201 protein-coding genes and 2 tRNA genes (2 of these 203 only partly in view) are annotated in these 230686 nt (G+C 37.4%); 73 read left to right on the forward strand and 130 right to left on the reverse strand.

Annotated features, from left to right (window positions below):
- Positions 1-867, reverse strand: the beginning of a protein-coding gene (locus Q0947_RS05710; RefSeq protein WP_299393335.1) for a M1 family aminopeptidase. 1065 nt of this gene lie to the left of the window's left edge; 867 of the gene's 1932 nt are visible here — the first part of the coding sequence; the start codon lies at positions 865-867; its stop codon lies off the left edge, out of view.
- A 95-nt stretch (positions 868-962) separates the two neighbouring features.
- Between Q0947_RS05710 and Q0947_RS05715 the strand changes: the two genes are divergently transcribed.
- The 4 genes from Q0947_RS05715 (at position 963) to Q0947_RS05730 (ending at position 4279) form a co-directional block, all read left to right on the forward strand.
- Positions 963-1634 (forward strand): SCO family protein, encoded by a 672-nt coding sequence (locus tag Q0947_RS05715; protein WP_299393338.1) that lies wholly within the window; start codon positions 963-965, stop codon positions 1632-1634.
- 118 nt (positions 1635-1752) lie between these two features.
- Positions 1753-1980, forward strand: a complete 228-nt coding sequence (locus Q0947_RS05720) for a FeoA family protein (RefSeq protein WP_299393343.1) — start codon at positions 1753-1755, stop codon at positions 1978-1980.
- On the forward strand, positions 1981-4080 hold the full coding sequence (gene feoB, locus Q0947_RS05725; protein WP_299393347.1) for a ferrous iron transport protein B: 2100 nt from the start codon (positions 1981-1983) through the stop codon (positions 4078-4080).
- Positions 4081-4138: 58 nt separating this feature from the next.
- Positions 4139-4279 (forward strand): FeoB-associated Cys-rich membrane protein, encoded by a 141-nt coding sequence (locus Q0947_RS05730; RefSeq protein ID WP_299393352.1) that lies wholly within the window; start codon positions 4139-4141, stop codon positions 4277-4279.
- 310 nt (positions 4280-4589) lie between these two features.
- Here Q0947_RS05730 and Q0947_RS05735 read toward each other — a convergent pair whose 3' ends face one another.
- Positions 4590-6614, reverse strand: a complete 2025-nt coding sequence (locus Q0947_RS05735) for a S9 family peptidase (protein ID WP_299394968.1) — start codon at positions 6612-6614, stop codon at positions 4590-4592.
- Positions 6615-6741: 127 nt separating this feature from the next.
- Here Q0947_RS05735 and Q0947_RS05740 point away from each other — a divergent pair, with 127 nt between their 5' ends.
- From Q0947_RS05740 to Q0947_RS05775, 8 genes are all read left to right on the forward strand, one after another.
- Entirely contained in the window at positions 6742-7401 is a 660-nt protein-coding gene (locus Q0947_RS05740) for a metal-dependent transcriptional regulator (RefSeq protein WP_299393357.1), read from the forward strand.
- Positions 7388-8200: a transporter gene (locus Q0947_RS05745; RefSeq protein ID WP_299393360.1), complete on the forward strand. Its 813-nt coding sequence runs from the start codon at positions 7388-7390 to the stop codon at positions 8198-8200. The genes Q0947_RS05740 and Q0947_RS05745 overlap by 14 nt, the downstream gene beginning before the upstream one ends.
- Positions 8197-9108, forward strand: a complete 912-nt coding sequence (locus Q0947_RS05750; RefSeq protein WP_299393365.1) for a zinc ABC transporter substrate-binding protein — start codon at positions 8197-8199, stop codon at positions 9106-9108. The genes Q0947_RS05745 and Q0947_RS05750 overlap by 4 nt, the downstream gene beginning before the upstream one ends.
- A 56-nt stretch (positions 9109-9164) precedes the next feature.
- Entirely contained in the window at positions 9165-9932 is a 768-nt protein-coding gene (locus tag Q0947_RS05755) for a metal ABC transporter ATP-binding protein (protein WP_299394972.1), read from the forward strand.
- A 127-nt stretch (positions 9933-10059) separates the two neighbouring features.
- Positions 10060-11187 carry a metal ABC transporter permease gene (locus Q0947_RS05760; RefSeq protein WP_299393371.1) on the forward strand — a complete coding sequence of 376 codons (1128 nt, stop codon included), beginning with the start codon at positions 10060-10062 and terminating at the stop codon, positions 11185-11187.
- Entirely contained in the window at positions 11180-12340 is a 1161-nt protein-coding gene (locus tag Q0947_RS05765; RefSeq protein ID WP_299393375.1) for a metal ABC transporter permease, read from the forward strand. The genes Q0947_RS05760 and Q0947_RS05765 overlap by 8 nt, the downstream gene beginning before the upstream one ends.
- Before the next feature lie 62 nt (positions 12341-12402).
- The gene (locus Q0947_RS05770) at positions 12403-13062 is read left to right on the forward strand and encodes a peptidoglycan recognition family protein (protein ID WP_299393380.1); all 660 of its coding nucleotides are present in this window, start codon (positions 12403-12405) and stop codon (positions 13060-13062) included.
- A gap of 5 nt (positions 13063-13067) precedes the next feature.
- Positions 13068-14534, forward strand: coding sequence for a M14 metallopeptidase family protein (locus Q0947_RS05775; protein WP_299393384.1), 1467 nt, complete (start codon positions 13068-13070; stop codon positions 14532-14534).
- 9 nt (positions 14535-14543) lie between these two features.
- Here the strand turns inward: Q0947_RS05775 and Q0947_RS05780 are convergent, their stop codons facing one another.
- The 4 genes from Q0947_RS05780 to Q0947_RS05795 all read right to left on the reverse strand — a co-directional run bounded on the left by Q0947_RS05780 (position 14544) and on the right by Q0947_RS05795 (position 18996).
- A complete protein-coding gene (locus Q0947_RS05780) occupies positions 14544-15845 on the reverse strand; it encodes a D-alanyl-D-alanine carboxypeptidase (protein WP_299393388.1) in 1302 nt (433 codons plus the stop codon).
- A 159-nt stretch (positions 15846-16004) separates the two neighbouring features.
- Positions 16005-17036 carry an aminotransferase class I/II-fold pyridoxal phosphate-dependent enzyme gene (locus Q0947_RS05785; RefSeq protein WP_299393393.1) on the reverse strand — a complete coding sequence of 344 codons (1032 nt, stop codon included), beginning with the start codon at positions 17034-17036 and terminating at the stop codon, positions 16005-16007.
- Positions 17037-17040: 4 nt separating this feature from the next.
- Positions 17041-18054 carry a dipeptide epimerase gene (locus Q0947_RS05790; protein ID WP_299393398.1) on the reverse strand — a complete coding sequence of 338 codons (1014 nt, stop codon included), beginning with the start codon at positions 18052-18054 and terminating at the stop codon, positions 17041-17043.
- Between the two features lie 168 nt (positions 18055-18222).
- The gene (locus Q0947_RS05795; protein WP_299393404.1) at positions 18223-18996 is read right to left on the reverse strand and encodes a DnaJ domain-containing protein; all 774 of its coding nucleotides are present in this window, start codon (positions 18994-18996) and stop codon (positions 18223-18225) included.
- Positions 18997-19196: 200 nt separating this feature from the next.
- Here Q0947_RS05795 and Q0947_RS05800 point away from each other — a divergent pair, with 200 nt between their 5' ends.
- The 6 genes from Q0947_RS05800 (at position 19197) to Q0947_RS05825 (ending at position 23360) form a co-directional block, all read left to right on the forward strand.
- Positions 19197-19607: a BrxA/BrxB family bacilliredoxin gene (locus tag Q0947_RS05800; protein WP_299393408.1), complete on the forward strand. Its 411-nt coding sequence runs from the start codon at positions 19197-19199 to the stop codon at positions 19605-19607.
- Between the two features lie 124 nt (positions 19608-19731).
- A complete protein-coding gene (locus Q0947_RS05805; RefSeq protein WP_299393412.1) occupies positions 19732-20127 on the forward strand; it encodes a hypothetical protein in 396 nt (131 codons plus the stop codon).
- Between the two features lie 36 nt (positions 20128-20163).
- Positions 20164-20901 (forward strand): lysophospholipid acyltransferase family protein, encoded by a 738-nt coding sequence (locus Q0947_RS05810; RefSeq protein ID WP_299393415.1) that lies wholly within the window; start codon positions 20164-20166, stop codon positions 20899-20901.
- A gap of 11 nt (positions 20902-20912) precedes the next feature.
- Positions 20913-21902 carry an acyl-ACP desaturase gene (locus Q0947_RS05815; RefSeq protein WP_299393419.1) on the forward strand — a complete coding sequence of 330 codons (990 nt, stop codon included), beginning with the start codon at positions 20913-20915 and terminating at the stop codon, positions 21900-21902.
- A 63-nt stretch (positions 21903-21965) separates the two neighbouring features.
- Positions 21966-22346, forward strand: coding sequence for a GxxExxY protein (locus tag Q0947_RS05820; RefSeq protein ID WP_299393423.1), 381 nt, complete (start codon positions 21966-21968; stop codon positions 22344-22346).
- 357 nt (positions 22347-22703) lie between these two features.
- Positions 22704-23360, forward strand: coding sequence for an HD domain-containing protein (locus Q0947_RS05825; protein ID WP_299393427.1), 657 nt, complete (start codon positions 22704-22706; stop codon positions 23358-23360).
- Here the strand turns inward: Q0947_RS05825 and Q0947_RS05830 are convergent, their stop codons facing one another.
- Positions 23361-24434 (reverse strand): PA0069 family radical SAM protein, encoded by a 1074-nt coding sequence (locus Q0947_RS05830; protein ID WP_299393431.1) that lies wholly within the window; start codon positions 24432-24434, stop codon positions 23361-23363. It lies immediately after the preceding gene.
- A gap of 224 nt (positions 24435-24658) precedes the next feature.
- On the opposite strand from Q0947_RS05830, the gene Q0947_RS05835 reads away from it, so the two are divergent.
- Positions 24659-26815: a S46 family peptidase gene (locus Q0947_RS05835; protein ID WP_299393435.1), complete on the forward strand. Its 2157-nt coding sequence runs from the start codon at positions 24659-24661 to the stop codon at positions 26813-26815.
- 168 nt (positions 26816-26983) lie between these two features.
- Here Q0947_RS05835 and Q0947_RS05840 read toward each other — a convergent pair whose 3' ends face one another.
- The 6 genes from Q0947_RS05840 to Q0947_RS05865 all read right to left on the reverse strand — a co-directional run bounded on the left by Q0947_RS05840 (position 26984) and on the right by Q0947_RS05865 (position 33367).
- Positions 26984-27766, reverse strand: coding sequence for an enoyl-CoA hydratase-related protein (locus tag Q0947_RS05840; RefSeq protein ID WP_299393438.1), 783 nt, complete (start codon positions 27764-27766; stop codon positions 26984-26986).
- Between the two features lie 139 nt (positions 27767-27905).
- Complete coding sequence (locus tag Q0947_RS05845) at positions 27906-29357, reverse strand: ATP-binding protein (RefSeq protein WP_299393442.1); 1452 nt, start codon at positions 29355-29357, stop codon at positions 27906-27908.
- Positions 29358-29450: 93 nt separating this feature from the next.
- Entirely contained in the window at positions 29451-29999 is a 549-nt protein-coding gene (locus Q0947_RS05850; RefSeq protein ID WP_299393446.1) for a CopD family protein, read from the reverse strand.
- 13 nt (positions 30000-30012) lie between these two features.
- The gene (locus Q0947_RS05855) at positions 30013-31365 is read right to left on the reverse strand and encodes an MATE family efflux transporter (RefSeq protein WP_299393449.1); all 1353 of its coding nucleotides are present in this window, start codon (positions 31363-31365) and stop codon (positions 30013-30015) included.
- Positions 31365-32399, reverse strand: coding sequence for a ferrochelatase (hemH, locus tag Q0947_RS05860; protein ID WP_299393452.1), 1035 nt, complete (start codon positions 32397-32399; stop codon positions 31365-31367). Before hemH ends, Q0947_RS05855 begins: the two co-directional genes overlap by 1 nt.
- Before the next feature lie 80 nt (positions 32400-32479).
- Entirely contained in the window at positions 32480-33367 is an 888-nt protein-coding gene (locus tag Q0947_RS05865) for an AraC family transcriptional regulator (protein WP_299393454.1), read from the reverse strand.
- Positions 33368-33571: 204 nt separating this feature from the next.
- On the opposite strand from Q0947_RS05865, the gene hemA reads away from it, so the two are divergent.
- The 13 genes from hemA (at position 33572) to Q0947_RS05930 (ending at position 46071) form a co-directional block, all read left to right on the forward strand.
- Complete coding sequence (gene hemA / locus Q0947_RS05870) at positions 33572-34831, forward strand: glutamyl-tRNA reductase (protein ID WP_299393457.1); 1260 nt, start codon at positions 33572-33574, stop codon at positions 34829-34831.
- Positions 34824-36401 carry a hydroxymethylbilane synthase gene (gene hemC / locus Q0947_RS05875; RefSeq protein ID WP_299393461.1) on the forward strand — a complete coding sequence of 526 codons (1578 nt, stop codon included), beginning with the start codon at positions 34824-34826 and terminating at the stop codon, positions 36399-36401. Before hemA ends, hemC begins: the two co-directional genes overlap by 8 nt.
- A gap of 131 nt (positions 36402-36532) precedes the next feature.
- On the forward strand, positions 36533-37564 hold the full coding sequence (gene hemE, locus Q0947_RS05880) for a uroporphyrinogen decarboxylase (protein ID WP_299393463.1): 1032 nt from the start codon (positions 36533-36535) through the stop codon (positions 37562-37564).
- A 65-nt stretch (positions 37565-37629) separates the two neighbouring features.
- Complete coding sequence (locus tag Q0947_RS05885) at positions 37630-38385, forward strand: EI24 domain-containing protein (protein WP_299393466.1); 756 nt, start codon at positions 37630-37632, stop codon at positions 38383-38385.
- Entirely contained in the window at positions 38382-38915 is a 534-nt protein-coding gene (locus Q0947_RS05890) for a GNAT family N-acetyltransferase (RefSeq protein WP_299393469.1), read from the forward strand. The genes Q0947_RS05885 and Q0947_RS05890 overlap by 4 nt, the downstream gene beginning before the upstream one ends.
- Positions 38912-39823 carry an oxygen-dependent coproporphyrinogen oxidase gene (gene hemF, locus Q0947_RS05895; RefSeq protein ID WP_299393471.1) on the forward strand — a complete coding sequence of 304 codons (912 nt, stop codon included), beginning with the start codon at positions 38912-38914 and terminating at the stop codon, positions 39821-39823. Before Q0947_RS05890 ends, hemF begins: the two co-directional genes overlap by 4 nt.
- A 72-nt stretch (positions 39824-39895) precedes the next feature.
- Complete coding sequence (hemB, locus tag Q0947_RS05900; RefSeq protein WP_299393473.1) at positions 39896-40888, forward strand: porphobilinogen synthase; 993 nt, start codon at positions 39896-39898, stop codon at positions 40886-40888.
- Positions 40889-41040: 152 nt separating this feature from the next.
- Positions 41041-41448 (forward strand): Lrp/AsnC family transcriptional regulator, encoded by a 408-nt coding sequence (locus Q0947_RS05905; RefSeq protein WP_299393476.1) that lies wholly within the window; start codon positions 41041-41043, stop codon positions 41446-41448.
- 69 nt (positions 41449-41517) lie between these two features.
- A complete protein-coding gene (locus Q0947_RS05910) occupies positions 41518-42636 on the forward strand; it encodes a hemolysin family protein (RefSeq protein ID WP_299393479.1) in 1119 nt (372 codons plus the stop codon).
- Positions 42636-43109, forward strand: coding sequence for a methylated-DNA--[protein]-cysteine S-methyltransferase (locus Q0947_RS05915; RefSeq protein ID WP_299393482.1), 474 nt, complete (start codon positions 42636-42638; stop codon positions 43107-43109). The genes Q0947_RS05910 and Q0947_RS05915 overlap by 1 nt, the downstream gene beginning before the upstream one ends.
- Before the next feature lie 293 nt (positions 43110-43402).
- Entirely contained in the window at positions 43403-43720 is a 318-nt protein-coding gene (locus Q0947_RS05920; RefSeq protein WP_299393484.1) for a GIY-YIG nuclease family protein, read from the forward strand.
- Positions 43721-44196: 476 nt separating this feature from the next.
- Entirely contained in the window at positions 44197-45354 is a 1158-nt protein-coding gene (locus Q0947_RS05925) for a serine hydrolase (RefSeq protein WP_299393486.1), read from the forward strand.
- 6 nt (positions 45355-45360) lie between these two features.
- The gene (locus Q0947_RS05930) at positions 45361-46071 is read left to right on the forward strand and encodes a 3'-5' exonuclease (RefSeq protein WP_299393488.1); all 711 of its coding nucleotides are present in this window, start codon (positions 45361-45363) and stop codon (positions 46069-46071) included.
- A gap of 601 nt (positions 46072-46672) precedes the next feature.
- On the opposite strand, the gene Q0947_RS05935 is transcribed toward Q0947_RS05930, so the two are convergent.
- The 7 genes from Q0947_RS05935 to Q0947_RS05965 form a co-directional block, all read right to left on the reverse strand.
- Positions 46673-47326, reverse strand: coding sequence for a CoA transferase subunit B (locus Q0947_RS05935; RefSeq protein WP_299393491.1), 654 nt, complete (start codon positions 47324-47326; stop codon positions 46673-46675).
- Positions 47327-47367: 41 nt separating this feature from the next.
- Complete coding sequence (locus tag Q0947_RS05940; protein ID WP_299393494.1) at positions 47368-47721, reverse strand: four helix bundle protein; 354 nt, start codon at positions 47719-47721, stop codon at positions 47368-47370.
- Between the two features lie 23 nt (positions 47722-47744).
- Positions 47745-48443: a CoA transferase subunit A gene (locus tag Q0947_RS05945; protein WP_299393495.1), complete on the reverse strand. Its 699-nt coding sequence runs from the start codon at positions 48441-48443 to the stop codon at positions 47745-47747.
- A gap of 183 nt (positions 48444-48626) precedes the next feature.
- A complete protein-coding gene (locus Q0947_RS05950) occupies positions 48627-50939 on the reverse strand; it encodes a transglycosylase domain-containing protein (RefSeq protein ID WP_299393497.1) in 2313 nt (770 codons plus the stop codon).
- Positions 50940-50947: 8 nt separating this feature from the next.
- Positions 50948-51436, reverse strand: coding sequence for a gliding motility lipoprotein GldH (locus Q0947_RS05955; protein ID WP_299393500.1), 489 nt, complete (start codon positions 51434-51436; stop codon positions 50948-50950).
- Complete coding sequence (ricT, locus tag Q0947_RS05960) at positions 51426-52724, reverse strand: regulatory iron-sulfur-containing complex subunit RicT (protein WP_299393502.1); 1299 nt, start codon at positions 52722-52724, stop codon at positions 51426-51428. Before ricT ends, Q0947_RS05955 begins: the two co-directional genes overlap by 11 nt.
- Before the next feature lie 396 nt (positions 52725-53120).
- Entirely contained in the window at positions 53121-54185 is a 1065-nt protein-coding gene (locus Q0947_RS05965) for a rhodanese-related sulfurtransferase (RefSeq protein WP_299393504.1), read from the reverse strand.
- Positions 54186-54767: 582 nt separating this feature from the next.
- Here Q0947_RS05965 and recA point away from each other — a divergent pair.
- The 4 genes from recA to Q0947_RS05985 all read left to right on the forward strand — a co-directional run bounded on the left by recA (position 54768) and on the right by Q0947_RS05985 (position 58404).
- The gene (recA, locus tag Q0947_RS05970; RefSeq protein WP_299393507.1) at positions 54768-55781 is read left to right on the forward strand and encodes a recombinase RecA; all 1014 of its coding nucleotides are present in this window, start codon (positions 54768-54770) and stop codon (positions 55779-55781) included.
- 139 nt (positions 55782-55920) lie between these two features.
- On the forward strand, positions 55921-56337 hold the full coding sequence (locus tag Q0947_RS05975; RefSeq protein ID WP_299393509.1) for a hypothetical protein: 417 nt from the start codon (positions 55921-55923) through the stop codon (positions 56335-56337).
- A gap of 21 nt (positions 56338-56358) precedes the next feature.
- Positions 56359-56901, forward strand: coding sequence for an RNA polymerase sigma factor (locus Q0947_RS05980; RefSeq protein WP_299393512.1), 543 nt, complete (start codon positions 56359-56361; stop codon positions 56899-56901).
- Complete coding sequence (locus Q0947_RS05985) at positions 56902-58404, forward strand: hypothetical protein (RefSeq protein WP_299393513.1); 1503 nt, start codon at positions 56902-56904, stop codon at positions 58402-58404.
- Between the two features lie 75 nt (positions 58405-58479).
- Here the strand turns inward: Q0947_RS05985 and Q0947_RS05990 are convergent, their stop codons facing one another.
- On the reverse strand, positions 58480-59220 hold the full coding sequence (locus Q0947_RS05990; RefSeq protein WP_299393514.1) for a lysophospholipid acyltransferase family protein: 741 nt from the start codon (positions 59218-59220) through the stop codon (positions 58480-58482).
- A gap of 102 nt (positions 59221-59322) precedes the next feature.
- On the opposite strand from Q0947_RS05990, the gene trpS reads away from it, so the two are divergent.
- On the forward strand, positions 59323-60291 hold the full coding sequence (trpS, locus tag Q0947_RS05995; protein WP_299393515.1) for a tryptophan--tRNA ligase: 969 nt from the start codon (positions 59323-59325) through the stop codon (positions 60289-60291).
- A 23-nt stretch (positions 60292-60314) separates the two neighbouring features.
- Here trpS and dprA read toward each other — a convergent pair whose 3' ends face one another.
- Positions 60315-61418 (reverse strand): DNA-processing protein DprA, encoded by a 1104-nt coding sequence (gene dprA, locus Q0947_RS06000; protein ID WP_299393516.1) that lies wholly within the window; start codon positions 61416-61418, stop codon positions 60315-60317.
- 103 nt (positions 61419-61521) lie between these two features.
- On the opposite strand from dprA, the gene Q0947_RS06005 reads away from it, so the two are divergent.
- Together Q0947_RS06005 and Q0947_RS06010 are read left to right on the forward strand one after the other, a co-directional pair.
- Positions 61522-62463: an SPOR domain-containing protein gene (locus Q0947_RS06005; RefSeq protein WP_299393517.1), complete on the forward strand. Its 942-nt coding sequence runs from the start codon at positions 61522-61524 to the stop codon at positions 62461-62463.
- 278 nt (positions 62464-62741) lie between these two features.
- On the forward strand, positions 62742-63251 hold the full coding sequence (locus tag Q0947_RS06010; protein ID WP_299393518.1) for an acyl-CoA thioesterase: 510 nt from the start codon (positions 62742-62744) through the stop codon (positions 63249-63251).
- A 206-nt stretch (positions 63252-63457) separates the two neighbouring features.
- On the opposite strand, the gene Q0947_RS06015 is transcribed toward Q0947_RS06010, so the two are convergent.
- The 19 genes from Q0947_RS06015 to Q0947_RS06105 form a co-directional block, all read right to left on the reverse strand.
- Positions 63458-64621 (reverse strand): peptidoglycan DD-metalloendopeptidase family protein, encoded by a 1164-nt coding sequence (locus Q0947_RS06015; protein WP_299393519.1) that lies wholly within the window; start codon positions 64619-64621, stop codon positions 63458-63460.
- A 62-nt stretch (positions 64622-64683) separates the two neighbouring features.
- Positions 64684-65457 (reverse strand): DUF4292 domain-containing protein, encoded by a 774-nt coding sequence (locus tag Q0947_RS06020; RefSeq protein WP_299393520.1) that lies wholly within the window; start codon positions 65455-65457, stop codon positions 64684-64686.
- Positions 65457-66815: a tetratricopeptide repeat protein gene (locus Q0947_RS06025; protein WP_299393521.1), complete on the reverse strand. Its 1359-nt coding sequence runs from the start codon at positions 66813-66815 to the stop codon at positions 65457-65459. Before Q0947_RS06025 ends, Q0947_RS06020 begins: the two co-directional genes overlap by 1 nt.
- A 72-nt stretch (positions 66816-66887) precedes the next feature.
- The gene (locus Q0947_RS06030; protein WP_299393522.1) at positions 66888-67907 is read right to left on the reverse strand and encodes a sugar nucleotidyltransferase; all 1020 of its coding nucleotides are present in this window, start codon (positions 67905-67907) and stop codon (positions 66888-66890) included.
- Positions 67908-68172: 265 nt separating this feature from the next.
- Positions 68173-68607 (reverse strand): dUTP diphosphatase, encoded by a 435-nt coding sequence (gene dut, locus Q0947_RS06035; protein ID WP_299393523.1) that lies wholly within the window; start codon positions 68605-68607, stop codon positions 68173-68175.
- 63 nt (positions 68608-68670) lie between these two features.
- On the reverse strand, positions 68671-70134 hold the full coding sequence (locus tag Q0947_RS06040) for an oligosaccharide flippase family protein (protein WP_299393524.1): 1464 nt from the start codon (positions 70132-70134) through the stop codon (positions 68671-68673).
- 118 nt (positions 70135-70252) lie between these two features.
- Positions 70253-70735 carry a hypothetical protein gene (locus Q0947_RS06045; RefSeq protein ID WP_299393525.1) on the reverse strand — a complete coding sequence of 161 codons (483 nt, stop codon included), beginning with the start codon at positions 70733-70735 and terminating at the stop codon, positions 70253-70255.
- A gap of 176 nt (positions 70736-70911) precedes the next feature.
- Positions 70912-71772, reverse strand: a complete 861-nt coding sequence (gene atpG / locus Q0947_RS06050) for an ATP synthase F1 subunit gamma (RefSeq protein ID WP_299393526.1) — start codon at positions 71770-71772, stop codon at positions 70912-70914.
- 120 nt (positions 71773-71892) lie between these two features.
- On the reverse strand, positions 71893-73473 hold the full coding sequence (gene atpA / locus Q0947_RS06055; protein ID WP_299393527.1) for a F0F1 ATP synthase subunit alpha: 1581 nt from the start codon (positions 73471-73473) through the stop codon (positions 71893-71895).
- Positions 73474-73548: 75 nt separating this feature from the next.
- The gene (gene atpH, locus Q0947_RS06060; RefSeq protein ID WP_299393528.1) at positions 73549-74085 is read right to left on the reverse strand and encodes an ATP synthase F1 subunit delta; all 537 of its coding nucleotides are present in this window, start codon (positions 74083-74085) and stop codon (positions 73549-73551) included.
- Positions 74086-74162: 77 nt separating this feature from the next.
- Positions 74163-74657: a F0F1 ATP synthase subunit B gene (locus Q0947_RS06065; protein ID WP_299393530.1), complete on the reverse strand. Its 495-nt coding sequence runs from the start codon at positions 74655-74657 to the stop codon at positions 74163-74165.
- Positions 74658-74739: 82 nt separating this feature from the next.
- A complete protein-coding gene (gene atpE / locus Q0947_RS06070; RefSeq protein WP_027126213.1) occupies positions 74740-74946 on the reverse strand; it encodes an ATP synthase F0 subunit C in 207 nt (68 codons plus the stop codon).
- Positions 74947-74965: 19 nt separating this feature from the next.
- Positions 74966-76048, reverse strand: coding sequence for a F0F1 ATP synthase subunit A (atpB, locus tag Q0947_RS06075; RefSeq protein ID WP_299393564.1), 1083 nt, complete (start codon positions 76046-76048; stop codon positions 74966-74968).
- 100 nt (positions 76049-76148) lie between these two features.
- On the reverse strand, positions 76149-76550 hold the full coding sequence (locus tag Q0947_RS06080; protein WP_299393568.1) for a hypothetical protein: 402 nt from the start codon (positions 76548-76550) through the stop codon (positions 76149-76151).
- 79 nt (positions 76551-76629) lie between these two features.
- Positions 76630-76866, reverse strand: coding sequence for an AtpZ/AtpI family protein (locus Q0947_RS06085; protein ID WP_299393571.1), 237 nt, complete (start codon positions 76864-76866; stop codon positions 76630-76632).
- Positions 76838-77272, reverse strand: coding sequence for a polymer-forming cytoskeletal protein (locus tag Q0947_RS06090; protein ID WP_299393575.1), 435 nt, complete (start codon positions 77270-77272; stop codon positions 76838-76840). Before Q0947_RS06090 ends, Q0947_RS06085 begins: the two co-directional genes overlap by 29 nt.
- 12 nt (positions 77273-77284) lie before the next feature.
- The gene (locus Q0947_RS06095; protein WP_299393579.1) at positions 77285-79729 is read right to left on the reverse strand and encodes a hypothetical protein; all 2445 of its coding nucleotides are present in this window, start codon (positions 79727-79729) and stop codon (positions 77285-77287) included.
- 321 nt (positions 79730-80050) lie between these two features.
- Positions 80051-80746 carry an ABC transporter ATP-binding protein gene (locus tag Q0947_RS06100; protein WP_299393583.1) on the reverse strand — a complete coding sequence of 232 codons (696 nt, stop codon included), beginning with the start codon at positions 80744-80746 and terminating at the stop codon, positions 80051-80053.
- A gap of 2 nt (positions 80747-80748) precedes the next feature.
- A complete protein-coding gene (locus Q0947_RS06105; RefSeq protein WP_299393586.1) occupies positions 80749-82221 on the reverse strand; it encodes a DUF5687 family protein in 1473 nt (490 codons plus the stop codon).
- Positions 82222-82402: 181 nt separating this feature from the next.
- Between Q0947_RS06105 and Q0947_RS06110 the strand changes: the two genes are divergently transcribed.
- Positions 82403-83458 (forward strand): ferredoxin--NADP reductase, encoded by a 1056-nt coding sequence (locus tag Q0947_RS06110; RefSeq protein WP_299393589.1) that lies wholly within the window; start codon positions 82403-82405, stop codon positions 83456-83458.
- A gap of 182 nt (positions 83459-83640) precedes the next feature.
- Here Q0947_RS06110 and Q0947_RS06115 read toward each other — a convergent pair whose 3' ends face one another.
- Positions 83641-84666 carry a glycosyltransferase family 9 protein gene (locus tag Q0947_RS06115; RefSeq protein ID WP_299393594.1) on the reverse strand — a complete coding sequence of 342 codons (1026 nt, stop codon included), beginning with the start codon at positions 84664-84666 and terminating at the stop codon, positions 83641-83643.
- Positions 84667-84762: 96 nt separating this feature from the next.
- The gene (locus tag Q0947_RS06120) at positions 84763-85371 is read right to left on the reverse strand and encodes a DUF4254 domain-containing protein (RefSeq protein ID WP_299393597.1); all 609 of its coding nucleotides are present in this window, start codon (positions 85369-85371) and stop codon (positions 84763-84765) included.
- 74 nt (positions 85372-85445) lie between these two features.
- Between Q0947_RS06120 and upp the strand changes: the two genes are divergently transcribed.
- Positions 85446-86105: a uracil phosphoribosyltransferase gene (upp, locus tag Q0947_RS06125; RefSeq protein ID WP_299393601.1), complete on the forward strand. Its 660-nt coding sequence runs from the start codon at positions 85446-85448 to the stop codon at positions 86103-86105.
- On the opposite strand, the gene Q0947_RS06130 is transcribed toward upp, so the two are convergent.
- Positions 86094-87017, reverse strand: coding sequence for a DUF6427 family protein (locus Q0947_RS06130; protein WP_299393606.1), 924 nt, complete (start codon positions 87015-87017; stop codon positions 86094-86096). The genes upp and Q0947_RS06130 overlap by 12 nt on opposite strands.
- A 127-nt stretch (positions 87018-87144) precedes the next feature.
- On the opposite strand from Q0947_RS06130, the gene Q0947_RS06135 reads away from it, so the two are divergent.
- Positions 87145-87372, forward strand: coding sequence for a uracil phosphoribosyltransferase (locus Q0947_RS06135; RefSeq protein ID WP_299393610.1), 228 nt, complete (start codon positions 87145-87147; stop codon positions 87370-87372).
- Here Q0947_RS06135 and purD read toward each other — a convergent pair.
- Complete coding sequence (gene purD, locus Q0947_RS06140) at positions 87367-88638, reverse strand: phosphoribosylamine--glycine ligase (protein WP_299393614.1); 1272 nt, start codon at positions 88636-88638, stop codon at positions 87367-87369. The genes Q0947_RS06135 and purD overlap by 6 nt on opposite strands.
- Before the next feature lie 237 nt (positions 88639-88875).
- Between purD and Q0947_RS06145 the strand changes: the two genes are divergently transcribed.
- The 3 genes from Q0947_RS06145 to Q0947_RS06155 are packed head-to-tail and all read left to right on the forward strand — an operon-like array spanning position 88876 to position 92446.
- The gene (locus Q0947_RS06145) at positions 88876-90192 is read left to right on the forward strand and encodes a phenylacetate--CoA ligase family protein (protein ID WP_299393617.1); all 1317 of its coding nucleotides are present in this window, start codon (positions 88876-88878) and stop codon (positions 90190-90192) included.
- On the forward strand, positions 90189-91286 hold the full coding sequence (wecB, locus tag Q0947_RS06150; RefSeq protein WP_299393621.1) for a non-hydrolyzing UDP-N-acetylglucosamine 2-epimerase: 1098 nt from the start codon (positions 90189-90191) through the stop codon (positions 91284-91286). Before Q0947_RS06145 ends, wecB begins: the two co-directional genes overlap by 4 nt.
- Complete coding sequence (locus tag Q0947_RS06155; protein ID WP_299393625.1) at positions 91283-92446, forward strand: glycosyltransferase family 4 protein; 1164 nt, start codon at positions 91283-91285, stop codon at positions 92444-92446. Before wecB ends, Q0947_RS06155 begins: the two co-directional genes overlap by 4 nt.
- On the opposite strand, the gene Q0947_RS06160 is transcribed toward Q0947_RS06155, so the two are convergent.
- The 14 genes from Q0947_RS06160 to Q0947_RS06225 all read right to left on the reverse strand — a co-directional run bounded on the left by Q0947_RS06160 (position 92443) and on the right by Q0947_RS06225 (position 109212).
- A complete protein-coding gene (locus Q0947_RS06160; protein WP_299393628.1) occupies positions 92443-93801 on the reverse strand; it encodes an undecaprenyl-phosphate glucose phosphotransferase in 1359 nt (452 codons plus the stop codon). The two genes, Q0947_RS06155 and Q0947_RS06160, sit on opposite strands and share 4 nt — an antisense overlap.
- Before the next feature lies 1 nt (position 93802).
- A complete protein-coding gene (locus tag Q0947_RS06165; protein ID WP_299393632.1) occupies positions 93803-94792 on the reverse strand; it encodes a UDP-glucuronic acid decarboxylase family protein in 990 nt (329 codons plus the stop codon).
- A 156-nt stretch (positions 94793-94948) separates the two neighbouring features.
- Complete coding sequence (locus Q0947_RS06170) at positions 94949-96073, reverse strand: glycosyltransferase family 4 protein (protein ID WP_299393635.1); 1125 nt, start codon at positions 96071-96073, stop codon at positions 94949-94951.
- On the reverse strand, positions 96070-97401 hold the full coding sequence (locus tag Q0947_RS06175; RefSeq protein WP_299393637.1) for an O-antigen ligase family protein: 1332 nt from the start codon (positions 97399-97401) through the stop codon (positions 96070-96072). Before Q0947_RS06175 ends, Q0947_RS06170 begins: the two co-directional genes overlap by 4 nt.
- Positions 97367-98425, reverse strand: a complete 1059-nt coding sequence (locus tag Q0947_RS06180) for a hypothetical protein (protein ID WP_299393639.1) — start codon at positions 98423-98425, stop codon at positions 97367-97369. The genes Q0947_RS06175 and Q0947_RS06180 overlap by 35 nt, the downstream gene beginning before the upstream one ends.
- On the reverse strand, positions 98403-99701 hold the full coding sequence (locus Q0947_RS06185) for a glycosyltransferase (protein WP_299393641.1): 1299 nt from the start codon (positions 99699-99701) through the stop codon (positions 98403-98405). Before Q0947_RS06185 ends, Q0947_RS06180 begins: the two co-directional genes overlap by 23 nt.
- A complete protein-coding gene (locus tag Q0947_RS06190) occupies positions 99676-100944 on the reverse strand; it encodes an O-antigen ligase family protein (protein ID WP_299393644.1) in 1269 nt (422 codons plus the stop codon). Before Q0947_RS06190 ends, Q0947_RS06185 begins: the two co-directional genes overlap by 26 nt.
- A gap of 78 nt (positions 100945-101022) precedes the next feature.
- Positions 101023-102348 carry an MATE family efflux transporter gene (locus tag Q0947_RS06195; protein ID WP_299393647.1) on the reverse strand — a complete coding sequence of 442 codons (1326 nt, stop codon included), beginning with the start codon at positions 102346-102348 and terminating at the stop codon, positions 101023-101025.
- A 163-nt stretch (positions 102349-102511) separates the two neighbouring features.
- Positions 102512-103405 (reverse strand): dTDP-4-dehydrorhamnose reductase, encoded by an 894-nt coding sequence (rfbD, locus tag Q0947_RS06200; protein ID WP_299393652.1) that lies wholly within the window; start codon positions 103403-103405, stop codon positions 102512-102514.
- On the reverse strand, positions 103402-103947 hold the full coding sequence (rfbC, locus tag Q0947_RS06205) for a dTDP-4-dehydrorhamnose 3,5-epimerase (protein ID WP_299393655.1): 546 nt from the start codon (positions 103945-103947) through the stop codon (positions 103402-103404). Before rfbC ends, rfbD begins: the two co-directional genes overlap by 4 nt.
- Before the next feature lie 111 nt (positions 103948-104058).
- Entirely contained in the window at positions 104059-105117 is a 1059-nt protein-coding gene (locus Q0947_RS06210) for a hypothetical protein (RefSeq protein WP_299393660.1), read from the reverse strand.
- A gap of 9 nt (positions 105118-105126) precedes the next feature.
- Positions 105127-106815: a hypothetical protein gene (locus tag Q0947_RS06215; protein ID WP_299393663.1), complete on the reverse strand. Its 1689-nt coding sequence runs from the start codon at positions 106813-106815 to the stop codon at positions 105127-105129.
- Positions 106816-106843: 28 nt separating this feature from the next.
- Positions 106844-108346 (reverse strand): GH3 auxin-responsive promoter family protein, encoded by a 1503-nt coding sequence (locus Q0947_RS06220; RefSeq protein WP_299393668.1) that lies wholly within the window; start codon positions 108344-108346, stop codon positions 106844-106846.
- Positions 108346-109212 (reverse strand): M23 family metallopeptidase, encoded by an 867-nt coding sequence (locus tag Q0947_RS06225; RefSeq protein WP_299393673.1) that lies wholly within the window; start codon positions 109210-109212, stop codon positions 108346-108348. Before Q0947_RS06225 ends, Q0947_RS06220 begins: the two co-directional genes overlap by 1 nt.
- Before the next feature lie 113 nt (positions 109213-109325).
- Between Q0947_RS06225 and tatA the strand changes: the two genes are divergently transcribed.
- The gene (tatA, locus tag Q0947_RS06230) at positions 109326-109520 is read left to right on the forward strand and encodes a twin-arginine translocase TatA/TatE family subunit (protein ID WP_299393677.1); all 195 of its coding nucleotides are present in this window, start codon (positions 109326-109328) and stop codon (positions 109518-109520) included.
- Between the two features lie 60 nt (positions 109521-109580).
- Here the strand turns inward: tatA and Q0947_RS06235 are convergent, their stop codons facing one another.
- From Q0947_RS06235 to Q0947_RS06245, 3 genes are all read right to left on the reverse strand, one after another.
- Positions 109581-110552: a DUF4837 family protein gene (locus Q0947_RS06235; RefSeq protein ID WP_299393682.1), complete on the reverse strand. Its 972-nt coding sequence runs from the start codon at positions 110550-110552 to the stop codon at positions 109581-109583.
- Between the two features lie 26 nt (positions 110553-110578).
- On the reverse strand, positions 110579-112165 hold the full coding sequence (locus Q0947_RS06240) for a lytic transglycosylase domain-containing protein (RefSeq protein ID WP_299393685.1): 1587 nt from the start codon (positions 112163-112165) through the stop codon (positions 110579-110581).
- Positions 112166-112340: 175 nt separating this feature from the next.
- Positions 112341-113528 (reverse strand): phosphoglycerate kinase, encoded by a 1188-nt coding sequence (locus Q0947_RS06245; RefSeq protein WP_299393690.1) that lies wholly within the window; start codon positions 113526-113528, stop codon positions 112341-112343.
- A gap of 121 nt (positions 113529-113649) precedes the next feature.
- Here Q0947_RS06245 and Q0947_RS06250 point away from each other — a divergent pair, with 121 nt between their 5' ends.
- On the forward strand, positions 113650-114804 hold the full coding sequence (locus Q0947_RS06250) for a DNA polymerase III subunit delta' (RefSeq protein WP_299393693.1): 1155 nt from the start codon (positions 113650-113652) through the stop codon (positions 114802-114804).
- A gap of 78 nt (positions 114805-114882) precedes the next feature.
- Here Q0947_RS06250 and Q0947_RS06255 read toward each other — a convergent pair whose 3' ends face one another.
- The 5 genes from Q0947_RS06255 to Q0947_RS06275 form a co-directional block, all read right to left on the reverse strand.
- Positions 114883-115398 (reverse strand): OmpH family outer membrane protein, encoded by a 516-nt coding sequence (locus tag Q0947_RS06255; protein WP_299393697.1) that lies wholly within the window; start codon positions 115396-115398, stop codon positions 114883-114885.
- Positions 115399-115614: 216 nt separating this feature from the next.
- Positions 115615-116481, reverse strand: a complete 867-nt coding sequence (locus Q0947_RS06260; protein WP_299394976.1) for a class I SAM-dependent methyltransferase — start codon at positions 116479-116481, stop codon at positions 115615-115617.
- Between the two features lie 522 nt (positions 116482-117003).
- Complete coding sequence (gene mnmG, locus Q0947_RS06265; RefSeq protein WP_299393702.1) at positions 117004-118875, reverse strand: tRNA uridine-5-carboxymethylaminomethyl(34) synthesis enzyme MnmG; 1872 nt, start codon at positions 118873-118875, stop codon at positions 117004-117006.
- A 148-nt stretch (positions 118876-119023) separates the two neighbouring features.
- Positions 119024-119434 carry an rRNA maturation RNase YbeY gene (gene ybeY / locus Q0947_RS06270; RefSeq protein ID WP_299393706.1) on the reverse strand — a complete coding sequence of 137 codons (411 nt, stop codon included), beginning with the start codon at positions 119432-119434 and terminating at the stop codon, positions 119024-119026.
- Complete coding sequence (locus Q0947_RS06275) at positions 119421-122849, reverse strand: DUF4175 family protein (RefSeq protein WP_299393711.1); 3429 nt, start codon at positions 122847-122849, stop codon at positions 119421-119423. Before Q0947_RS06275 ends, ybeY begins: the two co-directional genes overlap by 14 nt.
- Positions 122850-123134: 285 nt before the next feature.
- On the opposite strand from Q0947_RS06275, the gene gltX reads away from it, so the two are divergent.
- Positions 123135-124646 carry a glutamate--tRNA ligase gene (gene gltX / locus Q0947_RS06280; protein WP_299393716.1) on the forward strand — a complete coding sequence of 504 codons (1512 nt, stop codon included), beginning with the start codon at positions 123135-123137 and terminating at the stop codon, positions 124644-124646.
- 92 nt (positions 124647-124738) lie between these two features.
- Here the strand turns inward: gltX and Q0947_RS06285 are convergent, their stop codons facing one another.
- Complete coding sequence (locus Q0947_RS06285) at positions 124739-125416, reverse strand: hypothetical protein (RefSeq protein WP_299393720.1); 678 nt, start codon at positions 125414-125416, stop codon at positions 124739-124741.
- Between the two features lie 169 nt (positions 125417-125585).
- Between Q0947_RS06285 and Q0947_RS06290 the strand changes: the two genes are divergently transcribed.
- Both Q0947_RS06290 and Q0947_RS06295 read left to right on the forward strand, forming a co-directional pair.
- A complete protein-coding gene (locus Q0947_RS06290; RefSeq protein WP_299393723.1) occupies positions 125586-126521 on the forward strand; it encodes an SPFH domain-containing protein in 936 nt (311 codons plus the stop codon).
- 142 nt (positions 126522-126663) lie between these two features.
- Positions 126664-127206 carry a DUF4377 domain-containing protein gene (locus Q0947_RS06295; protein WP_299393726.1) on the forward strand — a complete coding sequence of 181 codons (543 nt, stop codon included), beginning with the start codon at positions 126664-126666 and terminating at the stop codon, positions 127204-127206.
- Between the two features lie 199 nt (positions 127207-127405).
- Here the strand turns inward: Q0947_RS06295 and Q0947_RS06300 are convergent, their stop codons facing one another.
- Positions 127406-129415: a glutamine--tRNA ligase/YqeY domain fusion protein gene (locus Q0947_RS06300; protein WP_299393729.1), complete on the reverse strand. Its 2010-nt coding sequence runs from the start codon at positions 129413-129415 to the stop codon at positions 127406-127408.
- Between the two features lie 120 nt (positions 129416-129535).
- Here Q0947_RS06300 and folB point away from each other — a divergent pair, with 120 nt between their 5' ends.
- Complete coding sequence (folB, locus tag Q0947_RS06305) at positions 129536-129898, forward strand: dihydroneopterin aldolase (RefSeq protein ID WP_299393731.1); 363 nt, start codon at positions 129536-129538, stop codon at positions 129896-129898.
- A 51-nt stretch (positions 129899-129949) separates the two neighbouring features.
- Positions 129950-130020: transfer RNA gene (locus Q0947_RS06310), tRNA-Cys, on the forward strand.
- Positions 130021-130551: 531 nt separating this feature from the next.
- Here Q0947_RS06310 and Q0947_RS06315 read toward each other — a convergent pair.
- The 5 genes from Q0947_RS06315 to rnr form a co-directional block, all read right to left on the reverse strand.
- A complete protein-coding gene (locus Q0947_RS06315; protein WP_299393734.1) occupies positions 130552-131019 on the reverse strand; it encodes a hypothetical protein in 468 nt (155 codons plus the stop codon).
- Between the two features lie 56 nt (positions 131020-131075).
- Positions 131076-131762 (reverse strand): LysE family transporter, encoded by a 687-nt coding sequence (locus tag Q0947_RS06320; RefSeq protein WP_299393737.1) that lies wholly within the window; start codon positions 131760-131762, stop codon positions 131076-131078.
- 123 nt (positions 131763-131885) lie between these two features.
- On the reverse strand, positions 131886-132560 hold the full coding sequence (locus tag Q0947_RS06325) for a head GIN domain-containing protein (protein WP_299393741.1): 675 nt from the start codon (positions 132558-132560) through the stop codon (positions 131886-131888).
- A 102-nt stretch (positions 132561-132662) separates the two neighbouring features.
- The gene (locus Q0947_RS06330) at positions 132663-132959 is read right to left on the reverse strand and encodes a heavy metal-binding domain-containing protein (protein ID WP_299393745.1); all 297 of its coding nucleotides are present in this window, start codon (positions 132957-132959) and stop codon (positions 132663-132665) included.
- A gap of 42 nt (positions 132960-133001) precedes the next feature.
- Entirely contained in the window at positions 133002-135200 is a 2199-nt protein-coding gene (gene rnr, locus Q0947_RS06335) for a ribonuclease R (protein WP_299393749.1), read from the reverse strand.
- A gap of 730 nt (positions 135201-135930) precedes the next feature.
- On the opposite strand from rnr, the gene rpiB reads away from it, so the two are divergent.
- The 3 genes from rpiB to Q0947_RS06350 are packed head-to-tail and all read left to right on the forward strand — an operon-like array spanning position 135931 to position 137741.
- Entirely contained in the window at positions 135931-136365 is a 435-nt protein-coding gene (gene rpiB / locus Q0947_RS06340; protein WP_299393754.1) for a ribose 5-phosphate isomerase B, read from the forward strand.
- Positions 136366-136368: 3 nt separating this feature from the next.
- The gene (locus tag Q0947_RS06345) at positions 136369-137268 is read left to right on the forward strand and encodes a cation diffusion facilitator family transporter (protein ID WP_299393759.1); all 900 of its coding nucleotides are present in this window, start codon (positions 136369-136371) and stop codon (positions 137266-137268) included.
- Positions 137269-137297: 29 nt separating this feature from the next.
- Complete coding sequence (locus Q0947_RS06350) at positions 137298-137741, forward strand: GNAT family N-acetyltransferase (protein ID WP_299393763.1); 444 nt, start codon at positions 137298-137300, stop codon at positions 137739-137741.
- Here Q0947_RS06350 and Q0947_RS06355 read toward each other — a convergent pair.
- The 6 genes from Q0947_RS06355 to Q0947_RS06380 all read right to left on the reverse strand — a co-directional run bounded on the left by Q0947_RS06355 (position 137738) and on the right by Q0947_RS06380 (position 145157).
- Complete coding sequence (locus Q0947_RS06355) at positions 137738-138571, reverse strand: OmpA family protein (RefSeq protein ID WP_299393767.1); 834 nt, start codon at positions 138569-138571, stop codon at positions 137738-137740. The genes Q0947_RS06350 and Q0947_RS06355 overlap by 4 nt on opposite strands.
- 71 nt (positions 138572-138642) lie before the next feature.
- Positions 138643-140277 carry a S41 family peptidase gene (locus tag Q0947_RS06360; protein ID WP_299393772.1) on the reverse strand — a complete coding sequence of 545 codons (1635 nt, stop codon included), beginning with the start codon at positions 140275-140277 and terminating at the stop codon, positions 138643-138645.
- Positions 140278-140296: 19 nt separating this feature from the next.
- Complete coding sequence (rnpA, locus tag Q0947_RS06365; RefSeq protein ID WP_299393777.1) at positions 140297-140680, reverse strand: ribonuclease P protein component; 384 nt, start codon at positions 140678-140680, stop codon at positions 140297-140299.
- A gap of 76 nt (positions 140681-140756) precedes the next feature.
- Positions 140757-142610, reverse strand: a complete 1854-nt coding sequence (locus Q0947_RS06370; protein WP_299394979.1) for a M1 family metallopeptidase — start codon at positions 142608-142610, stop codon at positions 140757-140759.
- 54 nt (positions 142611-142664) lie between these two features.
- Positions 142665-144281: a S8 family peptidase gene (locus Q0947_RS06375; RefSeq protein WP_299393782.1), complete on the reverse strand. Its 1617-nt coding sequence runs from the start codon at positions 144279-144281 to the stop codon at positions 142665-142667.
- 12 nt (positions 144282-144293) lie between these two features.
- Positions 144294-145157, reverse strand: a complete 864-nt coding sequence (locus tag Q0947_RS06380) for an MBL fold metallo-hydrolase (protein WP_299393786.1) — start codon at positions 145155-145157, stop codon at positions 144294-144296.
- Positions 145158-145360: 203 nt separating this feature from the next.
- On the opposite strand from Q0947_RS06380, the gene Q0947_RS06385 reads away from it, so the two are divergent.
- Both Q0947_RS06385 and Q0947_RS06390 read left to right on the forward strand, forming a co-directional pair.
- Positions 145361-145675 carry a DUF202 domain-containing protein gene (locus Q0947_RS06385; protein ID WP_299394983.1) on the forward strand — a complete coding sequence of 105 codons (315 nt, stop codon included), beginning with the start codon at positions 145361-145363 and terminating at the stop codon, positions 145673-145675.
- A gap of 131 nt (positions 145676-145806) precedes the next feature.
- Entirely contained in the window at positions 145807-147687 is a 1881-nt protein-coding gene (locus Q0947_RS06390; RefSeq protein WP_299393791.1) for a sodium:proton antiporter, read from the forward strand.
- A 62-nt stretch (positions 147688-147749) separates the two neighbouring features.
- Here Q0947_RS06390 and Q0947_RS06395 read toward each other — a convergent pair whose 3' ends face one another.
- The 3 genes from Q0947_RS06395 to lepA all read right to left on the reverse strand — a co-directional run bounded on the left by Q0947_RS06395 (position 147750) and on the right by lepA (position 152415).
- Positions 147750-149009 carry a glucose-1-phosphate adenylyltransferase gene (locus tag Q0947_RS06395; protein ID WP_299393796.1) on the reverse strand — a complete coding sequence of 420 codons (1260 nt, stop codon included), beginning with the start codon at positions 149007-149009 and terminating at the stop codon, positions 147750-147752.
- 2 nt (positions 149010-149011) lie between these two features.
- Positions 149012-150415: a glycogen/starch synthase gene (locus Q0947_RS06400; protein ID WP_299393799.1), complete on the reverse strand. Its 1404-nt coding sequence runs from the start codon at positions 150413-150415 to the stop codon at positions 149012-149014.
- Between the two features lie 203 nt (positions 150416-150618).
- The gene (gene lepA, locus Q0947_RS06405) at positions 150619-152415 is read right to left on the reverse strand and encodes a translation elongation factor 4 (protein WP_299393803.1); all 1797 of its coding nucleotides are present in this window, start codon (positions 152413-152415) and stop codon (positions 150619-150621) included.
- Positions 152416-152561: 146 nt separating this feature from the next.
- Here lepA and Q0947_RS06410 point away from each other — a divergent pair, with 146 nt between their 5' ends.
- Both Q0947_RS06410 and dusB read left to right on the forward strand, forming a co-directional pair.
- A complete protein-coding gene (locus tag Q0947_RS06410; protein ID WP_299393810.1) occupies positions 152562-154988 on the forward strand; it encodes an outer membrane beta-barrel family protein in 2427 nt (808 codons plus the stop codon).
- Positions 154989-155107: 119 nt separating this feature from the next.
- Entirely contained in the window at positions 155108-156100 is a 993-nt protein-coding gene (gene dusB / locus Q0947_RS06415) for a tRNA dihydrouridine synthase DusB (protein ID WP_299394987.1), read from the forward strand.
- 17 nt (positions 156101-156117) lie between these two features.
- Here dusB and Q0947_RS06420 read toward each other — a convergent pair whose 3' ends face one another.
- Positions 156118-157320, reverse strand: coding sequence for an FtsX-like permease family protein (locus tag Q0947_RS06420; RefSeq protein WP_299393816.1), 1203 nt, complete (start codon positions 157318-157320; stop codon positions 156118-156120).
- The gene (gene rbfA / locus Q0947_RS06425) at positions 157321-157716 is read right to left on the reverse strand and encodes a 30S ribosome-binding factor RbfA (protein ID WP_133756954.1); all 396 of its coding nucleotides are present in this window, start codon (positions 157714-157716) and stop codon (positions 157321-157323) included.
- Between the two features lie 232 nt (positions 157717-157948).
- On the opposite strand from rbfA, the gene mce reads away from it, so the two are divergent.
- The 7 genes from mce to Q0947_RS06460 all read left to right on the forward strand — a co-directional run bounded on the left by mce (position 157949) and on the right by Q0947_RS06460 (position 163558).
- Positions 157949-158353 (forward strand): methylmalonyl-CoA epimerase, encoded by a 405-nt coding sequence (gene mce, locus Q0947_RS06430; RefSeq protein ID WP_299393826.1) that lies wholly within the window; start codon positions 157949-157951, stop codon positions 158351-158353.
- A gap of 49 nt (positions 158354-158402) precedes the next feature.
- Positions 158403-158476 (forward strand) — tRNA-Ile (locus tag Q0947_RS06435).
- A 310-nt stretch (positions 158477-158786) separates the two neighbouring features.
- Positions 158787-159386, forward strand: a complete 600-nt coding sequence (locus Q0947_RS06440; RefSeq protein ID WP_299393830.1) for a hypothetical protein — start codon at positions 158787-158789, stop codon at positions 159384-159386.
- A gap of 481 nt (positions 159387-159867) precedes the next feature.
- Positions 159868-160767: a DUF1963 domain-containing protein gene (locus Q0947_RS06445; protein WP_299393835.1), complete on the forward strand. Its 900-nt coding sequence runs from the start codon at positions 159868-159870 to the stop codon at positions 160765-160767.
- 151 nt (positions 160768-160918) lie between these two features.
- Positions 160919-162004 (forward strand): hypothetical protein, encoded by a 1086-nt coding sequence (locus Q0947_RS06450; RefSeq protein ID WP_299393840.1) that lies wholly within the window; start codon positions 160919-160921, stop codon positions 162002-162004.
- A 249-nt stretch (positions 162005-162253) separates the two neighbouring features.
- Entirely contained in the window at positions 162254-162763 is a 510-nt protein-coding gene (locus tag Q0947_RS06455) for a hypothetical protein (protein WP_299393845.1), read from the forward strand.
- Between the two features lie 18 nt (positions 162764-162781).
- Positions 162782-163558 carry an SOS response-associated peptidase gene (locus tag Q0947_RS06460; RefSeq protein WP_299393850.1) on the forward strand — a complete coding sequence of 259 codons (777 nt, stop codon included), beginning with the start codon at positions 162782-162784 and terminating at the stop codon, positions 163556-163558.
- Positions 163559-163708: 150 nt separating this feature from the next.
- Here Q0947_RS06460 and Q0947_RS06465 read toward each other — a convergent pair whose 3' ends face one another.
- The 3 genes from Q0947_RS06465 to Q0947_RS06475 form a co-directional block, all read right to left on the reverse strand.
- A complete protein-coding gene (locus Q0947_RS06465) occupies positions 163709-166675 on the reverse strand; it encodes a glycoside hydrolase family 3 N-terminal domain-containing protein (RefSeq protein WP_299393855.1) in 2967 nt (988 codons plus the stop codon).
- A 197-nt stretch (positions 166676-166872) separates the two neighbouring features.
- A complete protein-coding gene (locus Q0947_RS06470; RefSeq protein ID WP_299393860.1) occupies positions 166873-167775 on the reverse strand; it encodes a phospholipase A in 903 nt (300 codons plus the stop codon).
- A gap of 25 nt (positions 167776-167800) precedes the next feature.
- Positions 167801-169348 carry a hypothetical protein gene (locus Q0947_RS06475; RefSeq protein WP_299394991.1) on the reverse strand — a complete coding sequence of 516 codons (1548 nt, stop codon included), beginning with the start codon at positions 169346-169348 and terminating at the stop codon, positions 167801-167803.
- 147 nt (positions 169349-169495) lie between these two features.
- Between Q0947_RS06475 and Q0947_RS06480 the strand changes: the two genes are divergently transcribed.
- From Q0947_RS06480 to leuB, 4 genes are all read left to right on the forward strand, one after another.
- Entirely contained in the window at positions 169496-170671 is a 1176-nt protein-coding gene (locus Q0947_RS06480) for a 2-isopropylmalate synthase (RefSeq protein WP_299393865.1), read from the forward strand.
- A 1-nt stretch (position 170672) separates the two neighbouring features.
- Positions 170673-172085 carry a 3-isopropylmalate dehydratase large subunit gene (gene leuC, locus Q0947_RS06485; protein ID WP_299393869.1) on the forward strand — a complete coding sequence of 471 codons (1413 nt, stop codon included), beginning with the start codon at positions 170673-170675 and terminating at the stop codon, positions 172083-172085.
- 114 nt (positions 172086-172199) lie between these two features.
- The gene (gene leuD / locus Q0947_RS06490; RefSeq protein WP_299393873.1) at positions 172200-172787 is read left to right on the forward strand and encodes a 3-isopropylmalate dehydratase small subunit; all 588 of its coding nucleotides are present in this window, start codon (positions 172200-172202) and stop codon (positions 172785-172787) included.
- A 52-nt stretch (positions 172788-172839) separates the two neighbouring features.
- A complete protein-coding gene (gene leuB, locus Q0947_RS06495) occupies positions 172840-173958 on the forward strand; it encodes a 3-isopropylmalate dehydrogenase (RefSeq protein ID WP_133756933.1) in 1119 nt (372 codons plus the stop codon).
- Positions 173959-174079: 121 nt separating this feature from the next.
- Here leuB and argH read toward each other — a convergent pair whose 3' ends face one another.
- From argH to Q0947_RS06700, 41 genes are all read right to left on the reverse strand, one after another.
- Positions 174080-175357, reverse strand: a complete 1278-nt coding sequence (argH, locus tag Q0947_RS06500) for an argininosuccinate lyase (protein WP_299393879.1) — start codon at positions 175355-175357, stop codon at positions 174080-174082.
- Positions 175358-175516: 159 nt separating this feature from the next.
- Positions 175517-176578, reverse strand: a complete 1062-nt coding sequence (locus tag Q0947_RS06505) for a M20 family metallo-hydrolase (RefSeq protein WP_299393883.1) — start codon at positions 176576-176578, stop codon at positions 175517-175519.
- Positions 176575-177351, reverse strand: coding sequence for an acetylglutamate kinase (gene argB, locus Q0947_RS06510; protein WP_299393887.1), 777 nt, complete (start codon positions 177349-177351; stop codon positions 176575-176577). The genes Q0947_RS06505 and argB overlap by 4 nt, the downstream gene beginning before the upstream one ends.
- A gap of 98 nt (positions 177352-177449) precedes the next feature.
- A complete protein-coding gene (locus tag Q0947_RS06515; RefSeq protein WP_299393891.1) occupies positions 177450-178385 on the reverse strand; it encodes an N-acetylornithine carbamoyltransferase in 936 nt (311 codons plus the stop codon).
- A gap of 67 nt (positions 178386-178452) precedes the next feature.
- The gene (locus Q0947_RS06520; protein WP_299393895.1) at positions 178453-179598 is read right to left on the reverse strand and encodes an aminotransferase class III-fold pyridoxal phosphate-dependent enzyme; all 1146 of its coding nucleotides are present in this window, start codon (positions 179596-179598) and stop codon (positions 178453-178455) included.
- Positions 179595-180395: a pyrroline-5-carboxylate reductase gene (gene proC, locus Q0947_RS06525; protein WP_299393898.1), complete on the reverse strand. Its 801-nt coding sequence runs from the start codon at positions 180393-180395 to the stop codon at positions 179595-179597. Before proC ends, Q0947_RS06520 begins: the two co-directional genes overlap by 4 nt.
- 145 nt (positions 180396-180540) lie before the next feature.
- Positions 180541-181518, reverse strand: coding sequence for an N-acetyl-gamma-glutamyl-phosphate reductase (argC, locus tag Q0947_RS06530; RefSeq protein ID WP_299393901.1), 978 nt, complete (start codon positions 181516-181518; stop codon positions 180541-180543).
- A complete protein-coding gene (locus Q0947_RS06535) occupies positions 181515-182705 on the reverse strand; it encodes an argininosuccinate synthase domain-containing protein (RefSeq protein ID WP_299393906.1) in 1191 nt (396 codons plus the stop codon). The genes argC and Q0947_RS06535 overlap by 4 nt, the downstream gene beginning before the upstream one ends.
- Positions 182702-183319, reverse strand: a complete 618-nt coding sequence (locus Q0947_RS06540; protein WP_299393911.1) for a GNAT family N-acetyltransferase — start codon at positions 183317-183319, stop codon at positions 182702-182704. Before Q0947_RS06540 ends, Q0947_RS06535 begins: the two co-directional genes overlap by 4 nt.
- A 347-nt stretch (positions 183320-183666) precedes the next feature.
- Complete coding sequence (locus Q0947_RS06545; protein WP_299393916.1) at positions 183667-185244, reverse strand: NADP-dependent glyceraldehyde-3-phosphate dehydrogenase; 1578 nt, start codon at positions 185242-185244, stop codon at positions 183667-183669.
- A gap of 10 nt (positions 185245-185254) precedes the next feature.
- Complete coding sequence (gene ilvA, locus Q0947_RS06550; protein WP_299393921.1) at positions 185255-186520, reverse strand: threonine ammonia-lyase IlvA; 1266 nt, start codon at positions 186518-186520, stop codon at positions 185255-185257.
- Between the two features lie 57 nt (positions 186521-186577).
- Positions 186578-188080: a ketol-acid reductoisomerase gene (ilvC, locus tag Q0947_RS06555; protein ID WP_299393925.1), complete on the reverse strand. Its 1503-nt coding sequence runs from the start codon at positions 188078-188080 to the stop codon at positions 186578-186580.
- A 12-nt stretch (positions 188081-188092) separates the two neighbouring features.
- Complete coding sequence (ilvN, locus tag Q0947_RS06560; protein ID WP_299393930.1) at positions 188093-188623, reverse strand: acetolactate synthase small subunit; 531 nt, start codon at positions 188621-188623, stop codon at positions 188093-188095.
- Positions 188624-188704: 81 nt separating this feature from the next.
- Positions 188705-190441 carry a biosynthetic-type acetolactate synthase large subunit gene (ilvB, locus tag Q0947_RS06565; protein WP_299393934.1) on the reverse strand — a complete coding sequence of 579 codons (1737 nt, stop codon included), beginning with the start codon at positions 190439-190441 and terminating at the stop codon, positions 188705-188707.
- A gap of 78 nt (positions 190442-190519) precedes the next feature.
- Complete coding sequence (ilvD, locus tag Q0947_RS06570) at positions 190520-192199, reverse strand: dihydroxy-acid dehydratase (RefSeq protein WP_299393938.1); 1680 nt, start codon at positions 192197-192199, stop codon at positions 190520-190522.
- Positions 192196-193095, reverse strand: a complete 900-nt coding sequence (locus tag Q0947_RS06575; RefSeq protein ID WP_299393943.1) for a branched-chain amino acid transaminase — start codon at positions 193093-193095, stop codon at positions 192196-192198. The genes ilvD and Q0947_RS06575 overlap by 4 nt, the downstream gene beginning before the upstream one ends.
- Positions 193096-193593: 498 nt before the next feature.
- Positions 193594-195060, reverse strand: a complete 1467-nt coding sequence (locus tag Q0947_RS06580; RefSeq protein ID WP_299393946.1) for a glutamate synthase subunit beta — start codon at positions 195058-195060, stop codon at positions 193594-193596.
- A 34-nt stretch (positions 195061-195094) separates the two neighbouring features.
- The gene (gltB, locus tag Q0947_RS06585; protein ID WP_299393950.1) at positions 195095-199600 is read right to left on the reverse strand and encodes a glutamate synthase large subunit; all 4506 of its coding nucleotides are present in this window, start codon (positions 199598-199600) and stop codon (positions 195095-195097) included.
- 415 nt (positions 199601-200015) lie between these two features.
- Entirely contained in the window at positions 200016-202595 is a 2580-nt protein-coding gene (locus Q0947_RS06590) for a phosphoenolpyruvate carboxylase (RefSeq protein WP_299393955.1), read from the reverse strand.
- Between the two features lie 172 nt (positions 202596-202767).
- Complete coding sequence (locus Q0947_RS06595; protein WP_299393958.1) at positions 202768-204579, reverse strand: SLC13 family permease; 1812 nt, start codon at positions 204577-204579, stop codon at positions 202768-202770.
- A gap of 25 nt (positions 204580-204604) precedes the next feature.
- Positions 204605-208312: a hypothetical protein gene (locus tag Q0947_RS06600; RefSeq protein WP_299393963.1), complete on the reverse strand. Its 3708-nt coding sequence runs from the start codon at positions 208310-208312 to the stop codon at positions 204605-204607.
- Positions 208313-208445: 133 nt separating this feature from the next.
- Complete coding sequence (locus Q0947_RS06605) at positions 208446-209288, reverse strand: alpha/beta fold hydrolase (protein WP_299393968.1); 843 nt, start codon at positions 209286-209288, stop codon at positions 208446-208448.
- A gap of 21 nt (positions 209289-209309) precedes the next feature.
- Positions 209310-210599 (reverse strand): AMP-binding protein, encoded by a 1290-nt coding sequence (locus tag Q0947_RS06610; protein ID WP_299393972.1) that lies wholly within the window; start codon positions 210597-210599, stop codon positions 209310-209312.
- Positions 210596-212272 (reverse strand): C45 family autoproteolytic acyltransferase/hydolase, encoded by a 1677-nt coding sequence (locus Q0947_RS06615; protein WP_299393977.1) that lies wholly within the window; start codon positions 212270-212272, stop codon positions 210596-210598. The genes Q0947_RS06610 and Q0947_RS06615 overlap by 4 nt, the downstream gene beginning before the upstream one ends.
- Positions 212265-213149, reverse strand: coding sequence for a cupin-like domain-containing protein (locus tag Q0947_RS06620; protein WP_299393981.1), 885 nt, complete (start codon positions 213147-213149; stop codon positions 212265-212267). Before Q0947_RS06620 ends, Q0947_RS06615 begins: the two co-directional genes overlap by 8 nt.
- On the reverse strand, positions 213136-215562 hold the full coding sequence (locus tag Q0947_RS06625) for an MMPL family transporter (protein WP_299393986.1): 2427 nt from the start codon (positions 215560-215562) through the stop codon (positions 213136-213138). Before Q0947_RS06625 ends, Q0947_RS06620 begins: the two co-directional genes overlap by 14 nt.
- Positions 215555-216754, reverse strand: a complete 1200-nt coding sequence (locus Q0947_RS06630) for a DUF2062 domain-containing protein (RefSeq protein WP_299393990.1) — start codon at positions 216752-216754, stop codon at positions 215555-215557. The genes Q0947_RS06625 and Q0947_RS06630 overlap by 8 nt, the downstream gene beginning before the upstream one ends.
- Positions 216755-216769: 15 nt before the next feature.
- Positions 216770-217141 (reverse strand): 3-hydroxyacyl-ACP dehydratase, encoded by a 372-nt coding sequence (locus Q0947_RS06635; protein WP_299393994.1) that lies wholly within the window; start codon positions 217139-217141, stop codon positions 216770-216772.
- A gap of 27 nt (positions 217142-217168) precedes the next feature.
- Positions 217169-217804: an outer membrane lipoprotein carrier protein LolA gene (locus Q0947_RS06640; RefSeq protein WP_299393998.1), complete on the reverse strand. Its 636-nt coding sequence runs from the start codon at positions 217802-217804 to the stop codon at positions 217169-217171.
- Complete coding sequence (locus tag Q0947_RS06645; RefSeq protein ID WP_299394002.1) at positions 217794-218561, reverse strand: polysaccharide deacetylase family protein; 768 nt, start codon at positions 218559-218561, stop codon at positions 217794-217796. Before Q0947_RS06645 ends, Q0947_RS06640 begins: the two co-directional genes overlap by 11 nt.
- Positions 218558-219577 carry a beta-ketoacyl synthase chain length factor gene (locus Q0947_RS06650; RefSeq protein ID WP_299394006.1) on the reverse strand — a complete coding sequence of 340 codons (1020 nt, stop codon included), beginning with the start codon at positions 219575-219577 and terminating at the stop codon, positions 218558-218560. The genes Q0947_RS06645 and Q0947_RS06650 overlap by 4 nt, the downstream gene beginning before the upstream one ends.
- Positions 219574-220764 carry a beta-ketoacyl-[acyl-carrier-protein] synthase family protein gene (locus Q0947_RS06655; protein ID WP_299394010.1) on the reverse strand — a complete coding sequence of 397 codons (1191 nt, stop codon included), beginning with the start codon at positions 220762-220764 and terminating at the stop codon, positions 219574-219576. Before Q0947_RS06655 ends, Q0947_RS06650 begins: the two co-directional genes overlap by 4 nt.
- A 10-nt stretch (positions 220765-220774) precedes the next feature.
- Positions 220775-221032, reverse strand: a complete 258-nt coding sequence (locus Q0947_RS06660) for a phosphopantetheine-binding protein (RefSeq protein WP_133756901.1) — start codon at positions 221030-221032, stop codon at positions 220775-220777.
- Positions 221029-221646, reverse strand: coding sequence for a 3-oxoacyl-ACP synthase (locus tag Q0947_RS06665; RefSeq protein WP_299394016.1), 618 nt, complete (start codon positions 221644-221646; stop codon positions 221029-221031). Before Q0947_RS06665 ends, Q0947_RS06660 begins: the two co-directional genes overlap by 4 nt.
- A 6-nt stretch (positions 221647-221652) precedes the next feature.
- Positions 221653-222714, reverse strand: a complete 1062-nt coding sequence (locus Q0947_RS06670; RefSeq protein ID WP_299394021.1) for a methyltransferase — start codon at positions 222712-222714, stop codon at positions 221653-221655.
- A 7-nt stretch (positions 222715-222721) separates the two neighbouring features.
- Positions 222722-223852: a beta-ketoacyl synthase N-terminal-like domain-containing protein gene (locus Q0947_RS06675; protein WP_366915493.1), complete on the reverse strand. Its 1131-nt coding sequence runs from the start codon at positions 223850-223852 to the stop codon at positions 222722-222724.
- A gap of 7 nt (positions 223853-223859) precedes the next feature.
- The gene (locus Q0947_RS06680) at positions 223860-224309 is read right to left on the reverse strand and encodes an acyl-CoA thioesterase (RefSeq protein ID WP_299394031.1); all 450 of its coding nucleotides are present in this window, start codon (positions 224307-224309) and stop codon (positions 223860-223862) included.
- 2 nt (positions 224310-224311) lie between these two features.
- Positions 224312-224749, reverse strand: coding sequence for a hypothetical protein (locus tag Q0947_RS06685; RefSeq protein WP_299394035.1), 438 nt, complete (start codon positions 224747-224749; stop codon positions 224312-224314).
- Complete coding sequence (locus Q0947_RS06690; RefSeq protein WP_299394040.1) at positions 224736-225620, reverse strand: lipid A biosynthesis acyltransferase; 885 nt, start codon at positions 225618-225620, stop codon at positions 224736-224738. Before Q0947_RS06690 ends, Q0947_RS06685 begins: the two co-directional genes overlap by 14 nt.
- Positions 225621-225708: 88 nt before the next feature.
- A complete protein-coding gene (gene fabG / locus Q0947_RS06695; RefSeq protein ID WP_299394045.1) occupies positions 225709-226449 on the reverse strand; it encodes a 3-oxoacyl-ACP reductase FabG in 741 nt (246 codons plus the stop codon).
- A gap of 42 nt (positions 226450-226491) precedes the next feature.
- Entirely contained in the window at positions 226492-228018 is a 1527-nt protein-coding gene (locus tag Q0947_RS06700) for a histidine ammonia-lyase (RefSeq protein WP_299394049.1), read from the reverse strand.
- A gap of 107 nt (positions 228019-228125) precedes the next feature.
- Here Q0947_RS06700 and Q0947_RS06705 point away from each other — a divergent pair, with 107 nt between their 5' ends.
- Complete coding sequence (locus Q0947_RS06705; RefSeq protein WP_299394051.1) at positions 228126-229373, forward strand: NAD(P)/FAD-dependent oxidoreductase; 1248 nt, start codon at positions 228126-228128, stop codon at positions 229371-229373.
- A 301-nt stretch (positions 229374-229674) separates the two neighbouring features.
- On the forward strand, positions 229675-229905 hold the full coding sequence (locus Q0947_RS06710; protein WP_299394055.1) for a hypothetical protein: 231 nt from the start codon (positions 229675-229677) through the stop codon (positions 229903-229905).
- Positions 229906-229907: 2 nt separating this feature from the next.
- Here the strand turns inward: Q0947_RS06710 and Q0947_RS06715 are convergent, their stop codons facing one another.
- Positions 229908-230498: a riboflavin synthase gene (locus Q0947_RS06715; RefSeq protein WP_299394059.1), complete on the reverse strand. Its 591-nt coding sequence runs from the start codon at positions 230496-230498 to the stop codon at positions 229908-229910.
- Between the two features lie 137 nt (positions 230499-230635).
- On the opposite strand from Q0947_RS06715, the gene pdxA reads away from it, so the two are divergent.
- On the forward strand, positions 230636-230686 hold the start of the coding sequence (gene pdxA / locus Q0947_RS06720; protein ID WP_299394064.1) for a 4-hydroxythreonine-4-phosphate dehydrogenase PdxA. 996 nt of this gene lie beyond the right edge of the window; the window shows 51 of its 1047 coding nt (coding positions 1-51); the start codon lies at positions 230636-230638; its stop codon lies beyond the right edge, outside the window.

Genomic DNA, 230686 nt, shown 5'->3' on the forward strand with positions numbered 1-230686 from the left:
AGGATATTCCCCAAAAAGAGCACTGAAAAGATTCATAATATCCAGTGTGACTGGTGTTTGTGTTTTGACTTTTGCCAGTTGTTCCGGATAGATATAATTGACAATCTCAAACGGATTTCCATTATTAGAAACGGTATCTGAATACACCGCATAGTTAGTGACAGCAATAGCTATCAAATACGCAGGAATGGGATAGTTGTGTTTAAAATGCGTCGTTTTTTTCGTACCATTAATGGATTGGGAATGCTCCATCCCGTTAGCCACAGCAACATAGTCATCTCCGCTAGGATTCGTTTTAGGTGCTGTGATATGCACATCAATACTATCAATTTTATCAATCAAATCTTGTTTGCAGGGCCACCATCCTTTAGCACCATAAGGTTCTGAAAGCGTCCACAATACTGGTTTTCCATTGTGTGTACTCACTTCAAACGAGCCGAATCCTGAGCTTACAGGATTTCCTGAATATCGTATCGTCAGAGAATCTAAAACTCCAATTTGTTGAGTTTTAGGCAAGGTAATCACCAACTCATCGGTAGTATTATGTGAAAATACTAAAGGCGTTCCACGTTGCAATACCTGAGAAACCGTCATATTGGTTGCCAAATCAAAAGTGATCTGGCTTAAAGGTGCTTTTGCCTCAAAATAGGTAGTTACCTCACCTTGAATATGGGCGACTGCAGGGTCTACATCAAGCTCCAAACGGTGGTATTTTACATCGTAGTTGCCGGTATTAGGACTGGCGCGGAATTCCATACGTTTAAGTGCAGATTTCAATTCTGCTTCTCTTAAAGTTTTGAGTTGATCCTCTTGAGCATTTACAAACGAAAAAACAAACAAAAACAGAAGCGATACGATGTTTTTCATGAAAGCAGATTTTAGCACTAAAAATACCTTTTTTGACGGTTATCTATCGTATTTTTGCATCCAAATCTTATGAATCACCTCAAAATTCATTAAAAATGCTCTCATTTTTTAAGGACTACAAATATTTCGGAATCGTATTATTAATCCTATCTATTATCATTGTTACGATAATGTACAATATCCTAACCCCTAAAAAAGTACTACCCATTTACCAACCGTCCATGGTGAATTTTGAAATGGTGGATAGCACCGTTCAATACCAAAGTAAATATCATAAGATTGCTGATTTTAGTATGCTCAATCAAAACGGCGATACCATCACCCAAGATGATTATAATGATAAAATCTATGTAGCAGATTTCTTTTTCACGACTTGCCAAACCATTTGCCCGATTATGACCGATCATATGGTTCAAATTCAAGAAAAAATAAAGAATGATGATGAGGTTATGCTACTCTCCTATTCCGTTACTCCAGGGATTGACAGCGTGGCACAATTGAAACGCTATGCGCTTGAAAAAGGTGTTATCGATGCAAAGTGGAATTTGGTTACTGGTGATAAAAAACAAATTTATGAGCTTGCCAGAAAAAGCTATTTGGCGGTTAAAACCGATGGCAATGGTGACGCTTATGACATGATCCACACTGAAAACTTCATGCTGATTGATAAAAAGCGTCAGATTAGAGGCTATTATGACGGCACAAATCCTGACGACATCGAGCAATTGTTGGAAGATATCAAGGTTTTAAAAAAACATGACAAGTAAGCGCTGCATTTCCATTCTTTTCATTGACAATGCAGAAAATTAAAACTTTAATCTTTTAACGTTGACCCTCTAAATTTTTATATTTACTTTTGCTTCTTTAAAATCAATCTAAATAAGCTTGCAAGTAACAGTCGCACATTTAAAAAGAGGGCAACGCGGTATCATTACTGACGTATCGTCTATTCATATCCCATTAAAACTCTTGGAAATGGGCTGTTTACCTGGCAATTATGTAGAGTTGGTGCAAGTGGCGCACTTTTCTGATCCTATGTATCTTAACATAAATGGCACCCATTTGGCCATCAGAAAAGAAACCGCACTTCACATTTTAATAGAGATCTTATAAATGAGTAAACAAATCAATGTTGCCTTAATAGGAAATCCCAATACAGGTAAAACTTCAGTTTTTAACGCACTTACAGGGATGAACCAAAAGGTGGGAAACTACCCTGGTATTACTGTTGAAAAAAAGGAAGGTATTTGTAAACTTCCACGTGGTGTAAAAGCGCACATCATTGATTTACCCGGAACTTATAGTTTAAACGCCTCTTCCTTAGATGAGAATGTGGTGATTGAATTGTTACTCAATAAAAACGATAAAGACTTTCCTGATGTTGCCGTAGTAGTGAGCGATGTGGAAAATCTAAAACGTAATTTACTTCTTTTTACACAGATAAAAGATTTAGAAATCCCCACTATTTTGGTCATTAATATGGCCGATCGAATGAGTTATAAGGGCATTTCATTAGATATTCCATATTTAGAGCAACAACTCAACACAAAGATTGCCTTAGTGAGTACGCGTAAAAAAAATGGGATTGATGAATTAAAAGAGTTGATTACAAATTACAAGGACCTCTCAATAGAGCCTTGTATGAATGCTTCTGAAATTGATAAAGAGTATTTCGCGAATTTGCAGAAAGCCTTCCCTAATCAGTTGCTATACAAACTTTGGCTGGTCATCACGCAAGATGTTAATTTTGGTAAGACCGACAGAAACGTCATTGACGACGTTGCTAATTTCAAAACCAAAACCAAAGCCGATTTAAAACGACTACAGCAAAAGGAAACCATAAAGCGGTACCAGTTTATAAACAATACGCTTAAAAAGGGACAAACTATCGATCTTAATTCAGCCAAGGATCTGCGAATTAAATTGGACCGTATTTTAACCCACAAAATATGGGGTTACGTGATATTTTTCCTGATTTTGCTGACCATATTTCAAGCCATCTACGACTGGTCTAGCGTACCAATGGACTTTATTGATGCATCCTTCGCCTCTTTGAGTGAATGGACAAAAAACACGCTCCCATCCGGTGCTTTTACAAGTTTATTATCAGAAGGTATCATTCCTGGATTGGGTGGTATTGTAATTTTCATTCCGCAAATCGCATTCTTATTCCTCTTTATTTCAGTGCTTGAAGAAAGTGGTTATATGAGTCGCGTAGTGTTTTTAATGGATAGAGGCATGCGACGTTTCGGCTTAAGTGGAAAAAGTGTGGTACCTCTAATTTCAGGAACCGCATGTGCCATTCCTGCAATTATGGCTACAAGAAATATTGAAAGTTGGAAGGAACGCTTAATTACTATTTTAGTTACGCCTTTTACCACCTGCTCTGCCCGATTACCAGTCTATTTGATCATTATTTCTTTAGTCATTCCTGATGGTCGATTTTTCGGATTAGGCTATCAAGCCATGACCTTAATGCTTTTATATTTGATTGGTTTTGGAGCGGCGTTAGTATCGGCCATGATTTTAAATAAAATTCTGAGGTTTAAAAGCAAGACCTTTTTTGTGGTAGAGATGCCAAATTACAAGATGCCTTTATTCAAAAATGTGCTGCTAACGGTTATTGAAAAAACAAAATCGTTTGTATTTGGCGCCGGTAAAATCATTCTCGCTATTTCTATTATTCTTTGGTTTTTGGCGTCTTATGGCCCTGGCGAAGAGTTTAATAATGCTGAAGAAATCATTAAAACTGAATACGCTGGTCAAAATCTGACGGACGACGAATTACACGAACATGTGGCTTCCCAAAAATTAGAACATTCATTTTTAGGAATTACCGGTCACGCTATTGAGCCAGCCATTAGACCATTAGGTTACGATTGGAAAATTGGAATTGCCTTAGTCAGTTCCTTTGCTGCGCGTGAAGTTTTTGTAGGCACTTTGGCCACCATTTATAGTGTTGGAAGTGATGATGAAGAAACCATTAAAAACCGAATGGCTGGGGAAGTGAATCCTATTTTAGGTGGCCCTCTATTTACATTCGCATCAGGCATTTCCTTACTCCTATTTTACGCTTTTGCAATGCAATGCATGAGTACGTTAGCCATTGTGCAACGTGAAACAAATTCGTGGAAATGGCCCATCCTACAACTTGTAATTATGAGCGGTTTTGCGTATATTATAGCATTGATTGCCTTTCAACTTTTGAAATAGCTCCAAGCTAAGCTATGGCAGATGTACAGTGCGATTGATTGATTAAATAAGAAACAAAATGAACGATACAATTCAAACCATATTAGCGCTTACAGCTCTTGGACTTGCATTAAGTTTCTTGATTAAGAAATTCTTTTGGAAAAAAACCAAAGCAAAAAAAGCCTTTAGTGACGCTCATGATTGTGATAAGTGTCATTAATAGGTCATTAGGCGTTGTGTGATTCCTCTTGCGTTGGGATGATGATTTCAAAACATTGCGAATAGTTACTCTTATGTGATTCCTCCTTCGTCGGAATGACAATTCATAAGCATTGCGGATTCTGGATTATGCGATTCCTCCTTACGTCGGAATGACAAATTACAAACATTGCGAATAGTTATTCCTGATTATGTGATTCCTCCTTCGTCGGAATGACAATTCATAAGCATTGCGGATTCTGGCGTTATAAGATTCCTCCTTCGTCGGAATGACAAACTGCATAAATTTATTCCTTTTAGGTTTTCTTAAATCACTGATACTTTTCAAACCAGGCCAAGATGTGCGCCACCTTGCTGATTAAATTACTTGGTTTATTGGCTATACCGTGAGCAGCATCAGGAATCTCCACCAAAACCGTTTCAATTTTTCTCAGTTTTAAGGCGTGATACAACTGCTTCGCTTCACTTGGCGGCGTTCTTAAATCATTCATTCCCACCATCACCATGGTTGGGGTTTCAATATTTCCGACCAGTGAAATAGGTGAAAATTTCCAATACGTTTCAAAATTCTCCCAAGGCTGCCCCTCATAACGTGTGTGGGCATAACCGTAATAATTATCGGCCACCAAGGTTTTACTGATCCAATTGATGACAGGTTTAACCACCGCAGCGGCTTTAAATCGGTTGTTATTCCCAATCATCCATGTGGTCATAATGCCACCTGCACTTCCGCCGGTTACATATAATTTATCATTATCAACAATCCTTTTTTCAACCAAATAATCCACACCATCCATCACATCATTGTAATCCTGTCCTGGATAATTATTCTTCAATAAATTCCCGAATTCTTCACCATAACTGGTACTTCCACGCGGATTAGGATAAAACACCACATATCCTGCAGCAGCAAATAGTTGAATTTCCGCCGTAAATCGGTCGCCATAATTCAAAATTGGTCCACCATGATTTTCTACCAATAGCGGATATTTTTTAGACGCGTCATAAAATGGAGGTTTTACAATCCAGCCTTGAATATCCCTACCATCAAAAGTCGATTTATACCACACTTCTTCCGTTTGGCCTAATTCCCTATAAGCAAGCACATCACTGTTCAAATTGGTGATTAAACGCGCATCTTTCTTATTCTCTACAACCGCCAATTCTGCCGGATATTCCGGACGTGATTGCGTGTATACTAACGTCCCATTCTGAGACACGCTATAAGAGCCCGAAGCATACGGTCTTCCTATAGTTGTTCCTCCAACATTATCTGCAAGTTTTGATATTTTTCCTGAAGTCGTAATGTATCCAATTTTGGAATTTCCTTTTTCATCATACATAAAGTACAAGCCTTTACCATGAGCATCCCATGTAATATTAGAAACGCTATTATCGAAATCGGAAGAAATTATACGCTTGTTGCTGCCATCAGCATTCATCAGCCGCAATACCGTATTTTGATGGTCTTGCACACGATCTTCATAGCCTAAATAAGCAATGGTTTTCCCGTCAGGAGATACTGTTGGCGAATGGTCAGGTCCATCTTGTGTGGTTAATTGGGTAATCTGTTTCGTGTCAATATTCACTTTATAAACTTCGCTATTTCGAAATCTGTATTGCCAATCTTCAAAGCGGTTAGCGGAAAAATAAATATCTTTTCCGTTAGGTGAGAAAGACAAACTACCACCATGATTGTAATTGTCAGTGGTTAATTGGCGTGGAGTACCTCCGTCAGCAGGAATGATAAAAACATGGGTAAAGCCAGGTTCCATATAGCCGCTACCATCGGCTTCATGTTTTAATCGGTCAGTGATACGCGCTGGTTCAGCCCACTTCGCTCCTTTCGGTTTTTCCGGTAACTTGGCAATCACCGGTGGCTTTTGGGACACAAACATGTTAAAAGCAATCCATTTCCCATCAGGAGACCAAGTTAAAGTACTCGGCGATTTTGGTAATTGTGAAATTTTAGCAATCTGTCCTGTTTGCGTCCAATACATGTAGATTTCCGAACCTTCTTCCGTGCTACTTGCAAATACAATGCGATCTCCCGTAGGCGACCAACTTGCTTGTGATTCGCTCACCTCCCTTGAGGTCAATTTACGATGCGAAGTCCCGTCTGAATTGATAATCCAAAGATTCCCATCAGCCTTATCATTCATGATATCAAACCCGTTTCTTTTATAGACAATCTGTTTGCCGTCAGGAGAAATTTGAGGGTCTGATGCCCATTCCAATTCGAACACATCCAATGGTTGGAAAGGTAATTTTTGTTGTTGCCCGTAGCTGCTTTGTAACGTTATAAAACATACAAAAAGAAAAAGAGATAATCGCATCATCAGTAAATAGTGTTTAAAAATGGAAAGTTACAAAATATAAAAAACGTTTTGATACTCTAAAATTTACGCTATATTTGAATAATTATTTAAGCATACTTAAATTTTAATTAAACCTTACAATACAATGTCAGTCGCTATTGAAAATTTCGTTAAAGCTATTTACAGCAATAACCTTCAGGATCACAACAATACCAAACCTGGAAACATTGCTAAAAAGTTGGGAATCTCTAATGCCGCGGCAACTGATATGGCCAAAAAGTTAGCGGCTAAAAATTTATTGCATTACGAAAAATATCAGGCACTACAACTCACAGACAAAGGCACAAAACTCGCGTTAAACGTCGTTCGGAAACATCGTTTATGGGAATCACTATTGTTTAAGATGTTTGATATGTCTTTACATGAAATCCATCGTGAAGCCGAATTCCTAGAACATGAAACATCAGATTTTTTAGCAGATAAAATAAGCGAATATTTAGGTCATCCAAAGTTCGACCCTCATGGAGATCCGATTCCAAATGCGAACGGAGAAATCACTACTGAAGACACTTCAATTTCATTAGCGCAGGCAGTTGAAGGCAAAGCTTATGTCATTTCGCGATTAATCAGTGATGATGAAGAGTTTTTCGATTTCTGCCAACATAACGGACTGAAATTTGGAAACACCGTTTTTATCAAGAAACAATTTAGTAAAACAAAGATGACGCAAGTCACGGTCTTTAACAACACGCTTTTACTCAATGAAGATTTCACAAATATCATTTATGTCAATGAAATCGAATAAAAAACATATCGCCGTCATCAATTTTATCGTGGGCTCCTGTTCCCTATTTGCACAAGAGGACACAACATTGACAGTACCACTGATTACTGACCGTCCTGATGCTAGGGAGTCTCCAACAGCAATGCCAAAAGGAATTCTTCAAATTGAAACAGGTTCCTTTTATGAATCGTATGAAAAAAACAGCATAAAAAAGGAAGCTTTCACCTACAACACAACCTTACTCCGATACGGATTACTCAATAATTTAGAACTACGTGTAGGTTGGAATTTTGAGGAACAAACCGTCCATATCAATGGAAACAAGCTAAAAGATGTGAACAGTGGCTTCCACCCTTTGTTATTAGGTTTTAAAACCACAATTGCACAAGCAAACGGATGGTTGCCGGAAATAGGATTTTTAAGCCACTTGTATCTTCCTTTTATGGCAAGTACTGATTACAAACCAGAAACCACTGGTGCTAATTTTCTATTTGCATTTAATCACACGCTAAGCGAAAAGTCGAATTTAGGCTACAATATCGGCGCGGCATGGAATAATGACTCTCCTGAAATTGCCTATACATATGCGATAGCCTATGGATATGGAATTACGGATAAACTAGGGATGTATACTGAACTGTATGGCAATTTTCCTGAAAACAGCACCGCTAACCATTTTTGGGATGCAGGATTAACCTATTTAATTTCTTACAATGTCCAACTCGATGCGTCAGTGGGCACTAGCATCACCAACGGACAGGATCTCCTTGTTAGTGCAGGTGCGAGTTTTAGAACCCCAACACAAAAACAAATCAGATGAAACATATTTTAGCAATAGCATGTCTTTTTACACTTCTTTTCAGTTGTAAAAACGATCAGAACAACAATGGCAACCTCAACATTGTAACCACCACAACGCTGATTACAGATTTAGTCACACAAATTGGTGGCGATAAGCTCAACATTCAAGGCTTGATGGGAACTGGTGTGGATCCGCATTTATATAAAGCCAGTGAAGGTGATGTGTCTAAATTGGTGAATGCTGATTTGATTTTTTACGGAGGATTGCACTTAGAAGGCAAACTCGTAGAGGTTTTTGAAAAAATGCAAAGCCAAAATTTGCAGACCATTGCTGTATCGGATGCCTTAGACCCTAAAACATTGATTGGCTCAGAATATTTTGCGTCAAATTACGATCCGCATATTTGGTTTGATGTACACAATTGGGAACTCATCACCGCTTTTGTCGTTAAAAAATTGTCGGAAGCAGACCCGAAAAACAAAGCATTTTATGAAGAAAATGGCAAAAACTATCTCGAAGAATTAAAAGTTTTAAACGCTGAAGTTAAATCAACCATTAGTACACTTCCAGCAGAGAAACGAATTTTGGTGACGGCACATGACGCCTTTAATTATTTTGGAAAAGCCTACGGATTTGACGTAGTTGGATTACAAGGCCTCTCCACCGCAACTGAAGCTGGCGTTCAGGACGTTCAAAATTTAGCTAACTTTATTATTGAAAAAAACGTAAAAGCCATTTTTGTAGAAAGCTCCGTTCCTAGGCGGACCATTGAAGCGCTTCAGGCCGCTGTGAATTCCAAAAATCATAAGGTCGAAATTGGCGGCACGTTATATTCTGATGCCTTGGGAAATGCAGGAACTCCTGAAGGCACCTATATCGGGATGTTCAAGTATAATGTAAACACGATTGTGAATGCTCTTCGCTAGAAACTAGCATGTCGTAACAGATGAACGAATTAGCAAAAGAATTAAAAGCCATAAGTATGGATGATCATATAAAAGAAACATCGCCCTCCAAAACCGTGTTAGCAGTCAAGGTTGATGATTTAACCGTGGCTTACAATTACAAACCAGTTCTTTGGGATATTGATCTTGAAATCCCAGAAGGAGTGTTGATGGCTATTGTTGGCCCAAATGGCGCTGGAAAATCTACCTTAATTAAAGCTATTTTGGGAATTCTAAAACCACTTGCCGGTAGTGTGACTATTTACGGCAAACCGTATCACAAACAGCGGTCGCTCGTGGCTTATGTGCCCCAAAAAGGAAGTGTCGATTGGGATTTCCCCACCACAGCGCTCGATGTTGTCATGATGGGAACTTATGGCAGTTTAGGATGGATTAAACGCCCGGGAGTTAAAGAAAAAAAAGCCGCCTTGGAAGCTTTAGAAAAAGTAGGCATGCTTCCTTTTAAAAACCGCCAAATTAGCCAGCTCTCTGGCGGACAGCAGCAGCGTATCTTTTTGGCGAGAGCCTTGGTACAGGATGCGTCTATTTATTTTATGGATGAGCCATTCCAAGGGGTTGATGCCACTACTGAAATTGCAATTATCAATATTTTAAAGGAATTACGTAAAGCAGGAAAAACAGTAATAGTCGTCCATCACGATTTACAAACAGTTCCAGAATACTTTGATTGGGTAACCTTTCTAAACGTGAAAAAAATTGCCACAGGTCCCGTCATGGATATTTTTAATGACGATAATTTAACCAAAACCTACGGTATTAATTATAAAGTAAGTGTGCAGAAATAAGTTGGCAGTGAGGAGTTGGCAGTTGGCAGTCATGAAAGACTGAAGCCGGAAGGGTTGCTACAAACTCTAAAGCAATAAACCATTAAAAATCAATGCTAAACACTCCTAAATAAGTTAAGAACAGATTATGAACTTACAAGAGTATTTTTCTTTAGTGTTCAGTGATTACACACTACGGACCATCACGCTAGGCACCGCCATTTTAGGCGCTGTTACTGGCATGCTCGGTAGTTTTGCAGTATTACGGAAACAAAGTTTGCTTGGTGATGCCATTTCTCATGCTGCACTCCCAGGAATTGCTTTGGCGTTTTTGATAACTGGCGCGAAAGACAGCAATACCTTGTTGATTGGCGCTTTAGTCAGCGGACTCCTCGGCACCTTTTGGATTAGAGGCATTATCAGTAAAACCCATTTAAAATCGGACACTGCTTTAGGATTGATTCTCTCCTTATTTTTCGGCTTTGGAATGCTCCTACTCACATTCATCCAAAAGCAACCCAACGCGAACCAGGCCGGATTGGATAAATACTTATTTGGACAAGCCGCCACATTAGTAGAAAGCGATGTGTGGCTTATGGCGATAATTACCGGAATCTGTGTTTTGGTGATGTTGTTATTTTGGAAGGAATTCAAACTCCTACTATTTGATGCTGATTACACCAAAACGCTGGGTTTCAACACCAAATTTATTGATATTCTCATCACTACTTTTATCGTATTAGCGATCGTTTTAGGCTTACAGACTGTAGGGGTAGTACTTATGAGTGCTATGTTATTAGCGCCTGCAGCAGCCGCACGGCAATGGACCAATAGCTTAAGTAAAATGGTGTTATTGGCTGCAATTTTTGGAGCATTTTCCGGGGTTTTTGGAACCGCCATTAGCGCAAGTCAAGACAATCTCTCAACGGGCCCAGTAATTGTATTGGTAGCTTCTGTATTTGTGATCTTTTCATTTATTTTTTCACCGAGTCGCGGCTTGTTATTTCGTCAAATCAGATTTATCAAAAACCGAAGCGATTTACAATTACAGAAAACGCTTTCTTTTATGTACCATATTGCCGAAACGCACGAAAACATTTCACATCCGCATACCATCAAAATACTAAACAACTTTCAAGGATTTACACGAAAATCGCTTCAAAAATTAGTAGATAAGAATTATGTCACCATCGATGGTACCATGTGGAGTTTGACGAAGGAAGGTTTTGAAACCGCCGCAAACTTATATAACCAAAACATCAAAAAAGATGAATAGCGCACAGTTTGAAATACAGCTCATTGCAAGTTTGGTAGCAATTGCCTGTGCTATTCCGGGAACTTTTTTAGTGCTTCGGAAAATGGCCATGATTAGTGACGCCATTAGCCATTCCATTTTACCGGGAATTGTTGTTGGTTTTTTTATTACCCAAGATCTTAATTCGCCGTGGCTAATTCTACTTGCTGCGCTAACGGGTGTAATTACGGTAGCTTTGGTAGAACGCATTCAAAAAACGGGCTTAGTTAAGGAAGATACCGCCATCGGACTCGTTTTCCCCGCCCTATTCAGTATTGGCGTTATTATGATTGCCAAGAATGCAAATGATGTGCATTTAGACGTCGATGCCGTTTTATTAGGAGAATTGGCCTTTGCCCCTTTTGACCGACTTACAATTGGCGGAACAGATATTGGTCCAAAATCGCTTTGGGTAATTGGCACGATTTTAATGGTGACCGTCGGACTTTTAATCGCATTTTTTAAAGAATTAAAAGTAAGCACTTTTGATCCTGGATTGTCCGCATCCTTAGGGTTTTCGCCATTAATTATTCACTACGGACTTATGACCGTTTCCTCTGTGACTACGGTTGGAGCCTTTGATGCCGTTGGTGCTATTTTGGTAGTTGCTTTAATGATTGCCCCTGCAGCCTGTGCCTATTTATTGACAACAGATTTGAAGAAAATGCTCGGACTCGCCGTATTATTTGGTGTGTTTAGTGCCATTTCAGGATATTGGCTGGCCCACTGGATTGATGCATCTATTGCTGGTTCTATTACAACAATGCTTGGCGTTGTATTTTTATTCATCTACCTATTTGCCCCAAGCAAAGGACTCATCGCGGTAATCTATCGCGACAAGCAACAACGTATTGAGGTCTCACTTTTAACTTTTTTACTACATCTTAAAAATCATACTGAAGAACGAGAACGTCACGTAAACCATCTCTGTGAACATATCAATTGGCAAAAAGTACGAAGCCAAACGGTATTGGATTTAGCACTAAAAAACAACATGATTCACATCAATAAAAACATTGTTACGCTAACTGAAAAAGGTGATGATTTTACCTCACAAGCCATTGATTACATTATCACCAATGAAGATGCGCAAATTGAAGATATGAAGGACGATTTCTTTTTATTTAGAGGCTAGCTAAGCAATTGGTTTTGTAAGAAATAATTTCGTTAACTTTGATTTCCATCAAATGGTTAACAATGAAATATACCTTCTTTTACATCAGTCTACTTTTCCTTTGCGCTTGTGGCACTTCAAAAACAATAGTTGACAAACCCATTACTTTTAATGACGAACGCATTGAACTCACAAAAGAGTACCTCGCTTCGCGTTATGGCTTAGAACAGGACGAACCGACCATTGTTCCTAAAATGATCGTGTTGCATTGGACGGCAATTCCAACACTCGAAAAATCTTTTAATGCATTCTATGCAACAACATTGCCGAGCAGACCCGATTTGGTAAACGCAAGCAACTTGAATGTGTCATCACAATTTTTAGTGGATTTAGATGGCACTATTTACCGATTAATGCCAGAAACTACCATGGCAAGACACGTTATTGGTTTAAATCATACGGCCATTGGGGTTGAAAATGTAGGTGGCACAGAAGGCGCTCCCTTAACCAAGGCACAAATAAAATCAAACATTTGGTTGGTCAAATATTTGAGCGAAAAATACCCAATTGAATATCTGATTGGCCATTATGAATATACTAATTTTGAAGGTCATGAGTTATGGTTGGAAGTAGATGAAGGCTACAGAACTCAAAAGACCGATCCGGGAGAAGATTTCATGGAAGCCGTTAAAAAAGGCACTAGAAAACTAAATTTAAAATCGGCACCCGCTAAAAACATTTAATAATTATGAAATACATTCTTTCCTTAATAATTGCGATAGTGTCCTTTTCGGTAACGGCGCAAGTTAATGATATGACCACGAGTCTTTACGATAGTTACTCAAAATACAAAGAACCAAGCTTGGATAAACGCCGGATTAAACATGATGATATCCAACCGCTGATCAACAAATTAAAAAGCAATCCTGCGTACACCGTTCAAAAAGTAGGTGAAAGTATTAAAGGCAAAAGCATCAGTTTAATCAGTGTAGGAACTGGAGAGACCAGCGTCTTTTTATGGTCACAGATGCATGGTGATGAACCAACAGCAACGCAAGCCATTTTCGATATTTTTAATTTTTTGAATAGTCCTGACTTCAAGTCTGAAAAAGAAGCATTGTTGAGCAAATTAACGCTTCATTTTATACCAATGCTCAACCCAGATGGGGCTGAAGTTTTTGCGAGACGAAATGCTCTAGGAATTGATGTTAATAGAGATGCGCTCATGCTACAATCTCCGGAAGGTCAAATTTTAAAACGTATTAGAGACAGTTTAGATGCCGATTTCGGATTCAATCTACACGATCAAAGCACCTATTATAATGCGGAACGCACACCTAAACCAGCTACAATATCCTATTTGGCACCCGCTTACAATTATGAAAAAGACATCAATGAGGTTCGTGGGAATGCCATGAAAGTAATTGTGTTTATGAACAACATCATTCAAAAATATGCACCAGGTCAAGTAGGGCGTTACAATGACGACTTTGAACCTAGAGCGTTTGGTGATAATATTCAAAAATGGGGAACAAGTGCTATTTTAATCGAGTCTGGCGGATATAAAAATGATGTTGAAAAACAGGAAATTAGAAAGCTCAATTATGTGTCTATTTTATCTGCTTGTTACACGATAGCCAATGGAGACTACAAAACGATTCCTATTGAAGACTACGAGAAAATTCCACAAAACGATCGCAAATTATTCGATTTAAAAATTGAACGATTTACCCATAAACTTTTAGGAAAGGATTACATTTTAGATATCGGAATCAACCGCTTAGAAGTTGAAGATAAAAACCACGAGAACTTTTACAATGTAGGTAGTATTGTAGAAAAAGGTGATCTTTCAACGTTTTATGGCTACGAAACTGTAGATGCTACCGGATACCGATTGGTTGAAGGAAAAGTGTACCCTGACATCATTCCATCATTAAAGGAACTCCAAAAAATGGATATTTACAGTCTTTTAAAATCGGGTTACACTTACGTGCGATTGTCAGAGATTTCACAACAGGATAAAGATGTGTCCTTACCTATCAATATTTTGGATAAAGATCAAAAAGTTCCTGGGTTTTATGTGAATATTGGCAACAATCCGAATTTTACATTACAAAAAGACGGCAGCGTAGACTATGCTGTAGTCAACGGATTTTTAATCAACTTAAAGACTAAAGAAAGTAATTTTAGAAACGCTATTTTCTATGGAAAATAGAGGAAATCGTTAATAATTATCCCGCAAATACTCAAGCACGCCCTGCATCTGCTCCTTAATTTTGGAAGTTGATGTGCGGTAATTGTTATTCATAAAACTAAAAATCAAAACTTCACCGGAATTGGTTACGAGATAGCCACTTAAACAATGAACGTTACCCACGGTGCCAGTTTTAGCATAGACATAAGGGGCGTTTTCGCCAGCATACCAGCTCTTAATAGTGCCACTTTTACCTCCCACTGGGAAGAAATTGAACAAGCGCTCACGTGGAATGTCAGCATAGAGTTTATCCAAAACCTGCACGAACGATAAAGGCGTGAAAAGATTATAACGACTCAAGCCGGAGCCATCAACCCAATATGGTTTTTGTTTCAAATCTTTTAATTGATTGTCTAAGATTGACTTTCTGATAACATCGGCATCTAAGGTGTCAGAAACTGTGGACGAAGCTAATATCAGCAGTTGTTCTGCTAAAAAATTATCGCTCACTTGCATCATTCGTTTATACACACTGTCCGACGCCTCACTATAAAGCGTTTGGTCTGTTTTCAATTTGGAATTCGGAATGATCCTAACCTTCCCCGGAAGCAAATCATCCCAAAGTTGCTTAACCAGCATTGAATCTAACACAAATGGGACTTCAATGGTGTCCTTTCTCGTAACCTTATAATAGAAATTATTGGTATTGAAATCTCGACGGCTATTCAATTCAGACAACGAAGTTTTGCCTTTTAAAAACTTAGGATAAGTGTTTAATTCGCCAGTTTTCGAAATAGTGGCCACATTCCCATACAGTGGAAATGCACTGCGCTCAGGACTATAATACATATCATAATCTTCCCAAGCCCAACCTGGAGCGAACTTGTCATTGTTGTAATTATCGGTTACAAGCTTCACTGCTTTAAACGACTTCAAAAAATTAAGCGCTGTACTATCTTTAAAATACGGATGCAAAAAACTAGGATCTCCGGTTCCCTTCACAATCAAAGTATCCTGATCGATCGCATATTTCAAAGCTGGAATTTTCTCAGGCAGATATTGTAATGCTGTGTATAAGGTGAAAATTTTAGTGTTGCTCGCAGGTGTAAAATAGCGTTCAGCATTATAGTTATAAATCGTATCCTTAGTTCTCGGATTGTAGACCATAACCCCCGTAAACTGATTATCGTAAAAACTGGATTCTAAAGTTGTATCGAGATGTTTAGAAATTTTAGAAGACTTACAGTTGACTAGGGTTAACGAGAGTAGTGTGAGAAGACTAAAACGCCCAATAATGTTTTTTGTTTTTAAATACTTAGTAGCGGTGATCATATGGCAATACAATGAATGATTTATGAATTTTAAAGTTAGATTATATATTTACAAACCCATAATCAAATCTTGAAAAAATTAGAATTGCTAGACATACATTAGATATTTGGGCATTTTCGATTTTTATAACTCTGACTTTCCTCCTCACTTGAGAAGTGATTACTGTGGAAAATCAAACAATGCGGACTTCAAATGCTCCAAATCTTCTTTGGTATGATTTGCCGTAATCACAATCCGATTCATCAGCGTGTCATAATTAGGATACTTAAAATTGGTGATGATGATCCCTTTCGATTTTAAATACTCGAAGATGCCATCGCTGTGGGAATAGATAACAGGATAATCAATATCGTAAATAAAATTTGCCGGTAGGTCATTATCTCCGAATAGAAACTGAAGATTTGCTCGTAATTTCTTGAGTTGATTTTGCACTAATTCTTGAGCATCAAGAAAGGTTTGCAGAAAAATAGGATTCATCCCTGCCGCAGAAACAAACACAGCTTCATTCTTTATTGTTTCAATAAACTGACTTTTCCCGGCAATCACTCCTCCTGAACAACCATAAGCCTTGGTTAGTGAGCTTATCATAATTTTTTGGACAATCCGTGGGTGTTCAACAGTTTTAAAAACACCATCGCCATGTGGCCCAACAATACCCAGACTATGAGATTCGTCGAGCAATAATGTGATGCGCTTACTTGATGAAATAGCATTCAAGAAATCAAAATTGGTAGGTTTTACAGCCAAGGACAACAAGGCATCAGCAGTTATCACAACCGATTCTTCCACATCATCTAATAAACCAGGATGCAATGCTCCTTCCACGAATAAAGGTAAACTTGTACTTTTAAGAATAGCTGGGTGGGTTTTTGGATAATGATAAAACTTCTCATGATCTTTAGACAAGTAATCAATCACTATTTTTCCAGCCAAAGTACCTGAAGACACTGTGAGTGCTGCATCAGCACCAATAATTTCGGCCAATACAGCTTCCGCTTTTTGGTAAATGCTCAATTTGACATTCGCATTCCGTGAACTTCCATAAGCAGAACCCCATACTTTTATGCTTTCACAAAGTAGGTTTTGAAATTTTGCATTTGTGGCCAATCCCAAGTAGGAAGTACCACCAAAATATAGAAAGGTTTTACCCGAAATGGTGACGGTTCTATCCGGAAAGTGTTCAATCGTCATTAGATTATGCGATTAAAGTAACTCCGGTACCATTCAATTCATTATAATAAACCTCACCATTTTCAATTCGCACGCCTGTAGCAATATCTTCAGCCAACAAAAGGGCACCATCCATATCTACATAATCCAATAACGGCAGTAAATGCGCAATTGCTGAAATACCAACCGTAGATTCGGTCATACAACCCACCATCGTTTTCATTCCTAATGCTCGCGCTTTTACCAACATACGTCTTGCCGGTGTTAATCCGCCACATTTGGTCAATTTAACATTCACACCATGAAAATGCTGGTAACATTTTTGGACATCAGCTTCAACCTGACAGCTTTCATCAGCAATAATTGGTAAAACTGAATTTTCAAATACTTTCTTATGACCATCCCAATCATCTGCAGGTAGGGGCTGCTCTATAAACTCAACGCCTAATTCTTTCAAGGCGATGGCATTGGAAATCGTTTCATCAGCCGACCATCCGCAATTGGCATCAACTCTAAAAACAGCATCACTATGCTTACGCAGTTCTTTTACAATAGCAATATCCTGATGTGAGCCGAGCTTTATTTTATAGATAGGCCACGGCATTTCTTTCATTTTTGACACCATCTTTTCAATGGTATCAATCCCAATGGTATAATCTGTTAACGGATTATTATTGATATCATACTCCCATAGCTCATATAATTTTTTACCCTGTTTTCTTGCGTATAAATCGTTATAAGCCAAATCTAAAGCACACAACGCAAATTTATTGTTAGGCATAAGCGCTTCCATTTTTGCCCAAAATGCCTCAGGATTCATTCCTGAAGATTCTGCAATATGCGGCTCCAACGCCTTCAAATCTCGCATCATATCTGACACTCCAATTTTGTAATAAGGGTTGGAAGTCGCTTCACCGAATCCGGAAAAACCATCTTCTTTGAGTTCAACAATGAGAGAAGGCTGCTCGTCATGAGACTCTCTTGAAATTGTAAAGGTGTGTCTTAATTTTAAAGTATATGGTCTGAGAATAAGTTGCATCCTTTGAATTTTTTTAAACATTCTACCGATTCCTTATAACCGTCCGAATGCTGTGATTTTCTATAAAACTAAATTAATCAATAATATATAAATTTCTAACAAAAGGTAATTAAAACCCTTGGGCGAACTACATCTAAATTTAGAAATTAGGCAATTTGATATATTTTCTTAAAAACGGCGTTCCTTCTGCAGCTTTTCATAAGCTTCTTGCACCTGACGGAATTTATCTTCTGCACCTTTTTGATGTTCTTCACCCAAATGAATCACACGGTCTGGATGGTATTTCTTCGCCATTTTTCTATAAGCAGCCTTGATTTCATCATTAGTAGCATCTTTGGTGATTTCAAGGATTTTGTAAGCATTGTCACTGCTGTTATAAAACATCGCTTTAATACTTTCAAAGTCACGAGAACTGATGCCAAGATACCCTGAGATGGTATAAATTTGACGCACTTCGCTATCTGTAACCATGCCATCGGCCTTGGCAATTCCAAAAAGGAAATGCAACAATTGTAGGCGCGCCGCATGATCCATCATACGCTGAATTTGCATACATACTTCGCGCACCGGAATTTGTTGCTGATTAATGCCCTTAAACAATTTAAAGGCATGGTTGGCGCGTTCCTGGCCGTACATTCCAACAAATTGCTGACGCACATAATCCAATTCGCGCTTATCCTGATGTCCGTCAGCTTTTATAACGACTGAAGCTAATATGAGTAAGCTGACTTCAAAGTCGCCAGGCTGCGTTTGTGGTCGCGCCTGTGTTTGCCCTCTATACGGTGGATTTTGTTTCTGATTGGTCTGCCAATCGCCTAAAAGTGGAGCCCCGTTACCTGATATAGAATCGACAATACTCCCCAATACCATTCCAATAATAGCACCAATAGGACCTCCAAAAGACCATCCTAAACCTGCACCTATCCATTTTGAAAAATTCATCTCTAATTTTTAATTAATTGAACTTCAAATATAATATAGTTAGTGTCTTATAAATGAAATTTATGGTCGAAATTTGTATTGAAAACACAAATAGTAGCATTCAATCTCACTACTAAGAACTGCTTCCCAAAGAGGATTTTTCCGTATCTTTGCACTCTCGAAGTGTCGAGGTTTAATAATAATTTAAAAACTTAAAATATATGTATCCAGCAGAATTAGTAAAACCAATGCGTGAAGATTTGACGAAAGTTGGATTTGAAGAATTATATACCGCTCAAGATGTTGATTCAGCCTTGGCTAAGGAAGGAACAACCCTTATTGTTGTAAATTCAGTATGTGGATGTGCTGCAGCAAATGCACGCCCTGGTGCACGCATGAGTTTACAAAACGCAAAACGCCCTGACCATATTGTCACTGTTTTTGCAGGTGTAGATAAGGAAGCAGTAGATAAAGCAAGAGAGCATATGGTGCCTTTTCCTCCAAGTTCTCCATGTATGGCTTTGTTTAAAGATGGCGAATTAGTGCACATGTTAGAGCGTCATCATATTGAAGGCAGACCAGCAGAATTAATTGCAGAAAATCTTGTAGATGCTTATAATGAGCATTGCTAAAAAACATCTCTTTTGAGGTTATATTCTCAAAACGTTATTAAACCACAGTAAATTTACTGTGGTTTTTTTTTGCTGATACGCAACCAATTATAGAAATTAGCATCTACATTAAAAGATACTCCTTATGAAAACCTCAACATTCCTTATACCTTTAACCTGCCTCTTTATTCTTCTAACTGCTTTTAAATGCAATGACGTAGAAAACATGAGCTGTGAAGAGAAACGTTCAAAATTGAACGAGATGAAAATCACCATCGAGAATTTGGCAGAAACCTCCGTTTGTAATGAAAATTTTGAATGCCGTTACCTAGCCTTAGGCAGCAAACCTTGTGGCGGTCCTTGGGAATATTTGGTGTACTCCACTTCTATTGACACGCTTAAGTTGACTAAATTAGCAGAAAACTACAATCAGTTAGAAAAAATGATGAATACTGATTGTGGCCTCATGTCTGACTGTTCCATGGTAATGCCACCGCAACAGCTAACCTGCGAAAACAATAAGTGCATTGCCATTTATTAGTAGGTTATTAGACGGAGTTTTTATTAATTTTGCAGGATGCGAAAAATATTAGCTTACCCCCTAACGGTTTTATATTTGATATGTTTTGGAATCACCTTAGTAGTGTTCCATCCTATCCAATGGATTTGCTTTAATGTGTTTGGATACAAGGCACATAAGATCAGTGTTGATTGGTTACAGTTCTTTTTAATCCGCTGCTTAAATGTATTGGGCACCCGATTTACATTTACCAATCCTTATGATATCCCTACTGATGAGCCGCTCATCATTGTAGCCAACCATCAAAGTATGTACGACATTTCTCCAATTATGTGGTACATGCGTAAGCATCATCCTAAATTTATCGCTAAACAAGAGCTTGGAAAAGGGATTCCTAGCGTTTCATATAACCTGCGTCATGGCGGTTCAGTTTTGATTGATCGTAAAAACCCGAGACAATCCATTCCTGCAATTATGAAATTTGGGGAGTACATCGAAAACACCAAGCGCGCAGCCGTTATTTTCCCTGAAGGTACACGAAGTAAAAACGGAACTCCAAAGCCATTCCAAACCAAGGGATTGGAAATATTGATGAAAAAAGCGCCTTCAGCTACCATCGTTCCTATCAGTATCAATAATTCCTGGAAAATGTTACGCTATGGTAATTTTCCAATGGGAATAGGAAATCATTTAAAATTCACGGTACATCAACCTCTCAAAATTGCTACCTTTGTAGATAAGGAAGAATTAATCAGGACTGTTGAACAGACGATTTCTTCGAATATTCATCCCTAAATTACACTATTATGTCATTAAAAAATGTAAGATTAGAAGTGATGCAACATCTGGAAAAAGACGTCGAATCACTTATTCAAAAATATTTAATCCCTGTCGAACAAATTTGGCAGCCAACTGATTTTTTACCGAATTCAGAAGGTGACAACTTTTTTGAAGAGGTAAAGGAAATTCGTGAATTATCGAAAGAATTACCTTACGATTTTTGGGTTGTTTTAGTTGGAGATATGATCACCGAAGAAGCATTACCAACCTATGAATCCTGGTTAATGGATGTGGAAGGTGTAAGCCAGGTAGAACGTAATCCATGGGGCAAATGGGTACGCCACTGGACTTCTGAAGAAAACCGACACGGCGATGTGCTTAATAAATACCTTTACTTATCAGGTCGCGTCAATATGAAAGAAATTGAAAAAACCACACAGCATCTCATCGCTGATGGTTTTGATATTGGTACCGATAGAGATCCTTATAAAAACTTTATATATACCAGTTTCCAAGAATTAGCTACGTATATTTCCCACAACCGTGTTGGTAAAATAGCTAAGGAGAAAGGTAATAAGTCGCTCTTTAAGATGTGTAATATTATTGCTGGAGATGAAATGCGTCACCACCATGCGTATGCAGAATTTGTAGAACGCATTTTTGAGGTGGATCCAAATCAGATGATGATGGCGTTTCAAACCATGATGAAGCAAAAAATCACCATGCCTGCGCATTTCTTGAGAGAATCAGGAAACCAGATAGGCACTGCTTTTGAAGAGTTTTCAAATACGGCTCAGCGTATTGGGGTTTACACTTCAGCAGATTATATAGATATTTTGGAAAAATTAATCAAGCGTTGGGAAATAGGCAATATCAAAAATTTATCTGATGATGCTGAAAAAGCGAGAGACTATCTCATGAAACTTCCAGACCGTATGAAGCGTTTGGCCGACCGTATGAAAATCCCAGAAAACTCGTATCAGTTTAAATGGGTGGAACCGGCGACTCTTAAGTAGTATGGAACGCTGATAACACAGATTTAGCAGATTTTAACTGATTTTTCCTAGTATGGCTTATTAATGGATAATTATAAACATTCAGAAACTACAGATCTCATTTTGAAAGGTTTCTACAATGTATATAATCAATTAGGCTATGGTTTTTTGGAGAAAGTCTATGAAAAAGCAATGTTCATTGAATTAAAAAGTTTGGGTCTTTTTGTAGAAAGACAAAAACAAATCAATGTCCATTACAAGCACCAAATAGTTGGGGAATATTATGCTGATCTAATTGTTTCGGAAGCCGTAATTATTGAAATTAAAGCTGCTGAATCTTTGTGTGAAGAGCATGAATTTCAACTTATAAACTATCTCAAAGCTACAGATATTGAAGTCGGATTGCTGCTGAATTTTGGCAAAACGCCTCAGATAAAAAGGAAAATATTTTCGAATAAATTTTAGATATATTATAGAACGCAGATGACGCGGATTTAGCTGATTTTAACTGATTATTTAATTCTCTATAATGCTAATTGACAAACAGTTATAAGCATTCAAAAACTGCCGATTATAGAAATTAAATCAGATGGGTTACTTTGCGAAACATACGAGTTTCAACTCATCCATTATCTAATGCTTAACCCAAAGCATCTCATATCAATAATTTAAAAGAATCTGCGTCAATCATAAAAAATCCGCGTCATCAGCGTTCTCCTATCCCACATGAAAATCCAACAAAATCATATAATTATCAATGCAGTGAATAACATTCTGCGTCAATCATAAAAAATCCGCGTCATCTGCGTTCTCCTATTCCACATGAAAATCCAACAAAATCAAATTGAACAAACTATCGCATTTGTAAAATCACAACTCGAAAACGCAGAAGGCGGACACGATTGGTTTCACATTCAAAGAGTATTGAACAATGCATTGCTGATAGCCAAAACGGAACAGGTTGATGTATTTATTGTTCAACTCGGAGCGCTACTCCACGATATTGCCGATAGTAAATTCCATAATGGTGATGAAACGGTTGGCCCAAATGTAGCACGCGAGTTTTTAACGGAGATTAATGTGGACGCAGCGGTCATTGATCATGTGGTAAACATCATAGAAAACATCTCCTTTAAAGGCGGAAATGAACTTCAAAAATTCAGGTCGCCTGAGCTTGATGTCATTCAGGATGCAGACCGGTTAGATGCGCTAGGCGCTATTGGCATTGCCAGAACCTTCAATTATGGCGGATTTAAAAATCGCGCGTTATATGATCCGGAGATTAAGCCAAACTTATCAATGTCTAAAGAGGAATATAAAGCATCAAACGCTCCTACTATCAATCATTTTTACGAAAAATTATTGCTTTTAAAGGATAAAATGAACACTGAAACCGGCCGACAAATTGCTACGGAAAGACACCATTTTATGGAATATTTTCTAGAGCAGTTTTATGCAGAATGGGATGGATTAAAATAATTAAAACAATTTCAATTGCCGATCTTTAAACGCCTCATGGAGGTCTGTATTAAGTGTAGGCATAGATTTCCCTTTAAAATATTTAAGCTTGGCCAGTTTCACCATGTCGTTGATTTGTTTGGCTATTTCACCTTCGCCTCTCATGCGCGTTCCGTAACGTGAATCGTTTAAATTGCCACCGTGGCAGCTTTCAATTTGATGCAAAACTTTCTCGGCGCGATCAGGCATCGTTTTATGAATCCAATCCGTAAAGATTTCTGCAATAGCGCCGTTGAGTCGCACTATGGTATGTCCCATACTCAAAGCACCCATTTCGGACACTTTTTTCGCCAATGGCAAGACTTCATGACTGTTGATAGAAGGAATAATTGGAGCCATCATCACATTTACTGGAATCCCGTTTTCAGATAAAGTCTTTACAGTTTCCAATCGTTTTTTGATGGTTGCCGTTCTTGGTTCCAAGACACGACGAGTCTCTTCCGAAAGTGAGGTAATGGACAGGTTCACCGCAATTAGATTGTCTTTAGCAAGTTCTTTGAGAAGATCAAGATCCCTAAGAATTAACGCGTTTTTTGTAATGATACCGACTGGATGTTTGTACTTTAAAAAAACTTCCAAACATTGACGCGTTAGCTTGAATTCCTGTTCGGCAGGTTGGTAACAATCGGTATTTCCAGACATTACAATAGGAAACGCTTGCCAACTTTTCCTTTTTATAAACTGTTCCAACAATTTTGGCGCATCTTTCTTAACCAAAATCCGACGTTCAAAGTCGAGCCCGGCACTATATCCCCAAAATTCATGGCTATTCCTTGCATAACAATAAATACAGCCGTGCTCACAACCTTGGTACATATTCATGGAATAGCCCATTCCCACATCAGGACTGTCCACTTTGTTGACAATGGTCTTTGGAAACACTTCCAAATAGAGCGTTCTATTTTTATCAGCGTCCTCCCCTTCTTTCGCGCAATATTCTAAAAAATCATCGCGCATTTCATGACTTAATTGGAAGAATTTATTGGGGACGTTAATTTGTGCTCCGCGACCTTTTATGGTAGGATTAGGGTCCATTTTATGACTTTTCGATGATTGTTAATGCCTAGATGAGACCTTAAAGATAGCAAGACACCTATGCTGGTGATGGCTACAATTTGTAGAAAGCACCATTAACAACTCAGGATGAATCGATTACAAAGAAAGCCTTCTGTTAAAAAATAACATCCTTTTAACATAGACAATCTTACATAAACCCCTAAAAATTCAATAATTTTAGCCCTCACAAATATTCCTAAAACATGAAAAAATTATTGCTTTCCCTCACCATTTTTATGATGACGTTTTCATCGGCAATTAAAGCAGATGAAGGCATGTGGTTTTTGATGCATATTGAGCGTCTTAACCATAGAGACATGCAAAAAATGGGACTTCAATTGACTGCTGAAGAAATTTACAGCGTCAACAACAGAAGCTTAAAAGATGCTATTGTTCAATTTAATGGTGGGTGTACCGCTAGTATTGTTTCTGATAGCGGATTGGTGTTAACTAACCATCACTGTGGTTATGATGCTATTGCAGAATTATCTTCTGCTGATAGAAACCACCTTAAAAATGGTTATTGGGCAAAATCTTTAAATGCCGAATTAAAGCCAGAAAGCTTATACGTTAGATTCTTCGTTAGAATGGACGATGTATCAAAACGTATTTTATCACAAGTAAATGAAACGATGTCTGAAAAAGACCGTGAAGCTGCCATCAACAGAGAAATTGCCAAAATTGAGCAAGAAAATAATGAAGGCGGAAAATATACCGTTTCTGTACGTTCTTTCTACCAAGGCAATGAATTCTACTACTTTGTATATGAAGATTACAAAGATGTCCGTTTGGTAGGAACACCTCCAGAAAGTGTTGGAAAATATGGTGGTGACACTGATAACTGGGAGTGGCCAAGACATACAGGCGACTTTGCTCTATTCAGAGTTTACGCTGATAAAGAAGGAAATCCTGCAGAATATTCTACTGAAAATGTGCCTTTAAAATCAAAATACCACCTTCCTGTAAGTCTTGATGGCGTTAAGGAAAATGATTTTGCAATGATTTTAGGTTACCCAGGTAGAACCAACCGTTGGATGCCTGCACAAGGTGTTGAGCAAAACGTGAAGTTTGCTTATCCTGCATGGGTTGAAGGTTCTAAATTGAGCATGGACGTGATGAAAAAGTATATGGATAGTGATGAAGCTATCAACTTAATGTACGCTTCTTCTTACGCAAGCATCGCTAACTATTGGAAAAACCGTGGTGGAATGATTACTGCTTTAACAGATCATAAAACTGTAGCTACCAAAACAAAAGTGGAGGACGCTTTCAATAAATGGGCGAATAAAAAAGAAAACAAAGCTAAATATGGCAATGTAATTTCTGATATCAATGCTTACTATAAATTGACTAATGACAAGGCGCAACACGACAACTATTTAACAGGAATGTTACGTGGTAGCAAGTTTGCGGTGTTACCATCAAGAATTGGTAGCGCTTTAAAACAATACGCAGAATCTAATGAAGCTGCACGTGAAAACATGCTTTCCAGATTACAGCCTTTTATTGACGCGTCGTTTAAAGATTTCCACTTGCCTTTAGAAAAAGAAATCCTTGCAAAACAATTAAGCTTATATGCGACTAAAACCAACTATCCACTTCCAGTGATGGTTAAAGAAATCGCTGATAAAAACACTAACGATTTTACAGCTTTTGTTGATTCTGCTTTTGATGCAAGCATCTTCTCTTCTAAAGAAAATGTACAGGCGTTCTTAGAAAATCCTGATCTTTCAAAATTAGAAAATGATCAATTGTACAAATTATCTGGAGAGTTATTAGCAAAATACAGAGAGCAACCAGAGCATTTGGTGAAACCTGAGAACGATTATCAAGCGGCTTTCAGAAAGTTGGTTGCTGGATTACGTGAGTCTAAATTGAGCAACATTCAATATCCTGACGCTAACTCTACGTTGCGTTTAAGCTACGGAAAAGTGAGAGCTTTACCTGCTGATAAAAGAAATGATGCTGCAGTAAATAACTACACTACATTAAAAGGAATGGTTGCAAAATACATTCCTAATGATGATGAGTTTGATTTGCCACAAGACATGTTAGACATTTATGAGAAAAAGGATTACGGACGTTACGCCAATGAAAAAGGTGAGCTTTCAGTAAACTTCCTATCTGATAATGATATTACTGGTGGTAATTCAGGATCTCCAGTGATTAACGGTAAAGGCGAATTGATTGGTTTAGCTTTTGATGGTAATATAGAAGCGATGGCTGGCGATGTTATTTTTGATAGCAACCTACAACGTACCATCAATGTTGATATCCGTTACGTACTTTGGTTGATTGACAAATATTCTAACGCTAAACATATTGTTGACGAATTGACAATTGTTGGTGGGAAATTATAGTTAGAATTAAGACCGCTTCGCTTTAGAAGTGAGTATTAAGACTTTTTTTAATGAAAAATGCGAACTATTATGTAGTTCGCATTTTTTTGTTTTTATAAATCTCAATGGATCAGCGTAAATCAGCCGAATCTGCGTGACCTGCCCTGCCGACTAAGGCGGGTCCGTGTTCTATTTTCCCGGAAACTCAGCCTTACGCTTTTCTAAAAACGCCGTAGTGCCTTCCGTGAAATCTTCAGTTCCAAAGCATTTTCCAAATTGCTTGATCTCTACTTTATAACCATCAACACCGTCTTTATAATTAGCGTTAATCGCTTTTATAGCGCCTTTAATGGCCACTGTAGAGTTACGCATGATCTTGCCTGCTATTTTCTCACATAAAGGCATTAAGTCCTCCTGAGTGGTTACATGATTTACCAATCCGTAAGCTTTAGCAGTTTCAGCATCAATCATACCTGCCGTCATTACCATTTCCATAGCGCGACCTTTGCCCACCAATTGTGGCAAACGTTGAGTACCTCCATATCCTGGAATAACTCCTAATGAAGTTTCTGGTAAGCCCATTTTGGCATTATCACTCGCCACCCTAAAGTGACACGCCATTGCCAATTCGAGTCCACCACCAAGCGCAAATCCGTTGACCGCGGCAATAACAGGTGTGGATAAATTCTCTACATAATCAAATAGCAATTCTTGACCTTTAGCTGCTAGTTTTCCACCTTTTTCAACATCAAAATCGGCAAATTCGCTAATATCAGCGCCCGCCACAAAAGCTTTTTCGCCACTTCCAGTAATGATGATCACCTTCGTTTTTTTATCCTTATTTGCCACTTTAAAAGCTTGGTTAAGCTCGTTTATGGTTGCTTTGTTTAAGGCGTTTAACTTATTTGGACGGTTAATTGTAATGGTTGTGATGCCGTCTTTAGTGTTGGATAGAATGTTTTCGTAAGACATAATTATATTTTTAAAATAGTACAGCTGACTTTCGCAAATTGGATTTATAGCGATATGGACTTGCATATCGAGACCCACCGAAACGACAGAAATTGAAAATTAAGAATTATTTTATAAGATTCCTGCCTTTCCAGACATCTTATTGTTTTGGAAAAGTAACGGTAAAAGTGGTTCCTTTCCCTTTCTGAGAAGTAAAGGTAATAGTTCCGTGGTAAGTTTCCACTATATTTTTAACCATCGCCAACCCAAGACCCATGCCGCTCGATTTTGTAGTGAACTTAGGCTCAAAAATTCTTGGAATGTTTTCTTCCGAAATCCCCTTACCATTATCAGCTACGGAGATTTTTACCAAATTATCTTCAGACATGACACTTACCACAACTTTCGGATCTTTATCGTCCGCAATTGCCTGCGTCGCATTTTTCACCAAATTAGTGACCACACGAATCAGTTGTGTGCGGTCCCATTGGGCAATGATTTCCTTTTCATCTGCTATAAAAATAATATAGTCTTCACTAAAAATATCTAAGGCCAGCTTTACAATATGCACCACATTAAGGGTTTCATTCTGCTGTGCCGGCATCTTTGCAAAATTTGAAAATGCTGAGGCTATAGAACTCATCGTATCAATTTGCTGAATGAGAGTTTGGCTGTATTCATCCACTTTCTGATGGATATCAGGATCTTCAGGATTAAACTTACGTTGGAAACTTTGTACGCTCAAACGCATTGGTGTCAGCGGATTTTTAATTTCGTGCGCTACTTGTTTCGCCATTTCTCGCCATGCTTGCTCACGTTCTGAAGTGGCTAATTTGACAGCACTTTCTTGAAGCTGGTCAATCATACTATTGTAAGAATTCACCAAAGTGGCAATTTCCTCACTGGACGATTCAATTTCAATTCGCTTATTCTGTTTTTCGAGGCGCGTCGCATTGATTTTATCACTAATGGTTTTAAGCGATTTTGTAATGTATTTTGATAGGAAATATGCCAAAAGAATCGCCAATAAAAGCATTACAAAATAGGCATAACCAAGACGTTCCAAAAACTCGCGCAATTCCTTATTTAGAAATTCATCGTTTTCCAAATAGGGTAAATTCAGAATTGCTATGGGTTTAAATTGTTTGTCGGTGATGTAGGTATAAGACGATTGAAATGTTTGATTATTAAGTGTTGTTTTCTCAACATAGCGATGTTCCGCAGTATTGGAAAGGCCGTTTAAAATATTAGCGTTTAGACATTTTGCGATGGTATCGCCTTCAATACTCGCCTTTGAAGATTTCATCAATCCGCCTTCAAGATCAAAAATATTTACTTGTAATTGGTGGATATCAGCAATTTTATAAATCTCTTCCTTGAAGATTAAAGGCACTTTTTCAGTCTTTACTTCCCAATAAGTTTCTCGGATTACAAAATCGATGTGACGTCTAATATTCTCTTCCTTCCGCTCCAAACGATCACGATGATAATCTCGTGCTTCTTCGTTATATTGATAAATGGTAACGCTAGCAATAAGAATGGACGCGATAAGCACCAACAAAATCATTGCAAAAAAGATACGTACGCGTAAGGAAAGCCGTCTGAGTTTCATTTAAAAATTTGTAGCACGATAAATATAACAATAATCACACCAAAACCGGCCTTGGAATAATTTCAAAATTAGAACAGATTTGAAGTGGCACTATTATGCGTTTGGATTCTTGTCCCGTATATTCTTGTAGATCTTAAAGCCCAGCATCAATAGCACTCCTAAAACAAGGATGCCTACCACACCAAAAATCCAATTTATTGAACTTTTAAGAATTACCAGAAAGACAACTGAAAACAGAATAAACGTAGCTCCTTCGTTCCATAATCGCATAAAATTAGAAGTCTTAGTCACTTCACCACGTTGCAATTGATTGTAATATTGATGGGTTTTTAGATGATAAATAATCAATAACACAACGAACACCAATTTTACATGCATCCAGCCTTGTTGCAACCAATATGGATTTAAAATAAGCAGCCAAATTGCAAAAATAATAGCGAGAATAGCTGAAGGCCATGTGATGATATTCCAAAGACGCTTCGCCATCAATTTTAATTGTTCGCCTAGAATCTCCTTATCTGGCGATGGTTTATGGGAAGCTTCAATTTGATACACAAATAATCGAGGAATGTAGAAAAGCCCAGCAAACCAGGTGATTACAAAGATGAGATGTAAGGATTTTATGTAGTTATAGTATTCCATGACGCAAAATTAATTAAACATCTTTAGGGATTAAATTCTTCTTGATTTCCCGATTCAAAAAATAGGCCGTCACAATCGTCGCCAAGATATCTGAAATTGGAAAAGAAATCCACACACCGAATTCGCCATAAAATCGAGGTAAAATCAAGATGAGCGGAATAAAGAAAAATCCTTGCCTACATAGTGTCAATAATAACGCTGGTATTGCTTTGCCAATGGCTTGAAAATAAGCTGCTCCTATTAATTGCCATGCAATAATTGGTGTGGCAGCAAAAACCCATCGCATATCGTTTGGCGCTTGTCGCAATACCTCAACTTCTGAAGTAAACATGCGCGTAATATTTTCAGGAAACACCATCAACACAATAAACACGATAGAGGCTAAAATGGCCGCATATTTAATAGCGATATTGAGTGTTTCGCGCACCCTATGGTAGTTTTTGGCACCGTAATTAAACCCTGCAATAGGCAAAAATCCTTGGGTAACGCCCAACACAGGAAACATCGCGAACATTAACATCCTACCCGCAATGGCATAAGACGTCACCGAGGTCTCGCCCCCCAAATCAAACAGAATATTATTCATGAACAAATAAGTGATACTTACCACTGCTTGTCGCGCTAAAGTGACAAATCCTAAGGAAGTAATTTCTTTGACAATCGGGAAATTCAATCCTAAATGGGAAAAATTGATTTTTAACTCCGATCTGTTTGAGGCATAAAACCAAAGAATAAACAAGAAACAAAACCCGTAAGACAATGTCGTAGCCCAAGCAGCGCCTGCCATACCGTAATCCAGCACATAAATAAAAATATAATCCATCAACAAGTTACTCACTGAAGGAATCATCATGGCGTACATGGCAAATTTCGGTTTTCCTTCCGCACGAATCACGGTATTGGCCATCATACAAAGCGCTAAAATAGGCACCCCGTAAAGTACAATCTCGTAATACGTTTTTGCCGGTGCAAAAATAGCCCCTCGCCCACCAAAAGAATCGATAATGGAATCCGCAAAAAACAGCCCAATAAACACCAACGTTAAGGTTAGTAACAAGGTCAACGTAATTTGATTGCCGAAGGTTTTTAGTGCTTTTTTATAATTCTCCCCGCCAAGCGCTCGGGAGATAATGGAAGATCCGCCAATACCAATTGACATTCCCAATGCCGCAATAAAGAATGACACTGGCAATACGACATTTATAGCAGCAATTGCCGTTGAACCAATCCAATTCCCCACAAAGATAGTATCCACCAGAATATTCAGTGACATCACCAAAATCCCGATAGACGCCGGTAGCGCTTGCTTTATGATAAGCTTGCTAATGGGCTTTGTGCCCAAGTCTTGTGAAGAATTATTTGCCATTATGCAGTGACAGATTCAGTAGTGGCCCACTCGTTGATCCAATTTGAAAGTAAGTTAACAAATTCGTCGTCATCATTCAAACAAGGGACCGTTGTAAATTCCTTACCGCCCATTTCATGGAAAATCTCTTCGCCTTCCATGGCAATTTCTTCCAAAGTTTCAAGACAATCACTCACAAATGCAGGTGTAACAACCGCCATTTTTTTGACGCCTTGTTTACCAAATCGCTCAATAGTCAAATCTGTAGGTGGTTGCAACCAAGGATCAAATCCTAATCGCGATTGGAACGAACTTGAATAGGTTCCTGGCGCTAAATTCAGTTTTTCAGCTACTAATCTTGTCACTTCCAAACATTGGTGACGGTAGCAAAATTCATGTGCTGGTGACGGTGTAATACAGCAGCTTTTATCGATTTTACAATGCGATTTTGTAATGTCCCGTTTGCGGATATGACGTTCTGGTACTCCATGATACGAAAACAATAAATGCTCGTACGGATTATCTTTTAAATGTCTGCCAATAGAATTGGAAAGCACCTCAATATAATCTTCGCGATTGTAAAAGGCTTTTAAATCGGTTATTTTAAGGTTTGGAAAATGTTCTTTTCGAAGCTCTTCTGCCAATACCAAAATAGTTTCGGTGGTTGCCATGGCAAATTGCGGATACAAAGGCATTAAAAACACCTCTTCCACACCTTTATCAACAAGTTCCTGAAGCCCTTTTTTAATGGTCATGCTACCATAACGCATCCCTAAGGCAACAGGCAAGGTCGTGTTTTTCTGAATTTTATTTTTAAGACGCTCAGAAATGACGATTAGAGGCGAACCTTCTTCCCACCATATTTTTTTATACGCTTCCGCAGATGCTTTAGGTCGTGTGTTTAAAATAATGCCTTTTACAATAAGCGTTCGTGCCCATAATGGAACATCAATGACACGTTCGTCCATTAAAAACTCACTTAAATAAGGCTTAACATCTTCTGGTGTTGGGCTATCTGGCGAACCGAGATTAACGAGTAGTACTCCTTTTTTCATTGAACTGTTTTTATCATTCCCTCTAAAATGGGACTCTTTTTAACCTGTCAGCATTGGAAACTGAGCAGATAATTAATAATTTACGAAGATAAGGACATTAAGTATTTTTTGGGTGTGATGCCAAACTTCTTTTTGAATCCTGCTATAAAGTGACTCGATGCACTATAACCCACTTTTAAGCCCACTTCATTGACGTTATGTTCTCCGGATTCCAACAGCTTTCTGGCCACTTCCATCTTATAATCAAACAAAAAGCTATACACGGTATCGCCATAAATTTGCTTAAAGCCTTCTTTAAGTTTCTTTAAATTTAGTCCAATTTCATCAGACAATTCCTGCAAAGTTGGTGGTTCTGCCATTCTGGAAATGATGATGTCTTTGGCTTTCCTAATTTTGATAACATTGGTCTCATCTACCAAAAAAGGACATTGTTCAATATTTGCATCCTCATTCCTATTAAAGTATAGGCTCAACAATTCGTAAGCCTTGCCTTTAAAATATAGGTTTTTGATTGACGCGTTTAAATTGTAATGAATCAATTGCGTCAACACAATGGCAGACGAAGGTGATATTTTACCATCCTTATAATATTTCTTATCCTTATTATCATCGCTCAAAAACGTAATATAATCCGCTTCTTGCGAAAACAATCCGTGAAACTTTTTAATGGAGATCAGAATGGAAACCGACCATGAATTAGGCTGCATTTCCAAATGGATAGGCAAATCGCGCTGGGGATTATAGAGTAACAGTGAATTTTCTTCTAAAATATCCAAAGCATAGCGCCCTTCATTAAATATAAACTTGCTTGAACCCTTTAAACAGAAGTGAAACTGAATAAAATTACTATCAATTTCACGCTGGGCAACCTCAACAACAGTACTTTCATTTTGACAGGTCAACACGAAAAATCCGTCTTCGACCTGAGTTTCTTCAAAAGAACCTTTAGCGACATTTTTTAAATCCATAATCTTCTTAATTAGATGGCAGTTATTTAGATTCATTCTAAACAAAAGCCTGATAAAGCACTGATATGACTGCAAAAATATGACATTTATCATAGTTTTTTAAATTAAACCCCTAAAAAACCACAAGCGACACTAATAGTTCCTCGAGCGGTGTTTTTATTCGATTCTCATTTCTATTTTTGCTCTCAAATTTCCAAATCAGGTATGGAGCATTACCACATGACAAGAGGCACATATTTTTATGCCATTGGTTTAAGCTATAAAAAGGCTGACGCCGATGTTAGAGGGCATTTTAGTTTGGATGACACATCCAAAGAAACCCTTCTAAATCAAGCAAAAACAGAAGGTATTGAGAGTTTAATTGTAACCTCAACCTGCAACAGAACCGAAATCTACGGTTTTGCAGAACACCCATACCAACTCATCAAATTACTTTGTGATAATACAAAAGGCACCGTTGAAGAATTTCAAGAAGTGGCTTACATTTATAAAAACAAAGAGGCTATTTCCCATATGTTTCGTGTAGGTTCTGGCCTTGATAGTCAAATTTTGGGTGATTTTGAAATCATAAGTCAACTTAAAAAAAGCGCTAGAGAATCTAAAAAACTGAGTTTGCTTAACGCTTTTACAGAACGTTTGACCAATGCTGTCATTCAAGCAAGCAAACGCATCAAAACTGAAACTGAAATCTCATCTGGAGCTACTTCAGTCTCTTTCGCGTCCGTTCATTATATTTTAAATACGGTAGAAGACGTTTCAAGTAAAAATATTCTTCTTTTTGGTACAGGGAAAATCGGTAGAAATACCTGTGAAAATCTTGTAAAACACACCAAAAACGATCATATCACCCTTATTAACAGAACTAAGACCAAAGCTGAGGAAGTTGCTGGTAAATTTAATCTGTTAGTAAAGGATTACGCAAATCTTCAAGAAGAAATCAACGCCTCTGACATTTTAATTGTGGCTACTGGAGCTCAAAATCCGACGGTAGACAAACATTGCATCCAATCTAAAAAACCATTATTGATTTTAGATTTATCAATTCCGAGAAACGTAAATCAAAACGTAACGGAATTGGAAAATGTCACATTAGTACATTTGGATGATTTATCGCAAATGACTGATGATACCTTAGAGCGCAGAAAAGCCTTTATTCCGGTTGCTGAGGAAATTATCGAAGAAGTTAAATTAGACTTTAACAGCTGGTTGGCAACGCGAAAATTCGCACCTACAATCAATGCATTAAAACTTAAGTTGCTCGATTTCAAAAATGCGGAATTAGAAACGCAACGTAAAAAACATGCTGATTTTAATGAAGCACAAGCAGAATTGATCAGTAATAATATCATCCAAAAAATAACGAACCACTTTGCATACCATCTGAAAAATGATGATATGTCTACTGACGACAGTATTGAACTTATCAAAAAAGTGTTCCAGTTAGAATCTCCAACACATGTCTAAAATTATAAGAATTGGTACCCGCGATAGCGAACTTGCGCTATGGCAAGCCAAAACTGTACAACAACAACTCGAACATTTGGGTCATAAAACCGTATTGGTTCCCGTAAAGTCAACTGGCGATATGCTGCTTGACAAACCCATTTATGAATTAGGCATTACCGGTGTCTTTACCAGAATTTTGGATGTTGCAATGCTCAATAATGAAATTGACATTGCCGTACATTCCCTAAAAGACGTTCCAACAGTGTTGCCGCAAGGCATTGTTCAGGCCGCGGTTATAAAACGTGGAAACGTAAGAGACACCTTGGTTTTTAAGGATAACGAAGAGTTTTTATCGCAACGCGAAGCTGTGATAGCAACTGGAAGTTTAAGACGAAAAGCACAGTGGCTTAACCGCTATCCAACCCATACCATTGTTGGCTTACGTGGCAACGTCAACACGAGATTGCAAAAACTTGAAGACAATGAAGATTGGAATGGCGCTATTTTTGCCGCAGCTGGAATTGGCAGAATTGGTGTTCGGCCTGAAGAGGCCATCAATTTAGAATGGATGGTTCCTGCTCCTGGACAAGGTGCTATTATGATCACCGCTCGTGAAAACGATACCGATTTACTTGCTATTTGCAACGAAATCAATCACGAAGAAACACAAATTTGTACCACTATAGAACGTCAGTTTTTAAACCTTTTAGAAGGTGGCTGTTCGGCTCCAATTGGTGCTTTGGCATTCATAAAAGACGAAGAAGTTTCCTTTCAAGGTGTCTTGTTGAGTTTAGATGGCAGCAAAAAAATTGAAGTCACTCGTAAAGAAAAACTTGGCAACCATCATAATATCGCACAATATGCTGCTGACTATGTGTTAGAACGTGGCGGAAGCAGAATTATGAATGAACTGGAAGACCCCGACAAAAACATTCAAATATTTTCTACCAAGAATTTATCTGAAATGCAACGCCAACGTTTTCAAAATGTCAACGTAGAAAGTACCGACTTTTTAAAAATAAGCTTAAACAGAATTCCGAAGCCATTATTAAAGTCGCCAATACAAAATGTGATCATTACGAGCCAAAACGCTGTAGAAGCTATTACCGCTATCGTTCCTAAAGAAGAATTACAATTTAAGAACATCTATTGCGTAGGCCGACGCACTAAAAAACTGATTGAGACTAAAATCGGTAAAGTGAAGCATTCTGAAAACTACGCCAAATCACTTGCTGACTATTTAGTGGAGTACATTGATGGCACTGAGGTGACTCATTTTTGCAGTGATATTAGGTTGGATGAAATTTCAAACACCTTACAGGCAAACAACATTAAGGTGAATGAGGTAGAAGCATACAAAACTATTTTGGATTCAACAGAAATTAATCCAAAAGTTGAAGGTATTATGTTCTATAGCCCTTCCACAGTAGCTGCGTATCTTGAAAACAATGAAGCAGGTAACCGAGTAGCTTACTGTATTGGAGAAACAACGGCTACAGAAGCTAAAAAACACTTTAACGATGTGCGTGTTGCAAAAATACCTACGGTAGAAAGTGTGATTGATTTGGTAAACGAAAACTACGCTTAAGGGTTAAAACCTAATGGAATTAACCCGTAATTGTCAGATTTGGTAGGCTGAAATCTACACAAGCATATTTGTATTTAAAAGCAGAATTATAACTTAATAATGGGATTCTTGCGATCGCAGGAATGTGGGATATGATAAAAAACGATTTATACTTAAGAGCATTAAAAGGTGAAATAGTTGATCGTCCACCAGTTTGGATGATGCGTCAAGCAGGACGTTATTTACCTGAATTTCAAGAAATAAAGGCCAAATACGATTTCTTTACACGTTGTCGCACACCAGAATTAGCGAGCGAAATTACTGTGCAGCCTATCCGACGTTACGGCATGGACGCGGCTATTTTGTTTAGTGATATTTTGGTTATTCCTCAAGCCATGAATATTGAGGTGCAAATGAAACCTGACTTTGGGCCTTATTTGCCAAACCCTATTCGCTCTCAAAAAGATGTGGATAATGTGATTGTTCCTGATGTTCATGTAGAATTGGATTATGTGATGCAAGCCATTAAACTCACAAAGGAGATGTTGAATGACGAAATACCGCTAATTGGTTTTGCAGGCTCTCCTTGGACTATTTTATGTTATTGCGTACAAGGTCAAGGAAGTAAAAACTTTGACAAAGCGAAAGAATTTTGTTTTACGAATCCTATTGCGGCGCATCAATTATTACAGAAAATTACAGATACTACAATCACTTATTTAAAAGCAAAAGTTGCTGCTGGGTGTGACGCTGTTCAAATTTTCGATTCTTGGGGAGGTATGTTATCTCCTACCGATTATACCGAATTTTCATGGCAATACATCAACCAAATTATTGAAGCATTAAAAGATGATGCTCCTGTAATTGCGTTTGGTAAAGGGTGCTGGTTTGCGTTGCATGATATGGCAAATTCAAATGCATCGGCTTTAGGTATTGACTGGACGTGTTCTGCACAAAATGCACGTTATTTAACTGGAGGAAAGATCACTTTACAAGGTAATTTTGATCCAACCAGATTGTTTTCACCACCTGCTGAAATCAAAAAGATGGTAAACCAAATGATTAACGAGTTTGGAAAAGACAGATATATCGTAAATTTAGGTCACGGAATTTTACCTAATATCCCGTTAGATAATGCTAAGGCATTTATTGACGCCGTTAAGGAATATAAAAGTCCAAACTAATACATAAAAAACCTCATAGATTTTGAGTCCGGAAGTTCCTGAACTATGAGGTTTTATCTCAATCTATGGTGCGCAACATTTTTAAAGGCATTAAAGCCTATGCCGGAACCTTCAAATTGATTTCCAAACTTAAACTTTGGAAGTATTTTGGTGTACCCGTGCTCATCAGTATCATTGTTGCCACTACCATCATCCTTTCTGCTTATGCCCTATCTGACGATTTTGGGTATTACATTTCGAAGCTCTGGATTTGGGATTGGGGAAAAGAAACCTTTTTCTTAATTAGTGAAATTTTAAGCGGCCTTTTAATCCTGATCTTAGGATTTATACTTTACAAGCATATTGTTATGGCACTATCGGCGCCATTTATGAGTCCCGTATCTGAGAAAATTGAAGCACATTTATTAGGTATAGAACGGCACTCCCATCGCGATACGTCATTTACAGAACAACTGTGGAGAGGCACACGAATTAACGTGAGGAATTTGTTGCTGGAATTACTATTTACAATTCCCATTATATTGATTGGTTTTATTCCGCTTGTGGGCATAGTGTCTACTATTTTACTGTTTTTAGTACAAGCTTATTATGCCGGATTTGGAAATATGGATTACACTTTGGAGCGTCATTTTAAGTACGACGAAAGCATAAAGTTTGTAAAAGAACATCGCGGATTAGCTATTGGAAACGGTATTGTGTTTATGTTATTTCTGTTGATTCCGGTGATAGGAATTATTTTGGTTTTACCATTATCAGTAACCGCAGCTTCAACAGAAACTGTAAAAGCAATCAAAGCACAAAACAGACTAAAAATTTCATGATATATAGTTCAGCCACGCTTAGCATTTCTTTATTAAAGCCCGCTGATGCTTTGCAGCTGAACAAACTTTTAGTCTCAAATACGGAACGTTTTATTCGCTTTTTGCCATTAACATTAGCGGACAATAGAACATTAGAAAGCACGCACAATTATATCAAAAGAAAGATTGAAGCGGCTGAAAATAGAGAAGAATTTGTATTTGTTATCAAAGATAAATATCAGATTCAGATTATAGGTTTGATCATTTTAAAACAGATTCAATGGGATATTAAGCAAGCAGAATTTGCTTACTGTATTGGAAGCCGCCATAAAGGGAAAGGGTTGATGATAGAAGCGATAAAAGCTTTAACATCCTATGCGAACCAAGAAATGGGATTGAAAACATTTCAAATAATCACCCATAAATCAAACGAATCGAGCGTTAACGTCGCTTTAAAATCTGGTTTTAAGTGGAAAAAAACCTTGGTCAATGAATTTACTCCATTAAATGAAGCTCCAATGGATATGGAACTTTTTGAATTAAAGACATGAAAGATAAATTTTACAACTACATACTCGAATTACAAGATACCATCACATCAAAACTTGAGGAAATAGACGGCAAAGCAACCTTCCAACAAGATATTTGGGAACGTCCAGAAGGTGGTGGCGGAAGAACACGCGTTATAGAAAATGGAAACGTTTTCGAAAAAGGGGGTGTTAATATTTCTGCTGTTCATGGGGAATTACCTGAAAGTATGCGCCAATATTTTGGTGTTACTGATGCCAATTTCTTTGCCTGTGGTTTGAGTTTGGTGTTACATCCAAAAAACCCGATGGTTCCAACAGTCCATGCCAACTGGCGCTATTTTGAATTGTATGATCAAAATGGAAATATTGTGGATTCTTGGTTTGGTGGCGGACAAGATTTAACACCGTATTACCTGTTTGAAGAGGACGCCATTCATTTTCATCAAGTGTGCAAAACAGCCTGCGATAAACATCACCCAGAATATTATGATTTCTATAAAAAGAAATGCGACAGCTATTTTTGGAACGCGCACCGCAATGAAGCACGTGGTGTAGGTGGTTTGTTTTTCGATTATTGCAAATCAACCGACACGTTTTCTATGGAAGATTGGTATGCTTTTGTCACTGAAGTAGGTAATAGCTTCCTTGAATCTTATGTGCCAATTGTCGAAAAACGCAAAGAGTTAACCTATACGGAAGCTCAGAGAACGTGGCAGGAAATTCGTCGTGGACGCTATGTAGAATTCAATTTGGTACACGATAAAGGCACCTTATTCGGATTAAAAACCAACGGCCGAATAGAAAGTATTTTGATGAGTTTACCGCCACATGTACAGTGGGTTTATGACCATCATCCAGAAGAAGGTAGCGAAGAAGAAAAATTATTAAACGTATTAAAAGATCCAGTGGATTGGATCAATTTCTCATAAACAACGGCGTGTTATAAGCGCTATTTAAATAATAACTGCAGACCGAATTCTGCAAATTGAAGATTCAAAATTATGTACCCATTAAGAAGAAATAGAAGATTGAGAGCTAACGAAGCTATTCGTTCATTGGTCAGAGAAACAATCATATCTCCAGATGATTTTTTGGTCCCACTTTTTGTTGTTGAAGGCAAAAACGTAAAGGAAGAAATCGCATCTATGCCAAATTACTACCGCTATAGTTTAGACTTACTTGAAAAAGAAGTAAAAGAACTATGGAACATGGGCTTAAAATCGGTATTGCTTTTTGTAAAAGTTCCAGACAATCTTAAAGATAATAGAGGTGCTGAAGCACTTAATGATAATGGCTTGATGCAACGTGCGATAAAAACCGTTAAAAATGCTTTTCCTGGCATGCTAGTGATGACTGACGTTGCCTTTGATCCGTATTCTGCTTATGGACATGACGGGATTATTGAAAATGGCATCATTTTAAATGATGAGAGTGTTGATATGCTTGCCCAAATGAGTGTTTCGCATGCGAATGCTGGCGCTGATTTTGTTGCCCCAAGTGATATGATGGATGGCCGAATTTTAGCTATTAGAGAAGCCTTGGAAGATGAAGGCTTTACAGATACTGGCATTATGAGCTATTCTGCTAAATATGCATCTGCATTTTACGGACCATTCCGTGACGCTTTAGATTCTGCTCCTGTGGATATGAAAAACATTCCAAAAGACAAGAAAACCTACCAAATGGATTATGCCAATAGGTTTGAAGCCATCAGAGAAACGGAAATGGATATTGATGAAGGAGCCGATATTGTTATGGTAAAACCAGGATTATGCTATTTGGATATCGTACGTGAAATTAAAAATGCCGTTGATGTTCCAGTTGCCGTTTATCAAGTGTCAGGCGAATACGCCATGCTAAAAGCTGCGGCTGAAAAAGGGTGGCTTGATCATGACGCCGTTATGATGGAGCAAATTACCGCAATTAAACGTGCAGGAGCTGATGTGATTGCATCGTACTTTGCTAAAGATGTGGTAAGACTTTTGAATAAATAGTAGTACTAAAATCACAATTAAATTGGGCGCTTTATAGAGATTTTCGGATATCGAAATCTTCATAAAGCGCTCATTTTGTTACATAACCAAAGATATTTTTGTATATTCAGTTTCGATTAAATCCTTAATCGTGATAAACACCTTTGATTCCAATGGATGATATCGATACAAAAATTCTTCAGATTCTGCGCAGAAACTCCCGCGAATCCTTCGCAACTATAGGAAAATCAGTGGAACTTTCGGCTCCCGCGGTTGGAAAACGTGTTAAGCAATTAGAAGAAAAAGGCATTATTTTAGGCTATTCGCTAAAAATCAATCACGAAAAGCTCGGCATTACTACAAAGGCCATCATCCATTTAAAAATCCACCAGTCGAGCACCATAAGAACCGCTTACAACCAAATTATCAATCAGGAGGAAGTACAGCGTTGCGACCGAATTACGGGTGAAGATCGGCTTGCCATCCTTGGCTATTTTCCATCCAACAAAGATTTGGTAACCTTTATTGAACGCATTTCACAATACGGCGTTCCTGATACCAGTATCATTTTAGAGAGCTAAAAATTTATCGTTATGAGGAAACATAGACTCTAATAATATCCTTAAATTAGCATTTAAACTTCAAGATTAATGACTCTACTTATCCTTTATGCATTTGTTTCAATCTTTTTCTCCTTTCTATGCTCCATTTTAGAAGCGGTTTTATTGAGTGTTACCCCAACCTTTATCAATATTAAAAAGAAGGAAAATAAAAGTTACGCGGAGTCTCTAGAGGCCTTAAAAAAGGACGTTGATAAACCTCTTATTGCCATTTTAACCTTGAATACCATTGCACATACTGTAGGGGCAATTTTAGTTGGTGTTCAGGCGGAACAAGTGTTTGGAAATGGCGACAACTCCATCATGATCGTTTCAGCAGTGATGACATTTTTAATTTTGGTGCTGTCTGAAATCATCCCAAAAACCATTGGCGCTACCTATTGGAAAAAGCTGGTAGGTTTTACTACCGTTGCATTAAACATTTTAATTTTCCCTTTAAAATATACCGGAATCCTTTGGGTTCTGCAATTGACCACAAAATTAATTGGCGGTAAAAATGCACATGTCAGTACCGTAAGTAGAGACAGTTTTTTAGCGATGGCTGACATTGCTCAGGACGAAGGCGTTTTTAAGGAATCAGAGAGTAAGGTGATTAAAAACCTACTCAACTTTAGAAAGATTTTGGCCAAAGATATTATGACGCCACGTACCATAATGGTGTCTGAAGATGAAACGACATCGGTTAAACCGTTTTTTGAAGAAAACCAAGAACTGCGCGTATCAAGGATTCCTGTGTATTCTGGAAACCCAGATAACATTACAGGATTGGTCTTAAAAGATGACATTTATAAAGAAATGGCTCTTGATAACGATTCAAAATCATTGGCAGACATAAGAAGGGAAATTATCATCATTGAACGCAACTTACCTATTCCCACGTTATTTGAGAAATTAGTGGAAAGTAAAAATCATATGGCTTTAGTGGTTGATGAATACGGTACGGTTACAGGCTTGGTCACCATGGAAGATGTGATTGAAACCTTGTTGGGGCTCGAAATTATGGATGAAAGTGATAATATTGCCGACCTGCAAGAGCAAGCGCGAAAAAGCTGGGAAGCTCGTGCGAAAAGTTTAGGGATGCTCAATGACGAGGTAACAACTAAAGATGTCATCACGCCGGAAAAAGGGAATCCTAAAAAAGAAAATTAGTGGAACATTGCATCATTTCATCACCATTGGGTTTTACTAAAATTGAAGGTGATGAACAGGGCATATCCTCGATTTCTATATTGAATTCAGAAGAAAAAGTTACAGATATAATTCCTGTGACGCTTGAAGACTGCACTCGTCAACTTTTCGAATATTTTGAGGGGAAACGCACCCAATTCGACCTTATCTTAAATCCTGAAGGTACCGATTTTCAAAAGAGGGTTTGGAATGCACTTCAGGAGATACCATTCGGGAAAACACTTTCTTATTTACAACTATCACAACAATTAGGTGACGTTAAAGCCATACGAGCCGTGGCCAGCGCCAATGGCAAAAATCCGCTATGGATTGTTGTGCCCTGCCATCGTGTTATAGGAAGCGACGGCAGCCTCATAGGTTACGCCGGCGGACTGGCACGCAAACAATGGCTTTTGGAACATGAAAGCCCTTATAAGCAGCAAAGTTTGTTTTAGCACACTACTGTAATTACGACCCTGTTTATATTTGTCATTCCGACGTTAGGAGGAATCACATAAAACAACACCTCATGAAAAAAGCATACTATAAAACCAAAACCACTTCATTTAAGGCATATCATTCCGACTCTGTCTAAACTTGTCATTCCGACGCAGGAGGAATCACATAAAACAACATTGAAACCCCCTCTTAACAGACACATTATTAAGCCCTTAACCACCCCACAACCAGCCAACTTTTACCTAACTTAGATCACTCCCTCGCTGGGAATATATAACACCTTAGAGAAATGATTGAATTCGCGCAAGGAAGCCACACTTACTATGTGTATATCATTACGAACACGTACAGAAGCACATTCTATATCGGAGTCACGAATAGATTACAACACCGACTCCAACAACACCAAGAAAACCTCCTACTTAAAAAGAAAACATTTGCTGCAAAATATAACTTACAGTACTTAGTGTATTATGAAAAATTCAGCTGGATTCAATTGGCTATTGCCAGGGAGAAAGAATTAAAAGGTTGGAGAAGGGAAAAGAAACTGAGCTTAATTCGTGAGTACAATGAGGGTTTTGAATTTTTGAATCATTTGTTTCAGTAATTGTGGATGATTGGGTGTTTGGAAGGGTTTGATTGGTTAGTGGGATGATTGCATGCTTCATTATGTGATTCCTCCTTCGTCGGAATGACAAACCAAGAAGAGTGGAATGACAAATTAGACATTGTTGCTGGTTGTGGGCTTGATTGGTAGGCGAGGTGATTGCATGCTTCATTATGGGATTCCTCGTTACGTCGGAATGACAAAAATAAAAAGGGTGGAATGACAAACCCGACATCGTTGCTGGATATGGGCTTGATTAGTTAGCGGCGTGATTGCATGCTTCATTATGGGATTCCTCCTTACGTCGGAATGACAAACCAAGAAGAGTGGAATGACAAATTAGACATTGTTGCTGGTTGTGGGCTTGATTAGTTAGCGGCGTGATTGCATGCTTCATTATGGGATTCCTCTTTACGTCGGAATGACAAAATAAGATGCGCAAATTTCCCTATATTTATTCCCCTTAACACCAACTTATGAAAATGCTTAAAACTTCCCTGAAATGGATCCTTGCTTTACTTGTGCTCACTGTGGCCATTTTGTATATCACAGATACTGATTATTTGTTAAAAGCGGTGCGCACTATTTATCTTAAAGGACATTCAACCGCTTATCTTGAAGACTATAAACAATTCGATAACCAAGTCGTGTCCAATGGTAATTCCCAACCTTGGCCTAAACACGCTGATTATAACTCAGTAAAAGAAACTGAAGCCCTTCAGAAATTAAATAAAGATCTGGGCACAGTCGCTTATGTGATCATCAAAAATGATAGCATTTGGTTTGAAAACTATTATGACGGGTATGGCGAAAACTCAAAATCCAACTCCTTTTCCATGGCTAAAAGCTATGTATCCGGATTGATGCAAAAAGCAATAGAACAAGGACATATTAAAAGTTTAGAGCAATCCGTTGGCGATTTCTTCCCTGAGTTTAGTGAAGGTTTAGCCTCCAAAATGACCGTTGGAGATTTATCATCCATGAGTTCTGGTACCAATTGGGATGAAGCCTATTATTCGCCATTATCCATTACCACGCGCGCTTATTTTGATGATAATTTAGAAAAGGTCATCCTAGGTTTAAAGGTAGTGGACGAACCTGGACAAGCTTTCAAATATGCTAGCGGCGACACCCAACTTTTAGCGATGGTGATTGAGAAAGCAACGGGTAAAAAACTGTACGATTATTTAGCAGAATCATTTTGGAAACCTTTAGGGTCAGAAAATGAAACCTTATGGCAAGTAGATAGTGAAGCCAATGATTTGGTGAAAGCCTACTGTTGTATTGCCAGTAATGCGAAGGATTTTGCACGTTACGGCAAACTTTTTAAAGATCATGGCAAATGGAATGGAAAGCAAATTTTAGACTCCGCGTTCGTTGCCAAATCAGTAACCCCACGTTTTCCGAAAAGCCCAGAATACGGCTACGGATGGTGGTTAATTCAAAATCATAACGGCAAAGATTTCTTTATGATGCGTGGCCATTTAGGTCAATATGTGATTGTTCAGCCTGATGATAATGTCATTATTGTGCGCTTGGGTCATGCGTCCTTAAAAGTTGATGAATCTGAAGATCCGTTTAACGAAGATATTTATTCGTATATTGATGAAGGCTATCAAATGATGGCTGAATAAGGACTTATGATAAGCAAACTCAATCTTGAAGACATCTTATTTCTGGATATTGAAACCGTTCCTGAAACACATCATTTTTCGGAATTGGACAAAACAAAACAGGAGTTATGGGAATTAAAGTCTAAGTACCAACGCGCCGAAGTTTCAGCAGAGGAATTTTATGAGCGCGCAGGAATCTGGGCAGAGTTTGGAAAAATTATTTGTATTTCTGTTGGCTATTTTAAGTTCCAGGGAGAACAGAGGAGCTTCCGAGTGACGTCATTTTTTGGCGATGAAGTAACGATTTTAAAGGATTTCAAAAATTTATTAGCCTCACATTTTAGTCAAGCAAAACATTTGTTATGTGCACATAACGGGAAGGAATTTGATTTCCCATATATCGCAAGACGCATGATCATCCATAATATAGAACTGCCTTATAAATTAAACCTCTTCGGTAAAAAACCCTGGGAAGTGCCTCATTTGGACACTTTAGAGCTATGGAAATTTGGCGATTATAAAAATTATACGTCTTTAAAGTTACTTACTAATGTTCTCGGCATACCATCTCCAAAAGATGATATTGATGGAAGTGAAGTTGGTCGCGTATATTATGAGGAAAATGATATTGACCGCATCGTTATTTATTGTGAAAAGGACACCATTGCTGTTGCGCAAATCTTCTTAAGATTACGAGGTGATGCGATATTGGATATAAGCGAAATCAAACATATTTGAAATCGAATTCAATTCTTTAAGTAAGTTTAAGTTTTTCGGAATTTCTGTTCTGAAGGATAACATACAGCTACAAAAGAGATACGCTGTAATTGCTTAGGTCTACTACCTTAATGAAGACTATACCCAAAAAATTAAAAAAAAATTCATGCTCTTTCCGGGGCGTGGATTAAAGCATGAATAATTTTTTTGTAAGTCTCAAAATTCCTTTCAATAAACTTACTGTTTCATGAAAGGCCTCAAATGAATTTCTTTGAGACGAGGTAGGTTTAGATAGATTTGGGGCGGTATTCATAAGTTTAAAATTATGGTAGATTTGGGGCTAAACATAAATTAAGTTTATGGTAAATTTGGGTGTTAGGTTAATTAGATTTGGTTTTGTAAATATATAAGGACTTTTAAATAAATCAGTTTAAATACGTTATTATTCGATGAAATGCATTTAATTTTAACATTTTTGATCCATAACAAAGATTATTCCTACAAATAATCTCTATATCATTCAAACGGTTCCAACAAAATAAAAAAATAGCCACTACGCTCTGAATCAATTTTATACAAATTAATTCGTGAAGTAGTGGCTAAAAAACTTAATCGGTAATTGTTATAAAACCATTTCCGGAATATCGCCTTCAACAATCAATGTTCCTTCTGTAGCTTTAACAATATCTTCAACAGAAATTCCCGGGGCACGTTCCAACAATTTAAATCCTTTAGGAGTGACCTCCAAAACGGCCAAATTTGTCACAATTTTCTTTACACAACCAACCCCAGTGAGTGGCAAGCTGCATTTCTTTAACAATTTTGATTCGCCTGCCTTATTAGTATGCATCATAGCGACGATAATATTTTCAGCACTGGCTACCAAATCCATGGCACCTCCCATTCCTTTCACCATTTTACCTGGTATTTTCCAATTGGCGATGTCGCCTTCTTCAGAGACCTCCATAGCGCCCAAAATGGTAAGATCCACATGTTGCCCTCTAATCATAGAGAAACTCATTGCTGAGTCGAAAAAACTAGCGCCAGGCAAGGTCGTAATGGTTTGCTTACCTGCATTTATCAAATCAGCATCTTCTTCACCTTCAAAAGGGAATGGTCCCATGCCCAATACCCCATTTTCACTCTGAAATTCAACTTCTATATCGTCGGGCACATAATTGGCTACGAGCGTTGGAATACCTATCCCAAGATTGACATAATAGCCATCCTTGACTTCTTTTGCAATGCGTTTTGCGATTCCTATTTTATCTAACATAATAAATGATTTGAAAATTTTATGATTTGAAAATTTGATAATTAACCTTTCTTACTTGATGAAATGATTTTGGACATAATTAAACTAATTGATCTTAATTCCGAATGAAGTTCTTTGCTCGGATTTGGATAAAATTCTGATGCTTCACACAACTTCAACCAGTAATTTAATTCATCTGCTTCTTTTGCTGAGATCTTAAACTTGTGAATAAAATCGGCTTTACTTTCAGCGTTCTGAGCCTCCATGATATTGGCACCAATTGATGTTCCACTTCTGAAAATTTGTGAAGCCATTTCATACTTATGAATTGCTCTTAATTCTTCCGAAAATGAAATGATTTTCAATGAAAATTCAAAAGTCAATCTTACAATCAAATTTTCCTTGTCATCTCTCATTTTCAAATTTTCAAATTGAATAATTATTTACTGATTACTGTCCGTTGTTCAATCCTCTTTTCATAATCCTTTCCTTCAAAAATCCGTTGTACAAATATTCCTGGAATATGAATTTGATTCGGATCTAAACTTCCAACCGGCACCAGCTCTTCCACCTCAGCTACCGTAATTTTTGCAGCGCCACACATGGCTGGATTAAAGTTTCTCGCGGTTCCTTTGAAGATTAAATTACCTGCAGCATCCCCTTTCCAAGCTTTCACAAAGGCAAAATCCGCTTTAAACGCGTGTTCCAAAACATACATTTTACCGTCAAATTCTCGAACTTCCTTGCCTTCGGCTACTTCTGTGCCGTATCCCGCGGGCGTAAAAAAGGCTGGAAACCCTGATTGGGCGGCTCTACAGCGTTCTACTAATGTGCCTTGAGGAACCAATTCTACATCTAATTCGCCACTAAGCATTTGACGCTCAAATTCGTCATTCTCACCTACATAAGAAGAAATCATTTTTTTGATTTGTCGCTTGTGCAATAACAAACCCAAACCAAAATCGTCTACACCGGCATTATTAGAGATACAGGTCAGCCCTTTAACGTTCATCTTTACTAAATAATTGATAGCATTTTCAGGAATACCACAAAGTCCGAAACCACCTAACATCAAGGTCATATCGTCCTTTACACCTTCCATAGCTTCCGTAACGTTGGCTACTTTTTTATTAATCATGAGTATTATTTTTTAGGAGTTTGAAAATTACGAAACAATATAGCCATAAAAAATTATTTGAGTCGATTGAGGGTGTGACTTTTCAAAGTATGATAAGTATCGCTTGTTAGTAATTAAAAAATCCCATTTAAAATGAACTATCATTCTAAATGGGATTTTAACTTTTAAATTATTTTTCGAATACTAAAAATCTAGGCTATCATCGAAACCATCAATATCAGATGAAGAATTCATATTATGTCGGCTACAATCTACATTTATAGAAAGATTTGCAGGACGTTCAAATTCACCTGTCGACACATCAAGATCTTTATCAGCATAACATTTTTTCATATAGAGACCCCAAATTGGCAACGCCATTGAGGCACCTTGTCCGTAAGCGATACTCTTAAAATGCGTAGCACGCTCTTCGCCTCCTACCCATACACCGGTCACCAAATTAGGCACCATCCCCATAAACCAACCATCACTCTGATTCTGTGTGGTTCCTGTTTTACCAGCAATTGGGTTTGTAAATGCATAAGGATATCCGGTAATGATTTCTTTATATAATTGTGATGGCGGACCAGTTCTTCTTAAACGTGTTCCAGAACCACCTTCCGTAACGCCTTGCATCAAATTAGTGGTCACATAAGCAACTTCTTCACTCAATACATCTTTAGATTCTGGCGTAAACTGATACAATACCGTTCCGTTTTTATCTTCAATACGCATCACCATTACAGGCTTGTTATAAACACCTTTATTCGCAAAGGTTGCATAGGCAGCTACCATTTCATAAACACTTAAATCTGGTGTCCCAAGCGCAATTGCAGGAACTGCAGGAATATCGGATTCAATCCCTAAATTCTTTGCCATATCAATAACGGGCTGCGGACCAACTTTATCCATCAAACGTGCAGTAATGGTATTGATCGAGTTTGCCAAAGCACTCTTTAAGGTTCTAAAACCACCATAAGAACGATCAGCATTATCCGGACTCCATGGCAATGGATTGCCAAATTTACCCGCTTCAATGGTTATTTTAGTATTAGGGAAGGTATCACAAGGTGATAAATGCAATTGGTCAATAGCCGTTGCATAAACGAAAGGTTTAAAGGTAGAACCAACTTGACGCTTTCCTTGTTTTACGTGATCATATTGAAAATGTCTGTAATTGATACCGCCAACCCAAGCTTTTACATGGCCGGTTTGTGGATCCATAGACATCATTCCTGCATGTAAAAACGATTTGTAATAACGCATGGAATCTGCAGGTTTCATGATGGTATCAATCTCACCTTTCCAAGAAAATACGGTCATTGGTGTTGGTTTATCGAAGGATGCAATAATTTCCTTGTCACTTCTACCATTGGCTTTCATTTTTCTCCAACGCTCGGATTGACGCATACTTCTATTAAGTAAGGTCGTGATTTCCTCAGGTTTCAAATCTAAAAATGGTGCCGTTTTATTGCGTTCTGGAGTGTTTTGATTAAAAAACTCCTTCTGTAACCGTGCCATATGTTCAGAAGTAGCTTCTTCTGCATATTGCTGCATACGCGAATCGATTGTCGTATAAATTTTCAATCCGTCATCATATAAATTATAGAGACCCGTTCCGTCAGATTTTGGATTATTTTTGATCCAATCCTTCATAAAATCAGTAAGGTAAGCTCTGAAATAGGTCGCTAAACCTTCACGATGCGATTCTGGCGAATAACGCAATCCTAAATCTAATTTACTAAGGGAATCTTTAACCGTTTCTGGAATATATCCGTATTTCTCCATTTGATACAAGACCACATTTCTACGGTTTTTAGTACCTTCAGGATTACGCGTTGGCCTTGGATTGTATAGCGATGAATTTTTAAACATCCCTACTAACATAGCAGACTCTTTAATGTCTAAATTTTTAGGCTCTTTTCCGAAATAAATTCGCGCCGCACTTCTAATTCCATCGGCATTATTACCAAAATCATAGATATTGAAGTACATGGCAATAATTTCTTCCTTGGTATATTGGCGTTCCAAACGGATCGCAATGATCCACTCTTTTACTTTTTGAGTGATTCTCCCTAAAATATCCTTTGCGCCTTCCCCATGAAACAATTGTTTTGCTAACTGCTGAGAAATAGTACTCGCACCACCACCTTTACCTAAGGTGAAAATAGCTCTTAAGGTTCCTCTAGCATCAATACCAGAATGCGTTCTAAAACGCGCATCTTCCGTAGCAATCAATGCCTCAACCAAATGGTCAGGAAGTTCAGTATAATCTACTGGTGTACGGTTGTCGTTATCGTAAATTTTAGCTAACAGCTCGCCATCAGAAGAAATGATTTCAGTAGCCAAATTGGTACTTGGGTTTTCCAAACGTGTATGATCTGGCATTTCCCCAAACACGCCCCAAGAGGCCAATAAAAACATCAGGACGATCAGTAATAAACCTCCTATAATGGTTATCCAAAACCATTTTATATATGCGGTAAAATTTTGAGTTTCTACTTTCTTTTTTGCCATAATCTAAATTAATTCGTTGCAGGTTCAATTCTGAATCCCACATCTGTAATACCTTCTAAGTTATCAACGCCCTCAACCTCACCATTATTTCGCATGACGTGTTGAATTGTAATGGTATAAGGGCCGATTTCATCAAATTTGACCGCTTCCTTATACCACAATTTATTCTCTTTAATATCAGAAAAACCCTCGCCCAGCAAGGTTCCGTCAGGTTTAGCCATTTGATACTCTAAGGTATCCTTGACTGTTTTACCATTAGGAAAATTGATTTCAGCTATTAAAAATAAATTGCTGTATTTATAATCATTTGTATTTCTGATGTTGATGAACAAATTGTAAAGATTTGTTGAGTCAGGTGGCGTTACGGTAAAAGAAATCAGGGAATCTTTGTTCCATTGGTTTGGCACCGATTTATACTCGTCAAAAATTTGATTGGAATCACAACTGAACACCAAAAGCCCAATTGATAAAACTATCCAAGAAAATTTATTTGGCATCGTTAGGATTAATTTTTTTCGGGTTTGGTTTTCTTCGTTTCTTTTGACCTGCTTTTTGAGGTGGCCTTTGTTGCGATTTATCTTGAGCTTTATCCGGAGCCTTGTCCTGAGCTTTATTCTGATCAGTTTGAGGCTTAGAATCTCTTGGTCGTTTTGCTTTACTCTTGTTAGGCTTACGTTTTGTTTTACGTTTTGGAGTATCAAAACGCGTTAAACTATCCTGACCAACAACGTTTTCAAAATCAGCTTTGACTTCCTCAATAAGCTCTGAAGCATATTCTTCAAGACTTGCAACCTTTTGTTTTTTCTTGTTTAAACCAATAATTTCATTGGCTTGTTCAGTGGTTAATTTATGCCAGTTCATCCATTCACCTTCATAAGCATACCACATAAACCCTCTAAAAATATCGGTTTTTTGACATACTGCCGTACCTTTTTCAGTGTAAAGCTTGATCTCTGTTTTTGGAAAACTTTTAAGGGCGTCCAAATAGGAATCTAATTCATAGTTCAGACAGCATTTTAACTTACCACATTGTCCTGCTAATTTTAACGGATTCAACGATAATTGCTGGTAACGCGCAGCAGAAGTACTAACGGATCTAAAATCGGTCAACCACGTTGAACAGCACAATTCACGTCCGCAAGATCCAATACCACCAAGACGTGCAGCTTCCTGACGGAAACCAACTTGCTTCATCTCAATACGCGTACGGAATTCTTTAGCAAACAATTTTATCAATTCACGGAAATCGACACGCTCTTCAGCGGTATAATAAAACGTCGCTTTACTGGCATCTCCTTGATATTCAATGTCAGAAATCTTCATTTGCAATTTTAAATCTATCGCAAATTGACGCGCCTTAACCTTCATTGGCTCTTCTTTATCTCGAGCTTCAGACCAAATATCAATATCGCGCTGTGACGCTTTACGGTAGATTTTCAAAACGTTTTCTTCATCATCAATTTTGATGTGTTTCCGTTTCATTTGAATCCTTACCAATTCTCCAGTAAGGGTAACCATACCAATATCATGGCCAGATTGTGCTTGTGTAGCAACAATATCGCCAATACTTAAGGTTAAATTTTCTGTATTTCTATAATATTCTTTACGTCCATTTTTAAAACGTACTTCAACTCCAATAAAAGGCTCTTCTCCTTCTGGAAGAGACATATTTGCCAACCAATCAAAAACAGTCAACTTATTACAGCTATCGGTGCCGCAAGTCCCATTGTTTTTGCATCCTTTTGGTTGTCCATCCTTCCCGGTTGAGCAACTGTTACAACTCATGTTATGTTATATATATGATTCGTCTGGTAACGAATGAGGATTAATAATTACGGCTTACACTCCAAAAAATTTCCACCAAAATGGAACCGGTAATGCCATATAATTTTAAAACGTAAAGATAAGATTATTTATTTCAGTTATATAATTCAAGATCATGATACTGAATATAATCGTTTAAAAAATTATAACTCCTTATTTTTCAGTTAAATAGAATCATATTGCAATGTGAAAACGCTCATTAAAGCAGATGATAAAACGATATCAAATAGACTCGAAAATGCTGTAAAATGACCTCTGAATTTTAATTTTTAAGTGAAAATATAATGTGAAGATGATTCTATAAATCCATAATATTCCAAAACAAAAAAGGCTTCCGTTATCGGGAAGCCTTATATTTTATTTTTTTAGAACCTCAAAAATGTTCCGTAAATCTTTTTTATAAGGAAGATGGTCCGCACGTCCTTTTTTGAAGATATCGTTACTATTGCCTTGTCCTTTTCGAAGTGCTTTTTGCTCTTCATAAGGCAATCGATTCACTTCCATACACGTTGTTGAACAGCAATTTTCCATTTTTTCTTTACAGTCATCACATTGAATAAACAATAAATGACATGCTTCATTCGCACAATTGGTATGTAAATCGGCTGGATTTCCACATTGGTGGCAATGCGCAATGACATCGTCAGAAATACGTTCTGATCGACGTTGGTCAAAAACGAAATTCTTACCAATAAACTTGTTTTCTAAACCTTTTTCATTGACTTGTCTCACATAATTGATGATTCCACCATCTAACTGATACACGTTTTTAAATCCTTTGTGCTTATAATAGGCACTTGCTTTTTCACAACGGATACCGCCTGTGCAATACATCACAAGATTTTTATCCTCCTTATGATCTTTTAAATCTGCTTCAATAATATCCAAAGATTCTCTAAACGTATCCACATCAGGAGTGACCGCATTTTTAAAATGGCCAATTTCACTTTCATAGTGGTTTCTCATATCCACTAAAACAGTGTTCTCATCTTCAATAAGGGCATTGAATTTTTCAGCGTCCACGTGAACACCAATGTTGGTCACATCAAACGTATTGTCATTTAATCCGTCAGCCACAATTTTATCGCGCACTTTCACTTTCAGCTTTAAGAACGCAAAATTGTCATGCTCAATAGCGATATTGAGTCGTACGTTTTCTAAAAATGAAATACTGTCCAAATGGGCCTTAAAAGCTTCAAAATGATCAGCCGGAACTGATAATTGCGCGTTAATTCCCTCGTGGGCAACATATATTCTGCCAAGAACATCAAGCTCGTTCCAAGCAATAAACATATGGTTTCTAAAAATTTCTGGATTGCCAATTTTGGCGTAGGCATAGAAAGAGATGGTCAAACGTTCTTTTCCCGCTTGCTCAATAAGATCTGCTCTTTCTTTAGCGCTTAAGTTATTGTACAGTTGCATGCTATACTAATTATTTTAAGGTTAAAGTGGTGCAAAGATAGAAAAAAAATGTTTCTCAGTCTTCAGTATTCAGTCTTCAGTTCTCAGTATTCAGTTGGCAGTTTTCAGTCTTCAGTCTTCAGTCGTCAGTGTTCAGTGTTCAGAATTCAGAATTCAGTATTCAGTATTCAGTTCTCAGTATTCAGTTGGCAGTCTTCAGTCTTCAATATTCGAGTTCAGTTTTCATCTAAAATAGAAAAAGCACCAAAGATTTATCTATGGTGCTTTTTATGAGGACTAACTCGTTATTAAATATTACTTAATTTAAATACACAAATTTACATAACGAGCTAACCGCCATCGGATTTACAATTCCCATTTAAAGTCACGGAAATTGAAAGGCCCAATGCCTTGTTAAAAATAATTTTGTTAAAAATTTTCATCTGTAGGAGTTAATAATTCAGATAAAAAATGGTCATTTCATAGCATAATTTCCCATTCTTAATAGGTAGATGGGGAAATTTAAAAAGGTTGCGTGATAAAATTTTTAAGAGGAAAAAATGTCGTAATTTAGCTTCGATAAAATTTAGAAAAAGACAACAAATGAGTAGTGAAAAAGAAGCAAAACTAAAAGCCCTAAAACTAACGTTAGATAAGTTAGACAAAGCCTACGGCAAAGGGACTGTTATGAAAATGAGTGACAAAGCGGTGGTAGATGTTGATGCCATTTCTTCTGGGTCTCTAGGATTGGATATCGCTTTAGGTGTAGGTGGTTACCCACGTGGAAGGGTTATTGAAATATATGGTCCAGAATCTTCTGGTAAAACAACCTTAACCTTACACGCTATAGCGGAAGCACAAAAATCTGGCGGTATTGCCGCATTTATTGATGCTGAGCATGCTTTTGATAGAACATACGCAGAAAAATTAGGGGTTGATTTAGAAAACCTAATTATTTCTCAACCTGATAATGGTGAACAAGCCTTAGAAATTGCCGATAATTTGATCCGTTCGGGTGCTATTGATATCGTAGTCATCGATTCAGTTGCAGCATTAACTCCAAAAAGTGAAATTGAAGGAGAAATGGGCGATTCGAAGATGGGATTACATGCACGATTGATGTCTCAAGCCTTAAGAAAACTTACAGGTTCTATAAGCAAAACCAATTGTACGGTGATTTTCATTAACCAATTGCGTGAAAAAATTGGTGTCATGTTCGGAAATCCTGAAACAACAACGGGTGGTAATGCCTTGAAGTTTTATGCCTCAGTAAGATTGGATATCAGACGTTCAACGCAAATTAAAGAAACGGATGGTAATGTGTCTGGTAATAAAACACGCGTAAAAGTGGTGAAGAACAAAGTTGCGCCACCATTTAAAATGGCTGAATTCGATATTATGTATGGTGAAGGAATTTCTAAAGTTGGTGAAATTTTAGATATCGCTGTAGAGCATGAAATCGTTAAGAAAAGTGGTTCATGGTTTAGCTATGAAGACACAAAATTAGGCCAAGGTAGAGATGCCGTTAAAGCTTTGATTAAAGACAATCCGGAGTTGATGGATGAGTTGGAAGCTAAAGTCAGAAAGATTGCTAAAGCTGCAACTGCTGAGGAATAAATCGCACTATTCTGTCAGCAAAAACTTAAAAATTATAAAAAATCCCTTTCTCGAGGGATTTTTTTTGTTTGCGACGCAACCTTTCTGAAGGTACAGCATCTTACTAATGAAAAAAAGATCGTATTTAAACTAAATTTCTATGAAAAAGTTAATTTTTATCTGTGTTTTAATGTTGTCTTTAACGTCTTGTAGCGTAGATGACACCAATGATTATTACAATGAAATTTTACCTATAGTAAGTGTTGACATTCCAGACGAATTTGTAATGGGAGGAGTTTACCCCATAACTGTCACCTATTCAAGGCCGGCTGGATGTTACGCTTTTTATAACTTTTATTATACCCGTAATTTAAATGAGCGTACCGTAGCCGTTATAAACACTGCGTACCCAAATAAAGACTGTGGCATGGACGCCCCATCTGAAGTTGAAGCCACATTTAACTTTAAAGTGACCAATAATGGCACTTACGTCTTTAAGTTTTGGCAGGGCAAAGATGACAGCGGAACAGATTTGTATTATATTGTAGAAGTGCCTGTAGTAGAACAAGCTGAATAATGAATCATTAAAACCACAACCTTGGGTTTAGATCAACTCATCATCAAGTGTAAAAAAAATGATGCTCAAGCACAAAGCCAGATATACAAGCTCTTCTCGAGTAAATTATTTTCGCTATGTCTTAAGTATTCAAAAAATTACGCAGAGGCTCAAGACAATCTGCAGGATGCCTTCGTGACCATTTTTCAAAAAATGGATCAGTTTAGTCATAAAGGTTCTTTGGAAGGCTGGATGAAGCGTATTACCATCAATACAGCGCTTCAACGTTACAGAAGTGTGGGTGTTTTTGATATTGTCCACGAAGATCAAATTGAAGATGCTGAAGTTGAAATTGATGATGATGAAGTAAGTCTCGATTTTTTATTGGGAATTATTCAGGAGTTGCCAGACCGATACAGATTGGTGTTCAATCTTTATGTACTCGATGATTATTCGCATCAGGAAATTGCTGAAATGCTCGATATTTCCACCGGAACATCAAAATCGAATCTTGCAAGAGCGCGCATGATTTTAAAAGATAAAATTGAACATCATAAAATGCGAGTTAATTCGCAAAGTTTATAAATGAATGAGAAAAAACATATAGACCGTCTGTTTCAGGAGAAGTTTAAACACTTTGAACCCACTCCTGATGACGCTGTTTGGGAAAACATCCAAAAGACGCTCCACAACGATAAACGCAAACGTCGCGTGATTCCTTTGTGGTGGAAAATTGGTGGCGTTGCCGCTATTTTGGCCTTGTTATTCACGGTAGGAAACACTGTTTTTAACACCGGTACTGATTTTGGGACCCCAGTAAATTCGGTGGTTGGCACGGAAAAAACCGATGGCACTTTAGATGCAAACAAAACCGATACTATTGATGAGCAATCAAGCGCATCTGAAAGTACAAGCGTTATTGCAAAATCTGATGTCACCGAAGATTCGGATGCAAATCGCACTAAAACTGGCAACGTTCAAAATAGCACGAATAATCAAATTGCGGGTGAAAATTCCGTCGGACAAAATAACCAGACGACTTCAAATACAGCTCAAGAAGGAACTACAATTATTAGCAATTCAAAAAATAATGCCGTCGTTAGAAACACACCAAATCTACCACAACTTAATCCTAAGAAAGAAGTAGCAAACGAGGACAATGAAAGCGTCAAAACCATTCAAGAAATACAAAAAGAACACTCTCAAATAGCACAGTCAGGTAATAATTACGTAATAAAAGAGAACAAAACCCTTATAGAAGTAGAACAAAAAGATGTTATCGCTTCAAATAAAGAAGGTGAAACTATTGAGGATGCTATTGCCAAAGCTAATCCTACAAATGAAGAAGAAAAAGTAGCGCAACCAAACAGGTGGAACATCTCCCCAAATGTGGCACCTGTTTATTTTAACACTTTGGGCAAAGGCTCTTCCATTGACGGGCAATTTGTAAATAATGATAAAAATAGTGAGACCAATATGAGTTATGGTATTAGCGGGAGTTATGCCATAAATGACAAGATAAAAGTGCGAGCGGGCATCAATAAAGTCAATTTGGGTTACAGTACAAATGGTGTTGTTGCGTTTAATGAAATCAATAGTTTTGATGCCAATTCTAAAAGCAACCAATTGCGAAATATCGATTTTAAAAATCGTGAGGGTTCCAATAGTTTTATGAGCACATCCAATATCCAAAATGATGCAGCTCCGCAAGCCTTAGTTTCCACTACGAAGGGATCATTAGAACAGCAGTTCGGGTATATTGAAATTCCTTTAGAAATGGAATACAGTATTGTTGCCAGTAAGTTTGGATTGAATGTTATTGGCGGATTCAGTACGCTGTTTCTAAATAACAACGACGTGTTTTCGGTCTTGGAAAATGAAAAATTGCTAATTGGTGAAGCCAATAACATTAATAGCACAAGTTATAGTGCCAACTTCGGATTAGGGTTGAATTATAACGTTTCAAACACATTAAAGCTTAATCTTGAGCCTATGTTCAAGTATCAAATAAATACGTTCACCAATACTTCAGGCGATTTCAGACCTTATTATATTGGTGTATACACCGGTTTTAGTTTTAAATTTTAGATTTTTTAGTTGGTTAATTGGTTATTGCAAATCCGTAATAACACCTAAAAGCTACTCTGCACCAAGAGTAGCTTTTTATTTTTTATGATAGGCTATCAGTTGTTGAAGAATACCCGACCTCGCCTCCTGATTCAATTGTTTAGCGTCTTTTGAAATGAGACCTTCCGTGGATAAGAATTTATGGATTTTAACACGCATCTTCCCAGGACCACCACTAAAAAATACAAACGGAAAGCGCTCTTTATTATCAGCAAAGGTCATCGGAACTATAGGAATTTGGTGGTTAATCGCCAGTCTGAACGCACCATCTTTAAACTCGTCTAAAATAATCTGTTCGTCAGGAACGCCTCCTTCGGGGAAAATACAAATGCTGAGGCCTTGTTTTAATCGTTTTTGAGCTCTTAAAAACACGGCTTTCCTACTTCTTTCTGAACTTCGGTCTACCAAAATACAGGTTCGTTTGTAGAAGAACCCGAACAGTGGAATTTTCGCCAATTCCACCTTTCCAACAAATACAAACGGATTTTTGACACTTACCAACATCAGCATGATATCCGCCATAGAGGTATGGTTGGCAATAAACATGTAACTTTTATCAGGCTCTGGTGTTTGCTCCCTTTTAATAATCCATCTAAAACCCATACCTACAAGTATGAATTTTGCCCAAACCTGCGCCAATTTAAAGAAATATGGATACCATTCTTCCTTTAATATGGAGATGATTAAAAATGGTAACAACACTATAATTGGTATAGCCACCAATACATGAAACCAAATGCGGTAAAGAATCCAAAATGGGTATTTCAAAATATTCATCGGGTCCAAAACTAATTAAATTAATTGAGCTATTCCTTCAAAAAAATTACCTTTGTAGCTCGTTTAACATTTAAAAGATTCCCGATTTCGCGGGAAGTGATCATGGCAAGAATACTTACAGGCATACAAAGCACAGGCACCCCACATTTAGGAAATATTTTAGGTGCCATCCTCCCAGCAATAGACATGGCGAATGACACTAAAAACAATTCATTCCTATTTATTGCAGACATGCATTCCCTAACCCAAATTAAAGATGCGGAAACTTTAAGACACAACACCTACAGTGTTGCAGCAACTTGGCTGGCCTTTGGTTTAGATATTGAAAAAGTAGTATTCTACCGTCAGAGTGATGTGATTCAAACTACTGAATTAACGTGGTATTTAAGCTGTTTCTTTCCATACCAACGTTTGACTTTAGCACATGGTTTTAAAGATAAAGCAGGCCGCTTGGAAGATGTGAACGCAGGGTTATTTACCTACCCAATGTTGATGGCTGCAGACATTTTGTTATATGATGCTGAAATTATTCCTGTTGGGAAAGATCAGTTGCAACATATTGAAATGACCCGTGATGTAGCCTCGCGTTTTCATGCTAAAATGGGTGAAACATTTGTGCTTCCAGAAGGTAAGATTCAGGAAAATACGATGCTTATTCCAGGAACTGATGGCGCCAAAATGAGCAAAAGCAAGAATAACTATATCAATATATTTCTACCGGAAAAACAATTGCGCAAGCAAATCATGTCGATCGAAACTGACAGCACGCCTTTAGAAGATCCTAAAGATTGGAGCACTTGTAACTGTTTTGCTATATACAGTTTATTGGCTTCTGATGAAGAGGTGAAGAACATGAAACAGAACTATGAACAAGGCAATTATGGCTATGGACATGCCAAACAAGCCTTATTCGAATTGATTCTTGCTAAATTTGAAACGCCACGTGAGCGCTACAATTACTACATGAACAATCTCGATGAAATCGAAAAAGCATTGGCTGTTGGCGCTGAAAAAGCTAAAGTTGTAGCAGATGAAGTGTTGGCTCGTGTACGTAAGAAATTGGGGTATTAACCAAGTCCCTGCGCTGGAATTTGTTAAATAACTTCAAACAATTTTCCAGGAAGCGGCCTAATTACCCCTTTCAATTCCATATTTAGAAGCACACCGGCTACTTTAAAAATAGGCATACTACATTCTAGAGCAATGCTATCCAATAGTTGTTGCTCTTTTGTTTTTAGATAGTTATAAATGATTTTTTCATCCGCTTCCAACTCTACAAATAGCTGTTTCTGAATGGCAGGCTTCTTATCATTTTCAAGTTCCCAATTTAAAATATAAGGCACATCCATCGGACTGGACAAAAGATGTGCTTTTTGATATTTAATCAGATTATTGCAACCTGTACTTTGAGAATCTGTGGTTCTTCCCGGAACTGCAAACACATCCCGATTATACGAATTAGCAATATCTGCAGTCACCAAGCTTCCGCCCCTTTCGGCAGATTCAATAACAATAGTAGCTTCACTTATTCCGGCAATAATCCGATTTCGCTTTAAAAAATTCTCTCGCTCCGGATTTGAAGTACTCCAAAATTCAGTTAAAAACCCACCGTTTTTTTCAATCTCAGCCACATAGCGTTTATGAACTTTCGGATACACCTGATTGAGTCCATGTGCCAAGCAGCCTACCGTTTGCAAATTGTGCTTTAATGCCGATTTTTGCGCGGTAATATCCGTACCATAAGCGAACCCAGAAATGATAACAGGGCTAAAAACCGCCAACTGCTCAATGAGCTGTTCACAGAAAGCCACACCTGAAGAGGTGATTTTCCGTGTGCCCACAATACTGATAAGACGCTTCTTTTTCAAATCTATAGTCCCAGATTGGAATAACAGAATAGGGCCATCAATACAATGTTTTAATTTTTCAGGATAATTCGGATCCATAAAATACAGCGGCAAAACATCATTCTCCCTTATAAATTTCAATTCAGCTTCTGCGGCAAGCAAATGACTTTTGTTATTAAGGTCTTGTAGCATCTGACTCCCAATACCATCAATTTTTAATAAATGCTGCTTCTTTTCCTGAAATATTGCTTGGGCTGATCCGCAGTGACTAATTAATTTTTTAGCAGTGATATCCCCTATTTTCGGCACATTTTGAAGTGCAAGAAGAAAAATTAAGTCCTGATCTGACATTTATTATATTGATTAAGAGGGAAAACTGTTTAAATTTAAGCAATGTTAATAAATAGTGGCGCTTTAATTTCGGCGAAAATCAAAATTTCCTAACTTTGTTTCAATGCATATAGAAACTTACATAAGCGATTTACTGTACCGTTACGACTGCGTAACGATTCCAGAATTTGGTGCCTTTTTGACCAAACGTGTGTCGGCAAGAATTGATGAAAGTAATCATACATTTTTCCCGCCTAAAAAAGTCATTTCGTTCAATGAGCAATTACAGCATAATGACGGGTTGTTAGCAAGCTACATCTCTGATGCTGAAAAGATTCCTTATGAAGTTGCTGTTCAAAAAATTAGCAAGCAAGTTAAGTCTATCAAATCTTTCTTGATTGAAGGGGAAACCTTGAATTTTAGTAACATTGGTGATTTAATTCTAAATGCTGATGGAAAAATTGTTTTTGAACCATCTAATAACAGCAATTACTTAACGGATGCCTTTGGACTGTCAGAATTAAAAGCATCTAATGTTAATCGTGAAGTTTATAAAGAAAACGTTGAAACTCTTGAAGAAGCAATTCCTACAATTGCCATCACTCAAGAAAGACGCGAAAAACGTTCTTATCTTAAATATGCAGCGGTTGCACTTATCGCTTTAACTGTAGGCGGATTTGCAGCATCTTCTTTTTATAATAATCAGGTAGAAACTCACAATCAATTGGCGCAAGAAGCTGCCAATGAGCAATTGGATGCCAAAGTTCAACAAGCCACTTTTGTGATTGAAAACCCATTACCTGCTGCGACTTTAAATGTTGAAAAGCAACAAGGTAAATACCACATTATTGCTGGCGCTTTTAGAGTTGAAGAAAACTCTGATAAAAAAGTAGAGGAACTACAAGCCCTCGGATTTAAAGCCAGAACCATTGGCGTTAATAAATACGGGTTGCACGAAGTTGTGTATTCTAGTTATGAGACGAGTAATGAGGCTTTAGCGGCACTACGCAACATTCGCCAAAACTTCAACCAAGATGCGTGGTTGTTGGTGAGAGAGCTCAAATAATAGGCGCCATCCAGCATTTATAAATCAACTTTTCTTTACGAGTTTGTGTTAAGATATACGCTTTACCTACGGATGTATATTTCAACATGAATACTATTTAATGCTTTGCATTTAAAAAATGAATAGGGACACTAGGAACTAACACTTCTTAGACAGTCTTCAACTGTATTCTGAAACCCTTCTCTATTTAGCATATTCTTCCGTTTCTGTCAACTAAGGGCTGACTGAAAATTCACAAATTCAACCTATCTTTGCACTTTAATTTTAAAAAATTCCCAATGCAAGCCAAACATCCAAGTGATTCCATCTGTATAATGACTGATTTAGTGCTCCCAAGTGAGACCAATCCACTTAATAATTTATTTGGAGGTGAACTTTTAGCACGTATGGACCGCGCAGCAAGTATTGCAGCAAGACGTCATAGCCGACGTATTGTGGTAACAGCATCAGTGAACCACGTGGCGTTTAACAGAACAATTCCTTTAGGAAGTGTTGTGACTATTGAAGCAAAAGTTTCTAGAGCGTTTAGAACCTCTATGGAAGTGTTTATGGATGTTTGGATTGAAGATCGCGAATCAGGGGTTAGAGCAAAGGCTAATGAGGCTATTTACACTTTTGTTGCTGTGGATGAAACGGGGCGTCCAACCGAAATTCCTGAAATAACACCTGAAACTGAATTGGAGAAATCAAGGTTTGAAGCGGCTTTAAGACGCAAACAATTAAGTTTAGTGTTGGCAGGTAAGATGAAAGCGCAAGATGCTACTGAGCTGAAAGCCTTGTTTGAGTAAGCATAAATAATTCTAAAAATTGATATCCCATTATTGGTAGAAAACACCAATTATGGGATATTTTAGTTTATACAGATGGGGTCAGTTCGAGTGTTTTCAAGTATTCTGTTTTTTTAGAATACTTGAAAATGTCTCGAGAACCGTCTTAAATTATAGAAAACTTAGAATGAATCTCCACCCTACTAAGGTGAAAAATACAGCAGCATCTATCTCACAATCCAAACTGCTGGATCCTGAAATTTCGCGTCTTTATAAATGGCAAAACTTAACATGCTTTCGCCATTTGAAGGATCTGTGAAGACTTCACCAATATCTTGATTGGTGGTCACACGATTTCCTTTTGAAACATACACTTTCGATAAGTTTTTATACACTGTAATGTAGTTACCGTGTTGGATTAAAATCCAAGGATTTCCATTTTTGGTGCTTTGAACCGCCAAAACTTCCCCGTTAAAAACCGAACGTACTTTGGCGTTTTTATCTGTAGCAATACGGATACCATTACTATTAATCGAGATGGTATTGTCTATAAGCGAGCGCTGTGTCCCGTATTTCACTTTAATAACTCCAGTACGTACTGGCCAAGGTAATCTTCCTTTATTAGACTCAAATTTAGCCTCTAACGCCTTCGCTTCTGGCGTTAATGAGAATCCTTTTGAAGCAGTTTCAGATTTACCCGCTTTTTTATTGGATGCGGCAATGGCTTCCCTAATTAATTTTTCAATTTCACGGTCAATTCTGTCCGCTTCCTGTTGCTTACTCTTAATTTGTGAAGCATAAGAACTCATATTCTTTCTTACAGATTCCATCAGTTTTTGATGTTCTTTCACATCTTCCTCCAACTTCTGCTTTGCGATACGATTTTCCTCTATCAGTTTGTCCTTATCCTTTTTTTGCTGCAACAAGGTCGTATTTAATTGCTGCAATTTCTCAGTTTTAAGCCTTATTTCCTCGCCTTGCTCCTTTTGGTAGTCTGTATACTGCCTGATGTACTGAAGTCGCTTGTAAGCCTGTTTAAAATTCTCAGAAGACAACAAAAACATCACCCGACTTTGCTCGGATTTACTTTTATAGGATTTGACCACCATCGCAGCGTAATCCTCTTTTAAATGTTTCAACTGATCTCTCAGAGTACTAATTTCCTTCTGATTGGTATTAATTTCCCTCGTCAATAAATTGGCTTGATCATTGGTGATTTTTATAAGGTTTTTACGCACATTCACCTTGTAATTTAAATCTTCAACAGTAGAAATAATTGTTTTCTCCTCCTTCTTTTTGGTGAAGAGTAAATTATTGATTTGCTGGATTTCCTTAAGAATAGCTTGACGCTTGGCTTCCAACTCCTGTTGCTTTTGGCTTTGCGCATTCATAGCGAAGGTGCAGCACAAGCTAAAAAGTAAGATTAATCTGTAAATGTTAGGTTGGTAACGCATTATTCAAGTTCAATTTCTTTATATCCTGACGGAATGTTGAATGGAAAACGGACTTCGCCATTCAAAGTGATGGCTTTAAAATCGAGATCTATGATGATTTCATCATTCTTTTCCAATGCAATAATACGAATGTTTTCAGGAAATATTTGCTTGCTCACCACTTGATATTTCTTATAATCTATCTGCAGCATACGCTTCTCAGCAGGTTGATATAACTGTTGGGAATCCAATTTAAAAGATGCAGGATTAATCAAAAAGAACAATTCGAACAAGGCACGTTGTTCCTTCGGTGTCAACACATAGGATTCATCATTTGGAGCAGTCACATACGTGTCATCTTTCAAATCAAAAATAGGCTCTCCAAGAAAAATGTTCTGGATTTTTTTAAAATCGATATCTGTTCCCAATAACCTTGTTAACAAAGAGAAATCGCCATCAAAATACTGGTTGTTGAGCTTGTCATAAAACTTGACGCTGTCTTGTGTAATCATCACACGAGCCACAGCAAACGGAGCGCTCATCCAAATAACTTTATCCTTTTCCATGCGTAAAGTCACCGTTGTACCGTTACTTTTATCGCCTTCGGTATAGTCAATACTCACTTTAGCCTGTAAGGTTTTAAACCGAACATCCTGTCTAGTATTCTCCCGGATAATTTGTTTTGCGGTCATGCTTTTGTCAATTTCCGCAGTAGACGTTAAGGTTTTAGCAGATTTACAACCTACACCTAAAACCAATAGCAGTATAAAAAAACTGAATTTGTAAAGTCTCATTAATTTTGATTTTTTAAAGCGGCTGCCTTCTTTGCAAACGATTGGGATTTGGAAATATTATTACTGAGTTTATAGGCAAGGCTGAGTTGCGTATAAAAATCAGCTTCCATTTTTGGGTCTTCAATAACGTAATCCAAACCTGTTTCTAAACTTGTAATCGCTTTTTTAGCCTGTTTCAAGTTATTATGAGCCACGCCATTTATTAGATATAAAATAGGTTGCGCTGGGAATAATTCTAAAGCATTTTGACTTCTGACAACGGCTTGCTCGTCTAAATTCAAGTCAATTTGTAATAAAAGCGCATCTTTAATCAGCGAAAAATTAGTAGGCTCCAATTTTAAAGCATCGTCAAAATACATCAACGCTTTTGGTTTATCATCAAGCTTTAGATAGTACTGTCCCAATTCCACCAATGTTTGAAAACTTTTAGTGTCATCAATCATAGCCGTAACATCAACAAGATCTTTTTCGTGCTCTGGATGTTTCGCAACAAAATTTATAAAATCGTTCAGCACTTTCGTTTTAGCATCAGGATTAATTTCAGGCGCGGTCAATACAATTTCCATTGAGCCAATAGCCTCTTCCCTCTGATTTTTATCCAAATAAAACTTATATAAAGCCAAATGCACCAACTTGGACTGCGGATGCACTTCCAGCAACTTTTGTGCTGTTTTAAAAGCCTTCTCCGTTTCTCCTGTTTCGCTATAGCGATAAATTAGAGCGAGGTAATTGGTTTCGTTTTCTGGATTTTTATCTAAACGCTCTTGAAGATTTTCAATCCTATCTTCATCACGTCCCGTAATATTATAAACCTGATTTCTCAAATAATCCCGGTCAGCATTGATTCCAAACTCCTTATCCAACTCATCCAACAACTTCAAAGCATCCTTGTATTCCTTGTTTTTGATGTATAAAGACGCCAAATCCTGACGGTAATCAGGATGGTATTTAACCAATTGTTTGACCGTTTTAATGGCTTTTTTGGTATCGCCTTGTTGATTGTACACATCATAAAGTTCATCTAAAAACCATTCGTTTTCAGGTTCCTTTGAGATAGCTCTTTTTAAGGCATCTTCAGCGGCTCCAAAATTTTTAAGCTTGTTATAATTTTTTCCTAATTGAAAGTACACCACGGGTGCGTCATTCAATTGTTTACATTTTAACAATGCATCAATAGCGCGCTGGTAGTTCTCAATACCATGTTGTTTTAAAGCTTCAAAAAAATATTCTTGAAATCGGTCCTCCACATTACCAAGATCATCTGTCGGTTTTTGGTTGAAATCAACTTGGGCATGAGTCGTCTGGGGAATAAAAAATATTCCCAATAGAAGCACTAATATGTAGTGTTTATAATTCATTTGAATTTACAACTCGTGTTAAGCCCTTTTCCAACGTTATGATTGATTACAGCGGGTATTTGCAATTAAAGTTTACTCTAAAACAGAATAATCACCGATACTTACGGTTTTAAAATTGCCATCATACTGCACATGATTTCCTATCATAGCTTCATCTAAATTAGCATTTTTAATAGTGCTATTCGTTTGAATTAAGCTGTTTTTAATGGTTGCATCTGTAATGGTACAATTATTTCCAATAGACACATTTGGACCAACAATCGCATTTTTTAAAATGACATTTTCACCAATATAACACGGCTCAATAATCTTAGAATTATCCAAACTTACTGATGGCGCAATCATTTGTTCATCGCCATCGTCTTTAATAAAACCTAACATTCTAGTGTTGGTTTCCACAGTTACGGGTTTATTGCCGCAGTCCATCCACTCCTTAACCTCACCTGTTTTAAAGATTTTGCCTTTGGCCATCATGCCTTTAATTCCATCATTAATTTGGTATTCACCACCATTGATAATGTTGTTATCCAAAACATGCTGTAACTCTTGTTTAAGAACGCCAACATCCTTAAAGTAGTATATGCCGATGACGGCTAAATCGCTCACGAAATCTTTTGGTTTTTCAACGAGCTCAACAATTTCCTTTTTATCATTCAATTTTACCACACCAAAAGCTTCTGGTTGGTCTACTTGTTTCACCCAAATAACGGCATCAGCATTAGGATCCAAATCAAAATCGGCTCTAATTAACGTGTCAGCATAGGCAATAACCGCAGGGCCCGATAAAGACTCTTTAGCGCACATAATGGCATGACCGGTACCAAGAGGTTGGTCTTGACGATAAATGGCCGCTTTAGCACCTAAACTCGTTGCCAATTCTTTTAAACTTTCAATGACGTCATCGCCAAAAAATGCAGGGTCACCTAAAATAAAGGCAATTTCTTCAATAGGTTGATCCAATACTTTGACAATATCTTTTACTAAGCGATGAACAATAGGCTGTCCCGCTACAGGAATTAATGGTTTTGGGACTGTTAATGTGTGAGGGCGCAAACGTGAACCACGTCCTGCCATTGGTACAATTATTTTCATAGTAATGCCTGCGAAGGCAGGTAACTTTTAATGGTTAAACTTATTGATGCCTGCGGAGGCAGGTTTCTATTCTTTTTTTTTATGGATGCCTGCGGATGCAGGTATCTACTCCTATTTATCCTTTGTTAATACGAAGTCGTGCCTTTGCATGTTGTCGGCTTAGGTTTCGACTGCGCTCAACCAGACATTATAATTTTAAAAAACTCTTCTTTGATATTCTAGCAGACGGCATCAGAATATATGTCACATATCAAAGAAGTGATATTTACTTAGTTCCAGTGGAACCAAACCCACCTTCTCCACGTTGGGTTTCAGAGAGCTCTTCAACTTCGGTCCATTCAGCACGTTCATGTTTGGCAATGACCAATTGCGCAATACGTTCGCCATTGGAAATTTCAAAATCTTCATTAGAGAGATTAACCAAAATCACTCCTATTTCACCTCTGTAATCGGCGTCAATAGTTCCTGGAGCATTCAGCACTGTTATTCCTTTTTTGGCTGCGAGTCCGCTACGAGGTCGCACTTGGGCTTCGAATCCAATTGGGAGTTCAATAAATAATCCTGTACCTACGATGCTTCTTTCTAGAGGTTTTAAAACTCTCGATTCTGATAAATTTGCGCGTAAATCCATCCCTGCTGATGCTATGGTTTCATAGCTTGGCAAAGCGTGATTGGATTTATTAATGATTTTAATGTTCATATATGATGTTTTATGGCATACTTCTCTAAACTTTACGTAAACCGTAGAATAGAGAAACGTATGTTATTTACTTTTTATGATTTGTAAAATTCTATTTTTTTCGAGCATGGCTACCATCAACACAAACCCGAGTAATAAACTGATTCCCACGATATAATTTTCACGGAAAGCATAAAACGAAATTACCGAAAATGCAGATGAAACCAATAAATACAATCCCATTTTTTTCAAGTCGTACGGAATTGGATAATATTTTTGTCCGTAGTAATAGGAGGCTACCATCATACTGGTATAGGCTACTAATGTGGCAATTGCGGAGCCTCTATATTCCATTATTGGTATCAACCAAAAATTAAGAGCCAAGGTTATTAAAGCTCCAAAAACTGAAATATAGGCACCAAACTTCGTTCTATCTGTCACCTTATACCACACTGAAAGATTATGATAAATACCTAAACACAGGTTGGCAATCAAGATTAACGGCACAATCCACATGGCTTCCCAATATTCTTCGCTTCTAACAATATAAGGCTTTAAAACATCGGCGAAGACAACAATACTCAACAACATTACGGAACCAAAAGCAACAAAGAATTCTAGAATTAGCGCATAGTTTTTCTGCGGATTTTCACTTTTAGCGTGGCTGAAAAAGTAAGGCTCAATACCTAAGCGGTAAGCAGTAGCGAACAAGGTCATAAAAACTGCTATTTTGTAACACGCTGAATACATCCCGATCTTAGTGTCTGCAATATCTTCAGGTAGTAAATAATCCAATAGAATACGATCAAAGGTTTCATTGACCGAAAACGCAATTCCAGCGATTAATACCGGCATGGCATAACGCATCATTTTCTTGAAAAGCGCATTATCAAATCGGTACTGGATCTTAAAATAAAAACTTAGCATCAACACCAATGTCACTGCACTCGCAACTAAATTGGAGATGAAAATATAGTTGATTTCAAAATTAGGAATGTATACGGATTCAAAGAATGCACTGTTTTCAGCCCATTTCTTTAAGTAGATTAAAAAGAAAATGTTCAACCCTAAGTTAACGGCCACACTCGCGATTTTTAACAGCGCAAAGCGCATCGATTTTCCTTTCGCCCTGAGCCATGCAAACGGAATTATGACCAAAGCATCCAATAAGAGAATCCAAATGACTAATGAAATGTATTCTTGTTTAATATCTGTCAGGGCTGAAATCTGCGTCTTGAATAAGAACGCCAAAGCAAAAAAGCCAAGCGATGAAACAATCAAGGATATTGCCGAAGTGCCAACCACTTTCTCTTGATCGTCTTCTTTATTAAAAAACCTGAAAAATGCAGTTTCCATTCCATAGGAAAGGATGACATTAAAAATTACAAACCAGGAAAAAATAATGGAAACTTTTCCATATTCACCAACCGATGAAAGCACGCCTTTTGTAGTGTACAAAGGCACCAACAGGAAACTTAACATGCGCGGCAGCACTGTGGCTAACCCATAAATGAAAGTCTGCTTAAATAGAGATTTGAATCCGCTCAAGGTGGTTTTTAATTATTGGTTAAAAGTAGGGATTCTGGCACGATTAAACAATTATGAATATTTGCCCAATACAAAGCCTGAAAAGAGGTCTTTTCAGGCGATTTAAAGGCTTTAAAATTTACTTAGAAGGTTTCTCCTGGATATTTTCAATTTTAAAATACAAGGTCTCACCATTTGCTTTATAGCTCACCATGGCCTCTGTTGGTTTCAATTCATATGGAATCTTCTGTGTAACCACAGGTGTTTTATTAGCCATTTCATCCATTGGGTCACTGCTCATAATAATATCGACGTTGGTAGGTTGAGGATTTTTAAATTCCCCTACATAAACACTACCTGCATCTGTAGTTTTCTTTGACAGATTGACGATCTGATCTCTGAAATATACAGAATCTAAAGTCAGCATACTATCATCCTTTTCACTAACAGGAATGAAAAGATTGAAACCTGAACCTTCGGATTTCACTTCTGATGTCCACGATTCATAATATGCTTTACCGATAGCCATTGGAGGTGTTTTTTGAATTTTTTTAGCGTCAGAACAATTTGTCGGACCGACTACCATCATAAAGATGACTGAAAAAAGTGATATAAGTTTCATAGAATAGCTGTTTGTTTTTTTTAAGATAACAAATAGCATTCCATAAATATTTTAGAATGCTAAAAAGGGAAACACTTGAAAGGAAAAAGCCTCACTTATAGGTAGTGAGGCTTTGTTTATTTAATACCCTTCGACTGCGCTCAGGGTGACATTGTAACGATAGTTCGTAGCTACTTCTAATTATTTAGTGCCTCTGCACCACCAACAATTTCTAAAATTTCGTTGGTAATAGACGCTTGACGTGCTTTGTTATAAGTCAATTTCAATTGATCTCTCAATTCTGTTGCGTTATCTGTTGCTTTATGCATCGCAGTCATACGTGCACCATGCTCAGACGCGAACGAGTCTCTAAGCGCTTTAAAAAGCTGTGTTTTTAGAGATTTTGGAATCAATTGGTTAACGATATCAGCTTTTGAAGGCTCAAAAATATAATCTAAATCGGCATCAGCATCTTTTTCCATAGGAACAATTGGTAAAAATTGCTCGGTCATGATTTCTTGAGTTGCTGCGTTTTTAAACTTGTTATAAACTAAAACAATCTTGTCTGTTTCTTCTTTAATGAACGTATCCATCAATACTTCAGCAATTTCAGCAACATTGTCAAAAGATAAATCGTCGTAGATATCACTTCTATTAGCAATTACGCGATTTCCCTTTTTAAAGGCATCATTGGTTTTTTTACCAATTGCAAAAACAGAAACCTCTTTACCTGCGTACTCTTCATTTATCAAACGATTGGTTTCTTTGATAATATTCGAGTTAAACGCACCTGCCAATCCTCTGTTAGATGTAATTGACACTAACAATACTTTATTGATATCACGTTGCTCGGCAAATTTACTTCCAGAATCAGCATCTAAAGTTGCGCTTAAGCTTTGTAATAATTCTGTTAATTTATCAGAATACGGACGCATTGCAGTAATAGCATCTTGTGCTTTCTTCAGTTTTGCAGCCGATACCATTTTCATGGCACTGGTAATCTGCATCGTGGAAGATACTGATGATATTCTGTTACGTATTTCTTTTAAGTTTGCCATTTTTGTAATTAGAATTAAGTATTAAGATCTTAGTATTAAGACTGAACGAAAACACTTATCAACATTTTGAAAGCTTCCTCTCAATCTTAGTACTTTGTACTTACTACTCTATACTTGATACTATTTTCTATATTTTGCTGATAATTCTTTAGCAACTGCTGCTAAAATATCAGTAACGTCATCAGTTAATTTACCTGCTTTTAAAGAAGCAAGCGCATCACTATGCTTAGCTCTTAAGTACTCTAAGTAATCACGTTCAAATTCTTTTACTTTCTCTACAGGAACGTCTCTCAATAAGTTTTTAGAACCCGCGTAGATAATCGCGATTTGGTCTTCAACTCTAAACGGATCGTTTTGAGCTTGTTTTAAGATCTCAACGTTACGTTTACCTTTGTTGATTACGTTTAAAGTAACGGCATCTAAATCAGATCCAAACTTAGCGAACGCTTCCAACTCACGGTATTGAGCTTGATCAAGTTTTAAAGTACCAGATACTTTCTTCATCGATTTAATCTGAGCGTTACCACCAACACGAGATACAGAAATACCTACGTTAATTGCTGGACGAACACCAGAGTTAAACAAGTCACCATCCAAGAAAATCTGACCATCAGTAATAGAAATTACGTTGGTTGGGATATAAGCGGATACGTCACCTGCTTGAGTTTCGATAATTGGCAATGCCGTTAATGATCCACCACCTTTTACGATTGGTTTCAACACTTCTGGTAAATCGTTCATTTCTTTAGCAATCGCATCGTTGTCGATGATTTTTGCAGAACGCTCCAATAATCTAGAGTGAAGGTAGAAAACGTCACCTGGATACGCCTCACGTCCTGGTGGACGACGTAACAATAACGAAATCTCACGGTATGCTACTGCTTGTTTTGATAAATCATCAAAAACGATTAATGCAGGACGGCCAGTATCTCTAAAGTACTCACCAATTGCAGCACCAGCGAAAGGCGCATACACTTGCATTGCAGCAGGATCAGATGCGTTAGCAGCTACGATAGTTGTATATGCTAAAGCTCCTTTTTCTTCTAATGTTTTTGCAATTAAAGCAACTGTAGACGCTTTTTGTCCGACAGCTACATATATACAATATACAGGCTCACCTGCATCATAAAATTCCTTTTGGTTGATAATGGTATCAATACAAACTGCTGTTTTACCAGTTTGACGGTCACCAATTACTAACTCACGTTGACCACGACCTACAGGAATCATCGCATCAATTGCTTTGATACCTGTTTGTAACGGTTCAGTTACCGGTTGACGATAGATAACACCCGGAGCTTTACGTTCTAATGGCATTTCATAAAGCGTTCCTTCAATTGGTCCTTTACCATCAATTGGAGTTCCTAAAGTGTCAACAACACGTCCAACAATTCCTTCACCTACTTTTAGGGAAGCAATACGTTCTGTACGTTTAACTGTTGAGCCTTCAACAACACCTACTGAAGGTCCTAATAATACAACACCTACGTTATCTTCTTCAAGATTCAGTACGATGCCTTCAAGACCATCTGCAAATTCAACTAACTCACCGTATTGAACGTTGGATAGGCCGTACACACGTGCAATTCCATCTCCAACTGTCAAAACCGTTCCTACTTCGTCTAATGAAGCGCTAGCTTCAAATCCTGACAATTGTTGCTTTAAGATTGCTGAAATTTCAGCTGGTTTTACTTCTGCCATTTTTATTAGATATTATTTTTATCGACTTTAATTTCACACTTCGACTGCGCTCAGTGTGACCAATCAATAAAACTTTTAGTTTAATGTAAATTCTCTTTTTAACTTATTCAATTTGTTTGCAATACTTGCATCGTATTGCATATCTCCTACGCGTAAGATGAAACCACCTAAAATAGATTCGTCAACAACGCTTAATATCTCAGCCTCTTTACCAGTCAATTCTTTAACTTTGGCCAATACTTTTGCTTCGAGCTCTTCTGTTAATGAAACCGCAGTAGTTACAGTTGCAACTTGCTTGCCTTCACCTTCATTAAATAACTCGTTATATTGTTCTGCAACAGTTCCTAATATATCAATACGTTTGTTTGAAATTAACGTATCTATTAAGTTGATGCTTAGCTTATCCAAACCAGTAAAAACTGCCAATAAAGCCGATTTTTTTGTTGCAGAAGGCACTACAGCACTTAAAAGCATATCTTTAAGATCTGTACTTGCTTCCACAGCATTTGCAATTGACTTCATATCAGCGTGTACAACTTCTGCAGCGTTTTGATCCTTAGCAAGATCTAAAACCGCTTTTGCGTAACGTAATGCTGTTCTTGTTTGTGCCATAGTAATGCCCACATAGGTGGGTATCTCTTTTAATTATTCTAATCTACTCTTGTTATCACTGCGTACAGTGTAACTGTCTAATTTAATTTCGCGTCACTCAACATAGACTCAACCAATTCTAGTTGCTTGTCTTTGTTTCCTAATTCTTGACGTACTACCTTTTCAGCGATTTCAATAGATAAAGACGCTACATGGTTTTTAAGTTCAGCCATAGCTGATCTCTTTTCGTTCTCAATAGCTTCTTGAGCTTGAGTAATCATTTTAGTAGCTTGTTGTTGTGCTTCCTCTTTAGCATCACTCACCATTTTGTTTTTGATGTCACGTGCATCTTTCAACATCGCTTCACGCTCAGCACGTGCTTCATTAAGGATACGCTCATTATCCGCTTTAAGGTTTTCCATTTCCTTACGCGCTTTATCTGCTGCTTCCAATGCATTTTTGATACCAGTTTCACGCTCATCAACAGCGCCTAAAATTGGTTTCCATGCAAATTTCTTCAATACTAAAAGAAGAATTAAAAAAGTAATAACAGACCAAAAAACAAGTCCTAACCCTGGTGTAATTAAATCCATTTATAATAGGTTTTAGTTTTAATAATTTAAATTTTAAAATACAGAGGCAACCAACCGTTACCTCTGCATTTTTTAATCCTAATTAAACGATTAATGACGCAACAACACCAAAAAGTGCTACTGCCTCTACGAAAGCTGCTAAAATTAGCGCTGAAGTCTGAAGTTTTCCTTGGATTTCCGGTTGACGAGCCATAGCGTTCATAGCTGACTCACCGATTTTTCCAATTCCCATTCCAGCTCCAATAACTGCGATACCAGCTCCGATTGCTGCAATTCCTGTAATAGTCATAATATAAAATTTAAATTAATTAATGATGCTCTTCTTCCGTAGCCGTACCAATATAAAGTGCGGACAATACGGTAAATATATATGCTTGAATTGCAGTAACTACAATTTCTATGATTAAAATGAACAATGAGAACCCAACAGATACTGGTGCGATTGCAACGCTCTCAAAGATAAAGATTAGGGACATTAATGATAAGATAATAATATGTCCTGCCGTAATGTTTGCGAACAAACGAATTGTTAACGAGATTGGTTTTACAAACATCCCAACAATTTCAATAGGCATTAAAAATATTTTCATTGGCACAGGAACGCCTGGCATCCAGAAAATATGTTTCCAGTAGTTTTTGTTACCACTAAAACTTGTAATGATGAATGTGAAAAATGCTAAAGACACTGTAAAGGCAATGTTACCACTAACGTTAGCACCATTCAAAATTGGAATCAATCCGAAGATATTGTTAACCCAGATAAAGAAAAACACACTTAATAAGAATGGCATGTATCTTCTATATTTCTTTTCACCAATCATTGGGATAGCAACCTCATCTCTAATAAAAACCACTAATGGTTCTACAAATGAAGCAATACCTCTTGGCATAAAATTGTTTGACTTTTTATACTTGCTTGCAGCAGAGATAAAGATCAATAAGATTACCAAAACTGACACCCACATCATAAAGACGTTTTTGGTGATCGAAAAGTCTAAAGGTAATTTAGCGTTTGTTGGGTGAAGTTCTTCATCAAAAGTTAAGGTATCAACACCTGACTCTAATTGGTAGATTTTTTCGTGATATTTCACAAAACGCTCTCCATTTTTCTCAACAATATGCGTTCCGGAGTCGTCATGGTGAAATTCGCTAGACATAAATGTAGTAAGGCCATTATCCGTAAAAAGGATGATAGGCAAAGGAATGCTAATTGGTTTATTATCCCAATCTACAATGTGAAATTCGTGCGCATCCTTAACGTGATGCATAATCATCTCCTTGGCATTGAACCCTTTGTCTTGGTCTTCGTTATCTTGTGAAGCAAAACCGAAATTGGTTACTGCTACAGAAAAAACTAAAAATAATACGGCTCTTAAAGTGTTTAATGTCATTATGAATAGCTTAAAAATACCTTGCTCTAAATTCCGTGCAAATGTACACACATTAGTTTAATTGTCAAACACTTTTTTATCAATATTAAACACACGCCCATTATGGGGTTTTTTGAAGGAACCTTGTAATGGTATACACCTCAAATGCCAAGTATAAAAAATAAGGAATGAAAAAGTTAAAAATATCGGGTTGTTTTTTCTCAAAATCCGATAAAATAATAGGTAATAAAAACAAAATGGCGAGAAACATTTTTACAAATGTACTCCCCATAAACAATATAAAAACGTCGGTTTTACCTGTTGAAAATTTATAATTGACTACAGTATATAATAATGTAGTAACTGCAAAATGAAACACATAAATTTGCCATACTGGGAAAAATAATTTCAGCTCAGTACCAAAGTAGGATAGCAAATAACTGTGGATGCCATACAGTACCAAACTTAGAACTGTAATAAGAAGTAAAAAATTAAGTTGTCTTTTCTGAAAATCTGCAGTCATCAAAAATGGTAATTTCTATTATAAATACTATAAATTCTTTGGAAACCTTTTTCCTAAAAAGAACACGGTCTGAAACCTATTACTCTGTTTTATTGTCTTCTTTTGAGTTTGCAATAATACGTCTTATTACAAAAACTACGGCTATAATTGTAGATGTTAGGGACAAAATAATGGTCCATAGATTGCTATCATCACCATTATTTTCATCAATCTTTACACCTATATAACTTCCTATTCCAATAATAGCGAACATTTGTATCCCTATCCCAGAATATTTGGCATACGTATTAAGCGAATTGTTCTTTTTTGGTTTCATTACTTCGTACTGCTTTTGTGCTATTGTTAGTGTCAAGCTGTTTAACAGCACCTTTCATGCTACATGTAGCGTTAAATGTGGCTCCTGGTTCTACTGAAAATTTACCCACTTCTACTTCTCCTTCAACAAATGCTGACGATCTTAAAGATAAGGTATCTGTAAGCATCAATTTTCCTGAGAATTTACCTTCTATATCAGCATTGGCCGCTGTAAGCGTACCATTAATGAGTCCTGTTTTACCAAGTACAACTTTACCAGGGGTTTTAATATTCCCTTGTATGGTACCTTCAATTCTGAAATCGCCATCACTGATAATGTCTCCTGTAATAGTAGTCCCTTTGGCAATTGTGTTTTGTTGGTTAAATGTGTCTGAAATAATCTTCTTCTTTTTGTTTTCTGCAAACATGGTTCTGGTGGTTTATTGTGATTTGAGGTATTCGTTTAAATTTTTATGGCGTTGCACAATTTCATAGTTAAGAGATGAAATGGCAATATATGGTCGTGTGATATTTGCTTTACGTTCTTGTAATAAATCGGCAAATCCGCGAGCTCCATGAATACTACTTAAGCCATGGACAACTACAAATATGGTGTTTTTATCGTAAACGTCTTTTGAAACACTTAACTCATAATATCTGATTTGACTAACCTCATCATTAAGTTTCTTAATGAATGCTTCAATATCTTCGTCTTTGGTAATTTCAAACTGATAGATAACTTTAAACTTGGTGGCTAAAGCATCATCTTGAAATTCATTCACCTCCAACACAGGAATAACTTCTTCCATAATTTGTTGAGCACGCTTGCCTTCTTCAGAGTTTCCATAATTTAAAGCGATAAAATTGATGCTTTCCTTATAGGCTTCAAAACCATACAATCGGCCTCTTGCAGATGCTTTTAAGATCTCAAACTTAGGCACGATAGGCTCGCCTTCAAATTCCAATATGTATTTATCGCTCTCATCAATGACGTCCTGAAACTGTTGCGCTTCATAATTGGCATATGTACGCTCATAAATCCGATCTGGACTATTTTCATCCTTAGATATTTCCGTTTTTGGATTCAATAAAATAGCAGCATATCTCGAATCTGGCGAATTGGTGATAATGTCCAATTTTATTTGAGCCGCCGGAATGGTTTCGCCCATTAACACATAGGTATTGTACAAATTGTATTTCGCAGGTAAAATCAATCGCTCTTCAGGCTGATTGTCCAATAAGTTTTCAAGCTTTTCTTTAGCAAGTCCATATTCATTGAACTTTTCCTTATAGATCACGCCTAACTGATAATACGCATAGTTTCGGTCTCTCATAAGACTATCAATCTCCTTTTGATCGGTAGGAATTTTTGAAATATAGAATTCAGGATCATAAAGCTCTTCTTCAGTAGCATCGGCAATCAATTCATTACTCTGAACGGTAAGCGAATTATTGCGAGTGCTCGATAAACGCCAATTATCTTTTAGTGATCGTTCTCCCCAATTTTTTAAAAACTCGTTTTTTCCATAAGCGACCGTGGTAGGATTGTAAAAATAAAACTCCTGAGCTGCTGGCGGATTCATACCCGGACCTCTGTTTCCTGAAATATTTCCCGGTGTATTTATATTGACAATTCCTGAATTGGCCTTGCGCTGCGCCGCTTCCTCTTTGGCTTTTAAGAGTTCTGCTTCCGCTTTTAATTGATCGACAAATTTTGAGAAGAACGCTAATCTGTCCTCATCTGACAAATTCACCAAGTTTAAAATACTATCATTTACTTGCGCAACATTTTCGTAATAAATAACATCCTTTAAATTTTCTCTTTTCTTTTTAACGACTCTGTATGGTTTTGAATTGACCGCCATAGTATTCATGGTACTGTCGTAATAGGCACCGGCCTTTTTATATTCAGAGTTATCAAAACTCATATCGCCAAGCGTGCTATAATCCAATGCTCGCAATTGACTGTCCGTGGATGATGCTCTTAAGGATTTGTTGTAGTAGGCCATTGCTAAGGAATCGCGGTTGGCTTCTTTGTGGAATTCCGCAATGCGGTAATAGATTTTATCTAAAAACGGGCGATTTTCACGATCTTCTTCAAGCTCTGTCAGATAGTTTTCAAACATCAACACATCACCAGTTGTGGTATCAAAATTAGCCGCTTTCGCTAAATGCGCATTAATAAAGTAAGCTCTTGGTACTTTACGGTGTAAATCCATGACCTTCTCAAAAGCCATATTCGCACTGTCTTTATACCCAAACTCATTATAGAGTTGCCCTCTTATATAATTGTAACGTGCTTTTTCATTATTCTTTCTCGTCAATTTAGCTGCAGTTGCCAATTGAGTTAGGGCACTATCTTTTGCTTTTATATTGATGTAGGCTTGCGCCAAAGTGGCACTGGCATCAGCCAAATCCTGATCTTTCAGCTGTTCCTGCCTCATCAAACGTTTTAAATTCTGAATAGCGAGCTCGTTGTTTTCAAGACGCATATTGGTTTTTTCACGCCAAATTTTCGCCTCGTTAATCTTGTCACTTGCAGGATATTTATAAAGAATATAGTTAAAAGCTTCTACAGCAGGAATGAAGCGTTGATCGAAATAGCGGGCTTTCCCAAGTAACAGATAAGCCTCATCAATTTGCGGATTGTGCTCCTTCCCTTTGATGTTCATGCCGTGCTTTTGAACCGCTTTAATCGCTTTCTCTTCAGCACGCGCAAAATCGGAGTTTTTAGACTGACCCGGCAGCATAAAATCGTCCGTAGTTTCCATGCGTTCTACGGGTAGCAATTCCCAATAATTGTCAGTAAACGCATCATCAACACTTTCCCTACCGTTTTCCAAAGCAATATTACCATTGTACAGAATATTGTACTTGGTCCCCATGGCATGGAAATTCCGGTTTATAAACGTGTCATTTTTCCGCGAGCAGCTAGTCACTACAAACACTGTAAGAAACAGCAAAAAAACGGATTTTATATGAGTGTGCACGTGGGTTGGATTTGATTCATTAGATAACTTAAAAACAGCTACATATATTATGCAATGCCGTAAAAATAAGCATCTTTTTGAATTTTAAGCGTAAAAAAGCCGGTCTTTTATCTTAGGTGATGACGCTCAAACAAGCGTTCACCTGCGACTATAAAAGCCCCAGAAATATTCCAATCGTAAAATACCATCCTATTTTACTCCGTGAAGCACAAGAAATTATCCCGCGAAATGTGCTTCCAATTCTTGTAATGTTGCAGCGCTGGTTGCCAAATCTTTTATAACTGTTCCTTTTTCTAAAACGACAATACGTTCACAGACTTCTGTAACATGCATCAAATCATGACTCGACACCAAAACCGTTACCCCTTGTTGTCCTGCAAGGTTTTTAATGATTTGCTTCAATCGGATTTGCGTGGTTGGATCTAAATTTGCAAAAGGCTCATCAAGAATGATAACTTCTGGGTTTCCAATCAAAGCCGCCACAATACCTACTTTCTTTTGGTTTCCTTTGCTTAAATCTCGTAAATATTTTTTCTGATTTAGGATTTCACCATGGAAAAAATCGGAAAACCCTTTTAAAAGCGCATCTACATCAGCCTTATTTTGGCCACGCAGCTCGCCAATAAAATAGAAGTATTCCTCAGGTGTTAAATAACCGATTAAAAATGTTTCATCAATATAAGCGGCCGTAAATGGTTTCCAGTCTTCACTTTCATTAACTTGAATGTCTTTACTTTTGATAAATCCTGTCGTAGGTTGGATCAAATCCAACAACAAGCTGAAGAATGTAGTTTTCCCAGCGCCATTATTACCCACCAATCCGAAACTTTGACCTTTCGGAATGTCTAAGTGCTCAATATTTAAAACGGGATCGGAATTATATTTTTTTGATAGATTGGATACTGTTATCATGACTAATTGTTTTGTTTGTAAGCGGCTAATGTTTTATACTTTTCTGATTTATAGATTTTTTCTATAATATCGAATACTTTATTCTTGAATAATAATCCTGCCAATCCGAAAATGGCGACCAAGGCAAAACCAAACACCTCACCGAGTGTAAAATGTCCTGCTGCGTAAATGGCCATCGGCAGTAATAATTTCGGAATGGTCAATAACATCGTTTTTGCGTTGAAAGCTTGCTTGTCTCCAAACGCTTTTTTACTTGTGGTTAAATCTATTGGCGTTTTAATATATGCGCCGCCCAATAACACGAGGTGACTATTAACACCAATATTATAGAACGCACCTACAACAACCGCAGCATAAGCTTGCCAGCCCCAATACAAGTAAAAAGCCGATAGAATCGTAGAAATGATTGTAGCAAACACCATTAAATACCATTTTGACGACAAATATTCCTTGTAGCGAATGTTTTGACTCATCATTAAGGGATAATAGGCGCTATCCCAACTCGGCACAAATTGTCCGAAAGTGAATAAAAATCCGCCAGAGACAAAAATTCCTGCAAAGATTTTCCAAAACGGCCCGTCATAAGCTTCAACTGAACCCGTAAAAAACAACAGTCCATAAAAAAGGAAGACCACGCTCATAATTAGCGTCATCCTTGAACGTTTGTTGCGTTTCAATAATTTAATGTCATTTTTAAGAAACGTAGAAAGACTTCCAAAACGGTCTAACCACGAATAATCTTCGGTTTTGGCCACATCATGTTTAATAGAAAGTCCGGCATCCAAATACAAGTTCTTTCTAAAATAGGTAAATGCCATTTTATAGAATACAAACGCCAAAACAAGAGGAATAATAGCCAGATACGGAATGGCATAAAACGACTTAAATATTGGTGCGGTATAATTAGTTAAATCAAAAATCCCAAAGTATTGAAGTCCCATCATCACGATCACAACACCTACTACTGCAAAAAATACGCTGTCTTTATTATTGATGAAAATATTGATGAAATTATTACAAAGCACCAATCCTAGAATAGCGATATACCAAGCAATGACCTGCAATACAGGAAAACCTTCAACGATCAATACTATAGAAAATGGAATAAAGAAAAAGGCGTGCAACACATTGAAAAACGACACCAAAGTTTTACCAATAGCGAAATTGACGATAGCGTTTCTTTTTATAGGCAAGTACATTAGCGGTTTAATGTTCATTACCGGCATTTTTTGAAGGAAATACCTAAATGAGAGATCAAAAACCATGAAATAAATCAACGCTTGGTTGACAACTTCAAAAGGTTCCCTTTTTAAACCATCTTCAATCATAAAATAGGCGCCGAAACCTAAAAGTAGAAAGGTACCAATCATCCATAATGCTCCAAAAACCATCATGATCTTTAGAAAAAGATTGGTTTTAAAAGATGCCGATCTTATAAAGGATTTCCACTCTAGACTAATAAAAAATTTGAGCATAAAAATTCAGTTGTGATTTAAATATTGGTAATAGTAATACACTTTTTGTTACAAACAAATTTCAAATTCCGGTAATTTGAAAAGATTCTCCCCATCCGAAGTTGTGTTCCTTTTCTTATTATTTTGTTACAGATGTCGCATTTATTCTAAGCATTCGTTACTTTTGAAAAAAAATTAAATCATGTCACATTTTCATAACCTAACTATAAAAAACATTGAGAGAATTACTTCCAAAGCGGTTACTATCAGCTTTGAGGTGCCTCAAGATTTAAAAGATACTTTTTCATTTCAAGCGGGCCAATACATCACCTTAAGATCACATCTTGACGGTAAAGAAATAAGACGCGATTACTCCTTATGTTCTTCTCCTAAAAGTGGCGAATTGAAGGTTGCTGTAAAGGAAGTACAGGGCGGTACATTTTCAATTTATGCAAATAATGAGTTGAAGCCTGGAGATACTATGGAAGTAGGACCACCAAAAGGTCATTTCGTTTTTAAACCAAATGATAAAATGGTCAAACATATTGCTGCTTTTGCCGCAGGAAGTGGTATCACGCCAATTTTGAGCATCGTTAAATGTGCCTTGGAAGAGGAAGAGTTGAGCAACGTGGTTTTGGTTTATGGGAATAAAACTACGGACGATACAATGTTTTTACAGGAACTATTAGATCTTCAAAGTCAGTACAGCAAACGCTTGTCCATTCAATTTGTATTTAGTCAAGCGCAAGAAGGAGATTCAATTTTTGGACGTATCGAAAAAAGCACTGTCAACCTCATTTTAAAGAATAAACATAAAGATTTAAGCATTGATGCTTTCTATTTATGTGGACCAGAAGCCATGATCCACACGGTTAAAGATGTTCTTGCAGAGCATCATACACCAATAGATCGCATACATTTCGAATTATTTAAAGCTGCAAAACCTACCGAAAGGGATACGACAGTTATTCCTGACGGACAGACTAAAATTTCGATTGTTTTAGATGATGAAACAACCACTTTTGAAATGTCACAAAAACAATCCATTCTTGACGCTGCTTTAGATAAGGATTTAGATGCGCCGTATTCTTGTCAAGGGGGAATTTGCAGCAGCTGTTTGGCTCGTGTAACTGAAGGTGAAGTGAAAATGCGTCAGAACAATATCTTGACGGATGGCGAAGTTGCCGATGGCTTAATCCTAACTTGCCAGGCGCACCCTATTACGCCAACGGTAAGTATTGATTATGACGATATTTAATAGTAGCGTACAGAAATTATAAAAATCGAAGGCTTTTCGTCCTTAAAAATTTTATTTCGTCGAATATTTTGAACTATTGCGAACAGAATATGGGATATAAAAATCAAACCAATATTTTTATAACCGATTTAATTGTTAGGTTAAAGTTTATCTATTTTATAAGACATTAAATCAGCCCTACTCTACGGAGTAGGGTTTTTTATAATGTATTTTACCTTCTCGATAACAGCTTCTGGACGAATGGTAATCATGCAATCTTCATAACCTTCAGGGAATTTATTGCCGTAGATAGAGGTCGGAATTTTAGGAAATTTGGCCCGATCCGCTAAAAGGGAAAAGTCAGCGTCTTGATTAAACGGGTAAAACCCTGCAAACGGATGCGTTACGCCCCAAAGCGTTAACACCTTTATGCCCATCATGGCCGCCATATGTGCATTGCCAGAATCCATAGAAACCATAACATCCAAATTGGAAATGACGTCTAATTCTTCATCCAAACTCAATTTGCCTGCAATGTTACGTACATGTTCATTTTCTATCTCACTTAAGTATTCCGCATCATCCTTTCCTCCAAACAATAACACCGTGTACTCTTTTGAAAGTTCTTCAATAACCTCTTCCATTGATGGCAAGGGATACATTTTACTTTTATGAGCTGCAAAAGGCGCAATACCTATCCATTTTCTGGTGTTTGTTCCGACAATTTCAAGCGTTTTTGTGTTCAATTCAGAACGCTCAGGAAAGCTTGGTTTCGTCTCTTTAATGGGTACGCCTAACTTATGAAAAACATCTCTATAGCGTTGGTGCGTGGTTTTAAGCTGCTCAAAAATCTTCCCGCTGACCAATGCCTTTTTTTCTGCACGACCTTTATCAATTTGAATGGGCTTAAGATCGAGTAAGAATAGTTTTAAGATCTTGCTTCGTAGCACATTATGCAAATCCGCCACAGCATCAATTCCCAACATTCGCAATTCTTTAGAAAGCTCAAAAAGCCCAAAGAAACCTTTATGTTTTCCTTTTAAATCGGCAGCAAACACGGACACATTCTCCAAATCGCGAAAAAACGGTTTAAAAAACTCTCGGGTTAGAACCGTTATTTTAATATCTGGATATTGCTCTGTGAAGGCTCTCAATACAGGAACCGTCATGGCCACGTCCCCCATTGCTGAGAGCCGGATGACGAGGATGTGATTTGGTAGTTTTGACATAATTTGACCCTTCTAACCTCCGATTAGCATCGGAATCCATCTTCCCTAAAAAAGGAAGTTTGTTGTTTGAGACTCCTGCCTAAGCAGGGCTGAAATTTATTTTTGACCTCTCAATACAGGGTTGAGCTCATCATCATTGTACATCTTCATTTGCTTGTATACTTTCATGTACTTCTTTCCTTGTTGAATATCTGCCAATAAATCATCAATGGCTTTACTCAAATCTTTACGTTGTTCAAGAAGGATATCGAGTTTTGTTTGACAATTCAATTTATGGGATGGAGACGCATCAGGACGCTCAACTTCCTCATTCATATGATAAATTTTCAACGCCAAAATAGATAATCTATCAATCGCCCAAGCTGGACTTTCCGTATTAATAGTCGCATCAGAATTTGGTTGCACGTCTTTATAGGCATTCAAAAAATAACTGTCAATGTACTCCACCATATCAGTTCTATCCTGATTTGAAGCATCAATTTGTCGTTTTAACGTAAGTGCGGCAACAGGATCGATATTCGGGTCTCTAATGATGTCTTCATAATGCCATTGCACTGTATCAATCCAACATTTTCGGTATAAAAGATGCTCTATAAGGTTTTTGTCTTTATCATAAATATTCTCAAAAGGCTGGTCTACCGTGTTTTTTACGTGATACGTATCGATAACCTTTTGGAAAATTTCATTCGCTTTTGCTGTAAACATAGTCTAATAATTATAAGACGTAAATATACTTCAATTTTAGTTAACTTTACGATTCAATATAGAGTTCAAGCCTTATGCACATTCACAACTTAACAGAACAGAATTCAATTTTAAATACGTTTATTTCAGAATTACGTGACGTTACTATTCAAAAAGACAGCATGCGATTCCGAAGAAATATAGAACGTATCGCGGAAATTTTAGGCTACGAAATCAGTAAAGTTTTAAACTATAAAACGTCACAAATAAAAACGCCTTTAGGGGTTTGTGAGATGAATGTTTTGGATAACGATATTGTGCTCTGTTCCATTTTAAGAGCAGGTGTGCCCTTACATAATGGGTTATTGAACTATTTTGATACGGCGCAAAATGCCTTTATTTCGGCATATAGACACCATCAAGAGCAATCGGACGACTTTGAAATAAGGGTGGAATATTTGGCGTGCCCTGATTTGGAAAATAAGACGCTTATTTTGGCTGATCCTATGTTGGCAACGGGACAATCAATAGTGGCTACTTTTGAAGCCTTAAAACCCTTTGGAAAACCTAAAGACATCCATCTGGCGTGTGTGATAGGCGCTCAGGAGGGCATTGAATATGTTAGCAAGTATTTTGACAAGGACGCACATTTGTGGATTGCCACAATTGACCCTGACTTAAATGAAAAGGGTTACATTGTTCCTGGTCTTGGCGATGCTGGCGATTTGGCTTTTGGAGAAAAACTACAGCACTAAATTTACGATAGACGTCATTATCAAAACCAATATCAAACTTTCCTTAAACCATTTTTCTGGGATAATTTGGAGATAGTTGGACATTATAATGGCCAATGGCGACAAGAGGAAGATAAATTCGCTTCCATCTTTATAGGGCGAAACCAAAATGATCAATAAGGCGATTAATGAGGAGATGATTACAATGATGAATGAAGGTCTATGACTTTTTAATTGGTGTTTTATATTTTTTAAATAATAGAACGACGCCCAAGTACCATAAGACAGTAATAAGGTTGCTGCAATAATAATGCGCTTAGAATTGAGTGGCGTAAAATCAAAACTCACATCGAAAAAACCGTGTAAATAGGGTTGAAATTCAATGTTCATCACAATCATATAAGAGGCGGTTATCACCGCAACACATAGAATTCCCAGGATGGGAATTACCCAATTTTTAATATCCACAATAGAATATAGCAGCAAGGCGATAAAAATCAAGATATAAAATAAGGAGGCCCAAAAGAACAAGAGGGTGGCCAAACTGACCCAAAAAGCCGCATCAAAAAGCTTTTTCTTAATTTCCTTATGGGATCTTAAACTTATCAATCGGCGCAATGCCAATAATATAAACAGGTTGGCAATCAGCAATTTGGAGTTGAGCAGGGTTTCTGGAAGCACTGCTACAAAAAGACCAAACATCAAAATCTTATAACTGTTCTTCTTCGTAAGATTGTTTTTACTGACAAAAAAATCGAGCACAAACAGCGATGCTAAACACACGCCAAAAAGAAACATTTGTTTAAAAAGAAGTTCAAGTGAAAAAGGCGCCGTAATTGCAGATAGTTTAGCGATTGTAAACACGACAAGGAGCAGCGCACTTACAACAAGCAGATGAATGGGCTTTGCTTTGCTGAAAAAACTTGAAATCATTGAGCGCTATGTTGTGGGTTCATTGCTGGATCTTAAAGTTCCGTGGAAATAAAATTCGTCTTGATTTTATTAATCTTTTCAAATAAAAAAAGTGTAATTTTGTGGGGTAAATATAATATTTATTATCATGAAAGATTTATTTAATGGCATATCAGATTTGTTTGTGAACATTCTTATGATGCCTTTTGATGCGTTAAAAGAATTAGAACTAAGCAATTGGTGGTTAGCTAATATCTTTTCTTGGGTATTTATCATTATAGGTATGGTAGCATTTGTTTATTGGATGTTACAATTGAAAACTTATAACGATAACGACGAAGAGGATAAGAGTATCTCATCCCATTCGTTTTTATAGATCGAAACCAATATCCTTACGGTAATACATCTTATCAAAATGTAGTTTTTCTATGTTTTGATAAGATTTTTTTATGGCTTCTTGGTACGTGTTTCCAAAAGCAGTAATTGCCATGACACGCCCACCGGAAGTTACCACGTTTCCATCTTTCAAAATAGCACCCGCATGAAAAGGAAGGACATCAGTAAGGTTATGTAAACCTGTTATTTCCTTGCCTTTTTCATAATCTTCAGGATAACCGCCAGATACCAACATAACTGTTGTGGCTGCGCGTTCATCAATTTCTATTTTGATTTTATCTAATTTTTGATTGGAAATAGCTTGAAAAATTTCAACCAAGTCGTTTTTAAGTCGAGGTAATACGACCTCTGTTTCAGGATCGCCCATACGTACGTTATACTCAATAACCTTAGGGTCATCGCCTACTTTAATAAGGCCGATGAAAATAAACCCTTTATAATCCAATCCATCTTTTTGAAGTCCCGCAACCGTTGGTTTTACTACGCGCTCTTCAATTTTATTTAAAAAGGAATCGGTTGCAAACGGCACCGGTGAAACTGCACCCATACCTCCTGTATTTAATCCGGTATCCCCTTCGCCAATGCGCTTGTAATCTTTCGCTGTTGGTAAAATTTGATAGTTTTTCCCATCAGTCAACACAAAACAGCTCAATTCAATGCCATCTAAAAACTCTTCAACAACAACTTTAGTACTTGCGGCACCAAACTTTGCGTCTACCAACATGCTTTTGAGTTCGGCCTTGGCCTCATCTAAATCATTTAAGATGAGTACGCCTTTTCCTGCTGCTAATCCATCAGCTTTCAATACATACGGCGGATTTAAAGTCTCCAAGAACTCATATCCAGCTTCTAATGAACTGGCATCAAAACTTTGGTAGGCTGCGGTTGGGATGTTATGACGGAACAAGAATTCTTTTGCAAACTCCTTACTGCCTTCTAATTGAGCAGCCGCTTTTTGTGGCCCGATAACGGCAACATGTTTAATTTCAGGATCGTTCAGAAAGAAATCATGGATCCCTTGAACCAAAGGATCTTCAGGTCCCACGACCACCATATCGATTTGTTTTTCCAAAACCAATGTTTTTATCGCTTCAAAATCAGTGACTTTAAGATCGATATTTTCAGCTATGTCTGCCGTTCCAGAGTTTCCTGGAGCAACAAATAGTTTTTGACATAATGGACTTTGGACAAGTTTCCAAGCAAATGTATGTTCCCTTCCACCGGAACCTAGGATTAAAATGGTCATGTTCGTGTTGTTTGTTGCAAAAATAAAGTTTATGCTATGAAAACTATAATAATTCAAGTATAAAATGTTGGATAAACACGAAAAGAATTAAGACGATGAACTTATAACTTGACGTATGAAAAATGTCTTGGCTAATAATTAAAACCTCAAAAGATTAGCTGAGGAATGTTGTAGTTGAATTCTAATGGGGAGTTTAATAAATTTCTTTACTTTACATGCTCATAAACAGTACAACATTTGAATTTATTTGATCTTTCTTTAAAATTGAATGGGTTTCCTATTAAGGAAGCTAAGTCTGTTTTGACCACTATTCAACAGCTTGAAGCGTCCGCGTTTCATGATTATGTTGAACAAAAAAAGGAGAACATTGTACAGTACCATCTGGAGCATAATCCTTTTTATAAATCCCTTTTTAAAAGCAAAACATACACCACTTGGGAAGTAGTGCCAATCATGACCAAACGAGATTTGCAACAACCATTGACCAACCGATTATCAAATGGTTTTTCTGAAAACAACGTGTATGTCAATAAAACGTCTGGTTCCTCGGGAGATCCATTTGTGTTTGCAAAAGATAAGTTTTGCCATGCACTTACATGGAGCATCATTAAAGACCGATTTGGCTGGCACAATCTCGATACCAATACTTCTGTTCAGGCACGGTTTTACGGCATTCCACTAGACAAAAAAGGCTATTATAAGGAACGTTTTAAAGATGCCTTAGGAAAAAGATACCGATTTTCAGTATTCGATTTAAGCGATAGCGCATTGGAGAAGTGTTTTGAAAAGTTTAAATCAACCGACTTTGATTATATCAATGGATATACAAGTGCGATTGTACAATTTGCAAAATATTTAAAGCAACGGGACGTCATTTTAAAGACGTACTGCCCTACGTTAAAGGCCTGTGTAGTAACTTCAGAAATGTTGTTTGACGATGACAAACTTTTGATGGAACAGCAGTTTGGAGTACCAGTGATCAATGAATACGGTGCTTCGGAATTGGATTTAATCGCATTTCAAAATCAGAAGAACGAATGGATCGTTAACAGTGAAACGCTGTATGTTGAAATTGTGGATGATAAGGATCAGGTTTTGCCTTACGGCGAAGAAGGTCGTGTGGTGATCACTTCATTGTATAATAAAGCACATCCGTTTATCCGTTATGAAATTGGAGATATCGGAATCCTATCGAAAGACAGTACACTTCAAAAGCCACTACTACAAAAGTTAATTGGCCGTACCAACGATATTGCAAAATTACCAAGTGGAAAGAAGGCCGCTGGACTTACATTTTACTATATTACCAAAAGTATTATTGAAGATGACGGTAATGTGAAGGAGTTTATTATTGAGCAATTAGACCTTCAAACTTTTAAAATTATCTATGTAAGCGCTGTTACGTTATCCGAAAAACAAACTGACATTATTTCAAGGGAAATGGAACATTATCTTGAAAAAGGATTACAGATTCTTTTTGAACGTCAACCACAATTGAAGCGCTCAAAATCTGGAAAATTGAAGCAATTTTCATCTTTATTAAACAACATATGACCATAACCATCATAGCAGGTGCACGTCCTAATTTCATGAAAATAGCCCCGATTATTGAGGCTATAAAAAAGAAACAATCGGAAGGAATTGACATTCAGTTTCAGTTGGTCCATACTGGTCAGCATTATGATAAAAACTTAAGTGACACCTTCTTTGAAGAATTAAACATTCCATTACCTGATATCAATTTAAACGTGAAAAGTGGCACTCAAGCAGAACAAACTGCTGCCATTATGATTGGTTTCGAAAAGGTTTTAACTGAAAATCCAACAGATTTGGTTATGGTAGTTGGTGATGTGACCTCAACCATGGCATGCACTATAGTCGCTAAAAAAGCAGGTATAAAAGTAGCACATGTAGAAGCAGGCATTCGCTCAGGAGATCTTTCAATGCCCGAAGAAATAAATCGTATTGTCACCGATAGTCTAACGGATTATTTTTTCACCACTACCACATCAGCATCTAAAACACTAGAAAATCTTGGTGTTTCAACAGGTCAGATTTTCTTTGTGGGAAATGTTATGATTGATACCTTACTGAAAAACGAAGGCAGACTTAAACAACCAGAACTGTGGCAAGAATTGAAATTGCAACCACAGAAATATATGGTGATGACCTTGCACCGACCAAGTAACGTTGACGAAGAAACACAACTCAAGGCACTTATTACACAAATTGCAGAATTAGGAGAAAATTTTCCTATCATATTCCCGATGCACCCGAGAACCCAAAAACTATTAGAAGGTCTTAAATTAAATTTCAAAAACCTCCATTACGTGTCGCCTTTGGGTTATTTAGAATTTAATTATCTCGTTAAAAATGCATTTGTAATACTTACCGATTCGGGAGGAATTACTGAAGAAACAACAGTGTTACACGTGCCTTGCATCACCTTAAGAAACAGTACGGAACGGCCTGAAACCTGCACTTTAGGCACGAATGTTTTAGTAGGAAATGATCCAGATAAAATTGCCAAGGCTTTTGAAAATCTAATGTCAGGCAATTGGCAAAAAGGAACGATTCCTGAGTTATGGGACGGTCATGCTGCAGAACGCATCATTAATCACCTTGTGGAAATTTATAGCTTGAAATGAAAGAGATTATAATCATTACAAGTTATTTTCCTCCAGAAACTGGTGCAGCTTCCAATAGGATTTTCCATTTGGCAGAAGGTTTGCACCAACGCAATTTTAAAGTGTCCGTAGTTACGCCACTTCCCAATTATCCGACAGGAAAAATATTTAAATCCTATCACGGGAAATTTAAGGAAACCAGTGTAGAAAGCGGAATTACAATCCACCGACTTTGGATTTATGCCTCCATCTCAAAAAACAAACTCGTTCGTTTGTTTGCAATGCTTTCTTATAGTTTGAGCCTGATTTGGTTTTTCTTATTCCATAAAATTCCACAAGCGGTTATTGTACAGTCGCCACCACTATTAGTGGCGTTTACATGCTGTACATTTTTGCGATCTAAAAAACGCAAACTCATCTTAAATGTAAGCGATTTATGGCCTATTGCAGGTCTGGAGTTGGGAGCCTTAAAAAAGAATTTCAGTTATTCCATTTTAGAGCGCATTGAACGTTCCAATTACAAAAAAGCCGATTTAATTTTAGGACAAAGTGAAGAGATTTTGACCCATGTGAACTCTTTATTCCCAAACAAACGAACCCTTTTATATCGAAATTATCCCAATTTTAGTCTTCCAAAACATGAGAAAAATACGATGGCTGCACCCAAAATTAAACTGGTTTATGCCGGATTGTTAGGCGTCGCGCAAGGAGTTTTAAAACTTTGTCAAGAATTGGATTATAGCACGATAGCATTTCATATTTACGGTGCTGGTGCAGAACAACATCAAATTGAACAATTCATACAGGCGCATCCTGAACTCCCTATTGTGTATCATGGTGAACTGTCTCGAGAAGCGCTGCACAAGGAACTTATGAGCTACGATTTAGGCGTTATACCGCTACTTAATCGTATTTACGGCTCAGTACCCTCAAAAATATTTGAATATGCAAAATTAGGGCTCCCAATGCTTTATTTTGGAGGTGGAGAAGGCGAATCGATTATTAAACAACATGAACTTGGGTGGGTGGCACGTGCGGGAGACTATAATCACCTCAATAGTATACTTTCTAATTTAGAGCCAACACAATTCAACGATGCCTTTAAAGAAAAAATGATAGCCACCGCAACGGCCAATTTTGACTTTAACAAACAATTGGACGCTTTAGCACCTCAGCTTTAATAGGCCTTTTCATCACCTTTTATGGCGTTGTAAACCGTTCGGAATATAATTTTCAAATCTAACAACAACGACCAGTTTTCAATGTAGTAAATATCGTATTTGACACGACCAATAATGTCTTTATCAGTTTCTACTTCGCCTCTAAATCCGCTAATTTGGGCAAGACCTGTAATTCCTGGTTTTACAAAATGACGCACCATAAACTTATCAATTCGGTTTGCGTAGATATTTGTATGACTCACCATATGCGGCCTCGGACCTACTACGGACATATCGCCAAAAAGCACATTAACAAATTGTGGTAATTCGTCAAGGCTCGTTTTTCTTAGAAAACTACCAAATTTCGTGACACGCTCATCTCCCCTCGTTGCTTGACTGATATGCGCTTCGGAATTTAAGATCATCGATCGGAACTTATAACAATCAAACACCCTATAATTGAATCCATTTCTGGGCTGTTTAAAAAACACGGGGCCTTTTGAATCCAGTTTTATCAAAATAGCAATAATTGGCGCGAGCCAAGAGAGGATAAAGACGATGATAAAAATTGAAAGAACAATATCAAAAGTTCTTTTGACAATTGTATTTATTGAATCTTCCAACGGAATGGTCCTAAGTGAAAGCACGGGGATATAATCATAATACTCATACTTCAACTTCTTGGAATTTATCTCTTTGTTATCAGGTAAAAATTTTAAGATTTTAAGATTATTATCCGCAAATTGTGTCACCTCAATAATTTGGATATTTGAAAGCTCAGAAATGGAACAATAGATCTCATCAATAGCATTTGCTTTGATATATTCAAAGCAGGAACGAAGCTCTGCTTCTGTAGTATTGGTGAAACTAAAAGTCTTTTTATGGATATAACCATATTCAGGATTCTCATTAAAGAATTTTTCAAGTGCCAGAGCTTTCTTATTGGCTCCCAAAATGACAGTTTTCCTATAATTTCCACCAAACGCGACCCTATACTTTTGAAGGAGGTAATACATTGCAAACTTGAATATCGCAATCAAAAGGAAGACAAGTAAGACATAATTTATAACCGTTTTCGGATATATCTCAAACTTCGGAAAAACCCCTGAAAAAGCGAAAATGATAATGGTAAACAAAATCATTTGTCGTATGATCAATGCCAAGATGGTCACTTCCCTTGTAAAACGATACACTTGATAAAATCGGGAGGCGATGGAAAGTACGATCCATGCACTAGAAATGACCAATACAAAAGTGAGCGAATCAATAGTCGGGAAAAAATGAAGCAACGCCAATATATTGATGATACTTAAATCAATTAAATATGAAATTGGCCTTAAGTATTTCGAATAGCGACCTTGCTTGAAACTTCTCACACTATTTTCTTATATGCTTCGTAAAATCTTTATGTTCGCTTTTAAATAACTCTTCTTCGGATAGATTTTTAAAATATTCATAAGTAATTGCCATCCCTTCTTTGCGGTCCACTTTAGGTTCCCAACCCAACAATTTTTTCGCCAAACTAATGTCTGGTTGACGTTGCATAGGATCGTCTACCGGAAGATCTTTATAAATTACTTTCTGAGTGGTATTGGTAAGTTTTATAATCTCTTCGGCAAAATCGCTTATCGAGATTTCATGTGGATTTCCAATGTTTACAGGGTATGCATAATCACTAAATAACAATCTGAAAATCCCCTCTACTTGGTCGTCTACATAACAGAATGAACGCGTTTGAGAGCCATCACCAAAAATAGTTAAATCTTCACCTCTCAAAGCTTGACCCATAAATGCTGGAATAACGCGTCCGTCATTGAGACGCATTCTCGGGCCATACGTATTAAAAATCCTTACAATGCGCGTTTCAAGTCCGTGAAATCTGTGGTACGCCATAGTGATGGACTCTTGAAAGCGCTTGGCTTCATCATACACCCCTCTTGGCCCAATGGTATTGACATTCCCATAATAATCTTCCGTTTGCGGATGCACTAAAGGATCTCCATACACTTCAGATGTTGACGCGATAAGCAATCTTGCCTTTTTAGCTTTTGCCAATCCCAATAGATTGTGCGTGCCCAAAGAGCCAACTTTTAAAGTTTGGATGGGGATTTTTAAATAATCTATCGGACTTGCCGGAGAGGCAAAATGGAGAATATAATGTAAATCACCCTCAATTGTGATGTGTTTCGTAACATCATGTTCAATGAACTTAAATTGTGGGTGATTTTTTAAATGTTCAATATTTTTTTGGTCGCCCGTTATGAAATTATCCATTCCAATAACCATGAAACCTTCTTTTATAAAGCGATCACAAAGGTGTGAACCTAGAAATCCTGCTGCGCCAGTAATGAGTATATTTTTAACCATGGGTTGCGTTTTTTCTATGACTTTAGAAAGCCATAATTCTGTTTAATGTGATGTAAAGATATCTTATTATGAGGTAAATTTCCGCTTATGAACAATCAATTTATCGTAATGTGCTGATGATTATAAGTTTGAAACTTCAGATTGATCGTATCCAATTTAGGACAATCCTTTTTCTTTAAAACGTTTATAGTTGCTTAAAACAAAGTCTTTTATTTCAGTTTCAAACCGTTCTTTTGAAAATCTTAAAGCGTTTTCGCGGATCTCTGCGTAATTAAAAGTCATTTTCTCAAAGTCATCAATTGCCGTAAGTAGCGATTCTACTTCCTGTTTGTAAAAAAATACACCAGTTTTATTCTTGATTACCGTTTCCAATACGCCTCCTTGCCCAAAAGCAATTACAGGAGTACCACAAGCTTGTGCTTCGACCGGAATAATACCAAAATCTTCTTCTGCGGCAAATACGAAGGCTTTCGCCTTTTCCATATAGTGCCTCAATTGATCATTTTCAATAAAACCCAACAATTCTATATTCTGATTAGCAATCTTTTTGATGTTGTTAAACTCAGGCCCATCACCAGAAACAATCAATTTTCTATGAGGCATTTTATTAAAAGCTCTCACGATCAATTCGATATTTTTATAAGGCACCATCCGTGAGGCTGTAAAATAATAATCCTCTTTTTCATCTACCAACTTAAAATAGTCCACGTCTACGGGCGGATAGATAACTGTACTTTCACGATTATAAATTTTCTTGATCCTTTTGGCAACAAACTTCGAATTGGCAATAAAATGATCGACTCTATTTGAAGATACCACATCCCAAATTCTCATTTTATGCAAAATCTGCTTCGCATAAAACCCTTTAAGCCCTGTTAAATTAGATGCTTTTAGATACGGATGATACAAATCCCACGCATAACGCATAGGTGAGTGACAATAGCAAATATGGAGCTGATTTGGGTGCGTTAAAACACCTTTTGCAACCGATGCTGAAGAGCTTAATACTAAATCATATGCTCGTAAATCGAATTGCTCAATGGCATACGGAAAGAGTTGTAAAAACTTCCGGTGATTGGATTTTGCAGTTGGTAGTTTTTGAATGAATGAGGTGTTTACAGTCTTGTTATCTCCTGTAAATATCTGCTTTCTGTCTTTTTCATCTAAAAAATCGATTAAAGCATAATGCTCTAAATCTGCCCAAATCGCATTAAATGATTGAATGACTTTTTCAGCTCCTCCATTTACGTAATACCAATCATGAATTAGTGCCTTCTTCATTCCAGAGCTTTTTTATCGTTACCAAAATTATAGAATGTACTAAACAATAAAGCGTAAAAAATGAAAAATGTTAACCCTATTTGCCTCATGAGATACGATTCTGTAATCGAAGCTATCATGAAGATAAATATAAATGCGCAAAAAGTGCTATCTCTTGATTTTTTAGCCCTTAAAATGAGACTATAAAAAATCATCAGCAATACAATAAATCCAAGAATCCCGTGCCTTAGTTGAGTTTCTAAGTATTGATTATGGGCGTTGTGTTTATTGATATAAGACTCGCTCGTTTTACTTCTATAAACTTGCAAATACGTAAGTCCGCCGTCAGTACCCACCCCTATTAGCGGATGATCTTTTATCACGGATATCACACTTTTCCAGTTTTCTGGTCGGGACGTATCCCCTTTTCCCTTTATAAAACTCCATTCAATTCTTCCGAGTAGACTTTCCCCAGGGAATTTAGAAATTGACTTTGCATTAATGATACTTCCAGCGATAATCACTACAAGTAAAACAGGTAAGAGAATGGACAGCAACAGTTTGAATTTTTTCTCCTTTATCAAATAAATAAGATAGATGACCAACAATAACAACACTAAAATAATGGGTATAAAAGCTGAGATTCCATATAAGGACAACAGTAGATATCCCATAAGAAAGAATTTAATTATCCCGTTAAAAACGGTGTTTCTTGAGAACGTCGTTTTTAAAACTACGACTAACGAGAACACGACCATAAGTCCGAAATATGGTGGATGGATTTGGACGAAACCTTCTTGGACGAAATTCACCCTTACAAAATGGAATAACAGCGAATTATAGTCTAAATGTTGGCTAAGTATTTTATTGAAAATGTTTACGTGTATACTCAGTAAAATGATCAGAACAGCTATAACAAAGCCATAAAGTCCATATTTAAGTTTTTTATAATCCATCACATCTGATAGATTAATGAAGGTAATTGGCAATATTAAGAACACACTGTTTTGGATGATATATTTAAATCCCAGGTTTAAATCATCCGAATAAAAGACGCCAATGAACTGAATTAAAAAATAAATTATGAATAACACGTGAATCCCAAATTCGTTTTTGAGATTTGAAAACGTGTACTTGTTTTTTTTAAACCCTATAAAAGAATATAGAAATAATACACCAATAGCAATACTATTAAATGCAAACGAAAATGGGATGCTAAAGCCCACTACCGCCAGTAATAGATTTAAAAACCCTATTTTTTGGTTTTTATTTTTTAGACTAATTCTTGAAACCATTTCCTGATTTATCTGATGGTTATAAGCTTGCCAACTCCAAATAAGCTTTGGCACTATTTTGTATTGACATTTCTTTACCGTACTGATAGGCCAACTCAGACATCGAAGTCAATGTTTCAAAATCCAAACTGTTTATTGTTTCGTATACGGTTACGAATTCTGCTACAGAATAATTTTTCATTCTTAAACCAAAATCATCCTTAAAATAACGAGTATCAAAAACACTAACGGGCAAACATTCATGCCTACAACACACCGCAAGGCTTCCGTTGTTTGTGGAGATGTTCGGTTTTAAAGGCAAGATCATGCAGTGCATATCATGTAGCAACGTAGAAACCTCATCATCGTCCAGATCAAAATGATATTTTAATGATTTATTTTCTTTAATGTCCGGATGCAATGAACTGGTGATAAAATGGAAAACGATCCTGTTGTCTCCATTCTTCTCAAGATACTGCTCCCATGCCTGAATCATAGGTGTTATTTCCTTGGTTTGAAAATTAATGATTCCGAAAAAACATATGTGTACTGACGTTGATGGAGTTATCGTTTTTCTGTGTGACGGTTCAATGTTTGCGGGAATTATTCGCTTTTTAAAGATGGTTTTACTGTTTAAAAAAGGCTTTACATCTTCTTCTTTTGTATATAAAACGATGTCACTAATCGGAATAAGAAGCTTAATGAACAATTTTCGGAACAGCTTGGTTCTGCTATATTCATGAAGCGAAATAACAATAATGGGTTTTCGTTTTTTTTTAGATTTTATTGAATACAGGACGACTAAAAATAGAGGATTGTATTCCACAAACGGATACTCTAAAATGATATAATTTTCATCGGAATTGTTTTGAAGTGCTCTTTTCAATCGCAACAATTCTGAAGTCATTCGCATAGAAAAGAATAACTGTAATTTAGAAAGATGATGTGTTTCAGCCGAGTACCTTGTTATTTTCAAAGCACTAGTTTTTCTCAATGCCTTTACAATTTTTGAGGTAAAATGACCGATGCCATCTTTAGAGCTTCCATAATTGGTACAAACAAAATGGAAGTGTGTATTATTTGATAAACTTAAATCCATAATCAATTTTGTAATTTAAGTTTGAATTTCTTTCACCAATTACCTTTGCAGGATTCCCGCCAACTAAAGCATACGCAGGCACATCTTCAACAACCACAGCACCAGGAAACACCACGGCACCTTCACCAATTGTGACGCCTGGTTGGATAATGCAACTAGAAAATAAAACCACATGATCCTTTATGGTCACTGGCTTCTTCGTTCCTGTAAAATAAGAACAATTAATGTCGTGTCCCGTGGTATAAATCTTGCAATAATGAGCGATAGACACCTTATCACCAATGGTAATCGTCCCTCTATTGTCGATAACGCATTTCGGATTAATCACAGAATGATCACCTATAGAAAATTTACCCAGGCTTAAAAATGTGGAATTGTGAATATGAGTATGTTTTCCTATTTTAAATCCAAACAATCTGAAAAAGCCCTTTTTCAAGCGATTAAACAGTAAGATTTTATAAATGAAATTAAAAAGTGCAATGACGATGATCCAAAGCTGCAGCTTGATGTTCGCCACACTTTTTCTAGTAAAAAACTTTTTTAAAGTGCCTTTAAAAGTCAATTTGAACGATTCAGTTTGAAATTCCTTATCATTTATAAGGTTATGGTTTTTTAATGCGGTCAAATATTGACGATGGGCCTTATAAAAAGACACTTCACTTAAGCCTCCCGTTCTCATAAACACCTTAACATCGGACTTTACGAAAGAAATGCCTTGTGTGTAACATTTCAATAAAAAGTAAGCGTCACTCGCTATGGACAATTCTTTTGAGACTGCATACAATCCAACTTTATCATACACTGATTTAGCAACAAACGTAGCCGGATGCATAAATCCGAGACCAGATTTCAACTGAGTAGGATCGAACTTTCCAATGTTTGAAGAGAACACCACATCGTTATCATCAATAAAATAAGTATCGCCATAAATAAGCGCGTTCGGGTGGTTTTTAGCCGTTTCTAAGACTAATTGAAGCGTGTTTGGGTTGTAGGTGTCATCTGCGTTCAAAATGCTTATAAAGCGTCCTTTTGCGAGGTTTATCCCTTTATTAAATGCATCATAGATGCCGTTATCAGGTTCAGAAACGATAATATCTATAAAATCTCTATATTTTTCTATTACCTCAACCGTTCCATCATTCGAATTGCCGTCAATAATGATGTATTCATAATTTTTATAGGTTTGAGAGATCACACTTTTTATAGTTCTTTCAATCGTACGTATTGAATTATAACATACCGTTACTATACTAAAATCTATCTCCTCTTCTTTCATTTGACATTTTAATAAAATATGCACTCGCTGAAATCAATAGCGCTACTTCCACCCAAAAATAATACTGCCACAACATGCCCGTAAAAAACCAATGGGCCATTCTTACATATACTCCAAATTTAATTGCGATAAAGAAACCTTTATACTCTGCAGGTGCCGTTTTAGGTATTTTAATGTTACTGATAATATTAAACAAGATAATGATTAATAAAAGACCAATTAACCCTCTATCGGTTAATGTGGAGAGGTACAAATTGTGAGCTTCTTCAGCGTCATCTAAAAAAAACTCTGTAAAAGATTTGCTCATCTTGTTGTAATAGCCCGTACCATTTCCAAAAATCATTCTAAGCCAGGAGGATTCCAAGAATAAGTTTGCTCCCAACTTCATATGTCCTAACCGTTGTGCAGCCGACCATTCGTACACATCGCCGATTCCAAAATAAGCCTGAAATTTCTCCCAATTATAAGCAATCATAATGCTTACTTTCTTAAAAAAAATAAGTCCTACAACTGCCATTGTGGTTGCCGCATAGAAGAGTCCATTTTTTACTTTCCGTTTTAATGCTTTATCTGCTGAGCCATTTAAGAAATACAGAACAGAAAAAACAAGCACCAAATATCCGAAAGATGAAAATGTCAATAGGATAAAAACCATGGACCAGAGCGAATATTTCAATTTTCGCTTAATAAAGCCATACATCAACGGAATTGCCAACAACGGAACAACATAAGCAGGTTCTGAGGATGGGCCGGCAAACCTGATCATAATATCATTAAAGATGTGCTTTTCCTGTCTGCTCACAAAAATTGAATCGCTCCAATTAAAACTGACGATGTAATAATCTATAAATTCGATTACATAAAAAATCGAAACCACGTAAAGAATATACCTGATAAAGGATTCGAACTTTATTTGTTCGTAGTTAATTGGCTTTATGACAAAGCTCATAAACGCGAAAATATACAGCGTGTTTCTTACCACATATTTGTAGTAAAACCCCTCATCTATAGTGCTAAAAAAAGCAACCGATACGGTGAGGATCAAATTGAGCAGCAATACAAAAAGAATCAAAAACCCTGATTTGTTTATTTTAGTGATTTTTGAAATCGCATTGATATCCAACAATCTTAAAAAGAAGAGCAAAAAGGCCAATTCACCCAAACGAAATGGAATTCCGAAAATCATAAAACCCACATCCATAAATGGAAATGCGAGAAGTAATAATTTATCGATATAATTCATTGGAATGCGCCGTTTTAAATTAACGTGATCTGTACAAAAATATGTGAGCCTGATTACTTTTACTCATAACTACCCACTTTAATTGCTTTTAATTTCCTCACGGACAAATGAATTTTTCTTTAAAACGCTATAGGTTTGAATAGGCATTGCAATTGATAAACCAAATAAACTGATACATGTGGCAAGGATAACTCCAGAGCTACCAAGGTTAAAATAGCTTACAAACACTACTGAAAGCGGAATATTTATTACGGCACCGACTATAAAAAGCCACATCTGTAATTTGATTTTCCCTACACCATTCAAAAAATACATGTAGATATCGCCATAAATTCTAATCAGGACAAACACTCCCGTTAAAACAATCAACAAATCGCTGTAATAAAGATCCTCTCCAATCCATAAATATAGAATTTCCTTGGCATAAATTACGGTGAGAATCACAATTGCTATGGCAAAAACAAACACGTAATTAAGTCTTCTCAGCACACTTTTGATCCATTCAAAATCTTTATTTAGAAAAGCTTCCGTGTATAAGGCCCACAATGGCGTTAATATTAGCGCACTAAACACTAGAAAAATCTGAAATAATTTAAGCACGTTACTGTAGGTAGTCACCTCTGCCGGCCCCAATAAATAGGAAATGATTAAATTATCTGTGGTCAAAATAATGACAAGGCACACTTGAATTATAAAAAACTCAAATCCGATGCCCATAATATCTTTAGTCTTTGTTCTATTAAAATATTTTGGTGAGAGCACTAATTCCTTCTGCCTCTTAAAGAACACATAATTGAAAATCAAACTGATGGATACGTTGGATATGCCATAGATTAAAGCCACATTAATTAAACTCAAATTGGAATATTTCAGTAAGGCGATAAAAACCAAAAAGATTATCAAATTGGTTAAAAACAACGAGAGCTCTACGATTGCCGACTTTTGAATGGCGTAAAACAACTGTTTGTAGAGACTTAAAATGAAGTTAAGAAAGAAGGAAACTAAGGTTATTAAGAAGATTATCTTAACCGTGGATTCATCCAGCTCAGCATTTAAGATACTGCTTAGGTTTAACGTCCAAATTAAAATTCCAGACACCACTAGAAACAGAAGCGCAATTAAAAAAATAGAAATATAGGCTGTATTGATGTATTGGTTGGCGCTTAAAAAGTCTTTCTTAACCAAGGCGGTGGTTATGTTGTTCTTAACGCCATTTCCGATGCCTAAATCGAGATAATATATCCACCCAAATATGGAAAAAATAGTCACCCACACGCCATAATCCATAACACCCAATCCTTTAATCAATAGAGGAATGGTAAGATAAGTAACCAAGATTGCGCCTGCTTTAAAAACCAAACCATAGGACAGATTCTTTTTTAATATTTGGTTTCTAATATTCATTCAGACTGAAAATACGTTAACTGCTTTAGTGAGATGGCAAATCAAAATTTAAATCTTACGCTACAACCTTAAAAATTGATTTTGATAGTAATTTAGCAAAAAGAATGCTTTGTAATGAAGCAAGTAAAACACGAATGCAATTGGAAATCAATACACAACATGTTTAAACCTGGTTTTTAGGGTTCAAGTTGTAATGGTCGTCTTTTAAATTCTGAAGACATACCTCCAAACTCTCTCTCCAATACTTTGGCTCGGAATTAAACGTCTGTTTGATTTTGGCATTATCCAACACACTAAACGTTGGCCTGTTTGCTGCTGTCGGAAAATTATCTGACGCAATTGGATTGACCTTGATGTCTATTTTACTCATATCAAATATGGCCTTTGCGAAATCATACCAACTGGCAACCCCTTCATTACTGTAGTTATAAAGCCCAAATTCACGACTGCTTGTAGCAATTAACTGCACAATAAAAGTCGCCAAATCTCCAGCATATGTTGGTGTCCCAATCTGATCATTTACGATTTGGAGTTGTTCCTTTTCCTTAGAAAGCTTTAGCATGGTACGCATAAAATTGTGGCCAAACTCACTATACAACCAAGAAGTTCTAATGATAAAATGCTGATCTAAAACTGAAATAACCTCTTGCTCGCCCTGCAATTTGGTTTTCCCATAAGTATTTAAAGGCCCAGTAGCATCATTCTCAGTATAAGCTCTATTTTTCTCACCATTAAAAACAAAATCGGTAGAGATATGAACCAATTTGACGTCATGCTCTTTACAGGATTTTGCTAAGTTTTTTGGACCAAGGACGTTAACCTCATTTGCGATATCATCTTCGGATTCAGCCTTATCTACAGTGGTATAAGCGGCACAATTGATACACCAATCAATTTTATTTTTTCCAAAAAACTCTGAAACATGTTGATCATTGGAAATATCCATGATAGTTCTATCAACAAAAATGAAATTCAGATTTGGGTATTGATCAGCAATGGCATGTATACAACTTGCCAATTGCCCTTTTCCGCCGGTAACAAGAATCCTTTGTCTCACTTGAATAGCGTTTCAAAAGTTGGAAGTTCTTTATCTTTTTCTGAAATAATCAATTCCGATTCTGGAAATTGCCAATTAATATTTAGTGTTTTATCATTAAATATAATGCCACTTTCAGAGGCTTTATCGTAATAATTATCGCATTTATAAGAGAAAATAGTATTCTCCTCCAGCACTAAAAATCCATGTGCAAATCCACGAGGAATAAACAATTGTGTATTATTCTCCTCACTCAAAACCATGGTTATATGTTGACCAAAAGTTTCAGACTGAGGTCTAATGTCTACAGCAACATCTAGGACACTTCCTTTTATAACTCTCAATAATTTGGCTTGTGCAAGGTCTCCTTTTTGAAAATGAAGCCCTCTCAGAACGCCTTTTTGAGATAAAGACTGATTATCTTGAATAAAATCGATGGTTAGCCCTGTATGATGTTGAAAATCTTTCTTATTAAAACTCTCAAAAAAATAACCTCTTGTATCTACAAAAACCTTAGGTTGTATGATGTAGCAGTCTTTGAGGTGTGTTTCTTTTATTTCCAAAATTCTTATTTTAATCCTTTAAATGAGCTGCAGCAATAACGCGTCTTACAAATCTACCTTTCTACTGATATAACAAAAAAAGGCAACATAAAATGACTTGAAGTGAAGGCTCTAAAAGGTTCTTTTAGTATGATTTTTAAGATATCGGTTTAATGATAATACAATTAACAGTAGAATTGCTAAAATTAAAAACGAACTCGGCACCAAGAATTTATAACTTTTTAGAAGCCCTTTATCGCGCACGCCTTTTCTCGGAAAATCAGATATCACGTTTAAAATGCTGGACTTATTTCCGCGTTCTTCGTTAAGTTCTACGAGCCCTAATTTCAATTCTTCCATTTTATCAATCAATGCAAGCTCCTTGTTTTTTTGAGTCCCATTTTCACCAAGACTAATATTTGTGCCTTGTAGCGGACGTTCAGCCTCTTTAAGCATGACTTTTTTGTACAGTAACTGCAACGAATCTATTTCTGCAATTTGCTTTTTATACAGACTATCCTGAAGTTTGATATTACTATCGCTAATGTCTTTTTGCAGATTGAAATAGCTGTTATTTGATATAGAAGAAATAATGGCCGGCTGAATCTTTTTCGCAATACTATTGTCTATTGCTGTTACCGAAATGGTATGAAAACGTGCCTCCAGGGAGTTAAAATTCGCCAAATAAGCCTTCATATCTATCGCCTTTTGGGTGGTACTATCCAAACTACGGATAAACTGATCAAATAATATGATTTTCTGATTTTCGTCGGAGTAAGATTCTACGCTAAATTCCCTAATAGATGAAGCATCTTCATCGGTTATATCTAAGGCTTCAGCAAGCGATACAAAATCTTTGGCTTCCGCAAGTTCATTATAAAAAGCGATGTTATTGTAAAGCTGTTGAACACTATTAAAGTTAGGTTCAATAACCATGGTTGAAATATACTCAGGTTCCTTTTTTATATCAATAATGGCTCCTACAATTACCCCAACGACAATTACAATAATGAATTTCCAAAAATGCCTTTGGATGAAAAACAAAAACAACAGAATAACCTCAAATATACCTTTAAAAATCCGCCCTAGGAATCTAAAAAAGCGTTCAAAAAGCCGACCAATGGCATTAAATATTTGGCCCAGATCAACCTCTTCATTTGAGGGCTGTTGTTTTCTTAAATCTTCATCCATAACTGCGATTTAACTAAATATTTGTTGCAATATTTTTCTTGTTATGAGATAGGTTGGTTTGACGCCCGAAGTTCCCAATCCACCAGAAGCTAACGTACTCCCCGTTTCTAAAGGATTATCACTCGCGTAATACGCATATCTTACCTTAACATTAGGATTGATACTTCCTCTCACTTTTGAAGCCGCCTGAATGGCCTTTTGATAATGCGCGCCTTCCATTTCCAATCCGATGACATTCCACGTGGAATTGAAAAAGAATTTCAAGATTTCTTTGTTTTGAAGCGATGTTCCTAAAACAGTAATCATGGAACCTTCATAAACATTGATGCCATGACCTTCTAAATCAGACTTTGAAAGCTCATTGTCAAACGGATAATTATCTGCTGTACCTTCAAATATATGCGCGGACGGAATCATTATATCTCCTTTTCCACCTTCTAAAATTCCTGCTTTTCCCATGATGGAAATAGAATCTATATTCAGGTGAATTTGCTTGTCCTTGAGTTTAATCGGTTTTAGCAATTCATCAATGGTTTCATAAGCTTGCTCACCAAACGCATAATCCATAACGAAAAGTACGGGTTTTTCTGAATCATCCAGCATTTTAACGCCCTCTAAATCTGTTTTAAGAAAATCAATCTTAGCGGTATCAAAAATTTGAACGTCTATGTTGGTTCCTGAGGTATCAGGAATGTAAATCATCCCTCTTTGCAGTGCTTCTTTAGTAACCTTATTGCGCAATTCTTGATTTTCCTTTTGGCTTAAAGCTTCATAAACTTCAAAAATATCCTTTTTAGACGCTAAAGGTTTTAGTGCTTGCGGCGCAAAAAGCGAATTCATAACACTATGCATGTTCGCACTAATCACGTGAATAGGACGCTCAATAAGGCCGTTTTTCATTAACGCATCCTTTATGGTGTCTGCCCAAACTTCACCGTGAATATGGTGCCCTAATCGCTCTCTTAGCACCGGACTGAAGGTTACCGTACGTTTATTGTTATTTACAACCTCTTCAATAGCCAATTTCCCAAGCCAATACACTAAATGTAATAAACGTTCAGGCTGGTTTGGCAATGCGAAGGCATTATAAACTTCAGTTAATTCATTGAATGTTCTACCTAAAATATTTGCGGTATGGGTAATGGCAACCTCTCTTGCCTCTTGGGTTAGTTCCTCATTGGAAAGTACCGCCTTTTCTAATTTTATCCAATCCCTGGTGGTTGTTCCCTGCTCATCCACAAGGACGCGCTTGCTAATTTTATGGGACTCCACAAACATAAACGTCAAGTGGGTGAGAATATCATAAATTTCTGAACGACCACGCGTAATTTCAATGTTCATTTGCTCGTCGTCAATTCGGAAACAGTTACGTCTTCTTTTTGGTGGAATGATTACCTTAAAATGCGAATTGGTATAGCCTTCATCACTGGTAAGGTTAATGAATGTACACTCTTCAATGCCGTGTGGCAATCGATCAACTACATAAAGTAACCCTTCCAATTCCGCTTTCTCCTCACCGATAGAACCATAAATTTCTGGTCTTAAAAGCAATAAGGATTCGCGAAGTGTTTCACCAGAAATGCCCATAGGTTTGTAAAATCCGCGATTAAACAAATGGCGCATTGTTATATACATTCTTTCAATTGCATTTGAGCTCTCCTGAGCTCGCGTTCTCGCATGGTGTTTTTTATTACTCATAGTTGGTATTTAATCTATAAAGATAGGATTAATTCGTTAAATTTTTTGCGATCAAAGCGTCTGCAATCTTACGGTCATTGGAAAGTCGAGGGATCTTATTTTGTCCTCCCAATTTTCCTATTGATTTCATATAATCTTGAAAACCATTCTTTTTTACCACGGTGATTTTTAATGGTTGAAGTACTTTACCTACAATCAAATCAACATAATAACTGTTTTGTGCTTGTAATGAACTTTCAATTTTTTCTGCCAATTGATCAAGGTTTTCAGGTTGGTTCTCAAATTCGATAAACCATTCATGATACGGCAATCCGCTTTTAGGGTTGATTTCCGGCGCCACCGTAAATTCAGAAACCTGTACAGTTGTGCCTGCAACCGCTTCTTTTAAGGCCTGCTCCACTTCTTTACCAATAACATGTTCACCAAACGCTGAAATAAAATGTTTAATGCGTCCTGAAACTATAACACGGTAAGGCTTTAGTGAGGTAAACTGAACGGTATCTCCAATATTATACGCCCAAAGACCAGCAGTTGATGAAATAATCATCACATAATTGGTGTGTAGTTGTACGTCTTTGATGGTAATTCGCTTAGGATTTTCATCAAAAAATTCGTCAGCCTTTATAAACTCATAGAAAATTCCTGAGTTCAACTGAAGCAGCATTCCTTTTTCCTTTTGTTGATCTTGATAAGCAAAGAAGCCCTCACTGGCTGGATAAAGTTCGATGCTATCTACCTTTCGGCCAATAAGACTTTCAAATTTGGCGCGATACGGTTCATAATTAACACCTCCAAAAATGAAGAGGTTGAAGTTCTTAAACACATCCCCAACCTTTTTGCCGGTTCTCTGATTTATCTTTTCAAAATACATCTGTACCCATGAAGGAATCCCTGAAATAACAGTCATATTTTCTGGCAATGTTTCAGTGACAATGGCTTCCACTTTGGTTTCCCAATCTTCAATACAATTGGTTTCCCACGACGGCATTCTATTTTTCTGAAGGTATTTAGGCACAAAATGCGCTACAATTCCTGATAAACGCCCTAATTGAACTCCATTTTTTTCATTCAAAACTGGACTTCCCTGAAGGAAAATCATCTTGCCATCCACAAAATCGGCATTGCCAGTTTCAGCAATATACATGAGGATGGCATTTCTTGCCGCCTCAATATGCGTTGGCATACTCTCCTTTGTGATGGGAATATATTTAGCTCCCGACGTTGTCCCGGAGGTTTTTGCAAAATAAATAGGCTTGCCTTTCCAGAGAATATCATGTTCACCGGCAACAACGCGCTCTACATAAGGTTTCAGATCTTCATAATCGCGAACAGGCACACGTGAAACGAAATCAGCATGTGTTTTAATGCTTGAAAAATCATGATCCTTACCAAATTGCGTCTGTTTAGCGACAGCAATTAGGTTTTCAAATACCTTATGCTGTGTTTCTATAGGGTTATTAGCCCATTTTAAAACGGATTTTTTAATAATAAACGCAAAAGGTTTAGCAAGAGCTGATTTTATTGAAAACATTACTTAAAATCGATAAAATTGGTTGGATTGATAGGGTAACCTTTACTCCATAATTCAAAATGCAAATGCGGCCCAGTGGTATACTCTCCGCTATTTCCCGCCAAGGCAATAACCTCGCCTGCTTTTACAATATCGCCTTGCTCCTTGGTTAAAGACGCATTATGTTTATATACGGATATCATTTCATAGCTGTGCTCAATAATTACCACATAACCTGTTTCAGTAGTCCATTCTGCGAAAATCACCGTACCATCCGCCGTCGCTTTAACAGGGGTGTTTTTGGCAACAATAATGTCTACCGCATAATGCTTCTCCTTCACATTATAGCCTTCTGAAATCGTTCCGTTTACAGGCGGAAATAAGACAAAATTTGAAGCGTAAATAGCCGATTCAAAAAGGTTGTATTTATCTTCTTTATCTACTTTTTCACGCAATATGGAATCTTGCTTGGTAGGTCTCACAGTAAGTTGTCCGGATTCTTCGTTAGCAGCATTCAATATAGAATCCTTGTTGAATTCAACAGTCTTAACATCGCCGCTCAATACACGTTTTATGGAATTAAAATACTTGTCATTAACATCAATAATCTTTTGCAAGGAGTCCGTTTTAAAACTAAGCTCTGTGGCCTGCTTTTTTAATTTAGCAGAAGAATATCCTGGAATAAACTCTCTGAGTGGCGTAAACGCAATTAAAAACGTAGTAGCGGCTACTAGTAAAATAGTAGATAATGATACGATTACGAACACGTTTAAACGTGTTAGTTTTATAGCGAATCGCTCTTCAAAGGTATCTTCATTAAGCACGACCAAGCGGTACTTATGAAGCAATTTTTTAGCGAATTTCTTCTCTTTTTTTCTTGTTGTCATGCTGAACAAAATTAAATAAAATTAAGGCAATCTTTTGCGTCTTTCATCTAAAGTTTGTTTTTAACGTTTAATTTGAAGTTTAATTATTAAATTTGCAGTTCAAATTAAATGTTATGATAGCATCAAGTATTTTTTTAGCAATTGGAGTATGGCAAATAGTAGTTGTAGTTGTACTGGTATTATTGCTTTTTGGAGGAAAGAAAATTCCAGAACTGATGAGAGGTTTGGGAAGCGGTATCAAAGAGTTTAAAGATGCCAGTAAAGAAGATGGTGATGAGCCAACTAAAACTGCAGACAAAAAAAGCTAATTTCAAATTTAGACTATAGAAAAAACAAAAGAGCCAACTGATTAAGTTGGCTCTTTTTGTTTAAAGAATTTTAATGGATTTTATAATGGCTTCCATCTCAAAGATATTGTTTCGCTTTTCAACAGACGGTGCAAAAACATAACCTTCAATAACCAAGAATCGGTTATTCACTTTGTCTTCAATAGCATAATTGATAAATGGTCCAGACATAAAGGCGTTTTTAACGTCCCAAATACCTTTAGTTTCATAGGCTAATTTCCCATCAATCTTTGTTTCGTATAAATATGGCGTGTAAGCTTCTTCTGTGATCATATAGGAGCCTTCTACAGGGCCAGGAATATGAACTTGACCAATGGAGTCTCTCATTCTTACAATATCCACAATAGCACTATCCCCTTTTTTGATAGTATTCAATGGCACTTCATAAATAACGATGTCCATTGTTCCCGTTGGGATATCCTTACGGATCCAAAAGAAGTCCTTCTCTTGTTTGGCTATTCTATAAGCTGTTTGGAAGTTTAATTTTACACCCAATTTCTCTTGAAGTGGCGTATCATCCATTAAAGAAATTCTAATTCGGCGTTGGTTTTCCTTTAACTCTTCCTTTTTGAAGGCAGCAATAATTTCATCCCCATGAGTTTCAAGCTGCTCATTAATTTCTTGGTCTGTTTTACCTGAAACCACCACGACAGTTTGAGGTCTTGCGTACACGTCATGCTTAATTACCATGCCTGCAGGTCCTCCTTTTTCAATTTTAAGAATGGTTCTGCTCTTAGTGGCAAATCCATCAAAAACAACCGGTGGCATTTGACTTAACGAAAACAAAGGCTCCTCCTGATTCAAAGCTGGCACTGGTGCAGCTACAACATCTCTAATAGTTTCACCTACGCTATCATCCCATAATAAGTTATCTACCACCACTAAAAGGGTGTTAATGTTTCCTGAGGATGATGATATTATTCGCTGATTTTTACCGTCGTTACACGAGGTGAATAATAGCAAAGAAAAGGCAAGAGCGTAAATGATTTTCATGGTTTAAATTTTAAAATTAAAAACACTTAACGAGAAACTTTAAGTGTTGTACCTACTTTTAAATTAGTACCACTAATATCGTTCCAATCTTTGATATTTTGAATAGAAACGCCCGGAAACTTTCTAGAAATGCTCCATAAGGAATCTCCTGACTTCACTTTGTATGTTTTTGCTGAACCTGACGAACTGGATTTAGCACTTGAATTGCTCGCTACAGCGCTTACAGGCTTTGCTGATATTGAGGCCTTTGAATTATAAACACTTAAGCGTTGCCCAATTTTAAGATTGTTACTTCGCAGTCCATTCCAAGCCTTTAAATCTGAAACCCGCACTCCGTATTGTCGCGCAATTTTACCCAAATTATCCCCAGACCGGACGGTGTAAGTGGATTTGGACTTCGATTCCAATATCTGAACAACTGGTTTTTCGCGTTTATTCAGTTCGTTGGTCACGTACTCATAAATACTTGCTTCGTTATTTACAAACTTACCGACGGCGTGTTTTGGAAGCCTCAAGGTGTAATTTTCGCCTTCAACAAATGGAATAACATCCAATTTGTAAGATGGATTTAAAAACTGAAGTTCCTCCATTGGAAGTTCCAACAATTCCGAAACCTGATCCAAACTAATGGTTTGTTTCACGTGGATAGTATCGGTTTCCATATATCTAAAGTTCGGCTTATGCTTTTTAAAACCGTGCTCTTCAGCATATTCAAAAATGTACATGGTAGCTAAAAACGCTGGCAAATAACCGGCAGTTTCACGTGGTAAATGTGGTCTGATATTCCAATAATTTTCATATCCACCAGAACGACGGATGGCTTTACTAACATTTCCAGGACCTGAATTATAAGCGGCTAACGCTAAATCCCAATCGCCAAAAATCTCATACAGTTTCGCTAAATATTTACTTGCAGCTTCGGTAGATTTTATAGGATCACTACGATCATCAACATAACTGGTCACATTTAAGCCGTACATTTTACCTGTTCCGTACATAAATTGCCATAATCCTGTTGCTCCAACGCGCGATTTTGCACGAGGTTTTAATGCTGATTCTACAATAGCCAGATATTTTATCTCTAAAGGCACATTATAGTTATCCAATTCCTTTTCAAATAAAGGAAAGTAGTATTCACTTAAAGCCATTAAACGCTCCATGGAGTGACGTCTATGTTTTAAATACGACTTGATAACGCTTTCTAAAGATGCATTATACTCAATATTAAAAGGCGTTCTGGCGCTTAGCTTTTTCAAACGTACTTTTAAGGTATCAGTTGGTAACTCAGGATAATCAATGGCATCATATTTCAAATCGGTAACAGATTGATAAATACTATCAAACAATTCGTTACCATAAAGCTCATCAAGCCACTTTTGGTCAATTTCAGAGGCAATCTTTAAATCCTCAATTTTTTTTGATTTTAAGGAATCAGCAACGGGTTTTATTTCCTTTACGGCCCCATGTTCCCCATCGCTAATGGAATCAATCTGAACTGAAACAGTTTTATTTGGTGCTTTGGCAGCGTCTTTTTTTGGTGTTTTTCCTTGCGAAAAACTAAGACCACATACACATAAAGCGCCAAAGGTTAGAGATACTATTTTTTGGTTCATTAGTATGGTGTTTTATAAATCAACGATTTGTAGATTAAAATCGTACAATAATATTTAAAATGATGGTATAAAACAACAATTTAACACAGTTAACTGCGTTTCATCGGATAAATCCTACTTGTCGTCTATACCATCACTCTTCTAAAATTTTCAGAAGTTTAAGGTTGAAAAGCTGTTATTCCAAAATTGCAGCAATTCCCGGTAGCGTTTTACCTTCCAAGCTTTCTAACATGGCACCACCTCCGGTACTCACATAACTTACTTTATCTTCAAAGCCAAATTGTTTCACAGCAGAAACAGAGTCACCGCCACCTACAAGAGAAAAAGCACCGTTTTTAGTGGCTTCTGCGATTGAATTACCAAGTTCAATAGTACCGTTGGCAAAATTCTCCATTTCAAAAACGCCTAATGGGCCGTTCCATAAAATGGTTTTGCTTTGTAGTACGACGTCATGGAAGTTTTTAATAGATTCTGGACCTGCGTCCAAACCTTGCCATCCATCAGGAATATCAGTTACTTTTACAATTTGCGTGTTGGCGTCATTACTGAACGCGTCAGCAGCCACAACATCTACAGGCAGGTGAACTTTAACGTTTTTAGCTTCAGCCATTTTTAAAATTTCCAATGCCAATTCCATTTTGTCATCTTCACAAATAGAATCACCAACGCTGCCACCTTGCGCTTTAATGAAAGTAAAGGTCATTCCACCGCCAATTATTAAGTGGTCTACTTTATCTAATATATTCTCGATAATAGTGATTTTTGAAGACACTTTTGCACCACCAAGTACAGCTAAAACTGGTTTTTCACCAGATTCCATTACCTTATTGATACTTTCTATTTCTTGCGCTAATAAGTAGCCAAAACATTTCTTTTCTGGGAAAAATTGAGCAATAACCGCAGTTGAAGCGTGCGCTCTATGCGCTGTACCAAAGGCGTCATTGACATAAATGTCTCCAAGTTTAGATAACTTTTCTGCAAAATCCTTATCTCCTGCCTCTTCTTCCTTGAAAAATCTTAAATTTTCAAGCAATAGAATTTGGCCCGGTTGCAAATTATCTGCAGCAGCTTGCGCTTCTTCACCGATACAATCTGAAACAAAAATGGTTTCTACACCAATAATTTGTTCCACGTTTTTTAAGATATGCTTTAATGAAAACTCTTCCTGAACACCTTTAGGTCGTCCTAAGTGTGACATTAAAATACAACTACCGCCATCTTCCAATATTTTGATAATCGTTGGTTTTGCTGCAGCAATTCTTGTATCATCCGTTACATTAAATTGCTCGTCCAAAGGCACATTAAAATCTACTCTAATAAGTGCTCTTTTATCTTTAAAATTGAAGTCGTTTAAGGTTTTCATTGGTATTTCTTTTTTATAAAATGGAAACAAATGTAACTATTTCTAAAACGATAAAAAACGCAATCGTTTAGGAATTGGAATTCCAGCATCGTTAATGAAAAAAAATACATAGTTTTGTGCCATGCAATTCAGTACTGTACTAGGACAAGAACACCTCAAAAATCATTTGACACAAAGTGTCGACAACGGACGCATTCCGCATGCACAATTGTTTGTAGGCCCGGAAGGTTCAGGGACATTATCAATGGCTATTGCCTATGCCCAATATATACTTTGCGGTAATAAAAATTCAGAAAATACAGGTGGCAATGAAAGTTGCAACTTAAAATTTCAAAATTTTGGGCACCCAGATTTGCATTTTGCATTTCCGGTAGCGACTACAGAAAAGATTAAAAAACACCCTGTTTCAAGCCATTTTATGGAGGAATGGCGCCAATTACTCAAAGAGCAACCTTATGGGAATCTTTTTGATTGGTACCGCATTTTGGGCATTGAAAATAAACAAGGGCAAATTGGTGTTGATGAAGCTCTAAATATAGTTAAAGCTTTGTCGCTTAAATCTTATGAGGGTGGTTATAAAATCATGCTTATTTGGATGGCAGAAAAGATGAATACTTCTGCTGCCAACAAGCTTCTGAAGTTAATTGAAGAACCGCCTGCAAAAACTGTCTTTATTTTAATTGCGGAAGACGAAGCACAAATTATCAACACGATAAGATCCCGTTGCCAAGTGTTACATTTTCCACCTTTAGCGGAAGCCGTAATTATTGAAGCATTGCAAAAAAATTATCAACTGGATGAAGCAACAGCTACTAAAATAGCACATCAATCTAATGGGAATTACAATAAAGCCTGCGATTTAGTCTACCAAGATTCTGAAGATCTTCAATTTGAAGAATGGTTTGTCTTTTGGATTAGAAGTGCATTTAAAGCGAAAGGCAATAAAACAGCCATTCATGATTTAATTAGCTGGAGTGAACAAATTGCTAAAACAGGTCGTGAAACACAAAAACAATTTTTACAATTCTGCCTCGATTTTTTCCGACAAGCGCTATTGATGAATTACAATGCCGATGCATTGGTGTTTATGGAGCCAAAAACGAAGAATTTCAAATTGGAAAATTTTGCGCCTTTCATCCACGAAGGCAATATCATGGACATCAGCAATGAACTTGAAGATGCCATTTATCATATAGAACGTAATGGAAATTCTAAAATCATTTTAACCGATTTATCCATAAAACTCACAAGATTATTACATAAAAAAGCCAGTTAAATAACTGGCTTTTTTTATTCTTATAGAACGCTAAATGTAACTTGCATTCAGAATTTCATCACTTCATTAACGTTGTCCTTAGTTCTTTTTAACTTCAGCATTAAGAGCTTCAAGAATCTCTTTAGTTAAGTCATTACTTTCTTTACCATACATCACACTACCAGCTTCATTGCTACCTAAAATATAAGAGTAACCGTTCTTTTCGCCGTAATTCTTAACAAAGCTTCTTACATCTTTAATAAGGGTGTCAATTTGAGCTTGACTTTTAGATTGGATTTGTTGCTCTTCCATTTGAAATTGCTGTTGGAAACGTTGGTATTGTTGTGCCAAAGCTTGGTATTTCTCCTGAGAACTTTTTTGAACCATTTTAGGATCGGCTGCTTGCATCTCTGCTGCTTGCGCTTGAAAAGATTGACCTATACTATCAACTTTTTTATTGAATGCATCTATTTCAACTTGAAACTTAGCTTCAATATCTTTCTTCTTTTGATAATCGTTAATCAATTTGCTGTTATCAACAAACCCAATTTTTGTTTGCTCTTGACATGATGACAACATCACTAAAGTTAATAGAGCGATAAAACCTTTTTTCATTTTTATGTTTATTAGAATTTTGTGCAAATGTAGCAAAGTCAATGAGAAAATAATAAAAATATGTGATATAGGTTTATTTAATGAGAACCGGATTACCTATTAATTATATCAATCAAAAACGGATTTATAGGAAAGAATTTAAGGCTGTTTTAAAAATTCTCAATATAAATTCCTTTATAAGCGATTGAAACGCTCTAAAAACGCCTTAAATTACGTTTAAGCCTTCTTTATGACGTAAATTAACGAGGAATACTCTCCAGAAGCACTTGCCTTCATATTTGAGCGCCATCCATTCCAAAAACCTTTAAAATAATTCATACGGCCCGATTTATATTTTTCAGAAAGCAAGCTGACGTAAAACGCATCAAACTTCATTGGTAGAATTTCAACAACTTTCAAATCTACGGTTGTTGCCAATTTTGAAATCGCCTCCTGACTAAAATGCCAAAGATGTCTTGGCACATCATAAGCTGCCCAATACGCTTTATACATTTGCGCATCGTAACTTTTATAATTAGGAACAGCAATGATTAATGTGCCGTCAGCTTTAAGAAGATTTTTAAACGTCGACAAATGCTCATCAAGATTTGGCAAATGTTCCAATACATGCCAGAGTGTAATCACATCAAAACTGTCGGGTTCAAAATTGAAAAGTTTTTCCGTATTATAAACCGAGTTTTGCGTTTTTGAATTTGCTATGGCGCGCGCTTGATCATTTGGTTCAATCCCTGAAATTTTCCAACCGGCTTTGGCAGCTACTTGTAAAAAATCGCCGGTACCACATCCTACATCGAGTAGCGATTTTGAATCTGTAACGACACTTTCAATGAGCTTTAATTTTCTTTTTAAAGCGATTCCTTTCACAAAGTGATAGGCCTTTTCAAATACATTTCGTTTGGCGTCCGTATGGGAAATATAATCTTCGCTTTTATAATATTCAGGTAATCGGTCTTCAGACGGTCTTGGAAAAGTTTCGAGCATTCCCAATTCTTCATTCAACAGCAATTCAAAATCCTCTCCAGAAACTGAATGATCTTTTACTTTTATATAGACTTTTTTCTGATTTGAATTGGACACGTTTATGTATTTAGGAGCTGAATGAGGAAGCGAATTTAAGAAATAGAATAGATTTTTAATAGCAGTTGATGAATACTTATTCAGAGAATACATTAAACACCTTCTCCCCTCTATCATCTCAAACTGTTTTTCAATTGGATATTTTAATATGAAGGATCACTAATATAAAATCAGAATGCATTAAAAACCACTTAAAATTTTCAAAGTGATTCAACACAATATACAATTCAAGCCGTTATTTTGACGAACTGCACTCTTCAATGTAATTCTAAATCGTATTAAAAAAAGTGAGATTTGCACATTCAATTTTATCAAAATCATCGCGCCTAAAAAACAAATCACCTTACGTATTAGGATTCCCTAAACCGTAAGGTGATGTTATTTTTATATTGAAATCATACGATAAGAACTTCGAATTTTAACTTCCGTCCTTACGCATTTCAGAACAACAAAATGTATTACAGAACAGAATAATTCCGCATTAAAAATCGTACGTTCCACGTGGAACATCTGAATTCTATTTCTAATTTATCTGCCCATATAAACTAAAAGCACCGAAACATCACTTGGCGAGACACCGCTAATACGAGATGCCTGCGAGATAGATCGCGGCTGTATTTTTTCTAATTTCTGACGTGCTTCAATACTCATAGATTTCAATTGAGAATAATCAAAATCGGCTGGAATTTTAAGATCTTCTAAACGATTTAATTTATCTGCATTATTCTTTTCCTTGTCAATATATCCAGAATATTTCACCTGAATTTCCGTCTGTTCTATAATTTCCTTATCGAGATCATGTTCTTGAATGTACGATTCAACACTATCGATTTTACGAATATCATCCATTGAGATGTTCGGTCTTGCAAACACTTTAAACAACTTCCCCGATTGATTTACCAAAGCCGAATCATTTGCTTCCAGAATCGGATTTATAGATACAGCAGATACGCTAGTGTTCTTAAAAAACTCAACAAAAGATTCCGCTTTAGAATGCTTTTCTTCCATTCGTTTTAGTCGCTTTTCACCAACTAATCCAAGTTCATAACCTTTTGGCGTCAATCTTAAATCTGCATTATCTTGACGCAATAAGGTTCTATATTCAGCTCGTGATGTAAACATTCGGTACGGCTCTTCTGTACCTTTCGTAATCAAATCGTCAACCAATACACCAATATACGCTTCATTACGCTTTAAGATAAATTCATCTCTCTCCTGCACTTGAAGCGCTGCATTTATACCAGCCATCAAACCTTGAGAAGCCGCTTCTTCGTACCCCGTAGTTCCGTTAATCTGACCTGCAAAAAACAGACCTTTTACCAACTTCGTTTCTAAAGTATGCTTCAATTGTGTTGGCGGGAAATAATCATATTCTATAGCATAACCAGGTCTGAAAAACTTCACTTTTTCAAAACCAACTACTGAGCGCAATGCTTTAAATTGAACATCTTCTGGAAGTGATGTAGAGAATCCATTCACATATACTTCCACAGTATTCCAACCTTCAGGTTCTACAAATAATTGATGACGATCCTTTGTAGCAAAACGATTAATCTTATCCTCAATAGATGGGCAATATCTTGGTCCGGTACTTTGAATACGTCCATTAAACATAGGCGAACGATCAAAACCTTCGCGCAATAAATCATGCACTAACGGACTTGTATAACTCATATGACAATCGCGTTGGTGTGTCAATGGTTTGGTTACATCAGAAAAGGAGAATTTCTCCGGCACAGCATCTCCAGGTTGCACCTCCATTCTAGAATAATCTAAAGAACGTCCATCAACTCTTGGAGGCGTTCCGGTTTTCATTCTACCAGATTCAAAACCTAATTGCACCAATTGTTCGGTTATTCCCGTAGCCGCTCTTTCACCTGCTCTACCACCACCAAAACTCTTATCACCAATATGGATTAATCCGTTCAAAAACGTACCATTTGTAAGTACAACAGATTTCGCTTTGATCTCTAATCCTAAAGAGGTTTTTACACCAACAACCTGATCGTTTTTAACAATCAAACCCGAAACCATATCCTGATAAAAATCAAGATTAGGCGTTCGCTCCAACATCAATCTCCAGTCTTCAGCAAAACGCATACGGTCACTTTGCACCCGCGGACTCCACATAGCAGGGCCTTTGGATTTATTAAGCATTTTAAACTGAATAGCCGACGTATCACTCACAATTCCACTATAACCACCAAGCGCATCAATTTCGCGCACAATTTGCCCTTTCGCAATTCCACCCATAGCAGGATTACAGGACATTTGTGCAATATTCTGAAGATTCATAGTGATTAAAAGCGTAGCACTTCCCATGTTGGCAGCAGCAGCAGCAGCTTCACTACCCGCATGACCTCCACCAACAACAATCACATCATATTCGTTTTCAAACATAGTTTGTAAATTTTAATTCTTAAATGTTCCACGTGGAACACTACCCGTTTTAACCTCCAAATCAACTTTAAATTTAGAAACCCAAATTGCAGCCCTTGTCAAAAAGGTCAAAATAAAAGTTTGCAAATATACGTTGATTCACTGAAACTTAGCCCAATTGGGAGATGTAGAAATTTTCTTTCGAGCGCATCTGAGCCTCGTCTTCTTCCGTTTTATCCTTATATCCACAGTAATGAAGTACGCCATGAATCATCACTCGGCTTAATTCATTATCAAAACTTACACCAAATTCCTCAGCATTCTCCTTAACACGCTCGATAGAAATATACACATCGCCGTTAATTTGTTTGCCCATAGTGTAGTCAAAACTGATGATATCAGTTAACGTATCATGCTCCAAAAACTGAATGTTCAATTCCAAAAGATAGGCGTCATCGCAAAAAATATAATTGATTTCCCCCTCATTAAATCCTTCATTCTTGATAGCACCTGCAATCCAATCAGACAATGCAAGTTCGTTTTCTAATTGAAATTCTGTTTCGTAGTTAAAGCTGATCATTCTCTTTTTTAAAATAGTCTTGAACCTTTTTCTTGTAAAGTTGCTGCAAAGGTAATGCTTGCCTATTTAATATTTCAGTAGTATTAAAATATTCTTTAGCCGTCGGAATCTGATTATTGGTCGTATTATCAAACTGCCTCCTATTGGTATTGGACTCTCGCTTTTGCTCTTCACCCTGTAAAAACGTCGCGTTTTCAAGTTTAAGCAATTGGTGTTGCAAATTCATCATCCGTTGTAAGGTTTGATTCGTAAACCCCTTATTTATGAGATCAGATTCTATGCTTTCCATTTGCTTAAGGAGTTGCGTGCCTTGGGCATTGTTCCCTAATTCACGCAGTTTTTCTTCTAAGGCTTGACGCAATTTTTGCTGCTCTTGATAGATACGATAAAGCTCACCATTCAGACTTTCAGAAGAGCCCTCACCAGTACCATCACCCTCTCCAATAGAGCCTTCTTTACCACCTTGACCTGATTTACCTTCGCCCTCTTTTCCATCCTTACCCTCACCTTCCTTACCACCTTCGCCATCTTTAGATTTGCCCGTATTAGCCTTTTTAAGACCTTCTTCCATCTGTTTGTTGAGTTCCTCCTGACTCATGATGATATCGGGCAATTGCATACCGCCACCGCCGCCTCCCTGACCTTGTCCTTTTCCCGACCCTTCTCCTTGTCCTGGATTCATTTCCGATTCCATATTATCAAGAATATCACTCAAAAAACTAGCAAGATCATCCGTTGCAGTAATCGTGTATTGTTGCGTTGCCACACCTTGGTATAACATGTTTTCTGACAGTTGGCCCATGGACTTATCAATATTGAAGAACACCTCCGTGATTTTCGTATTCACGTCCTCTGACAGTTTGGGTTGTCGCAATGATAATGCAAAAAGACTGTCGTCTATATGCTCAAAATGTTCTCTTAAACTGCTTTGCTTACGCAGGAATTTGCCATATTGATTATGGTTGATGTGAATACTTTTAAATTGTTTCATCAAGGCTTCCTGATCAAAAGAAAATAACACCAAATTATCCAAAATCTGACGTAACATAGCGGCATCTTCCTGTAACTGCTCCTTTCCTCCACCCATCATAGATTGCGCCATTTTAGCACTCATCTGTTTCATTTTCTTTGAAGCATCTTGTTGCTTTTTTTGCGCATCTTTTTGTTTCTGTTCAGCACCCTTCTGATCATTTTTCTTCTCAGAAGCTTCTTTCTTTTCAAGTTGGTCAGAGGCTTCCTGCTGATCATTTTTGATTTCATTTTCTGTAGCAGGATCTTGCGGCACATCCATCGGTTTACGTAAAGCTTCGTTTTCTTTTTGAAGTTCCTTCAATTCTTTTTGAAAATCCTCAAATTGTTTATTGAGCTCATCCTGCTTTTCCTTGGTATTGGAATCCTTATCTTCCTTTGACAACTGCTCCTGATCTTCCGCTAATTTTTCAAGCTCCTGTTGTAATTTTTCTGTCTTCTTTGCCACATAATAACGCTTGGTCAACTCTAACAGTTGCTGTAACCTTTTTTGTTTATTTTTATTCTGTTTTGCCAACTGATCCAACCTTTCAGTCAGCTCCTCTTTTTGGATTTTATCTTGAATTTTCTCAAGCTCCTTTAAAAGTTTTTCATCCTTTTTAAGTTGCTCTTCATTATCTTTTAATCGTTCTTTCAAATCTTCCTTAAAAGGATCTTTTTCAGTAGTGTCCTTTTGAAAATTCTCAAGGTTTTCTTTAAGGCGCTTATTGAAATTCTGCATCATTTCCTCCTGCTGTTTCTGACGCTTCATAAAATTCTCAAGCTTCTTTTTATCGCTAAAATTGAGTTGCTCCTTTTCCTTTTGTGTTTTTGACAACTCCTCCAATTGCTTATCCTGAAGCTTTAACTTATCTAATGATTTGTCTAAATCTTTTATGGTTTCACTTTGTTCCTGCAATTGCTTGCGCTCTTCCTCGCCTTTCGTCAACTTTCGATAGGTAAACACACTACTTTTAACGGATTTGTGGTTGTGAATAGCATCATTATCAAACACTTGGAAGTACAATTCGTAATTAACACCTTCCTCCAATTCTAAATTATTTGGAAAAGCAGTGATAAATTCAGTAAAATTTGATGTGCTGATAGGAATAGATTCCATCTTCGTATCAGCTTCATTTTCCGAGTTATAATACATCAATTGCAGCTTACTTAAACCATAATCATCACTCGCTTGGCCATAGAAATAAAGCGTTTGCTGGTCAATAGTATCTCTTTCAACCTTTACATTAAGTTCAGGATAACCATCCTTAATCACCTGAATACTATATGCGAGATTCTCATAATCTTTAAGCGATGCATTACTTGTAACGATAGTATAATCCAAACGTGAAAACACCCGTTTAGAGGCTTCAAAATGGCCAGCGCTTTTCTTTTCAAAACCTACAGTATCATTGGCATACATGACCACTTGATCCGTAGAACGGGTTTTGATTTTCCAAGTGATATTGGTTCCTTCAGGAATCGTAGTATTCCCAGTACTTTTCAAAACTTCATCCGCCCTATTGGTATACGCCGGATAATCTAAAACCATTTCAAAATTGACCAAAGTAGGTACCATCACCACGTTTAACTGATACGGTTTTGAGACGACTTCATTCGCAGATAGTGTAAATGTAACGGCATCTTTTATCTGCGGAAACACATATTCAAAAGTACCCGGAGTGGATTGTCTTAAAAAATAGGTTTCGCCAGCGTAATGAATCTGCGCGTTCTCAGGAACAATTTTTCCGGCAGTTTTCACGACCAATTTATAATCTTTATTTTCTACAGCTTGCAAATCGTCATTCACCACAAAAAATTGAAAAGGAGCCGGTGGCTCGTAAGCCGTTTTATAATTCACTACGCGTTCGTAGCTATCACTAAACCAATTGAAATGTCCAGTTAAAAATGTCAATAATAAGATTGCGACAGGAATGGCAGCATATTTTAAGTAAGCGACGTTTTTTCTAAAATTAACGGCTCTTTTAAAAGGGATGGGTTGCAATTCGGCCGATTTCTGTTCGATGCTGGCCAATAATAATTCTGATTGTTCTGTGTTTCTTTGCAGTTGCAGTACATTCAGTAATTTATCGCTCACCTCAGGAAAATGTTTTCCTATTATTTTTGAAGCTTCATCGTAGTTAATCCCTTTTTGAAGTTTGAACAGTTTTGATAATGGCCACAATATAAATCGCACAAACAGTCCTACTTCTACCGCCACAAAAACCCAAAATAAAATGGTTCTGGCCGTTGGATTCAACCACAAAACATATTCAATAAACAAGGTTATCAAAAAATAGAGCAACCCAATAGCGAAAAACAGAATACTGCCTTTTAGCAATTCATTGGTATAATACCGCCTGATAAATTGCTCAAGTTTATTCTGTATGTTCTTGAAATTGTTCATAAATGGTTTAGAAGCACTGACTATATAACCTACTAAATTACAATTTTATTTTAAGCTAAAATTCCCCTTGAGAGATAAGCTGCTGTTAATTAAATTCAGGTTTGGAATGTTTTGTACTAAAAGAGACGTTTTACAAATCGAAATTTTAAATTTATTCACATGCCTATGTTAGCTTTCATCAATTGAGACCAATTTTAGGATTATACACTTTTGGACTCTAAACCTGCCTCGAATCTTCCGGATTGCATTTGAAAAATCTATCTTTGTATTCTTAAATTAAACAAAATGACTGATCAAGTTCGTGTGCGTTTTGCACCAAGTCCAACAGGGCCACTTCATATTGGTGGTCTCCGTACCGCATTATTCAACTATTTATTTGCCAAAAAACATAATGGTACCTTTGTATTGAGAATTGAAGATACAGACCAAAACCGTTATGTTGAAGGTGCTGAACAGTATATTATTGACGCTTTAAACTGGTGCAATATTCCTTATGATGAAGGTCCAGGTAAGAACGAAAAACTTGGTCCTTACAGACAAAGCGAGCGCAAGCATATGTATAAAGAATACGCTGAACAATTAATTGCTTCGGGTAATGCTTACTATGCGTTTGACACTGCTGAGAGCTTGGAACACCATAGAAAAGATCATGAATCAAAAGGGAAAACCTTTATTTATAACTGGCATAATAGAAATTTACTATTGAATTCCATTTCATTATCTGCTGAGGAAACTCAAAAAAAATTAGATAATGGAGAAGATTACGTCATCCGATTTAAATCGCCACAAGACCAAACTTTACAATTAACGGATATTGTTAGAGGTGATATTAGCATTGATACGAATATCTTAGATGATAAAGTTTTATTTAAAAGTGATGGGATGCCAACCTACCATTTAGCGAATATTGTTGATGACCATTTGATGGAAATTACGCACGTTATTCGTGGTGAAGAATGGTTGCCTTCCCTAGCCTTGCATTTTCAATTGTATGATGCATTTGGATGGGACAGGCCTCAATTTGCGCATTTACCATTATTGCTTAAACCTACCGGAAAAGGAAAGTTAAGCAAGCGTGATGGCGATAAATTAGGATTCCCAGTATTTCCTTTAGAATGGCAAGATCCTGAATCTAATGATGTTTCACGTGGATACAGAGAAGACGGCTACTTTAATGATGCCTTGGTTAACTTTTTAGCATTTTTAGGATGGAATCCAGGTACGGAACAAGAGTTATTCTCAATGGAAGAGCTTACCCAAGCTTTTGAATTGGAACGCGTCCACAAATCTGGAGCACGTTTTGATCCTGATAAAATTAAATGGTTCAATCATCAGTACATGCAAATGCAAAATGATGATGAATTAGCGGAAGCTTTTAAAAATAGTACACCACAATTAGCATCCATTGATGTAAATTATGTGGCTTTGGTAGTGGGCATGATTAAAGAACGCGCCACGTTTATCTCTGATTTTTGGGATTTATCGTCCTTCCTTTTTGAAGCTCCCACAAGTTATGATGAAAAAGCATTTGCTAAAATCATGAATGACGATACCCGAGAACTGATGAATGAATTGGTTCAAATTATCAATCACAGTTCAGATTTTACGGTTGATAACATTCAGGCTGATGTGAAAGCATGGATTGGTGAAAAAGGTGTCGGCTTCGGTAAAGTGATGCAACCCTTAAGATTAGCGCTAGTTGGTGCGATGCAAGGTCCTGATGTGTTTGAAATCATCTTTATGATTGGAAAAGCAGAAACCGCACAACGTATTGAAAAATTGGTTCAGACCATATAATTCAAAAGGTTTAATATAAAAAGGCTTAGTTTTCAATAGGTGAAACTAAGCCTTTTTACATTCTAGGAACGGTAAATTTTTACTCTAAATAATTAAAATGTGATGATCGCCGTTAACGCAAGCATGCTCTGATTCCCTTTAAACTTACTCTTGTTTGTTTCTCCAGCAAAGTTTTCATTATTCAGCTGATTCAAAATATTGGTAAATCCGTACATATATTGTCCTCTCAATTTAAACGACGGAAAACCAGCAGAAACACCAATGGCACCGTTCACATTAAAAGGAGAAATCTTATAAATATCCTTTGCCGTAACGCGGCTATAATTTTCAATAATATAATTCTCCTGATCTTTATTTTTCACCTCTAAATCGCCATTATATTGAATCATAGGGCCCAAATCAATGGTAACATACTCTTTTACAACCTTAACATGAACCAAAAATGCCACTTGCGCGGTCAACATCGTAAAATCAACTTCCTCTGGAGCCTCTAAAAGTGTCGGTTTGGCCATTATACCAAGTCTGTTTTCAGTCAATTGAATGTTATAACTTACCGTGTACCACTTGTGCGGCAACTCCACACTTGCAGTAAGTCCGCCAATCCAACCTTGACCACTCTTAGTAATAAAATTATCTGTTTTTATATCAAACTGTGTAATACCACCATAAAGACCGAGCGTATTTCGTGTTCTTACAGTTTGTTGTGAATACGAATGTGTAACAGAAGCTACACTTAAGACGACTAATAAAATAATTAGTTTATTTTTCATAAGAATTGAGATGTTTCGTGAGACAAATTTCGATATTTTTTTTAATAAATTCCTCAATTCATTGAAAAACAATTAGTCTGACACTTAGCTTTTTGAAGAAAATGCATGTTTCAGGATAATTATAGTTTAATTTAGTATTTTACATAGTCTAACCCTTAAAACTCCTTTTATGTTTGCTCTTCCGATTATTGCTGTTATTATTTTTGTCATAGTCATTTCTGCTTTTTTTACCGTGAAGCAACAGTCTGCTGCCATTATTGAACGTTTTGGTAAATTTCAAGTCATTCGACATTCGGGATTACAAATGAAAATTCCAATTATTGATCGTGTGGCAGGTAGAATGAGCCTGAAAATTCAACAATTGGATGTAATTGTTGAAACAAAAACCTTGGATGATGTTTTCGTGCGATTAAAAATTTCTGTTCAATTTAAAGTGATTTCAGAAAAAGTATATGATGCCTTTTACAAACTGGATTATGCACACGATCAAATTACCAGTTATGTGTTTGATGTGGTACGTGCAGAAGTTCCTAAAATGAAATTGGACGACGTTTTTGTTAAGAAAGATGATATTGCTATCGCCGTTAAAACGGAATTGAATGATGCGATGTCAGATTACGGTTATGACATCATTAAAACGCTTGTAACAGACATTGATCCGGATGCACAGGTAAAAGCTGCCATGAACAGAATTAATGCGTCTGAGCGCGAGAAAATAGCGGCTCAATTTGAAGGTGATGCTGCGCGTATTTTAATTGTAGAACGTGCAAAAGCGGAAGCAGAAAGCAAACGTTTACAAGGTCAGGGTATTGCTGATCAGCGTCGTGAAATTGCACGTGGTTTAGAGGAATCAGTAGAAGTACTTAATAAAGTGGGTATTAATTCTCAGGAAGCGTCTGCACTAATTGTGGTAACACAGCATTATGATACGCTTCAGTCTATTGGTGAACATGTAAATAGTAACTTGATTTTATTACCAAATTCGCCTCAAGCTGGTAGTGATATGTTAAACAATATGGTGGCTAGTTTTACGGCAAGTAATCAGATTGGTGAAGCCATGAAAGAAGCCAAAAACAAGAAGAAAGAAAACGATTTGAAAAAGTAATCATCAATAAAAAGCCCTTCAGATGTGAAGGGCTTTTTAGTTTTTAATAGTCTCTATCCAACGCTAGATTTCTTTTAGTTGGTATTAACGCAACCAATTGTATCCTTACGCATCTTCATAGCAATACCTAAACCTAAAACATATGAGAGCAAAAATTTTATTGTTAATGATCGTCGGAATCTTATTTTCTTGTTCCAGTGATGATGACCATCAAACAAAAATTATCAACATGCGTGTGAATCATTATCAAAATACAGGAATGGGCGAAGGTTTGTTTTTAACTTTTCTTGTTCAAGAAGGAAATGCTATTGGAACAGATAATTGGACAAAATTATATAATACCATTGAAGGTTTTGATTATAAACCAGGGAAAATTTATGATCTTTCAGTAGTGGTTGAGCAGGTTAAAAATCCGCCTCAAGATGCCAGTTCTTTAAAATATACGTTGAAAGAAATAATTTCGACTCAAGATGTAGATCCTGAAATTCTATTTGATATTGATTTAAAAACAAATGGTCAGAGTTTTGTGACAACAAATTCAGGCTACGAACTTTTAAATCAGATTGAGATTGATTGTAATACGCTTTGCGATGCTCTCAATGCAGCCTTAGAAAATAAAGACTTCGTTGTGGGAACTTTTAAAAGACTCCCTAATAATGACCTACAATTGGTGGAACTGAAGTAAATTTCTTGCCAACAACGAACTGAATTACTGGCGAAATTAAATTAGGTAACATCTCCTCTTTTGATGCTTGTATATTATCTAAAAAAGCGCAGTCGAAACCCGTATGATGTTGTATCAACCTGTTTCGACTGCGCTAAATTGGACATTTTTATGCGAATGTTGACACCCTTATAAGGATGATCAAAAAATTCAATACACTTTATAATGCTTTTGCCTCAGTGACCAAAGCTTCATTTTTATCATCTATTCCTGAAGCGATAAATGCCTCAATATCTTCATTACGCTCTAACCCTTGTTCCAATAACACACCAAGTGTAATCATTGTAGCAATACGCGTCCCGACTTTTTTAGCCGCGGTGTTAAACCAAGGTTGCAACTCTTCATAACTCACATTTTTTGCAAGTTCTTGAATCTCTGCTTTAGTTTTTAATTGTTTTTCTTCCGGCAGATTGGTATATTTTTTACCTAATTGCTGAATGATATCAATCGCTTTTCGTTGCGGTTGATTGTTATTTGGTTTCACTTGCTGTGGCGAATTCTTTTGCTCCGTTTTTCCAGTATTCGATTCCTTAGTCCAAGAATCACGCAAGCCGACAGTTTTATTAAATACTAAGTTTTCTGCCGTCGAATCTTTATCAACATTAAAGTATCCAATACGTTGAAATTGGTAACGGTCTCCAACTTTAGCATCTTTTAAACTCGGCTCCACATACGCCGTAATGATTTTTAAAGATTCAGGATTTATAAATTCCATAAAATCCTTATCAGGATGTGCATCTGGAGAAGGATCCATAAACAAACGATCATATTCTCTAACCTCTGCCTTTACAGCATGTTTAATAGACACCCAATGCAAAGTTCCTTTAACTTTTATAGACGTATCTTCAGTATAGGTACAGTGAATTTCGGTGATATTCCCATGTGCATCTTTAACAACGCTTTCACCCTTAATGATGTAAGCATTCTTTAAACGCACTTGTTTTCCGATGCTTAATCTGAAATATTTGCTGCTCGCTTCTTCCTTAAAATCATCTCTTTCAATATACAATTCTCTAGAAAAAGGCACTTTTCTAAAGCCTAAACCTTCATCTTCCTGGCTATTTTCTGCTTCCAACCACTCCTCTTTTCCTTCTGGATAATTTGTGATTACAAGTTTAACAGGATCTAAAACAGCCATCACTCGTGGCGCTGTTTTGTTCAAATCTTCTCTGATACAGAACTCTAAAAGAGCCACATCAATCACATTATCACGTTTGGCAACCCCTACGGTTTCCACAAATTTACGGATCGCGTTTGGAGTATAACCTCTACGACGCAACCCAGAAATAGTTGGCATGCGCGGATCATCCCAACCCGAAACAATCTTCTCTTCTACCAATTTTAACAACTTACGTTTGCTCATGATGGTATAACTCAGGTTTAAACGGGCAAATTCGCGTTGTTTTGGGCGTATTTTGTCAGATTCAACCACTTGGTCCAAGAACCAGTCGTAAAGCTCTCTGTGAGGCTTAAATTCGAGAGAACATAAACTGTGTGTAATACTTTCCAAATAATCACTTTCACCATGCGTCCAATCGTACATAGGGTAAATGCACCAATCGTTGCCCGTTCTGTGATGGTGTTTTTTCAATACACGATACATAATTGGGTCACGCATTAGCATATTGGTATGCTTCATGTCAATTTTTGCACGCAATACATGAGACCCTTCTTCACATTCCCCATTCTTCATTTTTTCAAAAAGTGCCAAATTTTCCTCTACACTTCTATTGCGATAAGGACCATCTACACCAGGTTGTGTCGGTGTTCCTTTTTGCTCCGCCATAGCTTCAGACGATTGCGAATCAACATAAGCTTTTCCGTCCTTAATCATTTGAACAGCCCAATCATACAACTGTTGAAAATAATCAGAAGAGTACAATTCATTCGCCCAAGTATAGCCTAACCAAGAAATATCTTCTTTAATGGCATCCACATACTCTTGTTCTTCTTTTGCTGGATTGGTATCATCAAAACGTAGATTTACAGGCGCGTTATATTTTTCACCCAAACCAAAACTGATACCAATGGCTTTGGTATGTCCGATATGCAAATACCCATTTGGTTCCGGCGGAAACCTGAACCTAAGGTCGTCTTTAGACATTCCATTAGCTAAATCTTCTTCTATAATGTGCTCTAAAAAGTTGAGCGATTTTGATTCTTCTGACATAGGACTCGTGCTTATTTGTTATTCTTTAGTGCATTTTTCGGCACAATAAGAATTCTTATGCAAAATTAGGGATTTTTTTAGTTCTATAAATGGCTTATTTTTGTGGATATAAATGGAATTATGGGTGTTATTAAAGTTGAAAATATCAGGGTGTTTTCACATCATGGATGTTTAAAGGAGGAAACAAAAATAGGTAGCGATTATCGCGTCGATCTTAAAATAAAAGCCGATTTAAAACCTTCTGCAAAATCAGATAAATTGAGTGATACTGTTGATTATGTATTACTTAACAGAATCATAAAGGAAGAAATGAAGCAACCTTCCTATTTGCTAGAAACGGTTGCCAAACGTATCTTGAATCGTATTTTTGAGGAAGATCAATTGGTTACCAAAGCAACGGTTTCAGTAAGTAAAATTAATCCTCCAATTGGTGGCGATGTGGAAAAAGTGACCATTAAAATGACGGAGAAGCGAAAAAAATAGAACTATATAGCTTACCAAGTTTATTTTTTTTACATTTGCACTTCCAAATTTGGCATCATGGCCGAGTGGCTAGGCAGAGGTCTGCAAAACCTTCTACAGCGGTTCGAATCCGCTTGATGCCTCAAGAAAACCTTCAACTAATGTTGAGGGTTTTTTTATTTTAAATTTTTATCTGTTGGAACGCTGATGACGCGGATAAGTCGAATCAGAGCAGATTTTTGTATTGATTCTAAATTTTTATAAAAAATTAATTAAAGACTACAAACCTTCTACAGCGGTTCTCCCGATAGCTATCGGGACGCTTGATGCCTCAAGAAAACCTTCAACTAATGTTGAGGGTTTTTTTTATTCTAAATTTTCTGTTGGAACACTGATGACGCGGATTGAGCAGATTAAAGCTGATTTCTTTGATTTGATGGTATAAGAATTCTATAAATAAAAGTATTATTTCCTATCTTAAATTTTACTCGTTTGAACGCTGATGACACAGATTGAGCAGATTACAGCTGATTTCTTTGAGTTGATGGAATGAGAAATTGATGAATGGAGTACACTTTTCTTTCTTAGTATACCCTGAATTCACCGCTGATAACGCGGATTGAACAGATTGAACTTGATATTTTTTGATTTGATGCAATGAGAAATCAAGAAAACTAGCCGTTGTTGTTGATAAGTGCTATTTTTTCATTCACTTTATCCATAAACTCGTGGAGATATTCTGGAACATTTTCTTTTACTTGGTCAATTGTCCACTTATAAACAACACCATTTTTTGAAAGTTGAATAAAGAGTCCGCCGCCATCAGCGCAATCTGGACATCCAAAAACTGTAGTGTCATCTTCCAATAATTGCTGTGGCATATAGGTTGTCAAATCTTTTACTTGATTGAAAGAAGCTTCATCTAACTCGCGAAATTTTAAATTTTCCAATGATTGTTTATCATCGGTATTTTCATAGAGTTTAGTGTCGGTCAGCTTAAAAATTGCTACACAATTTTCACCTGCACACATGCCATAATAATGGCCGAAAATAAGATAATCTCCTGTCTTTTTAGAAATATCATCAGAATTACAAGCTGTAAATAGAAACGTGGTCAATACTAAAATAAGTACTCTTTTCATGAGATAGGTTTCTATGTAGATGGAACTTATTGTAAATGGTTGCGTGATAACGCAAACTATTCATTTTCAAAAGGATTGATTTGCTCCAATCGGTCTTTAAGCAATTCCTTTTCTTTAGGGAAAAACGCCTGAGTGAGTAATAAAACTCCAAAACCTAAAATAACTAAGGCTACAATCTTTTTCGTCTTAAAAATGAGTCGTGGGGTTAACTTATTCTTCAGCTTTTTAGCAATAAGAATCTTAAAAAGATCAATTATAAAATACGTTACGAGGATGGTACTTAAGAATACAACTACGCCACCTTTGCTATCCGTAAATGAATTGGCAATGATGATGAATCCTACCCATCCCACGAGCACACCAATATTTATAAAATTCAGTAAAAATCCTTTTAAAAAGAGTTTCCCATAGTTCTTTTGGAATTCCACCCTATGGTATTCCCTGACAATGGAACGAAAGGATTTTGAAGTTTTTGTAAAGGAGATAAATCCGTAGGCGACCAAAATAACCCCTCCAAAGACCAGGAAATTAGGATCATCCTTTATTTTATCCAATAACTTATTAGTACTTAAAAAGGCGACGGCAATGAATAAAATATCAGCAAGCATCACGCCCAAATCAAAAATAAGAGCGCTTTTAAATCCTTTTGTAGCACTCGTTTCTAAGAGTACAAAAAATACTGGCCCGATTGTAAAAGCCAGTATAATTCCAAAAGGAATAGCCGATAAAATGTCGTCAAACATAAAACTTGTGTTTCAACAAAACTACATAAAAATTTACCTTTTAAGTAGCTTCAAGGTTTTCAAAAGCCTAACCTATACTATGTGTTTATTCATTATCAAGCATCTACAAAATAAAGAAATTTCTTAATCCATAATCTTAATACGACCACCCAACACTTTACTCTCAATAACACGTTCTGGATTTCCATAAATAAACACATCACCACCAGCACGTATTTTTATATCTGCCACTTTTGAAGCGTTGATATGCGCTTCTCCTGCAGCTCTAATAGCCACGTAACTAGATTCAGATTCCAATGTTTTACCATTAAAAATCCCGCCCGTGTTAATAGAAATATCTTGTCGCATTACTTTTCCAAAAACTTGCACATCACCACCTGTAACGGCTTTAACTTCGTTTTCGGTAACATCCAGCGTTAATTTGATAATGGCGCCTTCTTGAGCTCGTAATTCGATTTTATGCTGTTTAAAAGTGTCTTCAGAACTTACATAAGCACCCTCATTCGCATCAATAATCGCAATATCTTTAAAATACAAGGTGACATTGGTTTTGTTACCGTCAAATTTCTCACCTAAACGCATTTTCACCTTCAGCACCCCATTTCTATTGACCAATTCCACATCACTTTGGTTATCTCCAGAAATAATCGCTTTATTTTCATTTGCTTTTATCAAGGTCACGTTAATTAAATCGTAAACTTTTAGCTCGTCAAAATCGCCAATATTTTTTTCTATGCCTTCTTGGGCTAACGATTGTACCCCTAAAAACAGGGCCATCATCATTACTATTATTTTCATAATTATTTTTTTTTAAGTTATAAGCCATACATAAAAACTACCCTTAATTTACTAATTTAAAGGGAGTTGAAACTATAGCAATTGATAAATAAAACTTAAAACTTAGGCCACTGATACTGCCGTGCCGGTTACAGAAACGGTTATACAGTTATTAACAGTAACCTCCATATCTACCTTAATACCAACAACAGCGTTGGCATTTAGTTTTCTTGCATGGTTCTGCAATTCTTGAAAAGCTTGTTCTTTTACCTGGCTCATACTTTCAGAAATTCCAGCATAGTATTTTTCCATATTGAAGGAAATTGACATTTTTTGCATGTTGACTGCAATTCCTGAAACGATGCCTTTATATTCTAAAATTTTAAAGCCTTCTATAGAATTAGTGGTTGTGAGAATCATATGTTTAAGTTTATCCTATCAGTAGAAACTACACCACATTTGTTACAATTCTATAATTTGTGGTTTTCCAATCAGCGTAAAATCGAGGTGTTTTTTAACTAAATCGGTGTTTTTAACCTTCACTACGACTTCTTCACCAAGTTGATAACTCACGCCAGATTTTTTTCCAACCAAGGCATATTCTGTTGCATCAAATTCATAATGATCATCATTCATATCTCTAACAGATACCATGCCTTCACATTTATTTGAAACGATTTCAACATAAATTCCCCAATCTGTTACACCAGAAATAACTCCTACAAACTCTTCATTTTTATGGTTTTCCATAAATTTGATCTGCATGTATTTAATAGAATCACGTTCTGCCTTGGTAGACAGATTTTCCATATTGCTGGAATGGTTACATTTCTCTTCGTAAATAGCTTCATTAGCCGATTTTTCACCATCTAGGTAACGTTGCAACAAACGATGCACCATCACATCAGGATAACGACGGATTGGCGACGTAAAATGCGTGTAATAATCGAATGCTAAACCATAATGGCCGATGTTATGCGTGGTATATTCCGCTTTACTCATCGTTCTAATGGTCAACGTATCCACTAAATTTTGTTCGGCTTTACCTTGAACATCTTTTAACATCCCGTTTAAAGAAGATGAAATACTATTGCGATCCTTGAAATTAAGTTTGTATCCAAATTTAGAAACTACGCCTTGCAATGCCGCTAATTTAGTAGCATCTGGCTCATCATGCACACGATACACAAAAGTCTTTTTAGGCGATTGTTTTCCAATATATTGTGCTACTTTTTTATTGGCAAGCAACATAAATTCTTCAATCAATTTGTTGGCATCTTGACTGGTTTTAAAGAACACCCCTATCGGATTTGCCTGCTCATCAAGATTGAATTTTACTTCTACTTTATCAAAAGAAATGGCGCCTTCTTTCATACGTTCACGACGCATAATTTTTGCCAATTCGTCCATTTTTAAAACAGCATCAGCAATATTTTGATCAACGTCATAAGCCTCTCCTGTAATAGAAACTTCTTCTGGAATGTGGGTCCCGTTGGTTTCAATGATGGCTTGCGCTTCTTCATAAGCAAAACGAGCATCACTGTAGGTTACCGTTCTTCCAAACCACTGCGATTTTATTTCAGCCTTATCATTCATCTGAAACACTGCAGAAAATGTATATTTTTCTTCGTTTGGACGTAAGGAACACGCATTATTTGACAGTACTTCCGGAAGCATAGGAACTACCCTATCCACCAAATACACTGAGGTTGCACGCTCATAAGCTTCATCATCTAAAATAGTACCTTCTTGCACATAATGCGATACATCAGCAATGTGTATTCCGATTTCAAATAAACCATTATCCAGCACTTCAAATGATAACGCATCATCAAAATCTTTTGCATCTTTCGGATCTATGGTAAACGTAAGCACGTTTCTCATGTCGCGACGCTTAGCAATTTCAGCTTCGTTAATGGACGTATCTAGGTTGTTGGCATATTCTTCTACCTCGGCAGGAAATTCGTATGGAAGCCCATATTCTGCCAGAATAGCGTGAATTTCAGTATTGTGTTCTCCAGGTTTTCCTAAAACTTTTAAGACGGCACCTTTAGGTGAATCTTCGTTTTTTTCCCAACTTTCAAGAGATACTAAAACAACATCGCCATTTTCAGCTTTGTTAATTTTATTGATCGGTACAAAAATGTCCGTATACATCTTGTTTCCGTTCACAACAACGAAAGCGTAATTATCGTGAATTTGAATCACCCCTACATATTCGCTTTTAGCGCGTTTAATGATGTTTGTAATCTCACCCTCAAACTTACCCTTGTTACGACGTTTGTAAGCGTAAAACTCAACTTCATCGCCATTTAAGGCCTTATTTATGTTATTGGAAGCAATAAAGACATCCTCTTCAAAGTCTGGACTGATAATATATCCTGAACCTTTGGAGGCCATATCTAAAATTCCCGTATGGTATTCTGTGTTAACAACTGCTTTAAACTTGCCACGTTCAGTTTCTTCAATCTCTTTTTTAGCAAGTAACTCCTGAAGTTTCTTTATAATTTGATTTCTGCTAGAAGCATCATTTACTTCAAGTTTAGCAGCAATTTGTTTATAGTTATAGGATTGATTTCTATCTTTTTTTAAAATACTTAGAATTGTATTTGTTAGGTTAGAGATCTTATTTGATGATCCCTTTCTTCTTTTTTTTGTCATTTATAATGTAATCATATTGAATTTCTAAAGTTAAGCGAAATTCTGTTATTTGAAACTCAATTAAAGGAGAAGATTGGTAATTAAGTTTTTACAAAACTACGATTTATATATTAAACCAAAGTTTCCTTTATATCAAATTTAAGATAACTCCGACATTTCATTCTTTTAAAAACACTTTAAAAACTCTAAATCGAAGTTCAAAACAGTTATCCACATTTATATATATTATAATTAGCTTTTATTTTAAAATTAAAAAAAAAATGATGTTTATGATGGGGTGTTAATAACCGTTATAACTTTTTGAGCTTTTGTTTTGAAAGTTTAAAATTGACAGTTTGTTAGGATGAAGTTAACAAGTTATATGATTTTAATCGCTTGAGTGTAAGTGATATTTTAAAGGTTATTAACAACTGTTAACAACAGGATTATACAACTAATTCATGATAATATTTTTCTATTTCTATGTTCACAGACCTACTTTTTGATGATGATAAGTAGTCAGAAAAAAATGGGTTAAATTTTAGGAATTGATGTTTATAACCTTGGTTGTAAAAAAATCTGACTTATAAAAATTTTAATGTTAGAAATTAGCTACAAGATATTAACAAGAAATCAATAGTAGTTTAACTGTTGTTAACAACGTAAAGTGTTCCTTATATAGATGTATAAATATATCCTTTTATTTAAGTGCATTTAGTAACTTTATACGCGAAACAAAACACAACAAAATATGAAAATTTCAATTGGTAATGATCATGCTGGTACTGAGTATAAAGAGGCCATTATTAAGCATTTAGAGAAGAAAAACTTCGAAATTAAGAACTACGGAACTAATAGTAATGACAGCGTAGATTATCCAGATTTCGTACATCCAGTAGCAACTGATGTTGAAAACAACGCTGTGGATTTCGGAATTATTATCTGCGGAAGCGGTAATGGTGCAAATATGACTGCTAATAAACATCAAGGGGTACGTTCAGCCTTATGTTGGAATAAAGAAATTGTAGCCTTGGCAAGACAGCATAATGATGCTAATATATTGAGCATTCCGTCCCGATTTACAGCGCTTCAACAAGCTATTGAAATGGTAGACACCTTTATAGAGACTGCTTTTGAAGGTGGGCGTCACGAAAACCGCATTAAAAAGATTCCAGTGGAACATTAATTCATGGGTCTTCACCATTCACATTCTAATAAGAAAGATAGGAATCTAGTCATTTCTATCCTGCTGAACATCCTGATAACTGCTGCTCAAATTGTGGGCGGCATCTTATCAGGAAGTTTGGCCTTATTAAGTGATGCGCTACATAATTTTAGTGATGTTATTGCTCTTGTTGTAACTTATGTAGCATCAAAATTATCAAAACAAAAAGCGTCCTTCCATCGTACATTCGGTTATAAACGTGCTGAAATTCTTGCCGCGTTTATCAATGCTTCAACTTTAGTTATTGTTGCCATTCTTTTAATTATTGAGGCGTTTAGCCGTTTTCAGAATCCAGAACCTATTGAATCCTCTTTAGTTATTTGGTTGGCTTTAATTGCCATTTTTGCGAATGGTTTTAGTGTATTACTTCTCAAAAAAGATGCGCAGAATAACCTTAACATGCGTTCTGCATACATACATTTATTGACAGATATGTTAGCAAGTGTTGCCGTATTAGTAGGTGGATTATTGATGACATTTTACCAATGGTATTGGGTAGATAGTGTGTTGACTTTCCTGATTGCGCTGTATTTAATTTGGGTAGGCTATGATTTATTGATCAAATCTTCCAAAATGCTCATGTTATTTACGCCAGATCATATTGATATTAAGGATGTGGTCAGAGCCGTACATCAAATTCCTAAAGTGAATAGACTGCACCATGTGCATATTTGGGGTTTAAATGATGATGAATTGCATTTGGAAGCACATTTAGAATTTAAGGAAGATATTAGTCTGTCTGAATTTGATAACATTTTACACGATATTGAACTATTATTACATGATCAATTTGAAATTAATCATGTCAACATTCAACCGGAATTCAATAAAATGGATCCTAAAGAAATTATTGTCCAAGATTAATTGATTCACCACAAAATACAGTTATCCACATGTTAACAATTACTACAAAAACCTTTAAAGAACTCAGTATTGATGAGCTCTATGCTCTGTTACAATTGCGAAGTGAAATATTTGTAGTGGAACAAAATTGTGTGTATCAGGATATCGATTATAAAGATCAAAATGCCTTACATGTGTTGGGATTTAAGGACAGTGAATTAGTGGCGTACACGCGAATTTTTAAACCTGGTGATTATTTTGAATTGGCCAGTATTGGACGTGTACTTGTAAAAGCCAGCGCGCGCCATTTAAACTTTGGATATGCGATTATGGAGGCTTCCATTAAAGCGATTGAAGAGCGCTACAACGAGACCAAAATTAAAATTTCAGCCCAAACCTATTTAAAAAGATTTTATAATAATTTAGGTTTTGTGGAAATTGGAGAAGGTTATCTTGAGGATGGTATTCCACATATTGGAATGTTGAAAAGCTAGTTAATTTCTGACACATAAGTGACCATAATCTCTACACGACGGTCATATTTAGCCTCGCCTCCCAATGGGAATTTGCGGCGCATCCCAACAAATTTCATACGTTTGGCATTGATGCCTTGCTTTACGAGATAATCATAAATATGCTTAGCTCTGGCTAATGATAAATTGCGTTTGTTTGTTTTTCTATCAATCGCATCCCTACTGTTTTGGGTGCAACACACATGACCTTGAATGGTAAAATAAATGTCATCTCTTTTAATTAACACCTTGGCAATTTCCTCTAAAGTCTTTTTTGATTCTGGTAATAAATAGCTGTAACCGGTTTGAAAAAGGATATTATCCAAGACGATATTATCCCCTATTTTAATGTTGCCTTCTAAGGTTTCCTTGGCGGTTTTAACTTTAGTTTCAACGATAGGTTTTGGTGGAAAAACTGGCGAAACGATAATCTCAACCTTTCTGTTTAAACCTCGAATTTTATTGACATTTTCCTCTTTAATGAGTTTTAATAATATTTTACCCTTACCATCAACATTGGTAATCAGCGATTCGTCAAACTCATGGTTTGAAAAGGTGGTTTTAATGGAATTGGCTCTTTTTTGTGAGAGTGCTAAGTTGTAAGATTCGCTGCCTCTGTCATCTGTAAACCCATAAATAGATATTTTTTGAATGTCTAAATTTTCGATTTCAGAAAGGAAAACAAGGAGTCTACTTTGTTCTGTTTCAGTGACTTCAAATTCATCAGTTTCAAAAAACACCTCATGTTTTAATTCCTCTTGAGCCCATAGCAGATGGGTAAAAAGAACACTTATAAGCAGTATTTTTTTCATTATTTAGTCACTTAGTTGACTAAATATAACTAATTTTTTTACATACTAGTTTTCTATTCGACGAACGGAAATTATTGAAGATGACTTAAATACGTTGATGGACTCTTTAAAATGTCTGCACCTTTTTTAATTTCAGTATTATTCGCAATGTAATAGGTGTACATGCCTTCTCTATAAAAATAACGCTTTACAATTTCCTCAGACAACAGGCCCATAATTTGAGTTTTATTATCATCAATAGCTTTCGTTTTATAGGTGTTTAACGATTTTAATAAGTCATTATACTGCGCATCAATTACACCGTTTAAATCTTCGTCTTTAGCCACTAATAGGGCATCGTCAAATGCTTTTTCAGTCTTGGTTTCAAAATTGAAATTATTGGCTTTTAAAAAGGCTTTAAAGGCATTAAAATCGGCATCCGTTAACTTAAAACTCTTTAAATCTGTAACCTTATGTGAATAATAGTAGTCTGTTGCAAAATCAAAAATCAGATGTTCGTTGACAATAGCCTCAGTAATTGGGCTCAATTTAGTAATATCCAACTCCACATCAGGTTGAATTCCACCACCATCATATACGGTTCTACCTCTTTTGGTTTTAAACGCAGTATAGTTTTCTTTCTTGACACGTGTCGCTTTACCACTTTCGTCTCTATTCCAATAATCTAAAGACTGTATAGAGCGTCCTGAAGGCGTGTAGTAACGTGAGATGGTAATTTTCATTTGCGTGCCGTAAACCAAAGATTTTGGACGCTGTACCAAGCCTTTACCAAAACTTCTGGCACCTACAACCACTGCTCTATCTAAATCCTGTAACGCCCCGGCTACAATCTCACTTGCAGAGGCACTTCTACCGTCAATCAAGACTACTAACGGAATCTCGGTGTCAATGGCTTCTTTTTGGGTATAATAGGTTTTATTGTACTTATCAACTTTTGATTTTGTAGTAACGACCAATTGATTTTTAGGAATAAAAATATTGGTAACATTCACCGCTTCATTGAGCAATCCACCTAAATTGCCTCGAAGATCCAAAACAATTTGTTTTGCCCCTTGGCTCTTTAAAACGCGAACGGCATTAATGGTTTCGGCTGATGCCTTTTCATTGAATTTTCGCAACACCACATAACCTATTTTATCATCAATCATTGAATAATGTGGCACAGCGTGGATTTCTACAGCTTCACGTTTAATGGTAGCTGTTTGTGTTTTTCCTTGACGCACATACGTAACCTCTACGGTAGTTCCGGCAGTACCTTGTAATAAATTCCCAGCATCATCATTAAAATCGGCTACAACGGTCTGATCTACTTTAATAATTTCATCACCCGCCTTTAATCCTGCTTTATCCGCCGGAAAATCTTTATAAGGCTCTATGATAACTAATTTATCTTTTAGGGTTAATACGCTGGCCCCAATGCCTGTATAATCGCCTGTATTATTAATTCTCGAGGCTTCTACATCTTGTTCATTGTAAAAATTGGTGTAGGGATCCAAATCTTGAAGCATGCTTTTAATGGCGGTATCCATCAAATCTGCCGGATTGGTTTCATCAACATAATTCATGTTGATCTCTTTAAATAATGTGGTAAAAATTTCTATTTGCTTGGCAATTTCAAAAAAATCGTTTTTAAATGCCGATCCAGTAATAAATACAACACCAATAAGAATAGGAAGTACTATCTTTTTTGTCAATAACTTTTTCATAAGCGTAGTCTCAAAAAGTTTAGGAATTAGGGTGTGATTCTTTCTTTAAAAAAGCGTCCAATAAGGTATTCATTTTTTTCGATATGGTACTAAAATCGCTTTCAGTCTTCCCAATATACAACACCATTAACGCATATTGACCTGTAATGTTGTTACTATAAGCGGATTTATTAAGCCTGTAAGCCTCTCGCATCAAACGCTTTATTCGGTTTCTATGGACTGCTTTTTTAAAATTGCGTTTACTTACTGAAACACCCGTTTTTAGTGGCGTAGAATCTTCAAAGCTGGTTTTTATATACACGAGCCTCAGGGGATATGCAACTACCGATTTACCTTCCGCAAATAGCTTTTCAATGAGCTTTTGGCTTTTTAGCTTTTCTATTTTTTTATACGACTGATCCATAAGGCATCAAAGGTAATTAGGTTTCATAAAAAAACCGCTTTTAATAAAGCGGTTTTTTAGAAGTTGAATCTGTGATTTAATTAACGGTCATCACATTATTTTCTCTGTTGATATCTGCCATATACCCTCTCGGATCAATAGTTATTGAGGTTATTGCACTCTTTGGTTTTTCAATTTCAAAGGTATAATTTGGATGTGCCCAAGCCCAATTTTTCAATACTGTAGTGGTATCTTCTACTGGCTTTGCACCACGCATCATACGTAACGGAATGTTGTAGTGCGCTTTTGTACCATCCGCATAGGTCACTTCCAAATCTAAAGGCATTGGCATTAAACCAATACGCTCTAAGGTTACAGTAGTTTTATCTCCTTCTGAATCGACAGATTTAATAGCGTAATCAATGGTGTTGGTGGTTTGTGTCCAATCCATCAAATACCAATCCAATTCTAGGCCTGAAACTTTCTCTGCAACACGGATCACATCCATTGGTTTTGGGTGTTTAAACGCCCATTCTTTATAATAACGTTTGATGGTTTTATCAAGATTGTCTTCACCAATAATATAACCTAATTGCGATAAAAATAAAGTCCCTTTGCTGTATGCTGAAATCGAATACGCACGGTTGTAGTTATAACGATCTGAATGTGTGGTTTGCGGTTGCTCTCTATCAGATTTTGCTAACGCGATATAGGAACGGTAAGAACCTGCAAACGGATTATCGCTGTTGGTGCCGCTAATAGCGTCTAATGCTCTATCTTGAATGTAGCTTGTAAAGCCTTCATCCATCCAAGAATGTTTGCTTTCATTGCTGGCTAATACAAATTGGAACCAGCTATGTGCCAATTCATGCGCTGTTACGCTGATTAAGCCATTTAAGGAACCTTCACCAACAATAAGCGTGCTCATGCCGTATTCCATACCGCCATCACCACCTTGAATTACAGAATATTGATCATATGGATACTCACCAATATGCGTGTTGAAATACTGCATCAACTGCTCCGTAATTGGTTGTAATTTTTTCCAATTCTCAAGATTTTCAGCTGGCATGGTGCTTTTGTATAAAAAGTGAAGCGTTGGTCCATTTTCCATTTGAAGGGTGTCATGGATATAATCCGGATCCGCAGCCCATGTAAAGTCGTGAACATTTGGTGCTTTAAAGTGCCATGTTAAAGTCTTGCCTTTTTGCTTTTTAACCTTTTCGGTTTCATACCCATGTCCTATTTCGTTAGGGTTTTGAAGGTAGCCTGTACCACCGATAATATAATTTTTATCGATTGTAATTTTCACGTCAAAATCGCCCCAAACACCATAAAATTCCCTTGCAATATACGGGTCTGCATGCCAACCTTCATCATCATATTCAGCTAATTTAGGATACCATTGCGCCATGGACAAGGCCACACCTTCCTTACTGTTTCGACCAGCACGACGGATTTGAAGCGGCACTTGCGCATCAAAAACCATATCAAAAGTTGTCTTTTCGCCTGGTTGAATAGGTGTATTTAAAGTCACCATTAAAATAGTACCTTGCGTTTCATGCGTTACAGGTTTCCCATCTTGTAGTAAGGAGGCTACTTTGATATATCCAATTTCATCAGGTCCTAACTTACTGATTCGACTTTCGTAAATTGGATCTGCTTTGGTGCCCAGGTTGTTCACCATACGCCCATCAGGATCTGGAATACTTTTTAAACGGGCATCCATCTCACTATCCGGTTGAAAAGCGTTAGGATACAAATGGTAAAATACCTTGTTTAAAACATCAGGAGAATTATTGGTGTAGACCAATTTTTGCGTCCCTGAATATTTGTAGGTTTTTACATCCATATCAATGGCCATGGTATAATCTACATGTTGTTGCCAGTAATGAGGATTCGAAGATGGTGTTGTTTCATTTTGAGAATGTCCTGTAAAAGAAGACATCATCAAAAGACAACCAAGACTTAAAGCACTAAATAATTTCATTTTTAAACGGTTTAATTAGAGGTTTTTTGCGACTTGTTCTGCTAAGATTAAAGCATTGTAAGCATTCGCAATTTTTTGTGATTTTGATAGGGCACTGAATGGTTTTACGTTTGATGGATCGCCACCAACAATTACTTTTGTTGTTAATGCCAATCCTGAGTCTAAGATAATTTTCTTAACCTGTGGCGCAGACAATTTTGGATATTGAGAGCGTATTAACGCAGCAATACCAGCAACTGCAGGAGATGCCATAGATGTACCTCCAATAGTTTCGTAATCATTGTTAGGGAATGTAGAGTAGATTTCTCCTCCTGGAGCAAAAATATCAACATTTATTTTACCATAATTTGAAAATCCTGAGACCAATCCGGAACCGTATTTTGGATCTAAAGACCCAACACTGATAAAGTTATCGGCTACTTCAGGGCCTGTGCCAACAGCATCATTTGGGTACACATCTTTAGTATCTAAATCAGCACCTTCATTACCGGCAGCATTAACAATTAAGACATCTTTAGAAGCTGCGTAAACAATAGCATCTCTTACCCAGTCACTATGTGGTGAGTAGTATTTACCAAAACTGGTGTTGATAACTTTGGCACCATTATCTGCAGCATATCTGATAGCTAAAGCGACATCTTTATCATATTCATCGCCATTAGGAACGGCTCTAAGGCTCATAATTTTCACATTATTTGCAACGCCATTTCCACCTTTACCATTATTTCTTACTGCAGCTATAATACCAGCAACGTGCGTGCCGTGGCTTTCTGCAGCTTTTACAGGTTTTACATTGTTATTACCGTAGTATTTGTCATTGATATCATCAGGATTATCGCCAGTAGTACGCCCTTTAAAATCGACGTTAAGATTGTAGTTTAAACGCTCTGTAATGTCTACTAATCCTTCAGTAAGTTCTTTAGTAGCATCCTTTAACGTCTCAAATTCTAAGCTGTACACATATTTTGCAACCGCAATATATTGTTGTAATGTTTGATTGCTCGTTTTGATGGCATTGACATCTTCTTTTGTATAATTTACTTTTTTAGTTTCTTTTTCTAAAGCATCATCAGCATGTTTTATTTGTTGTAAAAACTGCTCGTAATTGGTTTTAATGCCAACATACTTGTCATATTCTGATTGACGTTCCGCTTTTGCTTCTGCATATCTTGGGTGCGAGGTGTTGCCACTTGCCAATAAACGCACATATTCCAACTGCTCATTATAAGCATCGCCTAAAAAATTCCAACCGTAAACATCATCTATATAGCCGTTGTTGTCATCATCTTTTCCGTTGCCAGGAATTTCTTTAGGATTCTTCCAAATAGCACCTTGTAAATCTTCATGATCAATGTCAATTCCTGAATCAATTACCGCAACTATGGTAGATGTTCCTTTTCTATTTTTGATGATTTCATTGTACGCTTTATCAACACTCATCCCAGGGATGGTGTCACTTTTAAGATCTAAATGTGCCCAATGTTGCTTTTCAAATTCTGTTAATTCGGAAGTTTTTAAAGGAAGTGTATCAATATTTTCCATCGGTGTAGAAACAACACCTGTGGATGAGCCACAATTAAAAAGTGTAGTTGCCGCGAATGCAGCAATAGCAAATGATTTAAATAATTTCATGTGATCTTTGTATTAATTGGTAAAAATGTCTTGTGTAGTATAGGTTTGATCTAAGCGAACACCCTTTTCAGTGTGTTTTACGGTAATAATTTGATTATGTGCGTCATGCTCTAAAAATAAATAATAATTTTCATCTGCCGCAGTGTTCAAAAATAATTCCTTTTCGTCTAATGTTAATAACGGACGCGTATCATAACCCATAACGAATGGTAACGGTAAATGCCCGGCAGTTGGCAATAAATCTGCCATAAAAGCGATGGTTTTATTCTTGTATTTGATGAGCGGAATCATTTGTTTATCGGTATGGCCATCGGCAAAGAAGATATCGAACCCTAGGTCAGAATTTTTGAGAAGTCTATTTTCTGGAAGTTCCGTAAACCTGAGTTGGCCACTTTCTTCCATCGGCAGAATATTTTCTTTTAAAAAGGATGCTTTTTCACGATTGTTGGGCTGCGTTGCCCAGCTCCAATGCTCTTTATTACTCCAATAATGCGCATTTTTAAAAGCAGGCTCATACCCTGTTCTATCTTTATTCCACTGAATGCTGCCACCGCAATGATCAAAATGCAGATGCGTCATAAACACATCCGTAATATCATCCCTATGAAAACCGAGTTGATTTAAAGAATTATCAATAGAATGGTTGCCCCATAAATAGTAGTATCCAAAAAACTTATCGTTCTGCTTATTTCCCATTCCGGTATCCACTAAAATCAGACGGTTGCCATCCTCAATTAATAAACAACGGGCCGCAATATCAATCATGTTATTGGCGTCAGCAGGATTGGTGCGCTGCCAAATAGATTTGGGTACAACACCAAACATGGCACCGCCATCAAGTTTGAAATTTCCTGATTCAATCGGATATAGTTTCATAGTTTTGGTTTTTAACCATTATTAAACATGCAAATTACTAAAACACTTAAAATTTACAGGTTTTGCACATTGATATTGGCGGTATTTTAACATTTAATTTCGATAAGTAATCCGGAGATAATTTGAAACTTATTAAAATTAACCTAATTTTATAAAAAACTATTATGAGGAAAATTGTACCAGAACCATTGCGGCTCAGAAAAATGAGGCTCTTAAAGTTTGGGCGCGATTTTAAGCCAGATCAGGAGATTATTTTAAGAGATTATCTTGCAATTGAACGTACACGCTTGGCCAATGAGCGCACTTTACTGTCTTATATTCGATCTTCGCTGTATCTTCTTTTGGGCGGTATTGCCTTTTTCCAATTAAAAAATTTTCCCGATTTTAAATATTTAGCACTCCTAGCCTTAGTTTTTAGTGCCATTTTCTTCATCATTGGCATTTATCGGTTTACGCTGTTGAAAAAGAGTTTAAAAAAGCTATACTACACTTTTGAGTCTAAAGGAAAGGATAAATAATTAAGTTATTTTCTGTAATTTCCTTGTTTTCAGTGCTCATTTTCGTTTTTATCAAAATTTTATGGGTGATTCATCCAAAAAAAATAACTTTACCCCTATTACAACTAGAAAAATAGTACTAAATAAAATATATGATTGAACTAGCAGGAATTGTCATACTAGGCATATTGGCGCAGTGGGTGGCTTGGAAATTAAAGATTCCGGCAATTTTACCTTTAATTTTAATTGGGCTTTTAGTCGGGCCTATTGCGGCAGAATACCTTTCTAGTGACGGATCCAAATGGATAGAACCTATCTATAACGGCAAAAAGGGACTTTTTCCAGGCGAAAGCCTCTTTTATTTTGTATCGTTAGCCATTAGTATTATTCTTTTTGAAGGTGGCTTGACACTACGGGTTAAAGAAATTAAAAATGTAGGTCCAGTAATTTCAAAGTTGATCACTATTGGCTCTTTGGTCACCTTTTTTGGTGCCGCTGTTGCCGCGCATTTTATATTCTATCTGAGCTGGGAAATGTCTTTTCTGTTTTCAGCGTTAATCATTGTAACAGGCCCTACGGTAATCACGCCAATTTTACGTAATATTCCTTTAAAACAAGACGTTTCAGCAGTTTTGAGATGGGAAGGCATCCTCATTGATCCAATAGGCGCTTTAGTGGCCGTTTTAGTGTTTGAATTTATAAGTGTGGATGCTGGCGGTGCGTTTACAAAAACAGCTTTTATTGAGTTCGGAAAGATTGTATTGTTCGGAAGTACGTTCGGATTTGCCTTTGCCCATGGCCTTAATTTTATCATCAATAAGAAGTTAATTCCCCACTATTTGCTCAATGTTTTTGCTTTGGCTAGTGTGTTGGGCGTTTTTGTATTGGCAGACACGTTTGCACATGAATCCGGGTTACTGGCTGTGGTGGTAATGGGAATGGTTTTGGGTAACTCCAATTCTCCATATTTAAAGGAATTGCTCTATTTTAAGGAGTCCTTAAGTGTGTTATTGGTATCCATCCTTTTTATCTTGTTGGCGGCCAATATCAATATGGAAGACCTTCTGCTTATTTTTAATTGGAATACCGTCATATTATTTGCCATCGTGGTGTTTGTATTGAGACCCCTTGGCGTGTTTTTAAGCACCTTCAATTCCTCATTAGAACTTAATGAAAAGTTATTTATCAGTTGGGTTGGACCTCGCGGAATTGTGGCCGCTGGTATTGCTTCGCTATTCGGTTTAAAATTAGCTAAAAACGGCGTTCCAGACGCAGAATTTATTACACCTTTAGTGTTTATGATTGTGTTGGGAACGGTTTTATTAAACGCCACAACGGCACGTTATGTGGCACAATGGGTGGGTGTGTTCTTGAAAAAATCCAATGGAATTTTAATTATCGGGGCTTCTAAAGCATCGCGATTAATCGGTAATTATTTGGAGGAAAACGGAAGACATGTCGTCCTAATTGATAACAATCAGAATAATATTGACAAAGCAGCAGAATTAGGTTTAGAGGCCATCAATACGAATATTTATGCGGATACTTTAGCGGATAATATTGAGCTGAATGACGTTGGATATATTATCGCCTTAACAGGAAACTCGGACATCAACCATTTTGCAATCGACCGATTTAAAGGGGAATTTGGTGAAAATGGAGCGTTTAGACTGATAACTGCTGACGAATTAAACGATCCAAATTACAAACCTAAACAAAGTATTTTCTTGCAAGGAGACGACTTTATTTCCTTAACTGAAACCACACGAAGATATCCTGCTATCCATGAAATTGAACTTACTGATAAAAAGCATTTTGATACGCTAATCGACCTGAGCGGGAGAGATTATGATATTATTCCGTTGTTTTTAAAGGACGAATCCGATCAATTGCATATCATTTCCAATATTGATAAGGATTATGAAGAATTTACTGAAGGTTGGAAATTGGTGTATTTAGGGAAGCCTTATGACATTGAAAAAATTCAAAAGGAAAAAACAAACATGAAACAAAATGAAAAAGCTTCAAATTGATCGTTTGAAGCTTTTTTATAATTAATTAGTCCTTTGACTATTTTAAATGTGTGCAGCGGTCTTTAAATGACCGTTCCATGAGGAATTATAGCCCCTTTTCTAATTACTACTATACCATCTCTAATAACATACGTATCGGTTTCCACATCTTTGCAGGAATCGCCGTTGATTCTTACATCATTCCCAATGCGACAATTTTTATCAATAATGGCGTTTTTTATAAAGCAACGCTCCCCTATTCCCATCGGAATTGTTGAGGTAGAGGTCACTTCTTCAAGTGTTTGATAATTGTCACTACCCATCATATAGGTGTTGATAATGGTAGAATTATGACCAATACGGGCACGAATACCAATGACGGAACGTTCAATTTTTGCTGCATTTATAATGCAACCATCCGCTATAACTGCTCTATTAAGAGTGGTTCCACTAATTTTTGTGGTAGGTAGCATCCGCGCTCTTGTGTAAATGCGTTTGCTACTGTTGAAAAGGTCAAATTCCGGAATTTCGTCTGTAAGACCCAAGTTGGCTTCAAAAAACGAGTCAATATTTCCAATATCGGTCCAATAGCCCTCAAACTGATAACTTAATGTTTTGTGTTTATCAATAGCCTGCGGAATGATTTCTTTACCAAAATCGTTGGTGTCAGGATTGTTCATCAGCTCTATAAGAAGGTCTCTATTAAAGATATAAATACCCATAGAAGCGAGATGATTTCGGCCTTGAGCCTTCATATCATCACTCACTTGAGAGGTCCAATCTGGTAATAAACTAGCATCTGGTTTTTCAATAAAAGAGGTGATAATACTATTTTCATCAGTTTTTAAAATCCCGAATGAGGTGGCTTCTTTCTCTTTTACCGGTAAGGTAGCGATGGTTATTTCAGCATTACTTGCCTTATGCGCATCCAACAATTCATTAAAATCCATTTGGTACAATTGATCTCCTGATAAAATCAGGGCGTACTCAAAATCGTGATTCAAAAAGTGGTGCATATTCTGGCGGACAGCATCGGCAGTACCTTGATACCAAGTGTTGTTGGACATGGTTTGTTCAGCGGCTAAAACATCAACAAAAGCCTGACTGAAAAAACTAAAATGATAGGTGTTTTTTATATGCTTGTTCAGGGACGCGGAGTTAAATTGCGTGAGGACGAACATGCGTTTAATTTCTGAATTGATACAGTTTGAAATCGGAATATCCACCAATCTGTACTTTCCTGCAATGGGAACCGCCGGTTTTGAACGCGATTGCGTTAGCGGATATAGTCGGGAGCCTTGTCCACCACCTAAAATGATAGAAATTACACTGTCGTGGTACATAGTTATAGGATTAATGAATTATAGAGGTTGACGTAAGCTTGGGCAGAACTATCCCAAGAATGGTCAATTTTCATGATCAAATTACGATTTTTTTTGAATCTGTCCGTATCGTTGTAAAAATTAATGGCTCTGTAGATGGCAAAACTGCCTTCCTGAACGGTGGCGCCATCATGTAGCACGCCAAATCCATTACTGTCAAAATCTTCAACAGTATCTTTTAAACCACCCACTTTATTAACAATGGGTACGGTGCCGTAGCGCAAGGCATACATCTGATTTAAGCCACATGGCTCAACGCGAGACGGCATTACTAAGAAATCTGCAGCAGCATATACAATATGGGCCAAACGTTCGTTATAGCCAATATAAGTGTTGTAAAATCCAGCATGCTCTTGTTTCAGTTGGTCCAATTGCTGTTCAACATTAGCATCTCCAGAACCCAACATCATGATGGATAAATTTTTATGATGCAGGGCACTATTAAAAATTTCAGGTAATAAATCGGCTCCTTTTTCATCAACCAAACGTCCAATAAATGCAAATAACGGAAGCTCAGGATTGAGATTGAACTCTCTACAAAGCCACGCTTTATTCGCTTTTTTACCTGTAGCAACGGTTTTAATGGAATAATTTTTAATCAGGTCAGCATCCGTAGCGGGATCCCAAACTTTGTCGTCTATCCCGTTTAAGATACCCACACATTTACCACTTTCCTGGCGCAATAAATCTTCCAAACCATTGGCCGCATATTTGAGCTCTTCCATATAATTGGGAGAAACGGTAGTTACTTTCCAAGCACATTTTATGGCCGAAGCGAGCGGATTAATAAGATGGTTCCAATCTAATAAGCCTGCTTTGGAAAAATCGAAAGGCGGAATGAGGTGTATTTTATTATGCCCAAACCAACCTTGATATTGGCCGTTGTGAATGGTCACCACCGTTGGGGTGCTGCGTAACTTGTGATACGCATAACTTTGAGACATCATAAACGGAATCAACCCTGTATGATGGTCATGGCAATGCACAAGGTCAGGTTTTTGCTCCAATTGCACCAACCAATCCAAGGTTGCTATTTGAAAGCCTAAAAAGCGCTCCGTATCATTGGAAGAATACACATAATCAGTATATAAAAGATCAGGAATATGCACCAAATAAAGGTCATACCCTAAGATGTTATCTTCTAATGTTAGGATATCAAAATCAAAGGTTCTTCCTAAGTTAAAACGGCCTTTAAAAACTCTTTTAAACGCATGGGAATTGGTAAATTTATTATCATAAAAGGGCATGATGACGCTACTGGTCTCGCCTATTTTATTTTGATATTTAGGAAGTGCACCAACCACGTCTCCCAAACCGCCGACTTTAGCAATAGGATAGCATTCTGCACTGATATGAAATATGGTCATTGGTTGATTTTATGAGTTGTTTAAAACTACAAAATATTTGAGCATTTAACATCCTTATAAAATAAATTAATTTTTACGAAATGGTTAAGGGTGTTGTGTTCATAACCCCACTAAAAATAAACGGGCTCAATAAAAATCGATGATTTCCATTGAGCCCGTTTTATAGTGCTGAAAGTATTTTAGCGAAAAGGACTAATCAACGATTAATCATTCAGCTTTAATACCGCCATAAACGCTTGCTGAGGAATTTCGACATTTCCTACTTGGCGCATACGTTTTTTACCTTTTTTCTGTTTTTCTAGAAGTTTACGTTTACGAGAAATATCACCACCATAACATTTTGCGGTTACATCCTTACGAAGCGCTTTAATGGTTTCTCTAGAGATGATCTTCGCACCTACAGCAGCTTGGATAGGAATATCAAATTGTTGACGAGGAATCAATTCCTTCAACTTTTCACACATTTTCTTTCCAATATTCTGTGCATTATCAAAGTGAATTAACGCTGATAGGGCATCTACAGGTTGTGAATTCAATAAGATATCCAAACGTACCAATTTGGAAACTTTCATTCCAATAGGATGGTAATCAAAAGAAGCATAACCTTTAGAAACCGTTTTCAATCGGTCGTAAAAGTCGAATACAATTTCTGCCAATGGCATCTCAAAAGTAAGCTCTACACGTTCTGGAGTTAAATACGTTTGGTTAAGAACATTCCCTCTTTTCTCAATACACAACGACATCACGTTACCCACAAAATCAGATTTTGTAATAATGGTTGCTTTAATATAAGGCTCCTCTACACGGTTAACGGTAGATGGATCTGGTAAATCAGATGGGTTGTTCACAATAAAAGGAACATCAGGGTTTTTGTTGGTATACGCATGGTAAGACACGTTAGGAACGGTTGTAATAACCGTCATGTCAAACTCACGCTCCAAACGTTCTTGAATAATTTCCATATGTAGCATTCCTAAGAAACCACAACGGAAACCAAAGCCTAATGCTGCTGAACTTTCTGGTAAAAATACCAGGGACGCATCATTTAATTGCAGCTTCTCCATAGAGCTGCGCAACTCTTCATAATCTTCAGTATCTACAGGATAAATTCCGGCAAATACCATTGGTTTAACGTCCTCAAAACCTTCAACGATATTTGTAGTAGGGTTGGCAAAGTCAGTAATGGTATCTCCTACTTTTACCTCTTTTGCGGTTTTGATACCTGTAATCAAATACCCTACATCTCCCGTTTTAACACTCTGTTTTGCAACTTGTGTGAGTTTTAGGGTACCTACTTCATCAGCATAATATTCCTTATCCGTAGCAACGAATTTAATTTTTTGACCTTTTTTAATTTCGCCGTTAAAGACTCTAAAATAGGTTTCAATACCTCTAAAAGTATTGTATACGGAGTCAAAAATTAAGGCTTGCAATGGCGCATCCGGATCACCTTTAGGCGCAGGAATACGTTCAATAACAGCTTCTAAAATTTTATCAACTCCAAAACCGGTTTTACCGCTGGCATGAATAACGTCTTCTGGTTTACAGCCTAATAATTCAACAATATCATCAGTAACTTCTTCAGGATTCGCGCTAGGTAAATCTACTTTATTCAAAATAGGAATGATCTCTAAATCATTCTCTAAAGCCAAATATAAATTGGAAATAGTCTGCGCCTGAATACTTTGTGCAGCATCTACAATTAACAAAGCACCTTCACAAGCAGCAATGGAACGTGACACTTCATAAGAAAAATCAACGTGACCAGGAGTATCAATAAGATTTAGGACAAATTTTTCACCTTTATAGGTGTAGTCCATTTGTATGGCGTGAGATTTAATGGTAATACCACGCTCACGCTCCAAGTCCATATTGTCAAGGAGTTGGTTTTGTTTCTCACGCTCGGTTACAGAACCGGTAAAGTCCAATAATCGATCTGCAAGGGTACTTTTGCCGTGATCAATATGTGCTATAATACAAAAATTTCGAATGTTCTTCATAAAAAATGGGCTAACTAATATGCAAATATAAGCGATTTATTAGCGTTTAAATATTTTTTATTGATTCTAAATAGCACTATATCTGTGGTTATACCGTAGAAAAAATTATAAAACTATTTCTATATTGCAGGACCAAAATAAAACATTTGAAACGCTCCAACATTATTATCTGCACTTTATGTGCCTTACTTTCAGCTTCTCTCAGTTTTGGGCAGGAGCATTCCATATCAGGAAGTGTAACCGATATTGAGGGTTCCTCTATTGCATTTGCGAATATTATTTTGATGAAAGCTCAGGATTCTGCCATTGTTAAAGGCGTTTCTACAAATGAGAAAGGACTGTTCAAGTTCGATAAAGTAGCTGAAGATCAGTACCTGTTAAAGTTCAGTTTTATCGGTTTTAAAGACGTTTTTAAATCGGTAGTGGTAGACCAACCAGTCGAAATGGGTAGGGTGGTGCTGAATGAAGTTTCACAAGAGCTGGATCAGGTTAATATTTTGGTGAAACGACCAACCTTAAAAAAGGAAGCGGACCGATTGGTGTTTAATATTGAAAACACAGCACTTATTGAAGGTACGATGTTTGAAGTGCTGAAAAATACACCAGGGATTTTGGTATTGGACAACTCCATTCAAGTAAAAAACTCCAAACCGACAGTTTATATTAACGAAAAGAAGGTCCAGTTGAATACGACGGAGTTGATCCAACTTTTGGAAGGCGCTTCAGCAAACAACATCAAATCAGTGGAAGTCATTACCAATCCTTCTGCAAAGTATGATGGATCCAGCGGTGCCGTGATCAACATTGTCATGAGCAAAAATTTAATTACCGGATACCGCGGTAATGTGTCTGCAGATTTTACCCAAGGTGTTTTCCCGCGCTACAATGGCGGTACAAGCCATTTCTTTAAGAATGATCACATTGACTTTTTTGCAAATTATAGTTATTCGCAAGATAAAATCAACAGAGATCAGAATGATGTTGTGAATTATTTGGATGGGAATAATGCCATTGACGAAATTTTTAAATCCACTACAAACAGAAATACCTGGTCTAAAACGCACAATTTCAATTTCAATTTTGACTATACTATAGACCCGAACAATACCTTGAGTGTGAGCTCAAACATTCTTGTATTGCCATATTTTAAGTATAAAATTAACAATGCAACCCAGGTATTGGATGCCAATCAAAATTTAGATTACTTTTTTAATGCCAACAACCTGTCGGATGATGATAAGTACAATTTAGGGTTTGATGTGGATTATGTTCATAAATTTAAAAAAGCAGGCGAAAAATTAGCAGTAAACGCTCATTTTACAACGTTTAATTACAACAGAAACCAAAACGTAAGAAGTGATTATTTTAATGCTGACGGCAGCTTTTTAGAAAGCACGGCGTTTAGGACCGACAATCACCAAGACACCGATATTTATACCGCCAAAGTAGATTATACCTTACCATTGGGCGATGCATCAAAGTTAGAAATTGGTGCGAAAGGTTCCAATATTAAGAGCGCAAGTAACATTACACAGTTTGATAAGGTTAATGGAACGGAAGTGATAGACCCGAATAATACCGATGCGTTTGATTATGATGAGGTGATTGCAGCGGGATATGTGAATTTTTCCCAAGATTGGGATCAACTGAGTTTGGTAGCAGGCTTGCGTGCTGAGCAAACCAATGTGGAAAGCAATTCGGTTATTGAGGCGACAACTAAAAAACAAGAGTATCTGGAATGGTTTCCTTCCGCAAGTTTGAGCTATACCGCTTCCGATAACGTGTCTATTTATAGCAATTACAAACGAAGCATTCAGCGCCCGAATTACCAAAATTTAAACCCTTTTCTATTTTATCTAAACGATCATAATATTGTTACGGGGAATCCTAATTTACAACCTGTTATTGTAGACCACGCTGTGCTAGGAACGTCTTTAGCAGGAGGTACCTATACTTTTGAAGCGTATTATAAAACTTTTACCAATAATATTTTTGAGCTTCCATTTCAGGACAATGCTAATAATATCCTGATTTATACGCCTATCAATCTGAGTAAAACTGTAGAGTTTGGTTTTGATTTTATCACGTATTTCTATATGATGGAGAATTGGTCAATTTATTTTGTGACGTCGTTTTACAATACTCAGGATGAAGCCGAATTTAATGGCAGCAAAATCGACCGTAATCAATGGTCAAATTATAGCGTGTTGAGCAATGATTTTACCTTTTTAAAGGATAAAAGCCTTAATGTGAATTTCAACATGACCTACCTCAGTAAAAGTATGAGCGGGTTTAGAGAAGTGCAGGATTTTATCGCTTCAGAATTAACGGTTTCCAAAAGCATTCTTAAAAAGAAAGGCAGTATTTCTTTAGTTGTTTCCGATGTATTTAACACCCAAAATTTCGATATCCGTTCACAATACCTCAATCAGGATAGTGCTATTTATTATGATCAGGATACGCGTTTTATCAAATTGGGCTTCCGCTACAAATTCGGGAATACTAATTTAGAAACTAACCAACGTACTAAATCGCAACAGGAAACTGATCGTTTAGGAAAGACTGATAACTAGTACTTTTTTAGCCGTTGCCGTTCCATTTAACATTTCTCAAGGTGTGTCTTCCCAAAACCTCTGAGGATTAAATAATTGCATTTACAGAAAAAGCATTAATTTTGTCGAAAATTTCAACAGTGGTTAAAATAGGCGACATAGAACTTCCTGACTTTCCTTTGCTTTTGGCACCTATGGAAGATGTTAGTGATCCTCCATTCAGAGCGTTGTGCAAGGAGCACGGTGCGGATGTGGTGTACACAGAATTCATTTCCAGCGAAGGCCTGATTAGAGATGCGGCAAAAAGCATCATGAAGTTAGATATTTATGAACGGGAGCGTCCGGTTGGCATTCAAATTTTTGGAGCCAATTTGGAAAGTATGTTACAAACCATTGATATCGTAGAAAAATCGAACCCTGATATTATCGACATCAACTTTGGCTGTCCAGTTAAAAAAGTGGTGAGTAAAGGTGCAGGTGCAGGTATTTTAAAAGATGTGTGTTTGATGGAGCAGTTGACTGCCGAGATGGTAAAACGCACCAATTTGCCAGTTACTGTAAAAACCCGTTTGGGGTGGGACCATGATTCCATCCGCATTGTTGAAGTTGCCGAACGGTTACAGGATGTAGGCTGTAAAGCTATTTCCATCCACGGGCGTACACGCGCTCAGATGTATAAGGGTAATGCTGACTGGGGACCAATTGCTGAGGTGAAAAACAATCCGCGCATGCACATTCCAGTATTTGGTAATGGCGATGTGGATACGCCAGAAAAAGCAATGGAAATGCGTGACGTATATGGCTTGGACGGTTGTATGATTGGTCGCGCGAGTATCGGAAATCCGTGGTTTTTCAAACAAGTAAAACACTTTTTTAATACTGGTGAACATCTCGCACCAATTTCTTTGGAAGAACGCGTTGATGCTGCCCGCAGACATCTGCAAATGGCCATCGATTGGAAAGGGGAGAAGCTTGGTGTTTTTGAAACCCGACGTCACTATACCAACTACTTTAAAGGCATTCCAAACTTTAAGGAATACCGTACCAAAATGGTAACGAGTGATGAATCTGATGGTGTTTTTGAAGCGTTTGATGAGGTTCTTGAGGTGTTTTCAGGCTTCGAGTTTGCATAAGCCTTAAAATCGCTCTATTAACTTCTGATCAGCTTTTCAGTAATGCGTCCTGAAGCAATTTTTGAAGCAATCAAGCCTAATACGGTGATGGTAACTAGCACCAGCACAATATTCATAACCTTAATATTAACAGGATAAGGAAGCGATGGTGTGATCATGACCAGCGCAAATTGCTGTTGCAGTACTACCAGAATAAATCCTATTAAAACGCCTACAAATCCACCAAGAATCGTCATTAAACTACCTTGAAGGAAAAACACACGACGGATATCTTTTGTGGTTGCGCCAATATTATAAAGCGTGTGCAGAGAGCCTTTTTTATCCAAAATCATCATAATTAATGCGCCAATCACGTTGAATAACGCAATGATGATCACTAAGGTAAAAATCAGATACACCACCAAATTTTCAGTGTTCAGCATCTTGTAAAGCGAATCATTAAGTTGCGCTCTGTTTTTAACAATCACATCGGTTTCAAATTGCTCTAAAATGGCATTTCTAACCGATTTTTCATCCGTATTTGGTTGTAATTTGATTTCGATGCTGCTCAATTGGTTAGGTGCATAATCCATCAAATAACGCGCATTCACAATGTCCGTATAAACGTAGGTGGCGTTTAAATCCTCATTCACATCAAAAACCCCAATATTTACCATGGTCAGCGAGTTGAACGCACCTTTCATAGAGGTGATTTGCCCAACACCTGGTTTTGGCACATAAATATTCAGTGCCTTGCCGTAGTCTAAAACCCCAAAAGAGAGGTTGTGCGCAATGCCCCAGCCGGAAACCAATTGTCCGCTGCCTTTCTGAAACCATTGTCCTTGGATGATCATGGAATCTATATTGGTGACGTTCAGATACTGATCGTCAACACCTTTTAAGGACGCTAATAAGTTTTTATTATCAAATTCAATAATGATGCGCTCTTCAATGGTCTTTGAATAGGAGGCAATCCCGGAAATGTTGTGTAGGGCAGTGGAATCCTTTTCTGTGAGTAAAAAAGATTTCCCTTGGGGAGGCGTAATTTTAAGGTCAGGATCTACAAATGAAGAAAATTCGAGGCTAAAATCCTTTAAGCCCGCAAATCCCGAAAGCACTATAAACAACGCAGCAGCGGCAACAACTACACCTGAAGCAGCAATAATGGTCATGATATTTATGGCATTATTGCTGCTCTTGGTAAAGAGGTATCGCTTAGCGATGTAAAGCGCAAAGTTCAATTACGATTTTTTACGTTTATCCAATAAATCGGCGTCCTTAATAGGGTTTTCTTCACCTTTTAAGGACTTATCGATGCGTTCAATATACTCTAGAGAATCATCAATAAAGAACTCCAAATTAGGCATTCTGCGCAATTGATGTCTGGTACGTTGCGCCAATTCATGACGAATGAGTGGCGTGTTAGAGCGGATGCCTTTCAATAATTCTTCAGCTTCCTTATTAGGGAAAATGCTTAAATATACTTTGGCTAAACCTAAATCGGCCGTTACGTTTACTTTACTTACGGAGATGATAATTCCACGCATGCCGCCTTTAGTTGCTGCACCTTGAAGCACGTCAACCAAGTCTTCCTGCAATATCCCACCTATTTTTTTCTGTCTATGACTTTCTTCCATGATTCTTATTTATAAATCTAAAACTGCTAATTTTTGATTTAAATTAGTATTAAAAAGCCAAATAGCGGCTTATCAACTGCAAAAATAGAGCATATTTAAGGATTATTGTATTTTTGAGGATACAAAGTTGCGTTGGCGCCACCTAAGGTGGGTTGGATTTAGCTTTGGATTGATAATAATAAGATTCCCGCCTACGCGGGAATGGTAGATACCCGCCTACGCGGGCACAAGGATGAAAAAAATAGAACACATAGGGATTGCAGTCAAAGATTTAGAAGTTTCTAACGGTTTGTTTGCTGCACTTTTTGGGAAACCCCACTACAAGATAGAAGCTGTGGAGAGTGAAGGCGTACGCACCTCATTTTTTGAGAATGGCCCTAACAAAATTGAATTGCTGGAAGCCACGTCAGCAGACAGTCCGATTGCGAAATTCATTGAAAAGAAAGGGGAGGGGATTCACCATATCGCCTTTGCCGTTGATGATATCGAAGCGGAGCTCAAACGCTTGGAAGGCGAAGGCTTTACCATCCTTAACAAAATTCCTAAAAAAGGTGCAGATAATAAGTTGGTCGCGTTTTTGCACCCTAAAAGTACCAATGGTGTTTTGATTGAATTATGTCAAGACATAAAGCCATAAAATTGTTGTATGATTTTAAAATTAGTAGTAATATTGCATCCTCTTAACCGGTCCTATAGCTCAGTTGGTTAGAGCACTTGACTCATAATCAAGTGGTCCCTGGTTCGAGCCCAGGTGGGACCACAACCTACAGAATCCAACTTATTTATTTAAGTTGGATTTTTTGTTTTATAGCGCAATCCACTTCATTACAGCGTTATGAGCATTTTCCTCACAAGATTCACAACAAACTTTTTTACTTGATTTTTTTATTATCTTGTTGAGATTAAATGAGTAGGGAAATTATGACTTGTCTACACCTCAAGCGTATTTTCCGAATATTAATGTAACCTAAAGATTAAACCTCCAGCAATGATTTATTATTGGTTTCACATGTTTTACATTTTTACCAGTTTTGCTACTATCCACATACATTCAAAAAACGATAAATAACTTGAAAGAATTTAAAGGTACTTGGTTAATGATTAAAACAGGAGACGATTATTCCAAACCTGAATTAATTGAATTTAATGAAAATAAAGTTCTTCATTTTGGAGTTGGGGATGGATCGCACAATGGAGTTTTATCGAAAAACGAAATTTGGGTTGAAAATATATCTGACACAAGATTTGAACTTGTAAACGCAAACCGGATTAGGTTTTTTCACCATGGAAAGTTACATAAAGTAATAAGCGAAACGGAGTCAATTACTGTAGACAAAATTTTTGAGGTGGACTATGAACGCTTGGAACCTACTAAAACTGATTTATCCAAGATGGACATTGAGAAATTGGAATTTAACGTACAATGGAATAATGAACATATAAAGTTTGTTTTTAATAAGGATTTATATAGTGCAGCTATTCAGGAAGTTAACAAACGATTACGTAGAGAAGGTCGGAAATTAAGTCTTGAAAACCTTGACGGAACGTATTTCGGAGCAATTTATGATAATGGAGTAAGAGAAACTTTAATCCCAATTCGTGAAATTAGTAAGGAAAAATTAACGCTATATGGATTTCCGGAAAAACCTTACGAAATCACAGTGCCATGACAAAAATAGGCGAGCTGTATTGCCGCATTGTATGTACTGGAAAAAATGACCAGTAGCGACCACCGAAAATTTGTGGAAGGTCATTTATATCGCGACCGCCTTCAAATTTGGACAAATTAAAGTACTGTGGAAACTCCACAATAACAGAAAAGCCTTTCACGAAATTGAAAGGCTTCTTTGTTTAAGGTAATGACTTTCATTACAGTATTATTAGCAATTTTTAGAAAAGCCAACTTTCAAATTTTGTTTCAGAAGAGGTCTGTTAATTAAATCTCAGATTTTAAAATTTGGTTCTTTCTAATGAAAATCTCCAATGATATACCAAGGCTTTAACTTGAACGTAAGTGGAAGACTACTTTAAATAAATTTTAAAATGTTATAAGTCAGGGATTTTACTATCTTGGTGGGATAATAGGTGTATTGCTAACTGGTGATATATATGTGTTGTAAGCAATATCCCAAAAACATCATGCTGAAATAAATGTTTAGTTTTAAAAAGAATAATTTAAAGAAAATAACCTCATTCATTCGGAATTCAGAAGAAGTCCAAATTGATAATGAAGACAAGGAGGAACTAATCAAAATGATTAAATCAACTGTTGGCATTAAAACTAAATCGAGTGATGATAAAAACCTAAAAATTGGACAATCTAAGATTGGTGGAAAACCTGATTTACCAAAAGACTTTGAATGGCCAAGAGCAAATGAAAAACCAATGTTATTTTGTGCTCAATACAACCTTTCTGAAATTACGAGATTTGATAAAGAAAACGAATTACCAAAAAAAGGGTTTTTCTATATCTTTTTAAGTCTTAACGAAGAATGGAACGAATTTAATGGAATAAAGCAACCTTTTAAATTTATATTCAGCAAGAGTGAAAATCTAATTAGAACCGAATTTCCGAATGACATTAATGAAAATCAGACGTTTAAAACAGCCGTAATAGAGTATTTTGAGTATTACACAATTCCCCATTGGCAGAACTATAAACTATTTGAATTCGACAAAAAATATGACGATTTCAATTTCTACTTTATTGAACCAATTGAATTTTATATGATTGAGGAATTATATCAAGATTCTGATAATATGCATCAAATTTTAGGACACGATAGGTCTATTCAGTCAAGTGTAGTTTATGATTTCGCTTCAAAAGAATTGGGACTTTATGGTGCGGAAAGTTCTGAATATCAAAAACGGTGGAATGATATTTTAGAATTATCAAAAACATACGAATTGTTACTTCAATTAGACTGCTATGATTCAAATACTGATTTAACAAAATTTGGTGGAAGTGGAACTTATTATTTCGGACTATCAAAAACCGATTTAGAAAATATGAATTTTAACAATATAAAAATGTCGTTTCAAATGACATAAAATACTGCGTACAACAATGGGTATAAGCAATGCCTTGTTCTCGCCTACTTGGAAACTCCTGCGGAATTTCCAATGGCAAGTACCTGTTTGCAATTGTCCGTGACGAACCACGCCACTGCTCATACACGTAACGTTTTTCAGTAAAATAATTATGACCGAAGCACTAAAAACATACGAATCCACAATAAAGAAGAAACATAGCTTCCATTGGACGCCTAAATTTGAAGAAGAAATAAGAACTGATTTAAATAAAACAGTCATTATTCCGATTGTAATTAAAACCTTTGAAAAGTTAGGTTGGGATTTAGTTTATCAAGAAGAAAAGAACGCTGAAGCAAAACGAAAAAGTGGCTGGAATCGTTGGACTGAAAAAATCGCTGTTTCTTTCGACTATGGTAAATTGACCATTAAAAGTGTCTCACTCGGAAACGAAGTTTGGGACAATGGCAGAAATTCTAAAAGAGTAAAACTATTTATTCACGCATTTCAGCAAATTGAAAAAGAATACGACAGAGAAGCACTAGCTGAATTAGAGCAAGACGTTGAAAAATCAAATAATTGGGATCACTATGAAATTCCTGAAAGTTTACCACAACCTAAAACTAGAAAAGAGCCTCAAATTTGGATTCCAATTGTTGGAGGAATAATCACTGCTCTTTTATTAGGTTTTATTGTTGCGCTGCTCTCTGTAAAAGGAATTTATATTATTGGTCTTTTTGAGGTGAGTGTTGCAATTGCAATTGGTTTTGTACTAAAACAGTTAATTAAATTAAGTAATTACACGTTTTATGACTATTTACATTATCTGTTAATTGGAATGCTGTTGATGACTTATATTTCCAATCAATTTTTTCAATATCAAATCATCTTAAATGAAAATAACTTTCAACCTTTTAGCTTTTGGGAATTTATGCAAGCTAGGCTTGAAGCAGGACTAACACTCAAAAAGCTAAATACGGGTTGGATTGGATTATTAATCAGTTGGATTTTACAGTTAGTAATAACCTATTTTGTTGGTGTTTTAAGACTCGTTTCAAGTTTGACAGCTTATCAACTGGATAGAGTTCCTATGGAAGTTGTTGATTTTGCACTCTATCATTTTGTAAAAGAAAAAACAGAAGCACAAGTACGTACTGAATTGTCAAAAATGGGTTGGACTGAAAAACAAGATCAAGACGAAGTTTTTGAATCAATTGGAGCAATGCAAGGAGCCTCTGAACTCAATCGTATGGAATAAACTACCGCAATACTGTAAAAAACCTCACAATATAGCGTTGGTTACGCAGGATTAAATGTGGCTAAGTTTAATGATGCAAGTTGAGGATTAGTGGATTCCAAGTCCAAAATAATTTAAATATTAGAATTCTAAAAAGCGTAATTTCATTATCTTAGGTGTAGAATTTTCATCTCGACACTTACTATGACTTAAGCTTTGTGCGACCTGCAAACTCACCCAATTCTTCAAGGCCTTTAAATTTGAGAACATATGAAAAATCTAATCCTCCTACTGCTGAGCCTTTTTTTGGGCAATTTAGGTAGCTCTGCACAGCAAACGGTTGTGCAAACCAATAGCGATCATCATTCTCATGCTGGCACACATCATCTTGCTGTATTAAATGGGGCCACAACCAATTTCACGCATAAATCTACCGCCTATACGGTGGGGTTAGATTATGAATATCGCATTTCGGAAGTAATTGGGTTAGGGCTTCTCGCAGAATTGATTTTAGGTGATGCGAATGAGGTTTTGGTGGGGATTCCGGTATTCGTGCATCCTTATAAAGGTCTGAAATTAATTGCGTCACCTTTGGTTGCCTTTACGGCAGCACACAATAGTAATGGACATGAGCATAAAAAGGCAACTGATCTTTATTTTCGGATAGGCACCGGTTATGATTTTCATGTGAATAAACTATCGTTTGGTCCCTTGGTTAATTTTGATGTTGGAAAAACTACAGCCCTTAACTATGGCTTGTCATTTGGTTTCGGATTGTAAAGACTCAGAATAATTTTTATGTGCTACGACGTTAAAATATCTTTAGAATCACAATTAAAAAGAGCCGCCAGGAGAGGCGATGCATCTGCCGTGGATGAAATCATGGAAAAACTAATTCCGTTGACGGATTTGCCCTTATTTCACGCTTCTGGCTTTACGCATCCTGAAGTTTTAATCTACACGGACCGCTCTCCCGACTATCCTGAGGTTGCTACCTGGGGATTGGTACCGCATTGGGTGAATGACGCTGAGCAATTAAAAAAGACTTGGAATACCACCTTGAATGCCCGCGGGGAAACCATTTTTAAAAAACCGTCGTTTAGAGAATCCGCTAAAAACAGCCGCTGTTTAATCTATGCCGATGGGTTTTATGAACACCGTCACTTCAATAAAAAAACATATCCGTATTTCATTTTCCGAAAGGATAAAGAACCCATGATTTTTGCGGGATTATATAGTGAGTGGACCAATCCTGAACATGGCGGCAAGCTGAATACCTTTTCGATAGTGACGACTACGGCAAACACCATACTTTCAAAGATTCATAACAATCCTAAATTAAAGGAACCGCGCATGCCCGTTATTTTACCGGATGCCTTAGCCGATAAATGGCTGATTGGTTATGATGATCCTTTGGATAAAACGGCGTTAGAAGACCTCATTAAGGCCTATCCACATGATGCGTTGGACGCTTATACCGTGACTAAATTAAGAGGGAAGGACTATATGGGCAATACTGAAGAAATTTCTGAACCACTCTACTATGAGGAATTGCCAGCGCTGGAAATGGATTGAATTACTTATTTAGGTTGATTTAGAAGCGGATGTTCACATTAAAATTGTTGACTTCAAATCCTCAAATCCTCAAATCCTAAAATCTTCAAAAAATAAACAGGTATCCAAATACCTTATTTCGTCACGATACCATCAAAATTTTACCTACTCTTATTGTTTAGCGCCTGCTTTTATGGCATTATAAAGCACTTGTTGGATTTCTGTACGCGTGTTCAAATTATACAACCTGACATTATCACGTGTAGGCGACACTCGGTTGGACAGAAAAATATACAATAACTCCTCCTCCGGATCCATCCAAACCATCGTTCCTGTAAAACCTGTATGGCCGAAACTGCTTTCGCTGGCATCTGCTGCTGTATTGTTCACGATGCCCTCTTTGTTTGGACGACGTTTGTCAAAACCTAAAGCGCGTTTGTTATCGGAATCTGGGAATTGGGTTTTTGAAAAATTTCGCAGAGTTTCTTCTTCAATATAGCGTTTCCCACCATAGCTGCCCATGTTGAGGTACATCTGCATTAATTTTGCCAGATCCTTGGCGTTGGCAAATAGTCCGGCATGCCCTGAAACCCCACCCAGCATAATGGCACCTTCGTCGTGCACTGTTCCGTGAATGGGTATATGACGGAAATAGAAGTCATTTTCAGTAGGCACAATCTCTTTTAGGCTATATTTAGTTAAGGGGTTGTAAGTGATGCTGGTCGCGCCCAAAGGTTGGTAGAAATTGTGTTGCAAATACGTAGAGAAATCGTCGTCCACCATACTTTCTACCACGCGCGGCGCCAAGATGAAAAAGAAATCAGAATACACATAACGCTTCGTTTCAAGCAATGGCGATTTCCGAATGGCTTTTACGATTTTATCATCATAATTGCGATGCAAAAACATGTTTTTGGCAATTTTTACAGGGTATTGCGCGGAAGAATCTGACTTAATCGTCCACCACTTATAACTGCCGTTTTTGCGGTACAGGTTTTTGTAAAACGGTATCCACGACTGAAAACGTGCCTGGTGGGTCAGAATATCACGATAGGAAATATCGGCCTTATTACTGTTCTTAAAACTCGGCAGCTGATCCGCCAAAGTACCATCTAGATCAAACTTTTGTTCATCATATAACTTCATGACTGCCGCCATTGCCGACGAAATTTTGGTCACGGAAGCCAAATCATATAAATCTTCTTTTTTTACAGTGATGGTGTCATTATACGTGTGCAAACCGTAAGCTTTATGAAAGACTACTTTTTGATTTTTAGCCACCAAAATCTGTCCGCCAGGAATAGCTTTCTTTGCCATAGCCTGTTGCATTAACGAGTCGATGCCGCCGATTAATATCTCAGAATCCATTCCAACATCTTCAGGAAGCGTATAACTAAAGCGGAGGCCACCTTCAAGGTCCAATCCATCACCATATTTAAATTTAGTTCCCACGCTCACGGGTAATTTTCCAGAAGCGCCAATACCTCCAAAAATAAGTTGTGCGGTGAGTTCTTGGGACGCTTTCGAATCTTGGTACGCCACTATAAGTCCGTTAGCCTTTTCAATATACTCTAATTTATCGAGCACATACGGATTCTTGAAAAACGCTACAACACTCTGGTTTTTCTGGGAAAATTCGCTGATAAATGCCTGTACTTCTGTCGAAAATTTGAGCGTATTAGCGGGGCGTGTACTCTCGTTATGAATCCCTAGAATCACATGGTCATAGGCTTTAAGCTTCTCTTGCAATGCTGAAATATCCCCTGATGTGGCTACCATAGGCAACTGATAAGCGTCCACTTTTGTATAAAGTTTAAGGCTTTTCTGAAAGTTAGTTTCAGCTTTAGCGCCAATGGAAACGGACGCAAAGGTCACTTTATCCAAATCCTGAAAAGGCAGTAGATTAGCGTCATTCTTAAGCACTGTAAGCGACGCAGCAACCAATTTTCGGTGTAATAATAAGGCTTCAGGCGTGTTTAATTCGGCTACAATATGTTCCGAAGCGGTAGGTTGATACTGGTGTAATCCTACCCATTGTTTTACAGCCAATATTTTTCTCACTTTTCGGTCGATTTCTGCTTGGGAGATCAACCCTTTTTGAATGGCTTTTTTAATCTCTAAAATCGCGTGCGGCACACTTTCAGCAAACTCCAATACGTCATTTCCGGCCAGAATAGCATCTCTATCCACAATGCCTGGCGAATGGCCTTGAGTAACAGCTTTCATCGTCATGGCATCCGTCACGATGAGTCCTTCAAAACCCATTTTGTCTTTGAGCAAGTCCGTAACAATAGCTTTTGATAACGTTGAGGGTACCCCGGAAGCATCGAGCGCAGGAATGTTTAAATGTGCTACCATAACCCCACCAAGCCCTGCTTCCATAAGTTTCCTGAATGGGAATAATTCCAACGTATCCAAACGTTTTAATGAATGATTGATTTGTGGTAAAGCATAATGCGAATCAATGTCCGTATCACCATGTCCAGGAAAATGTTTGGCGGTGGTCAATACGAATTGGTCTTGCATGCCGCGCATATAAGCCGTTGCTTTTTGGGCGACATTGTGCTTGTTTTCTCCAAAAGAACGGTAATTGATAACCGGATTATTAGCGTTATTATTCACATCTACCACAGGGGCGAAATTGACATGAAGTCCTGTACGTTTTAATTGTCGCGCTACTTGAGTGCCCATTTCGTAAATCAGATTCTCATCTTGAATGGCGCCCAAAGCCATCTGAAACGGATAACTGATGGTATTGTCCAATCGCATTCCCAATCCCCATTCGGCATCCATAGCACCTAATAAAGGTGTTTTTGAAGCGTTTTGGTAAGTATTCATAAGTTTTACCTGCGTTTCAGGATCGCCTTGAAAGAAGATGAGTCCACCGATTTTCTGTTCCGCTATGAGCTTTAAAATGGCTTGTGTATGTTCCTCGCCTTTATTGGAGTAAGCGGGCACCATAATGAGTTGCGCAATGCGTTCTTCAACACTAAGGCTTTTCATAATGGAATCTACCCACTGGCTGTTTTCGTATTTTAAAAATTCGGGTTTTTCAAGAACTTTTGTTTGGGCAATAAGAACTTGTCCTGACAGTAGAAGTGTCAAAAAGATAACGATGGATGCTGTTTTTTGTATCATTTTACATCATTTTAAAATCCTTGCACAATATAAAGCACAAGGATTTTCTTTATTAAGAAGGTATTCGATTCTTAAATGTAAGTGATATGTAAAAGGCTACAAAATAAAAATGCAAATGAGATGTGAAGCTGTCAAAAATTATCATCTAAACTTGTCATCCAATCTTTGCTATCTTGAAGCGTTTGTGAAGAAAATTTCTACCACTCCACAAATGAAATCCCTAAACCGATTGTGGTTTGGTAATGGTTATAATCGATTAAATTTTCACCATAACCGCTAAACACCTGAAGATGGCCTCTCAGGTTGTTTCTGATAGGATACATATAGTTGAACTGAAAGCTGCCGTGATTGTCATTAAAGGATAGCGAATTGCGTAACAACAGATTCAAACTATGCCCATTTTTTCGGTAAATAACGTTCGCCTCTGCACGTCCTACATAATCACTAATTTCTGCATTGTCATCAATTTCTGGGTCCGAATCAACCCGAATCCATGGTTTTAAATAAATTTGAAAATTATCGTGCTCCATCGCAAAATGGAAGATAATTCTATTCCAACTTCTTGAAATTGGATCGGCTCTTCCGTTAGATTGATGGTTGAATGCAAATCCCGCCATCTTCGCTTGAAATCCTAAAAAATTAAAATCGAGAGGATAATTGATAATCAACTCAGGCTCATAATTGAGCTCCCTAAATGGTCGAGATAATTGTTTATTGTACACTTGCCAATAGGCAACTTGAGTATAACCCACCCATATATCGCCTTTCCCGAATAAAAACGACTGAATCAACTTCGTTTTAAAACTGATCTGAAATTTAGCTTCTGTAGAATGAAGGTCCACAGGTTCATCAAACGCCGGCGGTTCGCCTACACTTTGTGGCGTCTCATTAATTCGATTGCTCCATTTTGCCGGCAACACATAGAATGGCTTGTAGGAATTGAGTCGGAACGTTCCTGTCCGGTCTTTCGCATCAAGCTCCCAAGATTCAGATAAGGATTTGGTGACAATGGAATCTTTTTTCTTAAATAGGCCTTGAGCGCTTAGTGTCATTGAAAACGTCAGCATTAAGATGGTAAAGGAAGATCTAAAAAAGAGCATAAATTTAAGGTGTGATTAGTGTTGGTTATTTGTCAATTCCCGCGAGATATTTATCTCTTATAACTTGTCCCACGGGTTTGTTTTCAATTTTACTTTCGAGCCACGAGATGATGTCTAAGTATAAAAATGCACGCCGCTCATAAGGATGGTCCTCGTAGGTTTTTAAGGTTTTGTGAAGCTCGATAAAGGCGTTTTTTAAATCGTGCGGATAAATATCCTGCAAGCCTTTAATAAACTTTATCATTTCCTTTTGGACTTCATACAAATCATTAATCTTCAAAAGGAATTTATAGGTGCTTCGCAATAAGGTTTCCATATGATAATCCAATCCCGCTTCATAATGCGCCACAAGATTTAAAACACGTGCAAAACATTGTAAATCTTCGCGCATGGATAATGATTTGTTGGAAATGATCTTGTCCAAATAAAAGATACACGCCTTATTATTGCCCGCTCCAAACTGCATGCTGGCAAATTTATAGTAGAAAATCATTTTATGGTGCCCATCCAATCGGCTATTGAATTTCTTGAATTTTGTTTCAATTCTCGGGATGAGGTTAAGGCCTTCATCAAAACTACCGTCAATAAAGTGCTGATTGATCCTATGGAAATTAAGGTATAAAAACACCAATGCCTCTACATTTTCATCTTTTGGAAAATCTGGACTATCAATTTGATCTTCTAAAATGGCAAGACGTTTTAGGAACTTGGGTTTATTTCTGATAAAAAATAAGGCTTCCAACAAATAGTTATTCCCCTTCAAAAAGAAGACAGGATTCAAACTGATCATGTGTGGGTTATCATAAAATAAATTCACCCATTTGGAAGCATATTTAAAGCAATTCAAAAAATCTTGAAGTAAAAAACTGTACCACAAATAGGAATTGTAAAGCCATAATTTTTCTCTGAACCCTATTTTTGATATTTCGAATTTTGGTAGTCGGTCATTAAAATAGGCCGTCACCTGTTGCCCTTCCTTCGCATTTTTCACATAGCCCGATTTTAAAATGATGCTGTATAACTGCAGTGATAAATTAGAAAGTTTGCTGGTAATAACATTCAGTTCGCTTAATTCTTTGGCCTGAATGGTCAGCTCATCGGCACGCGTACTGATGCTTCGGGTAATGTATTGCGATTCGATAATTTTCTCGAGTTCCACAATTTCATAGGCCATGTTTTTCTCTTCATGCTGAATGGCGAGTTCTTTGGCCTTATCTAAAATTCGTAAGCTTTGTTTGTAAAGTCCTTTATGGTATAAAATGGAGGCGAAATCCAATTGCTCACGAATTTGGGAACGGATATTTTGATGCGATGGATTCAGTTTTAAGCTGATTAAAATCTGCTTATACAAATGCGCTTTTACATTCGCTAATTGCTGTTTTTTGACGATTCCCGTTTTGATAATCGCCGGTTCATCATAAGTTGTGGCTTTATCTAAAAAGTTAAAAAGATTCAAAAATTTAGAATCGGCGTTCACGCCCAAGCGTCCAACATACAATTTAAACTGTCGTTTTTCGGACTTGGTTAATGATTTCACCAATTGAAATAAATTATCTTTTTGCTCCTTAGTCATCACGTTAAAATAGCTTTTAATACAGTGTAAATCAAGTAGTTATAATGATTAAAACTGACTGAACATCGTAAAAGTCCAAACCTTCGGAATTTGAATTTGAATCCAAAGTATAAATTAGCTAGTCAATAGAAAAATAAAACGTAACAAATGTCTGATAATAATGTTCAAATTTTTGACACCACGCTGAGAGACGGAGAGCAAGTTCCTGGATGTAAACTGAATACAAAACAAAAGTTAGTTATTGCAGAGCAACTGGAAAATTTAGGTGTAGATGTTATTGAAGCAGGCTTTCCGGTGTCGAGTCCTGGCGATTTTAAATCGGTGGAAGAAATTTCAAAACTCATCAAACACACGACGGTTTGCGGATTGACACGAGCGGTTGAAAATGATATCAAAGTTGCTGCGGAAGCTTTAAAATATGCAAAATATCCGAGAATTCATACGGGTATTGGCACTTCGGCATCACACATCAAATATAAATTCAACAGTAATCAGGATGCCATTTTAGAGCGCGCTTTTGAAGCTGTTAAATTTGCGAAATCATTTGTTGAAGATGTCGAATTTTATGCTGAAGATGCAGGACGTACAGATAATGAGTTTTTAGCACGTGTTTGCGAAATGGCCATTAAAGCCGGCGCGACCGTATTGAATATTCCTGATACCACGGGCTATTGCTTGCCAACTGAGTATGGTGCAAAAATCAAATATTTAAAAGAAAACGTAAAAGGCATTGAAAAGGCAATTTTGTCTTGCCACTGTCATAACGATTTGGGACTGGCAACTGCCAATTCCATTGAAGGGGTGATTAATGGCGCCAGACAAATTGAATGTACGATAAATGGTATTGGTGAACGTGCAGGAAACACCGCGCTTGAAGAAGTGGTGATGGTGTTGAAGCAACATCCATATCTTAATTTGGATACGAATATTAAGACGCCGCATTTGTATGGCATCAGCCAGTTGGTTTCAGAAAGCATGGGTATTTATACGCAGCCTAATAAAGCCATAGTGGGCGCTAATGCTTTTGCACACAGTTCCGGAATTCACCAAGACGGGGTGATTAAAAATAGAGCAACCTATGAAATAATTGACCCTAAAGATGTTGGTGTTACTGAATCGGCTATTGTGTTAACGGCCCGTAGTGGTCGTGCGGCTTTAGCCTACCGAGCCAAAAATGTAGGGTACGAATTGACCAAGTTGCAATTGGATGATGTGTATGCCAATTTCTTGCATTTTGCCGATCAGAAAAAGGAAATCAATGACCAAGACATTCATCAGATTATTGAAACGAGTAAAGTATATCAACAAATAATTTCGGCTTAAGATGGGAAAAACCTTATTTGATAAAGTTTGGGATGCGCATGTGGTTGATACCATTAAAGATGGGCCGCAAATTCTATATATCGATAAACACCTGATTCATGAAGTAACCAGTCCGCAAGCGTTTAAAGAGCTTGAAGAACGCAATATTCCTGTGTTTAGACCTGACCAAATTGTAGCAACGGCCGATCATAATACGCCCACTTTAAATCAGCATTTGCCAATTAAAGATGAATTGTCCAGAAAACAGTTGGAGCAACTCTCTGAAAATTGTAAGAAAAATAATATCACCCTTTATGAATTAGGGCATAAATACAATGGCATCGTTCACGTTATGGCGCCAGAATTGGGCATTACCCAACCGGGCATGACCATTGTGTGTGGCGACAGTCATACCTCAACCCACGGTGCGTTTGGAACCATTGCCTTCGGGATTGGAACCAGTCAAGTAGCGCAAGTTTTTGCGAGCCAGTGTTTACTACTTACAAAACCTAAAAGTTTAAGAGTAACCGTCAATGGGAAATTGAAGAATGGGGTGTTGCCAAAGGATGTTATTTTATATATCATCTCTAAAATCGGCACCAATTCTGGTACGGGCTATTTTTGCGAATATGCGGGAGATGTGTTTGAAAACATGTCTATGGAAGGCCGGATGACGGTTTGTAATATGAGTATTGAAATGGGCGCTCGTGGCGGTATGATTGCACCTGACGAAACCACTTTTGAGTATGTTAAAGGGCGTGAATTTGCACCTAAAGGTGATGAATTTGATAAGAAAGTAGCCTATTGGAAAACTTTGCCAACTGATGCTGATGCCACATTTGACAAGGAATACTTTTTTGATGCTGCAGATATTGAACCGATGCTGACTTATGGCACCAATCCAGGAATGGGCATCAAAATTTCCGAATCCATTCCAGAAACTAATGATGCATCTTTTGAGAAGGCTTTGGACTACATGAATTTTAAGAAAGGTGAAACCTTAATTGGCAAACCGATCAATTATGTATTTATAGGCAGTTGTACCAACTCAAGAATTGAAGATTTTAGAATAGCGGCTGATTATATTAAAGGCAAGCAAAAAGCAGCGAATGTGACCGCTTGGTTAGTGCCAGGAAGTAAACAGGTGGAAGCACAAATTATTGAAGAAGGCTTGAAAACCATTTTTGATGAAGCAGGATTTGAATTGCGTCAGCCAGGATGTTCTGCGTGTTTGGCTATGAATGATGATAAAATTCCGCAAGGCGAATATTGTGTGTCAACTTCAAACAGGAATTTTGAAGGCAGACAAGGTCAAGGCGCACGTACTATTTTAGCGAGTCCTTTAATGGCGGCAGCTACTGCAGTAGAAGGTAAGATTATAGATATTACAAAGCAGTTGCAACACCAAGTGCGCCACGAATACACGGCGGTTTAAAGTGGTGATATTGAATTTGATTAAGATTCGTGAATTAGTGGTAAATAAAATAATAAGAATAAAAGAGATACCCGTTTGAGTTTATCATGAGCGGCGTCGAAAGACAGGCAATAGATGGAAAAATTTAAAACATTAACCGCAACAGCAATTCCGTTAGACATTGAAAATGTCGATACGGATCAAATCATTCCTGCGCGATTTTTAAAAGCCACCAATCGTGAGGGGTTTGGTGAAAACGCCTTTAGAGATTGGCGTTTCCAAAAAGATGGCACTGTCAATACCGAGTTTGTGTTGAATCAACCGCAATATGGTGGGCCAATTTTAGTGGCTGGCGATAATTTTGGATGCGGAAGTAGTAGAGAACACGCGGCTTGGGCATTAACTGATTACGGATTTAAAGTAATTGTGTCCAGCTTTTTTGCAGATATTTTTAAAGGAAATGCATTGAATAACGGCTTGCTGCCAGTTCAGGTGACTCCTGAATTTTTAAAGGAATTAATGACCGCAATTAAGGCGAATCCGCCAACAAAAATCACGGTCGATTTAGTAGCGCAAACCATCGGGATTGAAGGTTCAGATCATGTTGAGCCTTTTGAGATTGATGCCTACAAAAAAACGTGTATGATCAATGGGTATGATGATATTGATTATTTGTTGAGTAAAAAAGACACCATAGAACAGTTTGAAAAAACGCTTATTTAAGCACCATAATAACTAAAACACGAAGGCCATTAAGTCGTCTTCACCACACTATATGAAATTAAAAATAGCAGTATTGCCAGGAGATGGCGTAGGACCAGAGGTAACCGCTCAGGCTGTTAAAGTTTTGAAAGCGATTGCCCAAGAATTTGACCATTCATTTCAATTTAAATATGCGCCTGTAGGTGCCGTAGCAATTGATGAAACTGGAGATTCATTGCCAAAAAAGACGCTCGATTTATGTAAAAATTCAGATGCTATTTTATTTGGCGCTATTGGAGATCCTAAATATGATAATAATCCGGCAGCAAAAGTGCGCCCAGAACAAGGCTTACTGAAGTTGCGTAAAGAATTGGGCTTGTTTGCGAATATCAGACCGGTAAAAGCTTATGACACGCTTTTGGATAAATCGCCACTAAAAAAACAATTTATAAAAGGCACTGATATTTGCATTTATAGAGAGTTGACCGGAGGTATTTATTTTGGTGAAAAAACGCTCAGTGAAGATGGCAACACGGCATCAGATTTATGTGTGTATTCACGTGCAGAAATTGAGCGTATTACTCATTTGGCATTCAAAGCAGCACAATCTCGTAAACGTAAGGTGACTTTAGTTGATAAAGCCAATGTGTTAGAATCGTCGCGGTTATGGCGCAAAGTGGTGACCGAAGTATCGCAAGATTATAAAGATGTGAAGTTGGACTATTTATTTGTTGATAATGCCGCCATGCAAATCATTCTAAACCCAAAACAATTTGACGTCATTCTTACAGAAAATATGTTTGGCGACATCATTAGCGACGAGGCAAGCGTTATTGGAGGTTCTATCGGACTTTTAGCCTCTGCGTCAGTTGGTGATTACTTCGCCATGTTTGAACCGATCCACGGTTCTTATCCGCAGGCAAAAGATTTAGGCATCGCCAACCCGATTGCTTCCATTTTATCAGCAGCGATGTTGTTAGATCATTTTGAACTTTTTGAAGAAGCAGAATTGATCAGGGAAGGGGTAGAGAAATCGTTGAAATTGAACATTACCACACCAGAATTGAACAGCAAATTCAATCATATAACTACAACCAAAGTGGGTGATTTTATTGAGGATTTCATCAATAATCCGAAAGATACCAACATGAATTTTACAAACATTCACTTGGGACAATCTACTATTATTTAAGTTAATATTGTTAGTCGGATTTTTAATAGTAGCACAGTAGAAAAGCATCCGTGAAGGATGCTTTTCGTTGTTTATAGGTTGATTTAATTTTTAATTTAAGGGTCTGAAAACGAAAACTATATTACAGCTTTGGAAACTTCGCTTTAATCTCCTCTAAACACAAATTCCCCATACTGCCCACATGCGAATGTGCCTTAGACGTATCCGGCGTATAAGTACCTTCCTGTACCTGTTTGCCAATAATTTGATACGCTTCACGGAAACTCATCCCACCTTCTACCAAGGTGTTGATATTATCTACCGTGAATAAATACTGGTATTTAGCATCATTTAAATCGATATCCTTGACCTCAATTTGCTGAATGGCATAGTTGAAAATATCCAAAATATCCTTGACATCATTAATGGCAAGAATCATATTCTCTTTCAACAATTGATAATCACGGTGGTAGCCACTCGGAAGGTTATTGGTAATCAACACCATCTCGGTTTGTAAAGCTTGAATTTTATTACATTTTCCACGAATCAACTCAAACACATCAGGATTCTTTTTATGAGGCATAATACTACTTCCTGTAGTCAATTCATCCGGGAAGGTAATAAACCCAAAATTTTGGCTCATATAAAGGCAAATGTCCATGGCAAAACGCGCCATAGTATTACACAAACCTCCTAAAGTCATCGCAATGGTACGTTCACTTTTTCCACGCGCCATTTGAGCGGCCACAACATTATATTTCAAGGTGGCGAACTGCATTTCTTTAGTGGTCAATTCTCGGTCAATACCAAAAGAACTGCCGTAACCCGCTGCAGAACCTAACGGATTTTGATCCACTGTTTTTAAGGCCGCATTGAGTAAATACACGTCGTCCACAAGCAATTCCGCATAGGCAGAAAACCATAAACCAAAGGAAGAAGGCATGGCCACTTGTAAATGCGTATATCCAGGAAGTAGCGCTTTTTTATGGGTTTCGGCCAAGTTCAACAAGGTGTTGAAAAACACTTCAGTTTTCTCGTGAATAATTCCAAGATTTTCTTTGTAGAACAACTGTAAGGCTACTAAAACTTGATCATTTCGAGAACGCGCCGTATGGATTTTCTTACCTACTTCACCTAATGTTTTGGTCAATTCAAACTCGATTTTAGAATGCACATCTTCAAACTGCGCGTCAATGGTAAACGTGCCGTCTTCAATTTGCTGTGCTAAAGTTTCTAAGCCACCTTGCAATTGGACCAATTCATCTTCAGATAATATGCCAATGGACTGCAACATTTTGGCGTGCGCCAAAGAAGCCTGCACATCATATTTAGCAATATGTAAATCAATTTCCCTATCGTTACCAACGGTGAATTGTTCTATTTTTTTGTCAATACTTATTCCTTTATCCCAGAGTTTCATAATAGTCCTGCGAAGGCAGGAATCGCTTCCCGCTTTCATTTTTATTAATTAATTTTCATTTTGAACCAAGACTTCAATTGTAGTCCATATCAAGTCTTGATTCTTGGTTCTTTGATCTCAAAAATTTCTTAATTCTAACATCTCAATACTTAATTCTACTTATAAAATCTGTTCCAACAACCTCACATACAACCCAATCCCATCCTCAATCTCACGAATATAAATAAATTCGTCAGCAGAATGTGATCTCGTGCTATCGCCAGGGCCTAGTTTTAACGACGGACAAGTTAAGGTTGCCTGATCTGAAAGCGTTGGTGAGCCGTAGGTGGATCTTCCTAAAGCGATTCCAGCCTTTACCAATGCATGATCTTCAGGAATGGACGACGAGTTTAATCGTAAACTTCTAGGGATGATGCTACTGCACGGCGATTCTTTTTGTAGAATTTCCACAATTTCAGCATTAGTATAGCAATCATTCACCCGCACATCAACCACCAAATCCACTTCCGCAGGCACGGCATTGTGTTGCTTCCCGGCATTAATTTGGGAAACCGTCATTTTAACTTCTCCTAAAGTAGCAGAAACCTTATCAAATTTATAGTTTCTAAACCATTGTAAAACTTCAATCGTATTATAAATGGCGTTATCATCATTAAGATGCGCGGCATGACTTGGCGTGCCTTTCACTTTGGCGTCAAACACCACCAGCCCTTTTTCAGCAATAGCTAGCTGCATTAAGGTGGGTTCGCCCACAATAGCCACATCAATATGAGGAATAACCGCCAACATGCTATTAAGTCCATTAGGGCCGCTGCTTTCTTCTTCTGCAGATGCTACAAGAACTAAGTTATAGTTCAGGTTGGGACGCTCATAAAAATAGGTGAACGTCGCTATTAGCGATACCAAACAGCCTCCAGCGTCATTGCTACCTAACCCAAACAGTTTTCCATCTTCCACAATCGCTTTAAAAGGATCTTTAGTGTATGCGGTATTTGGTTTTACCGTGTCGTGGTGCGAATTGAGCAATAAGGTCGGTTTGGAAGCGTCAAAATACTTATTAGTGGCCCAAACGTTGTTTTTGGTTCGTGTGTAAGGAATAGCTCGTTTCTCAAACCATTGCTCAATCAGCAAAGCTGTTTCATCTTCTTCAGAGGAGAAAGATGGTGTTTCGATTAACTTTTTAAGCAGCGCAATGGCATCTGTGGTCAGTTTTTCTATCATTTGGTAATGGTTGTAAAATTTGCAGTGGCGTCAAACAACATTTCTGGTTTGCCAATACACACTTTATGAACATTCTTTTCGACCGCATGAATGCAATTATTCAATTTTGGTAGCATGCCGTCAACGATGATTTTATCATCAATTAACCCTTGATAGGTTTGTGTCGTTATTTCTTTTATGACTGAAGATTCATCCGTAATGTCTCTCATGACCCCGTTTTTCTCAAAGCAATAGTACAATTCGGTTTGATATTGGTCCGCAAAACCAATAGCCAATTCTGAGGCGATGGTATCGGCATTTGTATTTAAAAGTTGGCCTTTTTTATCGTGGGTTAGTGCACAAAATACCGGTGTTACCTTATGGTCTAACAACACTTGTAGAATTTTGGTGTTTACTTTTTCAACATCGCCCACAAAGCCGAAATCCGTAGTTTTTACAGGACGTTTTTTAGAACGAATGGTATTCCCATCTGCACCCGAAAACCCAATCGCATTACAGTTTTTAGACTGCAATTGCGCCACAATGTTTTTGTTGATTTTCCCCGCATATACCATGGTGATGAGGTCTAATGTGGCTTGATCGGTAATGCGTCGGCCGTCAATCATCTTCACTTCAAGACCCAGTTGATTGGCGAGTTGGGTTGCTAATTTTCCGCCGCCATGAATCAGTAGTTTTGGCGATTCAATAGCTGCAAAAGCCTCTAAAAAAGAAGCTAGTGCCGCGTCATTATCGATGATATTGCCGCCTATTTTTATGATTTTTAATGTTTTCATGCCATGCCCGTGTCTTTCGACTTCGCTCAAGATGACTCCCGAACGTATTTTTTTGTTTAAGACCTTATGGTTTTGGAAACCTATAAGGTCTCTATAGATTATAAATTCTCCAATATATTTTTCAACACTACTTGCGCTGCAAAGGTTCTATTATTGGCTTGATTGATGACCACAGATTGATCGCCATCCAAAACCGCATCCTCTACCACCACATTTCGTCTTACCGGTAAGCAGTGCATAAACTTAGCGTTGCCCAATTTTTCTTGGGTCATCATCCACTTCGGATCTTCGTTTAAGACCTTACCATAATCTTTATAATTGCTCCAGTTTTTCACATAGACAAAATCGGCATCTTTTAGTGCGTCTTCCTGATTGTGATTAATTGGCGTGTTTTTGGTGATGTTGGCATCAAGTTCATAACCTTCTGGATGGGTGATTGTCAAATCTACATCCATAGTTTGCATCATTTCCACAAACGAATTTGCAACAGCCTGAGGCAACGCTTTTGGATGTGGCGCCCAAGACAACACCACTTTAGGTTTACGGGTCTCAGAAAGCTCGGTAATAGTTATAGCGTCTGCCAAAGCTTGCAACGGATGTGCGGTGGCACTTTCCATATTAACGATTGGCACTGTGGCGTATTTCATAAAACTGTTAAGGATGAATTCTGAAGCGTCCTTTTCTTTGTCCGTAAGGCTAGGGAAGGCGCGCACCGCGATAATATCCGCATACTGCGAAATGACTTGCGCAGCCTCCTTGATGTGTTCTGAACTTCCGGCATTCATAATGCTGCCATCTTCAAATTCAATATTCCAAGCGTCGTTAACGTTCAAAATACTCACATGCATTCCTAAGTTACGTGCTGCTTTTTCAGTACTTAATCGGGTTCTTAAACTCGAGTTGAAGAACAACATGACTAAGGTTTTATGTTTTCCTAATTCTAAAAATTCTAAAGGTTGCATTTTGAGTAAAATCGCCTCCTTAATCGTCTCTGATAGGTTGGAAATATCTTTTATTTCGGTGTATTTTTTCATCAAAAATTTATTTTTCAATTATGTTTTCTTAAACCTCACAGGTTTTGAAAACCTGTGAGGTTTGAAATTACTGTCCACCATTCATTAATAATAACTCCTGTTGTAAGGCTTCATAAAACAAATCAATATGTTCTTTCTGAATGGTTAATGGTGGAAGAATCCTGATTAAGTTAGGGTTTTTGGCACTTCCGGTAAATATCTTATGCTTATGGATGAGGTTTTTACGCAGTTCTGCTACCGAGAAATCAAATTCTAAACCCAACATCAATCCGCGGCCTTTTACCGTTTTTAAATGCGGTAAATTCTGCGATTTCTGAATAAAATAACCTGACATTTCATCGGCATTTACCATTAATTTTTCCGATTCTAAAACTTCTAAAACCGCTAAAGAGGCTGCACAAGCTAAATGATTCCCTCCAAAAGTGGTCCCTAATAATCCAAAGGACGCTTTAATGTTCGGATGGATTAAAATTCCGCCAATTGGGAAGCCGTTACCCATTCCTTTTGCCATCGCAATAATATCTGGAGTCCAACCGTATTTTTGAAAAGCGAAGAAATCGCCAGTTCTTCCAAAACCAGACTGTACCTCATCAGCAATCAGCATGACGTTACACGTTTTACATAGTTTTTCAAGGCCGATGTAAAATTCCGGAGTACTTTCATCTAAACCGCCCACGCCTTGAATACATTCGATAATCACAGCACAGGTTTCTCCTTCTTTTAAAATACTTTCAACCGCTGCCAAGTCGCCCAATGCTACAAAGTCCACATGTTGTTGCGCGTTTAACGGCGCCACAATTTTAGCGTCATCGGTAGCCGCAACGGCCGCTGAGGTACGTCCGTGGAACGAATTTTTAAAGGCCACGACATTCTTTTTTCCCGTGTGAAAGGAAGCTAGTTTTAACGCATTTTCATTGGCTTCAGCTCCCGAATTACATAAAAACAACTGATAGTCTTTACAACCGGAGATGCGTTCAAGTTCAGACGCTAGAGATTCTTGTAACGGATTTTGAATCGCGTTGCTATAAAACCCCAAGTTTTTTACTTGATCAGAAATGGCTGATACATAGGTGGGGTGGGAATGTCCGATAGAAATCACCGCATGGCCGCCGTATAAATCTAAATACTCCACACCTTTATCGTCATAAACCGCGAGGTCTTTTGCACGCACTGGCGTGATATCAAAAAGCGGATAGACATTAAATAAACTCATAGTTGTTCTTTTTTAATGTTACTTATTTTATTGTAGGATGCAATCATGCCGTGGATTAATGAAGAACTCAAACCTTTATGTTCCATTTCATTCAAACCTTCTATGGTGCAACCTTGAGGTGTTGTGACCCGGTCAATTTCTTCTTCTGGATGATGTCCGTTGGCGATTAATAAATTCGCGGCACCTTCACTGGTATACATTGCCAATTCTTGAGCTTCTTTTGCATCGAATCCTAATTGAATGGCTGCTTGGGTGCTGGCGCGAATCAATCGCATCCAAAAAGCAATCCCGCTAGCACATATTACTGTTGCGGCTTGCATTTGAGACTCAGGTATTACCAAAGAATGCCCTAAGCGGTTAAATATTGCCTGTGCTATCTTAATGCGTTTGGCGCCCAATGCATTGCTACAAATACAGGTCATCGATTTCCCAACGGCAATTGCCGTATTTGGCATCGCTCTGATGATAAATTGGTCTGAGCCAATAATTTCTTCAATTTTAGGAATCAGAAATCCAGTAACTGTAGAAATGACGACATGTTTTTCAGTAATGAGTCCAGCGATATCCTGCAATACATGTTCTAAATGTGCAGGTTGAACGGCTAAAATCAGAATGTCAGAATTTTTAACAGCTTCCCCATTATCTGAAGTTATAAAAACATTTTTATAACCTTCAAATTCTGCGATGCTGTCTGTATTTCTTTTGGACAGGTATAAAGTGGTAATCGCATTGGTGGTGATTAGCCCTTTAGCGATGGACTTGCCTAAATTTCCTGTACCGATGATTGCTATTTTCATATTTATGCCCGTATTTCGACGCCGTTCAATATAAACTGGCGGGTATCTTATTAATTCAACTTTGAGTTATTTCTTGTTTTTTTGCCACGAATACACGAATGTTTTTATAGTTTTTATTCTCAAACCTGAATGGCTTCTGTATTGATTAAAAATAATTAGCCTTTAATCGCAATCCCTCAGTTTCTTCAAAATCAAACATCAAATTCATGTTTTGAATGGCCTGACCTGAAGCGCCTTTCAGCAAATTGTCAATAATGCTCGTTATCAAAAGTTTGTTGTTGTGTTTGTGCAAATGAAGTATGCATTTATTAGTGTTGACCACTTGCTTTAAATGGATGTCTTCATCTGAAACTACTGTAAAAGCGGCATCTTGATAATAGGTTTTATACAAGGTTTTTGCATCGTCCAAACTGCCTTCAAAATCGGTGTAGGCGGTGGCAAAAATACCTCTGGAAAAATTCCCTCGGTTAGGTACAAAAAACACCTCAGCTTTAGACTTTTTCTGTAACTCTAGGATGCGCTCATTGATTTCACCCAAATGTTGGTGGGTGAACGCTTTATAATGAGAAAAATTATTATCGCGATACGTAAAATGCGTCGTTTCAGACAGCGACGTGCCAGCGCCTGTTGATCCTGTAACGGCGTTAACATGCACATCACTTTTTAACAGTTGAAAAGCGGCTAAAGGCAAAAGCGCCAATTGAATGGCCGTTGCAAAACACCCTGGATTTGCAATAAAGTTCGCTTTTTTGATGGCTTCTTTATGCAATTCTGGCAATCCGTAAACAAAATGATTGCCTTGAAAATCACGATCAGCTTCCAGTCTAAAATCATTGCTTAAATCGATGATTTTAGTTTTAGACGAAAAGGTATGACTCTCTAAAAACGCTTTCGAATTACTGTGGCCTAAGCATAAAAATAAAACGTCAACATCAGGATTAATGGTGCTAGAGAACTCTAAATCTGTACTGCCCACTAAATCTTGATGCACCTTGTGAATTTTATTTCCAGCGTTTGAGGTGCTGTAAATAAAATTAAGGTTCGTTTGTGGATGGTTTAGGAGCAACCGGATCAATTCGCCCGCCGTATAACCTGCACCACCAATAATACCAACGTCTATCATGATTCTGAATTTACTTGGTGATAAATTTTATTTTGATTCCCAACGATTTTAATAAATCCTTTGGCTTCATCAGCGGTCCATCCTTTGTTGAGCTCGCCATAACTTCCAAATTTCGCATTCATTAAATCGTGAGCAGAACTGATACCATCTAACATAAAATGATACGGTTTTAAGGTCACAACAACATCTCCGGATACATTTTTCTGGCTGCTTTCCAAAAACGCCTCAATGTTGCGCATCACAGGATCTAAATATTGACCTTCGTGTAAATGCATGCCGTAGAAGCTAGACAGGTACTCCTTATGTTGCAACTGCCATTTGGTAAGCGTGTGCTTTTCCAATAAATGGTGCGCTTTAATTGTGATCAATGCAGCTGCAGCTTCAAAACCTACACGGCCTTTAATTCCTACAATGGTATCTCCAACGTGAATGTCACGCCCAATAGCGTACGCAGAGGCAATTTTATTTAAGGCTTCAATATTTTTTTCTGGCGTATCAGAATTGCCATTTAGCGCTGTAAACTGTCCGTTTTTGAAAGTTAAGGTGACTTTTTCTTCACCTTCTTTGGTCAATTGTGATGGGTACGCGTGTTCTGGTAATGATTTTTCTGAAGTTAAGGTTTCTTCACCACCAACGCTTGTTCCCCAAAGCCCTTTATTGACTGAGTATTTGGCTTTTTCCCAAGACATGTCCACACCATTTTTTTTCAGGTAATCAATTTCCTCCTGTCTTGATAATTTCAAATCTCTAATTGGCGTGATGATTTCAATATGAGGTGCCAAGGTTTGGAAAATCATATCAAAACGAACCTGATCATTTCCTGCACCAGTACTACCGTGAGCAATATACTGCGCATCAATACTTTTAGCGTATTCAACTATTTCAATGGCTTGAATAATACGTTCCGCACTTACTGATAAAGGATAGGTGTTATTTTTCAACACATTACCATAGATCAAATACTTGATCACTTTATTGTAATATGAGGCTACTGCATCTAAATTTTTATAGGTAGAAACGCCCATTTTGTAGGCATTGGATTCAATAGTACTAATTTCTTCAGATGTAAATCCGCCTGTATTCACACTTACGGCGTGAACTTCATAGCCCAAATCCTTACTTAAATGTACCGCACAATACGAAGTATCCAATCCGCCGCTATAGGCTAAAACTAATTTTTTGCTCATGATTTATCTTTTTTTAAAAATAAAGCCTGTTTGATTTGCTTTAATCTTTGAAATGTTTTGGTTTTTATATGTTGAGGTTCGTTGCTGTCTTTTGCTTTCGGATCGTAGAGCATCCCTGTACATAAGCACATTTTCTGCTCTGTACGTTGCAATACGTCATAGTTTTTGCAAGTTTGACAGCCGTTCCAGAAACTTTGATCGTCTGTTAATTCTGAAAACGTGACGGGTTTATAGCCCAATTTACTATTCATTTTCATAACAGCCAATCCCGTAGTAATACTGAATACCTTGGAATCTGGGAATTTCTCACGTGAATGTTGAAAAACTCGCGCTTTTATTTTTTTGGCTAAGCCCTGTTCCCTGTAGTCTGGATGTACAATTAATCCGGAATTAGCCACAAATTTACCGTGGCTCCACGCTTCAATATAACAAAAGCCTGCGAAGGTGTCGCCATCTAATGCGATAACGGCATTCCCGTTTTCCATTTTTGTAATGATGTACTCAGGGGTTCGTTTTGCAATACCCGTACCTCTTACTTTAGCGGATTCGGCAATGGTGTCGCAAATGATCTGTGCATAAATTGCATGAGATTTATTAGCAATAACAATGTCCATTGTTCTTGATATTTAGATTAAAAAAAATTAAAGATATGTTGTCGGAAAAACGGAACCGGACTCACCTAAGTTCCAAAATAAAGCGCACCCTTAAGGGCGGCGGAACAGAAAATGACTTGTCCTGACACGATTGTTATTTGAAACAACTGTATTAGAGGAGGAAAATATGTGTGATGATTTGATCAAGGTGTAAAAAATAAATATACGTTAGCGACTCTCTTTAGGTTAGAATGCACAGCGTCTGCGCAACATGGCTGCGGGACTAGATGGACGTATTTTATTTTTCATTATAAACATGGGTCAAAAGTAACATTTTATTTTACAACTCAATTTAATTTTAACTTTTTTTAAAGTATGTAATCTGTGCTTACAAAATTTGAAGCTTTACTATCTAATAGGTTATTTAAAATGGCATTGTTGTAGGCATTGTCTTTGGAAGCCACAAAAGTTCTGATAGAAAATGAACGCAAGGCATCATGGACACTTAAGGTTGCCACAGCAGAATCTTTTCGTCCTGTAAATGGATATACGTCAGGTCCGCGTTGGCAGGAACTATTTAAATTAACTCTACACACCAAGTTTACCAACGTATCAATTAGCGGCGCCAAGGTTTTAATGTCACTACCAAATAAGCTCACTTGCTGTCCGTAATTGGATTCAGCCATATCATCTAATGGTTCGTCAATATCTATAAAGGACAGCACCGGAATGACAGGTCCGAATTGTTCTTCCTGAAACACACGCATGTCTTTATTTACAGGATATAGCACTGCAGGGAAAATGTAATTTTCCGTGATTTCTCCGCCTTTTTCATTTAATATGGCGGCACCTTTAGCAAGCGCATCATCAATTAATTCTTGTATGTATTGCGGTTTATCAGGTTCAGGTAAGGGTGTTAATTTCACTCCAGATTCCCACGGATTTCCAAATTTTAAAGCATCGACTCTGGCGGCAAAACGCTTGTTAAATTCGTCTACGATGTCTTCATGCACGTAAACTATTTTCAGCGCTGTACAACGTTGTCCGTTAAAAGATGTCGTACCAGCAATACATTCGTCAATAGCCAAATCTAAATCGGCATCTTTTAGAACAATCGCAGGGTTTTTCGCTTCCAAACCTAACACCAAACGGAGTCGGTTACTTTTTGGATGTTCGTTTTGCAAGGCATTGGCCGATTTGCTATTGCCAATAAGCGCTAATACATCAACCTTTCCGGATTGCATGATTGGGGTAGCAACCGTTCGGCCGCGACCGTAAATAATATTAACCACACCTTTTGGGAAGCTGCTTTGAAACGCTTCCAACAAAGGGGATATCAATAAAACTCCAAACTTTGCAGGTTTAAAAATGGCGGTGTTACCCATGATTAATGCTGGAATCAATAGCGCAAAGGTTTCGTTTAGAGGATAATTGTAAGGCCCTAAACACAATACCACACCCAAAGGACCTCTACGGATATGGGCATACACACCATCATTCTTTTCAAACTTGGCGTTATCTCTATCCAATTGTTTGTATTCTTCAATCGTATCGTAGATGTAATCTACGGTTCTATCAAATTCCTTTTCTGAATCTGGTAGGGATTTTCCAATTTCCCACATCAACAATTTCACGACGGCATCACGCTTGGTTTTCATTTGGGTCACAAACTTTTCCATGCAGGCAATACGGTCTTTCACCTTCATCGTAGGCCATAAACCTTGACCTTTATTATAGGCGTTAACCGCGGCATCCATGGCTTCCAAAGCTTCTTTTTCTCCTAAAGTAGGAATGGTGCCCAATAAGGTTGGAGCATAGTTAGGCGTTGATGATATTGTAGAATACACCTCTGAAGTTTCTCCAGACCAGGGCCTTAATTCGCCATCAACCAAATAGCTGTTTTGGTGGATTAATGATTTTATTTGATACTGTTCTGGAATGTTCATAAGGTTGTATTTAAACTAAAAATTGAAATAAATCGGGTTTGTCATTGAGGTAATCCCCATAGAAATTACGGAGTTTCATTTTTGTAATTAACGGCTCTAAATCATCTGAAGATTTTAATTCCAATCCAACCACGGCAGCACCGTTTTCACGATTGGTTTTCTTGGTATATTCAAAATAGGTGATATCATCAGTAGGGCCTAAGATATCGACCACAAACTCACGTAATGCCCCCGCACGCTGTGGGAATTTGATGATGAAATAATGCTTCAAATTCGCATATAAAAGGGCACGCTCTTTAATTTCAGCAGTTCTGGTAATGTCATTATTACTGCCGCTGATAATACAAATAACGTTTTTGCCTTTAATTTGTTCAGCATATTGATCTAAAGCAGCAATACTTAGCGCCCCGGCAGGTTCTACGACGATTGCATCTTTATTATAGAGATCCAAAATGGTTTCGCAAACTTTACCTTCATCAACTGTAATCATATCATGCAGATGTTGTTGACAAATGGCAAAATTTAAATCGCCCACACGTTTCACCGCAGCACCATCCACAAAATTCTCAATATCTTTCAATTCGGTATTGCGTTTGTTGGCCAATGAAGTGGACATTGAAGGCGCGCCTTTTGGCTCCACACCAATTATCTTGGTGTTTGGAGACAACTGCTTAAATACAGAACATAGCCCGGCAGAGAGTCCGCCACCACCTATAGGAACAAATACATAATGAATTGGATGCTGTGCCTGGTCAATGATTTCCAAACCTACCGTGGCTTGACCTTCAATGACTTTTTCATCATTAAAAGGGTGAATAAAGGTTTTGTTTAAACGTTCACATTCTTCTTTTGCGGCTTTGCTGGCATCATCAAAAGTATCGCCAATCAATACCACTTCAATAAAATCTTCACCAAACATAGCAACTTGATCCACTTTTTGTTGTGGTGTAGGCGAAGGCATGAAAATGGTGCCTTTTATTTTTAATAATTTACAGGATAAAGCAACGCCTTGTGCATGATTTCCCGCACTAGCGCAAACAATACCATTCTCAATTTGAAGTGGGCTCAAGGATGACATTTTATTGTAAGCACCTCTAATTTTATAGGAGCGTACTTGCTGCAAATCCTCACGTTTGAAATTAATATTCGCTTCAAATTGTTTTGAATAACGATGGTTTTGCATTAGTGGCGTAACCTCAGCGACGTCTTGAAGTTTTTTGGCCGCAGCTTCAACAGCGGCCAAACTTGGGTAATATATTTTAGTTTCAACGTTCATCACACTCATTTAGAGGCAGGAATTGCTTCCTGCCTTAATTATAAATTCATTCAATTGTTATGCTAACACTGAATCTTCAACTTCAGCATCTGTTTTGATAACCTTCATGGCCGTCATTGCAGCTCTTAATCGTTTCCCAACCGTTTCAATAGGATGGTTTCTGATAGCGTCATTAACCGCAATCAATTCTAAATTATCTACAGCGTTAGATGTTGCAAATGATTTTCCGATGGTATTCGGATCGACATTTTTCATGAAATCTTCCAATAATGGCTTACACGCGTGATCAAATAAATAGCAGCCATATTCCGCTGTATCAGAAATGACACGGTTCATCTCGTATAGTTTTTTTCTAGCGATAGTGTTGGCGATTAATGGCAATTCATGAAGCGATTCATAATAAGCAGAATCTTCAATAATACCAGCGCTTACCATAGTTTCAAACGCCAATTCAACCCCCGATTTAACGAAGGCAACTAAAAGTACCCCGTGATCAAAATAGGTTTGTTCTGAGATATGATCTGTTGTCAATTCTGTTTTTTCAAAAGCAGTCTCGCCTGTAGCAGCACGCCATTTTAATAGATCTGCATCATCATTTGCCCAATCTTCCATCATGGTTTGTGAGAAATGACCGGAGATGATATCGTCCATATGTTTTTCAAACAAGGGTTTCAAAATGGTCTTTAATTCTTCCGACAATTCATGAGCCTTGATTTTTGCAGGATTTGATAAACGGTCCATCATATTGGTGATGCCACCATGTTTTAAGGCTTCAGTGATGGTTTCCCATCCCAATTGGATCAATTTCGCAGCATAATTGGCGTTTACGCCCTCTGCAACCATCTTATCAAAAGCCAATATAGATCCTGTTTGAAGCACCCCACAAAGTATGGTTTGCTCTCCCATTAAATCACTTTTTACTTCAGCAATAAACGAAGATGCCAAAACACCAGCTCTATCGCCACCAGTTGCAACCGCATACGCTTTAGCCTGTTCCCAACCTTTTTGTTCTGGATCATTTTCTGGATGTACTGCAATTAATGTTGGTACACCAAAGCCGCGTTTGTATTCTTCACGAACTTCAGTTCCAGGACATTTAGGCGCCACCATGATGACCGTAATATCTTCACGGATTTTAGTGCCTTCTTCCACGATATTAAATCCGTGGGAATAGCTTAATGTTGCTCCTTTTTTCATCAAAGGCATCACCGTTTTTACAACATCCGTATGTTGTTTGTCTGGCGTTAAATTCAATACCAAATCAGCTGAAGGAATTAATTCCTCATAAGTACCCACATTGAAGCCGTTGGACGTTGCATTTTTATAAGACGCACGTTGCTCTTTAATGGCTGCCTCACGTAAGGCGTAGGAAATATCCAATCCTGAGTCGCGCATGTTCAAACCTTGGTTCAAACCTTGGGCGCCACAGCCTACAATAACTATTTTCTTTCCTTTTAGAACGTTTACGCCATCTTCAAACTCTGAAGCGTCCATAAATCGGCATTGTCCTAATTGCTCTAATTGTTGTCTTAATGGTAATGTGTTGAAATAATTTGACATTTTCTTTGATTTTTAATGTTGAAATGCTTCAAGCATTTTTGATATTTTCATTTCGTCCTTGGTTACTGCAATACGTCCTGAACGTGTAAATTGCATGATTCCGAAAACACTTAATTCTCTGTATAATACTTCTAATTCCTCTTTACGCCCTGATTTTTCGATGACGAAAAACTCTCTATTTACAGTTACAATTCGGGCGTTATTATCTTTAATGACCGATTCAATTTGTCGGCGTTCATCAAACAATAGATTCGACTTGATTTTAAACAAGCACGATTCCTGATAAATAGTTTCATCTTCAGTATGGAAATAGGCCTTTATGACCTCGACTTGTTTTTCAATCTGTCCGATGATTTTCTTCATCTGATCTTCATGAAGTTTTACAACGATGGTCCATTTTGAGACATTTTCAATTTCAGAAACGGATGAATTGATGCTCTCTATATTGATGTGACGACGTTGAAAAATAGCCGAAATACGGTTCAATAACCCAATGTTATTTTCAGTGTATATGGTTACGGTATATGCTATAGGTTCACTCATGTTTATATTATCCTTTTAATTGATAACGATTCTTTTCTCTCTGTTCTCTATTCTCTTCTCTCTATTCTTATTTCCAAAAAACTATTCCAATCGAATATCCGAAACACTCGCTCCTGTAGGAATCATTGGGAACACATTGCCTTCTTTTTCTACTCTTACCTCTAAGAAGTAAGGCCCTTCACAAGCCATCATTTCAGCAACTGCAGCTTTTAGGTCTTCACGTTTCGTCACTTTTTGAGCGTCGATATAATAGCCTTTTGCAATGGCTACAAAATCAGGATTGGTCATTTCAGTTGATGCATAGCGTTTTTCGAAAAACAACTGTTGCCACTGACGCACCATTCCTAAAAACTCATTATTTAGCACAACGATTTTCACCGGTACTCTTTGTTGGAAAATGGTACCCAATTCCTGAATGGTCATTTGGTAACCGCCATCGCCAATAATAGCAACCACATCACGCTCTGGAGCCGACATTTTTGCACCAATGGCAGCAGGAAGTGCAAAGCCCATAGTTCCCAGTCCACCAGAAGTAATATTACTTTTTGTGGTGGTGAATTCGGCGTAACGACAAGCAATCATTTGGTGTTGGCCTACATCTGATACGATAGCTGCGTTGCCTTGTGTTTGGATGTTGATTTCTTTGAGCACTTCGCCCATGGTTAAACCTTCTTTTGTTGGATACAAATCATCCTTTATCACTTTTTCATATTCTATAGCATATAAATCCTTGAATTTTTGATGCCATTCTTCATGAGAATTTGCTTTTAACAACGGCAATAACTGTGACAGACTTTCTTTAGCATCGCCTAAAACGGCTACATCTGTTTTTACGTTTTTATCTATTTCAGCAGGATCAATTTCAAAGTGAATCACTTTAGCTTGTTTTGCATACGAAGCTAAATTTCCCGTCACACGATCGTCAAATCGCATGCCTATCGCAATTAAAACATCACATTCATTGGTCAACACATTTGGTGCATAATTGCCGTGCATCCCAACCATTCCCACATTTAAAGGATGCGCGGTAGGAACTGCCGACGCTCCAAGAATAGTCCATGCAGCAGGAATCCCAGCTTTTTCGATGACCGCTTTCAATTCCTCTTCTGCTTCACTCAATATCACGCCTTGACCCCAAACGATTAATGGCTTTTTAGCCGAATTTATTAAAAGCGCAGCCGCTTTAACATCGTCTATATCTGTTTTCGGAACAGGATTATAACTTCTGACGCCTTTACATTTTTCATAAGAAAAATCAAACTGTTCAAACTGTGCATCTTTAGTGATGTCAATTAACACAGGGCCTGGGCGTCCGCTTTTTGCAATATAAAAGGCTTTCGCAATCACCTCAGGAATTTGGGACGCTTTGGTAATTTGGTGGTTCCACTTGGTCACCGGAGTGGAAATTCCGATGATATCGGTTTCCTGAAAGGCATCACTGCCTAATAAATGGGAAGCAACTTGCCCTGTAATACACACCATTGGCGTGGAATCTATTTGTGCATCTGCAATTCCCGTAATTAGGTTTGTAGCACCTGGGCCGGAAGTTGCCATAGCGACACCAACTTTCCCTGAAATACGTGCATACCCCTGAGCCGCGTGAGTAGCGCCTTGTTCATGACGTGTTAATACATGATGAATTTGATCTCTAAACTTATAAAGTTCATCATAAACCGGCATAATAGCACCTCCAGGATACCCGTAAAGGATGTCTACACCTTCAGCAATAAGACATCTGATGATGGCTTCACTACCAGAAATGCGCATCGTTTTAGCGGTTGTAGTTTGTTCTTTATCTAATGTTTGCGTGTCTTTCATATTGAAAACTTTTTTTCATTCCTCTTATTCCGAAAGCTATCGAGAGGAATCTCAATATTATTTTTACTTAATTATATATTAGAATTCATCTGTGACACAACCTTTGGATGCCGATGAAACTGTTCTTGCATATTTATAAAGCACTCCGCGCTCAAATTTAAGTGGTGGTGCCTGCCATTCAAGGCGACGTTTTTGCAGTTCTTCCTCAGAAACTTCAAGGGTTATGGTGTTTGTTTCAGCATCAATAGAAATCATATCGCCATTTTTCACTAAGGCAATAGGGCCTCCTTCTTGAGCTTCTGGAGTAATATGGCCTACAACAAAACCGTGGGTACCCCCAGAAAAACGACCGTCTGTAATTAACGCGACATCATTTCCTAAGCCTGCCCCAATAATAGCGGCGGTTGGTTTTAGCATTTCTGGCATTCCAGGACCTCCTTTTGGACCTTCATAACGGATAACCACAACATCTCCTTTCTCAACTTTTCCATCTCTAATGCCATCATTTGCGGCGTATTCGCCTTCGAAAACTTTTGCTTTCCCAACAAAATTTAAACCTTCTTTTCCGGTGATTTTTGCCACACTTCCTTCAGGCGCTAAATTGCCGTAAAGCATGCGTAAATGGCCAGAGATTTTTATAGGTTCCTCAATGGTTTTGATAACGTCCTGTCCTTTTGTTAGGTCCTCAACATCCAATAGGTTTTCTGCCATTGTTTTTCCGGTTACGGTTAAACAATCGCCGTGAAGCATGCCTTTTTTCAAAAGATATTTTAAAACTGCAGGAATGCCGCCCACAGCGTGTACGTCTTCCATAAGGTATTTACCGCTCGGTTTTAAGTCTGCTAAAAATGGAGTGTTATCACTAATATTTTGGAAATCTTTTAGGGTAAAGTCAATTTGAGCAGCTCTTGCAATAGCTAAAAAGTGGAGTACGGCATTGGTAGAACCTCCTAAAATAGTCACCAATCGCACTGCATTTTCTAAGGATTTTCTAGTGATGATGTCTGAAGGTTTGATGTCTTTTTCTAATAAGACACGCATGGCTTCTCCAGCACGGATAGATTCTTGTTGTTTTGCATCACTAAGTGCAGGATTGGAAGAATTGAACGGTAAGGTCATCCCTAAAGCTTCTATTGCCGATGCCATGGTGTTTGCAGTATACATACCGCCACAAGCTCCAGCGCCTGGACACGCTTTTTCAACAATACTTTGGTATTCAGTTTCTGCCATCGTACCGGCAACTTTGCTGCCCCAAGCTTCAAAAGCTGAAACGACATCTAATTTTTTCCCGTTATGACAACCAGAATCGATGGTGCCACCATAAACTAAAATGCTTGGTCTATTTAAACGAATCATCGCCATTAAAGCGCCAGGCATATTTTTGTCACAGCCAACTACAGTCACCAATCCATCATAACTCATAGCTTGTACTACGGTTTCCATGGAGTCTGCAATAATATCGCGAGACGGCAAGGAGTAACGCATGCCCGGTGTCCCCATAGAAATACCATCACTGACGCCAATGGTGTTAAAGATTAATCCGATAATATCTTCGTTTTTGGTGCCTTCTTTGACCAATTTGGCCAAATCATTTAAGTGCATGTTGCACGGATTGCCTTCGTAACCGGTACTTGCAATCCCAATCATGGGTTTTAAAAAGTCTTCAGTAGTCAATCCAATGGCGTGCAACATGGCTTGAGCAGCGGGTTGCGTTGGATCTTGGGTAACTGTTTTACTGTATTTATTTAAATTACTCATAGTGCGTTTGATAACTTTGATTTACGTTGACCCAAAACTTCTTGTTGGTACAACTGCATTAATTTATAACCTAAGGAGTCGGTCCATGGTAGAGGAAATTCGTAATCGTCTAATGATTTTAACCCGACAACCTCAGCTGCTGTTCCAGTAAAAAATGAACTGTCAGCTTGCTTTAATTCTTCTAATTTGAAATGTTTTTCTTCAACAGGAATGCCTTCTTCCTCACAGATTTCTAAGATGGTAGCACGTGTGATTCCTGCCATAATACTGCCTTTTTTAGGAGTGAAAAGTTTGCCGTCTTTCTCCATAAAGATGTTTGCTCCTGAACATTCTGCAACATTGCGATGCATATCCAACAACAACGCTTCGTCATACCCTGCATCTTTAGCTTCGTTGGTTGATAAAATAGAATTGATATAATGCCCGGTAACCTTAGCTTCTACGAAACACGATTTTGGATTAGGGCGTTCAAATGATGAGGTTTTGACACGTAATAAGCGGTCGCCCATTAGTTTTCCCCATTCCCAACATTGCATAGTGAGAAACGATTCTTTTGACGTATACAGTCCCATATTAACACCAGTACTGATCAATGGTCGGATATAGGCGTCTTGAAGTTGGTTTTTTTCTAAGAGCTCATAGGTGATTGCAATTAGTTCTTCAACAGAATAGTTGAATGGGATTCCCATTACTTTAGCACCATATTTAAGACGCTCATAATGTGCTTCCGCTCTAAATATTTTGGTACCCTCGTCTGTTTTATAAGATCTAATACCTTCAAACACGCCATTACCGTAGTGTAAGCTTTGGCTATATAAACTACTTGATGCGGCTTCAGGCTTTAAAAACTCACCGTTGTGGTAGATTATGGTTTGGTTGTTATAGTAAGCGTTCATAATTATTTAAAAGTTTAAAATTAATATAACAGTTTGTTTGAGTGTCTTGAGATTGCTGTGTCCGATTAAACTCAGTGTCATGGTTTTATATTTAAGTTATTGTGTTTCAGTTGTTTAAGTGTGTTTATTTATGATGTTCAAAATGCTAAACTTTTGAATAAAAAAAGCCTGTATCTCAATTGATACAGGCTTTTTTTGGGAATAGCATACTGTATCAACTAACTGGAGCTAATAATAATGATGCTAATAATGATGATATTCTGTTGCATTACGCTAAATACTTTATTTCAAAATGTGTGATACTAAAAAAGCCTTCCAATTTGAGGAAGGCTTTAGTTATATTTTATTAAACTTAGTGTACCATTCCTCCTCAGCGTGACATAATCACGATGCTAATAATAGAAATAATATTTAAGTTTTGGCTTTTCATTTGTTCGTCAAAAATCAAAAAAGAAATTTATAAAACCTAATTTATGTCTTATAAATTTCTAATTATTTTTAAATTCTTGGCAAATCATTATCGTCTTTAAGTGGTAAAATAGAGCTGCCCATGAGGTATTTATCAACGTGGTGCGCGGCTTGTCGGCCTTCTGAAATGGCCCAAACAATTAAGGATTGGCCACGGCGCATATCGCCTGCACTAAAAATTCCTGGAACATTAGTGGCATAATTAGTAGTTGTAGCTTTAATGTTGGATCTAAAATCCATTTCAAGCCCGAATTGTTCCGCCAATGTTTTTTCTGACCCTGTAAACCCTAAAGCCAATAACACCATATCGCAATCCCATTGTTTTTCGGTATTAGGAAGTTCTCTAAGTTCCGGGCGTTGCCCTTCATTAAAAATCCACTCTACTTCCACGGTCTTCAATCCGATGAGGTTTCCGTTTTTATCTCCTAAAAATTCTTTGGTCGAGACACTGAAAAACCGTTCTACACCTTCTTGGTGAGATGAGGTCGTTTTCAGTTTCATAGGCCAATAGGGCCAAGGCTGATGTGCAGGTCGTCCCACAGATGGCTTGCTTAAAATTTCAAAATTAGTTACACTTTTGGCGCCATGACGGTTGCTGGTACCAATACAGTCGGAACCGGTATCTCCACCACCAATAACAATAACGTTCTTACCTTTTGCGGATAAAATTGCATCTTCAGTGATTAAACCGTCTACAAATTGATTGTTTAATTTTAGGAAATCCATGGCTTGATGCACGCCTTTTAGGTGGTTGCCTTTTATAGGAATACCTCTGCGCTCGGTTGCGCCGCCACATAAGACCACAGCGTCAAAATCGGCCTTAATGGTTTCGATACTTATATTTTGGCCTACATGGGCGTTGGTGGTAAACGTGATGCCTTCTTCCTCAAGAATTGAAATTCGCCGATCAATAATTGATTTTTCGAGTTTAAAATCGGGGATGCCATAACGCAATAATCCGCCTACTTTGGCGTCCCGTTCAAAAACAGTGACGGTATGTCCTGCTCGGTTTAGTTGTTGTGCGGCGGCTAACCCTGCTGGACCAGATCCAATAATGGCCACTTTTTTATCTGTTCTTGATTTTGGTGGTCGTGCTGTAATCCATCCTTCTTCAAATGCCTTTTCGACAATGTTTTTCTCGATGTTTTCTATGGAAACCGGATCTTCATTAATGCCTAAAACACAAGCCTCTTCACATGGAGCCGGACATAATCTACCTGTGAATTCTGGGAAGTTGTTGGTGGAATGTAAAATTTGCGCAGCCTCTTTCCAACGGCCTTTGTACACTTTATCATTAAAATCAGGAATCAAATTCCCTAAGGGGCAGCCACTATGGCAAAAGGGAATGCCACAATCCATACAGCGTGCGCCTTGTTCTTTTACTTTTTTCTCCTCTAACGGAATGGTGAATTCCTTATAATTTTCCAATCGTTCTTCAACCGCTAAGTAAGGCTCGTCAACTCTCTCGTATTCTAAAAATCCTGTTATCTTTCCCATAGGTGTGCTCCGCGCAAACGGAAATCTTTTTCAATTAAACAACTACTTTATTTTCTTCTTCCAATCTTTTCAAAGCTTGCTTATATTCTTCAGGCATTACCTTGATGAATTTCGGCAATTCTTTCTGCCAGTTTTCCAAAAGGCGTTGTGCCAAAGGACTCAATGTGGCATTGTAATGATTTTCGACTAGGTTTTTCAATTCGGCGCCATCTTCTGCGGAAGCGACAGGCTCTAAATTCAAACCTTCCTTATTGCATTTTTTATCGAAGGTGTTGTTTGGGTCATAAACATAAGCGATGCCACCACTCATACCGGCACCAAAATTCCGTCCGACGTCGCCTAAAATAACGGCTCGCCCACCTGTCATGTATTCACAACCATGGTCGCCAATGCCCTCAACAACCGCATGTGCACCAGAATTTCTGACACAAAAGCGTTCGCCTGCTTTTCCATTAATATACACTTCACCGCTGGTAGCGCCATATAAGGCTACATTACCAATGATGATATTGTCTTCTGGAACGATGGTGGATTCCTCAGGCACCTTGACACTTATTTTAGCACCGGAAAGTCCTTTTCCTAAGTAATCATTAGTATTTCCGTTAACTACTAATGTTAGTCCTTTAGTGGCAAATGCGCCAAAACTCTGTCCTGCCGATCCTGTAAAATTGATTTTTAAAGTGTTTTCTGGTAGACCTTGTGCACCATAAATTTTAGAAATTTCATTACTTAAAATCGCTCCAAAAGCTCGATCTCTATTATTGATTTTTGATTCGATGACCGTTTTTTCCTTTCGGAATAGGGCAGGATGCGCTTGACTTATAATCTTGAAATCCAATGCTTTTTCCAGCTGGTGATCTTGTTTTTCAGTATTGTAGAGTTTGGTGCCTTCAGGCGTAATGACTTGATGTAGGATAGGTGATAAATCCAATCCTAAAGATTTGTAATGGTTAATGGTGTTGTTGCGGTCTAGTTTTTGAACCTGGCCAACCATTTCATTGATGGTTCTAAATCCAAGCTCAGCCATGATTTCACGTAATTCCTGTGCTACGAAATACATGAAGTTGACCACATGTTCCGGTTTGCCTTGAAACTTTTTACGGAGTTCAGGGTTTTGAGTCGCGATGCCCACCGGACACGTGTTTAAGTGACACACACGCATCATGACACATCCTGAGGCTACCAAAGGTGCCGTAGCAAAACCGAATTCCTCAGCGCCTAATAAACAAGCTATGGCCACATCGCGCCCAGTTTTCATTTGTCCGTCGCACTCCAAAACCACACGATTTCTTAAATTATTCATCACCAAAGTTTGTTGGGCTTCGGCGAGTCCTAATTCCCAAGGTAATCCGGCGTGTTTTAATGAGGTTAATGGTGATGCACCAGTTCCGCCATCATGACCAGAAATTAGAATCACATCGCCTTTGGCTTTCGCAACCCCAGCGGCAACCGTACCGATACCGACTTCAGAAACCAATTTCACATTGATCCGTGCCTCACGATTGGCCGATTTTAAATCGTAAATCAGTTGGGATAAATCTTCTATTGAATAAATATCATGATGCGGTGGTGGTGAAATTAAACCCACATAGGGAGTGGAGTTTCTCGTTTTAGCAATATCAGGATTCACTTTAGGACCCGGTAATTGGCCACCTTCCCCAGGTTTTGCGCCTTGTGCCATTTTAATTTGAATCTCGGATGCACTTGTCAAGTAATTGGAAGTTACCCCAAAACGTCCAGAAGCCACTTGTTTTATGGCCGAGTTTTTCCAATCGCCGTTGGCATCCTTATAAAAACGTTCTTCATCTTCGCCACCTTCGCCTGAATTGCTTTTTCCGCCAATCCGGTTCATCGCAATGGCCAAATTCTCATGCGCTTCCTTGCTAATGGAACCGTAAGACATGGCACCCGTTTTAAATCGCTTTACAATTTCTGTCCACGGCTCTACCTCAGATAACGGAATAGGATCATAATTGGTAAACTCAAACAGGCCTCGAATGGTCATCAATTGTTTGGTCTGCTCATTGATTAAGTCGGAATATTCCTTAAACGTTGCAGGCTTATTGTTTCTTACAGATTCCTGAAGTTTGGCGACGGTTAACGGATTAAAAGCATGTTTTTCGCCATTGCGACGCCATTTATAATTGCCTCCAAATACTAAGCCTAAGTCGCCATCCACTTCGTTGTGATGGTAAGCCTGTCGGTGACGTTTTGAAATTTCTTTCTCAATTTCCCTTAAGCCGATACCTTGAATTCGGGTAACCGTATTTGGGAAATAATTAGTGACCACTGTGGTGTTCAGGCCGACACATTCAAAAAGTTGCGAGCCGCGGTAGGAGTTAAGCGTGGAAATTCCGATTTTGTTCATCACTTTAAGAATGCCCATACCAATAGCTTTGTTGTAATTCTTAATAGCAGTAATGTAATCTAAGCCATCAATATCCCGTTTTTCAATTTGCTCTTGTACAATTTCATTAACAATATATGGATTTATAGCACTTGCGCCATAGCCAAATAACAGTGCAAAGTGGTGCACTTCACGAGGTTCAGCTGATTCAATAATTATGCTGACTTTGGCACGCTTACCTATTTTGTACAATTCATGATTTACATACGAACAGGCCATCAATGCAGGGATTGGAGCCATTTTTTCATTTACGCCTCTATCCGATAGAATAATGATATTGCCGCCATCATCAATCGCTTGAGATGCTGTTTTAACCAGATTTAGGAGCGCGCGCTCCAACTCATTCAAACCTTTATCAACTTCATATAGAATAGGAATCGTCGTGACTACAAAATCAGGATTTTGAGTGTAATTTTTAATTTTATCGAGATCATGCTTGGAAATAACTGGATTTTGGATTTTCAATTTTCGACATTGATCTTCGTTAATTTTAAAAATATTAGTGTCGCTTCCTAAGGTCAAGCTGATATCCGTAATCAGTTTTTCACGAATGCCGTCTAACGGCGGATTGGTAACCTGTGCGAACAATTGTTTGAAGTAATTATAAAGCAGCTGTGGCTTTTCTGATAGAATGGCAATAGGTGCATCATTCCCCATAGAGCCAATAGGTTCTTTGCCTAGTTGCGCCATAGGTTTGATGATGACGCTTAAATCTTCTTCAGTATATCCAAAAACAATTTGACGTTTTAATAAAGGATCTTCATCGTGTTTTATGTCTCCTTTTTTAGCTGGAATATCTGCCAGATGCACTAAGTTTTTCTGCAACCACGCTTGGTAAGGATGCTTGGAAACAATCGCTTCTTTAACCTCCTCATCTTTGATGATACGCCCTTGATTCATGTCTACCAAAAACATTTTGCCGGGTTCCAATCGGCCGTGATGTTCCACATTTTTAGGATCGATGTCAATCACACCAGTTTCCGAAGACATCACCACAAATCCATCTTTGGTAACTGTGTAGCGCGAAGGACGCAAACCATTTCTGTCTAGCACCGCACCGATATAATTACCATCCGTAAACGGAATGGATGCTGGGCCATCCCATGGTTCCATAATACAGGAATTGTATTCGTAAAATGCTTTTTTAGCGTCAGACATTTCAGGGTTTTTCTCCCATGCTTCGGGCACGAGCATCATCATGACTTCAGGTAAAGATCGGCCGGTCATCAGGAGTAATTCGACCACCATATCCATTTGTGCGGAATCCGATTTGCCGGGAAGGATGATTGGGAAGATGCTTTTGATCTCGTCCCCAAACCAATCGCTTTCCATTAATTCCTGTCGAGACAAAGTGCGGCTAACGTTGCCTCTCAAGGTGTTGATTTCCCCATTATGACACATGTATCTAAAAGGTTGCGCCAAATCCCAAGTAGGGAAGGTGTTGGTTGAAAAGCGCTGATGCACCAAGGCCAAACGGGTCACTAATGATGGATCTTGAAGATCTTTATAATACAGCTTAATATCTTCCGGTACCAAAAGCCCTTTAAAAATAATGATTTTGGTAGATAAACTAGGTAGGTAAAAACGTGCGCTTTCTGAGAGTTTGGAAGCGTTAATATGATGTTCTGCTTGCTTTCTGGCAATGAATAATTTGAGATTGAAGTTAAATTCGTCTTGCTGTGCATCAGCTTTTCCAATAAATACTTGCTTTACGTAGGGTTCAGTCAGTGCGGCGACACTGCCTAATACACTAGCGTCTACAGGTACATCTCGCCATCCTATAATATGAAGGCCTTGTGCTTTTATATAGTGTTCGAATTTTTCGATGCAATAGTTGCGTTGGTTTTCTTTTTTAGGAAGAAATACGTTGCTTACTGCATAATCACCAAATTTTGGTAAGCTGAAGTCGCAGTTTTTCATGAAGAAGTCGTGAGGAATATCGATTAAGATTCCGGCACCATCACCAGTTTTACCGTCAGAACTTACAGCGCCTCTATGCTCTAATTTTTCCAAAATTTCGAGCGCTTTATGAATAATGGTATTGGAGGTGTTTCCTTTTAAGCTACATATAAATCCGGCGCCACAATTGTCATGTTCAAATTCTGGTAAATAAAGTCCTTGTTGCTTCAGCATAATTCAGAAAATTTAGTGGTTTTTAACCTTTAAAAGTTATCTAATGTATGAGTAAAAATTTCCGGATGAAAGCGAGGACTTCATTTTTCCGAGATTGACAATGAGAGCATTTTAAATTATGGGATGCTGAATTTGGTAGGGCACAAATTATTAAATTGTTAATGCATAAAATTTATCTAATTCCTGTTTTTGTTAAATTTTATTTAGAAGAAATTATTTTTTAGAGAATTTATTTGTTTATAAATTCACTTTTGAAGAGAATACTATAATTGTATTTTTAGTGCTGTTTTTGGAGATTTTGGAGATGTGACTGGGTAGGACATCTCTCTAAGAAAAGACAGATTTTAATCACCAAAAAACCCTCAACACATATCTTGTTGAGGGTTTAAATTTATAAATTGAGTTGCTTGTATGTTTAAGCCGAATTTCTACTCGCGTTGATATTCCCAAATAATGATCGCATCACAATTTTTTCATAAACTGCGATTTGTGCTTCATCTTTAGGCGACTCTTTTTCAAGTTCCTGAATTTTTCTCAACGCAAATTGCTGAATAGTTAAAAGCGGCAAGACTATCGATTCCCTCATATTGATGGAGGCTTTACCTGCTGGCTCTTCCTGCATCAATTCTGTATAGCCGGTTAACTTAAGAATCAAGCGTTTGGTGATGACATACTCGTCATGGATAATGTTCCAAAATTCGCCATATTCAGCATCATCAGCCATGTATTTTGTCAAATCAAAGAACGATTTTGAAAGTGACATCATACTGTTTTCAATCAGCGTTTTGAAGAAGCTCGACGTTTTGAAAAGCTGTTGTACTTTTTCGAATTCCCCTGAATCTTCATAATGTTTCAACGCTGTACCCACGCCAAAAAATCCTGGTACATTTTGTTTGAGTTGACTCCATGACCCTACAAACGGGATGGCTCTTAAATCTTCAAACACCAAACCTTCTGATTTTCCACGTTTAGAAGGACGACTTCCAATATTAGTCTTAGCATAATATTTTAAAGTACTCATATTCTCCAAATACGAAATGAACTTTGGATGCGCTTTAAAATCGGCGTAAGCCTTATAGCTTAGCGTTGCTAAATTACCCATCACCTCTCTATTATCCTGTTTCATTCGTAAATCAGCATCACTCAAACTGTTATGGATACCTGAACTTATCAGTTGTTCCAAGTTGTATTGCGACGAATCTAAAGTTCCAAAATTAGAACTTATCGTTTGACCCTGAATGGTCAATTGTACTTCTTTATCCTCAATAGTTGGTCCTAAAGACGCATAGAAATTGTGCGTTTTCCCACCGCCACGAGCAGGAGGACCGCCACGACCGTCAAAGAATATAACCGTCACATCATATTTACGAGAAATTTCAGTAAGTCGTTCTTTTGCCTTGTAAATAGCCCAATTGGCCATTAAATACCCGCCATCTTTAGTACCATCACTAAATCCGAGCATAATGGTTTGCTTATTGCCTCTAGATTTTAAATGTGCACTGTATTCAGGATTGGTATAAAGCTCTTCCATCACCACATGCGCGTTTTCCAAATCTGTAATAGTTTCGAAAAGTGGCCCAATATCCACCGTTAATTTATCTTGGAAGGCGACCAATTTCAACATGGCAAACAATTGCATGACATGCAGCGTGCTTTGATTGTTGCTGATGATATATCTGTTTGAAGCGTGTTCGCCATTGTTTTCTTGAATGGTTTTAATCGCTTCAATAGTCTCTAAAGTTTTCAGTGTTTCTTCATCGGTGATTAGCGATAAATCAATTTTTCCCTTCACTTTTGAAAGGATATCTACTTGCTCCTTATCTGTAAGTTCGAAATAATTCTTAGGAAAAATTGTATTGCCAGTTGCCAATAAAGTTTCAACTAGATTTGTAAAAACTTTTTCGTGGGCACGACTGTCCTGACGGATATCCAAGGTTGAAAAGTGGAAGCCGAAAAGATGGATTTTATTAAGAAGACTGTTTATTTCCGAGAGGTATAACGATTGATGTTCCTCAATTATGATGTCTTTGACCGAGTTTAATTCTGCTTTGAAACTTTCGAGAGTCAAGTCAGAAGGATTACCAATCATTAACTCATACAGCTCTTTTTCGAGGACTGACATGCGTTCTTCAATATTGGTAAACGTTAGCTTTCGCTTCAATCTTCTAATATCACGATAGTAATTTTTAATAATGGTTTCCTTCAAACGTGCCGCTACCTTAAGGGTGATTTCAGGTGTTACAAAAGGATTTCCATCTCTGTCTCCTCCTGGCCAGAAACCGACATTGATGATGTTGTTATCAATCTGCTTCCCGTCAAAAATATTCTGTTGGATATAGTCATAGATATCTCCAAACGATTTATAGAATACGTTTTCCAAGTACCAGATTAAACTGATGGCTTCATCATAAGGCGTTGGTTTTTTATGTTTAAAAAATGGCGTTTTCCCGAGTTGTGCAAGCAAATCATTAATGCGAAGCAAGTCATTTTCCTTAATGGCTTCGGTTAAATCTGTAATAATTCCCAATACTGATCCTGGGTAGAATTGTGTTGGATGCGCGGTTAAAACGATGCGAACCTTGAATTCTTCCAAATACTTTTGAAGCAATTCCATTTTATTTTCAGCCGTGACACTTTCCTTTAAACTTCTTAAAGTCCCAATCCCGTCCATATTATTGACTTTTGGGAATGCGGCATCTTCAATGGCATCAAACAACACCACTTGGCGTTCAATATATTGAATGAAGCGAAACAAGAGGTTGATCTGACTTTCCGGTGAGCGTCGCGCTTGGTATTTCTTGAAAAAAGAATTGACAATTGTTGTAGGGTCCTCACCAGCTTCAAATCCTTTCTGGCAGGTTTCATGGAACAAAGGCAGTAAGACACCGGTTTTGGTAACGGCATCAAAAGGCAAGGTCATGAAAATACCGTTATAGATTTGATATTTTGATAAAACACTTTGATTAAATCGAGTTAATTTAGGCTGTGTTGACATGTTGTGAAAGTTATTTGAACCTTTAAAATTACTAAAGGTAATCGTAACAAGATTACCTATTCGGTATTTTTACTGAATAAAGAAATTATTCAGCGGTACATTTAGGATATCGTAATAAACCGGACTCCTGGTAATGAAATTATAGTCTTTATAAAGTCGAAGTAGGAACCAATTACGTTTTGAGCATGGTAGATAGTGATAAGGTGCCCACGACTAATAAGATTAATGATAATAATCCACCAATAATTAAAAAGTGCCTGAATTTATAGGCGCCTGTTCCATAAATGAGCGTGTTGGTTTGATAACCCATAGGTGTGAAGAAACTAAAATTGGCGGCGAACATAACGGCAAGAATAAACGGTTTTGCCGGTAAATCTAATCCAGCGGCGAGGGTAATGGCTATAGGTGTTATAATAACGGCAGTGGCGTTGTTAGAGATAAATCCACTCATAATCATGGTAATTCCGAAAAGCACTCCTAAAATAATAATGTTGTTCTGACCCGTAAGAAAGTCTAACAATAGCTCCGCAATCCACGTGTCTGTTCCCGAATTGTGCATGGCAATACCCAAGGGAATCATACCCGCCAATAGAAAAATAATTTGCCAGTTGACCTTTTTATAAATCTTCGATAAATTGATACAATCCGTTATAAGAAGTAAAGCTACGCCCGATAAGGTACTGGTAAGAATGGTCAAAATTCCACTTGCGGCCAAGCCGATAACCATTATTAACGCAATAAAACTAATGGCACGTTTGTAAGGATTAATCTTATAATCCTCTTCATGATGGCGCAACACCACCGTATTATCTAAAGAATATAAATGCTGTATTTCATCTTGTTTAGCTTTAAGGAGAAGTTTGTCGCCAGCTTGTAAATTGGTGTTTTTTATGATTTTTGGAAAATTGAGGCGCATCCCTTTTTGAAACTGTCTTCTATTTTGAATGCCCAATGGACGGGCCACATTATACAGCAGATTTTTAATTTCAGAAAAGGATTTATCAATGAATTCAGATCCGGGTAAAATCAGCAATTCAATATAACTATAAGCGTTGTTCTTGGATTTTTCGGTCTCGGTTTCATCTGAAATGTGCAATTCATTCTCATCAGTAAGGGTGAACTCGTTTTTTGGAAACGACTCATAGGCTTTAATATCGCTTAAGACAAATAGTTTATCTTGAGCTCTTAAGGTGGTATTCGGACCTGGATTGTCATTCACAATATCATCGCGAATAAGCTTCAATACACGGACATCAGGGTTTTTGTAAAATTTAGCATCAGATAATGCCGTACCAATAAGTTTGGATTCTGATTTGACAGTTAACGTAAACAGGAAGGTGTTGTCAACATAAGTTTCTGTAAGTTCATCACCATTTGTTTTTGGTAACCATCGGCTTGCAATGGTCATAAACACAATGCCTACGCCCAAAAGAATAAGGCCATAAATGCTAAATTCAAAGAATGAAAACTGCTCTGCACCCAATTTTTTTGAAACGGAATTCACCAAGATGTTGGTTGAGGTTCCCATCAGCGTACAGCTTCCTCCAAGAATACCTGCAAAGGAGATGGGCATTAGTAATTTGGGAGCAGAAAAATTATACTTCTCTGAAAGCTGTGCAATAATTTTTATAAGAATGACGACAACGGCGGTAGTACTAATGAAAGCTGAAATGGAGGCAGCAATCATCATAAAAACTGGCACCATCAAAACGATTGGCAAGATTTTTAATCTCTTAATAGATTGGGTTAAAAGATCGATAACGCCATTATCTTCTAGCCCAATCGCTAAAATCATGAGCATTAAAATGGTGATTGTTGCGGGGCTCGAAAACCCGCTAATCGCTTCTTCTGGTGATGTTAATCCTGATAAAACCAATGCCACAATAATAAGAAATGCGATCTTATCAATAGGCAAAGCTTCGGTTGCAAAGAGTAGAATGGTGACTCCTAGAATGATAAACACAAGGATGATTTCAAAACTCATAACAACGCATATTTAAGCGGACTAACTAGAAGCCAAATCCTAGGCCTATTTGTAAAATTGCGTCTTCTTCAGACACAAAATAACCCGCATTTACTGACAAGGCATTTAAGCTGCCAATCCAAAAACCACCACCAACTGAATTGTGCCAAGTGTCTGATGTTTCGCCTGGCATCCACACACGACCGTAATCAAAACCGCCAAACACACCGATGGTGATTGGTGTGACGGCTGTAATATATTCTTTTAAACGCAGTTTTAAATCTGTACTGTGATAGAAGGATGTTTTTCCTGTAAAACGTTCATTTCTATAGCCTCTCAACCCGTTGTTTCCACCTATGGATTGTCCGTGGTAGAAGTGGAAATCCTCTCCGAAATTAGTACTGATCGCTGCTTTTGAACCTAAAACCAAATCCCCAGAAGAAATTAATTTTTTGTCAAAACCGAGTTTAAAGGTCGCATATCCAAATTGATTATCGTTTAATTTTAAGTTCTTTTTGTATCCTAAAATCGCTTCTACGTAAAGTCCACGCGTTGGAAAATCTAAAGCATCGACATTTTCATATAGAATATCCGCTTCAGCACCCACATAGCTTTGGCTGTCAAAAACTGCCTTTTCATTAAAATTAGTGGAATTAAACAGTCGGTCTAAATTATTCTCCACTTTATAGTTTTCGAAAAGTGCATGTAAATGGATCGTTCTGTAGGCTATACCTGTTCTAAGTTTTAACTGCTCTACACGAGCTCTATTAAAATCCTTGTCAACGGCTTCCTCATCATAAGGCGTATCATTACCATATCCAAAAAAGTTCTCAGCAAACTTTGCACTTGTATAATAACCAAGAGCTTCAAAATCCCAATTAGGAATGATGTTGGCAAATGTGCCCGCATATTCTAACTCTACAGCACCATATTCGAAGAAATAATTGGCAGATAAGAAGTGTTTATATCTAAAATCCTCTCCGTTAAAACCGTGGTTTGTGTAAGTGTTTTTTGCGCCAACAAATAAGCCGTCATCAGTTTTAAAGCCTAGATTTGGGAAAAACACATTTGAATTTTCCTTAAATTCTCTATAAATAAAGGTGTTAGTTTCGTAAAGCGGTGTAAAGTGCTTGGCAGGAGTTTTATTTGTAAACTCAGCTTTCTCATGTTTCCAATCGTAGACTTTCAATTTCTTACGATTGCTGATATCAAAAACATCATCACCATAACCACCAACTAATCTGATCATAATTTCGCGGTCTCCTTCTCCTGAAACTTCAAACTTGTCATCATCATTTAAACCATAAATCCAAAGTTCTTTAGTAGCTTCTCTATCGAATGTACGTTCAAAAAATACTGGATTTGGAGCATTGGTTTTAATTCGTTTTAAAACCACTTTAGTCTTTCCTTGAGGAAGTCTTGTAATTTCGATTTTATCATCCTTATGGGTACCGTGAATAACCACTACCTGCTGCATTCTGTCGCCATAACGCTTAGCAATGTCATGTAGATTCTTTAATCGGCCTTTTAATTTGTCCTTAATGTCCTCAGCCGTGGCATCCTGAACTTCTACAGGAAGTCTCGTGAACGCTTTATCTATAGCTTCGTCACTCATGTTTGCTTGAATGCTTTTGGCTTCTTCCACCCAAACAGAGGCGTCATATTTATTTAAGAAAGCCATATCTAAATTGTTGCCTTCCGCATTAAACCATTTTACATTCTTAATATCGGTATCATACGACTGCCAAAAACGAACGTCCGGCAATAGCATTTTTATGATAGGAATGGCAATACCATCAAATTTTGAAAACGCGGCATCACGGTCTCTCGGGATAGGAATAAAACGGACATCATCATCGCTGATTTCATATTCCATCCAACGCCATTGGTCATGATGACGGTCCCAATCGCCAATAAGCATATCAAACAATCGTGCGCGAATGTATGCGCGTTGATCAATTGTATATTTTTCGTCTTCGTTTAATTTTTCAAGCACATCAGTCGTACTTTCAAAGTTGACTACTTTGCCATCTTCCTTAGGTCTTGCACGATTGTAGCCTTCAAAATCTTTATGCTCATCACTTGGTCGCTCTTCAATAAAATAAAGTTGATCGCCATATTTATCGCCCAAAAATTTAAATCCAGGTTGCTTTGGTAAATAATATAATTGTGTGTCAGCATGATTAACACCTGCTGCTTTAGCGAGCGGATTAATTACTAATTGCATGTAGGGATGCGTTGTGGTAAAGAAGTCGTACACCGCAGTTTCAGGAAATGTTCCTATAAAATCCTCCTCTACATAGGCGATACCTGGGACTTTAAAACGCAAAAATTTCAGTGCATCTTTTTCAAGGCCTCTCATGGCATATTCACGACCTTCAGCATCCGCAAGTCGGGCAGAAAACGATTGATGACCACCACCTTTTTGGGTGATTTCCAAACCAGAATAAAGCGTGTCTAAAATGGCAATATCTGCAGTTACAGGCTTTCCAAAATAGTTGCGGTAACGGTCTCCCCAAATAAATTTGTAAAACCCGGATTTATCGAGCTTCTGTTGATCACTTGTAACAGGAACCGTTTTCGTGGTTTCTGTAAATGACGGAATTGGGTATTCTGCTTCTTTTTCAGGGAACTTATCATTCATATCAAACGCGAACGTATCCTTTTCGGTAATGAATTGAACGTCAGATGATCCATCTTCATAGTATTTGATAATCGTAAACCCTTTTGCGCCATAGCTAAATTTGCCTTCAAAATCTAAGGATCCACCAACATTGGCAATGGTTCCGGGTGATAATTTTGTTCCAGTTCGTGACCCTAATGAACCACTTATGATTTGTCGGATATTATCACTTGCTAAATATTGTAAACTCTCTTCATGACCTGAAACAATAGTGACTCTGTCATTATCTTGTGCCAACGAACTGATTACGGTACATAAGTAATTATAACGATGTGAATTGTCCTGCTGCATTGAAAATCCACCTAAATTCTGAATTTCATTTACCACAGGGCCAAGAATTGGAATCTGCATGTTTTCTGCAAAAGTGCGATGACCAGCATATTTACCATTGCTAAAAATTGGATGGTGCATCACAATAAGAAGATTTTTTCCTCTAGAATCTTTGATAAAGCCTTCAAACTCTTCATTAAAGCGTCTTTTGGTGTTGATGTCCGTACATTTTTCATTGATGCCTTCCACGTGGTCCCAATTAATGGAAAACCAGTTAGAATCTACATATAAAATATCTAGAGTTTCATTGACTTCAACATATTCTAATGGACAAACATTGTTAGGTTTGACTTCAAAATTCTCTATCTTATTATCCTTTAAATAATCTTCAACCCATTCAATTTTTTTAGTGTTTTTACTAGCCCATTCATGATGGCCTGGTGTAAATACCGTTTTACCTTTAAAATCTTTGGCAAGATCGAGGTGCGTTTTTATATAAGTTTCCCGTGTGTCTTTATTGGCTTTCTTCGGAATATAATCTCCAGTATATAACAGCGTGCTATTTTTGTCAGCCTTGTCTAAATAGGACTTTAATAGTTTTTGAAGCTCCGGATTGGCGTCTACTGACTCAGTTCCAAGACCTCCCGCCACATAAAACGTATGAACAGGCTTTTTGGTTGTTGTATCAGACTTTAATGCGATTTTGGATTGCGGTTTGTACGTTGCACAAGCTGTAATTGTGGCAATGGATAAAAGCAACAAAAATTTATTCGCAGAAAATTTAAAAGCGTTATTGATCATAAAATTGAATGTTAGTGTTCTAAAAGACTAAGTAAAAATACTAAAGATTTGAAAAAGTCTGCATATTATAAATTGTTTGATACATTGACGTATCCATTTAAGAATAATGTTGACTGCAATGTGGGATGCGGTGTTACTGCCTAATGAAGTCGATACTCTTTTCAACCACTTTTTCTAATGGCGCTGGTGGGTGGTCGGCTTTCCAAGGATGTGAAGCGCCAAACACATGGTCGCTGTTTTCAATAGGAAAAAGGATGCTCTTCGGGTTCCAAGAATGCAAGGCTTCAGCTTCACTGAATGCAACAGATGGATCGTCTTTTGCATGAATAATGAGTTGTGGGATAGCAATTTTTTTTACGGCACTTTCTATGTGCAAGCGGTGTTCATTGGCTTTAAAATCTTCATAAAACTGATAATTATGAGGCATTTTTTGCTTTGTTCTGCCATTGAGCACATATTTGACACCGTCTTTTTTCCATTGTTCCAGTTCTCCAGAAGTGGCGGTGCGTTTTCCAAAATCACTTACACCTGCCCAACTGATGAGTTTTGTGATGCGATGGTCTTCTGAAGCTTTAAGTGTGACAATCCCGCCACCACGCGAGTGCCCGATAAGTATAAGTTCATTAGGATCTATCTCGGCTTGAAATGGATTGGACGTTGAGCGAAAGAAAGTGATCAGATCCTCTAAATCGTCCAATTCTTTGGAATAATTGTTTTCCGCAAAGGCGTCTAAATCGGGGAAGTCAATGGGTTGCTCCATAGTGCCGCCATTGTGCGAAAAATTAAATTTCACAAAAAATAAATCTGCTTCAGCGAATGCTTCTGCTACCAAATCCCAAGCACCCCAATCCTTAAAACCTTTGTACCCATGGCAAAAAATAACCAATGGTTTTTGAGTCCCGGTGGATTTATAAAAAGCGTCCCAAAGGATTGGCTTTTTAGATGCTCTGGTTAAGATGTTATTTTTATGGACCATAATCACTTTAAAATTACGGTATTATTTTCGTTTGTCGATAACTAGGATTGGTTTTCGGCTTAATTTAGGAAAACGTAAGGCGTCAATCTCTTTTCTATCGCACCATTCCAATTTTGGAGTTACCCTTAGTTTGGCTCTGAAATGGTCCTTAATTTGACCTAAGAGTTGTTCAGATGGTGCATGTGAAGCTATTTTAATTAAAATTTCATCAGTGCCAATGGCATTGTGACTGATTTCAATAACAAAACTCTCCAACTCATTAAAATTATTCAGCACATTTTGCATGGCTGGCGGATATAGTGTGGTGCCTTTATACTTAATCATCTGCTTTTTTCGACCTGCAATTGGTCCGAGTCTTAGCGTATTACGGCCACACTTACATGGGTCATGGTGGGCTGTCATCATATCGCCAGTTTTGAAACGCAAAAGCGGCATCGCTTCAACGCCCAAAGTGGTAATGGTTAATTCACCTGTTTCACCTTCTTTTACAGGATTGTTATGCTCATCCAAAAGTTCGGCAATAATGAGTTCAGGGTGTAAATGGCCACCTTGTTGTGAGCTACATTCCGTAAAGGCCGTACTCATTTCAGTAGAGGCATAGGTAGAAAACAACTCGATGTTCCAATGGGCGGTAATTTTTTTACCCAAGGTATTTAAAGTGAAATCTTCATTCCGGATGGCTTCTCCTATACAAATGGCGCCTTTAATTCCTGATATATTTAAATCGATATCGTGTTGCTGTGCATATTCAATCATTTTCAATAAAAACGATGGGACGACGATGAGGTACGTGGGTTGAAATTTTATGATAGAATCCCATTGCAATTCAGGAATTCCAGCGCCTACTCTTATAATTCCGGCACCCAATTTACGGACGCCTAAAAAGTAAGCCAAACCCGCCATAAAACGACGGTCCATCGTCGTCATTAACTGTAACGTATCGTCTGAATTTACACCCGCACAAGCGAATGAAATGGCCTCATTATAGGCCAAACGCTCTAAATCGGCGTCAGTCAAAACGTAGGTTACCGGATCACCTAAAGTACCTGAAGTGGTGACATAGTCAATGATTTTAGATTTTGGAACGCAGATAAAATCGTCATTAAATTGTTGTAAATCATCTTTTGTGGTGACGGGAATCTTTGTTAAATCCTCAAGGGTCTGAATCTCGGAAATGGAGAGTTGATGTGTTTCAAAATGCCGCTTGTAAAAAGGGGAATTTTTGGACAGATACTCCAACGTCAGCTGCAATTGAGTTTCCTGAAAGGCTTTTATTTCAGCGGCAGATTTGGTTTCTATTTCAGGAATCATTTGAGTTTTCGTTTTGATTTTTTAATATATTTTGACACCTGCTCTGCGTCCGGAAGTGTAGTGATTTCCTTAGTGGATGCGTTTTCAAAATTTTTCAGTGCGATTGTAAAATTTTTATGCTGATAATGATAACGTCCTGCAAGATAATAGGCTTTCCAATAATTTGGATTTAATTCTGACAACTTTTGAAGTTCGGTGTCATCGAGTGTTTCTTTTTCCTTCAAGCTATGTTCTACCTTTCGTTCTAAAATGCGATACATTTCGTAATTTTTATAGGCTTCGGTTTCCAAAAACGGGTCTTTAGGAATATTGAATGCAGCATTGGACACCGTTACTGTGGAAGGATTACCGTCTCTATTTTCAAAAACAGTATTCAAATCATACGCTACAAACTCACCCAATTGATACGGATTTGCAGATACCCACACTTTAAGTTCTTCGGGTTTAAACACGATACCGTGGTGAGCCAACAGTTGATTTAACGCTTTTTCATTACCGAATCCGATAGCTTTATCATCTAATCCATCTTTATTTCGTAGTACTGAAACGGCTTTTTTAGGCGTCATTTTATCCTTTTCCTCCAATAATTGTTGCATTCTATCGTAGCGGTATTGTGAATGGCTATTTTGGATGGTTTTTTTATTGCGACGGTCTTTTTTATAGGCATCACTTTGAAAATGATTGGAACATATTAATTCATCAGAATTTTCCACCTCGTACACCCCAAAGTTTTTAGGCGACACTTCAATCAACACTGCTTTTTGATCAATTGCGCTGCCCACCATAATGGCTTCAGATACGAACACCTCACGTTTTTTTGCAATGGCAATCGCTTCGTCAATGGTAGAAGCATATTGTAAAATTTCACGCGTCACAATAGAAATTGGTGTTTTTGCAACTAACGGAATTTTAGATTTTCCAGCATTTAAGGTTACGGTCAATCCTTTTTCATTCATCCCCGAAACCACCCCAATAAAGCCGCTCCAGGATATAGACATGAATTTATAACCGTGGTCAGGATTGATAAACGACACTACTTTGTCTTCAGCAAACTTATCACCGGCATAAAAATCGAAGTTTCTACCTATTAACAATTGACCGTCCTCGGTTTTTTCATCCCAAGCGGCAAATGAGGTGCAACCTACCAAGGCTAAATCTTGCAACGCATGGCCGATATCGTGGGCGCCGTGCAGGTATAAAGCTCTTAAATACGGGGTGGCAATGGCATCAAAATCGGCAGACATATATCTTGAAATGCCATAAATCTCCGCTTTAAATTCTTCCGGTACGTGCTGGTACATTTTGCGATTGTACCAAGAGAGAAACTTTTTTAAGAATTTCTGCTGGCCTTCAGAAGGCACCATACTTTCGATTTTATCTAAAAAAACACCTTCTTGCTTATAAATAATTTCTTCGGATAAACGCCCGGAAATGAGTCCGCGTTCCAGTGCATCGCCTTCCACATAAAGTTCCCAAAGGCCTTGGGTGTTTTTGGTCAGAAAACTGTTGCCAACAACATAAGTAGAATCATTGATTTTACTGCGCTCGGGAATAGAGGCGTTGTAGCTGCTCACATCGGGAAGATTGTTGAGCGATTTCCGAATGCCACAGGACGTGAAAAACAGCGTGACTAAGCCGCAGAAAAGAAATTGTATGAAAGGATGCCTAGGCATCTGAATATTTTTTCTTGTAATTTTTGTTCATGCGTTTAACCATCTGCTCTTCTTTATAATCTACCCAACCTTGACCGACGGTGCGGCGCATCACATTTTCAAAAGTTCGCATAAAGACGATGTTTTTGAAGAGTTTGGCCAAACGGCCTACTTTTCTTGGAAAAGCGCGAAGGGTAATTGAAAATCCGCCATCTAAATAGGTAATATAATGCCAATAACCGCTTGGCATATACAAGGCGTCACCGTGTTTCATGTCTACCGAAATGCCTTCTGCCAATTGCAGCGCCGGGTATTTTTCAAAATCCGGATTGTCCATATCAATCGTTTCCAGATTGTGGACGGTAAAAGGCACTTTATAGAGATGCTTGGCTTGGTCTGGCGCAAAAAGGGTGACTTGCTTATGACCGTGGAAATGAAAATGCACCAAATCGGCCAAATCCATATCATAATGAGCCAATACCTTAGAGCCTTTGCCTCCAAAAAACATCACTGGTAATTTCTTGAAGAACTTTAAACCAATGTCAGGATAACTGAAATCGTTCAACAACACCGGCATTTTCTGAAGCACGTTAAAGAAAAACATGCGCAAATCCGTAGGCTGCGTTTTTAGAATTTCGATATAATCCACCAACTTCATTTTTTTAGCGGGAACCACCGAGTTTTGTCGTCCTTTGGTAGGCTCATTATTGTACAACGGCACAATCTGATCTCCCGCCAAACTTTGAATATAATCCAAATTCCATTTTTCGTAAGCAGGCCATTCTTTAGTTAGATCTTCAATTAAGACAGGCTTTTGAGGCTTAAAATAGTGCTCAATAAAATCTTCTTTAGTGATGGATTTTACTCTGGTGATTGGTGTGGTTTTAATCGTTCCCATTTTTCGGTTTTAAAATAAGAAATTTATATAGCAAGGGCTGAATCGTAAACGTAATGAACATTGCTGACAGTATCCCAATAATAGATATACTCGCCAACGAATGCAAGGCCGGATGTTTCGCAAAAATTAAGACGCCAACGCCCAAAATTGTGGTCAAAACCGATAAAATGATGGAGGTTTTATGCGTGGTCATTGATGCGACTCCTGATCTCATGCCGTTGGTCATAAAAATACTGTAATCTACACCCAATCCAAAGATAAAGGTGGAAATGATGATGTTAAAAATATTGAATTCCAAATGGAACAGACCCATAATCCCGATAGTGACCACCCAAGTGATGATGATTGGAATGACGGTAACCAGTGTTAACCTCAGATTTTTATAGAACAGTAATAATAGTAGCACCACTGCGATTAAACAATAGCCTAAGAGCTTATTAAAATCGTTTTTGAGATGCCCCAACAGGGTTTCATTAATGGCTTGACGATCGATTACCAGGGTGTTTTTGGAATTTTTAAAGGCGTCTTTTACGTGTTGAATCGTGCTGTTTTCAACATTTATGACTGAGGAAATGGTCATAAAATCCCCATCTCGCGCGATAAAATCGTCGATGGGAATTACATTCATGGTTTTGTAGGCTTCGATGCTAAGCGGCTGAAAGTCATGATATAAAAGTTTATAAAACTCTTGAAAGGTTGTTGGTTTAAATCCGAAATTCGTACCGTTTGTAATCAACTCATCTTGGGTTTTTTGCTTGAGGTCAGCCGTCCAAAAGTGATTCCAAGTTGCAATATGATCCTGCTGGGTTTTATCAGATGCCACCAACACACCCACTGAATTGTAACTGATCAGCTTTTGCTGTTGCTCCAGTTCTTGAAGTATTTTAAAAACACCATCATTAGTTTCCAATACGTGTTGTTCATCGGTGCCAAACGCGACGACATACAAGGATTTTGAGGAGATGTTGATGAGTTTGTCCAATGCTGCTTCCGCAGATTTGATACGTTCCGGTTGAAAATTTAGGTTGGAAATATCTTTATTGAATGCCACGCGATGGAAGGTAAAGGCGCTTAATAGCAGTAGTGCTGCAATCCCGCCGATGACCAGTTTGTTTTTATGAAAGTCATACGCCGCCATGCGGTCTAAAATTGTTGACTTTGAATCCGCTTTAGAACTGCCCTTATAAGCTTGCGGAATAAAAATGAGTGCAAAAACCGAAGCGCCAATCACACTAATTGCGGCAAAAATTCCTAAATCCTGTAGGGCTTGCGAATCGACAAACAACAGACATAAAAACGCCAAAGCGGTGGTTAAACTGCTCATTAAAATTGGTTTTGAAACGCCGTCAAACAGTTCCTTGACGGTTTCATTGTTTCGAATATGGGTGAGGATGTGCAGCGAATAATCGAGCGTGACACCCAAAAGCACTGCTCCAATTCCCAATGAAATGGCAGAAATCTCTGTGCGAATGACGGATAATGTCGCAATCGCCAATAAACCACCAAAAATGGTAGGCACAAACAAAATGATTGGGATGGTCAGCTTCTTATAAAAAACGATAAAAACCGCCATGAGCAATACCATTGCAATTGAAACTGTCAGTTGAATGTCGCTTTTAATTTGTTTTGCGTTGGCCACCGCAATCAGCGTTCCGCCAAAATAGGAGCTTTTTACCTTGCCGGAATAGGCGTTATTTAATTCCTCTTGAAGTTGGTAAAGTTGCTCTGAAAAAACACTGTTTTCGTTAGTATTACTGCTCGGATATTTTGGGTTAATAAATAGCAAAATGTGCTGTTCATCCTTACTGACCAGAAAGCCATCTTTAAGTGTGAATTCGTCAGAGATTCCGAGTTGTTCCAAATGTTTGATGCCCATCAGAGAAATTCCCAGTGGATCTTTTATAATCGTTTTTTTGGCGACAATCCCAGAAGGTGAAATCAATGTTTTGTAATTACCCTCGGTGATTTTCGCAATAGAATCTGGATGTAATTTGTTTGCGAGTTGTTGATAATCGGCCTCCTTTAAAAAGAGCGGTGCGTTAGTGTAAACAAAATCTAAGGTTTCAAAAATGGTTTCGTCTTCTATGTTGCCTTGAACGTCTTTAACGTAGTCACTTGAACGCTTAGACAGTGAATCTAAAAACTCGGTCGCGTAATCGGTTAAATCTTCGGTAGAGCCATGGTCTTCCCGTTCAATATTGACGATGATTTTGTCTGCGAACTGAACAGTGTTCAATACTTTTTGGAGTTGTTCATTTTCCGAAGTAGTTGGAATTAACTTGGAGATGTCTTCATCAAATTTCAGTGTAGAAGCCATCCAAACAAGCGCTCCAAAAACAAGGCATAGCGTAATCACAAAGACAGCTTTATGACTTTGAATACTGTTGTAGAGTTTATAAAACCATTTAGCCATGGGTCAGTACGTTTTTGCGATCAATGATTAAGAAAAACAGATATCCTAACATGCCAAAGACGGCCGCAGAGGTTGTGGATAGGACAATGCTGCCCACAAGATAGGCTTCAAAATGTTGCATCAAATCAAAATTCTCTTGTATACCCTCCAATGTGAAGTGGGATTCAATGCCTAATACCCAATTCCCCACTTGTAAACTCAATAAAAGCACCAAGGGGATGAATGGGGGAAAACTAATATTTGAGAATGCAAATGCGATTACTTTATTAAGACGGAGTAAAATGGCCAAGAAAATAACAATGACCGTATGAAAGCCCCACAGTGGCGATAATCCTAAAAAGACGCCTAATGCAATTGATAATGCTTTCTTTTTAGGCGAATCCTGATGTCTTAAAAAATCTTCAAGGAAGAATCGTTTTAGTCCTTTTTTTTTTAGTTTTCTAAAAAGATTTCTGGGAGTAATGTAGAATAATCTTACAAGTAAAAACCAAGTGTACAGTACTACCATCCTAGCAATGTCCTTAAACGGTCTGAAGTGGGAAACACGCTCGTTTAGGTCGTATAAAATTTTGATAGGCACGTGAACGATGTCAATGCCTGCCCAATAAGATTTGACAATAGCCTCGATTTCAAATTCGAATTTTTTGGTCGCCTTCATGAATCGTATGGAGGCCATTTCTTTTATTGGATACAGTCGAAATCCGGACTGCGAATCCTGAAGTTTCAAGCCTGTAGCCGCTTTCATCCAAAAGGTTGACACGCGATTGCCTTTTGCACTTGTTGCCAAAACATCCGCATTATTCATGTTACGGTCGCCAATAATTAAGATCTTTTTATGGTCTGAAGTATCGAGTTCGGTAACAAAATTGGGAATATCTGAAGGAAAATGTTGGCCATCAGTATCCAAAGTGATGGCATATTCAAAACCCAATTGAACAGCATGATTGAACCCGGTTTTTAAGGCATTACCTTTTCCTGCATTTTTAGGTAAATGCAATTGGATTGTTTGCGGAAACTTTTGTAAAATGTCAGCAGTTCCATCCGTGGAGCCGTCGTTGACAATAATAACATCCTTGGTGTAATCTAAAACGCCAGTAATCACCCGTTCTAAAGTTTTCTCATTGTTATAGGTGGGTAAGACCACACAACAGCGATAAGAATTTAGTTTGGATGAAATGTCTGAAAGCGTCATTGAACAGGAGCGTAGTTAACGTTTCACAAAGGTAACATTACATTTCAAAACAGGCGTTCCGTCGTTAAAAGAAGTGTTATTTTTTATCTTCACATATTTTCCATCTTCCTGAATAACAATATTGAATTTCAAATTGGTATTGACATTGGGGTCAACCATGGTTAAAAACTTAACATTGGATGCGGATTCTAAAAATAAGGTCTGCTGCAGGTGATTTTCCGTGAGTTCTTTGATGATTTGAAGCATCGCAACGCCAGGAGTTACAGGGAAATTAGGGAAGTGGCCTTCAAAAACCGGATGCTCTTTTTGAATTGTCACCGTTGTTTCAAAAGACTGTGCTTCATTCAATTCAGATGAGACGATAGTGTAAAAATGTTGTAAAAGCATAGCGTTTTTAGACCGTCACGTCATTTTTTAATTTATAAAAGCATTCTCAGAGACTGCCGCATTTACTTTACGGTTAACGAAAGTAATCAACGTGTAATCCTCATTTGGTTCAATCAATTTTACTTCTTGTACCTCTGCATTCGACTTAGAAAATTTAAGTTCAAAAGAGGCCATAAACTTTTTCATACGTTTGTCTTTCGGAATGAATTTCACCAAATATCCTTCGCTAATTTCAAAATAAGCCAGATCAAACTGCGTCTCGTCAAACATGTCACCTTTAATACTGTTGACAATGAGTGTGTTTAAACTTTTAAAAATTTTATTGGTACTCAAATCGATCTTATCTTTTTTACCTTCATTGGTCACCAAGAGTTGATCATCTTTAAAGATAGCGCTATTTTTATAAGGTTTGACATATTCCCATTTCACCAAATTTGGTGCTTTAAATACCAATTTCCCTTCAGATGAAATGGCATTGTCCATCACACTTAAGTGTTTGGTTTGCGTAAAATCGCTTACAATGGTTTGGGTGTTTTTCGCTGTATTTTGAACCTTTGTTTTGAATTCTTTTTGTTCAGATGCTGACAATTTAGTTTGCGACATCCCACTCAGAGCAAACAAAAAGGTTAGAGCTAAAGTGAATATATACTGTTTAGTTTTCATTGAGAAGTTCATTTATAGTGACCGCTTGATAATCTTGTTTTTGAAGAACTTGCAATAAATGTTCCAAAACAGGCAAGACGTTGGATTGTTTGTCATGTAACAAAATAACCGCGCCTGGTTTGAGCTGTTTTGTAATGTGCTTAATGATGCGCTCAGGATTTTTTATGACCGTATCGAAGGACCGAATGCTCCAACCAATCACTTGATGTTCAGTAACTGCTAATGCTTGTGCTAGCTTGGGCGTGGTAACACCAAATGGCGGACGGAAGAGTGTCGTTTTCTTACTGGTTATTTTATGAATGGCATTCTCGGTTTGTTTGATTTCGTCGAGCCAATTTTCTGTCGAGTTAAAATCGATCATCAGTTCGTGTGAAAATGAATGATTGCCAATAGCGTGCCCTTGTGCAACGATGGCTTTGAAAATTTCTGGATACCTTTCAACATTTTCGCCGATGCAGAAAAAGGTTGCTTTGGCGTTATACTGTTTCAGAATATCCAACACTTTAAGAGTGAATTCCGGGTTTGGACCATCATCAAAAGTAATGGCGATTTTTTTTTGGGTAATCGTTGGATTTGAAGTGAACGCCTTCAAATAAAATCCCCAGCTCATATTAAAACTCCCTAAGGCCATTATCGTAAACCAAAGGATTAATAGCACTATATACCACCACAATGCAATCCCGACCGTTGTATCGAGAATGACCAAAAGTAAAAACAGACTTATGGTGACGAAGCTGGTGATTTTGAAGTTTTTCATCGTTTTAATAAGATAAAACTATGGTCGCGTCCTTTAAATTGGTTGTAAAGTAAAATGTAATTGATGTTAGATTTCGCCTCGCCTTTAAAAATTAAAGATTTTGGTAGGGCCTGACGATTTAGAATTTCATACGCGGTCCACAAGCTAAATGATGATGCTGTATAAAATTCCCCAATCAAATGTTTATAATGAAGTTCGGTAACGTTTTCAACTAAAGTAGAGACACTGTCGTAATAGGAATCAAAATTATCACCATTTCTACCGGCAATCAATACGTCAATATCAGAAGCTTGAACCAGATTTTTATTTAGAAAGTCGTTCAACTTCAGTTGTATTGTGTTTTCCGAAGCGGTACTGCATAGGTCCATATCTACTAATTGAATAGCATTTGATTTTGCTTCAGAAGATACTACAAAAAACGATGCGCCCTCTCCAAACGGCACCTGAATGCCATTAGAATTGGCATCTTCCATATGTCTCATATGTGTAATGATTTCGATGCCCAATTCATCAACGCCACCCACTAAAATGTGTTTGGCTTCTTCTTGTTGCAAAAGTAATTGTGCATCCATCAACGCCGATTCAAAAGAGACTGCGGCATGGACATAGGTATTATTATAAGCTTTACATTTCAGTCCCAGGGCAATTTGAGCACCAACCGTGTTGTGTGTAGATTGAATAAAGGAGGTCGGTGTTAAAAATTCTTCGTCATTACCAATTATGGTATTTAAGAATTTTTCAGTGTCCTCAATACAGCCCATACCAGTTCCGGTGATGATTGCATCGGGTTGTTCTAATTGTGCATTCTGGAGCGCCTTATTCGCAGCTGAAACACCCATTTTGACGCCGGTGGCCATACGTCGAGAGGCTGAAGGTGCTATATAGTCTTTATAATTGGGATACTGCGCAGGCACAGTATTTCCTGAGATAGGTTTCATATCTTCCAAAAACCCATCACCAGCAAAGGTGTTTTGAGCTGAAATACTTACGGCGCTATGGAGGTATACGTTTTTCATGCCTTTGAAAAAATAAGTGTGGAACAGTTGCCACCAAATCCAAAGGAATTGGACAAGATATGCTGAACCTCTTTTTTGACCATTGAAGTTACGGGTTGTAATCCGGTTTCAGGCATTGGCGTCTTAAAATTCAGATTTGGAAAAATAGTTTGTTCTTGTAAGGCAATGATTGAAAATACGGCCTCCACTACGCCAGCCGCGGCCAAGGTGTGCCCGGTAAATGATTTTGTAGAACTGAAAGCAGGCACATTATTTCCAAATACCCGCTGCAAGGCGACGCTTTCAGAAAGATCATTATTTGGAGTTGCAGTGCCGTGGGCGTTGATATAATTGATGTGTTCAGGGTTTAATTGCGCCAATTCTAAAGCTTTTTGCATCGCTAAAAATGCACCTTCGCCATTTTCAGAAGAGGCGGTTTGATGAAACGCATCGTTGGCATTGCCGTAGCCAGAGAGATAGGCCAATACGGTTTTTTGTTCTTTGGCAATCACTTCATCAGACTCTAACACCAAATATGCTGCGGCTTCACCAAGATTTAAACCTTTCCTGTCAGCGTCAAATGGCGCACAAAGTTCATCAGATTGAATCATTAATGTTTTAAAACCGTTGATGGTGAATTTTGATAACGCATCCGTGCCACCTACCACTACACGATCCAATTTTCCTGCTTTAATCAATCGCGCAGCCAACATAATGGCATTGGCGGCAGATGAACATGCCGTACTGATTGTGGTTACAAATTCGGTGATATGTAGCGTATCCGCTATTTTTTGAGTGGAATCTCCTGCGTGGTGACTTTGAATGTATTTTTGTGCCTCAGGGTCTGTTGCAAATTGTTTCAAATAAAGTTCCGTCATGTCCATTCCGCCTACAGTAGTGGCTGAGATGAACCCTGTGCGGTATTTTGAAACATCGTTTATATTGGCATCTTTAAGCGCCGCTTTTGCCGCGAAAAGTCCCAATAAGCCGGTACGTGTGTAATTGTGGTCTTCGGGAAGTTGTAATTGAGTGGTTAAATCCGCGTTTGAAAGCGACACTTCACCAACTTTAATGTTGCCCGAATGTTTGGTTTGAATATGCTTGAGCGTGGCAATGCCACTTTTTGAAGCCAATAGAGACGACTTGCTCTCTACAACGGAATGACCAATTGCAGAAATTATGCCCATTCCGGTAATTGCAACGCCCATAGTTTTGGTCTTATTTAGCTCTTTTCTCCGTAATATAATCGGCCAATACAGCCACAGATTTAAAAATCTCTTTTCCTTCTTTTGGATCTGTCAATTGAATACCGTAATCCTTATCTAACATCACAATTAACTCTAAAGCATCGATGGAATCTAATCCTAAACCATCCCCAAAAAGTGCATCATCATCAGCAATATCAGCAACTGTGAACTCTTCCAAATTCAATTGCTCTATGATCTTCTCTTTCAATTCTTGTCTTAATTCGTTCATGTTTTGTATAATCTCTTAATTTCGTTAGGGCTATGTGCAATAATACCATTTTCTTCTACCAAATATAAGAAAGCCTCATAATTTTTGTCATCAAAATCGACCCATCCACACAATACTTTTTCGGCTTTTTTTCGCTTTAGAAGACTCTGTGTGTTAATCCATAAATGATCGGCATTAAAGGAGTCAAAGATAAAAAAACAATTTTCAGAATGAAGTTGGTGTTTGATGCTAATTTCGCCCATACAAATGTTGGGCAAGGTGTAGACGAAAACGGATGGACTTGGGAAAAAATTTTCAGGGTCAGCGATGGATGCTTGGTACGTCCTGTCCGTATCTAAACTGGACGCCCTGTTTGATAATATTATTGCGATGTTATGCTCAGTCTCTGCAGATAAATCAGCGTTTTTTAAAAGGACATCTGCAGCCAGAAATGCCAACTTACTCAAATGATCCATTTTGTAAAATTTGGGATAATTGGTCTTCACATGTTTTGCAGCGCTTTTTATAAATGCTGAGAATTCCTGATTTGGACTTGAATACAGAGGTTCCCCATCTAATAAAACACTGCTGTTTTTAATGTGGCAATAGGATGATATGTGAAAGGTTGGTTCCAAAAATTCTTAACTTTTTTTACAGACAAGCATCGTATGATATTCGCCTAATGCTAAATCTTCTTTAATCGTTAATCCAGCCTTTTCAATCAATGATTCAAATACAGTAGCAGGGTACATTTTGCTGTTGCCGTTGGCCATTACTGTAAAATATAGCGAGGTGGCTTCTAGGATGAATTTTGACATCGGGAATTCCTGACGGTCTGTAAAAGTTTCGATGATGATCAATTCTGTGTGTGCATCCATAGAAGCGACACAAGTGGATAGAATTGTCAAGATTTCATCTTCAGAAAAACAATCTAAAAATTGACTCATCCAAATGACATCCGCACCCGTTGGAATTTGAGGATTTGGTTTTAACCAGTCCATTTCCTGTCCGCTGATGCGGTTTCCAAAACCTGCATCATTAATATTTTTTAAAGCTTTATTCAATTGTCCAGGCAAATCAATAATTTTCACCTGGATATTTTCATCATAATTAAAACATTGCAAGGCAAACTTTCCGGTATTTCCACCAATATCGAACAGAAGTTTTGGTTGATTTTTAAACACGCGTTTTAAAGCCTCTTCAAAAATACCATCCGAATAAAAATGGTCAAACTCAAACCAAGATTGCTGTTCTTTTGGCGTTAATTGCGAAAGACCTTCATAAATCGTTTTCCATTCTCCCAACTCTTTTAAGCCTGATGGTTCTCCAGTTTTGATAGCCTCATCGAGATGAAACAAGCCTTTGTAACAAATGTCGTGCGTAAAGTTGAGGTTGACGTTGACATCTTTACTGTAATTTAAAAAATAGCCTGTTTTGGTAAGTTCATAGATGCCATTTTCGGATTTACTGACTACGCCCGCACTTTCTGAAAATTCTAATAATACACCAAGACCGTAGCGACTGATGGAAAGTTGCTCAGAAATAGCGTCAATAGTAACGCCTCCGTTATGGCGACTATCGAAAATCAGGTCAAAAACGCCCAGTTTTTTTAAGGTAACTGACGATTGGAATATAAAAGGGGCGAAGGCTATTTTTTGTGCTTCCAGCAAAGCATCGGCGGCTCTAAGTTCTTTTTTCGACATAAAGGGGTTATGTTAATGTTCTGAAGAGCGCCACAGTGTTGCAGCCCCCAAATCCAGATGCGGTTTTTAAAAATGTTCGTAATTCTTTTGATGCGGTTTCTTTGATGATGTTCAGTGGTTTGGTGACTCCCAAAGTTTCAAATCCCGCAGAGGCAATTAAAGTATTATGGTGTAAAGATTGCATACCAATGATCGTTTCCAATAACCCAGAAGCACCCAAAGTATGACCGAAATAGCCTTTTAAACTATTTAATGGCGCATGCTCTAATCCTAATCTGTTGAAGGCGATGGCTTCCATTTCATCATTAAATAACGTGGCTGTGCCGTGGGCTGAAATATAATCGATGGTGTGGGAATCGATGTTTGCTTCCGCTAACGCCGATTTTATACTTCGGTATAATCCTTCGCCAGTGCGCGACGGTCCAGAAATATGATTAGCATCGTTACAACTCGCTTCACCCAAAATTTCCACAGTGTCTTCAGAATGATTGTTTTTATTTGAAGTTACCAATACACTGGCCGCCACTTCGCCTAAATTAATACCAACGCGGTTGGCATCATAAGGTTTGCTGGGAGCGTCACTTAAGGCATGGAACGAGTTAAATCCAGAAATCACAAAATCAGAAACCAAGTCTCCGGCAACCACGAAAACTTGATCATAAATGCCTTCTTGAATGTAGCGTTTCGCAATCGCAATTGATAAAATGCCAGAAACACAAGCGTTGGAAATTACAATCGCTTCATTTTTAAAGCCGAAATAGTTTTGGATTATTTTTCCTAATTCGCTCAGATACGCACGTTCTTGTGGAAATTGGCTCTGAGTATTTAGCACGTCGATATTTCCTTTGGTGGTAGAAATAATAAGTCCGACACGATCAGAGAGGTCAATTCCTGAAGCTTTTATAGTTTTAGAAAGTGATAACAGCAGCATCTTTTCTAAACGGGTGAAATCCTTGTTAGGTTCTAAAATTTGAAATGCAGAATTCAAGGTTTCGGTTGGGATGACGGCTCCAAAAAATGGTTTGTAAAAACGGGATGCATCGTCAACTAATTGAATGGCGCGTTTGCCTTGTTTGAGATTTTCAAAAACGGTCGCGCTGTCAAACCCTAATGACGACGTAATATTATGGTATGACATATAGCACTTAGTCATGCAATAATCCGTGTTTTTCTTTCCAATTTTTATAAAATTCTGGCAGATTTAATGCCATATCATTCGCCTCAAAATTGGTAAACACCTGAGTGGTTTCGCCGGTGCACACTATCTTGCCTTTTTCGTTTGTAATTGAATAAGTGAACATCAATTTTGCCGCCCGCGTATTGACATAAGTCGTTTCAATGGTCGCTACTTCGCCATAACGTAACGGTAAGTGGTGTTCTAAGACTGTTTTCACAATAGGGGTTGCATATCCATACGTTTTTACATCCAGATACGTCAAGTCAAAAGCCCTACCAAAGGCTTCACGGCCTTCTTCAAAATACTTGACGTAGTGTCCATGCCAAACAATATTTAAAGAATCGACCTCACTAAACCGCACTCGGATTTGATGTGAAATTTTCAATGAAGGCACCTCTTGTTTTTCTGACTTTCTCATTTTTATTCTTTGAGCACGAGATTCATTTCGGCATTTGCAATTTCTATGTTAGCACTAAAGATAGAAAGTTTTACCGACGTCATATGCATCATATCGTAGACAATAGTGACTTCGGTTTTTAAAATCTCATTTATGGTGGGTAATGAATGGACGTGTAATTTTTTAATAGAGGCGATAAAACCTTCTTTTACAGGTTGATTATCTGATAAATTTTTAAATCCGGTGTATAAGGCAGCGGCTTGCGCCATATGTTCGATTAGTCCGGTTTCTGAAAACTCATCATTCGCTACGAATAGATTGTTCTTTAAAATTGTAAAACCTGCGGTCGCTTTTCCATCGCTAAAGTCTAAAAGTGAATCGACCATAATCATGGGTTCACGATGTGGAAGCAATTTTTTTATGTCCTCTAAATCGGTAATCGGAATTTTAGGTGTTTTCATTTTTATCGTTCCAAAAATCATAAAAATTGAACCATTGCAACGGATATTTCTTAACCATTTGTTCTACGTTTTCGGCGTATTTTTTCAAAAGGTCGTTCATATCGCCTTTCTTATAATCAATCCATTTGGCGTATAAATGATAATGTTTTTTCGGTTCTCGCATCACATACACAAAAAGGACAGGAACATTTAGTCGGCTAGCCAAATAAAAAGGGCCTATGGGGAATTTTGCTTTTTTTCCCAATAGAGTTTCCTCCAAACATTTGGTGTTATCCATATACCGATCTCCAGCAATGCATATAATTCTGTTGTTGGCTAATGCCGCATTAATTTCAAAAATATGCGATAAATCGTCCTTTACAACAATAAAATGTGTCTCTTTTTTAACATATTGCCCTAGATAGTCCTTGATTTCTTGATGGTCTTGATCTGTAATGACAATACTTATAGAATCCTTGGATAATCTTTCCTTGAAAAAATACTGCGCCAATTCAAAATTACCAATATGTGCACTGATAAGGATGCCGCCTTTGTTCATTGCAAGTACTTCAGCGATTTTAACTTCGCCGTCAAATTCGTAGGTATAATCGTTTCTGAGGCCTGCGGAGATCGCTATTTTGTCGATTAAAGTCTGCCCAAACGTATAATAGGTTTTATAAATGCTGATCATGGTTTTAAAACGTGAATAGTGCAATCGTTTTCTGAAATAGTAACGTAGACCACGCACATTTTTCCCTGAAAATAAGCAGAAATAAGGTACAGGAAGGTGCATTAATGCATAGGCGGCATTAATTCCGAAATTCTTTATAAAGAATATGAACACCTTAAAACCGAAAACTGTGCCTCTCGATTTTCCATCCCATTCTGCCATTATAATTGTGATGTTTAGGCTTGAAGTAAGCGCATTAATAAAGCGACAAATTTACGCGAATTTTTCGGTTCTAAAATTCGAGTATTGTTTAGTGAATACCACCAGTAATTCCGATAACTTCACCTGTAATGTAGGATGCATTTTTTGAAGCCAGAAAAGCGACCAAATGCGCCACTTCTTCAGGTTTTCCGAACCTGTTAGCAGGAATCATTTTTTTAAGAGATGCTTCATCTAATTCTTCCGTCATATCAGTTTTAATAAATCCGGGAGCCACCGCGTTTACGGTGACGTTACGTTTGGCAACTTCTTGGGATAATGATTTTGTTGCAGCAATGACAGCGCCTTTTGCAGCCGAATAATTTGTCTGACCAGAAACACCTTTTAATCCAGAAATCGACACCATATTAATGATACGACCATAACGGTTTAGCAACATTTTTTCGATAAGTAGATTGGTGACGTTGAAGAAACCATTTAAACTAGTGTTGATGACGTCATTCCATTCTTGAGGTTTCATCCACATAAATAGTCCGTCTTTAGTGATGCCGGCGTTATTTACCAACACTTCAATAATGGCGTCAGGTTGCTGTTCATGCCAGGTATTTAAGGCCGTTTGAACACTTTCGAAATTAGACACATCAAATTGGATGATTTGCCCAGAGCCTCCAGCGGCTTCCACCGACTTTAAGGTTTGAAGCGCAGCTTCTTTATTGGTGCTGTAATTGATGAGAATCTCATACTCTGAATCTTTGGCGAGTTGAATGCAAATCGCTTTGCCGATGCCTCGTGAGCCTCCGGTAATCAGAGCGAATTTTTTTGATGTAGACATAGATTAAGTTTTTTTTGATTCAGAATAGAACTACTGGAAGTATCAGCCCTTTTGATTCATGAGATATGCTTTAACCGCATTCACGTAAGGATACATCACAACATCTTCTTTAAATACTGGAACAATCGCGCGAATGGCGTCATAAATTGCTCTTGTTTTTGAAGAGACAGCATCTTTTACTTCTAAATATTCAATAGCCTGAACGATAGTGATTAATTCGATCGCCAACACTTCGAACGTGTTTTCAATCACTTTTTTAGTGATTAAAGCAGCATTGGTGCCCATGCTTACGATATCCTGATTGTCATTATTGTTGGGAATACTGTGCACATACATTGGGTTAGACAACATTTGATTTTCGGCAGTCGTTGAGGTCGCTGTAAATTGCACGCCTTGCATGCCGAAATTCAAACCAAGTTTCCCTAAGTTGACAAATGGAGGTAAAATGTTATTAAGACTAGGATTGAGTAAATAATTTAACTGGCGTTCGGCAAGCATTGACGTCTTGGTGACTACCAGTTTTAACTTATCCATTTCTAAAGACACATAATCGCCGTGAAAATTGCCGCCATGATAAACATTTTTATTTTTGACATCCACAATAGGATTGTCGTTAGCAGAATTCGCTTCTTCAATTAGAATCGTTTCTACCTGATTGAGCGTATCTAAAACGGGACCTAAAATTTGCGGGACACAACGTAAGGAGTAATATTCCTGGACTTTATCTTCAAAAACAGTGACATTTTGCACGGCATTATATAAATGGTGCTCGCGTTTTTTTATGAGTGTGCTATCTTTTAAATGGGCACGCATGAGTTCAGCAATCTCGCGTTGGCCATTATGTTTTTTGGTTTGATTTAATTCAAAAGAAAGATGATCGTCATATGCTTTGACAATTTCGTTGATGGCCGATGAAGCAGTAATTGTCCAATTCAGAAGTTGACGCGTGTAAATGGTGTTGACAATACCAACCCCAGTCATTACTGAAGTTCCGTTCATTAGGGCTAAACCTTCACGGAGATGAATAGAAATTGGTTGTAGGTTTTCTGTTTTGAAAACGTCCTCGGTGTTATGCTTTTCACCTTTATACATGACTTCACCTTCTCCAATCAAAACAAGTGCTAAATGAGCTAGTTGTACCAAATCGCCACTCGCACCAACGCCTCCATGTTCATAAATTACGGGTGTAATATCTTTATTGATCAATTGTGCCATCAATTCGACCACCGATTTATGGACGCCGGAATTTCCTAAGCACAATGTGTTCAGTCGCGCTAACATGGCAGCTTTTACGTATAATGAAGGAATGGGATTTCCTGTTCCAGAGGCATGACTTCTGATTAAGTTGTACTGAAGTTGTTGGCGCTCTGAATCGTCAATTTTATATTGTGCCATTGGGCCAAAACCAGTATTGACGCCATAAATGATTTTGTTTTCTGAAAAGGTTTTTAAAAATTCGAAGCTTTTTTCAACCGTTTCAAGAACATTTTTGTCAATTTGTATGGATTGCTGATCAAATAAAACGTGTTTGAAATCATCAATTCCTAGGGTTCCGTTAAGTGTGACCATTTAGAGCGTATTCACAAAGTTTTTTAAATAGTAGAATAACCAGAAGTAAAGTGGTTATTTTTGTGATACAAATGTAAAATAATAAATCATTTAAATCCATTTGCAGTATGAAGGATGTTCAGGTTGATGTTTTGATTATTGGTGCAGGGCCGTCAGGTTGTGTAGCTGCTGCATATTTGCATAAACAGAATATCACGGTAAAAGTGGTTGAAAAAAGTGTTTTCCCAAGATTTGTTATTGGTGAAAGTTTATTGCCACGATGCATGGATCATTTTGAAGAAGTGGGATTATTGGATGCTTTGATTGCCCAGAATTTTGAGATTAAAAGTGGCGCACGATTTATAAGAGGGGAGACTGTCTGCGAGTTTGATTTTTCTGAAAAATATACTGAAGGATACGATTGGACTTGGCAAGCGCCCAGAGCAGACTTCGATTTTGCCTTGACAGAAGAATTGAAAAGACAAGGCGTTGACATTGCTTTTAATCAGGAAGTGGTTGCTGTGGCATTTAATGAAGATGGTTCATCTCAAACTACGGTGAAGACTGAAAATGGAGAACACTATAAGGTGCAAGCCAAATTTATTATTGATTCAAGTGGATATGGACGCGTTTTACCACGGTTATTGAATCTTGATAAACCTTCATCAATTCCTGAACATTCGTCAATTTTCAGTCATGTTAAAGAACTAGACCGTCCCGCAGGAACGGAAGGCACTTTTATAACCTTTGATGTGCTCGATACGGATACATGGTTTTGGGTCATTCCGTTCAGTAATGGTAATACAAGTATTGGATTTGTGGGTAAAACAGATTTTATTAAAAGTTTTGACGGTACTCCTGAAGAACGCTTAGCCCAAATGCTAAAGAAATCGTCTTATTATTATGAGCGATTTAAAGATGTTGATTTTTTGTTTGAACCTAAAATCATTCAGAATTATTCTAAATCGGTCACTCAGTTTTATGGGAAAGGCTTTGCATTAACCGGTAATAGTGCTGAATTTTTGGATCCTGTGTTTTCTTCGGGTGTAACATTTGCCACCGAATCAGGGTTAAAAGCAGCCAAATTAATCACCAAAGAATTGATGAATGAACCTTTAGATTGGGAACAAGATTATGCGGAGTATATGAAAAAAGGTGTGTCTGTGTTTGCCTCTTACGTTAAGGAATGGTACACGGGCAATTTACAAACCATCTTTTTTGAGGGTACCGATAATAAAGACATCAAACGTCAGATTTGTGCGGTATTAGCGGGGTATGTATGGGATGAGACGAATCCGTTTGTAAAGAATCACCATCGATTGATAAAGACTGTTGCTGATGTGGTTCGTTTGGAGAAGCGTTCTGTCCACAAGTAGATTCCATTTGTATCTATAGTTGGAAGTTTAGTATATAATTTCTTTCCAATATTGACTATTTTACATTTTGTCGCTGCTTTCTAATATTCTAACTAAGATAATAGATAGTCTTATGAATTGTAGGTATTTTTAAATTAATAAAAAGGACTATTTGAACTGAATTTAAAATCGCATATATTTGAGATAGAGGTGGAAAGCGTTATGAAATAGACACTGCACTTTGTCGAAAAAAATTGATAATCGTGGGTATTTTCCAATTTCTGTATTGCTAGCGCGCTTTATTTTATATATTTACTTGATAATGATAAGACTAAATAAAAAAATAATAGCGACCGTTTTCCTGCTGTTTATGGCTGTAGTTTCTGCGAAAGCTGAAATTCCTGAAGATATGCCAAAACCTCAAGTGATGAACAGTGGAACTCCACCTCCCCCTGATGGATTGCCGATTGACAACGGTTTGATCATATTGTTCGCGATTGCAATTATTTACGGAATTTATAAAGTTCTTCAACATACTAAAAAGCCTGCCTAGTATTATAATTTAAGCTCATACAGACGCTTTATGTATTTCCCCAAGACATCAAATTCCAAATTGACAACACTATCTTCCTTTAAAGATTTAAAAGTTGTGTGTTCATAGGTGTACGGTATAATCGCTACGCTGAATTCGTTTTTCTTACTATTGACAACTGTTAAACTGACCCCGTTTACGGTTATGGAACCTTTTTCAATCGTTATATTATTTAAAGTAGGGTCATATTCGAAAGTAAATAACCAGCTGCCATTTTGAAATTCCACCGATTTACAAACAGCTGTCTGGTCAACATGCCCTTGCACGATATGTCCATCCAAACGATCCCCAAGTTTCATGGCGCGTTCCAAATTAACTTCCTCATTGACTTTTAATTCACTTAAATTGGTTTTCAGTAACGTTTCCCTAATAGCTGTTACAGTGTAATGGGTGTCGTTTAGAGAGGTTACCGTCAAGCAAACACCATTGTGAGCGACACTCTGATCAATTTTTAATTCAGAGGTAATGTTGCTTTTAATGGTTATGTGTAGGTTGTCATGATCTTGTTCCAAATTAGTAATGACTCCTAAATCTTCAATGATTCCTGTAAACATATTGTCGAATAATTGGTTAAATTTGCATTTGTGCAATGGGCTACAAAGATATGACTTTAATGAGTATTTGAGGTTAAAGTACCATTTAGATAACTCATTATTCTCAGTGCCATTGTCAAAAGCATAAAAAAAATAGGATGAAAAAAGACGAGCAAATTAAAGTAGGAATTTCCATAGGCGATTTAAAT

This window comes from uncultured Gelidibacter sp. (assembly GCF_947500795.1).
Classification (GTDB): Bacteria; Bacteroidota; Bacteroidia; order Flavobacteriales; family Flavobacteriaceae; genus Gelidibacter.

What these genes read in the sequence shown, in the direction of transcription:
- Q0947_RS05715 (WP_299393338.1), top strand. Translation starts at nt 963, where the DNA reads ATGCTCTCATTTTTTAAGGACTACAAATATTTCGGAATCGTATTATTA.
- feoB (WP_299393347.1), top strand. Translation starts at nt 1,981, where the DNA reads ATGAGTAAACAAATCAATGTTGCCTTAATAGGAAATCCCAATACAGGT.
- Q0947_RS05730 (WP_299393352.1), top strand. Translation starts at nt 4,139, where the DNA reads ATGAACGATACAATTCAAACCATATTAGCGCTTACAGCTCTTGGACTT.
- Q0947_RS05735 (WP_299394968.1), bottom strand. Translation starts at nt 6,614, where the DNA reads ATGCGATTATCTCTTTTTCTTTTTGTATGTTTTATAACGTTACAAAGC.
- Q0947_RS05740 (WP_299393357.1), top strand. Translation starts at nt 6,742, where the DNA reads ATGTCAGTCGCTATTGAAAATTTCGTTAAAGCTATTTACAGCAATAAC.
- Q0947_RS05745 (WP_299393360.1), top strand. Translation starts at nt 7,388, where the DNA reads ATGAAATCGAATAAAAAACATATCGCCGTCATCAATTTTATCGTGGGC.
- Q0947_RS05750 (WP_299393365.1), top strand. Translation starts at nt 8,197, where the DNA reads ATGAAACATATTTTAGCAATAGCATGTCTTTTTACACTTCTTTTCAGT.
- Q0947_RS05755 (WP_299394972.1), top strand. Translation starts at nt 9,165, where the DNA reads ATGGATGATCATATAAAAGAAACATCGCCCTCCAAAACCGTGTTAGCA.
- Q0947_RS05760 (WP_299393371.1), top strand. Translation starts at nt 10,060, where the DNA reads ATGAACTTACAAGAGTATTTTTCTTTAGTGTTCAGTGATTACACACTA.
- Q0947_RS05765 (WP_299393375.1), top strand. Translation starts at nt 11,180, where the DNA reads ATGAATAGCGCACAGTTTGAAATACAGCTCATTGCAAGTTTGGTAGCA.
- Q0947_RS05770 (WP_299393380.1), top strand. Translation starts at nt 12,403, where the DNA reads ATGAAATATACCTTCTTTTACATCAGTCTACTTTTCCTTTGCGCTTGT.
- Q0947_RS05775 (WP_299393384.1), top strand. Translation starts at nt 13,068, where the DNA reads ATGAAATACATTCTTTCCTTAATAATTGCGATAGTGTCCTTTTCGGTA.
- Q0947_RS05780 (WP_299393388.1), bottom strand. Translation starts at nt 15,845, where the DNA reads ATGATCACCGCTACTAAGTATTTAAAAACAAAAAACATTATTGGGCGT.
- Q0947_RS05785 (WP_299393393.1), bottom strand. Translation starts at nt 17,036, where the DNA reads ATGACGATTGAACACTTTCCGGATAGAACCGTCACCATTTCGGGTAAA.
- Q0947_RS05790 (WP_299393398.1), bottom strand. Translation starts at nt 18,054, where the DNA reads ATGCAACTTATTCTCAGACCATATACTTTAAAATTAAGACACACCTTT.
- Q0947_RS05795 (WP_299393404.1), bottom strand. Translation starts at nt 18,996, where the DNA reads ATGAATTTTTCAAAATGGATAGGTGCAGGTTTAGGATGGTCTTTTGGA.
- Q0947_RS05800 (WP_299393408.1), top strand. Translation starts at nt 19,197, where the DNA reads ATGTATCCAGCAGAATTAGTAAAACCAATGCGTGAAGATTTGACGAAA.
- Q0947_RS05805 (WP_299393412.1), top strand. Translation starts at nt 19,732, where the DNA reads ATGAAAACCTCAACATTCCTTATACCTTTAACCTGCCTCTTTATTCTT.
- Q0947_RS05810 (WP_299393415.1), top strand. Translation starts at nt 20,164, where the DNA reads ATGCGAAAAATATTAGCTTACCCCCTAACGGTTTTATATTTGATATGT.
- Q0947_RS05815 (WP_299393419.1), top strand. Translation starts at nt 20,913, where the DNA reads ATGTCATTAAAAAATGTAAGATTAGAAGTGATGCAACATCTGGAAAAA.
- Q0947_RS05820 (WP_299393423.1), top strand. Translation starts at nt 21,966, where the DNA reads ATGGATAATTATAAACATTCAGAAACTACAGATCTCATTTTGAAAGGT.
- Q0947_RS05825 (WP_299393427.1), top strand. Translation starts at nt 22,704, where the DNA reads ATGAAAATCCAACAAAATCAAATTGAACAAACTATCGCATTTGTAAAA.
- Q0947_RS05830 (WP_299393431.1), bottom strand. Translation starts at nt 24,434, where the DNA reads ATGGACCCTAATCCTACCATAAAAGGTCGCGGAGCACAAATTAACGTC.
- Q0947_RS05835 (WP_299393435.1), top strand. Translation starts at nt 24,659, where the DNA reads ATGAAAAAATTATTGCTTTCCCTCACCATTTTTATGATGACGTTTTCA.
- Q0947_RS05840 (WP_299393438.1), bottom strand. Translation starts at nt 27,766, where the DNA reads ATGTCTTACGAAAACATTCTATCCAACACTAAAGACGGCATCACAACC.
- Q0947_RS05845 (WP_299393442.1), bottom strand. Translation starts at nt 29,357, where the DNA reads ATGAAACTCAGACGGCTTTCCTTACGCGTACGTATCTTTTTTGCAATG.
- Q0947_RS05850 (WP_299393446.1), bottom strand. Translation starts at nt 29,999, where the DNA reads ATGGAATACTATAACTACATAAAATCCTTACATCTCATCTTTGTAATC.
- Q0947_RS05855 (WP_299393449.1), bottom strand. Translation starts at nt 31,365, where the DNA reads ATGGCAAATAATTCTTCACAAGACTTGGGCACAAAGCCCATTAGCAAG.
- hemH (WP_299393452.1), bottom strand. Translation starts at nt 32,399, where the DNA reads ATGAAAAAAGGAGTACTACTCGTTAATCTCGGTTCGCCAGATAGCCCA.
- Q0947_RS05865 (WP_299393454.1), bottom strand. Translation starts at nt 33,367, where the DNA reads ATGGATTTAAAAAATGTCGCTAAAGGTTCTTTTGAAGAAACTCAGGTC.
- hemA (WP_299393457.1), top strand. Translation starts at nt 33,572, where the DNA reads ATGGAGCATTACCACATGACAAGAGGCACATATTTTTATGCCATTGGT.
- hemC (WP_299393461.1), top strand. Translation starts at nt 34,824, where the DNA reads ATGTCTAAAATTATAAGAATTGGTACCCGCGATAGCGAACTTGCGCTA.
- hemE (WP_299393463.1), top strand. Translation starts at nt 36,533, where the DNA reads ATGATAAAAAACGATTTATACTTAAGAGCATTAAAAGGTGAAATAGTT.
- Q0947_RS05885 (WP_299393466.1), top strand. Translation starts at nt 37,630, where the DNA reads ATGGTGCGCAACATTTTTAAAGGCATTAAAGCCTATGCCGGAACCTTC.
- Q0947_RS05890 (WP_299393469.1), top strand. Translation starts at nt 38,382, where the DNA reads ATGATATATAGTTCAGCCACGCTTAGCATTTCTTTATTAAAGCCCGCT.
- hemF (WP_299393471.1), top strand. Translation starts at nt 38,912, where the DNA reads ATGAAAGATAAATTTTACAACTACATACTCGAATTACAAGATACCATC.
- hemB (WP_299393473.1), top strand. Translation starts at nt 39,896, where the DNA reads ATGTACCCATTAAGAAGAAATAGAAGATTGAGAGCTAACGAAGCTATT.
- Q0947_RS05905 (WP_299393476.1), top strand. Translation starts at nt 41,041, where the DNA reads ATGGATGATATCGATACAAAAATTCTTCAGATTCTGCGCAGAAACTCC.
- Q0947_RS05910 (WP_299393479.1), top strand. Translation starts at nt 41,518, where the DNA reads ATGACTCTACTTATCCTTTATGCATTTGTTTCAATCTTTTTCTCCTTT.
- Q0947_RS05920 (WP_299393484.1), top strand. Translation starts at nt 43,403, where the DNA reads ATGATTGAATTCGCGCAAGGAAGCCACACTTACTATGTGTATATCATT.
- Q0947_RS05925 (WP_299393486.1), top strand. Translation starts at nt 44,197, where the DNA reads ATGAAAATGCTTAAAACTTCCCTGAAATGGATCCTTGCTTTACTTGTG.
- Q0947_RS05930 (WP_299393488.1), top strand. Translation starts at nt 45,361, where the DNA reads ATGATAAGCAAACTCAATCTTGAAGACATCTTATTTCTGGATATTGAA.
- Q0947_RS05935 (WP_299393491.1), bottom strand. Translation starts at nt 47,326, where the DNA reads ATGTTAGATAAAATAGGAATCGCAAAACGCATTGCAAAAGAAGTCAAG.
- Q0947_RS05940 (WP_299393494.1), bottom strand. Translation starts at nt 47,721, where the DNA reads ATGAGAGATGACAAGGAAAATTTGATTGTAAGATTGACTTTTGAATTT.
- Q0947_RS05945 (WP_299393495.1), bottom strand. Translation starts at nt 48,443, where the DNA reads ATGATTAATAAAAAAGTAGCCAACGTTACGGAAGCTATGGAAGGTGTA.
- Q0947_RS05950 (WP_299393497.1), bottom strand. Translation starts at nt 50,939, where the DNA reads ATGGCAAAAAAGAAAGTAGAAACTCAAAATTTTACCGCATATATAAAA.
- Q0947_RS05955 (WP_299393500.1), bottom strand. Translation starts at nt 51,436, where the DNA reads ATGCCAAATAAATTTTCTTGGATAGTTTTATCAATTGGGCTTTTGGTG.
- ricT (WP_299393502.1), bottom strand. Translation starts at nt 52,724, where the DNA reads ATGAGTTGTAACAGTTGCTCAACCGGGAAGGATGGACAACCAAAAGGA.
- Q0947_RS05965 (WP_299393504.1), bottom strand. Translation starts at nt 54,185, where the DNA reads ATGCAACTGTACAATAACTTAAGCGCTAAAGAAAGAGCAGATCTTATT.
- recA (WP_299393507.1), top strand. Translation starts at nt 54,768, where the DNA reads ATGAGTAGTGAAAAAGAAGCAAAACTAAAAGCCCTAAAACTAACGTTA.
- Q0947_RS05975 (WP_299393509.1), top strand. Translation starts at nt 55,921, where the DNA reads ATGAAAAAGTTAATTTTTATCTGTGTTTTAATGTTGTCTTTAACGTCT.
- Q0947_RS05985 (WP_299393513.1), top strand. Translation starts at nt 56,902, where the DNA reads ATGAATGAGAAAAAACATATAGACCGTCTGTTTCAGGAGAAGTTTAAA.
- Q0947_RS05990 (WP_299393514.1), bottom strand. Translation starts at nt 59,220, where the DNA reads ATGAATATTTTGAAATACCCATTTTGGATTCTTTACCGCATTTGGTTT.
- trpS (WP_299393515.1), top strand. Translation starts at nt 59,323, where the DNA reads ATGGCAAGAATACTTACAGGCATACAAAGCACAGGCACCCCACATTTA.
- dprA (WP_299393516.1), bottom strand. Translation starts at nt 61,418, where the DNA reads ATGTCAGATCAGGACTTAATTTTTCTTCTTGCACTTCAAAATGTGCCG.
- Q0947_RS06005 (WP_299393517.1), top strand. Translation starts at nt 61,522, where the DNA reads ATGCATATAGAAACTTACATAAGCGATTTACTGTACCGTTACGACTGC.
- Q0947_RS06010 (WP_299393518.1), top strand. Translation starts at nt 62,742, where the DNA reads ATGCAAGCCAAACATCCAAGTGATTCCATCTGTATAATGACTGATTTA.
- Q0947_RS06015 (WP_299393519.1), bottom strand. Translation starts at nt 64,621, where the DNA reads ATGAATGCGCAAAGCCAAAAGCAACAGGAGTTGGAAGCCAAGCGTCAA.
- Q0947_RS06020 (WP_299393520.1), bottom strand. Translation starts at nt 65,457, where the DNA reads ATGAGACTTTACAAATTCAGTTTTTTTATACTGCTATTGGTTTTAGGT.
- Q0947_RS06025 (WP_299393521.1), bottom strand. Translation starts at nt 66,815, where the DNA reads ATGAATTATAAACACTACATATTAGTGCTTCTATTGGGAATATTTTTT.
- Q0947_RS06030 (WP_299393522.1), bottom strand. Translation starts at nt 67,907, where the DNA reads ATGAAAATAATTGTACCAATGGCAGGACGTGGTTCACGTTTGCGCCCT.
- dut (WP_299393523.1), bottom strand. Translation starts at nt 68,607, where the DNA reads ATGAACATTAAAATCATTAATAAATCCAATCACGCTTTGCCAAGCTAT.
- Q0947_RS06045 (WP_299393525.1), bottom strand. Translation starts at nt 70,735, where the DNA reads ATGAAACTTATATCACTTTTTTCAGTCATCTTTATGATGGTAGTCGGT.
- atpG (WP_299393526.1), bottom strand. Translation starts at nt 71,772, where the DNA reads ATGGCAAACTTAAAAGAAATACGTAACAGAATATCATCAGTATCTTCC.
- atpA (WP_299393527.1), bottom strand. Translation starts at nt 73,473, where the DNA reads ATGGCAGAAGTAAAACCAGCTGAAATTTCAGCAATCTTAAAGCAACAA.
- atpH (WP_299393528.1), bottom strand. Translation starts at nt 74,085, where the DNA reads ATGGCACAAACAAGAACAGCATTACGTTACGCAAAAGCGGTTTTAGAT.
- Q0947_RS06065 (WP_299393530.1), bottom strand. Translation starts at nt 74,657, where the DNA reads ATGGATTTAATTACACCAGGGTTAGGACTTGTTTTTTGGTCTGTTATT.
- atpE (WP_027126213.1), bottom strand. Translation starts at nt 74,946, where the DNA reads ATGACTATTACAGGAATTGCAGCAATCGGAGCTGGTATCGCAGTTATT.
- atpB (WP_299393564.1), bottom strand. Translation starts at nt 76,048, where the DNA reads ATGACATTAAACACTTTAAGAGCCGTATTATTTTTAGTTTTTTCTGTA.
- Q0947_RS06080 (WP_299393568.1), bottom strand. Translation starts at nt 76,550, where the DNA reads ATGACTGCAGATTTTCAGAAAAGACAACTTAATTTTTTACTTCTTATT.
- Q0947_RS06085 (WP_299393571.1), bottom strand. Translation starts at nt 76,866, where the DNA reads ATGAAACCAAAAAAGAACAATTCGCTTAATACGTATGCCAAATATTCT.
- Q0947_RS06090 (WP_299393575.1), bottom strand. Translation starts at nt 77,272, where the DNA reads ATGTTTGCAGAAAACAAAAAGAAGAAGATTATTTCAGACACATTTAAC.
- Q0947_RS06095 (WP_299393579.1), bottom strand. Translation starts at nt 79,729, where the DNA reads ATGGGGACCAAGTACAATATTCTGTACAATGGTAATATTGCTTTGGAA.
- Q0947_RS06100 (WP_299393583.1), bottom strand. Translation starts at nt 80,746, where the DNA reads ATGATAACAGTATCCAATCTATCAAAAAAATATAATTCCGATCCCGTT.
- Q0947_RS06105 (WP_299393586.1), bottom strand. Translation starts at nt 82,221, where the DNA reads ATGCTCAAATTTTTTATTAGTCTAGAGTGGAAATCCTTTATAAGATCG.
- Q0947_RS06110 (WP_299393589.1), top strand. Translation starts at nt 82,403, where the DNA reads ATGTCACATTTTCATAACCTAACTATAAAAAACATTGAGAGAATTACT.
- Q0947_RS06115 (WP_299393594.1), bottom strand. Translation starts at nt 84,666, where the DNA reads ATGTCAAAACTACCAAATCACATCCTCGTCATCCGGCTCTCAGCAATG.
- Q0947_RS06120 (WP_299393597.1), bottom strand. Translation starts at nt 85,371, where the DNA reads ATGTTTACAGCAAAAGCGAATGAAATTTTCCAAAAGGTTATCGATACG.
- upp (WP_299393601.1), top strand. Translation starts at nt 85,446, where the DNA reads ATGCACATTCACAACTTAACAGAACAGAATTCAATTTTAAATACGTTT.
- Q0947_RS06130 (WP_299393606.1), bottom strand. Translation starts at nt 87,017, where the DNA reads ATGATTTCAAGTTTTTTCAGCAAAGCAAAGCCCATTCATCTGCTTGTT.
- Q0947_RS06135 (WP_299393610.1), top strand. Translation starts at nt 87,145, where the DNA reads ATGAAAGATTTATTTAATGGCATATCAGATTTGTTTGTGAACATTCTT.
- purD (WP_299393614.1), bottom strand. Translation starts at nt 88,638, where the DNA reads ATGACCATTTTAATCCTAGGTTCCGGTGGAAGGGAACATACATTTGCT.
- wecB (WP_299393621.1), top strand. Translation starts at nt 90,189, where the DNA reads ATGACCATAACCATCATAGCAGGTGCACGTCCTAATTTCATGAAAATA.
- Q0947_RS06155 (WP_299393625.1), top strand. Translation starts at nt 91,283, where the DNA reads ATGAAAGAGATTATAATCATTACAAGTTATTTTCCTCCAGAAACTGGT.
- Q0947_RS06165 (WP_299393632.1), bottom strand. Translation starts at nt 94,792, where the DNA reads ATGGTTAAAAATATACTCATTACTGGCGCAGCAGGATTTCTAGGTTCA.
- Q0947_RS06170 (WP_299393635.1), bottom strand. Translation starts at nt 96,073, where the DNA reads ATGAAGAAGGCACTAATTCATGATTGGTATTACGTAAATGGAGGAGCT.
- Q0947_RS06180 (WP_299393639.1), bottom strand. Translation starts at nt 98,425, where the DNA reads ATGGATTTAAGTTTATCAAATAATACACACTTCCATTTTGTTTGTACC.
- Q0947_RS06185 (WP_299393641.1), bottom strand. Translation starts at nt 99,701, where the DNA reads ATGAAAGAAGAGGAGATAGATTTTAGTATAGTAACGGTATGTTATAAT.
- Q0947_RS06190 (WP_299393644.1), bottom strand. Translation starts at nt 100,944, where the DNA reads ATGAATTATATCGATAAATTATTACTTCTCGCATTTCCATTTATGGAT.
- Q0947_RS06195 (WP_299393647.1), bottom strand. Translation starts at nt 102,348, where the DNA reads ATGAATATTAGAAACCAAATATTAAAAAAGAATCTGTCCTATGGTTTG.
- Q0947_RS06210 (WP_299393660.1), bottom strand. Translation starts at nt 105,117, where the DNA reads ATGGATGAAGATTTAAGAAAACAACAGCCCTCAAATGAAGAGGTTGAT.
- Q0947_RS06215 (WP_299393663.1), bottom strand. Translation starts at nt 106,815, where the DNA reads ATGAGTAATAAAAAACACCATGCGAGAACGCGAGCTCAGGAGAGCTCA.
- Q0947_RS06220 (WP_299393668.1), bottom strand. Translation starts at nt 108,346, where the DNA reads ATGTTTTCAATAAAATCAGCTCTTGCTAAACCTTTTGCGTTTATTATT.
- Q0947_RS06225 (WP_299393673.1), bottom strand. Translation starts at nt 109,212, where the DNA reads ATGACAACAAGAAAAAAAGAGAAGAAATTCGCTAAAAAATTGCTTCAT.
- tatA (WP_299393677.1), top strand. Translation starts at nt 109,326, where the DNA reads ATGATAGCATCAAGTATTTTTTTAGCAATTGGAGTATGGCAAATAGTA.
- Q0947_RS06235 (WP_299393682.1), bottom strand. Translation starts at nt 110,552, where the DNA reads ATGAAAATCATTTACGCTCTTGCCTTTTCTTTGCTATTATTCACCTCG.
- Q0947_RS06240 (WP_299393685.1), bottom strand. Translation starts at nt 112,165, where the DNA reads ATGAACCAAAAAATAGTATCTCTAACCTTTGGCGCTTTATGTGTATGT.
- Q0947_RS06245 (WP_299393690.1), bottom strand. Translation starts at nt 113,528, where the DNA reads ATGAAAACCTTAAACGACTTCAATTTTAAAGATAAAAGAGCACTTATT.
- Q0947_RS06250 (WP_299393693.1), top strand. Translation starts at nt 113,650, where the DNA reads ATGCAATTCAGTACTGTACTAGGACAAGAACACCTCAAAAATCATTTG.
- Q0947_RS06255 (WP_299393697.1), bottom strand. Translation starts at nt 115,398, where the DNA reads ATGAAAAAAGGTTTTATCGCTCTATTAACTTTAGTGATGTTGTCATCA.
- mnmG (WP_299393702.1), bottom strand. Translation starts at nt 118,875, where the DNA reads ATGTTTGAAAACGAATATGATGTGATTGTTGTTGGTGGAGGTCATGCG.
- ybeY (WP_299393706.1), bottom strand. Translation starts at nt 119,434, where the DNA reads ATGATCAGCTTTAACTACGAAACAGAATTTCAATTAGAAAACGAACTT.
- Q0947_RS06275 (WP_299393711.1), bottom strand. Translation starts at nt 122,849, where the DNA reads ATGAACAATTTCAAGAACATACAGAATAAACTTGAGCAATTTATCAGG.
- gltX (WP_299393716.1), top strand. Translation starts at nt 123,135, where the DNA reads ATGACTGATCAAGTTCGTGTGCGTTTTGCACCAAGTCCAACAGGGCCA.
- Q0947_RS06285 (WP_299393720.1), bottom strand. Translation starts at nt 125,416, where the DNA reads ATGAAAAATAAACTAATTATTTTATTAGTCGTCTTAAGTGTAGCTTCT.
- Q0947_RS06290 (WP_299393723.1), top strand. Translation starts at nt 125,586, where the DNA reads ATGTTTGCTCTTCCGATTATTGCTGTTATTATTTTTGTCATAGTCATT.
- Q0947_RS06295 (WP_299393726.1), top strand. Translation starts at nt 126,664, where the DNA reads ATGAGAGCAAAAATTTTATTGTTAATGATCGTCGGAATCTTATTTTCT.
- Q0947_RS06300 (WP_299393729.1), bottom strand. Translation starts at nt 129,415, where the DNA reads ATGTCAGAAGAATCAAAATCGCTCAACTTTTTAGAGCACATTATAGAA.
- folB (WP_299393731.1), top strand. Translation starts at nt 129,536, where the DNA reads ATGGGTGTTATTAAAGTTGAAAATATCAGGGTGTTTTCACATCATGGA.
- Q0947_RS06315 (WP_299393734.1), bottom strand. Translation starts at nt 131,019, where the DNA reads ATGAAAAGAGTACTTATTTTAGTATTGACCACGTTTCTATTTACAGCT.
- Q0947_RS06320 (WP_299393737.1), bottom strand. Translation starts at nt 131,762, where the DNA reads ATGTTTGACGACATTTTATCGGCTATTCCTTTTGGAATTATACTGGCT.
- Q0947_RS06325 (WP_299393741.1), bottom strand. Translation starts at nt 132,560, where the DNA reads ATGAAAATAATAGTAATGATGATGGCCCTGTTTTTAGGGGTACAATCG.
- Q0947_RS06330 (WP_299393745.1), bottom strand. Translation starts at nt 132,959, where the DNA reads ATGATTCTCACAACCACTAATTCTATAGAAGGCTTTAAAATTTTAGAA.
- rnr (WP_299393749.1), bottom strand. Translation starts at nt 135,200, where the DNA reads ATGACAAAAAAAAGAAGAAAGGGATCATCAAATAAGATCTCTAACCTA.
- rpiB (WP_299393754.1), top strand. Translation starts at nt 135,931, where the DNA reads ATGAAAATTTCAATTGGTAATGATCATGCTGGTACTGAGTATAAAGAG.
- Q0947_RS06345 (WP_299393759.1), top strand. Translation starts at nt 136,369, where the DNA reads ATGGGTCTTCACCATTCACATTCTAATAAGAAAGATAGGAATCTAGTC.
- Q0947_RS06350 (WP_299393763.1), top strand. Translation starts at nt 137,298, where the DNA reads ATGTTAACAATTACTACAAAAACCTTTAAAGAACTCAGTATTGATGAG.
- Q0947_RS06355 (WP_299393767.1), bottom strand. Translation starts at nt 138,571, where the DNA reads ATGAAAAAAATACTGCTTATAAGTGTTCTTTTTACCCATCTGCTATGG.
- Q0947_RS06360 (WP_299393772.1), bottom strand. Translation starts at nt 140,277, where the DNA reads ATGAAAAAGTTATTGACAAAAAAGATAGTACTTCCTATTCTTATTGGT.
- rnpA (WP_299393777.1), bottom strand. Translation starts at nt 140,680, where the DNA reads ATGGATCAGTCGTATAAAAAAATAGAAAAGCTAAAAAGCCAAAAGCTC.
- Q0947_RS06370 (WP_299394979.1), bottom strand. Translation starts at nt 142,610, where the DNA reads ATGATGTCTTCTTTTACAGGACATTCTCAAAATGAAACAACACCATCT.
- Q0947_RS06375 (WP_299393782.1), bottom strand. Translation starts at nt 144,281, where the DNA reads ATGAAATTATTTAAATCATTTGCTATTGCTGCATTCGCGGCAACTACA.
- Q0947_RS06380 (WP_299393786.1), bottom strand. Translation starts at nt 145,157, where the DNA reads ATGAAACTATATCCGATTGAATCAGGAAATTTCAAACTTGATGGCGGT.
- Q0947_RS06385 (WP_299394983.1), top strand. Translation starts at nt 145,361, where the DNA reads ATGAGGCTCTTAAAGTTTGGGCGCGATTTTAAGCCAGATCAGGAGATT.
- Q0947_RS06390 (WP_299393791.1), top strand. Translation starts at nt 145,807, where the DNA reads ATGATTGAACTAGCAGGAATTGTCATACTAGGCATATTGGCGCAGTGG.
- Q0947_RS06395 (WP_299393796.1), bottom strand. Translation starts at nt 149,009, where the DNA reads ATGTACCACGACAGTGTAATTTCTATCATTTTAGGTGGTGGACAAGGC.
- Q0947_RS06400 (WP_299393799.1), bottom strand. Translation starts at nt 150,415, where the DNA reads ATGACCATATTTCATATCAGTGCAGAATGCTATCCTATTGCTAAAGTC.
- lepA (WP_299393803.1), bottom strand. Translation starts at nt 152,415, where the DNA reads ATGAAGAACATTCGAAATTTTTGTATTATAGCACATATTGATCACGGC.
- rbfA (WP_133756954.1), bottom strand. Translation starts at nt 157,716, where the DNA reads ATGGAAGAAAGTCATAGACAGAAAAAAATAGGTGGGATATTGCAGGAA.
- mce (WP_299393826.1), top strand. Translation starts at nt 157,949, where the DNA reads ATGAAAAAAATAGAACACATAGGGATTGCAGTCAAAGATTTAGAAGTT.
- Q0947_RS06445 (WP_299393835.1), top strand. Translation starts at nt 159,868, where the DNA reads ATGTTTAGTTTTAAAAAGAATAATTTAAAGAAAATAACCTCATTCATT.
- Q0947_RS06450 (WP_299393840.1), top strand. Translation starts at nt 160,919, where the DNA reads ATGACCGAAGCACTAAAAACATACGAATCCACAATAAAGAAGAAACAT.
- Q0947_RS06455 (WP_299393845.1), top strand. Translation starts at nt 162,254, where the DNA reads ATGAAAAATCTAATCCTCCTACTGCTGAGCCTTTTTTTGGGCAATTTA.
- Q0947_RS06460 (WP_299393850.1), top strand. Translation starts at nt 162,782, where the DNA reads ATGTGCTACGACGTTAAAATATCTTTAGAATCACAATTAAAAAGAGCC.
- Q0947_RS06465 (WP_299393855.1), bottom strand. Translation starts at nt 166,675, where the DNA reads ATGATACAAAAAACAGCATCCATCGTTATCTTTTTGACACTTCTACTG.
- Q0947_RS06470 (WP_299393860.1), bottom strand. Translation starts at nt 167,775, where the DNA reads ATGCTCTTTTTTAGATCTTCCTTTACCATCTTAATGCTGACGTTTTCA.
- Q0947_RS06475 (WP_299394991.1), bottom strand. Translation starts at nt 169,348, where the DNA reads ATGACTAAGGAGCAAAAAGATAATTTATTTCAATTGGTGAAATCATTA.
- Q0947_RS06480 (WP_299393865.1), top strand. Translation starts at nt 169,496, where the DNA reads ATGTCTGATAATAATGTTCAAATTTTTGACACCACGCTGAGAGACGGA.
- leuC (WP_299393869.1), top strand. Translation starts at nt 170,673, where the DNA reads ATGGGAAAAACCTTATTTGATAAAGTTTGGGATGCGCATGTGGTTGAT.
- leuD (WP_299393873.1), top strand. Translation starts at nt 172,200, where the DNA reads ATGGAAAAATTTAAAACATTAACCGCAACAGCAATTCCGTTAGACATT.
- leuB (WP_133756933.1), top strand. Translation starts at nt 172,840, where the DNA reads ATGAAATTAAAAATAGCAGTATTGCCAGGAGATGGCGTAGGACCAGAG.
- argH (WP_299393879.1), bottom strand. Translation starts at nt 175,357, where the DNA reads ATGAAACTCTGGGATAAAGGAATAAGTATTGACAAAAAAATAGAACAA.
- Q0947_RS06505 (WP_299393883.1), bottom strand. Translation starts at nt 176,578, where the DNA reads ATGATAGAAAAACTGACCACAGATGCCATTGCGCTGCTTAAAAAGTTA.
- argB (WP_299393887.1), bottom strand. Translation starts at nt 177,351, where the DNA reads ATGAAAACATTAAAAATCATAAAAATAGGCGGCAATATCATCGATAAT.
- Q0947_RS06515 (WP_299393891.1), bottom strand. Translation starts at nt 178,385, where the DNA reads ATGAAAAAATACACCGAAATAAAAGATATTTCCAACCTATCAGAGACG.
- Q0947_RS06520 (WP_299393895.1), bottom strand. Translation starts at nt 179,598, where the DNA reads ATGAGTTTATTTAATGTCTATCCGCTTTTTGATATCACGCCAGTGCGT.
- proC (WP_299393898.1), bottom strand. Translation starts at nt 180,395, where the DNA reads ATGAAAATAGCAATCATCGGTACAGGAAATTTAGGCAAGTCCATCGCT.
- argC (WP_299393901.1), bottom strand. Translation starts at nt 181,518, where the DNA reads ATGATAGACGTTGGTATTATTGGTGGTGCAGGTTATACGGCGGGCGAA.
- Q0947_RS06535 (WP_299393906.1), bottom strand. Translation starts at nt 182,705, where the DNA reads ATGAGCAAAAAATTAGTTTTAGCCTATAGCGGCGGATTGGATACTTCG.
- Q0947_RS06540 (WP_299393911.1), bottom strand. Translation starts at nt 183,319, where the DNA reads ATGGACATTGTTATTGCTAATAAATCTCATGCAATTTATGCACAGATC.
- Q0947_RS06545 (WP_299393916.1), bottom strand. Translation starts at nt 185,244, where the DNA reads ATGAACATTCCAGAACAGTATCAAATAAAATCATTAATCCACCAAAAC.
- ilvA (WP_299393921.1), bottom strand. Translation starts at nt 186,520, where the DNA reads ATGAACGTTGAAACTAAAATATATTACCCAAGTTTGGCCGCTGTTGAA.
- ilvC (WP_299393925.1), bottom strand. Translation starts at nt 188,080, where the DNA reads ATGTCAAATTATTTCAACACATTACCATTAAGACAACAATTAGAGCAA.
- ilvN (WP_299393930.1), bottom strand. Translation starts at nt 188,623, where the DNA reads ATGAGTGAACCTATAGCATATACCGTAACCATATACACTGAAAATAAC.
- ilvB (WP_299393934.1), bottom strand. Translation starts at nt 190,441, where the DNA reads ATGAAAGACACGCAAACATTAGATAAAGAACAAACTACAACCGCTAAA.
- ilvD (WP_299393938.1), bottom strand. Translation starts at nt 192,199, where the DNA reads ATGAGTAATTTAAATAAATACAGTAAAACAGTTACCCAAGATCCAACG.
- Q0947_RS06575 (WP_299393943.1), bottom strand. Translation starts at nt 193,095, where the DNA reads ATGAACGCTTACTATAACAACCAAACCATAATCTACCACAACGGTGAG.
- Q0947_RS06580 (WP_299393946.1), bottom strand. Translation starts at nt 195,060, where the DNA reads ATGGGAAAGATAACAGGATTTTTAGAATACGAGAGAGTTGACGAGCCT.
- gltB (WP_299393950.1), bottom strand. Translation starts at nt 199,600, where the DNA reads ATGCTGAAGCAACAAGGACTTTATTTACCAGAATTTGAACATGACAAT.
- Q0947_RS06590 (WP_299393955.1), bottom strand. Translation starts at nt 202,595, where the DNA reads ATGTCAACACAGCCTAAATTAACTCGATTTAATCAAAGTGTTTTATCA.
- Q0947_RS06595 (WP_299393958.1), bottom strand. Translation starts at nt 204,579, where the DNA reads ATGAGTTTTGAAATCATCCTTGTGTTTATCATTCTAGGAGTCACCATT.
- Q0947_RS06600 (WP_299393963.1), bottom strand. Translation starts at nt 208,312, where the DNA reads ATGATCAATAACGCTTTTAAATTTTCTGCGAATAAATTTTTGTTGCTT.
- Q0947_RS06605 (WP_299393968.1), bottom strand. Translation starts at nt 209,288, where the DNA reads ATGGTCCATAAAAATAACATCTTAACCAGAGCATCTAAAAAGCCAATC.
- Q0947_RS06610 (WP_299393972.1), bottom strand. Translation starts at nt 210,599, where the DNA reads ATGATTCCTGAAATAGAAACCAAATCTGCCGCTGAAATAAAAGCCTTT.
- Q0947_RS06615 (WP_299393977.1), bottom strand. Translation starts at nt 212,272, where the DNA reads ATGCCTAGGCATCCTTTCATACAATTTCTTTTCTGCGGCTTAGTCACG.
- Q0947_RS06620 (WP_299393981.1), bottom strand. Translation starts at nt 213,149, where the DNA reads ATGGGAACGATTAAAACCACACCAATCACCAGAGTAAAATCCATCACT.
- Q0947_RS06625 (WP_299393986.1), bottom strand. Translation starts at nt 215,562, where the DNA reads ATGGCTAAATGGTTTTATAAACTCTACAACAGTATTCAAAGTCATAAA.
- Q0947_RS06630 (WP_299393990.1), bottom strand. Translation starts at nt 216,754, where the DNA reads ATGACGCTTTCAGACATTTCATCCAAACTAAATTCTTATCGCTGTTGT.
- Q0947_RS06635 (WP_299393994.1), bottom strand. Translation starts at nt 217,141, where the DNA reads ATGCTTTTACAACATTTTTACACTATCGTCTCATCTGAATTGAATGAA.
- Q0947_RS06640 (WP_299393998.1), bottom strand. Translation starts at nt 217,804, where the DNA reads ATGAAAACTAAACAGTATATATTCACTTTAGCTCTAACCTTTTTGTTT.
- Q0947_RS06645 (WP_299394002.1), bottom strand. Translation starts at nt 218,561, where the DNA reads ATGAAAAACTTCAAAATCACCAGCTTCGTCACCATAAGTCTGTTTTTA.
- Q0947_RS06650 (WP_299394006.1), bottom strand. Translation starts at nt 219,577, where the DNA reads ATGAAAAACGTATACCTCCATAGCGCCGTAAGTATTTCAGCTCAAAAC.
- Q0947_RS06655 (WP_299394010.1), bottom strand. Translation starts at nt 220,764, where the DNA reads ATGGGCGTTGCAATTACCGGAATGGGCATAATTTCTGCAATTGGTCAT.
- Q0947_RS06660 (WP_133756901.1), bottom strand. Translation starts at nt 221,032, where the DNA reads ATGAACGAATTAAGACAAGAATTGAAAGAGAAGATCATAGAGCAATTG.
- Q0947_RS06670 (WP_299394021.1), bottom strand. Translation starts at nt 222,714, where the DNA reads ATGTCGAAAAAAGAACTTAGAGCCGCCGATGCTTTGCTGGAAGCACAA.
- Q0947_RS06675 (WP_366915493.1), bottom strand. Translation starts at nt 223,852, where the DNA reads ATGTCATACCATAATATTACGTCGTCATTAGGGTTTGACAGCGCGACC.
- Q0947_RS06680 (WP_299394031.1), bottom strand. Translation starts at nt 224,309, where the DNA reads ATGAGAAAGTCAGAAAAACAAGAGGTGCCTTCATTGAAAATTTCACAT.
- Q0947_RS06685 (WP_299394035.1), bottom strand. Translation starts at nt 224,749, where the DNA reads ATGAAAACACCTAAAATTCCGATTACCGATTTAGAGGACATAAAAAAA.
- Q0947_RS06690 (WP_299394040.1), bottom strand. Translation starts at nt 225,620, where the DNA reads ATGGCAGAATGGGATGGAAAATCGAGAGGCACAGTTTTCGGTTTTAAG.
- fabG (WP_299394045.1), bottom strand. Translation starts at nt 226,449, where the DNA reads ATGTCTACATCAAAAAAATTCGCTCTGATTACCGGAGGCTCACGAGGC.
- Q0947_RS06700 (WP_299394049.1), bottom strand. Translation starts at nt 228,018, where the DNA reads ATGGTCACACTTAACGGAACCCTAGGAATTGATGATTTCAAACACGTT.
- Q0947_RS06705 (WP_299394051.1), top strand. Translation starts at nt 228,126, where the DNA reads ATGAAGGATGTTCAGGTTGATGTTTTGATTATTGGTGCAGGGCCGTCA.
- Q0947_RS06710 (WP_299394055.1), top strand. Translation starts at nt 229,675, where the DNA reads ATGATAAGACTAAATAAAAAAATAATAGCGACCGTTTTCCTGCTGTTT.
- Q0947_RS06715 (WP_299394059.1), bottom strand. Translation starts at nt 230,498, where the DNA reads ATGTTTACAGGAATCATTGAAGATTTAGGAGTCATTACTAATTTGGAA.